Annotated in this window: 216 protein-coding genes, 1 pseudogene and 3 other annotated features (2 of these 220 running past the window's edge); of the genes and pseudogenes, 196 read left to right on the forward strand and 21 right to left on the reverse strand. The window is 38.0% G+C overall.

All coding sequences use genetic code 11. The features are described from left to right. A protein-coding gene (locus AC1MGI_RS11655; RefSeq protein WP_480345414.1) for a metallophosphoesterase crosses the window boundary here: on the reverse strand, positions 1-396 show its beginning. 471 nt of this gene lie to the left of the window's left edge; 396 of the gene's 867 nt are visible here — the first part of the coding sequence; the start codon lies at positions 394-396; the stop codon falls past the left edge of the window. 349 nt (positions 397-745) lie between these two features. Between AC1MGI_RS11655 and AC1MGI_RS11660 the strand changes: the two genes are divergently transcribed. Then, positions 746-2602: an SLC13 family permease gene (locus AC1MGI_RS11660; protein ID WP_480345415.1), complete on the forward strand. Its 1857-nt coding sequence runs from the start codon at positions 746-748 to the stop codon at positions 2600-2602. Between the two features lie 312 nt (positions 2603-2914). Here AC1MGI_RS11660 and AC1MGI_RS11665 read toward each other — a convergent pair whose 3' ends face one another. Continuing rightward, entirely contained in the window at positions 2915-3154 is a 240-nt protein-coding gene (locus AC1MGI_RS11665) for a glutaredoxin domain-containing protein (protein WP_480345416.1), read from the reverse strand. A 349-nt stretch (positions 3155-3503) separates the two neighbouring features. On the opposite strand from AC1MGI_RS11665, the gene AC1MGI_RS11670 reads away from it, so the two are divergent. The 6 genes from AC1MGI_RS11670 to AC1MGI_RS11695 all read left to right on the forward strand — a co-directional run bounded on the left by AC1MGI_RS11670 (position 3504) and on the right by AC1MGI_RS11695 (position 9056). After that, entirely contained in the window at positions 3504-3743 is a 240-nt protein-coding gene (locus AC1MGI_RS11670) for a DUF1797 family protein (protein ID WP_480345417.1), read from the forward strand. Between the two features lie 612 nt (positions 3744-4355). Then, positions 4356-4799: a cyclic-di-AMP-binding protein CbpB gene (gene cbpB, locus AC1MGI_RS11675; RefSeq protein WP_062181665.1), complete on the forward strand. Its 444-nt coding sequence runs from the start codon at positions 4356-4358 to the stop codon at positions 4797-4799. A gap of 361 nt (positions 4800-5160) precedes the next feature. Further along, on the forward strand, positions 5161-6042 hold the full coding sequence (locus AC1MGI_RS11680) for a LysR family transcriptional regulator (RefSeq protein WP_480345418.1): 882 nt from the start codon (positions 5161-5163) through the stop codon (positions 6040-6042). Between the two features lie 81 nt (positions 6043-6123). Next, complete coding sequence (dapD, locus tag AC1MGI_RS11685) at positions 6124-6834, forward strand: 2,3,4,5-tetrahydropyridine-2,6-dicarboxylate N-acetyltransferase (RefSeq protein ID WP_480345419.1); 711 nt, start codon at positions 6124-6126, stop codon at positions 6832-6834. 173 nt (positions 6835-7007) lie between these two features. Continuing rightward, on the forward strand, positions 7008-8153 hold the full coding sequence (locus AC1MGI_RS11690) for an N-acetyldiaminopimelate deacetylase (protein WP_480345420.1): 1146 nt from the start codon (positions 7008-7010) through the stop codon (positions 8151-8153). A gap of 243 nt (positions 8154-8396) precedes the next feature. Further along, a complete protein-coding gene (locus AC1MGI_RS11695) occupies positions 8397-9056 on the forward strand; it encodes a potassium channel family protein (RefSeq protein ID WP_062181653.1) in 660 nt (219 codons plus the stop codon). A gap of 222 nt (positions 9057-9278) precedes the next feature. Here the strand turns inward: AC1MGI_RS11695 and rnjA are convergent, their stop codons facing one another. After that, entirely contained in the window at positions 9279-10946 is a 1668-nt protein-coding gene (rnjA, locus tag AC1MGI_RS11700) for a ribonuclease J1 (protein WP_062181650.1), read from the reverse strand. 3 nt (positions 10947-10949) lie between these two features. Then, a complete protein-coding gene (locus AC1MGI_RS11705) occupies positions 10950-11165 on the reverse strand; it encodes a DNA-dependent RNA polymerase subunit epsilon (RefSeq protein WP_480345421.1) in 216 nt (71 codons plus the stop codon). Positions 11166-11769: 604 nt separating this feature from the next. On the opposite strand from AC1MGI_RS11705, the gene AC1MGI_RS11710 reads away from it, so the two are divergent. Then, a complete protein-coding gene (locus AC1MGI_RS11710) occupies positions 11770-12546 on the forward strand; it encodes a Cof-type HAD-IIB family hydrolase (protein ID WP_480345422.1) in 777 nt (258 codons plus the stop codon). A gap of 108 nt (positions 12547-12654) precedes the next feature. On the opposite strand, the gene def (AC1MGI_RS11715) is transcribed toward AC1MGI_RS11710, so the two are convergent. Together def (AC1MGI_RS11715) and AC1MGI_RS11720 are read right to left on the reverse strand one after the other, a co-directional pair. Then, positions 12655-13209, reverse strand: coding sequence for a peptide deformylase (def, locus tag AC1MGI_RS11715; RefSeq protein ID WP_480345423.1), 555 nt, complete (start codon positions 13207-13209; stop codon positions 12655-12657). Positions 13210-13528: 319 nt separating this feature from the next. Next, on the reverse strand, positions 13529-13684 hold the full coding sequence (locus AC1MGI_RS11720; RefSeq protein WP_480345424.1) for a YjcZ family sporulation protein: 156 nt from the start codon (positions 13682-13684) through the stop codon (positions 13529-13531). A 257-nt stretch (positions 13685-13941) separates the two neighbouring features. On the opposite strand from AC1MGI_RS11720, the gene AC1MGI_RS11725 reads away from it, so the two are divergent. The 7 genes from AC1MGI_RS11725 (at position 13942) to AC1MGI_RS11755 (ending at position 21394) form a co-directional block, all read left to right on the forward strand. Continuing rightward, a complete protein-coding gene (locus AC1MGI_RS11725) occupies positions 13942-14604 on the forward strand; it encodes a YkyA family protein (RefSeq protein WP_480345425.1) in 663 nt (220 codons plus the stop codon). 629 nt (positions 14605-15233) lie between these two features. After that, positions 15234-16349 carry a pyruvate dehydrogenase (acetyl-transferring) E1 component subunit alpha gene (pdhA, locus tag AC1MGI_RS11730; RefSeq protein ID WP_062181630.1) on the forward strand — a complete coding sequence of 372 codons (1116 nt, stop codon included), beginning with the start codon at positions 15234-15236 and terminating at the stop codon, positions 16347-16349. Positions 16350-16352: 3 nt separating this feature from the next. Next, positions 16353-17330 (forward strand): alpha-ketoacid dehydrogenase subunit beta, encoded by a 978-nt coding sequence (locus AC1MGI_RS11735; protein ID WP_062181627.1) that lies wholly within the window; start codon positions 16353-16355, stop codon positions 17328-17330. 146 nt (positions 17331-17476) lie between these two features. Next, entirely contained in the window at positions 17477-18760 is a 1284-nt protein-coding gene (locus AC1MGI_RS11740) for a dihydrolipoamide acetyltransferase family protein (RefSeq protein ID WP_480345426.1), read from the forward strand. A gap of 4 nt (positions 18761-18764) precedes the next feature. Then, the gene (gene lpdA, locus AC1MGI_RS11745) at positions 18765-20177 is read left to right on the forward strand and encodes a dihydrolipoyl dehydrogenase (RefSeq protein WP_062181612.1); all 1413 of its coding nucleotides are present in this window, start codon (positions 18765-18767) and stop codon (positions 20175-20177) included. A gap of 407 nt (positions 20178-20584) precedes the next feature. Next, on the forward strand, positions 20585-20833 hold the full coding sequence (locus AC1MGI_RS11750) for a hypothetical protein (RefSeq protein WP_480345427.1): 249 nt from the start codon (positions 20585-20587) through the stop codon (positions 20831-20833). A 426-nt stretch (positions 20834-21259) separates the two neighbouring features. Further along, positions 21260-21394, forward strand: a complete 135-nt coding sequence (locus AC1MGI_RS11755) for a GapA-binding peptide SR1P (RefSeq protein ID WP_480345428.1) — start codon at positions 21260-21262, stop codon at positions 21392-21394. A gap of 349 nt (positions 21395-21743) precedes the next feature. Here AC1MGI_RS11755 and AC1MGI_RS11760 read toward each other — a convergent pair whose 3' ends face one another. Next, on the reverse strand, positions 21744-23201 hold the full coding sequence (locus AC1MGI_RS11760) for an aminotransferase class I/II-fold pyridoxal phosphate-dependent enzyme (protein WP_480345429.1): 1458 nt from the start codon (positions 23199-23201) through the stop codon (positions 21744-21746). Between the two features lie 228 nt (positions 23202-23429). Here AC1MGI_RS11760 and AC1MGI_RS11765 point away from each other — a divergent pair, with 228 nt between their 5' ends. From AC1MGI_RS11765 to trpA, 9 genes are all read left to right on the forward strand, one after another. After that, complete coding sequence (locus AC1MGI_RS11765; RefSeq protein WP_480345430.1) at positions 23430-24389, forward strand: NAD(P)H-dependent flavin oxidoreductase; 960 nt, start codon at positions 23430-23432, stop codon at positions 24387-24389. A gap of 206 nt (positions 24390-24595) precedes the next feature. Beyond that, positions 24596-24871, forward strand: a complete 276-nt coding sequence (locus AC1MGI_RS11770; protein WP_480345431.1) for a UPF0223 family protein — start codon at positions 24596-24598, stop codon at positions 24869-24871. A 63-nt stretch (positions 24872-24934) separates the two neighbouring features. Beyond that, positions 24935-25164, forward strand: a binding site (T-box leader). Positions 25165-25202: 38 nt separating this feature from the next. Next, positions 25203-25529: a binding site (T-box leader), on the forward strand. A gap of 53 nt (positions 25530-25582) precedes the next feature. Further along, entirely contained in the window at positions 25583-26977 is a 1395-nt protein-coding gene (trpE, locus tag AC1MGI_RS11775) for an anthranilate synthase component I (protein ID WP_480345432.1), read from the forward strand. Then, entirely contained in the window at positions 26961-27560 is a 600-nt protein-coding gene (locus AC1MGI_RS11780; RefSeq protein WP_480345433.1) for an anthranilate synthase component II, read from the forward strand. Before trpE ends, AC1MGI_RS11780 begins: the two co-directional genes overlap by 17 nt. Next, positions 27544-28569 carry an anthranilate phosphoribosyltransferase gene (gene trpD / locus AC1MGI_RS11785; RefSeq protein ID WP_480345434.1) on the forward strand — a complete coding sequence of 342 codons (1026 nt, stop codon included), beginning with the start codon at positions 27544-27546 and terminating at the stop codon, positions 28567-28569. The genes AC1MGI_RS11780 and trpD overlap by 17 nt, the downstream gene beginning before the upstream one ends. Continuing rightward, positions 28570-29364 carry an indole-3-glycerol phosphate synthase TrpC gene (gene trpC, locus AC1MGI_RS11790; protein WP_480345435.1) on the forward strand — a complete coding sequence of 265 codons (795 nt, stop codon included), beginning with the start codon at positions 28570-28572 and terminating at the stop codon, positions 29362-29364. It abuts the gene before it with no gap. Continuing rightward, the gene (locus AC1MGI_RS11795; protein ID WP_480345436.1) at positions 29354-29971 is read left to right on the forward strand and encodes a phosphoribosylanthranilate isomerase; all 618 of its coding nucleotides are present in this window, start codon (positions 29354-29356) and stop codon (positions 29969-29971) included. The genes trpC and AC1MGI_RS11795 overlap by 11 nt, the downstream gene beginning before the upstream one ends. Continuing rightward, complete coding sequence (gene trpB / locus AC1MGI_RS11800; protein WP_480345437.1) at positions 29968-31179, forward strand: tryptophan synthase subunit beta; 1212 nt, start codon at positions 29968-29970, stop codon at positions 31177-31179. Before AC1MGI_RS11795 ends, trpB begins: the two co-directional genes overlap by 4 nt. After that, the gene (trpA, locus tag AC1MGI_RS11805) at positions 31169-31954 is read left to right on the forward strand and encodes a tryptophan synthase subunit alpha (RefSeq protein WP_480345438.1); all 786 of its coding nucleotides are present in this window, start codon (positions 31169-31171) and stop codon (positions 31952-31954) included. The genes trpB and trpA overlap by 11 nt, the downstream gene beginning before the upstream one ends. Positions 31955-32274: 320 nt before the next feature. Here the strand turns inward: trpA and AC1MGI_RS11810 are convergent, their stop codons facing one another. After that, positions 32275-32907, reverse strand: a complete 633-nt coding sequence (locus tag AC1MGI_RS11810; RefSeq protein ID WP_480345439.1) for a YktB family protein — start codon at positions 32905-32907, stop codon at positions 32275-32277. A gap of 186 nt (positions 32908-33093) precedes the next feature. Between AC1MGI_RS11810 and AC1MGI_RS11815 the strand changes: the two genes are divergently transcribed. Next, the gene (locus AC1MGI_RS11815) at positions 33094-33291 is read left to right on the forward strand and encodes a hypothetical protein (protein WP_480345440.1); all 198 of its coding nucleotides are present in this window, start codon (positions 33094-33096) and stop codon (positions 33289-33291) included. A 428-nt stretch (positions 33292-33719) separates the two neighbouring features. Further along, positions 33720-34532, forward strand: coding sequence for an inositol monophosphatase family protein (locus tag AC1MGI_RS11820; RefSeq protein WP_480349774.1), 813 nt, complete (start codon positions 33720-33722; stop codon positions 34530-34532). Positions 34533-34756: 224 nt separating this feature from the next. Here the strand turns inward: AC1MGI_RS11820 and AC1MGI_RS11825 are convergent, their stop codons facing one another. After that, positions 34757-34939, reverse strand: coding sequence for a YlaF family protein (locus AC1MGI_RS11825; protein WP_480345441.1), 183 nt, complete (start codon positions 34937-34939; stop codon positions 34757-34759). Between the two features lie 127 nt (positions 34940-35066). On the opposite strand from AC1MGI_RS11825, the gene typA reads away from it, so the two are divergent. Continuing rightward, positions 35067-36908 carry a translational GTPase TypA gene (typA, locus tag AC1MGI_RS11830; protein ID WP_480345442.1) on the forward strand — a complete coding sequence of 614 codons (1842 nt, stop codon included), beginning with the start codon at positions 35067-35069 and terminating at the stop codon, positions 36906-36908. 28 nt (positions 36909-36936) lie between these two features. Next, positions 36937-37245 (forward strand): YlaH-like family protein, encoded by a 309-nt coding sequence (locus tag AC1MGI_RS11835; RefSeq protein ID WP_480345443.1) that lies wholly within the window; start codon positions 36937-36939, stop codon positions 37243-37245. A 381-nt stretch (positions 37246-37626) separates the two neighbouring features. Here AC1MGI_RS11835 and AC1MGI_RS11840 read toward each other — a convergent pair whose 3' ends face one another. Next, entirely contained in the window at positions 37627-37827 is a 201-nt protein-coding gene (locus tag AC1MGI_RS11840; protein WP_062181548.1) for a YlaI family protein, read from the reverse strand. Between the two features lie 340 nt (positions 37828-38167). After that, positions 38168-38767 (reverse strand): YhcN/YlaJ family sporulation lipoprotein, encoded by a 600-nt coding sequence (locus AC1MGI_RS11845; protein WP_480345444.1) that lies wholly within the window; start codon positions 38765-38767, stop codon positions 38168-38170. A gap of 331 nt (positions 38768-39098) precedes the next feature. Between AC1MGI_RS11845 and AC1MGI_RS11850 the strand changes: the two genes are divergently transcribed. Then, on the forward strand, positions 39099-40427 hold the full coding sequence (locus AC1MGI_RS11850; RefSeq protein ID WP_403073128.1) for a PhoH family protein: 1329 nt from the start codon (positions 39099-39101) through the stop codon (positions 40425-40427). A 404-nt stretch (positions 40428-40831) separates the two neighbouring features. Here the strand turns inward: AC1MGI_RS11850 and AC1MGI_RS11855 are convergent, their stop codons facing one another. Beyond that, positions 40832-41329, reverse strand: a complete 498-nt coding sequence (locus AC1MGI_RS11855) for a peptidyl-prolyl cis-trans isomerase (protein WP_480345445.1) — start codon at positions 41327-41329, stop codon at positions 40832-40834. A 426-nt stretch (positions 41330-41755) separates the two neighbouring features. On the opposite strand from AC1MGI_RS11855, the gene AC1MGI_RS11860 reads away from it, so the two are divergent. Further along, a complete protein-coding gene (locus AC1MGI_RS11860; protein WP_049680650.1) occupies positions 41756-42037 on the forward strand; it encodes an Fpa/YlaN family protein in 282 nt (93 codons plus the stop codon). Positions 42038-42387: 350 nt separating this feature from the next. After that, a complete protein-coding gene (gene pyc / locus AC1MGI_RS11865) occupies positions 42388-45828 on the forward strand; it encodes a pyruvate carboxylase (protein WP_480345446.1) in 3441 nt (1146 codons plus the stop codon). Positions 45829-45876: 48 nt separating this feature from the next. Here pyc and AC1MGI_RS11870 read toward each other — a convergent pair whose 3' ends face one another. Beyond that, positions 45877-46854, reverse strand: coding sequence for a COX15/CtaA family protein (locus AC1MGI_RS11870; protein WP_480345447.1), 978 nt, complete (start codon positions 46852-46854; stop codon positions 45877-45879). A gap of 662 nt (positions 46855-47516) precedes the next feature. Between AC1MGI_RS11870 and cyoE the strand changes: the two genes are divergently transcribed. The 7 genes from cyoE to AC1MGI_RS11905 all read left to right on the forward strand — a co-directional run bounded on the left by cyoE (position 47517) and on the right by AC1MGI_RS11905 (position 54708). Further along, a complete protein-coding gene (gene cyoE, locus AC1MGI_RS11875; protein WP_480345448.1) occupies positions 47517-48449 on the forward strand; it encodes a heme o synthase in 933 nt (310 codons plus the stop codon). A 348-nt stretch (positions 48450-48797) separates the two neighbouring features. Then, a complete protein-coding gene (coxB, locus tag AC1MGI_RS11880) occupies positions 48798-49877 on the forward strand; it encodes a cytochrome c oxidase subunit II (protein WP_480345449.1) in 1080 nt (359 codons plus the stop codon). 28 nt (positions 49878-49905) lie between these two features. Then, on the forward strand, positions 49906-51780 hold the full coding sequence (ctaD, locus tag AC1MGI_RS11885) for a cytochrome c oxidase subunit I (RefSeq protein ID WP_480345450.1): 1875 nt from the start codon (positions 49906-49908) through the stop codon (positions 51778-51780). Beyond that, positions 51780-52406 (forward strand): cytochrome (ubi)quinol oxidase subunit III, encoded by a 627-nt coding sequence (locus AC1MGI_RS11890; protein ID WP_062181521.1) that lies wholly within the window; start codon positions 51780-51782, stop codon positions 52404-52406. The genes ctaD and AC1MGI_RS11890 overlap by 1 nt, the downstream gene beginning before the upstream one ends. A gap of 3 nt (positions 52407-52409) precedes the next feature. Beyond that, complete coding sequence (ctaF, locus tag AC1MGI_RS11895) at positions 52410-52745, forward strand: cytochrome c oxidase subunit IVB (protein ID WP_403073142.1); 336 nt, start codon at positions 52410-52412, stop codon at positions 52743-52745. 253 nt (positions 52746-52998) lie between these two features. Continuing rightward, positions 52999-53901 (forward strand): cytochrome c oxidase assembly factor CtaG, encoded by a 903-nt coding sequence (gene ctaG, locus AC1MGI_RS11900; protein ID WP_480345451.1) that lies wholly within the window; start codon positions 52999-53001, stop codon positions 53899-53901. A 345-nt stretch (positions 53902-54246) separates the two neighbouring features. Further along, positions 54247-54708 carry a DUF420 domain-containing protein gene (locus AC1MGI_RS11905; protein ID WP_480345452.1) on the forward strand — a complete coding sequence of 154 codons (462 nt, stop codon included), beginning with the start codon at positions 54247-54249 and terminating at the stop codon, positions 54706-54708. Positions 54709-54874: 166 nt separating this feature from the next. Here the strand turns inward: AC1MGI_RS11905 and AC1MGI_RS11910 are convergent, their stop codons facing one another. After that, positions 54875-55237, reverse strand: coding sequence for a YugN family protein (locus AC1MGI_RS11910; protein WP_480345453.1), 363 nt, complete (start codon positions 55235-55237; stop codon positions 54875-54877). Between the two features lie 778 nt (positions 55238-56015). Between AC1MGI_RS11910 and AC1MGI_RS11915 the strand changes: the two genes are divergently transcribed. From AC1MGI_RS11915 to AC1MGI_RS11940, 6 genes are all read left to right on the forward strand, one after another. Continuing rightward, positions 56016-56879 carry a CAP domain-containing protein gene (locus AC1MGI_RS11915; protein WP_480345454.1) on the forward strand — a complete coding sequence of 288 codons (864 nt, stop codon included), beginning with the start codon at positions 56016-56018 and terminating at the stop codon, positions 56877-56879. A gap of 237 nt (positions 56880-57116) precedes the next feature. After that, positions 57117-57524: a spore coat protein YlbD gene (gene ylbD / locus AC1MGI_RS11920; RefSeq protein WP_480345455.1), complete on the forward strand. Its 408-nt coding sequence runs from the start codon at positions 57117-57119 to the stop codon at positions 57522-57524. Positions 57525-57543: 19 nt separating this feature from the next. Next, a complete protein-coding gene (locus tag AC1MGI_RS11925; protein WP_480345456.1) occupies positions 57544-57786 on the forward strand; it encodes a YlbE-like family protein in 243 nt (80 codons plus the stop codon). Positions 57787-57854: 68 nt separating this feature from the next. Further along, a complete protein-coding gene (locus AC1MGI_RS11930) occupies positions 57855-58238 on the forward strand; it encodes a hypothetical protein (RefSeq protein WP_062181498.1) in 384 nt (127 codons plus the stop codon). Positions 58239-58342: 104 nt separating this feature from the next. Continuing rightward, on the forward strand, positions 58343-58789 hold the full coding sequence (locus tag AC1MGI_RS11935) for a YlbF/YmcA family competence regulator (RefSeq protein WP_062181495.1): 447 nt from the start codon (positions 58343-58345) through the stop codon (positions 58787-58789). A 354-nt stretch (positions 58790-59143) separates the two neighbouring features. After that, positions 59144-59419: a YlbG family protein gene (locus AC1MGI_RS11940; protein ID WP_062181492.1), complete on the forward strand. Its 276-nt coding sequence runs from the start codon at positions 59144-59146 to the stop codon at positions 59417-59419. A 110-nt stretch (positions 59420-59529) separates the two neighbouring features. On the opposite strand, the gene AC1MGI_RS11945 is transcribed toward AC1MGI_RS11940, so the two are convergent. Then, positions 59530-59919 carry a DUF7147 family protein gene (locus tag AC1MGI_RS11945; protein WP_480345457.1) on the reverse strand — a complete coding sequence of 130 codons (390 nt, stop codon included), beginning with the start codon at positions 59917-59919 and terminating at the stop codon, positions 59530-59532. An 806-nt stretch (positions 59920-60725) separates the two neighbouring features. Between AC1MGI_RS11945 and rsmD the strand changes: the two genes are divergently transcribed. After that, positions 60726-61304, forward strand: a complete 579-nt coding sequence (rsmD, locus tag AC1MGI_RS11950; RefSeq protein ID WP_454215109.1) for a 16S rRNA (guanine(966)-N(2))-methyltransferase RsmD — start codon at positions 60726-60728, stop codon at positions 61302-61304. Then, complete coding sequence (gene coaD, locus AC1MGI_RS11955) at positions 61305-61790, forward strand: pantetheine-phosphate adenylyltransferase (protein WP_480345458.1); 486 nt, start codon at positions 61305-61307, stop codon at positions 61788-61790. Between the two features lie 130 nt (positions 61791-61920). On the opposite strand, the gene ylbJ is transcribed toward coaD, so the two are convergent. Next, on the reverse strand, positions 61921-63135 hold the full coding sequence (ylbJ, locus tag AC1MGI_RS11960; protein ID WP_480345459.1) for a sporulation integral membrane protein YlbJ: 1215 nt from the start codon (positions 63133-63135) through the stop codon (positions 61921-61923). A gap of 204 nt (positions 63136-63339) precedes the next feature. On the opposite strand from ylbJ, the gene AC1MGI_RS11965 reads away from it, so the two are divergent. Next, a complete protein-coding gene (locus AC1MGI_RS11965) occupies positions 63340-64137 on the forward strand; it encodes a patatin-like phospholipase family protein (protein ID WP_480345460.1) in 798 nt (265 codons plus the stop codon). Continuing rightward, entirely contained in the window at positions 64127-65152 is a 1026-nt protein-coding gene (locus AC1MGI_RS11970) for a SepM family pheromone-processing serine protease (protein ID WP_480345461.1), read from the forward strand. Before AC1MGI_RS11965 ends, AC1MGI_RS11970 begins: the two co-directional genes overlap by 11 nt. A gap of 119 nt (positions 65153-65271) precedes the next feature. On the opposite strand, the gene AC1MGI_RS11975 is transcribed toward AC1MGI_RS11970, so the two are convergent. Beyond that, positions 65272-66480, reverse strand: coding sequence for a nucleotidyltransferase (locus tag AC1MGI_RS11975; RefSeq protein WP_480345462.1), 1209 nt, complete (start codon positions 66478-66480; stop codon positions 65272-65274). A gap of 519 nt (positions 66481-66999) precedes the next feature. Here AC1MGI_RS11975 and AC1MGI_RS11980 point away from each other — a divergent pair. The 3 genes from AC1MGI_RS11980 to AC1MGI_RS11990 all read left to right on the forward strand — a co-directional run bounded on the left by AC1MGI_RS11980 (position 67000) and on the right by AC1MGI_RS11990 (position 69109). Continuing rightward, positions 67000-67521 carry a YceD family protein gene (locus tag AC1MGI_RS11980; protein ID WP_480345463.1) on the forward strand — a complete coding sequence of 174 codons (522 nt, stop codon included), beginning with the start codon at positions 67000-67002 and terminating at the stop codon, positions 67519-67521. A gap of 70 nt (positions 67522-67591) precedes the next feature. Continuing rightward, positions 67592-67765, forward strand: coding sequence for a 50S ribosomal protein L32 (gene rpmF / locus AC1MGI_RS11985; RefSeq protein WP_028392959.1), 174 nt, complete (start codon positions 67592-67594; stop codon positions 67763-67765). A 726-nt stretch (positions 67766-68491) separates the two neighbouring features. Next, positions 68492-69109 carry an RsfA family transcriptional regulator gene (locus tag AC1MGI_RS11990; RefSeq protein ID WP_480345464.1) on the forward strand — a complete coding sequence of 206 codons (618 nt, stop codon included), beginning with the start codon at positions 68492-68494 and terminating at the stop codon, positions 69107-69109. Positions 69110-69255: 146 nt separating this feature from the next. Here AC1MGI_RS11990 and AC1MGI_RS11995 read toward each other — a convergent pair whose 3' ends face one another. Beyond that, positions 69256-69723, reverse strand: a complete 468-nt coding sequence (locus AC1MGI_RS11995) for an N-acetyltransferase (protein WP_480345465.1) — start codon at positions 69721-69723, stop codon at positions 69256-69258. Between the two features lie 551 nt (positions 69724-70274). Here AC1MGI_RS11995 and AC1MGI_RS12000 point away from each other — a divergent pair. From AC1MGI_RS12000 to pyrE, 42 genes are all read left to right on the forward strand, one after another. Then, positions 70275-71159, forward strand: a complete 885-nt coding sequence (locus AC1MGI_RS12000; protein WP_480345466.1) for a 2-dehydropantoate 2-reductase — start codon at positions 70275-70277, stop codon at positions 71157-71159. Position 71160: 1 nt separating this feature from the next. Continuing rightward, positions 71161-71547 carry a DUF3397 domain-containing protein gene (locus tag AC1MGI_RS12005; RefSeq protein ID WP_480345467.1) on the forward strand — a complete coding sequence of 129 codons (387 nt, stop codon included), beginning with the start codon at positions 71161-71163 and terminating at the stop codon, positions 71545-71547. A 389-nt stretch (positions 71548-71936) separates the two neighbouring features. Further along, entirely contained in the window at positions 71937-73565 is a 1629-nt protein-coding gene (gene bshC / locus AC1MGI_RS12010) for a bacillithiol biosynthesis cysteine-adding enzyme BshC (RefSeq protein WP_480345468.1), read from the forward strand. Between the two features lie 578 nt (positions 73566-74143). Then, positions 74144-74575: a division/cell wall cluster transcriptional repressor MraZ gene (gene mraZ, locus AC1MGI_RS12015; RefSeq protein ID WP_480345469.1), complete on the forward strand. Its 432-nt coding sequence runs from the start codon at positions 74144-74146 to the stop codon at positions 74573-74575. A 42-nt stretch (positions 74576-74617) separates the two neighbouring features. Continuing rightward, positions 74618-75550: a 16S rRNA (cytosine(1402)-N(4))-methyltransferase RsmH gene (rsmH, locus tag AC1MGI_RS12020; protein ID WP_480345470.1), complete on the forward strand. Its 933-nt coding sequence runs from the start codon at positions 74618-74620 to the stop codon at positions 75548-75550. Positions 75551-75562: 12 nt separating this feature from the next. After that, a complete protein-coding gene (gene ftsL / locus AC1MGI_RS12025) occupies positions 75563-75916 on the forward strand; it encodes a cell division protein FtsL (protein ID WP_062181437.1) in 354 nt (117 codons plus the stop codon). A 5-nt stretch (positions 75917-75921) separates the two neighbouring features. Continuing rightward, on the forward strand, positions 75922-78090 hold the full coding sequence (locus tag AC1MGI_RS12030; RefSeq protein ID WP_480345471.1) for a penicillin-binding protein: 2169 nt from the start codon (positions 75922-75924) through the stop codon (positions 78088-78090). A gap of 335 nt (positions 78091-78425) precedes the next feature. After that, positions 78426-80351 (forward strand): stage V sporulation protein D, encoded by a 1926-nt coding sequence (locus AC1MGI_RS12035; protein WP_480345472.1) that lies wholly within the window; start codon positions 78426-78428, stop codon positions 80349-80351. Positions 80352-80524: 173 nt separating this feature from the next. Further along, positions 80525-81991 carry a UDP-N-acetylmuramoyl-L-alanyl-D-glutamate--2,6-diaminopimelate ligase gene (locus AC1MGI_RS12040; RefSeq protein ID WP_480345473.1) on the forward strand — a complete coding sequence of 489 codons (1467 nt, stop codon included), beginning with the start codon at positions 80525-80527 and terminating at the stop codon, positions 81989-81991. A gap of 359 nt (positions 81992-82350) precedes the next feature. Further along, complete coding sequence (gene mraY / locus AC1MGI_RS12045) at positions 82351-83328, forward strand: phospho-N-acetylmuramoyl-pentapeptide-transferase (RefSeq protein ID WP_480345474.1); 978 nt, start codon at positions 82351-82353, stop codon at positions 83326-83328. After that, the gene (gene murD, locus AC1MGI_RS12050) at positions 83329-84681 is read left to right on the forward strand and encodes a UDP-N-acetylmuramoyl-L-alanine--D-glutamate ligase (protein WP_480345475.1); all 1353 of its coding nucleotides are present in this window, start codon (positions 83329-83331) and stop codon (positions 84679-84681) included. It begins immediately after the preceding gene. Between the two features lie 336 nt (positions 84682-85017). Beyond that, complete coding sequence (gene spoVE / locus AC1MGI_RS12055; protein ID WP_480345476.1) at positions 85018-86127, forward strand: stage V sporulation protein E; 1110 nt, start codon at positions 85018-85020, stop codon at positions 86125-86127. A 730-nt stretch (positions 86128-86857) separates the two neighbouring features. Next, positions 86858-87766, forward strand: a complete 909-nt coding sequence (murB, locus tag AC1MGI_RS12060) for a UDP-N-acetylmuramate dehydrogenase (protein ID WP_480349775.1) — start codon at positions 86858-86860, stop codon at positions 87764-87766. Between the two features lie 149 nt (positions 87767-87915). Continuing rightward, a complete protein-coding gene (locus tag AC1MGI_RS12065; RefSeq protein WP_480345477.1) occupies positions 87916-88716 on the forward strand; it encodes a cell division protein FtsQ/DivIB in 801 nt (266 codons plus the stop codon). Further along, positions 88703-89401, forward strand: a complete 699-nt coding sequence (locus tag AC1MGI_RS12070; RefSeq protein WP_480345478.1) for a DUF881 domain-containing protein — start codon at positions 88703-88705, stop codon at positions 89399-89401. The genes AC1MGI_RS12065 and AC1MGI_RS12070 overlap by 14 nt, the downstream gene beginning before the upstream one ends. Further along, positions 89367-90152, forward strand: coding sequence for a DUF881 domain-containing protein (locus AC1MGI_RS12075; protein ID WP_480345479.1), 786 nt, complete (start codon positions 89367-89369; stop codon positions 90150-90152). The genes AC1MGI_RS12070 and AC1MGI_RS12075 overlap by 35 nt, the downstream gene beginning before the upstream one ends. Before the next feature lie 15 nt (positions 90153-90167). Then, entirely contained in the window at positions 90168-90530 is a 363-nt protein-coding gene (locus AC1MGI_RS12080; RefSeq protein ID WP_062181404.1) for a small basic family protein, read from the forward strand. Between the two features lie 344 nt (positions 90531-90874). Beyond that, positions 90875-92167 (forward strand): cell division protein FtsA, encoded by a 1293-nt coding sequence (gene ftsA, locus AC1MGI_RS12085; protein ID WP_480345480.1) that lies wholly within the window; start codon positions 90875-90877, stop codon positions 92165-92167. A 41-nt stretch (positions 92168-92208) separates the two neighbouring features. Then, positions 92209-93369 (forward strand): cell division protein FtsZ, encoded by a 1161-nt coding sequence (gene ftsZ, locus AC1MGI_RS12090; protein WP_480345481.1) that lies wholly within the window; start codon positions 92209-92211, stop codon positions 93367-93369. 833 nt (positions 93370-94202) lie between these two features. Beyond that, complete coding sequence (gene spoIIGA, locus AC1MGI_RS12095; protein ID WP_480345482.1) at positions 94203-95129, forward strand: sigma-E processing peptidase SpoIIGA; 927 nt, start codon at positions 94203-94205, stop codon at positions 95127-95129. A gap of 54 nt (positions 95130-95183) precedes the next feature. Further along, a complete protein-coding gene (gene sigE, locus AC1MGI_RS12100; RefSeq protein ID WP_028392934.1) occupies positions 95184-95903 on the forward strand; it encodes an RNA polymerase sporulation sigma factor SigE in 720 nt (239 codons plus the stop codon). A gap of 143 nt (positions 95904-96046) precedes the next feature. Continuing rightward, entirely contained in the window at positions 96047-96826 is a 780-nt protein-coding gene (sigG, locus tag AC1MGI_RS12105; protein ID WP_062181394.1) for an RNA polymerase sporulation sigma factor SigG, read from the forward strand. Between the two features lie 402 nt (positions 96827-97228). After that, on the forward strand, positions 97229-97489 hold the full coding sequence (locus AC1MGI_RS12110; RefSeq protein ID WP_049680699.1) for a YlmC/YmxH family sporulation protein: 261 nt from the start codon (positions 97229-97231) through the stop codon (positions 97487-97489). 74 nt (positions 97490-97563) lie between these two features. Next, positions 97564-98385 carry a peptidoglycan editing factor PgeF gene (gene pgeF, locus AC1MGI_RS12115; protein ID WP_480345483.1) on the forward strand — a complete coding sequence of 274 codons (822 nt, stop codon included), beginning with the start codon at positions 97564-97566 and terminating at the stop codon, positions 98383-98385. 8 nt (positions 98386-98393) lie between these two features. Further along, on the forward strand, positions 98394-99071 hold the full coding sequence (locus tag AC1MGI_RS12120) for a YggS family pyridoxal phosphate-dependent enzyme (protein ID WP_480345484.1): 678 nt from the start codon (positions 98394-98396) through the stop codon (positions 99069-99071). A 15-nt stretch (positions 99072-99086) separates the two neighbouring features. Next, a complete protein-coding gene (locus AC1MGI_RS12125) occupies positions 99087-99542 on the forward strand; it encodes a cell division protein SepF (RefSeq protein ID WP_403073212.1) in 456 nt (151 codons plus the stop codon). Between the two features lie 6 nt (positions 99543-99548). Further along, on the forward strand, positions 99549-99809 hold the full coding sequence (locus tag AC1MGI_RS12130; RefSeq protein ID WP_403073214.1) for a YggT family protein: 261 nt from the start codon (positions 99549-99551) through the stop codon (positions 99807-99809). A 169-nt stretch (positions 99810-99978) separates the two neighbouring features. After that, positions 99979-100752, forward strand: coding sequence for a YlmH family RNA-binding protein (locus AC1MGI_RS12135; RefSeq protein ID WP_480345485.1), 774 nt, complete (start codon positions 99979-99981; stop codon positions 100750-100752). A gap of 73 nt (positions 100753-100825) precedes the next feature. Further along, entirely contained in the window at positions 100826-101326 is a 501-nt protein-coding gene (locus tag AC1MGI_RS12140) for a DivIVA domain-containing protein (protein ID WP_480345486.1), read from the forward strand. A 61-nt stretch (positions 101327-101387) separates the two neighbouring features. Continuing rightward, positions 101388-101627: a binding site (T-box leader), on the forward strand. 275 nt (positions 101628-101902) lie between these two features. Continuing rightward, complete coding sequence (ileS, locus tag AC1MGI_RS12145) at positions 101903-104668, forward strand: isoleucine--tRNA ligase (RefSeq protein ID WP_480345487.1); 2766 nt, start codon at positions 101903-101905, stop codon at positions 104666-104668. Positions 104669-104850: 182 nt separating this feature from the next. Beyond that, positions 104851-105324: a signal peptidase II gene (gene lspA, locus AC1MGI_RS12150; RefSeq protein WP_062181372.1), complete on the forward strand. Its 474-nt coding sequence runs from the start codon at positions 104851-104853 to the stop codon at positions 105322-105324. Next, entirely contained in the window at positions 105317-106231 is a 915-nt protein-coding gene (locus AC1MGI_RS12155; RefSeq protein ID WP_480345488.1) for an RluA family pseudouridine synthase, read from the forward strand. The genes lspA and AC1MGI_RS12155 overlap by 8 nt, the downstream gene beginning before the upstream one ends. Positions 106232-106424: 193 nt before the next feature. Further along, complete coding sequence (gene pyrR / locus AC1MGI_RS12160; protein ID WP_480345489.1) at positions 106425-106967, forward strand: bifunctional pyr operon transcriptional regulator/uracil phosphoribosyltransferase PyrR; 543 nt, start codon at positions 106425-106427, stop codon at positions 106965-106967. 182 nt (positions 106968-107149) lie between these two features. Further along, positions 107150-108427 carry a solute carrier family 23 protein gene (locus AC1MGI_RS12165; protein WP_480349777.1) on the forward strand — a complete coding sequence of 426 codons (1278 nt, stop codon included), beginning with the start codon at positions 107150-107152 and terminating at the stop codon, positions 108425-108427. Positions 108428-108613: 186 nt separating this feature from the next. Next, a complete protein-coding gene (locus tag AC1MGI_RS12170) occupies positions 108614-109549 on the forward strand; it encodes an aspartate carbamoyltransferase catalytic subunit (RefSeq protein WP_480345490.1) in 936 nt (311 codons plus the stop codon). Continuing rightward, positions 109512-110798 (forward strand): dihydroorotase, encoded by a 1287-nt coding sequence (locus AC1MGI_RS12175; protein ID WP_480345491.1) that lies wholly within the window; start codon positions 109512-109514, stop codon positions 110796-110798. The genes AC1MGI_RS12170 and AC1MGI_RS12175 overlap by 38 nt, the downstream gene beginning before the upstream one ends. Further along, positions 110795-111901: a carbamoyl phosphate synthase small subunit gene (locus AC1MGI_RS12180; RefSeq protein WP_062181355.1), complete on the forward strand. Its 1107-nt coding sequence runs from the start codon at positions 110795-110797 to the stop codon at positions 111899-111901. Before AC1MGI_RS12175 ends, AC1MGI_RS12180 begins: the two co-directional genes overlap by 4 nt. After that, positions 111880-115086 (forward strand): carbamoyl-phosphate synthase large subunit, encoded by a 3207-nt coding sequence (gene carB / locus AC1MGI_RS12185; protein WP_480345492.1) that lies wholly within the window; start codon positions 111880-111882, stop codon positions 115084-115086. The genes AC1MGI_RS12180 and carB overlap by 22 nt, the downstream gene beginning before the upstream one ends. Next, positions 115083-115865, forward strand: a complete 783-nt coding sequence (locus AC1MGI_RS12190; RefSeq protein ID WP_062181350.1) for a dihydroorotate dehydrogenase electron transfer subunit — start codon at positions 115083-115085, stop codon at positions 115863-115865. Before carB ends, AC1MGI_RS12190 begins: the two co-directional genes overlap by 4 nt. Beyond that, on the forward strand, positions 115862-116803 hold the full coding sequence (locus AC1MGI_RS12195; RefSeq protein WP_062181337.1) for a dihydroorotate dehydrogenase: 942 nt from the start codon (positions 115862-115864) through the stop codon (positions 116801-116803). The genes AC1MGI_RS12190 and AC1MGI_RS12195 overlap by 4 nt, the downstream gene beginning before the upstream one ends. Further along, positions 116775-117497, forward strand: a complete 723-nt coding sequence (gene pyrF / locus AC1MGI_RS12200) for an orotidine-5'-phosphate decarboxylase (RefSeq protein ID WP_480345493.1) — start codon at positions 116775-116777, stop codon at positions 117495-117497. Before AC1MGI_RS12195 ends, pyrF begins: the two co-directional genes overlap by 29 nt. Further along, positions 117487-118122 (forward strand): orotate phosphoribosyltransferase, encoded by a 636-nt coding sequence (gene pyrE, locus AC1MGI_RS12205; protein WP_480345494.1) that lies wholly within the window; start codon positions 117487-117489, stop codon positions 118120-118122. The genes pyrF and pyrE overlap by 11 nt, the downstream gene beginning before the upstream one ends. 196 nt (positions 118123-118318) lie before the next feature. Here pyrE and AC1MGI_RS12210 read toward each other — a convergent pair whose 3' ends face one another. Continuing rightward, entirely contained in the window at positions 118319-120034 is a 1716-nt protein-coding gene (locus tag AC1MGI_RS12210; protein ID WP_480345495.1) for an Rqc2 family fibronectin-binding protein, read from the reverse strand. Positions 120035-120372: 338 nt separating this feature from the next. On the opposite strand from AC1MGI_RS12210, the gene AC1MGI_RS12215 reads away from it, so the two are divergent. The 17 genes from AC1MGI_RS12215 (at position 120373) to spoVM (ending at position 138828) form a co-directional block, all read left to right on the forward strand. Continuing rightward, positions 120373-123051 carry a calcium-translocating P-type ATPase, SERCA-type gene (locus AC1MGI_RS12215; protein WP_480345496.1) on the forward strand — a complete coding sequence of 893 codons (2679 nt, stop codon included), beginning with the start codon at positions 120373-120375 and terminating at the stop codon, positions 123049-123051. A gap of 493 nt (positions 123052-123544) precedes the next feature. After that, positions 123545-124420, forward strand: coding sequence for a YicC/YloC family endoribonuclease (locus AC1MGI_RS12220; RefSeq protein ID WP_480345497.1), 876 nt, complete (start codon positions 123545-123547; stop codon positions 124418-124420). Positions 124421-124473: 53 nt separating this feature from the next. Next, a complete protein-coding gene (gene remA / locus AC1MGI_RS12225) occupies positions 124474-124737 on the forward strand; it encodes an extracellular matrix/biofilm regulator RemA (RefSeq protein WP_049680722.1) in 264 nt (87 codons plus the stop codon). A 9-nt stretch (positions 124738-124746) separates the two neighbouring features. After that, positions 124747-125361, forward strand: coding sequence for a guanylate kinase (gene gmk, locus AC1MGI_RS12230; protein ID WP_480345498.1), 615 nt, complete (start codon positions 124747-124749; stop codon positions 125359-125361). A 3-nt stretch (positions 125362-125364) separates the two neighbouring features. Continuing rightward, positions 125365-125571, forward strand: a complete 207-nt coding sequence (rpoZ, locus tag AC1MGI_RS12235; RefSeq protein ID WP_480345499.1) for a DNA-directed RNA polymerase subunit omega — start codon at positions 125365-125367, stop codon at positions 125569-125571. A 434-nt stretch (positions 125572-126005) separates the two neighbouring features. Further along, positions 126006-127214 (forward strand): bifunctional phosphopantothenoylcysteine decarboxylase/phosphopantothenate--cysteine ligase CoaBC, encoded by a 1209-nt coding sequence (gene coaBC / locus AC1MGI_RS12240; protein ID WP_480345500.1) that lies wholly within the window; start codon positions 126006-126008, stop codon positions 127212-127214. A 6-nt stretch (positions 127215-127220) separates the two neighbouring features. After that, a complete protein-coding gene (gene priA, locus AC1MGI_RS12245; protein ID WP_480345501.1) occupies positions 127221-129632 on the forward strand; it encodes a primosomal protein N' in 2412 nt (803 codons plus the stop codon). Between the two features lie 38 nt (positions 129633-129670). Beyond that, on the forward strand, positions 129671-130156 hold the full coding sequence (gene def, locus AC1MGI_RS12250) for a peptide deformylase (RefSeq protein WP_480345502.1): 486 nt from the start codon (positions 129671-129673) through the stop codon (positions 130154-130156). Continuing rightward, positions 130153-131100, forward strand: a complete 948-nt coding sequence (fmt, locus tag AC1MGI_RS12255; RefSeq protein ID WP_480345503.1) for a methionyl-tRNA formyltransferase — start codon at positions 130153-130155, stop codon at positions 131098-131100. The genes def (AC1MGI_RS12250) and fmt overlap by 4 nt, the downstream gene beginning before the upstream one ends. A gap of 1 nt (position 131101) precedes the next feature. Beyond that, complete coding sequence (gene rsmB / locus AC1MGI_RS12260) at positions 131102-132451, forward strand: 16S rRNA (cytosine(967)-C(5))-methyltransferase RsmB (protein ID WP_480345504.1); 1350 nt, start codon at positions 131102-131104, stop codon at positions 132449-132451. Further along, a complete protein-coding gene (gene rlmN / locus AC1MGI_RS12265; RefSeq protein WP_480345505.1) occupies positions 132451-133545 on the forward strand; it encodes a dual-specificity RNA methyltransferase RlmN in 1095 nt (364 codons plus the stop codon). Before rsmB ends, rlmN begins: the two co-directional genes overlap by 1 nt. A gap of 9 nt (positions 133546-133554) precedes the next feature. Continuing rightward, complete coding sequence (locus tag AC1MGI_RS12270) at positions 133555-134307, forward strand: Stp1/IreP family PP2C-type Ser/Thr phosphatase (RefSeq protein ID WP_480345506.1); 753 nt, start codon at positions 133555-133557, stop codon at positions 134305-134307. Positions 134308-134312: 5 nt separating this feature from the next. Then, positions 134313-136310: a Stk1 family PASTA domain-containing Ser/Thr kinase gene (pknB, locus tag AC1MGI_RS12275; RefSeq protein ID WP_480345507.1), complete on the forward strand. Its 1998-nt coding sequence runs from the start codon at positions 134313-134315 to the stop codon at positions 136308-136310. Positions 136311-136333: 23 nt separating this feature from the next. Further along, positions 136334-137215, forward strand: a complete 882-nt coding sequence (rsgA, locus tag AC1MGI_RS12280) for a ribosome small subunit-dependent GTPase A (protein ID WP_480345508.1) — start codon at positions 136334-136336, stop codon at positions 137213-137215. Positions 137216-137218: 3 nt separating this feature from the next. Further along, on the forward strand, positions 137219-137863 hold the full coding sequence (gene rpe / locus AC1MGI_RS12285; protein WP_480345509.1) for a ribulose-phosphate 3-epimerase: 645 nt from the start codon (positions 137219-137221) through the stop codon (positions 137861-137863). Between the two features lie 109 nt (positions 137864-137972). Beyond that, a complete protein-coding gene (locus AC1MGI_RS12290) occupies positions 137973-138626 on the forward strand; it encodes a thiamine diphosphokinase (RefSeq protein ID WP_480345510.1) in 654 nt (217 codons plus the stop codon). A gap of 121 nt (positions 138627-138747) precedes the next feature. Next, positions 138748-138828, forward strand: a complete 81-nt coding sequence (gene spoVM, locus AC1MGI_RS12295) for a stage V sporulation protein SpoVM (protein ID WP_062181279.1) — start codon at positions 138748-138750, stop codon at positions 138826-138828. Between the two features lie 383 nt (positions 138829-139211). On the opposite strand, the gene rpmB is transcribed toward spoVM, so the two are convergent. After that, positions 139212-139400 (reverse strand): 50S ribosomal protein L28, encoded by a 189-nt coding sequence (gene rpmB / locus AC1MGI_RS12300; protein WP_028392895.1) that lies wholly within the window; start codon positions 139398-139400, stop codon positions 139212-139214. Positions 139401-139646: 246 nt separating this feature from the next. Between rpmB and AC1MGI_RS12305 the strand changes: the two genes are divergently transcribed. The 10 genes from AC1MGI_RS12305 to acpP all read left to right on the forward strand — a co-directional run bounded on the left by AC1MGI_RS12305 (position 139647) and on the right by acpP (position 149912). Then, positions 139647-140009 carry an Asp23/Gls24 family envelope stress response protein gene (locus AC1MGI_RS12305; RefSeq protein ID WP_062181275.1) on the forward strand — a complete coding sequence of 121 codons (363 nt, stop codon included), beginning with the start codon at positions 139647-139649 and terminating at the stop codon, positions 140007-140009. A gap of 17 nt (positions 140010-140026) precedes the next feature. Continuing rightward, positions 140027-141703 (forward strand): DAK2 domain-containing protein, encoded by a 1677-nt coding sequence (locus tag AC1MGI_RS12310; protein WP_480345511.1) that lies wholly within the window; start codon positions 140027-140029, stop codon positions 141701-141703. 293 nt (positions 141704-141996) lie between these two features. Further along, positions 141997-142659, forward strand: coding sequence for an L-serine ammonia-lyase, iron-sulfur-dependent subunit beta (gene sdaAB / locus AC1MGI_RS12315; RefSeq protein WP_480345512.1), 663 nt, complete (start codon positions 141997-141999; stop codon positions 142657-142659). A 346-nt stretch (positions 142660-143005) separates the two neighbouring features. After that, entirely contained in the window at positions 143006-143890 is an 885-nt protein-coding gene (sdaAA, locus tag AC1MGI_RS12320; RefSeq protein ID WP_480345513.1) for an L-serine ammonia-lyase, iron-sulfur-dependent, subunit alpha, read from the forward strand. After that, positions 143887-145935, forward strand: coding sequence for an ATP-dependent DNA helicase RecG (gene recG, locus AC1MGI_RS12325; protein ID WP_480345514.1), 2049 nt, complete (start codon positions 143887-143889; stop codon positions 145933-145935). The genes sdaAA and recG overlap by 4 nt, the downstream gene beginning before the upstream one ends. Before the next feature lie 363 nt (positions 145936-146298). Next, positions 146299-146883 carry a transcription factor FapR gene (gene fapR / locus AC1MGI_RS12330; protein WP_480345515.1) on the forward strand — a complete coding sequence of 195 codons (585 nt, stop codon included), beginning with the start codon at positions 146299-146301 and terminating at the stop codon, positions 146881-146883. Next, positions 146880-147857, forward strand: a complete 978-nt coding sequence (gene plsX / locus AC1MGI_RS12335; protein ID WP_480345516.1) for a phosphate acyltransferase PlsX — start codon at positions 146880-146882, stop codon at positions 147855-147857. Before fapR ends, plsX begins: the two co-directional genes overlap by 4 nt. Before the next feature lie 27 nt (positions 147858-147884). Continuing rightward, positions 147885-148826, forward strand: coding sequence for an ACP S-malonyltransferase (gene fabD, locus AC1MGI_RS12340; RefSeq protein WP_480345517.1), 942 nt, complete (start codon positions 147885-147887; stop codon positions 148824-148826). Position 148827: 1 nt separating this feature from the next. Then, on the forward strand, positions 148828-149571 hold the full coding sequence (gene fabG / locus AC1MGI_RS12345; RefSeq protein ID WP_480345518.1) for a 3-oxoacyl-[acyl-carrier-protein] reductase: 744 nt from the start codon (positions 148828-148830) through the stop codon (positions 149569-149571). Between the two features lie 107 nt (positions 149572-149678). Then, on the forward strand, positions 149679-149912 hold the full coding sequence (gene acpP, locus AC1MGI_RS12350; protein WP_028392885.1) for an acyl carrier protein: 234 nt from the start codon (positions 149679-149681) through the stop codon (positions 149910-149912). Between the two features lie 298 nt (positions 149913-150210). On the opposite strand, the gene AC1MGI_RS12355 is transcribed toward acpP, so the two are convergent. Continuing rightward, complete coding sequence (locus AC1MGI_RS12355) at positions 150211-150432, reverse strand: hypothetical protein (protein WP_480345519.1); 222 nt, start codon at positions 150430-150432, stop codon at positions 150211-150213. Positions 150433-150534: 102 nt separating this feature from the next. On the opposite strand from AC1MGI_RS12355, the gene rnc reads away from it, so the two are divergent. The 76 genes and pseudogenes from rnc to infB all read left to right on the forward strand — a co-directional run. Next, on the forward strand, positions 150535-151269 hold the full coding sequence (gene rnc, locus AC1MGI_RS12360; protein WP_480345520.1) for a ribonuclease III: 735 nt from the start codon (positions 150535-150537) through the stop codon (positions 151267-151269). Positions 151270-151317: 48 nt separating this feature from the next. Then, positions 151318-154884 (forward strand): chromosome segregation protein SMC, encoded by a 3567-nt coding sequence (smc, locus tag AC1MGI_RS12365; RefSeq protein ID WP_480345521.1) that lies wholly within the window; start codon positions 151318-151320, stop codon positions 154882-154884. A 29-nt stretch (positions 154885-154913) separates the two neighbouring features. After that, entirely contained in the window at positions 154914-155900 is a 987-nt protein-coding gene (ftsY, locus tag AC1MGI_RS12370) for a signal recognition particle-docking protein FtsY (protein ID WP_480345522.1), read from the forward strand. 271 nt (positions 155901-156171) lie between these two features. Then, positions 156172-156504, forward strand: coding sequence for a putative DNA-binding protein (locus AC1MGI_RS12375; protein WP_062181238.1), 333 nt, complete (start codon positions 156172-156174; stop codon positions 156502-156504). Positions 156505-156516: 12 nt separating this feature from the next. Continuing rightward, entirely contained in the window at positions 156517-157857 is a 1341-nt protein-coding gene (gene ffh / locus AC1MGI_RS12380; RefSeq protein ID WP_480345523.1) for a signal recognition particle protein, read from the forward strand. A 109-nt stretch (positions 157858-157966) separates the two neighbouring features. Further along, positions 157967-158239 carry a 30S ribosomal protein S16 gene (gene rpsP, locus AC1MGI_RS12385; protein ID WP_049680754.1) on the forward strand — a complete coding sequence of 91 codons (273 nt, stop codon included), beginning with the start codon at positions 157967-157969 and terminating at the stop codon, positions 158237-158239. A gap of 9 nt (positions 158240-158248) precedes the next feature. Beyond that, positions 158249-158479 carry a KH domain-containing protein gene (locus tag AC1MGI_RS12390; RefSeq protein WP_403073292.1) on the forward strand — a complete coding sequence of 77 codons (231 nt, stop codon included), beginning with the start codon at positions 158249-158251 and terminating at the stop codon, positions 158477-158479. Between the two features lie 237 nt (positions 158480-158716). Next, on the forward strand, positions 158717-159103 hold the full coding sequence (locus tag AC1MGI_RS12395) for a YlqD family protein (protein WP_062181230.1): 387 nt from the start codon (positions 158717-158719) through the stop codon (positions 159101-159103). A gap of 10 nt (positions 159104-159113) precedes the next feature. Beyond that, positions 159114-159629, forward strand: coding sequence for a ribosome maturation factor RimM (rimM, locus tag AC1MGI_RS12400; protein ID WP_062181227.1), 516 nt, complete (start codon positions 159114-159116; stop codon positions 159627-159629). Next, positions 159629-160363, forward strand: a complete 735-nt coding sequence (gene trmD, locus AC1MGI_RS12405) for a tRNA (guanosine(37)-N1)-methyltransferase TrmD (RefSeq protein ID WP_062183317.1) — start codon at positions 159629-159631, stop codon at positions 160361-160363. The genes rimM and trmD overlap by 1 nt, the downstream gene beginning before the upstream one ends. A gap of 129 nt (positions 160364-160492) precedes the next feature. Next, entirely contained in the window at positions 160493-160840 is a 348-nt protein-coding gene (rplS, locus tag AC1MGI_RS12410) for a 50S ribosomal protein L19 (RefSeq protein WP_049680758.1), read from the forward strand. A gap of 405 nt (positions 160841-161245) precedes the next feature. After that, complete coding sequence (lepB, locus tag AC1MGI_RS12415; RefSeq protein WP_062181223.1) at positions 161246-161800, forward strand: signal peptidase I; 555 nt, start codon at positions 161246-161248, stop codon at positions 161798-161800. An 18-nt stretch (positions 161801-161818) separates the two neighbouring features. Continuing rightward, a complete protein-coding gene (gene ylqF, locus AC1MGI_RS12420; RefSeq protein ID WP_480345524.1) occupies positions 161819-162688 on the forward strand; it encodes a ribosome biogenesis GTPase YlqF in 870 nt (289 codons plus the stop codon). A 293-nt stretch (positions 162689-162981) separates the two neighbouring features. Continuing rightward, a complete protein-coding gene (locus AC1MGI_RS12425) occupies positions 162982-163752 on the forward strand; it encodes a ribonuclease HII (RefSeq protein WP_480345525.1) in 771 nt (256 codons plus the stop codon). A 226-nt stretch (positions 163753-163978) separates the two neighbouring features. Further along, the gene (locus AC1MGI_RS12430; RefSeq protein WP_480345526.1) at positions 163979-165823 is read left to right on the forward strand and encodes a hypothetical protein; all 1845 of its coding nucleotides are present in this window, start codon (positions 163979-163981) and stop codon (positions 165821-165823) included. Further along, positions 165820-166119 carry an EscU/YscU/HrcU family type III secretion system export apparatus switch protein gene (locus AC1MGI_RS12435; protein ID WP_480345527.1) on the forward strand — a complete coding sequence of 100 codons (300 nt, stop codon included), beginning with the start codon at positions 165820-165822 and terminating at the stop codon, positions 166117-166119. The genes AC1MGI_RS12430 and AC1MGI_RS12435 overlap by 4 nt, the downstream gene beginning before the upstream one ends. A gap of 176 nt (positions 166120-166295) precedes the next feature. Beyond that, complete coding sequence (murQ, locus tag AC1MGI_RS12440) at positions 166296-167213, forward strand: N-acetylmuramic acid 6-phosphate etherase (protein WP_480345528.1); 918 nt, start codon at positions 166296-166298, stop codon at positions 167211-167213. A 132-nt stretch (positions 167214-167345) separates the two neighbouring features. Next, positions 167346-168710: a PTS transporter subunit EIIC gene (locus AC1MGI_RS12445; RefSeq protein ID WP_480345529.1), complete on the forward strand. Its 1365-nt coding sequence runs from the start codon at positions 167346-167348 to the stop codon at positions 168708-168710. Between the two features lie 91 nt (positions 168711-168801). Then, positions 168802-169878 carry a DUF871 domain-containing protein gene (locus AC1MGI_RS12450; protein ID WP_480345530.1) on the forward strand — a complete coding sequence of 359 codons (1077 nt, stop codon included), beginning with the start codon at positions 168802-168804 and terminating at the stop codon, positions 169876-169878. Positions 169879-170191: 313 nt separating this feature from the next. Beyond that, the gene (sucC, locus tag AC1MGI_RS12455) at positions 170192-171352 is read left to right on the forward strand and encodes an ADP-forming succinate--CoA ligase subunit beta (protein WP_480345531.1); all 1161 of its coding nucleotides are present in this window, start codon (positions 170192-170194) and stop codon (positions 171350-171352) included. Positions 171353-171371: 19 nt separating this feature from the next. Next, entirely contained in the window at positions 171372-172274 is a 903-nt protein-coding gene (sucD, locus tag AC1MGI_RS12460) for a succinate--CoA ligase subunit alpha (RefSeq protein ID WP_480345532.1), read from the forward strand. 238 nt (positions 172275-172512) lie between these two features. Further along, positions 172513-173325 carry a DNA-processing protein DprA gene (dprA, locus tag AC1MGI_RS12465; RefSeq protein ID WP_480345533.1) on the forward strand — a complete coding sequence of 271 codons (813 nt, stop codon included), beginning with the start codon at positions 172513-172515 and terminating at the stop codon, positions 173323-173325. A gap of 508 nt (positions 173326-173833) precedes the next feature. Then, positions 173834-175909: a type I DNA topoisomerase gene (gene topA / locus AC1MGI_RS12470; RefSeq protein ID WP_480345534.1), complete on the forward strand. Its 2076-nt coding sequence runs from the start codon at positions 173834-173836 to the stop codon at positions 175907-175909. A 479-nt stretch (positions 175910-176388) separates the two neighbouring features. Next, a complete protein-coding gene (gene trmFO / locus AC1MGI_RS12475; RefSeq protein ID WP_480345535.1) occupies positions 176389-177696 on the forward strand; it encodes an FADH(2)-oxidizing methylenetetrahydrofolate--tRNA-(uracil(54)-C(5))-methyltransferase TrmFO in 1308 nt (435 codons plus the stop codon). A gap of 61 nt (positions 177697-177757) precedes the next feature. Continuing rightward, positions 177758-178660, forward strand: coding sequence for a tyrosine recombinase XerC (xerC, locus tag AC1MGI_RS12480; RefSeq protein ID WP_480345536.1), 903 nt, complete (start codon positions 177758-177760; stop codon positions 178658-178660). Positions 178661-178683: 23 nt separating this feature from the next. Next, a complete protein-coding gene (hslV, locus tag AC1MGI_RS12485) occupies positions 178684-179226 on the forward strand; it encodes an ATP-dependent protease subunit HslV (RefSeq protein ID WP_062181185.1) in 543 nt (180 codons plus the stop codon). A gap of 19 nt (positions 179227-179245) precedes the next feature. Further along, positions 179246-180658 (forward strand): HslU--HslV peptidase ATPase subunit, encoded by a 1413-nt coding sequence (gene hslU, locus AC1MGI_RS12490; RefSeq protein WP_480345537.1) that lies wholly within the window; start codon positions 179246-179248, stop codon positions 180656-180658. Between the two features lie 129 nt (positions 180659-180787). Continuing rightward, positions 180788-181567, forward strand: coding sequence for a GTP-sensing pleiotropic transcriptional regulator CodY (gene codY / locus AC1MGI_RS12495; protein WP_480345538.1), 780 nt, complete (start codon positions 180788-180790; stop codon positions 181565-181567). A gap of 1044 nt (positions 181568-182611) precedes the next feature. Further along, complete coding sequence (flgB, locus tag AC1MGI_RS12500) at positions 182612-183007, forward strand: flagellar basal body rod protein FlgB (protein WP_480345539.1); 396 nt, start codon at positions 182612-182614, stop codon at positions 183005-183007. Further along, positions 183007-183459, forward strand: coding sequence for a flagellar basal body rod protein FlgC (gene flgC / locus AC1MGI_RS12505; RefSeq protein WP_480349779.1), 453 nt, complete (start codon positions 183007-183009; stop codon positions 183457-183459). The genes flgB and flgC overlap by 1 nt, the downstream gene beginning before the upstream one ends. Positions 183460-183476: 17 nt before the next feature. Then, positions 183477-183788 (forward strand): flagellar hook-basal body complex protein FliE, encoded by a 312-nt coding sequence (fliE, locus tag AC1MGI_RS12510; protein ID WP_480345540.1) that lies wholly within the window; start codon positions 183477-183479, stop codon positions 183786-183788. 88 nt (positions 183789-183876) lie between these two features. Next, a complete protein-coding gene (gene fliF, locus AC1MGI_RS12515) occupies positions 183877-185469 on the forward strand; it encodes a flagellar basal-body MS-ring/collar protein FliF (RefSeq protein ID WP_480345541.1) in 1593 nt (530 codons plus the stop codon). A gap of 5 nt (positions 185470-185474) precedes the next feature. Then, positions 185475-186497 carry a flagellar motor switch protein FliG gene (gene fliG / locus AC1MGI_RS12520; RefSeq protein WP_480345542.1) on the forward strand — a complete coding sequence of 341 codons (1023 nt, stop codon included), beginning with the start codon at positions 185475-185477 and terminating at the stop codon, positions 186495-186497. Then, positions 186490-187251 (forward strand): flagellar assembly protein FliH, encoded by a 762-nt coding sequence (fliH, locus tag AC1MGI_RS12525; RefSeq protein ID WP_480345543.1) that lies wholly within the window; start codon positions 186490-186492, stop codon positions 187249-187251. The genes fliG and fliH overlap by 8 nt, the downstream gene beginning before the upstream one ends. Next, complete coding sequence (gene fliI, locus AC1MGI_RS12530) at positions 187251-188570, forward strand: flagellar protein export ATPase FliI (RefSeq protein WP_480345544.1); 1320 nt, start codon at positions 187251-187253, stop codon at positions 188568-188570. The genes fliH and fliI overlap by 1 nt, the downstream gene beginning before the upstream one ends. A 3-nt stretch (positions 188571-188573) precedes the next feature. Further along, positions 188574-189014, forward strand: coding sequence for a flagellar export protein FliJ (fliJ, locus tag AC1MGI_RS12535; protein ID WP_480345545.1), 441 nt, complete (start codon positions 188574-188576; stop codon positions 189012-189014). 11 nt (positions 189015-189025) lie between these two features. Further along, on the forward strand, positions 189026-189634 hold the full coding sequence (locus AC1MGI_RS12540) for a MotE family protein (RefSeq protein ID WP_480345546.1): 609 nt from the start codon (positions 189026-189028) through the stop codon (positions 189632-189634). Between the two features lie 38 nt (positions 189635-189672). After that, positions 189673-191016 (forward strand): flagellar hook-length control protein FliK, encoded by a 1344-nt coding sequence (locus AC1MGI_RS12545; RefSeq protein WP_480345547.1) that lies wholly within the window; start codon positions 189673-189675, stop codon positions 191014-191016. A 9-nt stretch (positions 191017-191025) separates the two neighbouring features. Next, positions 191026-191673 carry a flagellar hook assembly protein FlgD gene (flgD, locus tag AC1MGI_RS12550; protein WP_480345548.1) on the forward strand — a complete coding sequence of 216 codons (648 nt, stop codon included), beginning with the start codon at positions 191026-191028 and terminating at the stop codon, positions 191671-191673. Positions 191674-191684: 11 nt separating this feature from the next. Continuing rightward, positions 191685-192071, forward strand: coding sequence for a TIGR02530 family flagellar biosynthesis protein (locus tag AC1MGI_RS12555; RefSeq protein WP_480345549.1), 387 nt, complete (start codon positions 191685-191687; stop codon positions 192069-192071). A gap of 74 nt (positions 192072-192145) precedes the next feature. Then, complete coding sequence (locus AC1MGI_RS12560; protein WP_480345550.1) at positions 192146-193417, forward strand: flagellar hook protein FlgE; 1272 nt, start codon at positions 192146-192148, stop codon at positions 193415-193417. A 149-nt stretch (positions 193418-193566) separates the two neighbouring features. After that, positions 193567-193665, forward strand: a pseudogene (gene swrD, locus AC1MGI_RS12565) (swarming motility protein SwrD); the annotation flags it as partial. Between the two features lie 106 nt (positions 193666-193771). Next, a complete protein-coding gene (gene fliL, locus AC1MGI_RS12570; RefSeq protein WP_480345551.1) occupies positions 193772-194203 on the forward strand; it encodes a flagellar basal body-associated protein FliL in 432 nt (143 codons plus the stop codon). 55 nt (positions 194204-194258) lie between these two features. Next, a complete protein-coding gene (fliM, locus tag AC1MGI_RS12575; protein ID WP_480345552.1) occupies positions 194259-195245 on the forward strand; it encodes a flagellar motor switch protein FliM in 987 nt (328 codons plus the stop codon). 1 nt (position 195246) lies between these two features. Next, positions 195247-196446, forward strand: coding sequence for a flagellar motor switch phosphatase FliY (fliY, locus tag AC1MGI_RS12580; RefSeq protein WP_480345553.1), 1200 nt, complete (start codon positions 195247-195249; stop codon positions 196444-196446). Between the two features lie 18 nt (positions 196447-196464). Continuing rightward, the gene (locus AC1MGI_RS12585) at positions 196465-196827 is read left to right on the forward strand and encodes a response regulator (protein WP_049680789.1); all 363 of its coding nucleotides are present in this window, start codon (positions 196465-196467) and stop codon (positions 196825-196827) included. Between the two features lie 19 nt (positions 196828-196846). After that, positions 196847-197518 carry a flagellar biosynthetic protein FliO gene (locus AC1MGI_RS12590; protein WP_480345554.1) on the forward strand — a complete coding sequence of 224 codons (672 nt, stop codon included), beginning with the start codon at positions 196847-196849 and terminating at the stop codon, positions 197516-197518. Further along, on the forward strand, positions 197511-198176 hold the full coding sequence (fliP, locus tag AC1MGI_RS12595) for a flagellar type III secretion system pore protein FliP (protein WP_403073343.1): 666 nt from the start codon (positions 197511-197513) through the stop codon (positions 198174-198176). The genes AC1MGI_RS12590 and fliP overlap by 8 nt, the downstream gene beginning before the upstream one ends. A gap of 12 nt (positions 198177-198188) precedes the next feature. After that, positions 198189-198458 carry a flagellar biosynthesis protein FliQ gene (gene fliQ, locus AC1MGI_RS12600; RefSeq protein ID WP_403073345.1) on the forward strand — a complete coding sequence of 90 codons (270 nt, stop codon included), beginning with the start codon at positions 198189-198191 and terminating at the stop codon, positions 198456-198458. Positions 198459-198461: 3 nt separating this feature from the next. After that, positions 198462-199238 (forward strand): flagellar biosynthetic protein FliR, encoded by a 777-nt coding sequence (gene fliR, locus AC1MGI_RS12605; RefSeq protein WP_480349780.1) that lies wholly within the window; start codon positions 198462-198464, stop codon positions 199236-199238. Between the two features lies 1 nt (position 199239). Next, positions 199240-200322 (forward strand): flagellar biosynthesis protein FlhB, encoded by a 1083-nt coding sequence (gene flhB, locus AC1MGI_RS12610; RefSeq protein ID WP_480345555.1) that lies wholly within the window; start codon positions 199240-199242, stop codon positions 200320-200322. 92 nt (positions 200323-200414) lie between these two features. Next, positions 200415-202451, forward strand: coding sequence for a flagellar biosynthesis protein FlhA (gene flhA / locus AC1MGI_RS12615; RefSeq protein WP_480345556.1), 2037 nt, complete (start codon positions 200415-200417; stop codon positions 202449-202451). Further along, complete coding sequence (gene flhF, locus AC1MGI_RS12620) at positions 202448-203620, forward strand: flagellar biosynthesis GTPase FlhF (protein WP_480345557.1); 1173 nt, start codon at positions 202448-202450, stop codon at positions 203618-203620. The genes flhA and flhF overlap by 4 nt, the downstream gene beginning before the upstream one ends. Beyond that, positions 203613-204479 carry a MinD/ParA family protein gene (locus AC1MGI_RS12625; RefSeq protein WP_480345558.1) on the forward strand — a complete coding sequence of 289 codons (867 nt, stop codon included), beginning with the start codon at positions 203613-203615 and terminating at the stop codon, positions 204477-204479. The genes flhF and AC1MGI_RS12625 overlap by 8 nt, the downstream gene beginning before the upstream one ends. 9 nt (positions 204480-204488) lie before the next feature. Further along, positions 204489-205586, forward strand: coding sequence for a protein-glutamate methylesterase/protein-glutamine glutaminase (locus AC1MGI_RS12630; protein ID WP_480345559.1), 1098 nt, complete (start codon positions 204489-204491; stop codon positions 205584-205586). Positions 205587-205604: 18 nt separating this feature from the next. Continuing rightward, positions 205605-207659 carry a chemotaxis protein CheW gene (locus tag AC1MGI_RS12635; protein ID WP_480345560.1) on the forward strand — a complete coding sequence of 685 codons (2055 nt, stop codon included), beginning with the start codon at positions 205605-205607 and terminating at the stop codon, positions 207657-207659. 200 nt (positions 207660-207859) lie between these two features. After that, on the forward strand, positions 207860-208333 hold the full coding sequence (locus AC1MGI_RS12640) for a chemotaxis protein CheW (RefSeq protein WP_480345561.1): 474 nt from the start codon (positions 207860-207862) through the stop codon (positions 208331-208333). Positions 208334-208337: 4 nt separating this feature from the next. Further along, positions 208338-208976: a chemotaxis protein CheC gene (locus AC1MGI_RS12645; protein WP_480345562.1), complete on the forward strand. Its 639-nt coding sequence runs from the start codon at positions 208338-208340 to the stop codon at positions 208974-208976. Then, the gene (locus AC1MGI_RS12650; protein WP_480345563.1) at positions 208969-209466 is read left to right on the forward strand and encodes a chemotaxis protein CheD; all 498 of its coding nucleotides are present in this window, start codon (positions 208969-208971) and stop codon (positions 209464-209466) included. The genes AC1MGI_RS12645 and AC1MGI_RS12650 overlap by 8 nt, the downstream gene beginning before the upstream one ends. A gap of 151 nt (positions 209467-209617) precedes the next feature. Next, positions 209618-210385, forward strand: a complete 768-nt coding sequence (locus AC1MGI_RS12655; RefSeq protein WP_480345564.1) for a FliA/WhiG family RNA polymerase sigma factor — start codon at positions 209618-209620, stop codon at positions 210383-210385. 32 nt (positions 210386-210417) lie between these two features. Further along, entirely contained in the window at positions 210418-211026 is a 609-nt protein-coding gene (locus AC1MGI_RS12660; protein WP_480345565.1) for a hypothetical protein, read from the forward strand. A gap of 635 nt (positions 211027-211661) precedes the next feature. Next, a complete protein-coding gene (rpsB, locus tag AC1MGI_RS12665; protein ID WP_480345566.1) occupies positions 211662-212375 on the forward strand; it encodes a 30S ribosomal protein S2 in 714 nt (237 codons plus the stop codon). Positions 212376-212703: 328 nt separating this feature from the next. Beyond that, entirely contained in the window at positions 212704-213585 is an 882-nt protein-coding gene (tsf, locus tag AC1MGI_RS12670) for a translation elongation factor Ts (protein ID WP_480345567.1), read from the forward strand. A 173-nt stretch (positions 213586-213758) separates the two neighbouring features. Continuing rightward, entirely contained in the window at positions 213759-214481 is a 723-nt protein-coding gene (gene pyrH, locus AC1MGI_RS12675; protein ID WP_480345568.1) for a UMP kinase, read from the forward strand. Position 214482: 1 nt separating this feature from the next. Continuing rightward, positions 214483-215040, forward strand: a complete 558-nt coding sequence (frr, locus tag AC1MGI_RS12680) for a ribosome recycling factor (RefSeq protein ID WP_062181094.1) — start codon at positions 214483-214485, stop codon at positions 215038-215040. A gap of 645 nt (positions 215041-215685) precedes the next feature. Next, positions 215686-216459, forward strand: a complete 774-nt coding sequence (locus AC1MGI_RS12685; RefSeq protein WP_480345569.1) for an isoprenyl transferase — start codon at positions 215686-215688, stop codon at positions 216457-216459. A gap of 25 nt (positions 216460-216484) precedes the next feature. Further along, positions 216485-217276 carry a phosphatidate cytidylyltransferase gene (locus AC1MGI_RS12690; protein WP_062181088.1) on the forward strand — a complete coding sequence of 264 codons (792 nt, stop codon included), beginning with the start codon at positions 216485-216487 and terminating at the stop codon, positions 217274-217276. Between the two features lie 31 nt (positions 217277-217307). Next, positions 217308-218459, forward strand: coding sequence for a 1-deoxy-D-xylulose-5-phosphate reductoisomerase (locus AC1MGI_RS12695; RefSeq protein ID WP_480345570.1), 1152 nt, complete (start codon positions 217308-217310; stop codon positions 218457-218459). 22 nt (positions 218460-218481) lie between these two features. Next, the gene (gene rseP, locus AC1MGI_RS12700; protein WP_480349781.1) at positions 218482-219741 is read left to right on the forward strand and encodes an RIP metalloprotease RseP; all 1260 of its coding nucleotides are present in this window, start codon (positions 218482-218484) and stop codon (positions 219739-219741) included. Between the two features lie 256 nt (positions 219742-219997). Further along, positions 219998-221701 carry a proline--tRNA ligase gene (locus AC1MGI_RS12705; RefSeq protein ID WP_480349782.1) on the forward strand — a complete coding sequence of 568 codons (1704 nt, stop codon included), beginning with the start codon at positions 219998-220000 and terminating at the stop codon, positions 221699-221701. Between the two features lie 268 nt (positions 221702-221969). Then, complete coding sequence (locus AC1MGI_RS12710; protein ID WP_480349783.1) at positions 221970-226280, forward strand: PolC-type DNA polymerase III; 4311 nt, start codon at positions 221970-221972, stop codon at positions 226278-226280. Between the two features lie 252 nt (positions 226281-226532). Further along, positions 226533-227006: a ribosome maturation factor RimP gene (gene rimP, locus AC1MGI_RS12715; RefSeq protein ID WP_403073375.1), complete on the forward strand. Its 474-nt coding sequence runs from the start codon at positions 226533-226535 to the stop codon at positions 227004-227006. A gap of 23 nt (positions 227007-227029) precedes the next feature. Continuing rightward, positions 227030-228154 (forward strand): transcription termination factor NusA, encoded by a 1125-nt coding sequence (gene nusA, locus AC1MGI_RS12720; protein WP_480345571.1) that lies wholly within the window; start codon positions 227030-227032, stop codon positions 228152-228154. 17 nt (positions 228155-228171) lie between these two features. Next, positions 228172-228447: an RNase P modulator RnpM gene (gene rnpM / locus AC1MGI_RS12725; protein WP_480345572.1), complete on the forward strand. Its 276-nt coding sequence runs from the start codon at positions 228172-228174 to the stop codon at positions 228445-228447. Further along, positions 228444-228743: a YlxQ family RNA-binding protein gene (locus AC1MGI_RS12730; RefSeq protein ID WP_062181072.1), complete on the forward strand. Its 300-nt coding sequence runs from the start codon at positions 228444-228446 to the stop codon at positions 228741-228743. Before rnpM ends, AC1MGI_RS12730 begins: the two co-directional genes overlap by 4 nt. 19 nt (positions 228744-228762) lie before the next feature. Continuing rightward, positions 228763-230686: the 5' portion of a translation initiation factor IF-2 gene (gene infB / locus AC1MGI_RS12735; protein WP_480345573.1), read on the forward strand. 251 nt of this gene lie beyond the right edge of the window; 1924 of the gene's 2175 nt are visible here — the first part of the coding sequence; it begins with the start codon at positions 228763-228765; the stop codon falls past the right edge of the window.

Below are 230686 nucleotides of genomic sequence, written 5' to 3' on the forward strand. Positions count from 1 at the left end.
ATGATTACCGTATATGCTGAATTTTCCTAAGGGAGCTTGAATGTTTTGTAGCAGTGGAATAATTTCGGATTGATGCGGATATTTATTTGGTTCATCCATTAAATCACCAGTGAAAAGGACAACATCTGGAGAGTATGTCTGTATTTTTGATAATACGGCCTGCAAATCTTTTAACTGAAATTGAAATCCTAAATGAGTATCACTAAATTGAACAATTTTCATTCCGTTAAAACCTTTTGGAATGAGTGAATGCCGAATCATGATTTCATTGAATTCAATCCATTTAGGTTCGATATCATGAGCATAATACCTACCGCCTATTCCTGCTCCAGTCAGAGTTAATATGGTACCTACTGTTTTTTTTAGAAAAGATCTTCTTGTCAAGTTATTATTCATTTATATCAACCTATCTACTTAAATGTCACTTCCTTATACTACCAAACAATAGGTATAAAAAGAAGTATATATTATCTTTTAAAATAAAAGTTTTTTGTGGGCTTTGTTATCTAACACAAGCTGGCTCACTAATGCCAAATAACCTTCACAAAGGAAGTTAAAGACAGAACTTTACGAGTGAAAATTGGAACTCACTGGGAGAGGGACGGACCTGCTCTTAGCTGTATTTCCTTTTACAAGGCGCTCACACTTTAAAATTATGACTTGCAAGCGTAAAGTTGCATTTGTAAATCTTTTCATTTAGAGATTAAGTCTTTTGGTTAAGGATCATTTTTTGGGGGTAACACGCATGACACAACCAATGTTGGTAACATTTATCATACTTGTCTGTACAATTGCACTTATCATACAAGGAAAATTACGTGCAGATCTAGTAGCGCTCTTAGCACTTATGGCGCTTGGACTGACTGGAATTCTAAATTTGGAAGAGACTCTTTCTGGATTTTCAAATCCGGTTGTCATTATGATTGGTTCTTTATACGTCGTTGGAGCAGGAATTTCACTTTCTGGTCTTGCAGATAAAATTGTAAGTCAATTAAACCAACGCAAAAAAGGCAGTGAAGCTAAGATGATTATTTATGTAATGGCTACTGCAGGAATACTAGGGTCCTTGTTAAGTGGTACGGCAATTGTTGCCTTGATGCTCCCGATCGTTACAAGCATGGCCTTAAAGAATAAAAAAAGCCCATCCAGGCTTCTGCTTCCACTGGCTTATGCCAGTGGGCTAGGTGGCATGTTAACGATGATTGGTACAACGCCTAATCTAGTAGTTAGTGAGATATTGCGGACTAATGAATACGCAAATTTAACTTTCTTTGATTTTACGCCTATCGGAATTGTTGCCCTTCTTTCAGGTTTAATCTTTATGCTCACTATAGGGAAAAGGCTCCTTCCAAATCGATTTATTTCCCTGAATAATAGTGGTAAGGGTTTAGCAACGAGTGAATTGGCTGGAATGTATAAAGTTTACGACCGCTTACATTATCTCTATATTCCATCGGACTCCGACATTGTTGGTGAACGTTTATCTGAGCTAAGGCTACCAGTTGATTATGAAATTACTGTCATTGAAATTAAAAGAAAAGCAAGAGATAAACAGCTTTCAATCTTAACGAAGCCTCAGGTTTTTTCAGCGAAAGCAGAAGAAGTGCTTCATCCAGAAGATATTATTTTAGTCTTTGGTGAAGATGATGCTGTCATGAGGTTTGCAGATGAATTCGAATTGGAAATAAGACCTTTTCAACAAGAAGAGATCAAAAAACATTTTCTTAGCAGTAAATTCGGGTTAACAGAAGTGCTGATCATGCCTCATTCTGATTATGAGAATCAATCCTTGCAAAATATCCACTTTCGTGAAAAATATCAATGCAGTGTATTAGCGATTAATCGAAAAGGGGAATATATCCAATCCGAATTAGGTACGGAACAATTAAAACCTGGAGATGCGCTTCTTATTCATGGAGAATGGGAAAACATTGAAAGGGTGTCTACTGATTTGCAAGATGTGCTAGTCGTAGGGAGTGTAGCGCTTGAGTCAGAGCCAGTAGTTTTTAAAAATAAAGCCATTATTGCTGCTGGAATTACCTTGCTTATGGTGATTATGCTATCTATTGATTTGATTTCTCCAACATTGTCGATGTCTATGGCCGCTTTGCTAATGATCGTAACAGGCTGCCTTCGATCAATCGAGGAGGCCTATCAAAGAATGAATTGGGAATCCGTTCTTTTCATTGGTGCCATCATACCTCTCGCACTTGCACTTGAAAAGACGGGTGGAATACTATTGATTAGTTCAATGGTAGAATATGTAATCAGTTGGGCAGGACCTTATGGATTATTAGGAGTTTTATATTTACTGACAATGCTGATGAGCTTTTTTATACCAAATGGAGCTGTAGCAATTATCGTTGCTCCTATTGCTTATACACTTGCTGAAAACCTGCACTATAGTCCGCTTCCTGTGTTAATCTGTGTAGCAGTTGCAGCAAGCATGGCATTCTCATCACCATCTGTATCACCATCAAATGCACTTGTGATGACTGCTGGGGAATATACGCAAAAGGATTTTGCTGTGATTGGTATCTTATTACAACTATTCATTGGCGTAATCATGATTTTTGCCATACCTTTCTTTTTTCCATTTTAAAATCATTGGAAATCAGTCATTATAAAGTGGGGAAATCAAGAACCGATGTTCTAAAAGAAAAGGGTCAGATCCCTGCAACTTTTACATACAGTTTAAATGAAATGCAAGTAACATTATCAACTGTGTAGGAAGTGCTGGGTCAGGCCCTTTTTTGAACATCTTCAACTTTTTATCCCGTATTAACAGACTATAATACCTCACTCCATTTTTCTGAGATTAACGAACTTTTTTAAGATTGGATATCCACCGGTAAATGTGCACGAACAATGAAATAAAGGAAGGGAAAACCCCGCAAATAACATGCAGGGTTCATTAGTCGTTGATGGAAAGAGCTTCCTTCATTTTTTCAATTTCAAATCCAATGATCACTTCTCCGTTAATGATGACTGTTGGAGTGGAGTAGGACCCGTATTTTTTAGTTAATTCTTTCATTGCTACGGCATCTGCTTTGATGTCTTTTTCTTGAAACGAAATATCATATTCGTTAAAAAACATTTTAACGATTTTACATGGCGGGCAGTCTGGTTGTGTAAAAAGTGTAACTTTATTCATCTTATCCTCCAATCTATATTTGGTAAAAGCTTTTTGAAAAAGAAAGAGTTTCAAATCGTTTTAGAGTAATTAGTCTAATTACTTAGATTAAAGCTATTATAAAAAAAATATTCAAAATTGGATAGCGAAACGCCTTTTGAGAAAAAATAACTGTGTTTTCGACACTTTTTTTAAAGTTTTTATATACAAAATTAATCTGTTATTCTATGCTTTTATTAGGAACAGAAAAGGATGAAGAATGACGTGTCTGATGAAAAATTCTGAAATTAATTCGTTCTGGTTTTTGGATAGTTTTTTATGTTATAGTGAAACCTACCGAAAAGGTTTTATACTAGAAAGGAGTGGGAGTATGTCTCAATTACAAGGCATTCTTACTAGATTGAAAAATCTTCAGGAGCAAGCACAGGAAACTGAATCTGCTCAGCGTTTTTTTGAAATAGATGGTGTTTTAAAATGTCAGGTTACATATTTCAGTAAAACGGAGATGTTTGAGTTAGAAGTTTTTAATGAAAAAGGCAAATCCTCTAAATATCAATTTGACAACATTGATATGATTACAATTGAAATTTTTGATCTTTTGCAATCATAATCTGATCGCAAAGCATAATAAAAGTCGATGGCATATGCTGTCGGCTTTTTTTGTAAGACAAAAAGTGAAGATTTCAAAATCAAATGAGTAAATGCACTTTGGCGATATCTTAGTTTGAACGTATGAAATCTGGTGAAAATCTGCATTCTATATAAAGGAAACACCCTCTACGTTACTTTGATTCTAGGGGTATTACTACTCGTTAAAACGGGATAAATGGAGGGAAGAGGTTTGGAGAAGCCAACTGTAATATGTCCGCAATGTAAAAGTAAAAATGATATAAGTAAAGTATTGACTGCCCAGTCTAATCAAAACATTATTTTCGAGTGTCCCGAGTGTGGGCATATGCTGAGAAATATCGAAACAAACAAAGGTTGACATAAGATCTCTCATTTATCCCACGCTTAGGCAGTAAGAACCCCCACCTAAAGCTTATGAGGAACAAAGAAGATAGGTGGGGACAACTTTTGCTCGAGAGGTCCGATTTGGTTCAACTAACCACCACTGATGGAAGTTTCACTTTATAGGTCAATTCAAGAAGAAAGTTTCCTTTACCTATGATACACTAGAAGTGTAGACGAAATTATGACTTATTAGGTAAGGGGTTTTGACATGATCGATACTCATGATGGGAACATAATGGAGCTAAATGTGAAAGACTTGATGATTCCTTCTGAACGTGTTGCTCACGTTCAGATTGCCAATAATCTAGAGCACACGCTTCTTGTTTTGACAAAGAGCGGGTATACAGCCATCCCTGTATTAGATCCTACGTATAAGCTACATGGTCTGATAAGTACACCAGTCATCCTCGATTCTATCTTAGGGATGCAACGGATTGAATTTGAAAAGCTAGAGAATAAAAAAGTTTCTGAAATAATGAATCGAAATATTCCCCGGCTTCATATTGAAGATAAAATGGATAAAGGGCTTGAGCTTTTAATTGACCAACCTTTTGTATGTGTTCAAAATGATGAGGGGACTTTTGAAGGAATTCTGACAAGAAGAGCTATTTTGAAAGAATTATATAAAGGACCAGCATCTCCGTCTAAATAAAAATAAGCCCCCTTTAGGGCTTATTTTTATCCCGTTTTAACAGAAGAGATAACGAGGATGTCTCAAAAGAGTCTGGCCCAGCACGCACCACATCGTTTATCGTGTTACTTATGCTTTGTGTGGAATTTTTACTGTATATGGAGAATAATAAATGATACGATGGTTTCAGATTTATCCCGCATTAACGGGCAGTAAGACCCCCATCCCAAGGCTTAGAGGAATCGAAGAAGTATAGGTGGGGGACAACTGCCCGTAAAAGCCCGATTGGTTCAACTAACAATCAGTGGGGGATGAAAAAACCCCCACTGATGGAAGTTTCACTTTATTTGGTATAAGAAAAACGAATCAAGGTGTTGAAAATATGTCATTTTCTGAGTTCCATTTATTATCTGTTTTAGCGCAAGAAATGAACATGCGTAAAGCGGCTGAACGATTATTCGTCTCACAGCCTGCCTTGTCCCAGCGATTGCAAACGATTGAAAAGGATTGGAATGCTAAATTATTTCTTCGTTCACAAAAAGGACTTACTTTAACCTCAGCAGGGGAAGCAGTCATCCGATTAGCAAATGAAATTTTAGAAAAAGAAGAAAAAGTCAGGGAAAGTATTCAAGCTATGGATCATGAAGTATATGGAACATTGAAAATTGCCTGTGCTTCAATTGTTGGACAAAACTGGCTACCTCAAGTCTTGAAAAAATTTGTGCAAAAATACCCCTATGCCAAAATCTCACTTATTACTGGCTGGAGCAGTGAAATACTAAAATCATTATATGATGGTCAAGTACATATTGGGATTATACGTGGAGCACCTGATTGGAAGGGCTATAAACAGCATTTATTCACAGATATGTTGTACTTAGTTGATACGGAAATGAATGAGCTTGAACAAGTTCTTGAAACAGATCGACCATTCATCCAGTTTAAAAGTGATTCAAATTATTATCAGGAAATTCAAAATTGGTGGCATCGTCATTTTCAGACGACACCTAAGAATACGATTATTGTTGACCAAATTGAAACATGTAAGCAAATGGTTTTCAATGGAATCGGTTATGCTATTCTTCCAGCAATTACACTCCATGATAAAGATCAAAATGTATATAAAATCCCCCTCTTGGACGGACAAAATCATTCGATTCAGCGAGATACATGGCTGTGCGGATATGAATCTGCATTTCAATTAAAGCAAGTAAAAGCATTTGAAGAGATTGTTGCTGATCATATTCTCAATCAGGAATTATGATGAATCTGTAATTTCTTGTTTTTTAACGTTACTTTTGATAAATTTAAGACCAGTGATTCATACATATTAGGGGGATTTTTCATGAAAATGATGGATGCACATGAAATTATTTCATTTATCCAAAACAGCACGAAATCAACACCAGTTAAGGTTTATATAAAAGGTGATTTGGACGGAATCGATTTTGGTCCTTCAGCTAAAACATTTATTAGCGGAGATGTAGGGACAGTCTTTGGAGAATGGTCTGAAATAAATGAAGCCATCAATAAATATGAGGGGAAAATTACCGACTATGTAATTGAAAATGACCGTAGAAATTCTGCGATTCCGTTAGTCGATATGAAAAACATTAAAGCGCGTATTGAACCAGGTGCCATCATTCGCGATCAGGTTCAAATCGGTGATCATGCAGTAATCATGATGGGGGCTGCTATCAATATCGGTGCTGTTATTGGAGAAGGTACGATGATTGATATGAATGCAGTGCTTGGTGGACGTGCCACCATCGGGAAAAATTGTCATGTAGGTGCCGGAGCAGTAATAGCTGGTGTAGTCGAACCGCCATCGGCAAAACCAGTTATTTTGGAAGACGATGTACTGATTGGTGCAAATGCAGTGGTTCTTGAAGGCGTTACAATTGGACAAGGTTCTGTAGTAGCAGCTGGAGCTGTAGTGACACAAGATATACCTCCTTATTCTGTAGCAGCGGGTATTCCTGCAAAAGTGATTAAAGCCATCGATGAAAAGACAAAATCGAAAACAGAAATCATGCAAGAACTTCGCCAATTATGAGATTCATACTAGTATGTTTTTGTGACGTATAAGCAGTCAGCGTACGTTTAAGGAAGTGGCTTCTTACACTCACTTGTCATTATAAGCAGTCTCTCTAAAATGAAACAATATCGAAAGGAAAGCGTGGATGGTTCATGGATCCACGCTTTTCTTGTATAAGGTGGGAATCATCAATGACTGAAGTAGAGCCAATACTGTATCCTTTTGTAAAAATTCGTAGAGACCTTCATAAAATACCTGAAATCGGTTTTAAAGAAGTTAAGACACAAAAATATTTATTAGATTATTTATCTACATTGCCGCAGAACAGATATGAATTGGAAACATGGGAAACCGGAATTTTTGTAAAAGTAATTGGCCTTGCTCCTCAAAAAATAATTGGCTATCGAGCAGATATGGATGGGTTACCGATTAAAGAGGAGACAGATTTACCATTTTCTTCAGAACATGATCAACATATGCATGCTTGCGGTCATGATTTTCATATGAGCATTGCGCTTGGAGTATTAAGTTATTTTGTTTTTAACCCAATTGATGATCATATTTTGTTTATTTTTCAACCTGCTGAGGAAGGTCCTGGTGGTGCAGAACCGATGTTGAGTTCAGAAACTATGAATAAGTGGAAGCCAGATATTATTATGGCTCTGCATATCGCTCCTGAATATCCTGTTGGGACAATTGCGCTAAAAGAAGGCCTATTATTTGCTAATACGTCAGAACTGTTTATTGAGTTAAAAGGGAAAGGTGGACATGCTGCTTATCCCCATGAAACTAATGATATGGTTGTTGCAGCATGTTCACTTGTTGGTCAATTGCAATCGATTGTTTCTCGAAACGTGAATCCACTTGATTCAGCAGTAGTTACGATTGGGAAAATCAGTGGGGGCAGTGTGCAAAATATAATTGCAGAAAAAGCAAGGCTAGAAGGCACGATTCGTACCTTGAATGAAGAATCTATGATAAAAGTAAAAACACGGATTGAACAGCTTCTCTGTGGGATTAAGGCTGGGTATGCATGTGAGGGATGGATTGATTATGGATCCATGTACCATCAAGTGTTTAATGAAGAACAGCTCACAACGGAATTTATGGAATTTGCAAAAAAAGTACCTGGAATACAGGTACATCATTGTAATGAAGCGATGACAGGAGAAGATTTCGGATATATGTTGAAGGAAATTCCAGGATTTATGTTCTGGTTAGGTGTCAACTCAACATATGGACTGCATCATGCTAAATTAAATCCAGATGAACAGGCGATAGAAAAAGCAATTACGCTACTTACTCACTATATAACTTTTAAAGGATCGAATGAATAATTAACAGGCATGAGTGTTATTCTCATTTTAAGGGGATGTTTAAAAAGTCCGGTAAAAAAGCTTGCGAATTGTGACATTGTTCATTAATGACCTACTGTTAAAATCGCGCGCGTCATGACGAGCAACACAGAAGTCAGCACAACCTGTGCAAGTCCAGTCATCTTCTCGAATTGAAAAAAGCTTTCATGCTTATCATATGGTAGAATAGCAGTGCATCAAGTTAGCTTGTTGGAGGTAGAATTCGTGAAAAAAGAATTTGCAGTAATCGGGCTTGGCCGATTTGGAGGTAGTATTGTTAGAGCTCTAATTGAGGAGGGCATGGAAGTGCTTGCCATTGATATGGATGAGGATCGCGTTAATGAATATGCAATGATTGCTTCACATGCGGTTATTGGGGATACAACAGAAGAAAATGTCCTTAAAAGCCTTGGAATCCGAAATTTCGATCATGTGATTGTCGCGATTGGTGACAATATTCAATCGAGTATCCTGACGACTTTGATGTTAAAGGAATTAGGCGTCGAAAATATTACAGTGAAGGCCCAAAATGATTATCATGAGAAAGTTTTGATAAAAATTGGTGCAGATCATGTTGTTCATCCTGAGAGAGACATGGGGAAGCGTATTGCACATAGCATCGTATCGAATAATGTTCTTGATTATTTAGAGTTGTCTGATGAACATTCCATCGTGGAAATTGTGGCAAGTTCTAAAATGGAAGGTAAAACCATTATTGATCTTGATATTAGGGCGCGTTTTGGCATTAATATTGTTGCTGTAAAAAGAGGGGGAGAAATCATAGTCTCACCTCAAGGAAATGACCCAATTCACAAAGGGGATATCTTGATTGTCATCGGGGCTGACTCAGATATTAACCGTTTTGAAAAAAAGACTGTAGATTAAGAACAAAAGTGAAAAGCACCTTGATCAACCTAGAGGATAGCGTAAGACGAGCAAGTTGTATGGAAGTGGTCTTCCCACCAGATCGATTCGTTTGTAGCTGCTTGCGCTAACTGCGGACAGACAAATTAAATGATCCATATAAAAATAATTGTATAGTATGTTCAGTAATAAAAGAGGATGTCCCCTAAAATAGGGGACATCCTCTTTTATATATTAATTTTGTTATACTTCCATGATAATTGGTAAAATCATTGGACGGCGTTTTGTTTTTTCGTACAAGAATGGAGAAAGTGTGTCTGTAATTTCGTTTTTAATTTCAGACCATTGAGTCGTCTTGCGTTCCATTACTTTATTTAGATGCTTTGTAATGAGCGCTTGGGCATCGTTAATTAAATCACCTGATTCTCTCATGTATACAAATCCTCTTGAAATGATATCTGGACCAGCGGCAATCTTGAAGTCTTTCATGTTGATGCTGACAACAACAACAACAAGTCCTTCCTCAGAAAGGATACGACGGTCACGTAGTACAATATTCCCGATATCACCAATACCGCTACCATCAATGTAAACGGATCCTGAAGGGATCTTCCCAGCCACTTGTGCTGTATTTTCACTTAAGGCGAGCACTTCACCATTATCCATGATGAAACAATTTTCTTCTGGAACACCGCAGTCGATGGCATGTTGGCTGTGCAATTTTTGCATCCGATATTCACCGTGAATCGGCATGAAGTACTTTGGCTTAATTAAACGAAGCATCAGCTTTTGTTCTTGTTGCCCGCCATGACCTGACGTATGAATGTTACTAAGCGGTCCGCTAATCACGTCCGCACCAGCACGGTATAATTGATTAATCGTTCTAGAAACACTGATTGTATTTCCTGGAATCGGTGAAGATGAGAATACAACTGTATCTCCTGGGATGATTTGAATTTGACGATGCGTGCCATTAGCAATTCTTGATAGAGCAGCCATTGGCTCACCTTGGCTACCTGTACAAAGGATTGTTACACGGTTTGCAGGAAGTCGATTGATTTGCTGAGCATCGATAAAAGTATCTTTTGGTGCAACAATATACCCTAAATCTTGTCCGATTGTGATTGCTGCTTCCATACTTCTACCAAAAACTGCGACCTTCCGTCCGTTTTTAACAGCTGCTTCAACGACTTGTTGCAGTCTGTGAATGTTAGAAGCAAACGTAGCGAAAATAATTCGACCTTCCACTTTACGGAAAATATCATCAATGCTCTCGCCTACACGGCGTTCTGACATTGTAAAAGTCTGAACCTCACTATTTGTACTATCAGATAATAGGCATAGAACGCCTTCTTTTCCGATTTCGGCCATCTTCGTTAAATTAGCAGGTTCTCCTACTGGTGTGAAGTCGAATTTAAAGTCTCCGGTATGGACAATTTGCCCTGGAGGAGTTTTAACAACAATCCCATAAGAATCCGGGATACTGTGAGTTGTTCTGAAAAACGAAACAGATGTTTTGCGGAACTTAATCACGTCATCCTCTTGAATTTCATGTAATTTCGTTTGACGTAGAAGACCATGTTCTTCTAATTTATTGCGTAATAACCCTAATGCTAGTTTTCCACCATAAACAGGAATGTTAATAGCTTTTAGTAAATAGGGAATTCCGCCTATATGGTCTTCATGTCCATGGGTAATGAAGAGTCCCTTAATCTTATCTACATTTTTTACTAAATACGTATAATCTGGAATTACGTAGTCGATGCCTAGAAGCTCGTCCTCTGGAAATTTAATTCCTGCATCGATGATAATAATTTCATCCTGGAATTGTACTGCATACGTATTCTTACCGATTTCACCTAGGCCGCCAAGTGCATAAACGGCTGTTTGGTCATTTTTTACAAATTTCATAAATTATCCTAACTCCAATACATTAAAATCTTCATTATTTTTCTTTTCATATTCATAATATGCCCCAGTAACTGCCTCAACATATTCAATATTATAAGGAAAATCCTTTATTTTATCGCGAACATCTCGTGTTGACTCTCCCTCAACATAAATAGATTGAGTATGCTCTCTTACAGGTACATTATTTAGATTCTCTTGGTAGTAAACTTTAAAAACCATTACTTTCTCTCCTCTTCTTTTTAAATTGCTTGTTTCATTATATATAAAAAAAACAATTTTTTCATGTTTTAGTACATCATGTGAACATTATAACGATTAAATATATGTGCGAAGACCTCTTCTATCCATTCATTTCCGTTCATTGGGTCTATAATGCACTTTACACAAGCAAGAAGCCCTTCGCAAGTATTTGAAGGGCTATATCAAATAATTTTATGCGATTGATTTCCTTTTTAAAAGATCATTCCATTGTTTACGTAGCTTTTTACGAAGCCTTTTTAACATGGTGATCACTCCCTTGTCTTTTATTGTATAGAATAATTTAATAAAGTAAATACATATTTCCCAGATAATAGGAATTATTTTAAAAAAACCACTGATACCCAACTTTGACCGATAGAGGAAGTAGTTATAGTATATACATCGTATGAAAATTCCTTGATGCCAAATAATGGATGATGGCATTTTCTTTCATGGAAGATTCTTGACATATACTAGAACGCAGTTTTTAATAAGTATGAAGAGTGTTATAGAATCGTTTTTAAGAAAAAATAAATAAGTGATAAAGACATTATTAAAATAGAATGGACGTGTTGAAGTAGATATGCAGAAAATTGTATTTTTTGATATAGATGGAACATTGCTTGATCATGAGAAGACATTACCTGCATCGACAAAGGCTGCTATTAAGCAACTACAAGAGAATGGCGTTTATGTTGCGATTGCAACTGGAAGAGCCCCATTTATGTTTGAATCATTGAGAGAAGAATTGGACATCGAGTCATTTGTTAGCTTTAATGGTCAATATGTTGTGTTTGAAAACGAAGTGATATACAAAAATCCCCTTTCATTCAATGAACTGGAGCGTTTACATGAAATAGCCGGAGAGAATGAAGAGACACCTCTTGTGTTTATGAATGAGAAAACGATGAAAGCAAATGTTAGCCATAGCGATCGAATTGAAGAGGCGATTGGTACATTGAAATTTCCGCATCCGGAACGTCAAGATGATTTCTATCATGGGAAAGAAATATATCAAAGCCTAGTCTTTTGTACAAGGGAAGAAGAAGAGGCACTAATTACTGGAAAATTCGATAAATTCAAATTTATTCGCTGGCATGATCTATCGATTGATGTGTTGCCATTTGGTGGTTCAAAAGCAGAAGGAATTAAACAGTTTGTTAAGAAAGCTGGCTTTGCCATGGAAAATGTTTATGCATTCGGTGATGGACTGAATGATATTGAAATGCTTGAGACGGTTGGACATGGCGTAGCAATGGGGAATGCTTTGGACGAGGTTAAGAAACATGCGGATTATATAACAAAAGATGTAAGTGAAGAAGGCATCCTTTTTGGCCTTCGCCAAGTAGGGCTAATATAAAGTGAAACTTCAATTAGTGGGGGCATACTGCCTGTTAATGTGGGATAAAAAAAGAGGTTGTCCGATCATTTATCTATTGGACAACCTCTTTTTTTTAACTTCACTTCATCATCGCTCAAGCGGTGTTGCGTCAGCTGAAATATCGAACGGGTCGATTTCGTTAATTCGATCAAAAAACATAATACCATTCAGATGGTCAATTTCATGCTGAAAGACGATAGCGGGCAAACCTGTTAGTTTAACTGATATTTCTTCGCCGTTTAAGTTCACACCTTTAACGGTTATTTTTGCGTATCTGGGTACAAATCCGGGGAAAGGACGATCAACAGATAAGCAACCTTCACCATTGGTTAAATAGGTTTGAGCTTTTGTGTGTCTGATGATTTTTGGATTAAATAATGCATAACTATACTGTTTTCCTTCAGAATCCTTGACATGAACAGCAATCATCCGTTTTGATACATTAATTTGGGGGGCGGCAAGTCCAACGCCTGGCCGAAGTCCGAATTCATTTGCCTTGTCAGGGTCTTGACTGTTTATAACATAGTCCAGCATGCTTGATAAAATTTCTTGTTCTTCCTCAGAAGCCGGTAAGCTTACCTCAGCAGCTTTTTTACGAAGTGTTGGATGTCCTTCTCTAATGATGTCTTTCATTGTAAGCATAGTTTTCGCCCTTCTTTCTTAAATATATCCAGAGATAAAATGTTTCTAAGATTTACAAGCTATAATCCCCACTGAATTGAGGATTCGCTGTATATGTATAGATAAAGATAGTTTATCAAAGTTTAGCTAAATAGTTAATGGTGTCAATGCGTTAAAAACAGTATCGTTAAGTTTTTGCGCTTTCCGTTTTGGGTAACGCAAAACGGAAGCAATGAGGGGAAGCTACTACGTATAGAGCTTCCCATGAAAGGGTACTTAAATAAGCTAAATTTTATTCGATTCCTTTTTTAAACGAAATAAGATAAAGATTCGATGTGGGTTAGCACAAACAAGCACCGACGATAATCAATAGAATGAAGAGAACGACAATTAAGGCAAATCCATTTCCAAAGCCGCATTCGCCTCCACCATACCCATAACTAGGATAAGTCTCAACTGGATAACAGCAATCATTTCCGTAGCCACCATAATACATAAAGGATCCCTCCGTTTTGTTAATTCCATCATTCCTAAAGGAGCGATGTACTTACAACCTATGCGAAGAAGAGAAATTGGTCTGGGCTTTTGCCTATTCATAAAGAGTTAAGACAAGTCATATATTCAAGAGATACGGGGCATATTTGTATTTGCTTTCTGATGCTAAGGGGTGGGATAAACGAGTAGATGTTAGTTGTCAAAAACTGACGATTTCCAGTATAGTAGTCTATATAGAGAATAGGGGGAGTTTTAGCAATGATTAAATTTTTTAAATGGACTGTGTTATGTTTAGTGTTAGGCGGAATCCTTTCGGGATGTACAGCTAAAGACTCTCCAGAAGAACAAATATATCAAATACTCGAAGCGGCTGTGAAGAAAGAAAAAACCTTTGAAGAACAGCAGCAGCCTATTACTGAACTAGAGAATAAAGAAAAAGAGTATTACAACACGATTCTTAAACTTGGTTTGAGGGAGTTTGACCAAATTGTTAAACTTTCGAATGAAGCGATCAATAATATTGAAAAAAGAAAAGAGTTTATTGAAAAAGAACGTGAAAGCATGCTTGCTTCTCGCGAAAAATTTAAACAAATCGATGATAAAATTAAAAGTATAGAGGATCAGGGCCTAAAAAAAGAAGCAGAAAAATTAAAGGTGACTATGATTGAACGGTATGAGGCGCATGAAAAACTTTATACTACTTATAAGAAAAGCTTAGATTTGGATAAAGCTTTATATACTCTTTTCCAAAAAGAAAACTTAAAAATGGATGAACTAGAAGCACAAATTGAGATGATTAATCAAACCTACCAAACAGTGATTGAAGCAAATGATGCTTTTAATAATAAAACGAATCAATATAATGAGGAAAAACAGAAATTCTATAAAGATGCAGAGATTGAAGTTTCAGATACGAAATAAGCTAAGTAAAACAATAGACAGTATAACTGTATTCTCTAAGGAAGCCGACTCAGATTTTGAGCGGTTTTTTATTATTTTTATCCTGATCTAAAAGGTTTAAACACCCCTCGCATTTTTGAAAGTGAAATTAAGGAAAATAGCTGGAGGATGAATAACCACGCTGATGGAAAATGCACTTTATGGATATAATAAATTTATGAAATTGTGTAATGATAGTATAGGGGAGTCGGAAAAAATGTAAAGAAATGGGGAAGAAAGCGGTTTTTAAAGGTAGCGCATACATCTGTCGTAAAACAGATATTCTTTTATAGTACAGATATATTAATGATAGTATAACAGTTTTGAAGTTGATAAAATTTTCTAATAAGAATTATCGTTTGAAAGCTCATTAATATTGGTCGTTGTAATTGACTATGCTTATGTGGTGAGGTACACTTAATTATGGATAAAGCATTGTATCATTTTATAATTAGTTTTTACTGATACAGAATATCGTGAAAATGAAAACCCAGTGAATGTTTGCATTCACTCTATATGGGAAAAATACATTGGTATTTCATTTAGACTTTTAGAAATGAAGAATGCTTTACAAAATATAACCTTTTTATTGAAAGGATGAGGTGGCACAGATGGCTTCTAAAGTAAACCAAGCTAATTTTGATGTCAAGAAACAGTTCGAAACAGTTGAAGAACAGTTTCAAACATTACAAATTTTAAATGAAGAAGGCGAAATCGTAAACGAAGCAGCAATGCCTGAGTTAACAGATGAGCAATTACAAGAACTGATGAGAAGAATGGTTTATACACGTATTCTTGATCAACGTTCTATCTCTTTAAACCGTCAAGGAAGATTAGGTTTCTATGCACCAACAGCTGGACAAGAAGCTTCTCAACTTGCATCGCAATTTGCACTTGAAAAAGAAGACTTCATTCTGCCGGGATATCGTGATGTTCCACAATTAATTTGGCACGGCTTGCCGCTTTCACAAGCGTTCTTATTCTCACGTGGCCACTTTAAAGGAAATCAAATCCCTGAAGGAGTAAATGTTATTTCTCCACAAATCATTATCGGAGCTCAATACGTTCAAGCAGCGGGTGTTGCTCTTGGAATGAAGAAACGTGGTACTAAAGCGGTAGCAATTACTTATACAGGTGACGGTGGAACTTCACAAGGTGACTTCTATGAAGGAATTAACTTCGCTGGTGCATTTAAAGCTCCTGCCATCTTTATTATTCAAAACAACCGATTTGCGATTTCTACGCCTGTAGATAAACAATCAGCATCTAAGACATTGGCGCAAAAAGCAGTTGCTGCTGGTATTCCTGGCGTTGTTGTCGACGGAATGGATCCACTTGCTGTATACAAAGCTGTGAAAGACGCCCGCGAGCGCGCAATTAACGGAGAAGGCCCAACACTTATCGAAACATTAACATACCGTTATGGTCCACATACAATGGCTGGTGATGATCCAACTCGCTACCGTACTTCAGATCTTGATAATGAGTGGGAATTGAAAGATCCACTAGTTCGTTTCCGTAAATTCCTTGAAGCTAAAGGTTTATGGAATGAAGAGAAAGAGAATGAAACAATTGAAAAGGCAAAAGAAGATATTAAAGAAGCAATTAAAGTTGCAGATGCAGAGCCTAAACAAACGGTTACTGATTTAATATCAAATATGTTTGAAGAAATGCCTTCCAACTTGAAAGAACAATACGAAATTTACAAAGAAAAGGAGTCGAAGTAAGCCATGGCTCAAATGACGATGATTCAAGCTATTACAGATGCGTTACGAACTGAATTAAAAAACGATGAAAATGTTCTTGTTTTCGGTGAAGACGTTGGTAAAAACGGCGGTGTATTCCGTGCTACGGAAAACCTGCAAAAAGAATTTGGCGAAGATCGTGTATTTGATACTCCACTTGCAGAGTCGGGTATTGGCGGTATTGCTATCGGTCTTGGACTACAAGGATTCCGCCCGGTTCCTGAAATCCAATTCTTCGGTTTCTTATTTGAAGTAATGGATTCTGTTGCTGGACAAATGTCACGTATGCGTTACCGTTCAGGCGGCCGTTACAATTCACCAATCACAATTCGTTCTCCTTTCGGTGGCGGTGTGCACACACCAGAAATGCATGCGGACAGCCTTGAAGGTTTAATGGCGCAAACACCTGGATTGAAAGTAGTAATTCCTTCTTCTCCATATGATGCAAAAGGTTTGCTGATTTCTTCTATCCGTGATAACGATCCAGTCATCTTCCTTGAGCATATGAAATTATATCGCTCTTTCCGTGAAGATGTGCCTGAAGAAGAATATACAATTCCTCTAGGCGTCGCTTCTGTGAAACGTGAAGGAAAAGATCTTTCTATTATTACTTACGGCGCTATGGTTCAAGAATCAATCAAAGCTGCAGAAGAATTAGAAAAAGAAGGACATTCAGTAGAAGTCATCGATCTACGTACGATTTCACCACTTGATATTGACACAATCATTGCATCTGTTGAAAAAACAGGTCGTGCAATTGTTGTTCAAGAAGCTCAAAAACAAGCTGGAATCGCGGCGAACGTTGTGGCAGAAATTAATGACCGTGCAATTCTTAGTCTAGATGCACCAGTATTACGTGTAACAGCAGCAGATACTGTTTTCGCATTTTCACAAGCTGAGCCAGTTTGGCTTCCTAACTACAAGGATGTTATGGAAACTGCGAAAAAAGTGTTAAACTTCTAATGATCTAAAAGTCCACTAAAATCCGGTCCCTACATATTTTATAGATGCCGGATTTTAGGCTTTATGCAAAATTGCTCGAATTATGAAAGCTAAATTACTTTTTTCCAGACAATATGTATGATTAAATTATAGGAGGTTGAGACTAAATGGCATTCCAATTTAGACTCCCTGATATCGGTGAAGGTATACACGAGGGTGAAATAGTAAAATGGTTTGTAAAGCCAGGGGATAAAGTACAGGAAGATGACGTGCTTTGCGAAGTGCAAAACGATAAAGCTGTTGTTGAAATCCCATCACCAGTAGAAGGTACAGTTGAAAAAGTACATGTAGAAGAAGGAACTGTAGCAATAGTAGGGGATATCTTAATCTCTTTTGACGCTCCAGGGTATGAAGATCTTCAATTCAAAGGTGACCATGGTGAAGAATCTGGTACTAAAGAAGCTGAAGAAGTGAAAACAGAAGAAGCTCCTAAACAAGAAGTGCAAGCTGAAGTAGATTCTAACCGTCGTATTATTGCGATGCCATCTGTTCGTAAATACGCTCGTGAAAAAGGAATAGATATCCTTCAAGTTGTAGGTAGTGGAGATAATGGACGCGTCCTTAAAGTTGACATTGACTCATTCTTAACTGGCGATTCTACGGCACCAGCTGCTACACAACCTGATACAGTTCAGATGGCAGAAAAAGAAACGACTAAAGCAGCAGCTATCGCTATTCCTGCAGGTCAATATCCAGAAACTCGTGAGAAAATGAGCGGAATCAGAAAAGCGATTGCTAAAGCAATGGTGAATTCTAAGCACACAGCTCCTCACGTTACATTAATGGATGAAATCGAAGTGACAAAACTTGTCGCTCACCGTAAGAAATTCAAAGAGGTTGCAGCACAAAAAGGAATCAAACTTACATTCCTTCCTTATGTTGTAAAAGCATTAACGAGTGCATTGCGTGAATTCCCTGCGCTTAACACATCACTTGATGACGCTACAAGTGAAATCGTTCATAAGCATTATTACAATATCGGTATTGCTGCTGACACTGAGAAAGGTCTTCTTGTTCCTGTTGTTAAAGATGCGGATCGCAAATCTACATTTGCTATTTCAAATGAAATCAACGAACTTGGAGCAAAAGCTCGTGACGGTAAATTAGCTCCTGACGAAATGAAAGGTGCTTCTTGTACGATTAGTAATATCGGTTCTGCAGGTGGACAATGGTTCACTCCAGTAATCAACCATCCGGAAGTTGCAATCCTAGGAATTGGGCGTATTGCAGAGAAACCTGTAGTGCGTGATGGTGAAATAGTTGCTGCTCCAGTATTATCATTATCATTAAGCTTTGACCACCGAATGATTGATGGTGCAACAGCTCAAAATGCATTAAATCACATTAAAAAATTGCTTAACGACCCAGAACTATTGTTAATGGAGGCGTAATAACATGGTAGTAGGAGATTTTCCAATTGAAACAGATACTTTAGTCATCGGTGCCGGTCCTGGTGGATATGTTGCCGCTATTCGTGCCGCACAACTTGGACAAAAAGTAACAGTCGTTGAAAAAGGAACGGTCGGTGGAGTTTGCTTAAATGTAGGCTGTATCCCATCAAAAGCGCTTATTGCAGCAGGACATCGTTTTCATGATGCTAAGCATTCAGAAGATATGGGGATTACTGCTGAAAACGTAAAACTGGACTTTTCAAAAGTACAAGCTTTTAAATCATCCGTTGTAAATAAATTAACTGGCGGAGTTAGTGGTCTTTTAAAAGGAAACAAAATTGAAGTTGTAAGCGGAGAAGCGTATTTTGTTGACGAAAACAATGTTCGTGTTATGACTGAAACGTCTGCACAAACATATACATTCAAAAACGCAATCATTGCTACTGGTTCAACTCCAATTGAATTGCCTACTTTTAAATACTCTAAACGTGTTATCAATTCTACCGGTGCTCTTGCGCTTGAAGAAGTTCCAGCTTCTCTAGTTGTAATTGGCGGGGGAGTTATTGGAATCGAACTTGGTGGCGCTTATGCAAATATGGGTACGAAATTAACGATCCTTGAAGGAACAGAAGATATTCTTTCAGGTGGTTATGAAAAACAAATGACTGCATTGGTTAAGAAAAACTTGAAGAAAAAAGGCGCTGAAATTGTTACAAAAGCTCTTGCAAAAGGCGTTGAAGAAACAGAAAATGGTGTAGTCGTAACTTATGAAGTAAACGGTCAAGAATCAAAAGTCGAAGCTGATTATGTATTAGTAACGGTTGGCCGTCGTCCGAATACGGATGAAATTGGTCTTGAACAAGTAGGTATTAAGCTTACTGAAAGAGGATTAATTGAAATTGATAAACAATGCCGCACAAATATTAAAAACATTTATGCGATTGGTGATATTGTATCTGGTCCTCAATTAGCACATAAAGCTTCTTATGAAGGTAAAATTGCTGCTGAAGTAATTGCTGGAGAAGCTTCAGAAATCGACTATTTGGGAATCCCTGCAGTTGTATTCTCTGAGCCAGAACTTGCTACAGTGGGTCACACTGAGCAATCAGCAAAAGAAGAGGGGCTTGATGCTAAGGCTTCTAAATTCCCATTCGCTGCAAACGGCCGTGCTCTTTCACTGAATAATACTGATGGTTTTATGAAACTAATTACTCGCAAAGAAGATGGTTTAGTGATCGGTGCTCAAATTGCTGGTCCAAGTGCATCTGATATGGTTGCTGAGCTTGGACTTGCTATCGAAGCTGGCATGACGGCTGAAGATATCGCAATGACCATTCATGCTCACCCATCTTTAGGTGAAATTACAATGGAAGCTGCAGAAGTTGCTTTAGGAATGCCTATCCACATTGTAAAATAATAGAACTACCAAAAAGTACATCCGATTTATTTCGGGTGTACTTTTTTTGTACAATGCATGACCTAAGCCTACTACCTTATGTTAGTAAAGGTGTTTTTTGGGGATCTACCCTTTTAAATCCTAAATTGTTATGGGGATTTAAAAAATATATCTAGCAGGATAGGGAATCTTAGGGGTAATACTAATCATATTATTTCATAACTTACATATAATGGGTCACTCGATTAGGTGTACAGCCTTTGTGGTATAAAGAAAAATACAAAAAAGCGTTAGAATTGTTTGAATGAGGATAAAGGTAGAAATGGTTCTTTCCTTAAAAAAGTTTGAAATTTGTGACTCTATAAAACGGTATTTTGTTTTCTGGTATATAGAATGCGGACCATTTCATTTGACAGGAGTTGGATTGTTTGAAAAATTATGTTGTATTTCTTTTCCAATTAATTGTATGGAGCGGGTATACTGTTGTCGAATGGCTTTCAATTCATGACAAACCTGTGTTTAAAGTGATTATGTTCTTCATTTTTTCATACTTAGCTATATATATTGGTAAGGCCATACTAAAATCGAATAAACGAACATTGATCGTTACCAGTGTCAGTTTACTTTGTTATGCAATTATTCAAGTTCTACTCCAAACGATTTTACCGATTACGTAGAGGTACTATAGAGGGACATGATACAATAATTATCCTTATTTTTATAAAAGAAATTCAGAAAAATGGCTACGAAATAATCAAGCCAAACGAAATTAAAACTCCTTGACCTTAAAGAAAAGTTAATGTCATCGAGTTTTTTAGTTGATTCTTTAATAAATAACAAGGAGACTAAATAATTTAGTTGCATACTCTCGTTTAGTAGTTTGATACTTCATGTAATAAATAATTGTCGTAAATCAATTATCTGATGCATAAATAATTAAAAGTAATAGTTCGTAATGTTCTCTTTCCATTTTGTATGTCACGTTTACAATAAAAAATAAATGTGACATACAATTAATGCTTGAATTATTAATTGTGTTATATTATTATGGTATTAACAAGTTGTAAAAGCGTTTTCATTTTAATCTGAAGGGAGTTTTAGAAATGGGTACAATAGTTTGTCAAACATGTAATGGAACGATTGATCATTTCGAAGATGAAAAAGTGAGTGTACTTTATGCGCTTTGCAACCATTGCGACCGTAAAGAAGAAGAAGTAGAAATTCAATATGGATCCTGATAAAAAATAAGAGACTAACCAGAAATGGTTAGTCTCATTTTTCTAATAATTGATTATTCGAATACACTAAGGGCATGTTGGTCACACAGACGAAGAATTCTTTGTCTGTGTTCATTGAACCTTAGATTGTAAGATCGCTTTATCTACGGTAAGTTTGCGATTTAGTGACACTAGAACGAGATAACCATCAGCGGGGAAAGGCACCTATTTATGGAAGTTTCACTTTATCCCGGTTTAACAGGCTGTAATATTCATTTACTGTGAGGAATCAAGTGAGTGTAAACAGCCTGTAAATCCCCGATTGGTTCAACTAACCATCAGCTGGGGAAGGCACCCACTGATGGAAGTTTCACTTTATCACTCTCAAGTATTGAAGGTTAGGATCTTCGGGGCCTTGAACGGGCAGTCCAACTTCCATATTCGCTTTAATGTAATCAATGTTTTCCTGAGTAATTACTTCGCCTGGAATGAAGATCGGGATTCCTGGTGGGTATACCATGATAAACTCAGAAATGATTCGGCCGACAGATTCATCAATCGCGACGACTTCTGTTTCAGAGTAAAAAGCTTCTCTGGGTGATAGAGAGAGAACAGGAATTGTCGGGAGCAGGACTTCTACATGATTATTCCCACTTGTTGCAAGATGCTTAAATTCTTTTGACAGGCCTTGTAATGCTTGCAATAGAATACCCGCTTCATGTTTGGTGTCACCATTCGTGATAATACATAGAATGTTGTACAAATCAGAAAGTTCGACTTCAATATTGTACTTTTCGCGTAACCATTTCTCGACCTCATAGCCAGAAATACCGAGATCTTTAACTGAAATAATCAGTTTGGTTGGGTCGTAATCAAAGGTAGCTGGCGAACCGATAATTTCTTTTCCAACACAATGAAGGAATGGAATCTCATTTATGTCAGCCCGCAATTGATCAGCTAGCTTAATAGAGCGGTCAATCAATTCGTACCCTTCTGTTGCTAGACGCTTTCTTGCAGTATCAAGCGAAGCAAGAAGAATATAAGAGGTTGATGTTGTTGTTAACATACTTATGATTGATTGAACACGATTAGCTGAAACAAGGCCTTCTTTTACGTTTAATATTGAGCTTTGTGTCATAGAGCCGCCCAGCTTATGGACGCTTGTTGCAGCCATATCAGCGCCTGCTTGCATAGCTGATAAAGGTAGTTCATCATGGAAATGTATATGAACCCCATGAGCCTCATCAACAAGTACCGGTATTTGATAAGAATGTGCCAATTCTACAATTTTCTTTAAATCAGCAGATACTCCGAAATACGTCGGGTTAATCACGAGAAGACCTTTTGCATCTGAATTTTCTCTCAATGCCTTTTCGACTGAATCTATTGTAATTCCATGGGAAATCCCAAGGTTCTTATCTATTTCAGGAGTTATGAAGATTGGGATCGCACCAGAAAAAACAATAGCCGACATAATCGACTTATGCACATTTCTAGGGACGAGTATTTTATCACCCGGGCCACAAACTGTCATAACCATAGTCATGATGGCTCCGCTTGTTCCTTGTACAGAAAAAAACGTGTGATCAGCACCGAACGCCTCAGCGGCTAGTTCTTGAGCTTGCTTAATTATCCCCTTTGGACTATGAAGGTCATCTAAAGGAGCGATATTAATTAAATCAATCGATAATGCATTATCACCAATGAATTCACGGAATTCAGGATCCATTCCCTGTCCTTTTTTATGACCAGGTATGTGAAATTGAATGGGATTTTTCTTGGCATGGTTCACTAAAGCTGTGAATAAGGGAGTTTCGTTCTGTGACAATTGTTTATTACCCCACTTCTTTATAAGTATAATCTAAGAAAACATATGAATTATATCATGCGTAATATTATTTGAAAAGAATAATTATGTAATGAATATTCAATGAGAAAACACAATCGATTAAGGGAAAGAACAGTATAGATAATAGTATTAGTAAACACTGGTCTAATAATTAATAATTTATTAAACTTGATAAGAGAGTAGTTGTATTTGAAAGGGGGAACATAGATGAAATGGAAAACAAGAGTCACTGATCTATTAGGGATTAAATATCCAATTGTCCAGGGGGGGCTTGCCTACTTAGCTTATGCTGAACTTGCGGCGGCTGTATCGAATGCAGGGGGTCTTGGCCAGGTCACCGCCATGTCTTTAAGTACACCAGATCAGCTACGTGATGAAATACGTAAAACCAAAGCAATGACAGACAAACCATTTGGCGTGAATTTTGCGATTGGGCAGCATGGAAGACCGTATGAAAATATGCTCGAAGTAGCTCTAAAAGAAGGAATTGAAGTTGTATCGGTAACTGGGGGAAATCCTACACCGTTTTTTGAACTTTTGAAGGGGGAAAATGTAAAAAAACTAGTGCTTGTTGCAGCTAGAAGACAGGCGGAAAAAGCAGAAGAGATTGGAGCGGACGCGGTTATGGTTGTCGGTCAGGAAGGTGGTGGACATCTTGGACGGGATGACATAGGTACAATGGTGTTAATTCCTCAAGTCGTAGATGCTGTTTCGATACCAGTCATTGCATCAGGAGGCATTGCGGATGGTAGAGGTTTAATGGCTGCACTCGCACTTGGTGCAGAAGGAATTGAGATGGGTACGAGATTCATTGCTACAAAAGAATGCGTACATGCGAGTGATGTCTATAAAAAATCATTGGTTCTGGGAAATGAATATGATACAGTCGTAATTAAGCGATCAATCGGAGCGCCTGCCCGAGCTATATCTAATAACTGGACAGAAAAAATTCTGAAAATTGAACAGGGAAATACGGGGTATGAATCAATAAAAGAGTACATAAGCGGCACGGCTAATAAGCGTTATATATATGATGGTGTACAAGATGAAGGGTTCGGATGGGCTGGACAAGCTCTTGGGTTGATTCGTGATATTCCTGCTACCGCTGACTTATTCGAAAGGATGATTGCCGAAGCGGAAGAAATAAGTAGGAAATGGACAAAATAAGTAATAATGCCGTTCCAAGCAAGTATATACAATGAAAATGCATAAAGGAGCGTGTTCAAAAAGGAGGAAGAAGTTCGAGGAGTGCATCTCGAGAGACCCGTGCGTATGTAGTAATACGTGAGGACCGGAGAGACCGAGCTTTGATGCAATACGCAAGCTTTTTTACCAGACTTTTTGAACATCCTCTAAATGAAAGGTGATCTTAAATGGAATATCAATACCCACTAGATTTTACTTGGAGTACAGAAGAAATTGTCGATGTGATTAAATTTTTTGAAAGTGTTGAGAAAGCTTATGAAAGCCGCGTCAGTAAAGAAGATTTTATGAAAACGTACAGACGCTTTAAAGAAATTGTTCCTGGAAAAGCTGATGAGAAGAACTATACGGATGAATTCCAGGAAAGTAGCGGGTATTCTGCTTACTTAGTTATAAAAAGTGCAAAAGAAACAGATGACGGTGGCTGGATTACAGTAAGAAAATAAATTTTCTGAAAAATCATTGACAAAGTTCGTCGTTCAATTTAAGATAATAAATAATAAAACGAATATAAAGCGTTGAAGAAGAAAAGTACCTTAATGTTTGTTCTAAAGAGAGCCGGTGGTTGGTGTAAATCGGTGAACAACTTTAAGCGAATGGGCTTCTGAGCTCCAAACCGAAATGCAAAGTAGGCTTTGGCGGAACGTCTCATCGTTATTTGAGATAGGTATCTTAATTGATGCTGTAAAGTGAGCTTTCGAGCTAATAAAGGTGGTACCACGGGTTCCTCGTCCTTTTGGATGGGGGCCCTTTTTGTGTTTTTTAAAACTATAAATGAACAATTCGATGATCAAGAGGAGTAGCCTTTTTAGATGCGTAACAGAGAGCCGGGGCAGGTGGAAACCGGTACGATATGAAAAGGGGAATGGACTTGTGAGAGGTTCCTTGAACGATTAGTAGAGGAACACGGCTTCCACCGTTATCAGGATTAGTATTAGGATATAAATCCTGTACTTGAAAAGCGGAGGATGTCTCCACAAAAGTGTTAGACCACGTGCCCTATATACAGTGATGTAATTACTGTATATAAGACATGGGATCAGAAACCCTTTTTAAGACATCCTCAAGCTGAGGTGGCACCGCGGTAAATGAATCGTCCTCTGCATACACATTTTTTGTGTATGCAGGGGACTTTTTTATGTTTAAGGAGGGATAACATGACAAGTGAAAGAAGAAAATTACAATTTAATAAAATGATTGTTGAAGGTGACATTCATACACCGATATCAATTTTTCAGAAACTCCCTGGTAGGAAGAAATTTCTATTAGAAAGTTCACCTTCCCATCATGACAAAGGGAGGTACTCTTATATTGGCTTCCACCCATACTTGGAATTAGTTTCAAAAGATAAGGTAACCGAAAGAATTAGCCCTAATCAAAAAAATAAGTTAGAAATTGGTTTGCTAATGGATGAACTGAAAAAAGAGCTGGACGTTGAATTTGAAACGAACGATTTTGACATCCCATTCTTTGGTGGAGCAGTTGGCTACTTGGGCTACGATATGATCCGGCAGTATGAGGAGATAGGTTATGTGCCAGAAGACTCCTTAAATATGCCAGATGCCCATTTTCTACTTTTTGAAGATGTTATCGTTTTTGATCATTTAACAGAAAAGATTCATTTGGTTACATGTAGCTCTGAGTTTGAAACAAGGTTGTCTGACATGAAAAAGCTGATTGAGTCGGTAAGCGACAACGAACCTGAGAGTGAACGAGTACATTTAGATTTTCAATCAAATATGAGTCAGAAAATGTTCGAAAACCTTGTTCATCAGGCCAAGGAAGCAATAATCGAAGGGGAAGTATTTCAAGTCGTCTTATCTCAGAGATTTCAGTCACCATTTCACGCTGATCCATTTCAGGCATATCGCAGACTTAGATTGTCCAATCCATCACCATATATGTTTTATATCGACTTTGACGGATATACCGTTCTTGGTTCTTCACCGGAAAGTTTAATCAGTGTGAAGGACCGACAAGTCACGGTAAATCCAATAGCTGGTACTAGACCGCGGGGGAATACTCCAGAAGAAGATCAACAGTATGAACAAAGTCTGCTTGAGGATGAGAAGGAACTTGCAGAGCATAAGATGCTTGTCGACCTTGGTCGTAATGATCTTGGTAGAGTGTGTGAAATCGGTTCGATTACATTAACCGCTCAAATGAAAATAGAACGATATAAGCATGTCATGCACATTGCTTCAAAAATAAAAGGGCTATTACGTTCGGACCTTACAAGTCTTGATGCTTTAATCGCTTGTATGCCAGCAGGAACGGTTTCTGGGGCACCGAAAATTAGAGCTATGCAGTTAATCAACGAATTAGAAAATGTAAAAAGAGGGGTTTACGCAGGATCAGTCGGCTATCTTGGTTTTGGTGGTAGCTTAGATATGGCACTGGCGATTCGAACGATGGTCATTAAAGATGATATTGCCTATGTTCAAGCTGGGGCAGGGATTGTCTATGACTCTGTAGCTACCACGGAATATGAGGAGACAAAGAATAAGGCAAAAGCTTTATTGGAGGTGCAAAGAGATGATATTACTCATTGATAATTATGATTCATTTACTTATAACTTATATCAATATCTCGGTGAATTTTACCCCGAAATTATAGTGAAAAGAAATGATCAAATCACAATTGAAGAAATTGAAGCTATGAACCCTACAGCAATTATTCTGTCACCAGGACCTGGTCGCCCTGAAGAAGCAGGAATATGTATTCCAGTCATCACTCATTTTTACAAAAGAGTTCCGATCTTAGGTATTTGTCTTGGACATCAAGCAATTGCATGTGCATTTAAAGGGACGGTGGATCGGGCTACACAAATCATGCACGGGAAAACGTCAGTAGTTCTGCATAATGGGAAAGGCTTATTCGAAACCCAAGAAAGCTATTTAGAAGTCATGCGTTATCATTCATTGGTTGTGAAAGATCATAGCCTTCCGAACGAGTTTGAAATTCTTGCAAGAGCTGCTGATGATGGGGAAATCATGGCGATTCAACATAAACAATATCCTTTATATGGATTGCAATTTCATCCAGAGTCGATTGGAACAGTTACGGGGAAATCAATCCTCTTGCAATTTATCAAAAATGTGAAAGATGGTGCTCAATATGAAAAAATATCTTGAAAAACTATCGCAACATGAATCATTATCGCAAGAAGAAATGTTAGGTGCTGCACAATTACTCTTTTCTGATGAAATTACAGATAGCGAAATGGCTGCGTTTCTAATCGCTCTTAAATCAAAAGGTGAAACAGCTGAAGAAATTGCAAGTCTAACCACTGTTCTAAGACAAAAAGCGATCCCTTTGAAAGTGCAATTTGATCATGTGATGGATAATTGCGGAACAGGTGGCGATGGTTCACAAAGTTTCAACATCAGTACAGCATCGGCATTCGTATTAGCAGGTGCAGGTATCAAAGTCGCCAAACATGGAAACCGCAGTGTATCAAGTAAAACGGGAAGTGCTGATGTTCTTGAAGAGTTAGGTGTGGACCTTCAATTAAATACGCAAGGAATTGAAGAAAGATTGAACGAAATCGGCATTGCTTTTCTATTTGCTTCTACTGTTCATCCCAAACTTGCGAGAATTATGAAAATAAGAAAGGAACTGAAAATATCGACTGTGTTTAACTTTACAGGTCCACTAACTAACCCAATTCAGCTGGACTCTCAATTGGTTGGGATTAATCGGCGCGAAATGCTCGACCTGTTTGCGTCAGTATTAGATAAGTTAGGGAGAAGAAGAGCCTTAGTAATAAATGGTGCAGGGTATATGGATGAAGCTAGTCTACAAGGAAGTAATTCGATGATTTTATTAGAAAACGGCAAGAAAACGCACTTTACATTAAGCCCTGAGGATGTTGGTTTACCTTATTATACAAATGAAATGATCCGTGGTGGAGAGGCAAAAGAAAATGCTGATATTATGCTTCGAATATTACATGGAGAAAAGGGGGCGTATCGAGATACGGTACTTTTAAATGCTGGTCTAGGAATATATGCAAACGGGAAAACAGACAATGTTCGTGAAGGAATTGCCATGGCAAAAGAAAGCCTTGATAGTGGGCGGGCAATTAAGAAGCTTGAAGCACTTATACATTTTGACACCTATAAAAAAGCGGGGGTAATGTAAATGACAAATATATTGACGACAATTCTTGCTACTAAACATGAGGAAATTATTCAATTGAAAAAATTGAAAGTTTTGAATTCGGAAGTTATATATACGAAGAGGTCGCTTTTACAGAGCTTGAAAGAATCACAAAAAGTTTCAATCATTGCAGAGATAAAACGAGCTTCACCATCCCGTGGAGATATTGATCGAGATGTGGATCCTGTTAAACAAGCGATTGCTTATGAAAAAAATGGCGCCGCTGCGATATCTGTCTTAACAGACAAGGAATTCTTCAAAGGATCATTTGAGGATCTTAAGAAGGTGAGTGAGGCTGTGAAAATCCCTGTTCTTTGTAAAGACTTTATTATTGATGAAATACAGATTGACCAAGCTAAACGAGCGGGAGCACACATCATCCTCCTTATCGCAGCTGCTATGCCGGTACAACGATTGGCAGAACTATACCAATATGCTAAATCAGAAGACTTGGAAGTGTTAGTTGAGGTGCATAACGATGAGGAGCTTCAAGCTGTGCTTCCGATTGATCCAGAATTAATTGGCATTAATAATCGGAATTTAAAAACTTTTGAAGTGAATCTTGAAGTAACAGAGCGACTCGGTTCTCAATTAGCAGAGTTGAACAAACTATTTATCTCGGAAAGCGGAGTGAAAACACGTCTCGATGTTGAGCGAGTTAGAGATGCTGGAGCGAAAGGAATATTAGTTGGGGAAACATTGATGCAAGCGGAAAATCTAAATCATAGCTTTAAAGAATTTGACGTCTTGCTTAAAGGTGAAAATTATGTACGTTAAAATCTGCGGTATATCAACTTTAGAAGCAGCACAAACAGCTATTGATTCAGGAGCCGATTATCTAGGATTCATTTTTGCCGAAAGTAAACGGAAAGTGACGCCAATAAAGGCACGAGAAATTATTAGAAATTTAAAGGGGAATGTAAAAAAGGTAGGGGTTTTTGTTAATGAATCGGTTGAGGAAATATCAAGAATTGCTGAATATGCAGGGCTAGATATTATTCAACTTCACGGTACAGAAAGTCAGGAATTTGCAAGTAAGCTTTCATTACCCGTCATTAAAGCTATTACAATACATTCTATAGAAGATTTATTAAAGGTTCATGAATGGAAAACAGAGTATATTCTACTTGATTTACCGAAAAGTCAAACAGCTCCTATAAAAAAGACTCTGAATTGGGAGGAAATGAAGGGGAAATTACCATATAGCAATCATATTTTTCTTGCGGGGGGATTATCTCCTGATAATGTAGAAACAGCTGTTCGAGTCATTCAACCTTATGCTGTTGATGTATCAAGTGGTGTCGAAACAGGCGGTGTAAAGGATCTTACAAAAATCAATAAATTTATTAGTAAAGCGCATCTAAAAGAGGAGGAATTAGCATGATAAGCACGTATAGTGGACCGGACAAAACTGGACATTTCGGTGAATATGGCGGTCGATTTGTTCCAGAAACATTAATGACAGCAGTATTAGAACTCGAAAACGTATATGAGGAAGCAAAACAGGATCCCGAGTTTCAGGAAAGTCTTCAGTATTACTTAAAAGAATATATTGGGAGAGAAAATCCATTATATTTTGCAGGAAATTTAACGAAGCTTGCTGGCGGGGCAAAGATCTACCTAAAGCGTGAAGATTTAAATCATACAGGTGCCCATAAAATTAATAATACGATTGGTCAGGCATTGCTTGCGATTAAAATGGGGAAACGAAAAATTGTTGCAGAAACAGGGGCGGGTCAGCATGGGGTAGCCACTGCAACAGTTTGTGCCTTGCTGAATCTAGAATGCGTCGTCTTTATGGGAAGTGAAGACGTGCAGAGACAAAAATTGAATGTGTTCCGAATGGAGCTTCTTGGAGCGAAGGTTGTGTCTGTTGATCAAGGAAGTGGTACTTTGAAGGATGCTGTCAATGAAGCCCTAAGATATTGGGTATCTAATGTTACAGATACGCATTATATTATGGGATCTGTATTAGGACCGCATCCGTTTCCGCAAATTGTTCGTGATTTTCAAAGCGTAATCGGCTATGAAACAAAACGACAATATAAGGAAAAAGAAGGGAAGTTGCCTGATACGATTGTTGCTTGTATTGGAGGAGGAAGTAACTCAATGGGCATGTTTTACCCGTTTCTTACAGATCCTTCTGTGAAATTAATCGGTGTTGAGGCTGCGGGAAGCGGGCTTGATACAGAAAAACATGCAGCTAGTCTGACAAAGGGGACGAAAGGGGTTCTTCACGGCTCATTGATGTATCTGCTTCAAGACGCAGACGGTCAAATCCAAGAAGCCCATTCCATATCGGCAGGTCTAGACTATCCTGGTGTAGGCCCAGAACATTGTTTTTTAAAAGACGAAAATCGAGTGACGTATACGTCAGTCACCGACGATGAAGCACTGGATGCATTTGTTCTTTTATCTAGGGAGGAAGGGATTATTCCTGCTTTAGAAAGCTCACATGCCATAGCTTATGCGATGAAGATTGCAAAAGAAATGAAGGAGGATGAAGGGCTTGTAATTTGCTTATCAGGTAGAGGGGATAAGGATGTTGAACAAGTTCGTTCATTACTAGGAGGACGCGAAGATGGGGAATAAATCATTACAAGATACATTAGCTGAACTACATGTAAGGCAAGAAAAAGCCTTCATTCCTTATATTATGGCTGGAGATGGTGGATTAGATAAGCTTAAGGAGGACCTGCTTCGCTTGCAAAATGCCGGAGCAACGGCGGTCGAATTAGGTGTTCCCTTTTCTGACCCAGTTGCGGACGGTCCAACTATCCAACTTGCAGGGAAGCGGGCGTTGGCAGAAGGAGTGACCTTAAAAAAAATCATTTCCAAGCTTATCGAAATCAAAGATGAAGTGGACATTCCTATTATCTTTATGGCTTACTTAAATTCTCTGCTTGCATATGGAATCGGTAATTTCAGTAATGATTGTGTCAAAGCTGGTGTGTCAGGGTGTATTGTCCCAGATCTACCGATAGAAGAGGAAGAGATTCTTGCACAAGATTTGAAAAATGCGAATATCTCGCTGATCAGATTGGTTGCTTTAACAAGCTCCCAGGAAAGAATTGAAAAAATTGTTAAAAACGCAGAAGGCTTTATTTATGCAGTCACTGTAACAGGAATAACAGGTGTTCGTGAAAGCTTTGAAGAAGAAGTTGGTCATTATTTAAACCGCATTCGTGAGGCAAGTTCAATACCAGTTCTTGCAGGCTTTGGAATTTCAACTCCTGAGCATGTGGAAAGAGCTTCGTTATATAGTGATGGTGTGATTGTCGGCAGTAAAATCATTCAAAGTCTACAATCAGAAAATTATCAAGAGATTGATGAATTAATTTTAGCCAGTAAAAAAGTAATCTATTGAATAAAAGCTAGGATATTATCTCATAAGGGGCTGACCTCGCACTCTAAATCAGTATGTAGTGTTTCATACACTTATCTTAAACTGTATTTAGTCGTTGCGTGGTCGCCCCTTTCTAATTCCTACACACAAAACGCCACCATTTACTATGAAGGATCGATCATTAAGCACGCTACACTCGCCTAATCATAATATGGTGGCGGTGCAGAGCCGGATGTTGAAGTGCTTTCTTAAAAAGTAGGTTAGCTATATTAGTAAGTCGTGAAGTCTAAGTCCCCATGTCTTTCATACAAAAGCTCAACTCTCATTTGGAAATGGGAGTTTTAAAGGGAAGTTTGAGTTAATCTATACAAGGGTATTAAATGAGTGAAAGCATCATGGATAGCCTTGAAAAATTCGTCATCTGAGAGATTAATAGCATCTTCACGCGGAATTTTAATACCACAAAGAATCTCCGCCTTTTTTACTTCTTGTAACCTTTTGAACATAGCGGTTAATTCTTCTAAAGATAGGGCTTTATGAAGAATGACTTCTGGTTTCGTATGATCGAGCGACCACACAAAGTTGTCAGGAATACTTTCCTTGATACTTTTTACAGACTTTTCAAGAGTTTGACCGAACTGGACCTTTATGGGAGCTTCATAAATCACTGCAAACCAAACAAACATATGACTTCCCCATAAACCAATTTGGAAATGAGGCATCATTTTATATCCTCTTTTGCTACCGGCGAAAGCGACCCAAGTATCATTAGGTGGATTGATGGTTCGTCTTGCATGTTTAGCCACATGAGGGAATAGTTCTTGACCAGTCATTGTGGAAAGTTCACTTGCGAAGTGGTCACCAAGTGCATCTAGTTTAGGGCGAATCCGATCTTTTAGTGCTTCCATTCGATAATTGAGACCTTCAATTTTAAATACATTAAAATCTGCAGCTGAAAAACTGGTTACGTTCATTTTCCCCCTCCTTCGTTCCTTTAAGTGATATTGTAGCATAGGTGAAAACATAATATAAATAATGGGATTACAAAAAAAACTTGGCTATAGGTTAGAGCACAATTTAGTTGCGATTTCCACAGAGGCATCATAGTATGTAATAAAAAACAGAAAATTTAGTCAATTACTGAAAGGAGCTAATTATTTATGAAACAAGTCATGAATCAAGCGATGAAAGCTAAAGAAGTTGAAAAACACCGAAAAGCAGTGCTACGTATGGAAATGGATTATGAATTGGCTACTCTTTTTGAAGCGATTGAGGAAGACAATGATCAAAAGAAAAAGCAGTGTAAACATAAATTAGAACGCATTCGGAATGAGCTTTTAAAACTAAAGGCTTTGTAAAATATAGCAATTGTGATTATGAAAGAAACGATGGGTTATTGGATTCAACAAAGTTGTTGCAGGAAAGCAAAATATGGCTAAGCGGACGCTTTTAATTTGGTAAAGGTGTCCGCAAGCATTTCTAATTTTGGAGGATACTAAAGAGATTTCGCGGATGCATTCAAATTAGTATAGCTCTTCACATGACGCCGTTTAATTAGTTTTGCCACATTTACTACATACGTCTTTCCTTCCGAATTAAAGGCTTTTTAGGTCTATTTGTTTTGTATATCATTTTGATTAAGGGGATCCTTAATGTGAAGTAAGAACACGGTTCAATTAAATGCATACAACATGATAAAACTTGATGCAGGACAATATTTCCATTATTCTTAAAGTACGAATTACCGTTTGTAGATTTTTAACATCTATGTCTGGAGGATAAAATGATGGAGAATTATACAGAAATTGGTGCATGTGCAAAGGATTGGATCATGACCGCGGGAAAAAGACTTAAATCATCATTTGAAGAGAATCTCAATATTGAAACAAAGGCGAATGCCAATGACTTAGTTACCAACATGGATAAAGAAATAGAGCAATTTTTTCTTGATAATATTACTGAAACGTTCCCCACTCATCGAATTTTTGGGGAAGAAGGAATGGGCAAGCGGATCACGGACTTGAAGGGCGTTGTTTGGATTATTGACCCAATTGATGGGACGATGAATTTTATTCATCAACAACGGAATTTTGCTATTTCAATTGGAATTTATGAAGATGGTATCGGGAAAATAGGACTTATTTATGATGTCGTACATAATGAACTGTATCATGCCTTCAAGGGAAAAGGTGCTTATCTGAATGATATAAAATTACCTGAGTTGACAAAAGTGCCGATTTCGGAAATGATCTTGTCATTAAATGCTACATGGCTTATGGAAAACAAACGGATTGATCATCAGGTTCTTACCCCTCTAGTTAAGGATGTTAGGGGAACAAGATCATATGGCTCGGCAGCTATTGAAATGGCATATGTTGCATCAGGAAGATTAGATGCCTATATGACAATGAGACTTGCACCATGGGATTTTGCTGCCGGTTCCATTCTAATTGAGGAAGTAGGCGGTGAGATAACAACAATGTCGGGAAATTCGCTCGATTATATCAATGGTTCTTCGTTGTTTGTTTCAAAGCCTGGTCTTCATCAGGCGATTTTAGAATCATATTTTCACAACAGTTGGCCAGCTGTAAATTATTAAAAAAATCTTTAAATACATCGCAATGAGAACAAAAAATCGCCAATTATTAGGCGATTTTTTTATGGGTAGTTTAGTTATACTATTCATATCTAGCTTCAGAACTTATTTTACGATGTATGTGAAAAGTAAACTATCCCTTGTCATTTTGCAATGTAATATGATAATCTCAATTCTGGCACTAAATCTTTTTTATGTTAATTGTGACTCCTTTGCAAGAGACATACCTACAACTTTCCTTGTTCACGCAGTTTTTTCTTTTGGGTAAACCCATACCCCATAATAACTGTTAAAGCAATGACGCAAATAGCGGCGATTGTAATGCTTTTTTCGGCAATTGCAATTCCGATACCACTTATGCAGATGACTGCCAATAATGCCAATACAAGGAAGTTCCATTTGATATCCATGATTTTCACCTCATTTTATTTTGTAAAGTACAGAATTTCTTGCTTTGATTATACTATGTTTGTGATATAATATGTAAGTTAATGATATAGATACGCTTAAACTAAATTTCCTCTAGGAGTGAATTGCTTGAAATTACGTAATAATATTCGAAATATAGCCATTATAGCCCACGTTGACCACGGAAAAACGACAATGGTGGATCAATTGCTGAAGCAATCAGGTACTTTTCGTGAGAATGAGCACGTAGAAGAACGTGCGATGGATTCCAACGCTATTGAAAAAGAACGTGGAATTACCATTCTTGCGAAAAACACGGCTGTTCAATATAAAGAAACACGTATTAATATTCTGGATACACCTGGTCACGCTGACTTTGGTGGAGAAGTAGAACGAATCATGAAAATGGTAGATGGTGTTCTGCTAATTGTTGATGCTTATGAAGGTTGTATGCCACAAACACGCTTTGTTTTGAAAAAAGCATTAGAGCAAAAAATTACACCAATCGTTGTGGTAAACAAAATTGATAAAGAATCAGCACGTCCAGGAGAAGTAGTGGATGAAGTACTTGACTTATTTATTGAGCTAGGTGCTGAGGATGATCAATTAGACTTCCCAGTTATTTATGCTTCAGGTATTTCTGGAACGGCAAGTATTGACCCAGACCCAGCTAAACAAGAAGAGGACATGACTCCTTTATTTGAAGCAATCGTTGCGAATATTCCAGCTCCGGTTGATAACAGTGATGAACCACTTCAATTCCAAGTGGCATTACTTGATTATAACGACTATGTTGGTCGTATTGGTGTCGGACGTGTTTTCCGCGGGAAAATGCATGTTGGTCAACAAGTAGCTTTAATGAAACTGGATGGTTCTGTAAAGCAATTCCGTGTTACAAAAATCTTTGGTTTCATTGGCTTGAAAAAAGTTGAAATCGAAGAAGCTGTTGCGGGTGACTTGATTGCCGTTTCAGGAATGGAAGATATTAACGTCGGTGAAACCGTTTGTCCAACTGAACATCAAGATGCTCTTCCTATTCTGCGAATTGATGAGCCAACTCTTCAAATGACGTTCTTAGTAAACAACAGTCCATTTGCGGGTCGTGAAGGGAAATATGTTACAGCACGTAAAATTGAAGAACGTTTAAGAACTCAATTGCAAACAGATGTGAGCTTAAGAGTTGATAATACAGATTCTCCTGATGTTTGGACAGTTTCTGGACGCGGAGAACTACACCTTTCTATTTTAATTGAAAACATGCGTCGTGAAGGCTTTGAACTTCAAGTGTCGAAACCAGAAGTTATCGTACGTATGATTGATGGAGTTCGTTGTGAGCCTATCGAGCGTGTTCAAATTGACGTACCTGAAGAGAATACTGGTTCGATTATGGAATCAATGGGAGCTCGTAAAGGTGAATTGTTGGATATGATTAATAATGGCGGTCAAGTTCGTCTTATTTTCAACATTCCAGCACGTGGCTTAATTGGTTATTCAACAGAATTCTTAACTTTGACTCGTGGTTATGGAATTATGAACCATACATTCGACAGCTATCAGCCAATGGCATCTGGGCAAGTTGGTGGAAGACGTCAAGGTGTTCTTGTTTCGATGGAGACAGGAAAAACTACGCAATACGGTACGATGCAAGTTGAAGATCGAGGTGTGATCTTTGTTGAACCAGGTACTGAAATTTATGAAGGTATGATCGTTGGAGAGCATAACCGTGAAAGTGATTTGACTGTTAACATCGTTAAAGCAAAACAAATGACTAACATGCGTTCTGCAAACAAAGACCAAACGTCATCAATGAAAAAGCCAAGAATTATGTCGCTTGAAGAAGCTCTTGAATATTTGAATGACGATGAATACTGTGAAGTAACTCCAGAATCCATCCGACTTCGTAAAAAAATTCTTGAGAAAAACGAACGTGAAAAATCAGCGAAAAAGAAAAAATTTGCTGAAGTTGAATAATAAATAATAACCTCTAGGAGGGATTGAAATGGATATACAGGAGCGGCTGTCATTTTTTGCAGCACTTTACCGAGTGGATGAAAATCCCGAATTTGGTATGTGGTACCTGTATTTAACGATTTTTGCACTTTGTGTTATCGTCTATCAGCTAGGGTTTGCTAAAAAGCTACCACTGCTAAAGAATGTAGTCATTTATGCAATAATGGCTCTTGGTTGTACCGTTATGTCCTTCCTAGCAGTTTTTCTTCCGATGGGTGAATCACTCGCCATTGCAGCTGTTGTCCTTGGGATTTATAAATATCGCTTGCATAATTCAAGAACAGAAAAGCGGGTTTAGAACGCTTGCTTGGTGTTTGCAATGATGATTGATATCCACAATAGAAAAGAGGCTAATCCACTTGGATTAGCCTCTTTTCTATTGTGGAAGATTCACGCTTAAACGTGCATTTAGCATCCGTGCGCCATGTTGTCGCTACTTATAAGACCCATATCGTTTAATGGTAATGCTTTTCTTTTGGGGCGGTATGAGTTCTCTTAGTGCAAAATGATTTGATTGTGCTAGGGGGCTATTAGAACGTGATTAAGATTGAACGGTCTTTACTACTCGTGATTTTTAAACTGACGAGGAGTTCAAATTAAAAATTATGAAGTGACATTGAATCTAGTCAATTTTTATGATGTTAAAGAAAGAGTTTAGCTAATTGACTTATGGGAGTATTTACCATTCATCATCCTTCTTAACCGTTCGATAAAGTCTGAAATTACCTGTATCAATACGAGCCTTTGTTTTTTCTTCTATTCTTTGCTGGCATTCTTGGCACATATATGTATGTATAGGGCGATTTCGGAGCTTTTTTGCTTCTGGAGAATCCGTAGGAATGGGTTCGACTTTATCACAAATTACACATTTTACGTTCATAGTAAGAACCTCTTTCGAAATAAAAATTATCTGTACTAAAGGCTATGTTAAAAAATTGTTAATAAAACGATTTTTGGTTAATATGAGCTGGAGATTAACAGCGTTAGATAACATAGCTTTAACAAAAAACTTTGATAATTTAGTATACCACGTTTTTTAGACAATGAAGAAATGTAAAGCAAAAAAGAAGAGGAATAGTCCCTCTCCTAATGAGAAAATATTTCTTCATAGAACTTTTACCCTCTCTTAACATACAGTAAATAATTATCTATGTTGTTTATGGTATATATGAAGAGAGGGTACTTATTTCGAAAGAAAACTCACCGTACGATGATTTCCTTTATTTATATCCATTCGATTGCTTTTCCTGTTTGTCATCCAAGTTCTTTTTTTCATGATCATTTAAACTATCTTTTTGTTCTTCAATCGCTTTTGCGGGAGTGGGGTCTTGAATATCCCCTGGAACTTCAGGGATAATTCTTGATGTAATGTCCGAAAGTTCATTTAAGATTCCGCGAACTGGTTTTCCATGTTGGATATCTTTAGCCACTTCTTTAATCCGAGCATTTAAGTCCGGATCAGCAACAACTACGGCCTTAGCTCCAAACGGGTCATGCTTTAATGTTTCTCCAACTGAATATTTGATCGTCCCAACCTGTGAGCGTTCAATATCAGAATCAATATCTATCCCAACGATGGCATAGTCACCAAAAACGACTGCAGTTGCATCATTTACATGAGGAACCTTTGAAGCTAAATCAATAAGTCTTTTGGCAGTGTCAGAATCTGTTACCTGATCTGTTTGTTGAATCGTTGAATGATTTACATTTGTTGCGTGTTGTCTCTTCGTATTAACATTCTCTTGACCTTGTTGATGTGAAGAACAGCCGCTCAGTAAAAGAAAACTAGCAAAGAAATAAGGTATAATGCGATTTATCAATTATAGGACCTCCTTTATGTTCATATTTTTCATGTGCTTTTCTATATTATCAAAGGTCACTATCCACAAGTACATAGAGTGGGAATGCATATACTGATGGAAGTTTCCTTTATAGTCTGTAATTGTTCTTCTATCTTTATGCAGATTGACATATATTTTATCAACAGTCGTCTCGTCCACTATAAAAGGGGCATTCACCTTAGTTTCGATCAATCGAGCAAATAAAAAATGTGAAAGGATACGCCGGTGGAACTTTATCATGTATGAAGAAGTCACCACCTTGAATAACAACACAAATATTCCGACAAAAGATTAGGCGGGAGGCGTCCTTTTGAACAAAATTTATGTGTTAGATACGAATGTTTTACTGCAGGATCCATACGCTATTTTTTCATTTGAAGACAATGAAGTTATCATTCCTGCAGTTGTATTGGAAGAATTGGATTCAAAGAAAAGATATATGGATGAAATCGGCAGGAATGCGAGACAAGTCTCAAAGCTTATAGACGGTTTTCGTGAAAAAGGAAAATTGCATCATGGAATTATGTTGCATAATGGTGGGGAATTAAGAATTGAGCTAAACCATCGTTCTTTTCATGAGCTCCAAGAGATTTTCATCGAAAAGACAAATGATAATCGAATTCTTGCAGTAGCTAAAAACCTTTCACTTGAAGAACAAACGAAAAAAAATGGTAAGTCAGTCATCTTAGTTAGTAAAGATACCCTTGTTCGTGTGAAGGCTGATGCAATTGGGTTATTATCCCAAGATTTTCTAAGTGACCGAGTTGTTGAGCTGGATCATATTTATAGTGGCTTTCAAGAAATTTTAGTTTCGCGAGAGCTACTTAATCAATTTTATGGAAAAGGAAGTTTGCTTGTTTCAAGTATTACAAAAGAAACACTCCATCCTAATCAATTTATATTGATGAAAGATATTCTAGGTACCTCCGCTTCTGCTGTTGCTCTTGTTGATTTTACTGGAAAGACCGCAAGAAAATTGATCTTTGATGAAGATCATATATGGGGTATTAAAGCTAGAAATGTTCAACAGATTATGGCGATGGAGATTCTACTTAGATCAGATATTCCTCTCGTTACTCTAATTGGAAAAGCAGGTACAGGTAAGACGCTAATGGCTCTTGCGGCAGGCTTAATGCAAACTGAAGATCTTGGCCGATATAAAAAGCTACTTGTTGCAAGGCCTATCGTGCCGGTAGGAAAGGATATAGGGTATTTACCAGGGGAAAAGGAAGAAAAGCTAAGACCATGGATGCAACCGATTTTTGATAATTTAGAGTATTTATTTAACACAAAGAAGCCTGGAGAATTGGATGCAATTTTGGCAGGTATGAGTTCAATTGAGGTCGAGGCACTCACATATATTCGAGGTCGAAGTATCCCTGATCAATTTATCATAATAGATGAAGCTCAGAACCTTACGAAACATGAAGTGAAAACGATTTTAACAAGGGTTGGCGAAAGAAGTAAAATCGTATTGATGGGGGACCCCGAACAGATAGACCATCCATATCTTGACGAATATAATAATGGGCTAACCTATGTAGTGGAGAAATTTAAAGAACAACAGATTGCGGGTCATGTTAAATTAATAAAAGGAGAAAGATCTGGTTTGGCCCAGCTTGCCGCCACTCTACTTTAAGTGCGTGTTCAATAAGAAGGATAGTTCGAGAAGCGATAGTCTCTAACAATTCGCCAGCTTTTTTACCGAACTTTTCGAACAACCTCTTTAAGAGAGGTTCTTTTCGTAAAGTTTGTTGGTTTTAACAAGTAACAAATTCGAGCAGGTGCTGATTGTAGTTGATATACGAGACTCCTGCTTAGAGAAGCGTGTTGAGGGAGACCCCGCAAGTGCAAAGCACTGAGGAGGCTCCTTTAGACCGCCCGTACAAAGGAGTGCCTGCAACGGAAATCACCCCAGGATATTCGCGTAAATATCATTTAAAAGCAATAAAGTATACGAGAACAGCCTAAAGAAAAAAACGTTGCTCCCTAACGAAGAGTCGGTAAAACACTCAGACACTTTGTCATGGATCTAACTTTATATTATCGAATAATAAATGCCTGTACATCTTTAATTGGTTGATTAATATTGGATCCATCTCCAAAATAAATGTACATTGGGCCATTTTCTTTTATAGGCTTACCATCAATAGAAAAGCCTAGAACAAATGCTTCGGCAGCTTCTTTAGTAAACACTTGTTCAGTATCCGCTGTTTTGACAACAACTTCAAAGGCATCAGAATGGGGTTCAGCATTATCCAGAAAAGGCTTGAAAGGAATGACGAATGTACCTTCTAATAGACGTTGTTTCTCAAACTTTCTTTCTGTCTTTAATGTTGGGGGCATTGTTGCTCCCTCGCGGATTTCTTTTTCCCAATGCTTGGATGCTGCAATCGTATATTCCTCTAATTCATTTTCCGCTTTCTTCTCAGCCTGAAAATAGGTTTCAATTTCAACTTTACGGTCGTCAAAGATCCAAACCCCAGGATCTAATGTTATTGGAAATTTCACTTTCCCTTGAATAAATACGATGGGTTCCATCTATAAACATCCCTCTCTGTATGTATGGTCAAAAAGACTCTAACAATAATTATACAAGAATAAGTATAAAGAAACTTGTTAAAAAAGTCACAGAAAACCTTTTCATTTGTCCAGGTGGTTTCAAAGTCGTTCTCCCAAATGGTTCGGTTCTTGTTCACTTCTAAGCTTTCTGAAGCATACAGGGTTATGATATGAAGGCGCTACCAAAGGACATGTTCCATGCTGACGAAGCCAAAAATTCAGGAGCAATCAGTTTGTCCTTATACAATAAGACGTTAACATTTTTCTAAGAGTTAAATGGGCTTACTATTAATTATTGTAGAGAAGAGCTGGGTGATGGTTTATCTAATTATCCTTGCTTTTTTAGACAACTAAGGGTAAAATTTATAGATAAGATTGTACGCTTCATTGGCGGGGGGATTTCGTATGGCATCTGAAATGCTTGTCAATCATCAAGAAAAAGCTTATGCTTTATTAAAAGCAGATGCTGACAAGATTCTTAAATTGATAAAAGTACAAATGGATAATTTAACTATGCCTCAATGTCCTCTATATGAAGAGGTTCTAGATACTCAAATGTACGGCCTATCTCGTGAAATAGATTTCGCTGTTCGTTTAGGTTTAGTCGATGAGACGGAAGGAAAGTCACTCTTAGAATCGCTTGAGAGGGAACTATCTGCTTTACATGAGGCTTCTTTACGAAAATAATATAGTAAGAAATTAACTCAAACGAATCATCATAGTTGTTTGAGTTTTTTTATATAATTTAATTGTATTATACTAAATTCCTATTATTGTTATATACTTTTTTATTATAATTGTATTATACTATGCAATAATAAATTCTATAATCAAAACTATTTTGAATTTTAAAAAACGATTGACTAAAACGGTTTTTTGGACCAAAATTATGAGTGAAAATGTCGTAATGTTCAAACTATGCCTCATAATAAAAATTGTTTAAATGTGCAATAACTATGTGTGAATAAGATCTTGATTTGAATCTTGCTCTTTTTACAATATACAAATGAAAAATACATAAAAGTAGGTGTGAGTTAATGGTAAAACGTATAAAAAAAGTTTTGGCAGCAAATCGGGGAGAAATCGCAATCAGGATTTTTCGAGCTTGTACAGAATTAAATATTAGAACTGTAGCTGTATACTCAAAAGAAGATCAAAATTCTTACCATCGTTTTAAAGCGGACGAAGCATATTTAGTTGGGGAAGGAAAAAAACCAATCGATGCTTATTTAGATATTGAAGGCATCATTGAAATTGCCAAGAAAAAAAATGTTGATGCGATTCATCCTGGATATGGATTTTTGGCAGAAAATCTTGATTTTGCTCGTCGTTGTGAGGAAGAAGGAATTATTTTTATTGGTCCTGAGACAAAACATTTAGATATGTTCGGTGATAAAGTAAAAGCAAGAACTCAAGCTGAACTAGCGAATATTCCTGTTATTCCAGGAAGTGATGGTCCTGCAACTTCTGTGAAAGATGTAGAGGCATTTGGTCAAACGCATGGTTTTCCAATTATTATTAAAGCATCGCTTGGTGGCGGTGGACGAGGCATGCGTATTGTTAACAAACTAGAAGAAGTTCAGGAGGCGTATACAAGAGCAAAATCTGAAGCGAAAGCGGCTTTCGGTAATGATGAAGTATACGTTGAACGTTTTATTCAAAATCCAAAACATATTGAAGTACAGATCCTCGGAGACAAACATGGGGAAATTGTTCATTTATATGAGCGTGACTGTTCCGTTCAAAGACGTCACCAAAAGGTAGTGGAAGTAGCCCCATCCGTTTCTTTAACAGAAGATTTAAGAATGAGAATTTGTGAAGCTGCTGTACGATTAATGGAAAATGTTAACTATGTGAATGCAGGGACGGTTGAATTCCTCGTTGCAAATCATGAATTTTACTTTATAGAAGTAAACCCACGTATACAAGTTGAGCATACTCTTACTGAAATGATTACTGGAATAGATATTGTTCAGTCACAGATATTAATTGCTGAAGGTCATAAATTATACGAAAAGGAAATTGGTATCCCTCATCAAGATGAAATTACAACGAATGGTTTTGCTATCCAGTCAAGGGTAACAACTGAAGATCCATTAAATGATTTTATGCCGGATACTGGGAAATTGGCAGTTTATCGTTCTGGCGGTGGCTTTGGAGTACGTTTGGATGCAGGGAACGCATTCCAAGGTGCAGTTATCACACCTTATTATGATTCCTTATTAGTTAAAGTTTCGACTCATGCACTTACCTTTGAAAAAGCTGCAGCGAAAATGGTGCGTAATTTAAAAGAATTCAGGATTCGTGGAATTAAGACAAACATTCCATTTCTTGAAAATGTAGTAAAACATGAGAAATTTATAACTGGCGAATATGACACTTCGTTTATTGATACAACACCTGAACTGTTTTCCTTCCCTGTGCGTAAAGACCGTGGTACGAAGATGCTTTCCTATATTGGGAATGTAACAGTAAACGGCTTTCCTGGAGTGGAAAAGAAGAAGAAACCAGTGTTTGAAAAACCAATCATTCCAATAATCTCAGCAGATGTTCCGACACAGCAAGGAACAAAGCAGATACTTGACGCAAATGGTGCTGATGGTCTCGTGAAATGGATTAAAGAACAAAATGATGTCCTGATCACAGATACGACGTTTCGTGATGCCCACCAATCTCTTTTAGCAACAAGGATCAGAACAACAGATTTATTGCAAATTGCTGAACCAACGGCAAAACTGGTGCCGAATCTGTTCTCCCTTGAAATGTGGGGAGGAGCTACGTTTGATGTAGCTTATCGTTTCTTGAAAGAAGATCCATGGGACAGGCTTCTTGGGTTAAGAAAGAAAGCACCAAATGTCCTTTTCCAAATGCTTTTACGCGCATCTAATGCTGTTGGCTATAAGAACTATCCGGATAATGTAATTGAGGAATTCGTTCAAAAATCTTCACAAGCAGGGATCGACGTATACCGAATTTTTGATAGTTTAAACTGGGTTAAAGGAATGGAAGTTGCTATTGACGCTGTTCGACAATCCGGGAAAATAGCAGAAGCAGCTATTTGTTATACCGGAGATATAAACGACCCAACACGAGTGAAATATTCAATTGACTATTATAAAAATTTAGCTAAGGAATTGGAGAACCAGGGAGCACATATTCTTGGAATCAAGGATATGGCAGGTCTCTTAAAACCAGAGGCTGCTTATCGATTGATTTCGGAACTTAAAGATACTGTAGATATACCGATTCATTTACACACTCACGACACAAGTGGAAATGGTACGTATATGTATGCAAGGGCGATAGAAGCAGGTGTTGATATTGTTGATACAGCACTTGGTTCAATGGCTGGGCTCACTTCTCAACCAAGTGCTCAAACGCTTTATTACGCCCTTGAAGGAACGGAACGTCAACCGAAGCTTGAAATTAATTCTCTTGAGAAATTATCCACCTATTGGGAAGGGGTAAGGGAATATTACCATGATTTCGAAAGTGGCATGGTTTCACCACATACAGAAATTTATCAACACGAAATGCCTGGCGGACAATACAGCAATCTTCAGCAACAAGCAAAGGCAGTAGGGTTAGGCGATCGGTGGAATGAAGTGAAAGAAATGTATCGCCGTGTAAATATAATGTTTGGGGATATTGTTAAAGTTACGCCTTCTTCCAAAGTTGTTGGTGATATGGCTCTATTCATGGTCCAAAACGATCTATCTGAAGAAGATGTCATGACAAAAGGAAAGACAATGGACTTTCCAGATTCAGTGGTTGAACTTTTTGAAGGGTATTTAGGTCAGCCAGAAGGCGGATTCCCTAAAGAATTACAAGAAGTGATTCTAAAAGGTAAAGCTCCAATTACCGTAAGACCTGGTGAATTATTAGAGCCAGTTAATTTTACTGCATTACGAGATGACTTATTTAAAGAACTTGGTAGACCGGTTACAAGTTTTGATGTATTAGCCTATGCGCTTTATCCTAAAGTATTTTTGGATTATGTAAAAACATGCGAACAATTTGGTGATTTATCGCACCTAGATACGCCAACATTCCTTTATGGTATGGGGCTTGGTGAAGAAATAGAAGTGGAAATCGAAGTAGGTAAGACTTTAATTGTTAGACTTGTTTCGATCTCCGAGCCGCAAGCTGATGGTACGAGAGTGATTTATTTTGAATTAAACGGTCAATCCCGTGAAGTAATCATAAAAGATGAGGGCATAAAGTCATCTGTTCAAGCCAAGCTTAAAGCAGACTCGAAAAATGAATCACATATTGGAGCTACAATGCCAGGAACAGTACTAAAAGTAGTTGTTGAAAAAGGAGATCAAGTTAAGCAAGGGGATCACCTTATTATAAATGAAGCAATGAAAATGGAAACAACTGTACAAGCTCCATTCTCTGGAGTTATTACAGATATTCATGTTAAAAATGGCGATGCAATTAGTACAGGAGATTTATTAATAGAAATAACTAAATAACGAAAAAGAGAAGGCTGACCTAGGTCAGCCTTCTCTTTTTCGTTTGTATTAATGAATTGTTACTGAAGAACTTGATATGTCTTCATCTTTATTTTCCAAATGCGTTGTTTGTATTAATGCCAATTCATTCTTTTTACTTCTAGAGGTTAAAAGTAGTAAATAGCTGAGAACGCCAAAGAAACAAGCGATAAATAAGGCATGAGAGAGTGCGATTATCAGATTCAGTCTAGAATAGATAATGAGTGCCCCTGCGACTACTTGAAGAAAAACAAGGATTAACGCATAAAGCCAACCCCAATAGAGCACTTTCTGCTGTCGATACCGCCTAAATGCTAGAACCGTTATATAAAGGACCCAAATGAAAATGAGCCCAGCAGCTGCCCTATGACCCATTTGTACCCATTCATACATGTTAGAAGGTAGTACAAACTCATTATTGACACAAAGCGGCCAGTCTTTACATACAAGACTAGATTCTGTATGCCTTACTAATGCGCCAGTATAGACTACAAAAAAACAATAAGAGATTAAACCGAAGATATGAAATTTCATTCGTTTATCAACGATCAATTTATCTGCTTCAAACTTCTTGTCAACTTCAAAGATCAGTAATGTTAGCAAGAAAACAGCAGCAAAAGAAATTAATGAAATTCCAAAATGTGCAGCGAGTACAAAATCGGATTGCCCCCATTTAACAGCTGCTGCTCCGATTAATCCTTGAAGAAGAAGAAAGCAAAAAGAGAGAGCAGAAAGAAATTTAGTTTCCCGGATATCACCAATCTTTCTCCAGCTCCAAACAGAAAGAATGAGAACCATGAGACCTACAACACCGGATACTATTCTGTGTGCGAATTCAATTAATAGTTCTGGTGTAATTACTTTTGGAATGAGCTGGCCTTCACATAATGGCCAAGAACGCCCACAACCCATACCAGAATCCGTTTTAGTTACGAGGGCCCCTCCTAATAAAATAAGCAACATCCCTAACGTTGTTAAAACAGCAAACCATTTTAAACGCTTTTGCATGTACTCCACCTTCTTTAAGTGCTTTTGAATAATTACAATTTCGACTATGTATGTATCTTAGCATATTTATATCAAATATGATGTCAATATTTCGACAATTATTGTAATTATATGTGTAATCAGTTATTTGTGGCCTTTTTGAACACGCACTTTTAGTTATATAAAAACACTTACTTGATAATAACCACTTAATAAGAGTCATACATCGTTATACCTTTAGAACTATTCTAACTTAACCAGTGGAGATGAATTATAGTCTAATTATTTAGATTTTTCGTAAAGAAGGTTGAAAGTTTTCAAAGAGTCTGGTAGAAATAAGGAGTATGTATAAAAAATGATTTCTAATTGTTTATTCCTTAGGCAAGGTGGAAGTTACGACCTTTCCTGATAGAGTCACAATTCCGTCATAAAGAAAAGGAAAAACATACACAAAAGAATTGAAAAGTGTGTTTTAATATCAGAAAAAGGTATTTATCTTCATTTTACTTTTATAGTATTTTGGGTGCCAGTCTCTATATTAGGAAAGTTGTCGAAGCTTTGGGTAACATTGCTTTTAATAATTTGACGCTTCCATAGTTACAAATAATGAAAAGTATGGAATAATAGTAAGGAACCTAAATATATGAACGTATTTGTCGAAATACTCTAAGGAGGAATGCATAATGTCTGATTCGAGAGTATTGACAGAAGCTGATATGAAAACTAACTCTATATCTATTTCTGACAATGAAACAACACCATGGAAGGATTTCCTTGCTTTAATAAAAATAGGAATCGTAAATTCTAATTTGATAACAACCTTTACTGGTATATGGCTTGCACTGCATTTTACCGGCATGCCATTTTTAACGAATTTGGATAAAGTGTTCTTTGCTTTGGCTGGCTCAGCTTTAATAATGGCTGGCTCATGCAGTTTTAATAATTATTATGATCGGGATATTGATCATTTGATGGAAAGAACGAAAAATCGTCCTACTGTTACCGGCAAGGCAAGTGCTTCTAAAGTTCTGATTCTTAGCTTTGTATTGATTGGTCTTGGAATCGCTATGCTAGCAATGACTAATATGACAACTGCAATCTTGGGTGGTATTGGCGTTTTTGCTTATGTTGTTCTGTATACAATGATTACCAAAAGAAGGTATGTATCCAATACAATAGTTGGCAGTATTTCCGGGGCAATGCCCCCATTAATTGGGTGGGCAGCAGTTGATCCTGGATTAGGAATCATACCTTGGATGTTATTTTTAGTTATGTTTTTATGGCAGCCGCCGCATTTTTATGCACTCGCAATGAAAAGAGTGGAAGAATATCGCGCTGCTGGTATCCCGATGCTTCCAGTTGTTAAAGGATTTAAAGCTACCAAAAGATCTATGGTCCTTTGGGTAGCATGGTTGATTCCTGTTCCATTTTTCATGACAGCTCTTGGAACAACATATGTAGTATTAGCAACAATCTTAAGTGTTGGATGGTTTATCCTTGGAATTTATGGATATAAAATGAAAGACGATTTAAAATGGGCCAAGCTAATGTTTGTCTATTCATTAAATTACATGACTATTTTGTTTGTAGCGATGGTCATACTTACACTTATTTAAGTAGTTAACTAAAAAAATTCTAAGAATGTCTCAAAAGGGCAGTATCCTTATGAGGCATTCCTAATACATAGACAATTGTTTAAGAGCAAATAGAATTGTTATCATAACGCATCACTTTTATCCCAATTAACGGGCAGTAAGACCCACCCCTCAAGGCTTCGAGGAATCAAAGAAGCGTAAGAGAGGAGAACTGCCCCATAAAAGCCTGAATGAAGATTCACTTTATTTTTTTTTATTCCTTCAAAAGGGAATTCTTTCTTTAATTAGAAATTTAAGATAGAAAGAAATTCAAAACTTGCACATTGAATAATTGTGAGAAATTTTTTACGAAAGAGGGGTTTCTTAAGCATGAAGAAAAGGCTTAGAAAGTGGCGTCTGATTTCATTATTCGCGATAATGACGCTAATTCTAGCAGGCTGTGGAGAAGCAAATCTATCCGCGCTAAAACCAGCTGGAGAAGTAGCGCAAAAACAGTTTGACTTGATGGTATTAAGTACGTTAATCATGGTAGTGGTTATCATCGTGGTTGTCATTCTTTTTGTTATCGCTATCGTTCGTTTCCGTCGTAAAGATGGTGACGAAAGTATTCCGAAACAAGTTGAGGGAAGCCACAAACTTGAAGTGATTTGGACGACTATCCCAATTTTGCTTTTAATTATTATGGCGATTCCAGTCGTAACTTACACATTCGAGTTGGCTGATACTTCTGCTATGGAAGTGAAGGATAAGGATGGTAAAACAAAGGATGCTGTAGTTATTAACGTCCGAGCAAACCTATACTGGTGGGAATTTGAATATCCCGATTATGGGATTTTCACAAGCCAGGATTTAGTTGTACCTACAGATGAAAAGGTTTACTTTAATCTTAAAGCTTCAGATGTTAAGCATTCATTCTGGGTACCGGCAGCAGGCGGTAAAATGGATACGAACGTAGATGGCGTTAACCAAATGTATCTTGTATTCGATAGTAAGAAGTCTGATGAAGCGCAAAATTTATTTTACGGAAAATGTGCAGAGCTTTGCGGACCTTCCCATGCCTTAATGGATTTTAAAGTCGTAACGAAATCTAAAGATGATTTTAACTCTTGGGTAAAGAGTATGCAGACTGTTGCCAAAGAACCAAAAGTTGCTGAAGGCGAATTAGCACAACAAGGACAAGAAATCTTCAATCAAAGTTGTATTGGATGTCATGCTGTTTCAACAAGTGGCAATGGCGCTGGGATGGGACCTAACCTTTCAAACTTTGGAGAGCGTGAACGTATTGCTGGTTTTCTGCCTCATGATAAAGAAAATTTGAAAAATTGGATTAAAGCTCCAGATGATTACAAACCAGGTAACACAATGGCTGGTAAGTATGGTGAGTTGACAGATGAGCAGCTTGATGCACTTGCTGAATATTTACTTAATCTTAAAGTTGAAGATAAGTAAACATATTGATTGAAATGGAGGTTAAATCGTGAGTACGTACGCTAAGAAACAAGGATTTGGCGCAACTTTATGGGATTTTATGACAACGGTCGACCATAAAAAAATCGCCATTCTTTATTTAATATCCGGCGGACTATTCTTTATTCTCGGTGGCTTGGAAGCGATGTTCATTAGAATCCAGCTTGCAGTACCTGATAATAACTTTATGAGTGCCGGAGTTTTTAATGAAATGATAACGATGCATGGTACTACCATGATTTTCTTGGCAGCGATGCCTATATTATTGGGAATAATGAATGCTGTCATGCCGCTTCAAATTGGAGCGCGTGATGTTGCATTTCCATTTCTAAACTCTTTAGGTTTTTGGATGTTTTTCTTCGGTGGTGTTATGCTGAACCTTTCATGGTTCCTGGGCGGCGCACCTGATGCGGGCTGGACATCATATGCATCATTATCCATCCATTCTCAAGGACATGGAGTAGACTTCTATGTATTAGGCCTTCAAATATCAGGATTTGGTACGCTTATTGCAGGAATTAACTTTCTTGTTACGATCATTAATATGCGAACTCCAGGTATGACTTATATGAGAATGCCTATGTTTACATGGACAACTTTTGTTGTTTCTGCACTAATACTTTTTGCTTTTCCTCCATTAACGGTTGGATTAACTTTAATGCTTTTTGATAGAATGTTTGGAGCGAATTTCTTTGATGCTGCTGCAGGCGGTAATACAATTATCTGGGAGCATTTATTCTGGATTTTCGGGCATCCCGAGGTGTATATCTTAATTTTACCTGCATTTGGTATTTTTTCTGAAATTTTAGCAACATTTTCAAGGAAAAGACTATTCGGATATTCATCTATGGTATTTGCAACTGTTTTAATTGGTTTCTTAGGATTCATGGTTTGGGCTCACCATATGTTTACGGTTGGCTTGGGTCCGATAGCGAATGCGATTTTTGCAGTAGCTACGATGGCGATTGCTGTACCAACAGGAATCAAGATCTTTAACTGGATTTTTACCATGTGGGGCGGAAGTGTCAGATTCACGGTTCCAATGCTATATGCTGTATCATTTATCCCGTCGTTTACGATGGGGGGAGTAACTGGGATTATGCTTGCTGCTGCACCTGCAGATTATCAATATCATGACAGTTACTTCGTTGTAGCTCACTTCCACTATGTAATTGTTGGTGGAGTTGTCCTTGGTATTCTAGCTGGTATTACGTACTATTGGCCAAAAATATTTGGAACAATGTTAAATGAAACATTAGGAAAGTTTACTTTCTGGTTATTCTTAATTGGATTCCATTTAACTTTCTTCATTCAACACTTCCTAGGTTTATGGGGGATGCCGCGCCGTGTATTTACGTATCTTCCAGGGCAAGGTTGGGACATATCTAACTTAGTAAGTACAATAGGAGCAATGTTTATGGCAGTGGGAGTAATAATTTTGTTAATCAATATTATTATTACTTCTGTGAAAAACGTAAGAGTTGGCAACGATCCATGGGAAGACGGACGTACATTGGAGTGGGCGATTCCTTCACCACCGCCGTTTTACAACTTTAAGCAGTTGCCACTTGCTCGCGGCTTAGATGCTTATTGGATTGAAAAAATGGAAGGTAAAAAGGAAATGACACCTGCAGAACCGCTCGGTGACATTCACATGCCAAATGGATCTATCATTCCTATATGTATTACTTTCGGTTTGTTCGTTGCATCATTTGGGGCATTGTACAACATGGATGCAGATAAGCCTTGGACAACACCAGTTATTATTATTGGTTTATTGATTACATTCGGTTCAATGCTGATTCGTTCGATAAAAGACGATCACGGGTTCCACATTCATAAAGAAGACTTGATGGACGATAAAGATAAGGAGGTAAAGGCATAATGCACGTAGAAGAAAAATTTACAGATGCTACATGGCCTGCGGCTCCTGAAACAGCAACGCTAGAAGGAAAAAATAAATATTTAGGATTTTGGTTGTTCCTTGGTGGAGAGACTGTTCTTTTTGCTTCGCTTTTTGCAACCTATCTTGCGTTAAAAGATAAGGTGCCAGATTCAGGAATGCTACTTGCTAAGGATTTATATGAAATCCCGCTAACATTTGCAATGACAATGATCTTATTAACAAGTTCATTAACAAGTGTTTATGCAATGTATCACATGAAAAATAACAGTTTCCAGAAAATGCAGACTTGGCTTCTTATTACGGTTGTGCTTGGCTTTAGTTTCCTAGCATTAGAAGTTTATGAATTTAATCATTATGTTCATTTAGGTCATACATTTACTAGTAGCGCATATGGTTCAGCCTTCTATACGCTTGTAGGATTTCATGGCGCGCATGTCACGTTTGGCCTAATGTGGTTTTTATCACTTATGTTGCGAAATGCAAAACGTGGTTTAAGCTTATATAATGCACCTAAATTCTTTGTTGCAAGTTTATACTGGCACTTTATTGACGTAGTTTGGGTATTCATCTTTACGGTCGTTTATTTAATGGGAATGGTGGGATAACTGATGACAAATCAACAATCTAATTCAGCGAACCCGAATTTAAATTTAGAATATCGACGCAAACAAAATGCAGAAGAAATGAAGCATCAAGTCATTACTTTTTCAATGATGATTTTCTTTACGCTTATCGCCTTTGCAATGGTGGCAATGGAATCAATCTCACGTTGGTTTACAATTCCAGTCATTCTTCTTCTTGCTGCAATTCAGGTTATTTTTCAGCTTTATTATTTTATGCATATGAAGCATAAGGGACATGAAACGATTGCGTTATTTATTTATTCTGGATTGACAGTAGGGTTAATCACTGTCCTTGTCTTTCTTACAATCGTTTGGCTTTAATTTTTGAGAAAGAGCTGGCGCTTCAAACTGCCTGGTTCAAAAATATTAACTAATCAATCTGGATTATAGTGTTACAGTTGAGTCGGTGCTTTAGGGCCGGCTCTTTCTTATCCTATCTATTATTGGATAACAATGTTTTGGTTCATACGAAGACCAGATTGTTAAAAGTAACCAATTTTAAGGGGAATACTAGTCTCTGTTATAGAAAAAGAGGTATAATAGGGGTAATAAGTGTAAAATAGAGGTGTTAAATATGTCTATCGATATTTTTGGTTTTCGTGCATTATGGAGTCCATATTTCTTAGTTTCTTTGATTCTGGTCATTGTCAGTTATGTTTTACTCGTATCTAAATTTCGCCATAAGTTTATTAATAATGAACCAATAGGAATAAAGCAGCAAGCACTTTTCATTACAGCGATTGTGTTATTGTACGTTATTAAGGGATCTCCTTTGGATTTACTGGGACATATTATGTTCAGTGCACATATGACTCAAATGGCTTTTTTGTATTTAGTTGTACCGCCTTTGCTAATAATGGGAATCCCTGAATGGCTTTGGCGTTATATTCTTCACGTACCATTAATTAAAGGGATATTTAATGTCTTTACGAAACCACTTTTTGCATTAATTACTTTTAACGCTTTATTTTCTTTTTACCATATTCCTTTAGTTTTCGATTTTGTGAAAACTGATATGTTGTTACATGCAGGGTATACAATACTGCTGTTTATTTCAGCCATATTTATGTGGTTTCCACTAGTCAATCAATTGCCTGAACGAGCTAGTCTTTCGGGTGTTAAGAAAACTGCCTATGTATTTGGAAGTGGAATCTTAATGACGCCTGCTTGTGCACTAATTATTTTTGCAACTGATCCGTTGTTTTCAACTTATTCAGATGCGTCTGCTTGGTTAGTGGCAATGGAATTATGTGTTCCAGCTTCTGCACTGTCTGGCTTAACTTTAAGTGGCCCTGAAATGTTTAATGGACTTCCAATCATGGATGATCAACAGCTCGGTGGCGTTCTTATGAAGATTATTCAAGAAATTGTACTTGGCGTTACACTAGGTTATATTTTCTTCGCATGGTACCGTAAGGAAAACGGATCAAATGATGAAATAGACCCTATACCGCCCCATTTACAACCAGTTAAATAGAACTTTGCATGAAAATCTTAACAATAAAAATAAATTAGAAGATTTTATCGAGGATTTCTCATAAGGGTCTGACCTCGCACTCTAAATCAGTCTGTAGTGTTTCTTACACTAATCTTGTACTGTATTTAGTTGTTGCGGGGTCTGCCCCTTTGCTTTTTTGTATCGTAAATACGCTTGTGATTGACGCTGGAAATCATAACTTTAAGAAAAAATAAAGCAAGTTGCATTTATTTAATCTTTAAAAGTGAGCATTCTGTTAAGAATATACGAACTTGTTGAATTTTTGAATGATGTCTTATAAAATGAATACGATGAATATAAATAGAGAGGGCGTTAAAGCGGATTATGTCTTTACCAATTCTTCCAACGATTAGTACGTTTTTTATTGTATTGAGTTCAATAACTGTGGCAATTGGTTGGTATTTAATTAAGAAACGTAATTTTAAGGCTCACGAGAATGCAATGTTGGCTGCGGGTGTGTTTGCAATCATTTTCTTTACCATTTACGCTTCAAGGACAGTTTTTCTTGGGAATACGTCCTTTGGTGGCCCAGATGATATTAAAATCTATTATACCGTTTTTCTGGTCATTCATATTACCCTAGCAACTTTAGGAGCAATACTTGGTATCACGATGTTTACTTTAGCATTTAAAAAGAAATTTGCTACTCACCGTAAGATTGGGCCATTTACAAGTATTATTTGGTTCTTAACTGGAATAACGGGGCTTGCAGTGTATTTTCTATTATATGTTCTTTACCCAGGTGGAGACACTACATCGCTTATTAAAGCTATTCTTGGCACTTAAATTGAAAAGATTGAATACATTCTAGAAAAAAGGGGATGTCCCAAAAACTAAGGTTCAGGCTCCACTATTACAATATACAGTTTAGGTTAAGTGTTTGTAACACTATAAACTGTGTATAAAGTGTGGCCAAGACCCATTTGGGGCATCCTCTTCTTTTTGATATTTCTTATAATCCGTTGAATTCATCCAGTTCTTTTTTAATCTCTGCTAATATGCTCTCACATTGTTTAACTAGGGTGGATGGGAACTGTTCATCTTCCCCATATTCTAGACCATGAGGATAGTAATGTTTGCCTAATAGTGGAACTAGTAACTTAATAACTGCTTTATGAGCCCCTACATCACCTTCAACCGCATACCCTTGTACACGAAGATAAAAAACACCATCCTTCACTTCGAATTTACGATCGTAACTGACACGTTCGTAATCCCATTGCTCAGCTCTAACTAAACCATAGTCAGTCATTAGACTATCGAGGCGATTTAAATCTCCAGTCATGTTTTCAAATCCATATTGTTCGAATCTCACCAAAAAACCCCCTATTCATACAATTAAATATGTAGTAAATAAAATAAATCAATGGTACATGTTATAATCCTTAAAGGTTTGTATAGACCAAATTCCCTCATATTTTATAATAGTATGAATTTATACAAGTTGCAATCGCTATCTTTCCGTTTATTGGTATCATTCACAGAAACTCCATAAATATTAACGGATTGTTAACAATTATTCTAAATATATCAGCGGTCCATTTTCTATAATAAGTGTAATAATCATGATATAATTAGGATTAGACATGAAGGGGTAAATTAGTATCATATGATTTGTTCTCGAAATTTAGGAATTAATAAACGAGTACTAATTATTTTGAATTGTTATATGGGTTATAAAATCCATTTAGGGTATGGAGGATCATGCGGGAATGCCTGCAGATGCGGCTTTTTAAACTAGACTTTGTCAAACGACCATCAGAAAAGGAACATAAAATACGGAATTTCTTAAGCTTAGAAGGCGTTCTAATAGGAATTGAGGAACTTGGTGGTTCTTTCATAGTTCAGGACGCTTTTACTTTTTTAAAAAGAAAAGGAGAGGGGAGTGTCTTCTGAAGACGTTCGCTAGAATTATTTTTTTCGTTATTGTATTTTTTATTTTAGGAATTTATTTTAATTTTGATTGGAATGTCAAGGAGGATGCAGTTCTTGATGGATCAAAGGAGGCCAATTCAGGGGGGGAGACGAATCTTGAGAGAAGTAAAGCCCCTACACTTGAAAATGGATTAATCAAGCCTAAAAGCGGATTGGCGTTGACGATAGGGAAGGGTCAAGATGAAGTCTTAAAATCTTTTGGTGAGCCAGATAGAGTAGATTTATCAGCATATGGGTATGACTGGTGGATTTATAATAAAAAGCAAGATACTTATTTTCAGCTGGCAATGGAGAAAGGAAAAGTAGTATCTGCATATGGAATAGGTGATTTAACAGATGTTTCACCGTTTTATATTGGACAACCGATCGACGAAATATATTCAAGTTTGTTTTTTGAGACATCTGTTGATATAGATACGGATTTAGGTTCCTATCGTTTTGAGTTATCAGAAGAAGATATGAATATAAGACCGTTAATTAAGATAGGTGATATTTACATCCAGCTCTATCTAGATAAATTTACAGGGACCGTGTCCAGTGTTCGATATTTAAATGCTGAAACATTGATTAAGCAAAGACCATATGAGGTAACATACAGTGGTGAATTAGTGGGCGAACCTGAATTTTCCGAGGAAGACTGGTTAAAGGTAGAGAATGGAAGTAAACAGCAAATATTCGATTTCACTAATATTATACGAGGTCGTTTTGATTTGGATCCGTTAAGCTGGGATGAACCCACTTCAGAAGCAGCTTTTCTTCATAGTTCTGATATGTATCATGCTGAGTATTTTTCGCATACGTCACCAACTGAAGGGGAGCTTGCAGAGCGATTGAAGACAGGTGAGGTCACGTATACAATCGCAGGTGAGAATATAGCAGCCAAATATGTAGATGCTATTGAAGCAATGGAAGGATGGTTGAATAGTAAAGGTCACCGAGATACCATGCTAAATAAAGAATTTACTCATTTAGGAGTCGGAGTTTATCAAAAGTATTACACGCAAAATTTTATCGGAAAATAACGGTTAGGCGAGAAATAAAGTTATTTGAATAACTTTATTTCTCGCTTTTTTTTAGATACTCTAAGATTTTATCCCGCATTAACGAGCAGTAAAACCTTCACTGATTGAAGTTTCACTTTATTGTATGGTGTTCTTCATATTATAAGAACTCTAGATTGTTTTGTTTAAGTAGGCACATATTTTTTTGTTCAGCATAATTTGAAAATAGGCTAATGCTTTATTGTGAGGTGAGGAAGAATGGTTAAGAGAAAACGCCCATCCGTTGATAAATTTAAGGAATTCGTACGAACACATCCTGGATTGGCCGATCAAGTTAAGGCGGGAAAATATTCTTGGCAGCAGCTGTTTGAAGAGTGGTATTTATTAGGTGACTCCCATGAGAAATGGATCACATATATGGAACAGAAAAAAGATCAACCAGTGGAAGAAACAAAAGAAACGGATACAGGCGATATAGTTAGTACACTTGTAAATACATTTAAAAACATGGATATTGCACAAATTCAACAATATATTTCAAATGCCAACCAAGCTTTGGGAGCCATCCAAGGCATTCTCACTTCCTTTCAAGGAGATCAGTCTGTAAAAGTAGAGCCAAAAAAAATAGAAACACGTAAAAATCCATTTGAGTTTAAAAAAGACTGATAAAAAGGGGGAGAGTTTGATGCGTCAAGACGTTTATGAGGTAATTAAAGAAAATGAAGATTTATTGAAATTGTTAAGGATGCAGCCATATTGGTATCGTAAATTAATGAGAAATCCCCAATTGCTTGAAAAATTAGATACAGATGCAGTTTTTTTCTTTAAAAAATCGATTCCAGACCGAGTGTCGAAGTTTTCTGATGGAGTTCAATTTGCTTCGATGATGATGAATATGTTTCAAGCGATGAAAACACCTTCAACATAAGTTATATGTAGAAAAGGGGATAAATCTCTCTCCGTTGCAGAAGCTACAAGCAAAGGGAGGGCTATTTCATGCGATATTTTGTAGTTATTTTACTCATTGGGAGTTTGTTGACTGCTTGTAGTAATAAGATTCCAGAGCCAGAAAATGTAGCAAAGGCTGCAACGAAGAACGAAATCAGCGATCCTTTCAATGTAAATTATTTCGTTAAGGGAAATTCGGTATTCGTGGAATGCTATATAAAGGATTATTCTTTTTCAAATCATAATCAAAAGCACCAGACGACTGTTTATGTTTATATGGACGATAAGAAAGTAAAAGCAGTAAATACAGCTGCCTTTATTATAAAAGATATACCAGTTGGACCTCATCAGATGAGGCTTGTCATTCATAATACCGGAAAGAAGGTTGATCTTATTAAACAATTTAAGGTACATATAAGTTCAACAATCTGAGTGAAATGAAATTGAACAATGGAATTATATTGAAAAAATTAAGAAAAGAAGGTCGCTTCTAGATCGTATACATGATAAAATAGTAGTGGAGGTGAGCGAATCTAATGCTTGCTACTATGGAAAGAGTCAGTATTTTACAAAAAGCAGAAGCCTTGGCTGAAATGGTTATTGAATCGAAAATTGGTCAAGAGTATTTTGAGCTTTTATATAATTTGCGCCATGATCAAGGGGCTCAAGATAAGATAAGGAAGTTTACATCTTTAAAGGACCTGTTTGAAGAAGTGCAACGCTTTGGAAAGTACCATCCTGACTATAAGCGTGTAAACTTAGAAATTCGTCAGGTCAAGCGGGAGATGGACATCCATCCTTCTATTGCTGCCTTCAAAAGAGCAGAAACGGAATTACAGGCTGTATTGGATGAAATCAGTCATAGGATAGGACATGCTGTGTCTCCTTTTATAAAAGTACCTGCAGGAAGCCCGTTTTTCGAATCAGGGTCAAGCTGCGGTGGCAGTTGTGGTACGGGTGGTAGCTGTGGATGCTCGGCATAAAGTGAAACTTCCATCAGTGGAGGTATTACAGCCTGTTAAACCGGGATAAAAGAAAAAGGTCTGGATGTCCAGACCTTTTTTATTAAATATAAAACTAAATGAAATTAGTTGTGGCAATTATATCGAATCGTACTTCGTCAAGCTCCAAGGCGTTATAGAAAGATAGTTGAAAAAAAAGGAACCGCTATGCTAAACTTAACTAAACTTATTTTGAATTTTTCGTAATTTAGAGAAATATATCGGGGATGAATGGTTGATTCGTTGTTAAAACATTAAATTAATCATTATTCAATTATTCTTTAATAAAACTACTATTGATGGAATTCTGTCAATAAAAAAGGAGCAATTATAAAGATGTTTGGAACAAGACAAGCTCTTATTGTATATTTACATACATTGAAACAAGCTAAAATGCTTCGGAAGTTTGGCAATATTCACTTTGTCTCTAAAAAGATGAAATACGTGGTCATATACACAAATATGGACGAAATTGAGACACTGTCTCAAAAATTGAATAGCTATTCATTTGTAAAAAAAGTTGAAGTGTCCTATAAGCCGTTTTTGAAAATGGAATTTGAGAACTCTAGGCCTGACAAAGCGAAAGAATATGATTATAAAATGGGAATCTAAAAAAGAGCCAGCTCATAATAAAATGAGCGGCTCTTTTTTAATTGAATGAAGTATTTGTTTTTCAAATAAGTCTGGTGTATTCGCTGTCCTTATTGAATAATCAGTATTTATCATTGTAAAGCTGGTAAGTATCTGTTCATACGAAGAATCCCGATAAGATGCTGATAGTATAGCCCGATTTCAGCGAATTGTTGGGAGTTTTTTACCTGTAATTCGATGATTGATTTATTTAATTCAGTAGCAAGATTAAAAAAAAGTTCGTACCGTTTATTCGCTTTATGATTTGGATTTGGAATGCCTTCCCTGCACACATATAATGGTTGGAAATCGCCAGGTTGTGTAGGCTTTAAAACGATTACAAGGGAGGTGATGGGTGTATCGTTCAATTCGGTATGTAGTGCAAGTAGATGGACAACTCTATGCTTGTTTGATTTTCCGATTTCTAGTAATTCATATAGATCTGAATAACCACTTCCAAGCTCGATAAATCGTTGTATCAATTCAATCGCTCCTTCGTCTTTTCATCATCTTTACTTTATCATTTTAAAAAGTGTATGTAAAAGTAACAAAAAACAAATGTGAGCAAAAGGGCGGGCGCAAGAACTAGGATGATTTCTTTCAATATAACTTCTAAGTACATATACTCTTTCTTGAAAACAGGCTTGAGGATTTTACTAAAATCACATTCCTTTTAAAATAGGAAGGGTTCATAATAGATTAGATGCAAAAAATGACAAATATGAAATATATGTACTGCTTTTAGAAAGTGATAGTTCTTTTGCTCTATCCCGCTCTTAACGGGAAGTAAGACCCCAACTGATGGAAGTTTCACTTTATAAATCTGATGTTAGTCTTCGTTTGGATGAACAAAACCTAAAAAAACCTGCAGAGTATGCTCTGCAGGGTCCTTCTATTTCCTTCATAAAAGGAAGAAGGCAAAGGGAGAGGAGAAACCGGAGGAAGGTCTTATGGGGAAATGTAAGACTTCTCCGCGGTTGGCAACAACACCTACGAAAGTGATGTTGTTACTCTTATTATCACCAAATATTTCTTTCTTATTCAAACGATTAGAATTTTTTTCACTTAACTTGTTACATCGTTCTAACTGTTAATAATACGCATAGATAAAAGTATTACTTTATCCCGCAATAATGGGCAGTAAGGTCCCACGCGGATGGAAGTTTCACTTTATTTGGGTATATGAGCGAAATACACTTGGAGCTCTTTATGTAAAGTGTTGGCTTACATTTTTGAATATGATAGGATAAATGAGAAATGAAATTAGTTGAAAAATGTGGTGGAAGATATGAGGGTTGTTTCTGGAACATGTAAGGGAAGACCGTTAAAAGCTGTATCAGGGACAGGGACGCGTCCCACAACAGATAAAGTAAAAGAATCTATTTTTAATATGATCGGACCGTATTTTGATGGCGGACAGGTACTTGATTTGTTTGCTGGAAGCGGTGGGCTTGCGATTGAAGCGTTAAGTAGGGGTATGGATAAGGCCATTTTGGTAGATCGCGATTACCAAGCATTTCAAACAGTGAAAACAAACCTTGAAGCATGTGGATTTACAGATCGCTCAGAAGTATATAAAAATGATGCTGAGCGTGCCCTGAAGGCTATTATAAAACGTAGTCTATCCTTTTCGCTGATAGTGCTTGATCCTCCTTATAAGCAGCAAAAGTTAGTGAAATTGCTTGAAATGATTCATGATGCAAAGATTCTTGAAGAATCAGGTATTATTGTCTGTGAGCATGGCGATGATGTTGTACTTCCTGAAAACGTGAATGATTTAGTTAAATGGAAACATGAAAACTACGGAATCATTTCTGTTTCAATATTTAGATGGAGAAATATCCGTGGTGAGCAGGAGGAATTGTAAATGGGGAAAATCTCTATTTGTCCAGGTAGCTTCGATCCAATGACACTAGGACATCTTGATATTATCCAAAGAGCTGCAAGAGTGTTTGAAGAGGTAAATGTAGTGGTTTTAAATAATAGCTCGAAAAAATCGCTGTTTACAGTCGATGAGCGTCTCGGATTAATTCGTGAAGTTACGAAGCATATTCCAAATGTTAAAGTTGATTACTTTCAGGGTTTAACAGTAGATTATGCCAAAAGCGTTCATGCAAGTGCAATCATTAGGGGGTTAAGAGCTGTATCTGATTTTGAATATGAAATGCAGATTACCTCCATGAACCGTGTCTTAGATGAGCAAATTGAAACTTTCTTCATTATGACGAATAATCAATATTCTTTTTTAAGTTCTAGTATTGTGAAAGAAGTGGCCAAATACGGTGGAGATATTACAGAATTAGTCCCAGAAGTGGTTGCACAAGCACTGTGTGAAAAATTTGCTGATCAATAAAAGTTTGGATGAACAAAAAGCGTCGAACCTCTTTGTGCAAGAGATAGAATGCTTTTGTTCATCTATTTTTTATCTGGGGAATTCCATAATATAGTTAGTTTTTTTAGGTATAAGATGACGCTGATCATATTCAATGTACAAAGTTTCTCTTAATTCCGATGATGAGATAGAGTGTCAAAAATGCAAGTGTAATTAAGGGACCATAATCCATCATTTTTTCATAAAAATGAATGCCAATACCATTGTCATTCATCATAAAAACGGGATTGGAGTTCGAAGGCTGTCCATTTAAGCCGATTTTTTCGTAGATGGGTTTCCAAAGAATAAAGGTAAAAGCAGCAGCCAAGAAGCCATGAACAATTCGAGCGAAGAAAAACGGTGAAAAACGAATATCAGTGTCAGCTAGGATACTCGCTACTTGAGCTTGGATGCTAAACCCGCTAAAGCCAAGAATAAAACTTGTAATAATTGCCTTCTGCATGAGAGTCGCCTCTTCGACACCACTTGTCATTTGAGAACCAATGGTTATCTCGGAAAGACCAGAAATGAATGCCATACTCAATTCTTCTGGAAGATGAAGTGTATGTAATATGGCGATAACTCCTTGTGCAAAGAAGGTAGTAATATTCATGTGAAATAGTAATTTATTTATTACAGAGAATAAGATAATAAATCCACCAATCATTAATAAAGTGTGGATGGAAGAAAGCACAGCGTCGCCGAGTAATTTACCAAGTGGTCGTTTTTCGTTCATACGGGTCCGATGCATTTGCTGGAGTGCAGTCTTAATGGAAAATGTTTTTTTATGATAAGAGTTCGACTTCTCTTCATCTTTTCCGTAAAATCTCATCATAAGCCCAACGCAAATATTACCTAAATAATGAGAAATCGCGAGCATAATGCCAAGACTAGAATTATGAAAAAAACCGACTGATACTGCCCCAAACATAAACAACGGACTTGAATAATTAGTAAACGACACAAGCCGCTCCGCTTCAATTCTCGAGAGCTGCTTTTCTTGACGCATTCTTGCCGTATATTTGGCACCAGACGGAAATCCGGATGCCATACCCATTGCCAAAACGAATCCCCCAACCCCTGGAACTTTAAATAGAGGCCGCATTACTGGTTCGAGAATAACACCGATAAATTTAACCACCCCAAACCCAATTAGTAATTCCGAGATAATGAAAAATGGCAGCAAGGATGGAAAAACGATTTCCCACCACATATTCAATCCTCTAATAGACGCTTCAAAAGCATCTTCAGGAAAGGATATTAAACCTATAGCCATAGTAATTGCTGAGGCAGCTAATACGATTGTTTTGATTTTTGTTTTAAACAAAATCCGAGCCTCCTTAAAAGGGAATATGCTATGCACTTATTTAGAGAAATGATAAAATAGGTATAATATGTAAATTCATTCATTGCGATAGAGTAATCTTGTCCACCTAGATACACAATATGCACATAAGCCCGCAATTAAGACCATAACTTTGATAAGAAGTCTGAAATAACTAGATTGTTCAAAGAAAGGGGGAAGTTAACTTTGAGAGAACCGAAAATCGGGCTGGCCCTTGGTTCAGGTGGAGCCCGAGGATTTGCTCATTTGGGAGTTATAAAGGTTTTAAAAGAGGCGGGCATTTCGATTGATATGATTGCAGGTAGCAGTATGGGGGCGTTAGTTGGATCTTTTTACGCGGCAGGATCGGATGTAGAACGGTTATATCGGTTATCTAAAGTGTTTAAAAGAAAGTATTATTTGGATTTTACTGTTCCTAAGATGGGGTTTGTCGCGGGGAAGAAGGTGAAAGAGCTCATTCGAGTATTTACATATAACAAAAGGATTGAGGAATTGGATATTCCGCTGGCTATTGTTGCCACTGATATCAAAAAGGGAGAAAAGGTTGTTTTTCAAAGTGGCCCTATAGCAGATGCTGTTAGAGCCAGTATTTCTATTCCAGGAATCTTTGTCCCTGAAAAAATTGGTGATCGGTTATTAGTGGATGGCGGTGTCATTGATCGAGTGCCGGTATCGGTCGTGAGAAGCATGGGAGCAGATCTTGTGATTGCTGTTGATGTTTCAAATGTGAAAAAGGAAATAGAGATTACCTCCATTTATGATGTGATTATGCAAAGTCTCGATATTTTACAAATGGAGCTAACTGAAAGTAGAAAACTTTCATCTGATGTGATGATCCGGCCACATGTGGAAAATTATAATTCAAAATCTTTTACAAATATAAACGAAATAATTACTATTGGAGAAGAAGAAGCTAGATTAAATATCGATAAAATTAAACAATGTATTCATACTTGGAAGGAGTCCCACAATAATGAGTCGTAAAATTTATATTCGCTCTTTCCTTATAGCGTTAGTCCTGATTGTCGGTTCAACCTTTTATTATTTGCCTTACTATGTAACAAAACCGGGCATGGCGCAGGAACTTGAACCGATTGTTACTGTAGAGGGTGGAGGTAAGGCTGAAGGTAGCTTTATGCTAACTACAATAAGAATGGGAAAAGCAAATATATACTCTTATGCTATCGCAAAGTTCAGTGATTATCAGGAGTTATTTGCTGAAAAGGATATTCGTATAGAGAATGAAAGCGATGAAGAATATAACCTTAGGCAGCTGCATATGATGGACGGATCAAAGAATCATGCGATTCAAGTTGCATATAAAAAAGCAGGAAAATCGATAACTTTTGATTATCATGGGGTTTATGTGCTTGGTGTAATGGAAGGGATGCCTGCTGCAGAAGCATTAAAGCCTGGTGATCAGATTATTAAAGTAGATCACTTGAAGTTCCGATCTTCCCAAGAGTTCATTGAATACGTTGCTGAAAAAAAAGAAGGCGACGAGGTTAAGATTGTTTATATTCGCAATAATAAAGAGCAAACGGCTAAGATGAGGCTGAAGGCATTTAAGGAACAACCGGAAAAAATCGGAATCGGGATTTCGCTTGAAGATGATAAGAGTCCTGTCACAAATCCAGCTATTAAAATTGATAGTGAGCAAATAGGTGGACCTTCGGCAGGACTGATGTTTTCACTTGAAATTTATAATCAGCTGACAAAAGGTGACCTTACAAAAGGGTACCGAATTGCAGGAACTGGTACAATGTCTGAAGATGGAACAGTGGGTCCAATTGGCGGGATTCAGCAAAAGATTGTAGCTGCAGATAAAAGTGGAGCGGAGATTTTCTTTGCACCAAACGAACGAGGCAGTCAAAATTCGAATTACGGTGAAGCCTTAGTAGCTGCAAAGGATATTAAAACAAAGATGAAGATTGTACCTGTAGATACATTTGATGATGCGCGAACTTATTTAGAAAACCTACCTAATAAAAAAAAATGATGACTCATTGGGCTGCCTCTTTCAGAAATGAATGTGGGGAAGACCAATAGCCATCTTTTTTTAGTCTATGCTAATGGGTGTGCGATCCTGTAATTTCATACGATATATGAGTAAGTCTATTAACTGACAATAACAGGTGATTCATATTCACGCTTCATTAATAAGTGTTGGTAAGGTTGGCTTAGGCCAAGAGCGTATACCTGAGAAGCACGTATATCAAGTTGGATGGATGGGTCATTAAATGCGGACAGCTTGGATATAAGCGGAATGGGAAGGTCTTTCTTAATTTTACGTAAATATTCCCGTCCGCTTGCATTCATCCCGAGTAACCTTAAATAGGATGGTGCTTTTTGGAATGCTTGCATATCATCTTTTTTCGTTCTGGTTAATAGGTGAACACACATTCTTTGAATCCTTGTCCATGTATAGCGTTTTGTTTTTAGTAGCGTCATAAATTCATGAAAGGATGAAGCGATTGCTGCCATTTCTTTCATTCTAAACTCGATTCCTTCTTCAATTTCATAGATATCGGCAAGATCTGCCACTGATGCTGAAAGAATTTGATATTTTAGCAATGGCCAGAATTTTTCCCAATCGTGAAAAGAATGGTAGACTGTTAAATATTGCTGTAATACCTCTTTTGTCGATTTAGGTATGTATGTAATGATGTCCTTCAAGTTTGTTTGATCGGCTATCGCTTTACGTATACTTGTTGCACTAGTAATTGGGCTTTTAGAAAGCTCAGTTTCATGATAGCCCGCTGCAATTCGGTGAATGGTCAATGGTTTGATTTTAAATTGTTTTGATAAGGCTGCTTTAACGTATTCTAGACCGAGGATATTATTGGGTTGTGTTAAATCGAGTACTTCTTCATGTCCTACTAGCTCATTAAACGCTAACGATGCTGCCTTAGGGTAACTGCATCCGGCCTTTAGGTGGTGACGAACCTTTTCATCAAAATCATCTTTATTTTCCATTAAAAATTGATAGGTAAGCATAAAAGGTTCTAGACGACCATCTTCACTCCCAAAACAAAATGCATCACAATCAAGTGCTTCAAGAATACTAATAGCACCTTCTGCAAAAATTCCCGCCTGTTGTGTAGCAAATGGATAGGGCAATTCAAAAACAAGATCTACTCCTCCGGCAAGAGCCATTTTTGCACGGGCCCATTTATTTACTAAGGCAGGTTCACCGCGTTGGAGGAATGAACCGCTCATGATAGCGATGGTTACGTCGGCATTTGCCGCTTGTTTGCTCTCGACTGCATGATATACGTGTCCATTATGAAATGGATTATATTCAACTACGATACCTACTGCTTTCACTTAACTACCTCCTTAAGAATAGCGTATATAGTTCTACTCTTACTTTATCATGAAAATGTAAGGGCTCCAAATTACGAAAAATCACAGTTTAGCAAAGTAATGTTTGCATTGCTGTGAAAAATGGATATTATAGTAGGAGTGAGATTCGCGAAACCTGTGAAAACTAGAATGATGAGCGAAGTTTAATACATTTGGTTGCTTAGCTGTAGACGCCATCGTATCGAGTCGCTAGCTGAACAATCTGTTGGGGAGAAACCCACTGTGCAGCTTGCTCGTCTTGTGCTTGTCGCCGAAAAACGGGCGCCTTCAGCATTTCTGGGTGTCTAGTTACAGGCCCTATCGGCTCGAGTCATAAGTCAAACAATCTGATGGGGAGAAACCCACTCCCCATACAGCTTGCTCGTCTTATGCTTATCGCCGAAAAACGGGTGCCTTCCGCATTTCTGGGTGTAAAGAAAAAATATTGACAAACGGTAGATAGACAGCTATAATTACCTTTGTTGCCTTGAGGTGATTGATTTGAAATGGACGATTGGCCAACTTCAAAAATTTCGGGATAAAGAATTACGGATAGATGAATTTGTGGATATTTCCGATATTAAGGAAAGAGATTCACAAATTCGCGGTGTATCGCCAATAAAGGTAACTGGAAGAGTTGATATTCACTCATCAGACATTACCTTTCATCTGCATTTATCTGGAACATTAATTCTTCCTTGTTCTCGAACACTGGTAGATGTGAAATATCCGATTGATATTGATACAACAGAAACCTTTATACTTAAAGCGGAACTTGCTGAATATGCAATGGATGAAGCGACTGCTGTTATTGGTGATGTTGTGGATCTTATACCAGTAATTAAAGAAAATTTATTGCTTGAAATTCCGATGCAGGTTTTTTGTGAGGATGTCAATGTTGAAGGCGCTGCTCCTCAATCTGGGAAAAACTGGTCTGTTTTGAATGAGGAAGAACAGAAACAGAAAGTAGACCCTAGATTAGCAAAGCTTGCAAACTATTTTGACAACAATAAAAAATCGTAATGGGGAAACGAGAAGAATGGAATAATTCATTCTTCATTGCTTCTTGACTTTTTATAAGGAGGTGGGAATAATGGCTGTACCTGCTAGAAGAACGTCTAAAACTGTAAAAAGAAAACGTCGTACACACTTCAAATTAGTAGTACCTGGTATGACAGAATGCCCAAGCTGCGGTGAAATGAAACTTTCACACCGTATCTGTAAAGAATGTGGAACTTACAACGGAAAAGAAGTTGTAAGCAAATAATTTCTTAAAATAAAAAAAGCACAAAGATTATTATAATCTTTGTGCTTTTTTTATTTTAATGAAAGCAGTTTGAACCGTTTAACTATTCACAAGAATGAGGAACTAACGTTATTACAAGCAGGAATTAATGGCCATCATAAAGAATACTATCTTATTCAATGAAAGTGAGATTTGTGTACATGAAAACTGTGTTTTATTGGAAGCGTACAGTGAACTTGGATTTTTAAAGCTTATCATTAACCAACCTAAAAACAGAAATGCTATTCACTATGAAGTTATGGATAAAGTGAAACTTCAATCACCCCAACTTTCGATACTTCTAAGCCTTGAGGTGGGGTCTTACTGACCGTTCATGCGGGGTAAATTAGATGATGCATGCTCTAAATATCTGCTTCAAAGAATGATTCTGTGGAATTGTATGCCAAACATTAGAAGACAACAGGACATCATAGAGCAGTAGCGAAATTTATAGAAAAATCAGGTATGATATTTTTTCCCTTCTTCTATCTTATCTAGCAAGTGCATATGAATGTAGTACAGTGAGGTTGACTTGTAACCAATAGGGGTAGATCCCTTGCGAGTCGCACCCCATCATCATTGAGTAAAGAATTTGTACAGAAATAAGCCATGTGCAAACTGGTCTTTTAAGAAACAGACTTCTTACCCAAAAAGTATGAGAGTACACAGTTATGCATAGAGGATAAAAAATAAGTTGGGGGGATTTCAATGTCAATAGCAAGGCAGGATGCATGGACTCAAGATGAAGATGTTCTACTGGCTGAGGTGGTTTTACGTCACATTCGCGAAGGAAGTACCCAGCTCAATTCCTTTGAAGAGGTGGGAAAGAATTTATCACGAACTGCTGCTGCTTGCGGTTTTCGCTGGAACTCACATGTAAGAAAACAGTATAAATCCGGTATTGAACTGGCAAAAATTCAAAGAAAAGAAAACAAAAAGCTTCCGTTAATAGAAAAAGAAGAAGTTGTCTCTACTGTGACAGAAACCTCTGTTGACATTCCACAATTACAACTAACTAACTCAACATTTACTATGCAAGATGTTGTCCAGTATCTTACGCATGTAGCGGAACAAACGTTAAATGATAGCCGTGACAGACAATTGATTACACAAGAGTATGATAAACTTCTGCGAGAAAACGAGAAATTGAAAAATGATAACAAAAAGCTGTTTGAAAAACTGAGCTCAGTTGAAGATGACTATAATGCGTTGCTTCAGATTATGGAACGAGCAAGAAAATTAATTGTGTTAGAAGAAGATAAAAAAGAAAAAAAGGTGAAATTCCAGATGGATAAGAACGGGAACCTAGAAAGGGTAGAAAAGTAGCTGAAGAAAAGAGGGAGCGTTTACTCTTTAGGAGAAAACTTTTGTGAAGATTGACTCTATATTAAAATCGTTGGAGAAATTTAATTCTTACCATAATAAATAGCACAAGCGGTACTAGATACCTGTTTGTGCTATTTATTATGTTTTTATTGGATTATAGTAGTTTCAGGTGTCCATAATAATGGATTTTCCCCAAAATCTCGATCCATGTCATATGAAACTGAATGAAAGTCCATTTTATCCCAGAATTTCTCTGATTTAACCCTAGGATTTGTTTTAATCGGTTTTCCGAAGCTTTTCGCGAATTCAACGAGTGACGATCCGTAATGTTTTTGTCTATAATACGGCAATACTTCAAGCTTCCATAATTCTAAAAAATCTTGTTTCGGTTCGAAATATTGATCGAATTTTGCTTTTCTTTCATAAAGGCTCATCCTAGCAACAAGCTTGTCACCAAAGTAGATTCCGTAAAAAGGAGACTCACTATCGTTTTCGATAATATTTGTTTCTAAATCATCCATCATCGATAGCTCTTGAATACCATACTCTTTGAATTTTTTAAATTCTTCCAGCGTTTTATAATTTACCAATAATCGTTCCACTTTATAGTCCATAAAAAGCTCCCCTTTTTTACCGCGGTTTGTGTGAGTATTAGGAATCTGTTAATAGCAAGTTTAGCCGTGCTATCAGTAGAATTCTGAAAAAGAAACCGTTTTACACGTATTATATAATATTTAGTGAAACAATTCCCTAGAAAGATACCTAATTAACATAATATAAAAAATCATTGGAATTATGTACACTTTTTAGGTGTGAGAAGGAGATCGCGATAGATAGTCGTATAGTAAGTAAAAAATTGACCGTTACATCATCTTCGAAAATAGTTTCTAGATCAAGAAGATTTCATTCCAAGTGGTGGTTAAGTTTGGTAACATAAATGAATAATGAAATAATCGCGTGTTAAAACGCTGCGAACTAGTATGAAGGAAGACGATTTATTAAAAATAGGGAAACCAGCCCTAAAAAAGTTGGTGTGGCGGAGCGTAGTAGCAAATTAGACTTTTTATACAAAATCTAGTTTACTTTTCAATTTAAGCGGTAATGCTGTTTAAATTAATGATGCACTGCCCTATTTCCCATCATAAAAAATGGAAGGTAGGGAGTTATGAACATAGGGATAATCGGCGGCGGATCAATCGGCCTACTTTTTGCTGCTTATTTAAGTGATACATATGAGACTACATTATATACAAGAACGAAAGAACAGGCTGATGAACTTATGGAGCTAGGGGTAACACTTAAAAGAGATGGGTTCACTATGATTAATAGGATAAAGGCGGTACCAATTTCCAGGGGCATTACTGATCATAACTTATTGTTCATAGCTGTTAAACAATATCATTTTGAAGATGTTTTCCCTATTATTCAGGACATAGTCATTCCACTTGTTTTTTTACAAAATGGATACTCACATATAAAAATGATGAAAGAGGCAGCTTCAAAAGAAATTTATGTCGGGGTAGTGGAACATGGGGCACTAAAGCAAGGCAGTACAACGGTTGAACACACTGGAATAGGGGTGACACGAATTGCAGTCTATTCGGGTCATCTGGATAACTTTCCATTGTTTCACGGAGATGCAGGAACGTTTCCTTTTATAGCTGAAAAAGATTATCAAGAAATGCTCCAAAAAAAATTATTAGTAAATGCAATAATTAATCCTTTGACTGCCATATTAAAGGTTGAAAATGGTGAATTGATTGATAACCCCCATTTATATACCTTGTTTAAAAAGTATTTTGAAGAGCTCTCGAATATATTTGAACTTGAAAATAGTGAACATGTTTTATGCCATATTGAACAAGTTTGTCTGGCAACTTCGAAAAATCGTTCTTCCATGTTAAAAGATATCGAATCAGGAAGGAGAACGGAAATTGACGCCATTACAGGTCAAATAATGGAGACGGCAATAGAGAGGGGAAAACCGTATGAAATGACCGCATTTATATATTCCTTAGTTAAGGGGATGGAAAGTAGGGAGAGTGAGTAACATGATATCAATTTTCTCAAGTGTAGCCGCGACTTTCATAACAATGCCTATCCTTGCATATATCATTTTTTTCATTGCTATGAAGCAAGTAACCGGAAATCATCGGCGGTCTGTTCATGTCGCGATGGATATCAGCACCCTCTTGTTTATGCTTTCTGTGCACTATCTCATAGTCGCTATCTGGGATCGCCACATTATTTGGATTCTGCTCTTGGCGATGATTGCAATTGCATTCATGGTAGTAGTTGTTCACTATCGGGTAAGGGGTGAAATCGTATTTCAAAAAGTATTAAGAGGTTTTTGGAGGCTTAATTTTGCCTTTTTCTTTTGTGTTTATTTTGTCCTGTTACTTTATGGAATAACCACTAGAGTTCTGTTAACCTTTTAAATGACAATATAGAGGAACGCTAAAGTTCTTATAGTGCGTGTTCAAAAAGGAGGATAAAGTGAAACTTCAATCAGTGGGGGGTTCTTCATCCCCCACCTACGCTTCTTCGATTCCTCTAAGCCTTGAGGTGGGGGGGTACTGCCCGTTAATGCGGGATAAAAAGAGCCGGAGAAGTTCGAGGAGCGCATCTCGAGAGGATCGGAACGTATGAGGTAATACGTAAGGACCGGAGAGACCGAGCTTTGATGCAATTCGCAAGCTTTTCTACCGGACTTTTTGAACATCCTCTTATAAGTAGATTAGAGGTCGTGGGCAACTTTTTTTGTATTCTGTAGATGTGATGATATACTCAATTTAGAATTGTAGAAGCAGAGAAAGGGAGTACATAAATGGAGTTGAAAGATCTCGCTTTACCATCACTAAATGCATTTGCTTCAGACTATCTTACTGATCAATTAGAAGTAGATGATTTTTTTCATTACAGTTTATCTGATAATGGAAAGTATCATAAACGATATCAAGAAGTAATGTCACGAAATTTCTTTCGTGACGAATTGGCTGATTCTATAGAGAAATATATGGCGCGGTATTCTTTGTCGATTCCTGTTAAAGAAAATATAGAGGCATTCCGAAAAGAAGATTCTGTCGTAGTTATTGGAGGACAGCAGGCAGGTCTGCTGTCAGGCCCCCTTTATACGATACATAAAGTGATTTCCATTATTAAATTAGCGGAAGAACAAGAAAAGGCGTTGGGTAAAAAGGTGATTCCGGTTTTTTGGATTGCTGGTGAGGATCATGATTTAGCCGAAGTGAATCATGTTTATACGTTGAAGAATGGAATTCAGGAGAAAAACACGTACCCATTCTATCATCCTTTTAAATCGATGATTTCGGATCTTGAGCTGAACACAGAAACAGCGCAAGCTTGGGTAAGTGAAATTTTCGAAACATATGGGGAAACAGACTTCACCAATAAATTACTAGCCGATACAAATGAAGTCATTAAGCGTTCTACTACCTTTGTTGATTTTTTTGCCTGTTTAATTGATAACTGGTTTCATGACTTTGGTCTTTTGATGATAGATGCTGCTGACCCTGGATTAAGAAAGCTGGAATCAGAGTTTTTTGCAATGTTCATTGATAAAGCGGAAGAAATTACTAAGGCTGTACATGCGCAGCAGTCTTTTATGCAGCAAAAAGGATATAAGCGAATGATTGACATTCAAGAAAAAGCGGCTAACTTGTTTTACTATGATTCGAAGAAAAAGGATCGGATGTTATTAGAAGTGGTGAATGGCGTTTTTTCTGGAAAAAATAAGGAAGTGTCATTTACTCAGCAAGAGCTTCGTGAATGTGCTAGAGTAACACCTGAACGATTAAGTAATAATGTAGTAACGCGGCCAATTATGCAAGAAATGCTATTTCCGGTGCTTGCATTTATATCTGGTCCTGGGGAAATTGCCTATTGGGCAGAATTGAAGCAAGCTTTTGAACTATTCTCTATGAAAATGCCCCCAATCATTCCGCGGCTAAATATAACGATAATCGAGCGAGGGATTGCCACAGATCTCAAAGAGGTAGGGATGAATCTTGAAACTGTGCTAACGACTGGAACTAAATCAGCACAGAGTGAATTCCTTAACACCGTCAAGGATCATTCAATCGAGGTATTATTCCATGAAATGAAAGCGAAGCTAAGTGAGAATCATGAATTGTTTACTGAAAGAGCTATAAGCCTTGATAAAGGGTTAGACCCATTGTTACAGAAAAACCGAAGATTTATCGAGCAACAGCTTGATTTTATTTATGGGAAAATGAATGAAAGTTCACGTAAGAAGCATGAAGTGGTCTTGAATAAATATCAGCGGATTGAACATTCGTTATTTCCACTCGATGCTCCTCAAGAAAGATTGTGGAATATTTTCTATTATTTAAATAAATATGGTACAGATTTTATAAACGAACTGGTTCAGCAGCCATATACATTTAACAACAAGCATAAAGTTATTTATCTATAAGAGGTTGTTCGATAGTCCGGAAAAAATGATAGTCGAATTTTATTATTTCTAGTGCAACTAAAGGACCTCACGTATTAACTGTACATACTTGCAAGACGAAAGAGATTATCATTCCTCGAGTTTGCCGGATTTTTTGAACATCCTCTTTAACGAATCATGATAAAGAAGACAGGCGATTTTTTTGGCGCCCGTCTTCTATTTTTTTTGCTTGAAGGACATGAGGCGGGGCTTCGCGACTTAATAATATAGCCAATCTGCTTAACAGATATACGTACATTATTAAGAAAGTATTTCAAATCCGACTCCGCACCGCAGCCATTGTGATTAGGTGAATGTAGTGTGTTATAGGATGGATCCTTCGTGGTAAATGGTGATGTTATACGTCATATTCGTTTTGTTAGGATTATCGTCAAATTAGTCAGATCATTTGAAGGGAAAATACGCTGTAAAGAAAAATAACTTTATAAAAAAACTGGATATTTAAGGAGGGATAACTTACTAAGTACAGAATTTATATAATAAGTGGTGAAAAGTGGGGGAATGTGGTACATTGTTAAAAGAAAGTGGGGGTAGTGGGCATGTTCATGGGGGAATATCATCATAGCATTGATCCAAAAGGGCGTATTATCATTCCGTCTAAGTTCAGAGAACATCTTGGGGCATCATTTGTTTTGACTCGCGGTCTTGATCAATGCTTGTTTGGCTACCCGATGGATGAATGGCGTCAATTGGAGGATAAGCTGAAGGGCTTGCCATTGACAAAGAAAGATGCCCGGGCTTTTACTCGATTCTTCTTTTCTGGTGCGACTGAATGTGAACTGGATAAACAAGGAAGAATTAATATTCCCACACCACTTACTTCATATGGAAAATTAGAAAAAGAATGTGTTATTCTCGGAGTTTCCAATCGAATTGAGATTTGGAGCAAGACCATTTGGGAAAACTATTTTTCAACATCAGAAGATTCTTTCGCTGAAATAGCCGAGAATATGATAGGCTTCGATATTTAAACGAAGAATCTACATCACTAATCGATTGGAAGGATGTATTACATGTTTGAACACACTACCGTACTACTCAAAGAGACTGTGGATGGATTACAGATTAAGCCAGATGGCATATATGTCGATTGTACACTTGGAGGAGCAGGCCATAGCGCCTATTTAGTATCTCAGCTTTCGGATAAAGGCAAACTCTATGCTTTTGACCAAGATGAAACAGCCATCAAGAATGCTCATGAAAAATTGAAAGAATATGGCGATAGAGTGATATTAATTCAAAATAATTTCAAACATATTGCAGAAGAACTTTTACTAAGAGATGTTCATGAAGTGGACGGAATTTTATATGATTTGGGTGTTTCATCTCCGCAACTTGATACCCCTGAACGTGGATTTAGCTACCACCATGATGCACCACTAGATATGAGAATGGATCAAAGTGCAAGATTATCCGCTTATGACGTAGTAAATACTTGGACATTCCAGGAGTTAACGAAAATTTTCTTTCGATATGGTGAAGAGAAGTTCTCTAAGCAAATTGCTCGGAAAATAGAGGCAGCTCGTGAAATTAAGCCGATTGAAACAACCGGTGAACTTGTTGAATTAATTAAAGAAGGAATACCAGCTCCTGCAAGACGTAAAGGCGGTCATCCGGCCAAACGTGTATTTCAGGCGATACGAATTGCTGTAAATGATGAGCTGGGTGTTTTCGAAGACTCTCTTGAACAAGCGATAGCATTACTTAAGCCAGAAGGTAGAATTTCTGTGATTACGTTTCATTCATTAGAGGACCGTATTTGTAAATCTGTTTTTAAACAGAACAGTGATTTACCGGAAATGCCGCACGGTCTACCTGTCATTCCTGAAGAATTTCAACCCATTCTAAAATTAATCACAAGAAAACCTATTCTACCATCGCAAGAAGAATTGGAAGAAAATAATCGCTCACGTTCAGCCAAGCTGAGGATCGCTGAAAAAAGATAAGGGGGAATCAAAATGAGCTCAGTTGCGAAAAAAATTCAAGAACAACAGATTCAAGAGCAACAAAGATCTGTACAAACTGTTATTGTCCGTAAAATGAAAATTTCCTTTGGTGAAATGATATTAATCTGTGCTCTTGCTCTTGCTATTGCTTTTCTAGGGACCAAAGTTATTTCCAATCAGGCAGCGATTTATAAAACGAATAAATCAATTCAAATGACAAATCATTCTATTGATGAGCAGACTCGGTTGAATGTAGATTTAAAAGAACAAGTCAGTGAATTAAGCACATATGAAAGGATTTGGAAAAAAGCAGCCGACCTTGGTTTAAAGCTTAATGAAAATAATGTAAAGGTTGTGCAGGAATAATGCAAATGAAGCAAAAAAATATGAAGCTTGGAGCAGCGTTTTTATTCGTAGTATTCGGGCTGCTCTTTTTTGCGTTACTTGCCCGTTTTTTCTATATTGAGGCTACAGGACAAGCTGGTGGAGAAGTTCTAGCAGCAAAAATGGAAAAAAAATACGAAAAACAACGGGTGCTTGAAGCGAAAAGAGGCAGCATTCTAGATACAAATGGAGAAGTTATTGCGGAAGATACGGCTTCATATACTCTATTTGCCGTATTGGACGAAAAGATGAAACCCAATTATGTGGTTGATCCGAAACGAACTGCCAAAGAATTAGCTAAAGTAATTGATATGGATGAAGCGGATATATACGCTCTACTTTCAAGAGATAAGAAACAAGTGGAATTCGGAAATGCCGGCAAAGATATTTCCTACGAGGTTAAATCAAAAATTGAGAAATTGAAGCTCCCTGGAATTGCATTTAGTCGAGAAAATAAACGCTTTTATCCAAATGGAGTGTTTGCATCCCATTTAATTGGCTATATTGAAAAAGATGAAAAGTCAAATGAAATGATTGGTAAGATGGGGATTGAAAAATTCTTAAATAAAGAATTAAAGAAAACAGATGGAAAGCTAACATTTGATGGTGATAGATGGGGCTTCTCATTGCCTAATAGCAAAGAAAATGTAATAGCGCCAGTGAATGGTACAAATGTTTCTTTAACGATTGACAAAAAGATCCAGACCTTTTTAGAGGATTCGATGTCTAAAGTACAGGAAAAGTATGATCCAGAACAAATCATTGCAATCGTGTCCAACCCAAAAACAGGTGAAATTTTAGCGATGGGTCAAAGGCCGACCTTTCATCCGAAAACGAGAGAAGGGTTGACAGATACGTGGAGAAACCTAGCGATCGAGGAGCCTTATGAACCTGGTTCAACGATGAAGATATTTACCTTAGCGGCAGCGGTTGAGGAAGGCGTATTTAACCCTAATGACACCTTTGTTTCGGGAAGTTATAACATAAAAGGAACGAAACCTATTAATGACCATAGCGGAATGCCTAGCGGGGAAAAGATGTCATTTCTTGAAGGGATTCAACGTTCCTCTAACGTTGGAGTTGTTACGATAGCGATGGACCGTCTTGGAGAAGATAAATTTCGTGATTATCTTACAAAGTTTGGTTTAGATCGTCTTACTGGAATAGATTTACCTTTTGAAAAAACTGGTACGATTCAGTACAAATATAAACGTGATAAAGCAATGACTTCTGTTGGACAAGCGTCTTCGATGACTGCTATTCAGCAAATTCAAGCAGCGTCTGCTATAGCTAATGATGGAAAGATGATGGTACCTTATGTGATTAAAAAGCTGAGCGATCCAAATACGAACGAAACCATAAAAAAAACCAATCCAACTATGGCAGGACAGCCGATATCGGCTGAAACTGCGAAAAAGGTTCGTGAGTATTTAGGTACTGTCCTTACTGCAGAACACGGGACAGGAAAAAAATACAAAATTGATGGCTATGAAGTAGCTGGAAAAACGGGGACTGCTCAATTTAGCACAGGTGATGGTATATCGAGAGGTGGCGGAAACTATATTTTTTCTTTTTTAGGAATGGCGCCACTTGATGATCCGGAACTGGTTGTGTATGTCGCGATAAAAAAACCAAAACTGAAAGCCGGTGAAGTTGGGTCGGACCCAGTAGCCGAGATCTTTAACCCAGTTATGAAAAGTAGCCTGCAATATTTAAATATTGAACCAGCTAATATTCCAAATCAAACCTCAGAGAAAATTAGCGATTATACGGATCGACCTGTGAAGTCTGCAGTGGAAAATCTTAAAGAATCTGGATACGAAGTCGTTACGATTGGAAAAGGTACTGCGGTTATCAATCAGGCGCCAAAAGCTGGAACTATTTTACTAGAAGGTGAAAAGATCATCCTCCGAACAGAAGGAGATATGCTTGCTCCAGATTTAACCGGTTGGTCTTTAAGAGACGTCATGAAGCTGGCGAATATTGCGAAATTGAAATTAAATGCTGCAGGAAACGGGTATGTCGAGAGTCAGAACTTTAAAGTAGGCGCCGTTATGAAAGAGGCAGATTATTTCCTCGTAAACTTGAAAAAGCCTGGAGATATTGTTCAAGAAGAAATGAAATCTAAAGATAAAGAAGACGAAGTGGTTGATTAAAGGGTGAGGATGAGGATTTCCTCATCCTTTCTTTTTTTGTATGAAGGACATGGGGCGGGTCTGCGCAACTTACTAATATAGCCAAACCATCTATCAGGGATACTGATTTTATTTAGAAAGGAACCAAAATTCTGGATCCGTACCGCCACCATTGTGATTATGTGAGTGTAGCGTACTTAATGGTATATCCTTCATAATAACTGGTAATGTTTTAACACCATTCGGTTTTTGTATTAAAACTAGTATTCTTAAATCCAACACCTTCATTTTGTTCTAGTTATTTCTTGAACAACATATAACTTGTACAAGCAGGATGAAAATGGAGGTGCCTTTTTGTGCGTGTTTCAAATGTAACGGTAAGAAAACGGTTGGCAATCTTCTTGCTTATTGGGCTAACGGTCTTTACGATCATTGTTATTCGATTAGGAATTGTTCAATTTTATCTTGGAGAGAAATTAACGGGACTTGCTGAAGATTCTTGGAGCAGAAATATTACTTTTGAACCAATGCGAGGGCAAATTCTTGATCGGAATGGTGTCCCATTGGCAACGAATATCTCGGCTCCGACGGTATATGTCATTCCAAGGCAGGTTGTCAATCCTGCTGAGACAGCAGAACAACTTGCTTCCGTGTTGGACATGGACAAAGAAAAAGCATATAAACTAATTACAAAACATACTTCGAGCGAAAGAATTCCCGAAGGAAGAAAAATCTCTCATGAAAAGGCAAAAAAAGTGAAAGCTCTAGGTCTAAAAGGGGTATACATTGCCGAGGATTCGAAGCGATATTATCCATTTGGTGAATACTTATCCCATGTGCTCGGATTCACCGGAGCTGATAATCAAGGATTAATGGGAATTGAGCTTTCCTATGATAAAGAATTAAGCGGTGAAAAAGGGTATGTGAAATTATACACCGATGCAAAAGGGAAAAAATTAGAAAATATGGCGGATGACTTTAGTGCACCCGTAAATGGTGATGATCTGAAATTGACAATAGACAACAGGATTCAAACGATTATTGAAAGGGAGCTAGATCTTGCTGAAGCGACTTATAATCCAGATGGTATCATTGCCATTGCAATGAACCCAAACAACGGGGAAATTCTAGCAATGTCAAGCAGACCAACATTTGATCCTGCCAACTTTCAAAATGTGAAAAGTGAAGTTTATAACCGAAATCTTCCTGTGTGGAGTTCTTATGAGCCGGGTTCAACTTTCAAGATTATTACTCTTGCCGCAGCATTGGAGGAAGGGAAGGTTGACCTTGAGAAGGATACGTTCTATGATCCAGGATACATCGAAGTGGCGGGAACAAAGCTTCATTGTTGGAAAAGAGGGGGACACGGATCGCAAACGTACATGGAAGTCGTTCAAAATTCATGTAACCCCGGTTTTGTGGAGCTAGGAATGCGGCTTGGAAAAGACAAACTTTTTCAATATATTAGTGATTTCGGTTTTGGGCAAAAGACAGGGATTGACCTTCAAGGTGAAGGGACAGGAATCCTGTTCGACATCGATAAGGTAGGTCCTCTTGAACAGGCTACTACCGCGTTTGGACAAGGTGTATCGGTCACTCCAATTCAACAGGTAGCGGCTGTAGCCGCAGCGGTAAATGGCGGTACATTATATACCCCTTACATCGCTAAAGAAATGGTTGATTCACAAACAGGTGAGACAATCATGCGGAAATCGCCCCAAGCGAAAAGGAAGGTTATTTCTGAAGAAACTTCGGCAAAAATCCGAGGGGCACTGGAGGCTGTTGTAGCAAAAGGAAGTGGTACTGGGGCATATGTAGATTCATATCGTGTTGGTGGAAAGACCGGTACTGCGCAAAAAGCGGAGAATGGACGTTATTTAGAGAATAACTATATCGTTTCATTCATCGGCTTTGCACCAGCGGATCATCCTGAAATTGTCGTTTATGTAGCGGTCGATAACCCGAAAGGAACTGTTCAATTTGGTGGGGTAGTAGCTGCACCTATCGTAGGAAATATTATGGAGGATGCACTGCGGACAATGGGTGTGAAACCGCGTGATACACAAATTGAAAAGAAAACGAAGTGGGACGATCCTGTCATGGTTGAATTACCGGATGTAGTAGGATTAACTGCAAAGGAATTGCAAACACAACTTATCGGCAAAGTGAATCTAGATGTAAGCGGGGATGGGACTATGGTAGTAAAACAATCTCCAGAAGCAGGTGTAAAAGTAAAAGAAGGGTCAACAATTAGAATTTATCTTGGCGAAAGTTCAGAATAAGTATAGAATAATAAAGAAACAAATCAAGCGGCTGGGTTAATTTCAGCCGCGGTTTTTTTACGCAGTGAAAGGATTGTTCATGTCTGTTTTACATAAGGACTAATCCTAACCTCGACAGATTGATTGCAATACATTATAATTATGCCTTTAAATAGGCAGAGAGGAATGGAAAAATGAGACTTCAAGCGATACTTTCAACCTTACATTCTTTGACTTTGTTTGAAGGGGAAAATCCTGAAATAACCTCCATTGAACATGATACAAGACGAGTAAAAGAGGGCAGTTTATTTGTTTGTGTGAAAGGTTATACAGTGGATGGCCATGACTTTGCAGAAAAAGCAGTCGAATTAGGTGCAGCCGCTATTTTAGCTGAGAAACCAATGAATGTAGGAGTTCCAGTGTATGTCGTTCGTGATACCAAACGAGCTATGGCAGTCGTTGCCGATGCCTTTTACAATCATCCTACCCAAAAGCTTAAACTAATTGGTATAACAGGAACAAATGGCAAGACAACAACGAGTCATTTACTTGAAAAAATCTTTCAGGATGAGCATGTGGCAACAGGTTTAATCGGAACGATGTACACGAAAATTGGCGACAAAAAAGCTGACACAAAAAATACGACACCAGACAGCATTACGTTACAACAAATTTTTCATCAGATGACGCAAGTTCAAGTGGATACAGCCATTATGGAAGTATCTTCTCATGCACTGGAACTTGGAAGGGTTCATGGCTGTGATTATGATATTGCCGTATTTACGAATCTTACCCAAGATCATCTTGATTTTCATGGAACGATGGAACGATATAAGTTTGCAAAATCCTTGTTTTTCTCACAGCTTGGCAATGCTTACCTAGATAATCGACCAAAATACGCGGTGTTGAATGCAGATGATGAGGCGACAGAAGATTTCATCAAGGCAACGGCTGCACATATTCTTACATATGGAATTGATCAAGAAGCAGATATTATGGCTAAGAATATTTCAATTCATTCTAGTGGAACTCAATTTACATTGGTAACAGCTGGAAGAGAGCAATCCGTGAACCTAAAGCTAATTGGTAAATTCAGCGTCTATAATGTTCTTGCTGCCATAGGGGCTTCTTTATGTGCTGGAGTAAAACTTGATTCAATTATACGGTCACTTGAATCTGTTCAAGGAGTGGCTGGCCGCTTTGAGCTTGTCCAGGGAGGTCAGGATTTTGCGGTAATTGTCGATTATGCCCATACGCCAGACAGTCTTGAAAATGTCTTGAAAACAGTGCGTGAATTTGCACATAAGAAAATATTTGTTGTCGTGGGTTGTGGTGGGGATCGTGATAAAACAAAACGGCCAATCATGGCGAAAATTGCATCAGAGTGGGCGACAGACCCTATTTTCACTTCCGATAATCCTAGAAGTGAGAATCCAACACAAATTTTGCGAGATATGGAAAAGGGAGTTCATGAGAAGAATTATCAGGTCATCCAAGACCGTAAAGAAGCGATAGATTATGCAATCTCTGTTGCAACAAGTGGAGATGTTATATTAATCGCTGGAAAAGGACATGAAACTTATCAAATTATCGGTGATCAAGTGCTTGACTTCGATGATAGATTGGTTGCGAAAGAAGCGATTTTACGAAATAGGAAGTAATTAGGGCTAGTTTGCGTATACTTAAAAAAGAGTGGTATTTCTTTCCTTCAACCTATATAACTATATGTTAATTCAACCAGTTTTGATGTCTAGCGAAAACTTCTACTCATAAGCCAAGCAATCTCAAGGATTAGAGGAATCGAAGAGGCATAGGTGGGGGGAAGACCCCACTGATTGAGTTTTACTCTATTATACGTACTATAAAAAACAGAAAGAGATGGAATTTTGAAAAATGATTATTATGAAAAGTAATATAAGTATTCTGAATAAAGCATCTGAAACATATTATGAAATGGATGAAATAACGGCAGTGGAATTTATAAATTGTAATACTGCATTAGGAATGAGGGAATAGATTCATGTTAGAACAAGTAATTTTTTATACAATATTGACAGGGTTTTTAATTACAGTTCTTCTATCACCAATTTTTATCCCTTTCTTACGTAGGCTCAAATTTGGACAAAGCATTCGGGAAGAAGGACCTAAATCTCATCAGAAAAAATCTGGGACACCGACAATGGGCGGCTTGGTCATTTTACTTGCTGTTGCGATTACAACATTGACAATGGTATTTAAATTTTCTGAACCATCTATAGAAATATATTTATTGTTGTTAGTTATGATTGGTTTTGGCCTTTTAGGTTTCCTTGACGATTTTATAAAAGTGGTAATGAAACGTAATCTGGGCTTGACATCACGTCAAAAGCTAATTGGACAAATTATCATATCCGTCATTTTTTATCTAATCTATCGCAAGACAGATGCTTTCGTACCTGAAATTGCTATTCCAGGAACCGATTTGGCGTTAAATGTAGGTTGGTTTTATATCATCATTGTGATTTTCTGGTTGGTTGGTTTTTCAAATGCTGTTAATTTAACAGATGGCTTGGACGGACTTGTTTCAGGAACGTCTGCGATTGCTTTTGGTGCATTCGCTGTGTTAGCCTGGTACCAATCACAATACGATGTCGCGATTTTTTCTGTATCCGTAGTAGGGGCCGTCCTTGGATTCCTTGTATTCAATGCGCATCCTGCAAAAGTGTTTATGGGAGATACCGGATCTTTGGCATTAGGTGGCGCTGTTGCTGCCATCGCACTGTTAACAAATCTAGAGCTACTATTGGTTATTGTTGGCGGGGTATTTGTCATTGAAACACTATCTGTTATTTTACAGGTTGCCTCCTTTAAAACGACAGGAAAACGGATTTTTAAAATGAGTCCTTTGCATCACCATTATGAATTGGTTGGCTGGTCCGAGTGGAGAGTTGTCGTTACATTTTGGTCGGTCGGCTTATTATTTGCTATTTTAGGAATCTATTTAGAGGTGTGGTTATAAGTGAAAGAGACTACAAGTTATTTAAGAAAAAAAATATTAGTGTTGGGATTAGCGAAAAGTGGAGTAACCGCAGCATCCCTTTTACATAAATTAGGTGCCTTTGTTACAGTCAATGATATGAAGCCATTATCAGAGAATCCAGAAGCACAAGGCTTACTGGAACAAGGGATCAAAGTTGTTTGTGGAAGTCATCCGATTGAATTACTTGATGAGGGCTTTGAACTCATTGTGAAAAATCCAGGGATCCCTTATCGAAATCCGCTTGTTAAGGGCGCAATTGAAAGAGGCATTCCAGTCATCACGGAAGTTGAATTGGCCTATCATGTAAGTGAAGCGCCATTTGTTGCGATAACGGGAACGAATGGAAAAACAACAACTACGACGCTTATCTTTGAAATGCTCAAAGAGGGTGGAAAGTTGCCGTTGATCGCTGGGAATATCGGTACGGTTGCTTCAGGTGTGGCAGAAAATGCAACAGCTGATGAAACGATTGTGATTGAATTATCATCATTCCAATTGATGGGGATTGATAGATTTAAGCCAGAAATCGCAGTTGTAACCAATATTTATGATGCTCACCTTGATTACCATGATTCAAAACAGGAGTACATTGAAGCGAAAACGGCGGTTATGAAAAATCAAATCGGCAGTGATTATTTTATCTATAATGCGAATCAAGAAGAAACGATGAATATGGCAAAGAATTCTTTGGCAGAGCTTGTTCCATTTTCAATAACTAACAAGCATGAAAATGGAGTGTATATTGAAGGTAATGCCGTATATTTCCGCGGTGAGCGTATTGTTAATGTTTCAGATATTCGTCTACCTGGAAAGCATAATTTAGAAAATATACTCGCGGCCGTAGCAACTGCAAAACTTAAAAATGTCAAGAACGAAGCAATCCAGCATGTTCTTCAAACCTTCCAAGGAGTTACACATAGAACTCAATATGTAGCAACGATTGAGGGAAGAATGTTTTATAATGACTCTAAAGCAACGAATATTTTAGCGGCTCAAATGGCACTATCATCATTTGATGTTCCGGTTATCTTGCTTGCTGGAGGACTTGATCGAGGTAATGAATTTGATGAACTAAAACCATATTTAAAGCATGTAAAAGCTGTTATTACATTTGGTGAAACGGCAGAGAAAATTGAACGGGTTGCACGTGATGTAGGAATATCTATTGTAAAACATGTCGATAATGTAGAGAAAGCCGTACCCGCAGCGTATGAAGTTTCAAAAGAAGGGGATTGTATCCTACTTTCACCTGCATGTGCAAGCTGGGATCAGTATAAAAGTTTCGAAATAAGAGGAGACATGTTTATGGAGGCAGTGCATAAACTGAAATAAGAGCTTCTTATTCAGAACACTGAGCTTGCATAATGGAGAATGATTTCTGCTTCTCTTGTTTGAATGACATCTTTTAAAAAAAGTGATAGAGTAAAACTCCTATTATTTGGAGTATAGTTTATACTCAACGGATGGTTAATCTCATTCTAGCATCGCGAATCTTGATTAACGCTACGAACCCGATTGATTGAACTAAACCTCCACTTAAGCTTCGGTACGATTACAGTCCGATAATAAGGGGGGAAACGTACTTGTCACTTTTTTTGACTTATTATGCTTAAATTAGCGTGATAAGAATAGAAGGCTCGTACAGGCTCTAATACGTACTAGAGGTGTATGACAGTGCCGTTGAAAAAATCAAATCCGGATTTTATTTTAATTATTGTTACTTTAAGTTTGCTGGCGATTGGGTTAATCATGGTGTATAGTGCTAGTGCGATATGGGCTGCTTACAAGTTTGAGGGAGACTCGTTCTACTTTGCAAAACGACAGCTTCTATTTGCTGGAGTTGGGGTCGTCTGCATGTTCTTCATCATGAATGTTGATTATTGGACATGGAGAACATGGGCAAAGCTCATTGTTATCGTTTGTTTTGTTTTACTGCTCGCTGTTTTAGTCCCTGGTATAGGTGTAGAGCGAAATGGTTCACGAAGCTGGATTGGTGTTGGTGCATTTTCGATTCAGCCATCAGAGTTTATGAAATTAGCCATGATTGCATTTTTAGCGAAATTTTTATCAGAACGGCAAAAGTTCATTACCTCCTTCAAGAAGGGATTAATGCCTTCGTTGGGGCTTGTGTTTTTAGCGTTTGGCCTAATCATGTTACAGCCTGATCTTGGGACAGGTACAGTCATGGTAGGAACTTGTGTTGTTATGATCTTTATTTCAGGGGCAAGGGTGATACATTTTGCTTGGCTCGGTTTACTTGGAGTAGCAGGCTTTGTGGCTCTCATTGCTTCGGCACCTTATCGAATAAAGCGAATTACCTCTTTTCTAGATCCTTGGGCAGACCCGCAAAATAGTGGCTTTCAAATGATTCAGTCCTTTTATGCAATCGGTCCTGGCGGATTGTTTGGACTTGGACTTGGACAAAGCCGACAAAAGTTTTTCTACTTGCCTGAACCGCAAACGGATTTTATTTTTGCCATAATTTCAGAAGAACTTGGGTTTATAGGTGGGACATTGGTGATTTTATTATTTGCGTTGCTTTTGTGGAGAGGGGTCCGGATTGCGTTAGGAGCTCCAGATCTATATGGGAGTCTTGTTGCAGTCGGAATCATTGCAATGGTAGCAATTCAGGTGATGATTAATATCGGAGTCGTGACAGGGCTAATGCCTGTAACTGGAATAACACTTCCGTTACTAAGTTATGGCGGATCATCTTTAACCTTGATGCTAATAGCAATAGGAGTGTTATTAAACATAAGTAGATATTCAAGGTATTAAAAATCAAAGCATTGCCTCCTATTGATGATTTGAATGGACGGTAACACTGTCATATCTAACTATATGTCAAGGTGAATAGGAATTGCCCGAAGAATGAGGAATCTCTTTCTATGGGCAATTCCTATTTTGAATCATAAGGACGTAGTATGTGTTCTGTACTAGATAGGAATAAGAACTATCGAGAAATAGTTATGCATCACCAATCATGTATCTGCAACACCATAAGGTCAAAAATTTCCTATCCTCTGAAAAAATAGTGCTAATTTCTTTTTCGAGCGTACATAAGTCTGTTTAATCTGTATACTAAGTACAAACTTTTATACATTCAAAATTGTGTTATGGGTCTTTAGGATTATTTTTGAAAAGCGTTTGCATATTCCTTATTTAATTCAAATATTACCAAGTTGTTTCTGGATTAAAAACCAGTGTTTATTGTGGTAATGAAAGGGTGTTTAGACTATAGTATAAGAGGGTAAAAGCTGACAGTGCTTTGTTTTCTATATCTTAGAAAAAAATTACTAGGAAATTTAGTGAAAAAAGATCATTGATATTCACCGTTTCTATACATATAATATGCGATGTCTCATCAGAATTTATTCCGTATTAACGGGTAGTAAAACCCTCACTGATTGAAGTTTCACTTTATAGAGAGGCGATCGGATTATTCAAATCGAACCGTTCAAACTTTTATAGCATACAATGGAAGAACTTGAAATGAAGGAGGATTATGATGAAAGAAGTAATAGAGAAATTAAATCAGATGGAAGTAGGTAAGGTGCGTGAAAACGAGCCACTTGCAAACCATACAACAATGAAAGTCGGCGGTCCGGCAGAGATTTTCATTGAGCCATCGTCCCTTGAAAATTTAGAAAAAGCGATGGAGATCATAAAGGAACATAACATCGAGTGGCGAGCAATAGGCCGTGGATCAAATCTGCTCGTCTCAGATCAAGGTATAAAAGGTGCTGTTATTAAATTAGGTAAGGGATTAGACTCATTAGAAATAGAAGGTACTGATATCACAGCAGGGGCAGGTTTCTCACTTGTAAGTCTTTCTGTACAATTTAGCAGAAAAGGACTTTCGGGTTTAGAATTCGCGAGTGGAATACCCGGTTCAGTTGGTGGCGCTGTGTATATGAATGCTGGTGCCCATGGTTCAGATATTTCTAAAGTATTAAAAAAAGCATATATTCTGTTTGCTGATGGAACACTACAATGGTTATCAGCAGCAGAAATGGAATTCTCTTATCGAACCTCGATCCTTCAAAAAAAACGACCGGGCATTGTTTTATCGGCTGTTTTTCAATTAAAATCAGGCAACCGGGAGGAAATTGTTGCTGCAATGCAGAACAATAAAAATTATAGAAAAGAAACTCAGCCATATGATTTGCCTTGTGCAGGAAGCATCTTCCGTAATCCGCTGCCACATTATGCTGGCCAGCTTGTTCAGGAAGCTGGATTAAAAGGGCATGCAATTGGTGGAGCAAAGATTTCTGAAATGCATGGGAATTTTATTGTCAATGCGGGTGAAGGTAGTGCAAAGGATGTGTTAGCTTTAATCCAGCATGTAAAAGATACTGTATACGGAAAATTTGGGGTTAAACTTGAAACAGAAGTCGAAATTATTGGTCGGAAATAACTTATGTAGTATACGAATCATGCTTAATCGTGTGCTATAAAAATATCCTGAAATAATCTCATTCGTATTATTATGAGATCTTATTCCTGCCAATTGGCAGCAGGCGGATTACAGCATAGTCCATTTGTTTTCAGGAAGAGGTGAGGGAGATGGAAAAAGGAAAAATTGTTTCCATTGAAGATCGTATCCCAAAATTAAAGAAGCTTAGAAAAAGAAAAGCGAATAGAAGGTTGATTCTATTGCTATCATTCTTTTTTATTCTAATTGCTAGTGTTTTGTATTTTCTTTCTCCACTTAGCCATATTAAAGAAATTAAGGTAAGGGGGAATCAATATTTATCATCAGATCAAATTATTACGTTAAGTGGCTTAACAATTGATACTAACATTTGGAAAGTTAACAAAAGTGAAATGATAAAAAAAATGAAAGAAAGTCAAGAGGAAATTGAGTCTGTTACCGTTTCAACACAATTTCCAAATTCAGTGTTGCTCACGATAACCGAATTTGAAAGAATCGCTTATCTTTCAAAAAATAGTCAATTTTATCCAATCATGGAAAACGGCAAGATCCTGACCAAGCTTGAACGCGAAGAAATTCCAGTTTTCGCGCCTGTGCTGATTGATTTTACTGAAGGTGATGCATTAAACCTATTATTGGATGAATTGAAAGAATTGCCTGAAGAAATTCGAAACTCAATTTCTGAAATTCGTAAGGAACCTACCAAAACGGACGTCTATCATATAACGTTGTTTATGAATGATGGGTTTGAAGTGAGTGCGACTAGCAGAACTTTATCCAAGAAAATGATACATTACCCTTCGATTGTTGCTCAATTAGATCCAAATATAAAAGGGGTCATTAATCTTGAGGTGGGCTCTTTCTTTAAAGCTTATGATACCCCTAATCTAACGGAAGAGATTGATGGGGAGAAACAAGATGAAAATGATTAAAGGTAGAAAAGTCATCCTTTCCATTGTGAGTCTTGTCCTTGGGTTTATGGTTGCTTTTTCCTATAATCTAACAAAGCAAAAACAGAGGGAAGCAAACCTAGTAAATCAAACGTGGGATCGAGAATATGAGCTTAGAGAACAGCTAATCGAACAAGAGAAAGTGAACAGGAAACTCAGTCAGGAATTACGGAAAAAGCAGGCACAAGTAACAGATATTGAAAAAGACCTTTCAAAAGAAAAGGAATCCTCGTTTAAACTTGCAAAAGAAGCTAAGAAATATCGGATGTTTCTGGGGAAGATTAAAGTGAAAGGACCAGGACTTACCGTGACGCTTGCAGACGGTATGACTGGAAAAGTAGATGATAATATAAATGATTACCTAGTTCATGAACAGCATGTTTTTAAGGTCATTAATGAATTGTACATATCAGGTGCAGCTGCGGTGGCTGTTAACGGACAGAGGCTGAATCATAATTCGTATATTGTTTGCAATGGTCCTGTAATTACTGTGGACGGACAGCAGTATCCTGCACCTTTTGTGATCACGGCAATTGGGGATACTAACGTGTTGGAGGCTTCACTTAACTTAGCTGGAGGAGTCAAAGATCAATTAGTGAATGAAAATATCATATTCACGATATTGAAGCAAAATGAAGTGGAAATGGAACCGGTATTTAGTAGCTAAGAAAATTCACCGTACCAAAGAAAGCTTGGTGACACTTTTGAAAAAAAGGAATAAAATTGCCTTTACTTTAGTTGCGGTGATCATTGGATTTATGGTAGCCATTCAATATAAAACGATTAAAGAACCATCCGTCAAGCAGGTAAGGGATACGCGTGATTCCTACGAGCTTAGAAGCGGTATATTAAAGGAGCAGAAAGTCCAAACTGAATTGGTTCAGGAAATCAGTAATTTAGAAGAAAAGCTTGCTCAATACGATACAACAAGAAGTCAGAGTAAGGAGCAAATTCTAAGTGAGACGTTGGAAGAGCTCAAAAGCGAAGCAGGAATGACTGAAGTGAGTGGAAAAGGAATTATTTTAATCATTAAACCAATTGAGGAAAATATTCTATTAGGTGAGAACATTCCGAGTGTTTCTCCTGAGCTTTTAAAACGGCTGCTAAATGAGTTATACCTATACGACGCAAAAGAGATTTCGATAAATGGGCAGAGGATTATTACTACATCTGTTATTCGAGATATTAATGGACAAACAAAGATTGATGGCAAGAGTGTATCAAGGGATTCAATTGAAGTAAGGGTACTTGCAACAGACGCCAAGAAACTTAAAGAAAGGATTCAGGTTTCTCCGACAATCGATAATTTTTATGTGGATAATTATGAGGTTACTATTTCTAATCCATTGGACAAAGTAACGCTACCTTCTTATCAAAACTCATTAAATATTCAATATATGGAACCCATTGATGAATAGGAGGACAAATAACCTATGTGGCTTCCTATTTTTGGCCTTTTAGTAGGCATCACTTTAGGCCTTTTAACAGATATCAAGATTTCCGCTGAATATGCGAATTATTTGTCGATCGCGATTCTTGCAGCATTAGATACTTTAGTTGGCGGAATTAGGGCGCATTTACAAAATATCTATGATGAAAAAGTTTTTGTATCTGGATTTTTCTTTAATATCATCTTGGCTGCAAGTTTAGCTTTTCTAGGCGTACATCTTGGTGTAGACTTATATTTAGCTGCTGTTTTTGCATTTGGTGTAAGATTGTTTCAAAATATAGCAGTTATACGGCGCGTAATGTTAACAAAATGGTCCCTTTTTAAAGAAAAAACAGAAAAAAATTAGTGTTTTTTAAAAGGAAATATGTTATGCATGACGAATATTGTTAAGAAGTGTATCGTTTATGAAACAGATGACATGACATGTGAAATTCTGATTTGTTTAGTACATGTACGATTCTGCTTTGAAAAATAGACAGACTATCCAAAGAGAAAACGATTCTTTGGTAGCTATATCACTACAAGTGCGTGTTCAAAAAGGAGGATAAAAAGAGCCGAGAAGTTCGCAAGCTTTTTTACCGGAGTTTTTGAACAACCTCTACAATATGGTTATGAAGGATAGAAAGAACATTTGTATTACCTATTGTTGTTTTTTAGAAAAATGTTAAAACTTGAAGGAGGTGCCATGGAATGAACAGCAATGAAATTTACGTAAGTCTCGACATCGGTACATCCAGTATTAAAGTAATCATTGGTGAAATGGTTAACGATACATTAAACATAATCGGTGTAGGAAATGTAAAATCAGAAGGATTAAAAAAAGGGTCAATCGTAGATATAGATGAAACCGTTCAATCTATTCAGCGGGCCGTTGAACAGGCAGAACGAATGATTGGGATGGAAATCAATAAGGTAATAGTCGGTATAAGCGGTAATCATGTAATGTTACAACCTTGCCATGGCGTTGTCGCAGTCTCAAGTGATAATAAGGAGATAACCAGTGCGGATGTTGTAAGGGTTAGAGAGGCAGCCGAATTGATTACGATTCCTTCTGACAGGGAGATTGTCGATATTATCCCAGTTCATTATAAAGTGGACGAGCTTGATGAGATTAGCGATCCAAGAGGCATGATTGGTGTTCGATTGGAAATGAGAGGGATATTAATTACAGGTATGCGCACGATTTTACATAATTCATTAAGATGTGTAGAAAGAGCAGGCTTGGAGATTACAGATATTGCGCTTCAACCACTTGCTGCGGGCTCTCTTGTGTTATCAAAAGATGAAAAAGAACTTGGTGTTGCGCTTCTCGATATTGGCGGTGGTTCAACAACACTTGCTGTTTTCGAACAAGGGTATTTGAAACATACATCTGTGATACCAATTGGCGGAGAGACGATTACTAAAGACCTATCTATCGTATTACGTACAACAACAGATGATGCAGAGAAAATCAAAGTTAAACATGGGCATGCTTTTTATGATGATGCGTCAGAAGAAGATGTGTTCAATATACCTATTATCGGTAGCGACCAGCACCAACCTTGCAATCAGCTGATGTTATCTGACATAATCGAAGCAAGGATGACAGAAATATTTGAACTTGTTCAAAACGAATTAAATAGAATTGGCGAGAGTGATCTTGCAGGAGGATTTGTATTGACTGGCGGCGTTGTAAAGATGCCAGGAGTTTTAGAACTTGCTCAATATATTTTCCAAAACCGAGTGAGGACAGCTGAACCGAATTATATTGGTGTTCGGGAACCTCAATATACAACAGCTGTTGGATTAATTAAACATGCTTGTAAAAAGGCAAGAACACAAAAAAATAATCAAGCGCCTGTAGCTACAGGTTCTGCTTACGAAAATCGAGAACAGAGTCAAAAAGTGCAACAGCCTCAACCGAAAGAACGAGTGGAGAAACCTCGGACCGAAAAAGGTGAATCTAAATTCAAAAAGATCCTTGGTTACTTTTTTGAATAGACAGGAAATTATCGGAATATCGTCAAATTAGGAGGATTATCATGTTAGAGTTTGATTCTAATCTAGAAACATTAGCTACTATAAAAGTCATCGGTGTAGGCGGGGGCGGTAACAATGCCGTAAACCGTATGATTGAGCACGGGGTCCAGGGGGTAGAGTTTATTTCTGTTAACACAGATGCGCAAGCTCTAAATCTATCAAAAGCAGAAATTAAAATGCAAATCGGAGGTAAACTTACTCGTGGATTAGGTGCAGGTGCAAATCCAGAAGTAGGTAAAAAAGCGGCTGAAGAAAGCAAAGAACAAATTGAAGAAGCGTTAAAAGGCGCGGATATGGTATTTGTAACGGCAGGAATGGGTGGTGGTACGGGTACTGGTGCAGCGCCTGTTATCGCTCAAATTGCAAAGGACTTAGGAGCGTTGACTGTAGGTGTTGTTACACGTCCCTTCACATTTGAAGGACGCAAACGTTCAACACAGGCTCAGGGTGGAATAGGCGCAATGAAGGAATCAGTCGATACGCTAATTGTTATTCCAAATGATCGATTACTTGAAATCGTTGATAAAAGTACGCCAATGCTTGAAGCATTCCGTGAAGCTGATAATGTCCTTAGGCAAGGTGTTCAAGGTATCTCTGATTTGATCGCGGTTCCTGGTTTAATTAACTTGGACTTTGCAGATGTTAAGACGATTATGTCTAATAAAGGTTCTGCGCTCATGGGAATTGGTATTTCTTCTGGTGAAAACCGTGCGACTGAAGCAGCAAAAAAAGCCATCTCAAGTCCACTTCTTGAAACATCTATCGACGGTGCTCAAGGGGTCTTAATGAACATTACTGGCGGAACGAACTTAAGTTTATTTGAAGTTCAAGAGGCAGCGGACATTGTTGCAAGTGCTTCTGATCAAGAGGTAAATATGATTTTCGGTTCTGTTATTAACGAAAACTTTAAAGACGAAATTGTCGTAACAGTGATTGCTACAGGCTTTAATGAAGCGGAAGAAATTAAACCTGTATCGTCAAGACCTTCTTTTGGACAAGTACGACCTTCATCACCAACTTCAACTACTGGAGTTAAACGTGAAGTAAAAAGGGAAGAACATGTCGAGCAACAACAGCAACAACAGCCTGTTCGTAATTCTAATCAAGCAGAAGAAGCATTGGATATCCCAACCTTTCTACGTAACCGTAATAAACGACGCTAATTTGTTGAGTTATAAAATTTAACAGATTAAAAGAGCGTGTTCAAAAAGAAGGATAAAAGAGCCGAGAATTTCAAGAAGAGACAGAGCTTTGATGCAATTCGTAAGCTTTTTTACCGAACTTTTTGAACATCCTCTATAATAAGACTCTTTTCTACAGAATAAAGAGAGGATGCCCATTAAGGATCTATCCTCGCACTCTATACACATAAACTGTATATAGATGATGTGAGGTCTAACCTTTTTGATATGGGTCATCCTCTTTTTTTTGCGTACTTATCCATTCCTTTTTGAAAATTGGGAGTTTCACTTTATCGAATACCCTGATTCAATGACAACTAAGGTAAGAATGTTACGTTGTTTAGTCATTATTTGTGTCACTCCCCTTTTTTTGTAGATAACGTTTTACTTTGTAGCATGTATGCTCTAAGTAGCGCTCCTTGTCCCGTATCCTCCACTAACAAAGATCATAAGCGAACGATCTTCACTTGATTTTTTCTACAAAAAAGCAGAAAAACTCCTAAAATATCCAGTCATAATGTGACACACTTTCTGATGCAAGGTACGATATACTTTTTGCTAACAGAAGGTGTGCAAGCTATTCTGTAAAATGATAAAAATTATTATGATTTTTTCGGTCTTGTTTTAACAAGACGCGTTCCCTTTTCTCGCGAGAAAGAAGATATTCATTAACAAATTCTGGTGATTGCGTAAGTAGCCGAACTCCTTCATGGTCCAGCTCAACCTGATGGATGGGGTAGAAGAGTACCCTTTACACGCTTACACAGGACGTGCTGACTTCTGAGTTTGCGCAATTCTAAAAGGGTGGTGTATATTTGACGCTCTATTTGGATGTTATCTGGTTATTGAATTGGTTGTTTGATTGTCTTTTGCTTTACTGGACTGCGATTTTGTTAAAGCGGAGAGTTCCTTTCTGGAGAGTTCTTGCGGGGGGATTCCTTGGTTCTCTCATTATTGTCTTATCTTTTACTTCATATCATTTGTTTGCTGATAGAGTGTTAGTAAAACTATTATTCTCCATTTTTATGATTTTAACAGTGTTTGGTTTTGGCAGGTTTAAAGTTTTCGTGAAAAATTTGGCTACGTTGTATTTCGTTACTTTCTTGTCTGGAGGTATTTTGCTCGGTCTCCATTATTTATTTGAATACAACGTTTTATCTGGACAGCACACTATGTATAAAGGGATTAATCAATTCGGTGACCCAGTCAGTTGGATATTTGTTATGATTGGATTCCCACTGGCATGGCAATTCTCAAGGAGGACTTTAGAATCGATAGAAATGACGAAGATTAACCATCAACAATTAGTTAAAGTTACGGTGAAAATTGATAATTTCATTTGTTCAGTTGAAGGTTTTATTGATAGTGGAAATCAGCTGTATGATCCAATTTCGCAATCTCCAGTCATGATTTTATCACTAAAAGGCCGAGAAAATATGATTCCAAAAGATATGGTAGAACTTTTTGAAAATCCAGATATTCTACTTAATGACGTGGGAGGCACTCAGTATACGTGGGCGGATCGATTACGAATTATTCCAAGTAAAGTTGTTGGCAATGATCACCAGTTGTTGACTGCGATTAAATCCGACTGGATTGAAATTATTCAAAATAAAGATATTTTTCGCGTGAAAACTGGACTAGTCTCTTTTACCTTCCAAACATTATCGGCAGATGGAAAATTTGACTGCATTGTCCATCCGAAAATGGTAACCGGTATTCCAGTCCAAGCTGTTTCATGAGAAGGGATATATAAAACATACTCACATTTGTAGAAAATAGAAGGGAGAATTCAATTGAAAAAAACTATTCTACGTCTCACCTATTACTGGTATAAATTATTGTTTAAGCTCGGGTTGAAAACAGATGAAATTTTCTACATTGGAGGGAGTGAGGCCTTGCCACCTCCGCTCTCCAAAGAAGAAGAGGAAGTGTTAATTAATAAATTACCAAAAGGTGACGAAACAGCACGTGCCATGCTAATTGAGAGAAACTTACGACTTGTTGTTTATATTGCGAGAAAATTTGAGAATACAGGCATTAATATCGAGGATTTAATCAGCATTGGTACAATAGGCTTAATCAAAGCTGTTAATACTTTTAATCCAGAGAAAAAAATTAAATTAGCTACATATGCATCCAGGTGTATCGAGAATGAAATCCTCATGTATCTGCGGAGAAATAACAAGATTCGTTCTGAGGTGAGCTTTGATGAGCCGCTTAATATCGATTGGGATGGCAATGAATTACTGCTTTCCGATGTACTTGGAACAGAGGAAGATATAATTACGAAAGATTTAGAAGCTAATGTAGACCGGAAATTGTTAACAAAGGCACTTACGCAGCTTTCTGATCGAGAGAAACAAATTATGGAACTACGATTTGGATTAGCAGGACAAGAAGAAAAAACACAAAAGGATGTAGCGGATATGTTAGGGATTTCTCAATCTTATATTTCTAGACTAGAAAAAAGAATTATTAAAAGACTTAGAAAAGAATTTAATAAAATGGTATGAAAAAAATTTTTCTAAATGCAAATAGCGATTGGCAATGGGTTGATCTTTAATCAGTGTTTTTAACGATCCCTCACTGTGCATATTTTTCAGACTCCGGGAGATACTTAATTTTGAAAGGCAGCTCCTGTGAGGAGGGAAAAATTTTGTCTCGTAACAAGGTTGAGATTTGCGGTGTTGATACATCAAAACTACCGGTATTAAAAAATGAAGAAATGCGGATACTCTTTAAAGAAATGCAAGGTGGCGATACATCAGCGAGAGAAAAACTGGTAAATGGCAATCTTCGGCTCGTGTTGAGCGTAATTCAGCGCTTCAATAACCGAGGTGAATTTGTGGATGATCTATTTCAGGTAGGCTGCATTGGTTTAATGAAATCGATTGATAATTTCGATTTGGGTCAGAACGTTAAATTTTCGACATATGCGGTCCCGATGATTATCGGAGAGATTAGAAGATATTTACGTGATAATAATCCAATCAGGGTTTCCCGTTCGTTAAGAGATATCGCCTATAAAGCTTTGCAGGTAAAAGAAAAGTTGATGAGCCGAACATTGCGCGAACCAACTGCTGCAGAAATTGCCAAAGAATTAGATGTATCCCACGAAGAAATCGTCTTTGCACTCGACGCAATTCAGGATCCAGTTTCATTGTTCGAGCCAATTTATAATGATGGTGGAGATCCGATTTACGTATTAGACCAATTAAGTGATGAAAAAAATAAAGACAGTCAATGGATTGATGAAATTGCGTTGAATGAAGGAATGCGTCGTCTGAATGAACGAGAGAAAATGATTCTCCGAAAACGATTTTTCCAAGGGAAAACGCAAATGGAAGTGGCCGAGGAAATTGGTATCTCACAAGCACAAGTATCCAGACTTGAGAAAGCAGCAATTCGGCAAATGAATAAGAATATCCAACAATAAAAAATATTGTTTGGACAGTAACCGACTCCATTTCTTGGCATATGTCAAGAATATGGAGTTTTTTTATGTATTAGTGTGTGTATTAAAAATTGAACTAAGAAAGTTTTAAAATCAAGTACATGTGGTTTCTTTTTAAACATATACATAGTATTAAGAAATAACATGGCGTAAAACTCTACGATTTAGTTTGACGGAAGGCTTGATAAAACTGAGAAGCTATTCAAATAAAGTGGCGGAGCAGAGACGCAATTTTATCCTGCATTAACGGGCAGTAAGATCTCCAGCTTAAGGCTTGGAGGAATCGGAAATGTGAAGGTGGGGGATGAAGAAAATCCTCACCGATTGAAGTTTTACTTTATAAAAGGATATTTAATTTTGAATAAAGAAGAGGAGCTGATCAAAATGGTCAGAATATCTGAATTTCAAATAAAAGATATTGTCAATATAGGAGATGGAAAAAGATTAGGAAATATGGTGGACCTCATTATTAATCCTCAAGCAGGTTCCATTGAAGCGATCATTGTATCGAATGGAAGCAGAATGCTTGGTATTTTTGGAAAAGACGAAGAGATTATCATTCCATGGAAGAAAATAAAAAAAGTCGGTGAAGATGTTATTCTAGTTGAACATTCATTTGCATTTAAAGAAAACCTTGATGATTAGCAAGTAATTCTGCTTTTCATAGTGAAAATAAAGGGTAATGTGATACACTAAATAAAAAACAAGAGGTAGGGATTATGACAGAACCATTTCTATTGCATGAAGAAGAGTTTTTTTATCTCGAAAGCTGGATGAATAAGTTTCCAGGGCTAGTCGCAGGTTTCACTACAAAAAATGGTGGAGTTAGCAAGGCGCCCTATGCTTCGTTGAATATTGGCTTTCATGTGGGGGATAACAAGGAGGATGTTGTCACAAATCGCAGTCTGCTAGCTGAAAAGCTATCATTCCCTTTAACAGATTGGGTTTGCGCCGAACAGACGCATGAGACAAAGATTGTGAAAGTTTTGCCGTCTGACTGTGGAAAGGGTGCGAAGGATTATCTTTCCAGTCTCAAAGCATCGGACGGACTTTTTACAACAGAGAAACAAATTCTCCTCACCCTTGTGTTTGCGGACTGTGTTCCTCTTTATTTCATCGCATCAAAGCATAGCATGGTGGGAGTAGCTCATGCGGGTTGGAAGGGAACAGTCGCAGGGATTGCAACTTCCATGATCGAGTCATGGAATCAAGCGGGTATCCTGTCATCAGATATTCATGTAACGATTGGTCCATCCATTTGTGGCGATTGTTATGTTGTTGATGATAAAGTTGTCAAGTTTGTGCAAAAATTGCTGGAAGATTATGACGAAAAGCCATATAATTTAATTAGTGAAGGACAATATAACCTAAATCTGAAACAGGTCAATGCTGAAATTCTAGTAAAGGCCGGGGTTCCTCGAGAACAAATAGACATTTCTACACTATGTACCAGCTGTGAAAACGAAAAGTTTTTCTCTCATCGGCGTGATCAAGGAAAGTCAGGACGTCTCATGAGTTTCATTGGCTGGAAGGAGGAATAAAAGGAACATTGAGAGTAGTAGATAATAAAACGATTATTGATGAAAAAATAAAAGCTGCATGTCAGAAAAGTGGCAGAAACAGTGATGAAATTACGATAGTAGCCGTGACAAAATACGTTTCAGTGGAGCGTGCCAATGAAGCAATAGAAGCTGGGCTTATGTCTCTCGGTGAAAATCGAGATGAAGGGCTTTTAAATAAATATGCTGTATTAGGGGACAAGCCAACCTGGCATTATATTGGCAGCCTGCAAACTAGGAAGGTCAAAAATATCATTGATAAAGTGGAATATATACATTCTCTTGATCGGATGTCATTGGCTGAAGAAATTGAAAAACGGGCAACTAAGCCTATAAAATGTCTAGTGCAGGTAAATGTTTCTGGTGAAGAGTCTAAGCATGGAATGACTCCTTTAGAGACGTTATCGTTTATTCGTAATTTAGAATCTTTTACAAATATTCAAATAGCTGGGTTAATGACAATGGCTCCTCTTACGGAAGATGAAAATGAACTTCGGGCTTGCTTTAAAAAATTGAAGGAGCTACAAAAAGAAGTTCAAGCTGCCAACATGACACATGCACCATGTATGGAGTTATCAATGGGAATGTCGAATGATTTTACTATCGCCATTGAAGAAGGTGCAACGATGATTCGCATAGGAACTGCATTAGTCGGTGGGGAATCCTAAGGAGGTACACGTTTCATGTCATTCGTATCAAAATTTAAATCATATTTCGCATTAGATGATGAATATGAATACAGAGAAGAATTGGTCGAGGAAGAGGTGAAGGAAGCGAAACCAATGAAATCATCGAAAAGCGCGCATTCCTCCCAAAATGAAAATAAGAATGTAGTAAGTTTGCAAAGTGTTCAAAAATCTTCTAAAGTAGTATTATTAGAACCACGTGCATATGCAGAAGCCCAAGAAGTAGCAGATCATTTAAAAAATCGTCGTGCAGTTGTCGTAAACTTGCAACGAATCCAGCATGATCAAGCTAAACGTATTGTCGATTTCCTAAGCGGGACAGTTTATGCGATCAGTGGTGACATACAAAAAATTGGTACAGATATATTCTTATGTACTCCGGATAATGTGGATGTTTCCGGAAATATTACCGGGTTTGCTTTGGACGAGGAGTACGAAGAAGCGAGGTGGTAAAGCGAAATGACAATGTTAGTTGGGATTTTATTAACGGTAATTAGATTTTATTCATATGCACTAGTTGCCTATATTTTAATGTCATGGTTTCCTAATGCAAGAGAAACAGCGATTGGGCAGTTTTTAGCTAGAATCAGTGAGCCATATTTAGAACCGTTTAGAAGATTTGTTCCGTCTTTTGGAATGATTGACTTTTCACCAATTGTTGCAATACTTGCTCTGCAGTTTGCAGGATATGGGATCCGGCAGATTTTCTCATGGCTCTAAAGATTTTTTATAGTGTGAGTTCAAAAAAGCCAAGAAATTCTGCGAGCGATAGTCTCAAACCTTGCGGGTATCCAGTAATACGTAAGAACTAAAGAGACGAAGTGACAAAGAAATTCGCAAGCTTGTTTACTGGACCTTTTGAACAACCTTTTAAAGGGAGTATTATTTCATGAATATTTACCAGCATTTCAGGCCGGAAGAAAAAGAGTTTATTGATCGTGCACTTGGATGGATAGAGGCAGTAAAGCAGAATTATTCTCCCAGATTAACTGATTTTCTTAATCCGCGTGAACAACAAATCTTACTTGCTTTGGTTGGAAATGATGCTGCCGCTTTGCTGCAATTTTTTGGAGGCAGTGAAGTGGTAGAGCGCAAACGTGCCCTCATTTATCCCGATTATTATGTTCCAGAGGAAGCAGACTATCAAATGACTTTATACGAAATATCGTATCCAAAGAAATTTATTTCGCTTACGCATAGGCATGTTCTAGGAACACTTATGTCGCTTGGTCTGAAGCGTGAAAAATTTGGTGACATTTTAGTAGATGGACAGAATATTCAATTTATCGCGGCTGCGGAAATTGAGGATTATCTTACTGCAAACTTAGAAAAGATGGGCAAAGCTTCTGTTTCTATAAAAAAGCTTTCTTTAACAGAAATTATTGTAGAGCAAGGGAACTGGGAGGAGCAGAGTCATACCGTATCATCGCTTCGACTTGATGCCCTACTTGCAGCCTTTACTAATTTATCGAGACAAAAAGCCCAAACCTTACTAGCTGCTGGCAAGGTAAAGGTCAATTTCAAAAGTACTGAGCAGGGTTCAATGGAATGCCGTGAAGGTGACACTTTATCTGTGAGAGGATTTGGTAGAGCCAAGGTCTTGTCGATAGATGGTAAAACGAAAAAAGATAAATGGCGAGTTAGTATCGGCAGGAAAAAATAACGAAGAAATTAGTAGGAAACACGTGAATGTTGTCATAAATATAAGACTTATAGAGAATACGTGGAGGTGCATCATGCCATTAACCCCGATTGATATACATAATAAGGAGTTCAGTAAAGGCTTCCGTGGATATGATGAAGATGAAGTAAATGAATTTCTTGATCAGATTATTAAGGATTATGAGCTGATTCTCCGGGAAAAAAAAGAACTTGAACAGAGACTGAATGAAGTAGACGATCGTCTTGGCCATTTTAATAATATTGAGGGAACACTGAATAAATCAATCATCATTGCTCAAGAGGCTGCCGAAGAAGTAAAACGTAACGCCCAAAAAGAAGCAAAGTTGATAATTAAAGAAGCTGAGAAGAACGCAGATCGGATAGTTAATGATTCGCTCAGCAAAGCAAGAAAACTTGCTCTGGAAATTGAAGATTTGAAAAAACAATCCAAAGTATTTAGGATCAGGTTCAAGATGCTAGTTGAAGCGCAGTTAGATTTACTAGGTTCAGATGACTGGGACCACCTAATGGAATATGAAGTCGATGCAACAGAATTTGCAGACAAAGATTCATAATCCCTGCTTGACTTTTTGCACTTATTTCGCATATAATTTCTTACAATCAACTTAATATTGATATGAAACGATGATAGGGATAGTAAATGCATTCATACACTTATTTAAGCGAACTGGAGATGGTGGAAGTCCGGTATAAGTGAACGTATTGAATATCACCCTGGAGTTCCGAGTCGAACCCGTTAATGGCAGTAAACAAGGCGTTACATTCACGTTACGAATGCTTGAGAGGATAAAGATTGTCTAATACTTTATCTAGCCAGGGTGGTACCGCGGGAATATAAGTCTTCTCGTCCCTATTTTAGGGATGAGAGGACTTTTTTTGTTGCTTAAAAACGTTACAGAATTTTTTATGTTGATAGAAGAATGGGTCTATCTGCATTCAGCAAAGCATAATTCCGTATAGCCTCCAGTTTAGGGAGTCAAAATACAGACTACGTATTTGGAGAACCATATGCTTAACAGAATTATACAGGATGTGCTGGCTATAATGTTCGCCAGAGGATGTGGCGGACGATAGGAGAAGTTCCATAAAAGGCGCGATTTAAGCTTTTCTAATAGGATGGAGGAAGAATAATGGAATACAAAGATACTTTATTGATGCCAAAAACAGAATTTCCGATGAGAGGAAATTTACCGAAAAGAGAACCTGAAATGCAATCAGCATGGGAAGAAATGAATATTTATCAAAAGGTTCAGGAAAAAACGAAAGGCCGTCCGCTTTTCATCCTTCATGACGGACCACCTTATGCAAATGGAGATATCCATATGGGGCATGCTTTAAACAAGGTTTTGAAGGACTTCATTGTTCGTTTTAAATCAATGAATGGTTTTCACGCACCATACGTACCTGGTTGGGATACACACGGTCTTCCGATTGAAACGGCTTTAACAAAAAAAGGTGTAAAGCGGAAAGAAATGAGTGTCGCAGAATTTCGTAAGCTTTGTGAAGAATATGCATATCAACAAATTGATGGTCAACGTGAGCAATTTAAACGTTTAGGTGTTCGTGGCGATTGGGAAAACCCATATATTACTCTAAAGCCTGAATACGAAGCACAGCAAATTAAAGTGTTCGGTGATATGGCGAAGAAAGGGTATATTTATAAAGGGAAAAAACCAGTTTATTGGTCTCCTTCAAGTGAATCTGCACTTGCTGAAGCTGAGATCGAATACCAAGATAAACGCTCAGCATCGATTTATGTTGCGTTTGATGTTGTAGACGGTAAAGATGTCCTTGAAAAAGGCACGAAAATCGTGATCTGGACAACGACTCCTTGGACCATTCCAGCAAACCTAGGTATTTCCGTTCACCCTGATTTGACATATGTCGTCGTAGAAGTGGATGGAACACACTATGTAGTTGCCCAAGCACTACTTGAAGCAGTTACTACGACAATCGCTTGGGAAAATCCAACTGTTGTTAAAACGGTAAAAGGGAATGAACTAGAACACGTTTTAGCGAAACACCCTCTATATGACCGTCAATCACTTGTCATGCTCGGTGAACATGTAACAACAGATGCTGGTACTGGTTGTGTGCACACTGCGCCTGGACACGGGGAAGATGACTTTATCGTTGGTCAAAAATACGGTCTTGATGTTTTGTGCCCAGTTGATGAAAAAGGGGTTATGACTGAAGAAGCAGGAGAGTTTGCGGGTCTTTTCTATGATGAGGCAAATAAACCGATTACCGAAAAGTTACAGGAAATTGGCGCATTATTAAAATTGAGCTTCATTACCCACTCATATCCACATGACTGGCGGACGAAGAAACCGACAATCTTCCGTGCAACCGCTCAATGGTTTGCATCCATTAAAGATTTCCGAAGCGATCTATTGACAGCAATTGAAGAAACAAAATGGGTTCCAGCTTGGGGAGAAACTCGTCTGTATAATATGGTCCGTGACCGTGGAGACTGGTGTATTTCTCGTCAACGTGCTTGGGGAGTTCCGATTCCTGTCTTTTATGCAGAAGATGGCCAGGAAATCATCACAGACGAGACGATTAATCATGTATCTGATTTATTCCGTGAACATGGATCAAATGTTTGGTTTGAACGTGAAGCGAAGGACTTGCTTCCGGAAGGATTTTCACATGTTGGTAGTCCAAATGGTCTGTTTACAAAAGAAACAGATATTATGGATGTTTGGTTCGATTCAGGATCATCACATCAAGCTGTTTTGGAAGAGCGTGAAGACTTGCAACGCCCTGCTGATTTGTATTTAGAAGGGTCAGACCAATATCGCGGTTGGTTTAACTCATCGCTTTCAACAGCAGTAGCAGTAACAGGGAAAGCGCCGTATAAAGGCGTACTAAGTCATGGTTTTGCTCTTGATGGCGAAGGTCGTAAAATGAGTAAGTCAATTGGCAACGTCGTAATACCAGCAAAAGTAATGAATCAACTGGGAGCAGATATTCTTCGTTTATGGGTTGCTTCTGTAGACTATCAATCAGATGTACGTGTATCTGACCCCATTCTTAAACAAGTGGCAGATGTATATCGTAAAATTCGAAATACATTCCGTTTCCTTTTAGGGAATTTGGAAGGATTTAATCCAGAAACCGATAAAGTTGCATTTGAAAATCTGCATGAAGTCGATCAGTTTATGATGATTAAATTGAATAAATTGATCAAACAAACAAAATTGGCCTATGAAAACTATGAATTTGCATCCATCTATCACCTTGTCAATAATTTCTGTACGCTTGATTTAAGTGCTTTCTACTTGGATTATGCAAAGGATATTTTATATTGTGAGGCACCGGATAGCCATGATCGCAGAGCCATTCAAACTTTCTTATACGAAGCACTAGTAAGTTTGACTAAGCTTGTTTCACCAATCCTTTCTCATACAGCAGATGAAGTTTGGGCATTCATTCCTGGTGTTTCCGAGGAGAGCGCTCAGCTAACATTGATGCCTGAAGAATATTCAGTGACCAACACGAACACCATCGAAGAAAAGTGGAATGCTTTCTTAGATCTACGTGATGATGTACTCAAAGCGTTAGAAGAAGCAAGAAATCAAAAAGTGATTGGGAAATCTTTGAATGCCAAAGTAACGGTTTATGTAGATGAAAAAGAAAAGACTTTGTTGAATAGCATCGAAGAAAATCTTGAACAACTATTCATTGTTTCTAAGTTTGAAGTAGGTGGAACAGTGGAAGAGGCTCCTGATCAAGGAATTAAATTAGAAAAAGCCGTAATCGTAGTTGAAAAAGCTGAAGGTGAAACATGTGAACGCTGCTGGAATGTTTCAGAAAAAGTAGGGACAGTCGAAGCACACCCAACTCTTTGCCCTCGCTGTGCTACAGTTATGACGGAACATTATACAAACTAAATTAGTCATCCAATAAGGATGTGTCATCAGGTCTGTTTCCCACATCATGATATTTAGAGAACATCATGATGTGGGGGCAGACCTTTTAAAATTCGGATTAAAAAACAATCTTCATTATGCAATGAATCAAGATTATGCTACAATTCATAAGAAAAGATTGCGATTAGTTTGGGGGATTGAATGTGTTCTATTATATAATTGCCCTGTTGGTTATTGCAGCTGATCAGTTAACGAAGTGGTTGGTTGTAAAAAAGATGGAATATGGGGAAAGCATAGAAATTATTGAAAATTATCTATATATCACTTCACATCGAAATCGTGGTGCTGCCTGGGGAATTCTTCAAGGTCAAATGTGGTTCTTTTACGTGATTACGATAGTCGTCATAATCGGCATCATCTACTACATTCAGAAATTAAGCAAAGAAAGCAAACTTCTCGGAGTAGCGCTTGGCTTAATGCTAGGTGGAGCGATTGGTAATTTCATTGATCGAGTGATCAGAAAAGAAGTAGTGGATTTCGTTCATACGTACATTTTTAATTATAGCTTCCCAGTATTTAATGTTGCCGACTCAGCACTTTGTATTGGTGTTGCCTTACTCGTAATTTATATGTTTTTATCAGAAAGACAAGAAAAAAAGGAGCGAAAGAATGACTAATTTTACATACAACATTGAATCAACAGAAAGTAAAGCGCGAATTGACAAGGCGTTAGCAACCTTGAACGCAGAATGGTCTCGTAATCAAGTTCAGCAGTGGATTAAAGAGGGCCATGTTCTTGTGAATGGTGTTGCTGTGAAAACGAATTACAAATGCCAAGAAGGCGATGAGGTCATCGTTACAATCCCTGAACTTGAAGAATTGGATGTTGTCGCAGAAGAAATGAATTTAGAGATTTTCTATGAAGACAGTGATGTTCTTGTCGTGAATAAACCTCGCGGGATGGTCGTTCACCCGGCACCAGGCCATACTTCTGGCACACTAGTTAACGGTTTAATGGCACACTGTACAGATTTATCAGGAATTAATGGAGTCATGCGTCCGGGAATCGTTCACCGTATTGATAAAGATACATCAGGTTTATTAATGGTTGCTAAAAATGATATGGCCCATGAAGGTCTTGTACAACAGTTGGTTGATAAATCCGTAACTAGAAAATATCAAGCAATTGTACACGGTGTGATTCCCCATGATTTTGGAACGATTGATGCACCAATTGGTCGTGACAAGAAGGATCGCCAAAGTATGACTGTGACTGATGATAATTCAAAAAACGCTGTCACTCATTTCAGGGTAATCGAACGATTCAAGAATTTCACTCATGTTGAATGCCAATTAGAGACAGGGAGAACCCACCAAATTCGTGTTCACATGAAATACATCGGGTATCCGCTCGCTGGAGATCCGAAATACGGTCCAAGGAAAACATTGGATATAAATGGACAAGCTCTACACGCGGGAGTGTTGGGATTTGTACATCCAAGATCGAAAGAGTATATAGAATTCGAAGCACCGCTTCCAAAAGAGTTTGAAGAAGTGTTGGATTACTTAACTAAAAGTAATTGACAGCTTTGAGAAATAGAGATAAAATAAAAATAAGTTAAATATGAACCTTTAAATCGGTCCAGTGAGACCGAGAAGGAAAACGGATTAATTGGCCGACCTTATGTTGCCAATTCTAAAAAATCCCTATGCCTTCTTGGTATGGGGATTTTTTAATGATAATAAACCCATCATATAGTGAGAAGGGGAGACATACATGACTGAGAAAGCCATAGTGTTAGATGAACAAGCGATTCGTCGTGCACTGACTAGGATTGCGCATGAGATCATCGAGAAAAATAAAGGCATTGAAAATTGCGTTTTAATTGGGATTCGAACACGAGGAATTTACCTTGCAAATCGATTGGCAGAAAGAATCAGTGAAATCGAAGGCAAGGAAATACAAGTGGGAGAGCTTGATATCACACTTTACCGCGATGATTTATCAAAAACGACAGCGGATGGAAATCCGATTGTAAACGGATCAGATATTCCAGTTGAAATTGAGCAAAAAACCGTTATTCTCGTGGATGACGTTTTGTATACAGGCAGAACAGTACGAGCAGGAATGGATGCACTAGTTGATATGGGAAGACCCTCACAAATCCAGCTTGCAGTCTTAATAGACAGAGGTCATCGAGAATTGCCGATACGTGCGGATTTTGTGGGTAAGAACGTACCAACATCCCAAACGGAGAAAATATCTGTCGCCTTAACTGAAGTTGATCATGAAGATCAAGTAAGTATATTAGAAAAATAAATAAAGCCCTTTTTAATAGGTGGTCCTGAGAGGCTGACAAAGGGGAGTATGCTAAAGACGTGATCATGCCTTTATACAGGCATAATCAACTCTTAAGCAAACCTCTTTGTGCACACGGCAAAGAGGTTTTTTTATGTGAATGGGAGGAAATTTTCGTGGAACAAGTAAAGAAAAAAGACACCATGTATGATGTAGAAGATGTACCTAAATTAGGACATTGGATTACATTAAGTTTACAGCATTTATTCGCCATGTTCGGCGCGACAGTACTTGTCCCCTTCTTAGTAGGACTAAGTCCAGCGGTAGCACTCGTATCAAGTGGACTAGGAACATTAGCATACCTACTTATTACAAAAGGAAAGATTCCGGCCTATCTAGGCTCATCGTTCGCCTTTATTTCACCAATTATTGCCGCTAAAGCTTCGAGTGGTCCCGGCAGTGCCATGATCGGCTGTTTCGTTGCAGGTTTGGTATACGGGCTTGTTGCATTAATTATTTATAAAGCAGGTTTAAATTGGTTAATGAATATCCTGCCGCCAGTTGTCGTCGGTCCAGTTATTATGGTTATTGGCTTGAGCTTAGCTCCCACGGCTGTCAATATGGCGATGTATATAAATCCAAATACAGATCATCAAATTTATAGTATTACGAATATCACAATTGCCCTGATTACTTTAATCGTAACGATTGTTGGGAACATTTATTTTAAAGGCTTCTTCGGATTGATCCCGATTTTAATCGGTATTACCGTCGGATACATTTGCTCCATTATTGCTGGCATCGTTAATTTTGAACCAATTCGAGAAGCAAATTGGTTTGAAATACCAGAATTCATGGTGCCATTTGCAACATACACACCTACATTTTCTTGGGGTGTCATCGCCATTATGGTTCCAGTCGCGATTGTGACTCTTTCCGAACATATTGGCCATCAAATGGTATTAAGTAAAGTAGTGGGACGAAACTTCCTTGAAAAGCCTGGCTTACATCGTTCGATTGCAGGGGATGGTGCAGGGATTTTGATTGGCTCAATCATTGGTGGGCCACCCCTTACCTCATACGGTGAAAATATCGGTGTGCTAACAATGACAAGAGCATACAGTGTATACATTATCGGTGGTGCAGCGGTAACAGCCATTATTTTCGGATTTGTTGGTAAAATTTCTGCAGTAATTAGCTCGATTCCTTCAGCAGTTATGGGCGGCATCTCCATTCTCTTGTTCGGAATCATTGCATCAAGCGGATTGAGAATGCTGGTCGATAATAAAATCGATTTTGATAAAAAACGAAATTTAATGATCGCCTCTGTCATACTAGTATTAGGGATTGGCGGTGCATTCCTGAAATTATCGGCTGAAATTTCCTTATCTGGAATGGCATTATCTGCAATCGTCGGCATTTTACTAAATCTTATCTTACCTGGAAGAGAAAAAGTATCAGGAGATATGTTTGAAAATTAATCCTTTTAATAAAAAATACCATATAGATTTTATCACCTTTTAAAAGAAGTCCAGAGAGGCTGCCAAGGGTGTGATAGGAAAGAGAGGTGAATGTACTTCACCTTCTATCTCTGCCTACCCTCACCCTGTCCTTTTATGGCAGGGTATTTTTTTAAGCTTAATCGTTAATGGGGAGGGAGCATTATCATGAAAAATTTATTGACAATGAGTGAATTGACTACGATGGAAATTGAGCAATTGCTTATAGAAGCAGAGCAGTTTGCTAATGGAGAAACGTGGAGACCGTCGCAACAGATAATGATTGCTAATTTATTCTTTGAAGCTAGTACAAGAACAAAGAGCAGTTTTGAAGTGGCTGAAAGAAAGCTTGGCTTAGAAGTAATTCCTTTTGATGTGGGAACTTCTAGTGTTCTAAAAGGAGAAACGCTTTACGATACGGCAAAAACATTAGAGTCAATTGGTGTAGGGGCTCTTGTAATTAGACATGAGACGGATCAATACTTTAATGAACTTATCGGTAAATTGAAAATCCCGGTGATCAATGCAGGTGATGGTTGCGGTCACCATCCTACTCAATCCCTTCTCGATTTAATGACGATTAAGCAGGAGTTTCATAGCTTTAAAGGGTTGAAAATTGCCATTATTGGTGACATATTACATAGCAGGGTTGCAAGATCGAATGCAGATGCCCTCACTAGATTAGGTGCGACGGTCGTTTTTTCCGGACCACCTGAATGGTTTAATCAAAATATGAATCAGGGAAGTTATGAACCTATTGATGAAGCGGTTGCCACTGCTGATGTTGTTATGCTTTTGCGTATCCAGCATGAACGTCATCATCAAAACAGTGAGAAAATGATCGATGATTATTTACAAAGATACGGCCTTACAAAAAAACGTGAGAAAACGATGAAAAAGCGGGCTATTATCATGCATCCAGCACCAATTAACCGCGGGGTAGAAATAGATAGTGAATTAGTTGAATGTGAGCGATCACGTATCTTTAAGCAAATGGAAAATGGTGTATATGTAAGAATGGCCGTATTAAAAACAGCGCTAGCAGAAAAAAAAGGGGGAAATATTCATGAAGAAACTAATCAAAAATGGAGTATTGCTCGATAAGAACCACCAATTATTTCATGCAGATATAGAAATAGCAGGTAATGTCATCACGAAAATTGGGCCAAATTTATCAGGGGAAAATTGTGACATTATCGATGCTTCAGGATTGCTTGTTGCTCCAGGTCTTATCGATCTTCATGTACATTTACGTGAACCAGGCGGTGAACATAAAGAAACGATCGCTTCTGGAACGCTTGCTGCTGCAAAGGGCGGTTATACTACACTAGCTACGATGCCCAATACACGACCTGTTCCTGATACGAAAGAACATCTTGAGAGTATTCTTTCAATAATTGACGAAACAGCACATGTTCGCGTATTGCCATATGCCTCAATTACGATAAGGGAAGCAGGAAAAGAACTCACGGATTTCACTACATTGAAAGAAACAGGCGCATTTGCTTTTACCGATGATGGTGTGGGGATTCAGAGTGCAGGGATGATGCTCGAAGCGATGAAGCGAGCGGCAAAGCTTGGAATGCCCATCGTTGCTCATTGTGAAGAAGAAACATTAATCAATAAAGGGTGTGTCCATGAAGGGAGTTTTTCTGAAGCTCATGGTCTCAGGGGGATCCCATCTGTATGTGAATCCGTACATATCGCTCGTGACATCCTACTTGCAGAAGCTGCGGGTTGTCATTACCATGTGTGCCATATAAGTACAAAGGAATCGGTAAGAGTAGTCAGAGATGCTAAACGGGCAGGAATTCATGTTACGGCCGAGGTGTCTCCACATCATCTTCTTCTATGTGATGACGATATACCAGAATTGGATACGAATTATAAAATGAACCCACCGTTAAGAGGGAAAGAAGATCGGGCTGCTTTGATTGAAGGATTATTAGACGGTACCATTGATTTTATCGCGACTGACCATGCCCCACATCATGAAAAGGAAAAAGCAGAAGGCATGGAATTAGCTCCATTCGGAATTGTTGGATTAGAGACTGCGTTCCCGCTTTTATACACAAATTTTGTAAAAACAGACATTCTTACTATCGGACAGTTACTTGATTATATGACAAAAAAACCTGCCGAAGCATTCTCCCTTCCATATGGTGAGATCAAAGAAGGAGCTTGTGCAGATATTGTTTTACTAGATTTAGAAGTAGAACAAATCATTGATCGAAATGATTTTGTTTCTAAAGGGAAAAATACACCATTTCATGGGCAAACATGTACAGGATGGCCGGTTATGACAATTGCAGCAGGTAAAGTAGCATGGGAAAAAGGAAGTGTTACACAATGAAAAGACAACTAATCTTAGAAGATGGTACGGTTTTTATTGGAAAAGCATTTGGTAGCTCAACGGAAAAAATTGGTGAAGTTGTATTTAATACAGGAATGACGGGGTATCAAGAAATTTTATCAGACCCTTCATACTGCGGACAAATTGTAACATTAACATATCCACTGATCGGAAATTACGGAATAAATCGTGATGATTTTGAATCGATTCATCCAGCGATTGCTGGAATGGTCGTTAAAGAAGTGGCGGAACTCCCATCAAATTGGCGCAGTGAATTGTCTTTGGATGAATTTTTAAAACAAAAGGGAATCCCAGGGATAAGCGGCATTGATACGAGAAAGCTCACAAGAATCATTCGTAACCATGGAACATTAAAAGGGATCATTTGCGGCCTGAACCATAAACCGGAAAGTATTATCGAACAAATGAAAGCAACCGTTTTGCCTGTTACCCAAGTTAAGCAAGTTTCGACGAAAACAGCATATCGCAATCCAGGCAGAGGATATCGGGTCGTACTTGTTGATTATGGAATGAAACAAGGTATTTTAAGAGATTTGAATGATCGTGGATTCGATGTAATTGTTGTGCCACATAATTCGACGGCTAAAGAAGTGTTAAATCTCCATCCTGATGGCATCATGCTATCGAACGGACCTGGAGATCCAGAAGATGTAACGTGTGCGATTGAAATGATCAAAGAACTACAAGGTAAAGTTCCGATTTTTGGAATTTGTTTAGGTCATCAGTTGTTTGCTTTAGCAAATGGATGCAAAACTGAAAAAATGAAATTCGGCCACCGCGGTTCGAATCATCCTGTGAAAGACTTACGAACTGGAAAAGTTGCCTTAACATCTCAGAATCATGGCTATACCGTAAATGTAGACTCGATTCAAGGAACAGACCTTGAAGTGACTCATATTGCATTGAATGACGAAACAATTGAAGGGTTAAAACATAAAACATACCCAGCATTTACTGTGCAATACCATCCAGAAGCATCACCAGGTCCAGAAGACGCAAATTACCTATTTGATGAATTTTACAAAATGATTGAAGCCCATGCGGCGGGAGGGGAAGTATTATGCCAAAACGTACAAATATAAAAAGCATCCTTGTGATTGGTTCTGGTCCTATCGTCATTGGTCAAGCAGCAGAATTCGATTATGCAGGAACTCAAGCTTGTATGGCTTTAAAAGAAGAAGGATACCGCGTCATTTTGATTAATTCAAATCCAGCAACGATTATGACAGACAGTGAAATGGCTGACAAAGTTTATATAGAGCCGATTACACTTGAATTCGTAAGTAAAATTATCCGTAAAGAACGTCCTGATGCTTTATTGCCAACATTGGGAGGCCAGACAGGACTAAATATGGCAGTAGAACTTGCGAATGCTGGAATTCTCGAAGAATGTGGCGTCGAAATACTTGGAACAAAGCTATCTGCGATTCAACAAGCGGAGGATCGAAATTTATTCCGTAACTTAATGAATGAACTTGGCGAACCTGTACCGGACAGTGAAATTATTCATAACCTAGAAGAAGCAAAACAATTCGTAGAACAAGTAGGCTACCCAGTCATTGTCCGCCCAGCCTTTACATTAGGTGGAACAGGCGGTGGGATTTGTTCAGATGAAGACGAATTACTTGAAATTGTAACTGGAGGACTAAAAAGCAGTCCGGTTACTCAATGCTTGTTAGAAAAAAGCATTGCTGGCTTCAAAGAAATTGAATATGAAGTAATGCGTGATGCGAATGACAATGCAATCGTTGTCTGTAATATGGAGAATTTCGATCCGGTAGGTGTCCATACAGGCGATTCGATCGTAGCTGCGCCAAGCCAAACATTAAGTGATCGTGAATATCAAATGCTTAGAAACACATCATTGAAAATCATTAGAGCGCTGAAGATCGAAGGAGGCTGCAATGTCCAGCTTGCACTTGACCCAGACAGCTATCAATATTATGTTATTGAAGTGAATCCGCGTGTAAGTCGTTCTTCTGCACTTGCATCAAAAGCAACAGGATATCCGATCGCTAAACTAGCTGCAAAGATTGCTGTTGGGTTAACGCTAGATGAAATGATGAACCCAGTAACAGGCAAAACATATGCAAGCTTTGAACCAGCTCTGGATTATGTCGTAACGAAAATTCCTCGCTGGCCATTCGATAAATTCGAATCAGCTAATCGGAATCTCGGAACACAAATGAAAGCAACGGGCGAAGTAATGGCAATCGGGCGTACATTTGAAGAGTCAATCTTAAAAGCGGTCCGTTCACTAGAAGCAGGCTTCCATCATTTAGAGCTACAAGAAGATACGGATGATGCTGTAATTGAAAAGAGAATCCGAAAAGCTGGTGATGAACGTTTGTTTTATATCGGTGAAGCCTTACGCAGAGGTGTGACGATCCAAACGATTCATGATTGGAGCGAAATCGATTTATTCTTTTTACAAAAATTAAAAAACATCGTTGATTTTGAAAAAGAATTAAAGCAGAATCCATTTGATGAAGAAGTATTATTGACGGGTAAGCAAATGGGCTTTTCTGATAAAAAAATTGCATCTCTTTGGCAAGAACAAGAAATAACAGTATACAAGTGGCGAAAAGAAAAAGGGATTATGCCGGTATACAAAATGGTTGATACATGTGCAGCAGAATTCGAGTCAGAGACACCATACTTTTACGGTACGTTTGAGGATGAGAATGAGTCAGTAGTGACAGATAAGAAAAGTGTTGTTGTCCTTGGATCAGGCCCAATCCGCATCGGTCAAGGCGTAGAGTTTGATTATGCGACCGTCCATTCAGTTTGGGCGATAAAAGAAGCAGGGTATGAAGCCATTATCATCAATAATAATCCAGAAACTGTATCAACTGATTTCAGTATTTCTGACAAATTGTATTTTGAACCGTTAACCATTGAAGATGTTATGCATGTGATTGACCTTGAAAAGCCAATTGGGGTTATCGTTCAATTTGGTGGGCAAACGGCGATCAATCTTGCTGCTCAATTAGCGGAACATGGAGTGACGATCCTTGGAACATCACTTGAAGATTTAGATCGGGCAGAGAATAGAGAGAAGTTCGAACATGCATTATCAGAAATGGCGATCCCGCAGCCAGAAGGAAAAACAGCCTTTTCGGTTGAAGAAGCAGTCAAAATCGCAACAGAAATCGGCTATCCTACATTAGTCAGACCATCTTATGTGCTTGGTGGTAGAGCGATGGAAATTGTCGATAAAGAAGAAGAACTTCTACACTATATGAAACATGCAGTGAAAATTAATCCGGAACATCCTGTCCTGGTTGACCGTTATTTAACAGGAAAAGAGATTGAGGTAGATGCCATTTCAGATGGGAATACAGTTGTTATTCCGGGAATAATGGAACATATCGAGCGTGCTGGCGTCCATTCAGGCGACTCTATTGCCGTCTATCCTCCACAAAATATTACCACTTTGCAAATGGAGAAAATCGTAGAATATACGGAGAAATTAGCAAAAGGACTCAATATCATCGGCTTACTTAACATTCAATATGTCATCAGTAAAGATGAGGTATATGTAATTGAAGTAAACCCTCGATCTAGTCGTACAGTTCCGTTTTTAAGTAAAATCACGAATATTCCAATGGCTAATCTTGCCACGAAGGTCATTCTTGGTAAGACACTAGAGGAACTAGGGTTTAGCAATGGACTTGTGCCCGAGAAGAAAGGCGTCTATGTAAAAGTACCTGTGTTCTCTTTTGCGAAATTAAAAAGAGTTGATATTACTTTAGGACCTGAAATGAAATCTACAGGTGAAGTAATGGGTAAGGACGTCACATTGGAAAAAGCTTTGTATAAAGGGCTTGTTGCATCTGGTATGGAAGTTAGGGAACATGGGTCAGTCTTGTTGACAGTGGCTGACAAAGATAAACAAGAAGTGTTACAGCTTGCAAGGCGCTTTCATGCAATTGGTTACAATCTGATTGCAACAAGCGGTACCGCAGCCATGCTGAAAAATGAAAATATCCCAGTATCAATCGTTGATAAAATTGGCTCTGAGCATAAAAATGTTCTAGATGTAATTAGAATGGGTGAAGCACAGCTTGTTGTGAATACATTAACGAAAGGGAAACAGCCTGAGCGTGACGGTTTCCGGATTCGCCGCGAATCCGTTGAAAATAATATCCCTTGTCTAACATCACTTGATACGGCTGAAGCGATTCTTAGGGTAATTGAGTCGATGAATTTCACAGCGGAGCCAATGGAACATGCATCTCAGAGTCGGGAGGTCATCTATACATGATAAAAAATGAGGCAATGAAAATCGTCAGCCAACAAGAAATTGCAGAATCGATTTATGAGCTGACTTTATCCGGAAGCCTTGTTTCTGAAATGAATCAACCAGGGCAATTTGTACACATTAAGACAGGAAATGGGTATGAACCACTTTTAAGAAGACCGATTAGCATCTCGGCAATCGACAAAGAAAATAATACATTTACAATGGTATATCGTGCAGAGGGAAAAGGAACCTCTCTGTTATCGCAAAAAAAGAATGACGCTGCAATTGATGTTCTTGGGCCGCTTGGAAATGGATTTTCGCCAGAGGCCGCGATGTCAGGAGAAACAGCGTTGCTAGTCGGAGGAGGGATTGGTGTTCCTCCTTTATACGAACTATCAAAACGGTTAACGAAATTAGGTGTAAATGTTATCCATGTCCTAGGTTTTCAAAATGCTGCGACGGTTTTTTATGAAGAGAAATTCCAAGCGCTGGGTGAAACCTATATTACAACAGTCGATGGTAGCCGTGGAACGAAGGGTTTTGTAACGGATGTTATTGATAAATTAAGTGATAGCTATACAACAATCTTTGCCTGTGGGCCAACCCCAATGCTTCGTGCATTGGAGTCTGCCTACAAAGAAACGAAAGAGGTATTTCTTTCACTTGAAGAACGGATGGGCTGTGGAATCGGTGCTTGCTTTGCTTGTGTGTGTCATACAGCCGATGATCCGACAGGTTTTCATTATAAAAAAGTATGTAGTGACGGTCCGGTCTTTCGTGCGGGAGAGGTGGTTCTATGAATATGCTTGATATCCAATTACCAGGGTTAGACTTAAAAAACCCAATCATGCCTGCGTCTGGCTGTTTTGGCTTTGGTAAGGAATTTGGGAATTTATATGATTTGAATGTGCTTGGTGCGATTATGGTGAAGGCCACAACCCCCGAACCACGTTTTGGTAATCCGACACCAAGAGTTGCTGAAACGTCTTCTGGGATGTTAAATGCGATTGGACTGCAAAACCCAGGTTTAAAGCACGTTATGGCAGATGAATTACCATGGCTTAACCAGTTTGATGTGCCGATTATTGCTAATATAGCAGGATCTCAAGTAGAAGATTATGTAACGGTTGCTAGGGAAATCAGCAAGGTAAGTAACGTGAAGGCGCTCGAATTAAATATTTCCTGCCCCAATGTCAAGGAAGGAGGGATTACGTTTGGAACGGATCCTCTCGTTGCGAAAAACGTAACGGAAGCGGTTAGAGCAGTCTCAGAAGTTCCAGTATACGTGAAGTTATCTCCAAATGTTACAAACATCGTGGAAATGGCTCAAGCTGTCGAGGCTGGTGGCGCCGATGGTTTGACAATGATTAACACATTAATGGGCATGCGTCTTGATATGAAAACAGGTATTCCAATCCTCGCCAATAAAACAGGTGGATTATCAGGTCCAGCGATTAAACCAGTCGCTATACGAATGATTTATGAAGTGAGTCAAGCAGTAACGATTCCGATCATTGGTATGGGAGGCATAATGACGGCAGAAGATGTTATCGAATTTTTCTATGCAGGAGCAAGCGCTGTCGCTGTCGGAACTGCTAATTTTACCGATCCATTTGTTTGTCCAAAAATTATTGAAGAGTTACCCGTTCTTCTAAAAAAATTAGGATATAATCATATATCAGAATGTACGGGAAGGAGTTGGAATAAACATGAGCAATTTGCCAATCATCGCGCTTGATTTTCCAGGAATTAAGGAAACGAAAGATTTTTTATCAAAATTCCAAACAGAAAAATTATTTGTAAAAGTCGGGATGGAATTATATTATCAATCGGGCCCTGCGATTGTAGAGTACTTAAAAGAAAATAATCATCAAGTATTCCTTGATCTAAAGCTTCATGATATTCCTAATACAGTGAAAAGTGCTATGAAAGTACTTGCCAGCCTTGAAGTAGACATTACAAATGTACATGCTTCAGGTGGTCAAAGAATGATGGAGGCTGCATTGGAAGGTTTAAATTCCGGGACAGTATCTGGAAAAAATAGACCAACTTGTATCGCGGTTACGCAGCTAACGAGCACAAGCACTAGTCAGATGAATAAGGAACAATTAATTGAAGGAGAATTGGAACGATCAGTGCTCCATTATGCTCACCTTGCTAAACAATCAGGATTAGATGGAGTGGTCTGTTCACCACTTGAAGTAAGTAGTATCCATTCTGAATTAGGTTCGAACTTCCTAACCGTGACGCCAGGTATTCGTTTGGCTGATGGGAATGCACATGACCAGATTAGAATCGCAACTCCACAAAAAGCCAGAGAGCTCGGTTCAGACTTCATAGTCGTCGGCAGGGCGATTACCGGAGCAAATGATCCACTATCCGCTTATCAAACAATCAAGAAAGCCTGGGAGGGTATACAACATGTTAAATGAACAAATTGCCGAACAATTATTAAAAATTAAAGCCGTATTCTTACAACCGAATGACCCATTCACATGGTCCTCTGGTATTAAATCCCCTATTTATTGTGATAACAGATTAACCCTCTCTTATCCTGACGTTCGCAGACAAATCGCGACTGGCTTGCAAACATTAATTGAAGAACATTTTCCTGATACCGAAATTATTGCTGGGACAGCGACAGGAGCGATTGCCCATGCTGCTTGGGTAAGTGAAAATATGAATCTGCCGATGTGCTATGTACGTTCTAAACCAAAAGGCCATGGTAAAGGCAATCAAGTAGAAGGAAAAGTAGGGCCGGGTGATAAAGTTATTGTCATTGAAGATCTTATTTCAACGGGAGGAAGTGTGATTGATTCCGTACAAGCTCTTCGTGAAGCTGGTTGCGATGTATTAGGGGTTGTATCGATCTTTACATATGGATTAGAGGAAGGAAGAAAACAACTTGAAACAGCTAATATACGATCTTATTCACTAAGTGATTATGCTAGCTTAATCCAAGTTGCGAGCCGTGAAGGGTATATTTTAGAAGAAGATATTGAGAAATTGAACAATTGGAGAGTAAACCCTACGGATACAGCGTGGATGACCGTATAACTGATTTAAAATACCCCCGCATACAACAAGTGTGCGGGGTGAAATTTATCCCGCTTTAACGGGCAGTAAAACCCCCACCTCAAGGCTTAGAGGAACCTTGAGGTGGGGGATAACTGCCCATAAAAGCCCGGTTGGTTCAACTAACAATCAGTGGGGGATGAAGAAAACCCCCACTGATTGAAGTTTCACTTTATATTCATTTCTCTTCCTTCATATTAATGACTTGATCTGGGCTAGGCGTCACATAAACCGTTTGTTGATTATCGTATATCACAAATCCAGGTTTTGAACCATTCGGTTTTTTTACATGGCGTACTTTTGTGAAATCGACCGGTACTGAACTGGACGTTTGCGCTTTACTGAAGTAAGCCGCCAATCCTGCAGCTTCTTTGATCGTTTCACTGCTTGGATCTTCGCTACGGATGATGACATGGGAGCCAGGAATATCCTTAGTATGAAGCCAGATTTCATCACGACGTGCAAATTTATTTGTTAAGTACTCATTTTGTTTATTATTTTTACCTACAAAGATTTGTGTGCCATCGCTCGAATAATATTGTTCAAGCACAGGTTTTGCATTTGCAGGCTTTTTCATGCCTTTTTTTTGTTTCTTTTTTATATAACCTTCTTCTTGTAGCTCTTCACGTATTTCCTCAATATCTTTTGGTGACGCGGATTGTAGCTGCTGATGTAAACGATCGAAATAGGCAACCTCAGCTTCCGCTTTCTCAATTTGTTCTTGAACAAATACAACAGCGTTTTTCGCTTTCTGATATTTCGAGAAATACTTCTGCGCATTTTCTGCTGGTGTCTTTTGCGGATTCAGATTAATGGTAACAGTTCGGCCATCTTCTTCGTAATAATTGATGACTTCAATTTCTTTCATGCCACGTTTCATTTGATAGAGATTTGCGGTTAACAGCTCACCGAACAGTTGATATTCTTCTCCACGCTCGCTTTCTTGCAATGTTCTTTCAAGCTTACCAATTTTCTTTTTGTTTTTTTCCAATTCATTCGAAATAAATCGTTCTAGATCATTGCCTTGCTGTTTCACACGATCTCTTTTGGCCTTGCCAAAATAATAGCGATCTAGCATCTCGCTTAAGGTTGCAAAAGAACGTCCTTCGCCTTGAATATGTTGTAGTTCTATCATATAGAATGATTCTTTTTCATCAGAATTCACAATACTAGGTGAATATTCACGGTTCGCAAGTTTCTTGATTAACGATAAAAAAGCGGTGGGAAGTGTAGCCCGGTTTACTAGTCCGGCTGTGTGAATCACTTCTTTCGCAAATAGTGGGGAGACACCAGCGAAACTGGCCACTATTTGTTTATCCACCTTACCTGCATTAAAATCAATTGCTTTTAACACATCATCTTCAGTTGCGGTGAAGGGATTCATTTTTTCCTGAGCTGGTGGTGCAATATAGGTTTGTCCAGGCAAGATAGCCCGGTGACTATTTACCGCATATGAAACATGCTTAATGCTATCTAGAATCGTGTTCTTTTCCTTATCAACCAAGATAATATTACTATGACGTCCCATGATTTCCACAATTAATAGTTTTTGTGACAGGTCCCCGAGCTCGTTTCTCCCTTTTATTTCAATCATTAGCATCCGATCGAGGCCTTCTTGGTAAATGTTTTCAATTGTATAACCTTCTAAATGTTTACGCAGTAACATGCAAAACATCGGTGGCTCTTTTGGATTTTCGTAGGTTTCTTCTGTAATTTGAAATCGTGCATAACTTGGGTGTGCTGATAATAAGAGTTTATGATTTTTCCCGCCAGCACGAATGATTAGGATGAGTTCATTTTTATAAGGTTGATGAATTTTACTGATTCTTCCACCGTTCAATTGCGAAAATATTTCTTCTGTCATTGCTTTTGTAAATAATCCGTCAAAAGACATATGTATATACTTCCTTTATTTTAATTTTTTTTACCTATCTTAAAAGGGTCAGACCTCGCACTAATCCGCAATATACATGGCTCTTACACTAGATGTAATCTATGTACAATAATTGCGGGGTCAGAGCCTTTCGTTATGGGCAGCTTCCTACTTTTCGTAATTATAGCATGTTTTAGGACGAGTCTGAATAAACATGGATTAAGACAAGTTTAAGGAGAAATTATTCAAAGCTTAAAAGATAGCTGAAGTTGGTTACAGCAGGAAGCTGGAAAGTAAAATTAATCTACATTGTCTGGGCAGGGTTGGATTCATTCTATGTGGAGGATGTGTGATATGTAATGAAGTTCAGGGAAATGGATACGCAACAAATAGAGACGGCCTTAGAAACAAGCGTCCGGCTTGGATTGGAAGAGGCAGAGGTGAATAAAAGGCAGCAATTGAAGGGCTATAATGAACTTCAAGAAGGAGAAAAGCAGTCAGCTCTCCTGTTATTCTTTGCACAGTTTAAGGATTTTATGGTTATCGTTCTACTTGCTGCGACCTTAATCTCAGGAATACTTGGAGAATACATCGATGCTATCGCAATCATTGCCATCATTTTAGTGAATGGTTTTTTAGGATTTTTTCAGGAGCGCAAAGCAGAGAAATCTCTTGAAGCATTAAAACAGATGGCCGCGCCACAAGTACAAGTGCTGAGAAATAGTGAATGGAAAAGGGTACCATCCCGAGAAGTTGTCGTTGGCGACATTTTGAAGTTTATGAGTGGTGATAGGATAGGAGCCGACTTAAGAATCATAGAATCAGCATCTTTAGAAATTGAAGAATCCGCGCTTACTGGAGAATCAGTTCCTGTAGCAAAGCTGAGTGAAGCAATTCAATATGAAGTTGAAAGTATCGGTGACGAGGCTAACCATGCATTTATGGGAACGATGGTGACTCGAGGAAGTGGAACAGGGGTAGTCATTGCAACGGGAATGGAAACGGCAATGGGTAAAATAGCCGACTTACTCCAATCCGCAGAAACGCAGATCACACCATTGCAGCGCAGACTGGAGCAGTTAGGTAAAATCCTTATTTTCACCGCACTTTTATTAACTTTTGTGGTTGTGGTGACAGGAATATTACAGGGGAATGATCTTTATACGATGTTCTTGTCGGGGGTTTCCCTTGCGGTAGCTGCGATACCAGAAGGTTTGCCCGCTATTGTTACGGTTGCATTGTCGCTTGGCGTGCAGCGAATGATTCGAAAGAATGCGATTGTCAGAAAACTACCTGCCGTTGAAACTTTAGGGTGTGCTTCAGTCATTTGCTCCGACAAAACAGGAACGATGACGCAAAATAAAATGACGGTTACTCATCTTTGGAGTGGTGGTAAAACGTGGAATGTATCAGGAACTGGGTATCAGCCTGATGGCGATTTCTATGATGGAGAGAAGAAAGTAGTTCCAAAATCAGACAAATCACTGCACCAGGTGCTTACATTTGGGCTCCTTTGTAATCATGCCAATTTGGTAGTAAAAGATAGTAAATATGTAGTAGATGGAGATCCAACAGAAGGTGCCTTGCTTGTAAGTGCTATGAAAGCAGGATTAACCCGTGAATCGATCATGAATAATTTTACGATTGTGAAGGAATTTCCATTTGACTCAACAAGAAAGATGATGAGCGTCGTTGTTAAAGACGAGAATGGCAAGCAATTTGTTGTAGTAAAAGGAGCTCCTGATGTACTGATCTCTCGTTGTGATTCGATTCTATGGTCACAGAAATCACAATTCCTTTCGAAAGAAAATATCAAACATGTACAAGAAGCGATTAATGGTCTGGCAAGTCAAGCATTGCGGACCATTGCGATTGGCTTTAAACCATTATCACCAGGGACCATTCTGCTGGATGAAGCAGAAGCTGAAAGAAATTTAGTCTTTATCGGTTTACAAGGTATGATAGATCCTCCAAGACCTGAAGTTGGTCTTGCAGTTAAAGAAAGTAGAGAAGCAGGGATAAAAACGGTAATGATTACAGGTGACCATGCACAAACGGCAAAAGCCATTGCTAGTCAATTGGGAATTTTACGAGGGAAAGAAAAGGTGATTGAAGGAAAGCAGTTGGCAGAAATGTCAACGGGCGATCTAGAAGATGTTGTTGAAGATGTGGCTGTGTTCGCTCGTGTATCACCTGAAGATAAGTTGAAGATTGTCAAAGCATTTCAGAATAAAGGACATATTGTGGCAATGACTGGTGATGGTGTAAACGATGCACCAGCCATCAAAACCGCAGATATTGGGATTGCCATGGGGATTACCGGAACTGATGTAGCAAAAGAAGCCTCATCTTTGATTCTGCTTGACGATAATTTTGCTTCCATTAAAGCTGCAATTGCTGAAGGGCGAAATATTTATGAAAACATCCGAAAATTCATTAGGTACTTGCTTGCTTCCAACGTTGGCGAAATAATGGTTATGTTTTTTGCGATGCTAATGGCATTGCCGCTACCCCTTGTCCCAATCCAAATTCTTTGGGTAAACCTTGTAACAGATGGGTTGCCGGCTATGGCTTTAGGGCTGGACAAAGCAGAGGGAGATTTAATGAAACGCAAGCCACGTCATCCGAGTGAAGGCGTTTTTGCAAGGGGCTTAGGGTGGAAAATTATTTCACGCGGGATTCTAATCGGGCTAGCGACATTAATTGCTTTCATTGTGGTGTATAAAAACAATCCAGACAACCTCGTTTATGCACAAACGATTGCTTTTGCAACATTAGTTTTGGCGCAGTTAATTCATGTATTTGATTGCCGTAGTGAAAAATCTATTTTTTCGAGAAATCCCTTTGGTAATAAATATTTGATTGGTGCAGTAATCTCATCTCTACTGCTATTGCTCGTTGTAATCTATTATCCACCGTTTCAACCGATTTTTCATACAGTGCCGATTGCTATGCGTGATTGGCTACTAGTAATAGGTATGGCATCAATTCCAACTTTTTTGCTTGCTGGAACGTTTTTAGTAAGAAAAACAAAGTAAAGGAATCTTCCATCAGAGGACAGCTTCCTCTGGATAGTTAAGGCCTACACGATGTGAGTCACATAGACATATAGACATGAGGCCATATTTTTTAGTCTGTGATCATTAATTTCGGGGTTTTCTAAGCTGTTATTCTTCACAAACTACTCTTTGATCTGCTCATAAAAATTGAAGTGAATGGTATTACAGCCTGTTAAATGGGGATAAACTATGATATAATTTTTAAGGTAGTAGAGATTGTCTCTATTACCTTTTTATTTGGGTAGATTATATGGCGACGTACCAAATTACATATACAGGTATAAGTGTGTGTTCAAAAAGGAGGATAAAAAGAGCCGAGAAGTTCGCAAGCTTTTTTACCGGACTTTTTTAACAACCTCTATTAAGTATGACTAATCTTATTTTGACGTATATATTGAACTGTTCAACATCGGCCAATGGCGGTTCCTTCGATTGTTTTCATCTATCATTTTGTTAAGTAGGAAGTGATGCTATGGTAGTTAGTATGACCGGTTATGGAAGAGGTAAAGCTGAACAAGATAAAATCAAGGTCACGGTAGAAATGAAGACCGTTAACCATCGTTTTTGTGAATTCGTGATTCGCCTACCTCGTCAGCTTCTAGTCCTTGAAGACAAATTAAAGAAAAAAGCGAATGAATACATAAGAAGAGGTCGTGCAGAAATATTCATCACCGTTGAGGGTGAAGGACTTGTTTCTAAAAAGCTTAAGTTAGATTGGGAGCTGTCCGATCAATTTTTTTCATTGATGGACAAAGTGAAAGAAAAATATCAACTGGAAACATCTGTAACCCTTCATGATGTACTTCAACTGGAAGAGCTATTGTCTGTCGAAGAGGAATCTACTGAAAATAAGGATATGGAGCAAGTCCTCTTTGAAGCTTTTATGGAAGCACTTGAAAAGCTTAAGGAAATGAGGCTTCGGGAAGGGGTAGAGCTGTATAATGATTTGCAGGGGCAACTCGAAAAATTTCAAGTTGTCGTTGCTGTATTAAAGCAGTATGCACCTTCTGTTGGTGATCAGTATCGAGAACGTTTTGCCCAAAAGCTGACTGATTTTACAAATGGGCTTGTGGAAGAAAGCAGACTCTTGACTGAAGTCGCCATTTTTGCTGATAAAGCTGATATTACTGAAGAATTAACTAGGCTTGAAAGTCATAAACTTCAATTTTTAGATACACTTGAGCACACAGAACCTATCGGACGAAAACTTGACTTTCTAGTGCAGGAAATGAATCGTGAAGTAAATACGATAGGTTCGAAGGCAAATGATTCAATAATAACAAAGAATGTAGTTGAAATGAAAAGTTTACTTGAAAAAATGAAAGAACAAGTTCAAAATATCGAGTAGTCTGTTTATGTTCTTTTGATTGAGGCGACACTAGATATGGATGGGGGACGAAAATGTCTATTAAGCTCATAAATATTGGTTTTGGAAATATTGTTTCGGCCAATCGTATTGTATCAATCGTGAGTCCAGAATCGGCTCCGATCAAACGAATCATCCAAGATGCACGTGATCGCAGTTCATTAATAGATGCAACTTACGGTAGAAGAACGAGGGCGGTAATCATTACAGACAGCGATCATGTCATTTTATCCGCCGTCCAGCCTGAAACGGTTGCAGCCCGTCTTCATGACCGGGATGAAAGTGTAGAAGAGGGGTAATGGAGTACTATGAGAGAAAAGGGTTTATTAATTGTTTTATCTGGTCCATCCGGAGTTGGAAAGGGAACAGTAAGGAAAGAAATATTTTCACAACCTAATACGGCATTCGAATATTCGATATCCATGACCACTCGTCTTCCGCGGGAAGGGGAAGTGGATGGGCTTGATTACTTTTTTAAGAATCGTGAAGAATTTGAAATTCTGATTGAACAAGGCAAACTACTGGAATACGCAGAGTTTGTTGGTAATTATTATGGAACGCCAGTTGATTATGTTCGTGAAACACTGGATTCTGGCAAAGATGTATTTTTGGAAATTGAAGTGCAAGGCGCTCGTCAAGTAAGAGAAAAGTTCCCTGAAGGGTTATTTATTTTCCTTGCCCCGCCAAGTCTTTCAGAGTTGGAGAACAGAATCGTTAACCGTGGAACAGAATCAGAAGAACTAATTCGTCAACGAATGCTTGCTGCAAAAGCAGAAATTGAATTAATGGATTTATACGATTATGTTGTTGAAAATGACCATGTTGTTCATGCCTGTCAGCGCATTAATGCAATTGTGGTTGCTGAGCATTGTAGACGAGAACGCGTATCTACCCGTTATAAAAAAATGCTGGAGGTTAAATAAATTATGTTATATCCATCTATCGATTCATTATTGCTGAAAATTGATTCTAAATACTCACTTGTATCTGTTGCAGCTAAACGTGCAAGACAAATGCAAATTAAAAATGACTGCAAAATCGAAAATCCTGTGTCTTATAAATCAGTAGGTCGTGCTCTAGAAGAAATTAATTCAGGTAACCTAACGTATGATAACCAATATGAAGAAAAGTAAGTATTAATTGTACGAAAGCAAGAACAGCTTTTGGCTGGACAGTAACTATTGACAGACAAGGGTCAGACTTTCTAAAGAACAATAGCAGACGAAGCTATTGATTGGGAAGTCCGGCCCTTTCTTGCATTTTTATTCAATTTAAATAGTCGGTCATTAGTCAAATAATGTATAACGCAGAAGAAAACTTCTTTTGTATCATTTTGACTTATGTATGATTTTTAGTCACTATAGTGAACACATAAGGTATGACCCGCTATGGTGTTCAGCCTAAAATCAAGGTTCCCGCATTAACGGGCAGTAAAACCCCCACCTCAAGGCTTAGAGGAATCAAGGAACGTAGGTGGGGGATAACTGCTCGTAAAAGCCTGATTGAAGTTTCACTTTATGTTATCCTTCATAATAAGAAAAAAGAACATGCGTTTGGGGGAAAGTGTATGCTTACTAATAAAAAGATTCTTCTTTGTGTAACTGGTGGGATTGCAGTTTTCAAGGCTGCTGCATTAACGAGTAAACTAACTCAGGCTGGTGCACAAGTGAAGGTGATGATGAGCGAATCAGCGGGGAAATTTGTGACTCCGCTAACGTTCCAGGCCTTATCAAGGCATGATGTATATATAGATACATTTGATGAAAAAAATTCAGCAGTGATTGCCCATATTGATTTGGCTGATTGGGCGGATGTGATCTTAATTGCACCAGCGACAGCTAATATAATTGGAAAGATGGCAAATGGAATTGCTGATGATATGATTTCAACGACATTGCTCGCAACTGTTGCTCCTGTTTGGGTTGCTCCGGCGATGAATGTTCACATGTATGCTCATCCAGCTGTTCAGCAAAACATGGCAACTTTGAAAAGCTTTGGTTATTCATTTATTGAGCCTTCTGAGGGGTACTTAGCCTGTGGCTATACAGGGAGAGGGCGTTTAGAGGAACCTGAAACGATTGTGGAACAGCTTTCTGCCTTTTTTTCAAACAAAACGAAAGAATTATCTTTGAGCGGGAAAAAGATCGTCATAACAGCAGGGCCAACAAGGGAACATATTGACCCTGTACGTTATCTTTCTAATCGATCTACTGGCAAAATGGGTTATGCTCTTGCTGAACAAGCCCTTGCTTTAGGTGCGGAGGTTGTATTGATCACAGGACCTGTTTCATTATTGCCCCCGACCAAAGCGGAAACTGTGCAGGTTGAGACTGCATCGGAAATGTATGACCAAGTGATGAAAGTGTATGAAGGGGCGGACGTGGTCATAAAATCAGCCGCCGTTAGTGACTATACACCTAAATTCGCTCATTCGAAAAAAATGAAGAAACAACCAGGGGAAAGTGCTCTTGAACTAGAACGAACGAAAGATATTTTGCTAGAGCTTGGTAAGAAAAAAACGACGCAAATACTGGTCGGTTTTGCAGCAGAAACAGACAACCTAAAAGAGTATGCGGTAGGAAAACTTCACAAAAAGAACGCTGATATGATCGTTGCTAATAATGTAACAACCGAGGGAGCGGGGTTTGGCCATGATACAAACATTGTCACTCTATTTAAGAAAGACGGTACAAATCTTGAACTTCCTTTGATGAGTAAAACTGAAACCGCTAAAGCAGTCTTGCTGGAAGTTGTGGAGATGTTGAAAAAGGAATGATGATACATGAACATTGCGACAGTCATTGTTGACGTCCCTGCGAAACAAACCGACCGTGAATTCGATTATACGATTCCAGATAAATGGCTTCATATTATCCAGCCAGGTATGCGAGTCATTATTCCGTTTGGTCCAAGAATGGTTCAAGGGTTTGTGACTGGTTTGAAAGAAAAAAGCGAATGGAAAAAACTTCGGTCTATTAAAGAACCGATGGATATCGATCCTGTTTTAAATGATGAGCTCTTAGCATTAGGAGATTGGTTAACAGAAGAGACACTATGCTATAAGATTTCTGCTCTTCAGGCGATGCTTCCGTCAGCTATGAAAGCAAAATACGAGAAAATTATTAAAGTAAATGAACAAAAAAGAAATCAGGTTCATCCGGATATTTTACAAATGATGGGGAATAAAGATGCTCTTTCCTGGAAGGAGGTCATTGACGATGATAAAGCCTCCCTTTTCCAAAAAGAGGTCCAAAAAGGTCATCTAGAAGTTCTATATTATGTGAAAAACCGAAATAATAAAAAAACGATGCGAATGATAGTACCTGCACTAAACATGGAAGATTTAATTAAGGCCAAGCAATCACTTCCTACAAGCGCAAAGAAGCAGCATGATATTTTGGCTTATTTCGTTGAAACGCCAAAAAAGGTCTTGCTTAAAGAATTATTAGATATCACACATGCATCTAATGGTACAGTGAAGTCACTCATCGATAAAGGGGTTTTATTGGAAACAGATGAGGAAGTATATCGTGATCCGTATGAAAATCGAACATTTGAAAAGAAACCGTTCTTTGAGCTAACCGATGAACAAGGAATCGCGATTGCCCCGATTAAAGAATCGATTAAGAATGATTGTCATGACGTTTTTTTACTGTATGGTGTTACAGGTAGTGGTAAGACAGAAATTTATTTGCAAGCGATTGATGATGTGATAAAAAAAGGCGGCGAGGCAATCATGCTCGTTCCAGAAATTTCATTAACTCCACAAACAGTCAAACGATTTAAAGAGCGGTTTGGCGAACAAGTGGCTGTGATGCACAGCGGTTTATCTATTGGAGAGAAATACGATGAATGGCGAAAGATTCACCGCAAAGAAGTAAAAGTCGTGGTCGGTGCTCGTTCTGCCGTATTCGCTCCATTTGAAAATCTGGGAATTATTATTATCGATGAAGAGCATGAATCCAGTTATAAACAAGAAGAAACCGTTCGATATCATGCAAGAGATGTGGCGATACAACGAGCAAAATCACATAACTGTTCTGTCATTCTTGGCAGCGCGACTCCGACACTTGAATCATTTGCAAGAGCGCAGAAAAACGTGTACAGGCTCCTTACCTTAAGCAAGCGAATGAATGACCAGGCACTTCCCGCAGTAGAAATTGTTGATATGCGAGAAGAATTACGTAACGGCAACAGATCGATGTTTTCTGAATTATTGTTTACGAAGCTTCAAGATCGCTTAGAAAAAAAACAACAAACCGTTTTAATGCTAAATAAAAGAGGACACTCTTCTTTCGTGATGTGTAGAAGTTGTGGGTATGTATCAAATTGTCCAAACTGTGAAATTTCACTTACATATCATCGATCGAATCATTCGTTAAAATGCCATTATTGCGGGCATGAGGAAGCGATGTTAGCTGAATGTCCAGAATGTGGAAGTGAACATATTCGTTTCTTTGGTACAGGTACCCAGAAAGTTGAAGAGGAATTGACGAAAATATTGCCGGAAGCTAGAGTGATTCGAATGGATGTAGATACAACTACTAGGAAAGGGTCGCATGAGCGTCTGCTTCAAGCATTTGGGGAAGGGAAGGCAGATATCCTTCTTGGTACACAAATGATTGCAAAAGGACTAGATTTTCCGAATATCACCCTAGTCGGTGTTTTGTCAGCAGATACGATGCTACATCTGCCGGATTTTCGTTCCTCAGAAAAGACCTTTCAATTGTTAACCCAAGTGTCAGGGCGAGCAGGCCGCCATGAATTGACAGGAGAAGTTGTCATTCAAACGTATTCACCGGAGCATTACAGTATTGAGTTATCAGGACAGCAGGATTATAACACCTTTTATCAAAGAGAGATGATGATAAGAAGGAGCAATCACTATCCGCCTTATTATTATATTGCCCTCGTTACGGTTTCTCACGAAGACTTAATGACCGCTGTTTCAGTTACTGAAAAAATTTCAGGTTTCATGAGAAATGGATTAAGCCCAGGTGCAATGATTCTCGGACCATCAGCATCACCAATTAGTCGGATTAACAATAGATATCGCTACCAATGTCTGATAAAATACAAACGGGAACCAAACCTTCATCAATGCTTTAAAACAATTAACGACCATTATCAGCAGGAACTCGCACAACAACATTTACAAATATCGATTGATTTAAATCCTCAAATGATGATGTAAAAATCAACCGTGTTTTTCTATAGGAGGAATTACAAGTTTTGGCTATTTTACCGATTGTTTTGTATCCAAATGAAATTTTAGAAAAAGAATGTGAAAAAGTAACAGATTTTGATAAAAAGTTGGCTAAGCTGTTAACAAACATGTATGATACTATGATCGAAGCGGATGGGGTAGGACTAGCGGCTCCGCAAATTGGTTTAAAGAAACAAATTGCCGTTGTTGATATCGATGATCATCATGGAACAATTGAAATGATTAATCCGGTTGTTTTAGAGACCGACGGAAAACAGGTCGGTCCTGAAGGGTGTTTAAGTTTTCCAGATTTATACGGAGAAGTTGAACGTCCATATAAAGTGAAGATCAGAGCCCAAAATCGTAAAGGTGGTTTTTACGAATTAGAAGCTGAAGACTTTCTTGCTCGTGCAATCCTACATGAAATCGACCATTTACATGGTGTGCTTTTTACAACTAAAGTTAGTCGATATCTAACAGAAGAGGAATTGGAAAAGGAGGAAGCACAATGACGAAAAAAATTGTTTTTATGGGAACACCAGACTTTTCCGTTCCTGTGCTACAACGCGTAATTAAAGAAGGCTATAATGTAATTGCTGTCGTTACACAGCCAGACCGGCCAGTGGGACGAAAAAGAGTACTGACTCCTCCACCTGTAAAGATCGAAGCAGTGAAACAAGGAATCCCTGTCTATCAACCTGAAAAAATCCGCAATGAAGCGGAATTAGCAGAAATCCTTGCCTTAAAACCGGATTTAATTATCACAGCTGCCTTTGGTCAAATTCTTCCGAATAAGTTGTTAGAAGCTCCAGAATATGGCTGTATCAATGTACATGCTTCGCTTTTACCAGAACTGCGAGGTGGAGCACCTATCCATTATTCCATTTTACAAGGAAAAGAAAAAACCGGAATTACCATTATGTACATGGCAGAGAAACTAGATGCCGGAGATATTTTGACACAAGCAGAAGTTAAGATCGAAGAAGAAGATAATGTTGGTACACTACACGAAAAATTAAGCCAAATTGGATCTGATTTGCTTGCTGAAACGATGCCTAAGCTTTTCAGCAAGCAAATCACGCCTGTTAAGCAAAATGATGCCAAAGCAACATTTGCTCCTAATATTAAACGAGAACAGGAAAAGATTGACTGGGACAAAAGCGGTGAAGACATATATAATCATGTTCGCGGATTAAATCCTTGGCCAGTCGCTTATACACTATTAAAGGGTGAAACACTTAAAGTATGGACTACAAAAAAAATACAGCTCTCGTCCCCTGTACAGCCAGGTGTTGTGATAGATGTTCTTGAAGAAGGATTTGTTGTTGGTACCGGAAACACGACGGCTGTTTTAATTCTTGAGCTTCAGCCTGCCGGCAAGAAAAAAATGTTGGCGAAAGATTATTTACGCGGAGCGGGCTCTTTTATTAAAGTGGGCTTAAAGATTGGAGAATGAAATGAAACAAACGAAAAAGGGTGTAAGGGATATTGCGCTTGATGTCCTCGAATCCGTTGAAAAGAATCAAGCATATAGCAACCTGCTACTAAATTCAATGATTAACAAACATCAATTATCATCGGCTGACAGCGGTTTGCTCACAGAAATCACATACGGAACGATTCAAAGGAAAATGACGCTCGATTACTATTTGCAGCCTTTTATCAAAAATGAAAAAAAGACGCTTTCCTGGGTAATCAATTTGCTACGATTATCGGTTTATCAAATGGTTTATCTTGATAAGGTACCCGATCATGCGATTATTTATGAAGCGGTTGAAATTGCAAAAAAACGGGGACATAAAGGCATTACATCTATGGTGAATGGGGTTCTACGAAATGTACAAAGAAAAGGTCTCAGGTCACTAGAAGATATTAAAGATAACGACGAGCGACTTGCCATTGAGACGAGTCATCCGACCTGGCTTGTAAAGAGATGGATTGAACAATTCGGCTTTGAAAAAACAGCTGATATGTGTGAAACAAATTTAACTGCCCCTGTACAATCAGCAAGGGTGAATGTTAAGAAAATCTCTAGAAGTGAATTGGTTAGTACGCTGACCGAAGAAGGCTATGATGTAGAAAAAAGCCCGATTCTTGATGAAGCAATTTATTGCTTAAAAGGGAATCTTGCACATTCAGAAAGCTATAAAATGGGCTTTCTCTCTATTCAAGATGAAAGTTCTATGCTCGTTGCTCATGCATTGGATGCCACTGGAAATGATATCGTTCTCGATTGTTGTGCAGCTCCAGGGGGGAAATCGACACATATTGCAGAAGGGTTGACTACCGGGCAAGTAGTGGCGATTGATCTTCATGAGCACAAAGTCAAACTAATTAAAGATCAAGCCCAGCGGTTAGGATTAAGAAATATTAAAACCAAAGTATCTGATAGTAGAAAAGTTCAAGAATTATTTAATAAAGAAGGTTTTGACAAAGTTCTAGTAGATGCTCCTTGTTCCGGTTTAGGTGTAATGCGCCGAAAACCGGATGTGAAGTATACGAAAACAAAAGATGATATAATAAAACTTTCTAGTATCCAAAATCAACTTTTAGAAGCAGCTGCACCGCTTGTGAAGAAGGGCGGCAACCTCATTTATAGTACATGTACAGTCGATCAAGAAGAGAATGATACTGTAGCTAATCATTTTTTGGAAAAACATCCGGACTTTGAGCGAGATTTGACGTTAAAAGACAGAATGCCAGAAAGCGTGCAGCCGCTTGTCAACGATTATAAATTGCAAGTATTTCCACAGGATTTCGGCAGTGATGGATTTTTCATTGCTAGTTTTAGAAAGAAGGTGCTGTAATGGCAGAAACGGTAACAACAAGAAGAAAAACAGTAACGAAACCAGAAAAGCCATCTATTTATTCATTGGAGCTTAACGAATTAAAACAATGGTTAACAGAAAATGGGGAAAAAGCTTTCCGTGCGGAGCAACTTTTTGAATGGTTGTATAAAAAGCGCGTAACAAGTTTTGAAGATATGTCTAATTTATCAAAAGAACTACGCGGAAAACTCGATGCTAGCTTTACGATTACAACGTTGAAGACGCTTGTTCAACAAACTTCCATTGACGGAAATACGATGAAGTTCTTATTTGAATTGCATGACGGTTACTCGATTGAAACCGTGCTTATGCGCCATGAATATGGGAATTCTGTTTGTGTAACAACTCAAGTTGGTTGCCGTATCGGCTGTACGTTTTGTGCCTCTACACTTGGTGGCTTAAAAAGAAATTTAGAAGCAGGAGAAATTGTTGCTCAAGTCGTAAAAGTACAACAAGCCCTTGATGAAGTGGATCAACGAGTAAGTTCAGTCGTTATTATGGGAATCGGCGAACCATTTGATAACTATGATGAAATGATGAGCTTTTTGAAAAATATCAATCATGAAAGAGGATTGAACATCGGGGCTCGCCATATTACAGTTTCAACAAGTGGGATTATTCCAAAAATCTATAAATTTGCTGATGAAGAATTGCAAATTAATTTTGCTCTTTCCTTGCATGCGCCGAATTCTGAGCTAAGAAGTAAACTAATGCCAATCAACCGTGCTTATAAATTACCGGAGCTTATTGAAGCGATCAAATACTATACCGAAAAAACGGGCAGAAGGGTTAGTTTTGAATATGGCTTATTCGGCGGTGAAAACGACCAAGTTGAGCATGCAGAAGAATTGGCAACTTTAATTAAAGGAATAAAGTGCCATGTAAACTTGATTCCAGTAAACTATGTGCCAGAACGCAACTATGTTAGAACACCTCGTGAGCAGATTTTTGAATTCGAAAAAACGTTAAAGAAACGAGGCGTCAATGTCACGATTCGTAGAGAACAGGGTCATGATATCGATGCAGCTTGCGGCCAGCTTCGTGCTAAGGAGCGCAAAGAAGAGACGAGGTGACAGAAGTCTATGAATGACATCTTTTTAACAAATCAGGGGAAAGTCCGCCAGCATAATGAAGATAATGGCGGAATCTTTCTTAATCCCCATGGAGTTCGCCTTGCCATTGTAGCCGATGGCATGGGCGGACACCGTGCTGGTGATGTAGCAAGTCAAATGACCGTTGAATTTTTACAAAAACGTTGGGAAGAGGAATCAGGTCCGATGTTTTCGCCAAATGAAGCGGAATCATGGCTCCAGCAGGAAATAAAGGAAATTAATCGCCTTTTGTTCATATATTCTGAGGAAAATCCAGAATGTCAGGGAATGGGTACTACAATTGTAGCTACCATTTGCACGAATAAATTCTCAACGATTGCTAATATTGGCGACAGCCGCTGTTATTTGTACAATGAATCAGGTTTTAAACAAGTGACTGAAGACCATTCTTTAGTAAATGAGCTCGTACGAAGCGGTCAAATTTCAAAGGAAGATGCTGAGAATCATCCTCGTAAAAATGTCTTACTTCGTGCTCTAGGAACTGAAATCAATGTTGAGATGGACATTTTCACGATTATATGTGAAGAAGCCGATGTACTTTTACTGTGCTCTGATGGCTTATCGAATAAAATTAGTGAACAAGAAATGATCACCATCATTACGAATCAAGATAATTTAGATAAAAAAGCCAATTCTTTCATTACAATGGCGAATGAATATGGCGGAGAAGATAATATCACCCTTGCCCTACTTCGATTTTTTGATAATAGTGAGAGTAGGTGAGCCTTATGTTAATTGGTAAAAGAATTAACGGCCGTTATAAGTTATTGGAAATGGTCGGCGGTGGTGGAATGGCCAATGTATATTTGGCTCAGGATATGATTCTTGAACGCGAAGTAGCGCTTAAGATTCTCCGCATGGATTTCAATAATGATGAAGAATTTATCAAGCGTTTCAATCGTGAGGCCCAATCTGCAACAAGTCTTACTCACCCGAACATCGTCAGCATTTATGACGTTGGAGAAGAGGGTGATATTTATTATATCGTTATGGAATATGTGAAAGGTCTAACCCTTAAACAATACATACAAAAGTTTTATCCGGTCCCAATTGAAAAAGCACTGGACATTCTTAAACAAATTACGTCTGCTATCTCTCAAGCGCATCATAACGGAATCATTCATCGAGATATTAAGCCACAAAATATCCTGATTGATGATCATGGGAATGTGAAGATTACTGATTTCGGTATTGCCCTTGCATTAAGCGCGACCAATATTACACAAACGAATGCTGTACTTGGCTCTGTTCATTATCTGTCACCAGAACAGGCAAGAGGAGGCATGGCAAATAATAAATCAGATATTTATTCGCTTGGCATTGTCATGTTTGAACTATTGACAGGAAGACTGCCGTTTTCGGGGGAATCGGCTGTTTCAATTGCTCTGAAACATCTTCAATCAGAAACACCTTCTCCAAAACGTTGGAATCCTTCTATCCCACAAAGTGTCGAAAATATTATTCTTAAGGCGACTGCCAAGGACTCTTATTATCGCTATGAAACTGTAGATGAAATGGAAGATGATATAAGGTCTGCACTGAATCCCGAACGTACGAATGAAACTCCGTTTGTGATCCCTGAGGATATGGACGCGACAAAGGCAATTCCAATTATTTCAAGTGACAATATGACTGGGATAGATGAAACGCTTATTCGTGGACCGGAGAAAAATACGGTGGTTTATCCAGAAGAAGAACTAGGTGAACCACAAAAAGGCAACAAAAAAACTAAAAAGGTTAAGCAAAATAAAAAGAAACGAAAAAAATGGCCGCTTCTCTTATTTTTTACTTTCTTTTTATTGCTGGCTGTAACAGCTGGAGCGATATATGCTTATCCAATTATTATGGGACCGAAAGATGTCACAATCCAAGATGTAAGTGGAGAAAAAGCAGATGATGCGATTGCGATTCTTGAAGAACAAGGCCTTGTTGTAACGAATCCTATACTGTTAGACGACGAAGTAGTACCTGAAGGAAATGTTATTCGTATCGATCCACAAGAAGGACAGATTGTAAAAGAAGGAAAAGAAATTAAAATGTTTGTAAGTAGCGGCAAAAAGAAGATTGTAATTCCCGATTATACTAACAGGATCTACGATGATATTCAATCGCTAATAGCTGGCCGTTTTAAGGATATAATCATCACCCAAGTTTTTGATGAAAGTGAACCAGGTACGATTGTCTCACAAAGTCCAGCATCCGAATTGGAGCTAATACCGTCTGATACTGTGCTTGAATTGACGGTAAGTAAAGGACCTGATTATTTATCTTTAAAAAATCTTAAAGAATTCAATCAAACGGGGCTGGATGACTACGAGAATGATGCGGAAATTACGATTCATGTAGTAAGAGAAGAATATAGTGATACAATTGGTGAAGGTCTTGTCATTTCTCAAGAACCCGCCCCTTTTACGAAAATCAAAAAAGGAAGCCAAGTCAATGTTGTACTATCGAAAGGGAAGGAAGAAATTCCTCCCAAGCAAGTGAATGTAAACATTACAATACCGTATGAACCGGAAGAAGAAGGAAAACCGCAGGAAATTCAGATTTTCATTGAAGATATGAATCATAGTATGACAGAAACGTATGAACCACCATTCTTTATAACTTCTGAGGCGTATCGAACATTAGAATTCACAGTTCAGCATAATAAAAAAGCCGGATATAAAGTCGTTCGAGACGGTCAAGTGATTTTGGATGAAAAAGTGGAATATCCGAAAGAGTAATCAAACATCTAAGGAGTGAGTCTATGCCAGAAGGAAAGATCATTAAAGCACTGAGCGGTTTTTACTATGTGTTGGATGGGGAGGAAGTCATTCAGTGCCGTGGTCGAGGGGTTTTTCGGAAAAATAAAATCACTCCGTTAGTTGGTGATTCAGTCGTGTATCAAGCTGAGAATCCTACTGATGGATATGTCTTAGAAATTAAAGATCGCAAGAATGAACTAGTCAGACCTCCAATTGCCAATATAGATCAGGCGATTCTTGTTTTTTCTGCAGTGGAGCCAGATTTTAGTACAACCTTGCTAGACCGTTTTCTAGTCGCTATCGAGGATAATGAAATTGAGCCAATCATTATTATTAGCAAAATTGATCTTGTAGTGGAAGCTAAAAAAGCAAGCTTGGATCAATACATGAGAGATTATCAAGAGATTGGCTACACCGTTATTAAAACTTCGAGTATTACAAGCGATGGGATTGAAGCGCTACTGCCGCATTTATCAGGAAAAACAAGCGTCTTTGCTGGTCAATCCGGTGTAGGAAAGTCTTCCTTGCTAAATACAATCAATCCAGAATTATCGTTAGAGACAAATGATATATCCAGCCATTTAGGACGAGGGAAGCATACTACACGTCATGTAGAGCTTATTCATGTAGGTTCAGGTCTCGTTGCCGATACACCTGGTTTTAGTTCACTAGAATTTATGGACATTGAAGTAGACCGTTTAGCTTATTGTTTTCCAGAAATCTATCAAGCAGGTGAAAGATGTAAGTTCCGAGGTTGTTTGCATGACAAAGAACCTAAATGTGCAGTAAAAGAAGGGGTAGCTCAAGGTGAAATCCCTAGCTACCGCCATAAACATTATCTTCAAATATTAGAGGAAATAAAAGATAGAAAGCCGAGGTATTAACAAATGGTTAAAATTGCACCATCGATTCTTTCTGCAAATTTTGCAAAGCTAGGTGAAGAGATTAAGGATGTTGAAAGAGGGGGAGCGGATTATATTCACGTTGACGTGATGGATGGCCATTTCGTTCCGAACATTACCATAGGTCCGCTAATTGTTGACGCAATCCGTCCAGTTACTGATTTACCATTAGACGTTCATTTAATGATTGAGGCTCCTGATCAATATGTGGAAGCATTTGCAAAAGCAGGAGCGGATTATATTACTGTTCATGTTGAGGCCTGTCCGCATCTTCACCGAACAATCCAATTAATCAAATCTTTTGGTGTGAAAGCGGGTGTCGTGCTTAATCCAGCTACACCCGTTTCATCGATAAAGCACATTATTGAAGACGTCGATCTTGTTCTTCTGATGACGGTGAATCCCGGTTTTGGCGGACAGAAATTCATTCACACAGTCCTACCTAAGATTAGCGAAGTGAGGGAGATGGCCAATGCTTTGAATCCGGAACTTGAAATCGAAATCGACGGTGGAGTAAATGAAGAAACGGCGAAATTATGTGTTGAGCATGGTGCAACCGTTTTAGTAGCAGGATCAGCTATTTATAATGAAAGTGACCGAGCTTTAGCAATAAAAAAACTTCGCGGGTAATAATGAAAAACCGACTCCTTTAGCGGATGGATCGGAGAGGGGAATCCTTTTCGAATCTAGTTTGAATAAGGGGCGGTTTTTTTTATATTCTAAAATGGAGGTACAGCTAATGATAATTAGTATTGTAGCGGGTGGACCGGTAGCTTTACTCCCGGATTTGAACGTATATCGAGAGAAAACAAGCGTATGGGTGGGGGTAGATCGAGGTGTCTACACGCTCATGAAACACGATATTGTCCCAGATGTAGCGTTCGGAGATTTTGATTCTGTTACAGAAGCAGAGCTTGCAGACATCAAGAAAACATTGAATCATCTGGAAATATATCCATCTGAGAAAGATGAAACTGATTTAGAGATTGCCTTCAACTGGGCGCTTTCAAAACACCCAGAAGAAATCTATGTATTTGGTGCAACGGGGGGAAGAATGGATCATTTTATCGGAAATCTTCAACTCCTGCTAAAAAAACCACTTCTCGAGCAAAAAAATAATCTGAACATTTTTATCGTAGATAAGCAGAATCTAATATCGTTCAAAACACCTGGTACATATTCTTTGGAAGCTATGAATGATAAAAAGTATGTATCTTTTCTACCTATTTCAACTGAAGTAAAAGGAATTACATTGGCAGGTTTTAAATATCCGTTGACCAATCATGTTCTGCCCCTTGGTTCAACCCAATGCATAAGCAATGAACTTATTTCGCAATGTGGGAATTTTTCATTCACTGATGGCATATTAATGGTGATAAGAAGCAGTGATTAATCATCACGCTTGGCAGGATAAACGGACTTATTTTATTTTACCGATATCCGCTAATGAAATGATAACAGGCAATTAGTGATGTTTCTGAATGTAAGAGCAGATGTATACGAGGAGGGGCATTATGAAATTTTATACAATTAAGCTACCAAAAGTCATAGGCGGCTTGGTAAGAGCGATGCTTGGAGCGTTCAAGAAAGGCTGAAGATATATAATTGATAACAAACACCCGGATTTTGGGTGTTTTTTTTGAGGAAAAACTAAAGTTCTTTATAATACGTGTTCAAAAAGAAGGATAAAAAGAGCCAAGAAGTTCTGCGAGCGCATCTCGAGAACCTTTCGCGTATGCAGTGACGTTTGGGACCGGACTTGCACAGAAGATTATTTATGTGCTTTGATGCAATTTTTTACCAGTTTTTTAAACATCCTCTTAGAGCGATGGCTAGTTGATCTTATTGAATGGTACAATTATGCTTGAGGAGAAAGCATCGTTATGGTATCCAATGGCAGGTTGGGACTTCTATGCATTGGCTTATGGTTGTTGCCGATAAATTAAAAAGGCACCCTTATGCAAGGATGCCGTTTACATTATACGCGTTCTACTTTACCAGATTTAAGAGCTCTTGCAGAAACGTATACACGTTTAGGTTTACCGTCAACTAAAATACGTACTTTTTGAAGGTTAGCCCCCCATGTACGTTTGTTAGCATTCATTGCGTGTGAGCGTTTATTACCAGATCGAGTTTTTCTACCAGTGATTACACATTGACGTGCCATATTAAATTCCCTCCTAACTACTAATGCTTAGGTTTTCATAGTATCTTAAGTCTTATGAAATACCTTAATAATTTATCACACCTATCTGGAGAATGCAATACTTCTGTTCATTACTTTCAAGAAAAATACCTTGACATGCATGGCAGATAATTGATTTATACTAACACGGCATGACAATTCCTTTTAATACACTTGCCAATATAGTAAAATGTTTATAGCTAATGAGATTTTGGGAGGGGAACGTATATGTCTATTGAATTAAAAACTAAATTTGGGCAAATTGATATTTCTAACGATGTAATTGCTACAGTTGCAGGTGGCGCTGCGGTGGATTGTTACGGTATTGTAGGAATGGCTTCTAAGAAACAAATTAAAGATGGCATAACGGAAATCTTGCGTCGTGAGAACTTCACTAAAGGTGTGATTGTACGCCAAGAAAATGATGAAGTCCACATTGATATGTTTATTATTGTAAGCTATGGAACAAAGATTTCCGAAGTTGCGCACAATGTACAGTCAAAGGTAAAATACACCCTGGACAAAACGGTCGGATTAGCTGCAGATTCAGTTAATATTTTTGTACAGGGAGTTCGCGTAACGAACCCTTAAATCGAGGAGGAAGTTTTGTGTCAATAACAATCTTAGATGGAAAACGTTTTGCGGAAATGATCATTCAAGGTGCCAATAATCTGGCAGCGAATGCTAAAATAGTTGATGCATTAAACGTTTTTCCTGTTCCTGATGGTGATACAGGGACAAATATGAATTTATCGATGACTTCTGGTGCGAAGGAAGTACAAAATCATGTACAAGTTCATATAGGGAAAGTTGGGGCGGCGCTTTCAAAAGGGTTGCTGATGGGAGCACGTGGTAATTCAGGTGTTATCCTTTCCCAACTATTCAGAGGATTTTCAAAATCGATTGAAATGAACTCCGAAATAAATAGTCAAGAATTTGCACGAGCATTTGAAGCTGGTGTTGAAACAGCATATAAAGCAGTGATGAAACCTGTAGAAGGAACCATCCTCACCGTTGCGAAGGATGCTGCAAAACAAGCGATGATGTCTGCTATGAAACATGAAGACTTGATCGTGGTGATGGAGGAAATTGTGAAAGAAGCAAAAGCTTCTTTGAATCGTACACCAGACTTGTTACCAGTATTAAAAGAAGTCGGGGTAGTAGACAGTGGTGGACAAGGTTTAGTGCTTGTATATGAAGGTTTTTTAGCTGAATTAAAGGGTGAAGATCTTCCTGGTACACTTGACCATCTTCCGTCTATGGATAAACTAGTTAGTGCTGAACATCATATGAATGTCCAAAGCCACATCAATACCGAGGATATCGTGTATGGTTACTGTACAGAGTTCATGGTGAGACTTGAAGATGCCAAGATTTTAAAAAAACCATTTGCCGAGGAGACATTCCGGAATGATTTAAGTCGATTAGGTGATTCCTTACTAGTGATTTCGGATGATGAAGTGGTAAAGGTACATATTCATTCGGAGACTCCTGGAGACTGTCTGAATTATGGACAGCAATACGGTAGTTTAATTAAACTAAAAATCGAGAATATGCGCGAGCAGCACACAGCTATTGTGGGTGAAACAAATGCTACTTTAACTGTAGGGTCAAAACCGAAAGTAAAAGAAAAATACGGCATTGTTTCAATATCAATGGGTTCAGGTATTAGCGAATTGTTTAAAAGTATTGGTGCGACCGTAGTTATTGAGGGCGGCCAAACGATGAATCCGAGCACTCAAGATATCGTTAAGGCTGTTAGAGATGCGAATGCAGAAAAAGTTATCATCCTGCCGAATAATAAGAACATTATTATGGCTGCACAACAAGCTTGTGACCTTCTTGGAGACCATGTAGTTGTTATCCCTTCTAAAACGGTTCCTCAAGGGATGTCAGCGCTCTTAGCGTTCAATCCAACCAACGACATTAACGAGAACGCTGTAGCTATGGGAGAAGCTTTGTCTCATGTCAAAACCGGCCAGATTACGTATGCGATCCGTGATACGAATATTGATGGATTGGAAATTGAAACAGGGGACTTCATGGGCTTATCAGAGGGTAAGATTCAAACGAAGAGCAAAGAAAAGCTTCAAACGGCTAAAGATCTTTTGACAAGCATGATCGATGAAGATGCTGAAATTCTAACGATCCTGTTTGGGGAAGATGTAACGCAAGACGAAGTAGACCAATTGGTAGAATTTTGTGACGAGACCTTTACTAATGTCGAAATTGAAGTTCATAGCGGAAATCAGCCGCTCTATTCTTTTATCTTCTCAATTGAATAATCATCTTTCAATCGTCCATTAAGAAAAGAAATAACTAGGATTACTCCCAATCTTTTCTCTTGCTGATCTAAGTTGTAAATGTCAAAATAGAACTGCGTGCCTTCTCGGTATTGCGGTTCTTTTTTATCATTAGAAACATTGACATACTTATGTGCTCCGAAGTTCTTTAGAGTGAATGATTCGTAATATTCTTACACTTGAAGTTTCACTTTATTGGAACTTGTTCTTGATTTATTAAGAAAATATTAAAAGGTATGGTTGATAAAGAATCTGAAAACTAAGGAGAGTAATCGATGAAGTATAAAAGCGTATTTGACATTATCGGTCCTGTGATGATAGGTCCTTCAAGTTCACATACCGCTGGTGCGGCAAGGATTGGACGAGTTGCCAGAAATCTCTTTGGACGCGAACCAGAGTGGGCTGATATTTATTTGTATGGATCATTTGCAAAAACATATAAAGGGCATGGAACAGATGTTGCGCTTGTTGGCGGTTTACTAGATTTTGATACATTTGATGAACGAATTAAACAATCATTAGATTTAGCCGCTTTAAAAAAAATGAAAATTTCTTTTCATGAAGAAGAAGCGGTGCCAGACCATCCAAACACAGCGAAATTAGTGATTGGCGACACGCAAGGTGAATTGGAATTGGTTGGTATTTCTATTGGTGGCGGAAAGATTGAAATTACTGAACTAAATGGATTCAAGTTGCGATTGTCTGGTCACCATCCTGCTATTCTAGTTGTGCATGATGACCGTTTTGGAGCGATTGCTAACGTGGCTAATATTCTATCTAAGCACGAAATAAATATAGGTCATATGGAAGTGTCGCGTAAGGAAAAAGGAAAAATGGCTTTAATGGTCATTGAAGTAGACCAGAATATCGATGACGTTGTTTTAGCGGAAATTGAAGGACTTCCTTATATTACGCAAGTTGCGAGAGTAGTTGATTAACGATTACTAGAACATACAAAATAAGAAATATGAAAATATTAGTGCGTGTTCAAATAGGAGGATAAAAGAGCCGAAAAGTTCGAAGAGCGATCGTCTCTAGACCTGCGCGGTTTTAACAGAAGGTCATTCATGAGCTTTGATGCAATTCGCAAGCTTTTTTACCGGACTTTTTGAATAGCCTCTATAAGTTTTTTTAAAGCAGTTAAGATGTCTAGTGCAAGGCGCTATCTGTTTAAGGTTACAAGTCAATCTGTTAAGAAGGTCAAGAAAACGACATTCATGTCGGCTCTCTTGTGCTTGTCACGGATAAGCGAGAGACTTTTAGTTTGTCTAAGGAGGATATTAAATGTTTCGAAATGTAGCGGAATTAGTAGAAATGGCAGAGTCCAAACAAAAGAAAATTTCTACAATCATGATTGAACAGGAAATTGAAATAACTGGAAAAACGCGTGAACAAATCTTGAAACAAATGGAAAATAATCTTGATGTCATGGAAAAAGCGGTGGAAAGGGGACTAGCAGGAGTTAAATCTGTCTCAGGGTTAACGGGTGGCGATGCTGTTCTTATGCAAGAATATATAAAAAAAGGAAATTTTCTTTCAGGTGAAGTGTTGCTTGATGCAGTAAGTAAAGCGGTTGCGACGAATGAAGTGAATGCTGCGATGGGAACGATATGTGCAACGCCGACTGCTGGTTCCGCAGGGGTTGTTCCAGGAACACTTTTTGCAGTACAAAAAAAGTTAAATCCTACCCACGAACAAAAAATTGAGTTTCTTTTCACTTCAGGCGCTTTTGGGTTTGTAGTAGCTAACAATGCATCCATTTCGGGCGCTGCTGGCGGTTGTCAGGCTGAAGTAGGGTCAGCAGCAGGAATGGCAGCAGCGGCAATTGTGGAAATGGCAGGAGGCACGCCACAGCAATGTGCACAAGCAATGGCTATAACACTGAAAAATATGCTGGGACTTGTTTGCGATCCAGTGGCGGGGCTCGTGGAAGTACCTTGTGTAAAACGGAATGCAATGGGAGCAGCAAACGCTATGGTAGCGGCTGATATGGCTCTAGCTGGTATAACAAGTCGTATTCCTTGTGATGAAGTAATTAGTGCAATGTTCAAAATTGGTCAATCGATGCCTTCTGCACTAAGAGAAACGGGTGAAGGAGGATTGGCGGATACACCAACTGGTCGAGCTTTAGCAGCTAAAATCTTTGGTATGCCGCTTACGCAAGAGTGAATCTGTCATTATTAGATCCTGTGACCGCCATTAAGGGAATTGGAAATGAAACAGCAGTGGCCCTAGAAGAGCTGGCTGTTACAACTGTTTTGGACCTATTTGAATATTTACCATTCAGATACGAGGATTATCGATTAAAAGATTTAGAAACGACGGAGCATGATGAACGGGTTACAGTTGAAGGGAAACTTCACAGCCAGCCATCGCTTACTTATTACGGCAAGAAAAAGTCGAGGCTGATGCTAAAATTATTAACCGGCAGATACTTAATCACGGTTATTTTTTTTAATCAGCCTTATTTAAAAAGCAAAATGAACATAAATGATGTAATTACTGTGACCGGTAAATGGGATCGTCATCGCCAAATGATAACCGGAAATGAATGCCATTTTGGTTCTCATAAGGTGGAGAATGAGTTTGAACCCGTTTATTCGGTGCGCGGAAGTATATCTGTCAAAGGACTACGAAGATATATTACAAATGCTTTTGCACAATATGGAGCGTTGCTTGAAGAAAACTTGCCGGATTCATTACTAACTCGTTATAAGCTGATGCCTCGGCCAAATGCACTTCATTCAATGCATTTCCCTGAGAATGCACAGACTGTCAAGCAAGCTAGAAGACGATTTGTATACGAGGAATTTTTATTATTTCAGCTGAAAATGCAGGCCATACGTAAAATCCAAAGAGAGCAATCACGCGGAATTCAGCAAATATTTGATGGGGAAAAGGTAAAACTGTTCATCGAATCTTTACCTTTTCCGTTAACAGATGCTCAAAAACGTGTCGTAAATGAAATTTCAGTTGATATGGCATCCCCTTTTCGAATGAATCGTCTGCTTCAAGGAGATGTAGGATCAGGGAAAACCGTTGTGGCTGCAATTGCCCTTTTTTCTTCTGTCACAGCAGGATATCAAGGTGCACTAATGGTGCCTACAGAAATATTGGCAGAGCAACACGCCCATTCCTTAAAGGCTATGCTTGAACCAGTAGGAATTTCGACCGACCTTCTTACGAGTTCGGTCAAAGGGAAAAGGCGCCGTGAGCTTCTTTTAGCTTTGGAAAAGGGAGAAATAGATATTTTAATTGGTACCCATGCGCTCATTCAAGAAGAAGTGAATTTTTGTAACTTAGGTTTAGTGATTACGGACGAGCAGCATCGTTTCGGTGTGCGACAGCGGAGAATTCTCCGAGAAAAAGGGGAAAGTCCTGATGTACTCTTTATGACTGCGACACCGATTCCACGAACATTGGCGATTACGGTTTTTGGAGAAATGGACGTTTCTACTATCGACGAAATGCCAGCAGGTAGAAAAGTAATTGAAACGTATTGGGCAAAACATGATATGCTTGACCGAATACTCCATTTTATTGAAAAAGAATTACGTCAGGGACGTCAAGCATATGTCATTTGTCCACTTATCGAAGAGTCTGAAAAACTCGATTTGCAAAACGTGTTGGACGTTCATGGGATGCTCACCCACTATTATGCGGGGCGTTTTCATGTAGGGTTAATGCATGGTCGTTTACCTGCTGATGAGAAAGAAAGTATTATGAAGCAATTCAGTGATAATGAGGCTCAGATACTTGTCTCTACAACCGTGGTTGAAGTGGGTGTGAATGTGCCGAATGCGACGGTCATGGTCATATATGATGCAGAGCGGTTTGGTCTTGCCCAATTACATCAACTGAGAGGCCGTGTTGGTAGGGGGAGTGATCAGTCGTATTGTATCCTTCTTGCAGATCCTAAATCAGAAAATGGTAAAGAGCGGATGAAGATTATGACAGAAACGAATGATGGCTTCGTTCTATCTGAAAAGGATTTGGAGCTGCGTGGTCCTGGTGATTTTTTTGGAAAAAAACAAAGTGGATTACCTGATTTTAAAGTAGCTGATATGGTTCATGATTACCGTACACTTGAGGTAGCGAGAGATGATGCCGCTCGATTAATTGCTTCAGAAAGTTTTTGGAATGACCCCCAATACAACCTACTTAGAAAGAGCCTTGAAGAAACGGGCGTATTGAATGGTGAGAAGCTTGATTGATAGATTTTTTAAGTACGTGTTTAACAAGTATTGATGCTTTTCATAGCACCTGTTACGAACGGGGGACAGTTATGTTAACATAACTTGTTTTTTGTAGCCTAGGACTGGTGACAGTTTAGTTTGAAAAATATGAGAGATATATGTTTTAAACGAGTTTTGATGTCTAATTCAAGCATCCTAACCTCTAGCCCGTAAGCCAAGCAATCTGATGGGGGAGAAGGCCGTTCCTCATGCAGCTTTGCTTGGCTTAGGTAGATTTTGGGTTGGTCAATCTGCTTGCGCTTTTGTTCTTGCAATCTGCTTTTTTTATCTATATACTACTATTAGTACCTAGTCATAATACTATGGATGGTGACCTTCAAAATGCGAAGAAATAAGAAGGAACGCCAGCAGTTGTTAATCGAAACGATAAAGGAAAACCCTTTTGTTACAGATGAGGAGCTGGCTAATAAATTTTCGGTTAGTGTACAAACTATACGTTTAGACCGACTTGAATTATCAATACCTGAGCTTCGTGAGCGCATTAAAAATGTAGCGGAGCAAACATTAACTGATGAAGTACGGGCTTTACCGTTGGAAGAAGTCATCGGTGAAGTAATTGATATACATTTAGATCAACAAGCTATTTCAATTTTAGATATAAAAAAAGAACATGTTTTCCAACGAAACGGGATAGCAAGGGGACATCATTTATTTGCACAGGCAAACTCTTTAGCGGTTGCTGTCATTAATGACGAGTTGGCTTTAACAGCAAAAGCTTCTATCTTGTTTACCCGTTCAGTAAAGGAAAACGAAAGAGTTATTGCCAAGGCGAAGGTGCTGAAGACTGATCATTTAGCAGATCGTTCTCTCGTTGAAGTAAGTAGTTTTGTAGGGAATGAACTGGTTTTTAAGGGAGAGTTCGAGATGTTCCGATCATGTCAGCTAGAAAAGGATGAAAAACGATGAAGATAGCGATGGATGTAATGGGTGGAGACCATGGTCCGAAAGAAACAGTACTCGGAGCGATGAAGGCTGTTCAAGCATTTCATGATGTAGAGATTATTCTTGTCGGAGATGAAACTCAAATCAACGCTCACTTAACCAATAAAGAGCGGATCACAATCATACATACAGAAGAAAAAATTCTAAGTACGGATGAGCCTGTTCGTGCAGTACGAAGAAAAAAGGCGGCATCGATGGTATTAGCGGCCCAGCAAGTAGCAGATGGAATAGCGGATGCATGCATCTCTGCGGGTAACACAGGTGCTTTAATGGCTACAGGGCTTTTCGTTGTTGGTCGTATTCCGGGTATCGAGCGTCCGGCACTTTCGCCGACATTACCAACAATCGATGGTAGAGGATTTGTCTTGCTTGATGTCGGTGCGAATGCAGATGCGAAGCCTGAACATCTTGTCCAATATGCCATTATGGGTTCGATCTATGCTGAGAAGGCTAGGGGAATTTCAAGCCCTCGTGTTGGCTTACTTAATATTGGTACCGAGGAGAAAAAAGGGAATGAATTAACAAAACAAGCTTTTACACTCTTAAAAGAAGCTAATATTAACTTTGTTGGGAATGTTGAAGCTAGAGACTTGCTTGAAGGTCCTGTAGATGTGGTTGTTACTGATGGGTTTACTGGCAACATTGTGCTCAAATCCATTGAAGGGACAGCCATGAGTGTATTTACAATGTTAAAAAGTGCATTAATGAGCAATATGAAAAGTAAGTTGGCAGCAGCTGTATTAAAGCCAGAGCTAAGGGGAATTAAAAACCAAATGGATTACTCTGAATACGGTGGAGCAGCCTTATTTGGATTGAAGGCCCCTGTCATTAAGGCACATGGATCATCAGATGCTAATGCCATCTATAATGCAGTACGCCAGACAAGAATCATGGTTTCTAACGAAATGGTGACAACGATTAAGACTGCAATCGAATGAAAATAATACATGTAGGGAGAGAAAGCTATGGGGAAAATTGCTTTTGTTTTTCCAGGTCAAGGATCACAAATCGTTGGAATGGGGAAAGATATGTATGAACAAAATGAAAAAGTACAACAAAATTTTCATCTTGCTGATACAACACTTAACTATTCATTATCAGATCTTATTTTCAATGGCCCACAAGAAAAGCTTACATTAACTTATCATGCACAACCCGCTATTTTGACGGTGAGTTATGCATTATTTGAAGCATTGAAGGGTGAAGGGATATCTCCTGATTACACAGCAGGACATAGTTTAGGAGAATATTCTGCTTTAGTTGCTAGTCAGGCAATCGACTTTAAAGATGCCGTACATACAGTGAGTAAGCGTGGAGAATTTATGGAAGAAGCGGTTCCGAACGGTCAAGGAGCAATGGCCGCAATTTTAGGGATGGACCGTGAAATATTAGCGGACATTACAGAATCTGTTACAAAAAACGGGGAACCAGTTCAATTAGCGAATATTAATTGTCCTGGTCAAATCGTTATTTCAGGAAGCGCAACAGGGGTAGAACTTGCGGGGAAAGAAGCGAAAGAACAAGGTGCTAAGCGTGCTATCTCACTTGATGTTAGTGGTCCTTTCCATTCTGTTCTTATGGAGCCGGCTGCATCTAAACTTCAATCTGTTTTGGACGAAATTGACGTTCGTGATTGTAAAGTTCCTGTTATCTCTAATGTAACTGCACAACCAGTAACCGCTGCAAAGGATATTAAAGAAAAATTAATTGAACAGCTGTACTCCCCTGTCTTATGGGAAGATAGTGTGAAAACATTGCTTTCTTTAGGGGTAGATACGTTTATTGAAGTCGGTCCTGGGAAAGTCTTGAGCGGACTGATTAAGAAAATCGATCGTTCTGTTAAGATTTATTCCGTCTATGATACAGAGAGTTTGAATAAGACAGTAGAAGCATTGAGGGGGGAATAAAATGTTATTAGAAGGAAAATACGCACTTGTAACAGGTGCTTCACGTGGCATTGGTAAGGAGATAGCGCTTGAACTGGCCCGACAAGGTGCGCATGTTGCAGTAAACTATGCTGGAAGTGAAGCGAAAGCAAATGAAGTGGTGGAAGAGATTCAATTATTAGGTCGAGAAGCTTTTGCTATTCAATGTGATGTGTCTAATTCTGATTCTGTGACAGCGATGATCAAAAGTGTTACTGAAAAATTTCCACGCATTGATATTATGGTGAATAATGCTGGAATTACTAGAGATAATTTGTTGATGAGAATGAAAGAAAATGAATGGGATGATGTCATCAACACAAACTTGAAGGGCGTATTCCTTTGCACGAAGGCGGTTACTCGTCCGATGATGAAACAGCGCAGTGGTAGAATTATTAATATTGCCTCTATCGTTGGTGTTAGTGGAAACGCTGGACAGGCGAATTATGTTGCTGCTAAAGCGGGCGTGATTGGATTAACGAAAACGGTAGCGAAAGAGCTTGCTTCAAGAGGAATTACAGTGAACGCTGTAGCGCCTGGGTTCATCACTTCGGATATGACTGAAACGCTTACAGATGAAATACAAAGTGCTATGCTTTCACAAATTCCGTTATCCCGCTTCGGTGATCCAAAAGATGTTGCTGGAGTTGTAACTTTTCTAGCATCAGAAGCTAGTGCTTATATGACTGGACAAACACTACATGTTGATGGTGGTATGGTCATGTAAAGACCGCTTTTCATTTTAAAGATAATAAAAGGCTATCGAATTTTTTGATAAAAATTCTTGCGCTTTTGAAAAAAAACACTATAATGGCTTGAGGGGAGGTGAATGCAGTGGCAGACGTATTAGAACGCGTAACGAAAATCGTAGTAGACCGATTAAATGTTGAAGAAGCTGAAGTTAAATTAGAAGCTTCATTCAAAGAAGATCTTGGTGCGGATTCCCTTGATGTAGTAGAACTAGTTATGGAACTTGAAGACGAGTTCGGCATGGAAATTTCAGATGATGATGCAGAAAAACTTACAACAGTAGGAGATGCTGTGAATTACATAAAGAGCACGATGTAATGAATTAATCTCGGAGCGGACTACTTTAGGTAGTCAGTCAAGGACCAGATTCCATAAAACCATTCATTTTGAAGCTTCATGATGAATGTGGAATCTGGTCTTTTTCTATATGTTCAAAAGAAAACTAAATACAGATACGAATATGGGCCTTTACTCCAAATTGAAATAGTTAACTGCGAGATGTTACTATGTGGCATACTAAAAGTGTGTGTTTAAAGAATAAAAAAGTTCATCGAGCGTATGCAATGAAAATGTAAGGGGCAAAAAGTAAGAGTGGCGTAAAAATTCGTCTGCTATTTTACTGGGCTACTTGAGTAATCCCTAGTACGAAAAAACACCCTCTAATTTTGGTTGAGATATGCCCAATTGAATGGGCGTATGGGTTTTTCTTATGATATAATACAAAATAAGCTTGGCTGTCTTTGTCAAGCTTCTTTGCACTACTGAATTCATTTGGTGTCCAACCGCGGGCGAATTGGTTCGTGGTCATAAGCCCATTCATTTCGATTGGGAGTAACACTTCCGGTCCTCTTGTATGACTTGTGCGAAAATCGATATGTGGGCTCCCTTTAGTTTTTAGTTTAGCTAGGATTATTGAGTTGTTAGTGGAGGGTTTTTTAAGATGAGAAACAATGGAAATAAGCGAAAGTCAGTAATGAAAGATTCGATGTTTAAACAATTTCAAGAAAGCACAGGTTTTCTTTTTACTAATGAAAAATTGTTAAAGCAAGCTTTTACCCATTCATCTTATGTGAATGAGCATCGCCGGAAGCCTTATGAAGATAATGAAAGGCTTGAATTTTTAGGAGACGCAGTACTTGAATTAACAGTATCCAAATACTTATTCAATAAATATCCGATGATGAGTGAAGGGGAACTTACGAAGTTAAGAGCAGCAATCGTTTGTGAGCCTTCTCTTGTTTCGTTTGCGAATGATATATCATTCGGTAAATTGATTTTGCTTGGAAAAGGGGAAGAAATGACAGGTGGAAGACAGCGTCCTGCTTTACTTGCCGATGTATTCGAAGCATTTATCGGTGCCTTGTATTTAGATCAAGGACTTGAAAGAGTCGTTCAGTTTTTGGAAAAAGTAGTGTTTCCTAAAATTAATGAGGGTGCTTTTTCTCATGTGATGGATTATAAGAGCCAATTGCAGGAACTCGTGCAGCGAGATGGAGTTGGAATACTTGAGTATCAAATTATGCATGAAAAAGGACCAGCGCATAACCGGGAGTTTGTTTCAAAAGTGTCCTTGAACAATGGAGAGCTAGGGATTGGGAGCGGTAAGTCAAAAAAAGAAGCAGAACAACGTGCCGCCCAGATAGCATTAACAACTCTTAGAGAAGCAAAGAAATAGATAGAATGAATGATTCAACGAGTAGAGTTGAAAAGAGGGGGAGAAAGTATGTTCCTCAAACGATTGGACGTTGTGGGATTTAAATCCTTTGCAGAAAGGGTTTCCGTAGATTTTGTACCGGGAGTAACAGCGATTGTCGGTCCAAATGGAAGCGGAAAAAGTAATATTATTGATGCTGTTCGTTGGGTATTGGGTGAACAGTCTGCAAAATCACTAAGAGGCGCGAAAATGGAGGATGTCATTTTTTCTGGGAGTGACTCAAGAAAGGCGCTTAATTTCGCTGAAGTAACGTTAACATTAGATAACGAAAACAATACGCTTCCAATCGACTTTCATGAAGTCAGTGTTACTAGAAGAGTGTATCGTTCAGGTGACAGTGACTTTTTGATTAATAATCAATCTTGTCGACTCAAGGATATCATTGACTTATTTATGGATTCAGGCCTCGGCAAGGAAGCTTTCTCTATCATCAGTCAAGGGAAAGTCGAAGAGATACTGAGCAGTAAAGCGGAAGAAAGAAGAGTCATCATTGAAGAAGCTGCTGGTGTATTAAAGTATAAATCCAGAAAGAAAAAGGCAGAACATAAGCTATTTGAAACACAGGAAAATTTAACCCGGGTACAGGATATTCTTTCTGAATTGGAAGGGCAGGTCGAACCATTAAAGATTCAATCTTCCCTAGCAAAAGAATTTTTAGAAAAAAAAGAAGATCTTAAACAAATTGAAGTCGCTTTAACTGTTCATGAAATTAAAACACTTCATGAAAAATGGAATAGGCTATCTCAAGAGTTAAAGCGGCACACTGATCAGGAAATGGAATTATCAATATCACTTCAGAAAAAAGAAGCAGATGTAGAAAACATTCGTGATCATATTTATGCATTGGATGAGTCTGTTAATGAACTTCAGGCGGTATTGCTTCACGCAAGTGAGGAGCTTGAAAAACTTGAAGGTCGTAAAGAAGTTTTAAAAGAACGTAAAAAAAATGCCTCACAAAACAAGCATCAACTTGAGAAATCCATTGTAGATGGTGAGAAAAGCATTCTTTCTCTAAAAGATGAAAAGGATCGTGAAGGTAAAGTATTAGCGATTTTAGAGAGTGATGTAAAAGGGCTTCAGAAAGATCTTAATGAAAAACAAAAAAGTATCGGGCTGTTTAGCGAAAATCTTGAGGAAACAATTGAAACCTTGAAGAGTGACTACATTGAATGGCTGAATAAGCAAGCTGCTGCAAGAAATGAAACACAGCACCTGCAACAACAGCTTAATCAGCAGAAAACGAGAAATGCCCGTCTTGATCAGGAAAACGGTAAATATCTCAGTGAACGTGCAGAGGTTGAAAAGAAGAAAGTAATCAGTCTCGATGGTTTTAATGAAGTGACACAGCAAATTGAACAGTATGTTTTTTCTTTTCGGGAAGAACAGAAAAAGCTTGAGTCTATTAAAGCAACCTATCAAAAACAGGAAAAGCTTCTATATCAGGCCTATCAATTCCTTCAGCAATCCAAGTCCCGTAAAGATATGCTTGAAGAAATGCAGGACGATTATGCTGGATTTTTCCAAGGTGTCAAAGAAGTGTTAAAAGCAAAGAATGATACGCTACATGGCGTGGAAGGGGCAATTGCTGAGTTAATTAAAGTGCCTAAAGAATATCAGCAAGCCATAGAAACGGCACTTGGAGCTTCCATGCAGCATATCGTAACGGATACAGAAAATCATGCAAGACAAGCGATCAGCTATCTGAAACGAAATGGATACGGTAGAGCGACCTTTCTGCCTTTAACTGTTATAAAATCGCGTGAGCTCTCACCTTCACAGCTTCAGTTATTGAGCAATCACCCTTCATTTATTGGGACAGCTGAAAGTCTTGTTCAATTCAATAATAGGTATTCGAATATTGTTGCTAACTTGCTCGGCACCGTCATCATTACAAGTGAACTTAAAGGTGCAAATGAGCTAGCGAAGCTTACTTCTTATAAATATCGCTTCGTCACACTGGAAGGTGATATTGTCAATCCAGGTGGATCGATGACTGGAGGAGCTGTGAAGCAAAAGCAATCATCCCTTTTATCAAGAAAGAATGAGCTTAATGAATTGAATGGGAAGCTTTTGGCAATGGAAGAAAAGACAGCTTTGCTTGAACAGCAAGTTAAACAGCAAAAGCGAGATATTTCAGTCGAAGAAGAAAAAATCGAAGAAATTCGTAAAGTTGGGGAAACACTCCGTTTAAAGGAACAGTTATGCAAAAGTGAAATCCGTGAAATTGAATTGCAGGAACGAAATATTAATGAACGATTGCATTTATATGACCTGGACAAGCAAGCTATCTTAGATGAATCTCGTCAGAAATCAGCTCGACTTCAGGAAGTAAATGAACTGTTAAATCGATGTGCGATTGAAATTAATAAACTGGATGAAGAAATTTCCTCATTAAGTAAGCAAAAACAGTCTCAGCAAACGTCAAAAGAAACGCTGATTGAAGAAACAAATGAGGTGAAAGTGAAGCTTGCTTCAAAGCGTGAGCAGCTCCAAAATCAATCCGAAAAATATACACGAATTAACAATAGCCTTATGGAAGAAATCCGTAAGGTAGCGGATTATCAAGAAGATCTGTCTCTATTATCGAATGAGATGACAGATAGTTCAAGCGGTGAGGAAATAATAGAAACAGCTGCTCAAAATAAGCTTATTGATAAAAATGAAGCAATAAAACTCATTGCACAGAAACGTAAAGAAAGAGTTGATTTACAATCACAATTAGAAGATTATGAATGTGAGAGTAAGGAACAGAAGCGAGTTCATAAAGGAATTGCAGAGGCAGTAAAGGATGAAGAAGTTCGGCTTAACAGATTGGACTTTGAACTTGAGAATCGACTTAATCATTTACGTGAAGAATATTTTCTTTCCTTTGAGGGAGCGATGGAGCAGTATCCATTAACGATTGAGGCAGATGAAGCGAGAAAAAAGGTTAAATTAATTAAGCTTGCGGTGGAAGAGATTGGGACGGTTAATCTTGGGGCAATCGAGGAATATGATAGGGTAGCAGAGCGATATCATTTTCTCTTAGAACAGAAAGATGACCTTCATACAGCTAAAGACACCCTTTTCCAAGTAATTGATGAAATGGATGATGAAATGAAACGGCGGTTTGCCGAAACCTTTTATGCGATTCAAAGTCAATTCGAAACAGTATTTAAAGCGCTGTTTGGCGGAGGTAGGGCTGAGCTTAAGTTGACGGATTCCAATGACCTTCTACAAACAGGTGTAGAGATTATTGCGCAGCCACCTGGGAAAAAACTGCAAAATCTTGCATTACTTTCTGGCGGTGAAAGAGCACTGACTGCAATTGCCCTTTTGTTTTCAATATTAAAAGTTCGTCCAGTTCCTTTTTGTATTCTTGATGAAGTCGAAGCTGCCCTTGATGAAGCAAATGTTCTTCGGTTCAGCCAATTCTTGAAAAAGTTTAGTGAAGAGACACAATTTATTGTAATCACTCATCGAAAAGGGACGATGGAAAGTTCAGATGTTCTATATGGAATGACGATGCAGGAATTAGGTGTTTCCAAGATAGTATCCGTTCGAATGGAAGAAACGAAAGAATTAGTGAAGTCTTAGTATTTTATATAAATGGAGGAAGTGATTAGATGAGTTTTTTAAAAAAGCTTAAAGAGAAATTCACAACACAAACCGATTCAGTTTCCGAAAAATTTAAAGAAGGCTTAACGAAAACGAGAGATTCATTTGCTGGAAAAGTAAATGATCTTGTTGCTCGTTATAGAAAAGTGGATGAAGAGTTTTTTGAAGAACTAGAAGAAATTCTCATTGGTGCAGATGTTGGTTTTGAAACGGTTATGGAACTGATTGACGAACTCAAAATGGAAGTGAAGCGTCGCAATATTTCAGATACTAAGGAAGTACAGGCTGTCATTTCTGAGAAGTTGGTTGAAATCTATAACAGTGATGATGAAGGCTCATCTACATTAAATCTGCAAAAGGATGCACTTACTGTTATTTTATTTGTTGGTGTGAATGGTGTCGGGAAAACGACAACAATTGGCAAACTTGCTCACAAATTTAAGTCCGAAGGTAAATCTGTTCTGCTTGCTGCTGGTGATACATTCCGTGCTGGAGCGATTGAACAGTTGGAAGTATGGGGTGAACGCGTAGGTGTTGAAGTCATTAAGCAAGGGGAAGGATCTGATCCTGCAGCTGTGATGTATGACGCTGTTCAATCTGCTAAGGCGAGGAAAGCTGATATACTAATATGTGATACAGCAGGTCGACTTCAAAACAAAGTAAACCTGATGAAAGAATTAGAAAAAGTAAAGCGTGTGATTGAAAGAGAAATACCTGGAGCCCCACATGAAGTGCTGCTTGCTTTAGATGCTACGACGGGACAAAATGCGTTAATTCAAGCGAAAACATTCAAGGAAGCTACGAATGTTTCTGGAATTGTATTAACGAAGCTTGATGGGACTGCAAAAGGCGGTATCGTCCTAGCCATTCGCAATGAATTGAAAATTCCCGTTAAATTCGTCGGTCTTGGTGAAAAAATGGATGACTTACAGGAATTCGACGCTGAAAAATATGTGTACGGACTTTTTGCTGATGTAATCGAACAAGAAGCCTAGAACGTAACTTAGATAATCTGGTAAATAAGCTAATTTCCTTTGAGGCAACGTCCTAAACATTAAGAATAGAAGTTGATATCATCCCTGAAAGTAACCTCTATTTTTTGGAAAATCGGTAAATCCGAAACGGAAGAATATATGTAGCGTTTGCACCAAGTAAAAAAATTCAGAAACTTTATTCTGTAAAGGTTTCAGCTTGACATCGGAATAATAAGCAGGTAAACTATAAACTTGTAAAGGGTTTTCACTTAACAGGCAGGGGGTTACACTTATGCTCGAGAAGACAATGCGGATTAATTATCTGTATGATTTCTACCAAACATTGTTAACTGAAAAACAACAGAGCTATATGTCCCTCTATTATCTGGATGACTACTCTCTAGGCGAGATTGCAAACGAATATGAGGTAAGCAGGCAGGCAGTCTATGACAATATAAAACGAACTGAAGCAATGCTAGAGGAATATGAAGCGAAATTATTGCTATTCCAAAAATTTCAAGAGCGTAATGAATGGATTTCCAAGGTGAAAAAGATGGTGGATGAAGGTTCACTATCGCATGAAACCCTTATAATAGCGATTTCCGAGCTTGAGAAATTAGATTAGGAGGCGGTATGTATGGCATTTGAAGGATTAGCCGACCGACTGCAAGGCACCATGCAAAAGATTCGCGGCAAAGGAAAGGTTAACGAGGCGGACGTAAAGGAAATGATGCGCGAGGTTAGATTAGCGCTTCTTGAAGCCGATGTTAACTTTAAGGTTGTCAAAGATTTTGTCAAACGTGTGAGTGAGAGAGCGGTAGGCCAGGAAGTTCTCAAAAGCTTAACCCCTGGTCAGCAGGTCATAAAAGTCGTTAAAGAAGAATTAACTGAGCTGATGGGCGGCGAACAAAGTAAGATTGCCGTGTCTACCCGTCCGCCAACTGTTATTATGATGGTCGGTTTACAAGGTGCGGGGAAAACGACAACAACTGGAAAGCTTGCCAATCTTTTGAGAAAGAAATACAACCGAATGCCTATGCTCGTTGCAGCTGATATTTACCGTCCAGCAGCAATCAAACAATTAGAAACACTAGGTAAACAAATTAATATGCCTGTTTTCTCCCTCGGTGATCAAGTCAGCCCTGTTGAAATAGCAAAACAGGCGATCGAAAAGGCGAAAGAAGATCATCATGATTATGTGCTGATTGATACAGCTGGACGACTTCATATCGATGAAAACTTAATGGATGAATTGAAGGACATTAAAGATTTGACGAAGCCGGATGAGATTTTTCTAGTTGTTGATGCGATGACTGGTCAGGATGCTGTCAATGTTGCCCAAAGCTTCAATGAACAGCTCGGTTTGACTGGTGTTGTATTAACGAAGTTAGATGGGGATACACGAGGTGGAGCAGCTTTATCTATTCGTTCGGTTACAAACATTCCGATTAAATTTGTCGGAATGGGTGAAAAAATGGATGCACTAGAGGCGTTCCATCCAGAAAGAATGGCTTCAAGGATTCTCGGTATGGGAGATGTACTAACTTTAATCGAGAAAGCACAGATGAACGTCGATGAGGATAAAGCTAAAGAACTTGAGAAAAAAATGAGAACAGCATCTTTTACGTTCGATGATTTCCTCGAGCAACTTGGCCAAGTGAGAAATATGGGTCCGCTTGACGATTTACTGAAAATGCTCCCTGGGGCAAACAAGATCAAAGGGATGGATAATCTTTCTATTGATGAAAAGCAAATTGGTCATGTCGAAGCGATTATTCGCTCGATGACACTTCAAGAAAAAGAACATCCTGAAGTCATCAATTCAGGTCGAAAAAAACGAATTGCTAAGGGAAGTGGACGATCGATTCAAGAAGTAAATCGCTTACTTAAGCAGTTTGAGGACATGAAGAAGATGATGAAACAATTTACAAACATGCCTAAAGGCAAGAAAAAGGGATTTAAACTCCCGTTCATGTAAAGTTTTTAACAGATTACACACGTCTGTTAAGAAAAAAACCTTTACAAACATGCTAGACATTTGATAATATATTATCTTGTGTGAAACTATTCGGAGGTGCTTATTTAAAATGGCAGTAAAAATTCGCTTAAAACGTATGGGAGCTAAAAAGACTCCTTTCTATCGTATCGTAGTTGCAGATGCTCGTTCACCACGTGATGGACGTTATATTGAAGTTGTTGGGACATACAATCCAGTAACTCAACCTGCACAAATTCAAATCAACGAAGAGCTTGCTCTTAAATGGTTACAAGACGGTGCAAAACCATCTGATACAGTACGTAACTTATTCTCAAACCAAGGCATTATGGAGAAATTCCACAATGCAAAACTAGGTAAGTAATTTTCCTAGATGAAAGACTTAATTGAAACAATTGTTTCAGCTCTTGTCGATCACCCGAGAGATGTTCAAGTAATGTCTCGGGAAGAAGATGACCGAATCCTTTACACCCTCTCTGTTCATAAGGAGGATATGGGGAAAGTCATCGGAAAACAAGGGCGTGTAGCTAAGGCGATTCGGACTGTGGTATATGCAGCAGGATCCTCACAGCATAAGAAAATCTATTTGGAGATTTCCGAATAAGGGAGGGTTAATACCCCTCCTTTTTTTGTAATAAAAAAATAGTACCACTCTAGAAATATACTCGCCGTAAATCCAAATCAATGAAATCATCGTTACATATTGGGTATAATAAAGCATGCATATTAAAAGTTGTTTAATCTTACATATAGAACAAAAACGCAAATGCTAAATAACTTATACATATCACATTGTAAGGATTTAGCATGAAAGAAATACAAACATGTAGGAGGCGCTGGAATGAAAATTATCAAATCAGTCATGGTTAATCAAGTATTAACAGAGACCAGCAAGAATCAACTCCTTGAAAAGTACAAATCAAAACGTCTTCAACTTCAAAAAGAATCGGAACAATTGCGCTTTGAATTGAAGAAATTAGAGAAGACGAGAAATTTTCAACCAGCGAGTCTTCGTACCCACTTCGAAAAAGAAGTCAATCAACGACAAGATAAAATTAAACTAATAGAATTTCAAATCGAACAATTGGAAATATTACCAATTGGCAGCGAATTAAAAGAACGTGAAATCCAAGGTATTGTAAGTGTAGAAATAGGCGACAACTGGGACGAAATCATACACACAAAAACGATTGTGATAAAGGATGGAGTTGTCTCTGAAATCCGTTAGAGGTGATAGTATGGAAAATTGGTTTAATGTAGGGAAAATTGTAAATACACATGGAATCAAAGGAGAAGTCCGAGTCATATCTAAAACGGACTTTGCAGAAGAGCGTTACAAGCCCAAAAACGTTTTACATCTATTCAAAGGAAATGATAAACCGATGGCTCTCACAATTGAGAGCCATCGTAAACATAAGAATTTTGATTTGTTGACCTTTGAAGGATATTACAATGTAAACATGGCTGAGTCTTTAAGAGATGGGATATTAAAAGTGCCAGAAACACAGCTTGGTCAGCTAGACGAAAATGAATTTTATTTTCATGAAATTATTGGGTGTATGATTTTCACAGATGCTGGTGAAGAAATTGGCCAAATTCATGAAATTTTAACACCTGGTGCTAATGATGTTTGGGTTGTGAAAGGTAAAAAAGGGAAAGACGTCTTAATCCCTTATATCAAACAAATTGTAAAAGAAGTGGATATAGCTAACAAAAAGATCATCATTACTCCTATGGAAGGGCTGCTTGATTGATGAAAATTGATGTCCTCTCCTTATTTCCAGAAATGTTCGAAGGTGTTTTCGGTTCTTCGATATTGAAAAAAGCTAGCGAGAAAGATGCTGTAACCTTTCAAGTGACAAACTTTCGTGAGTATGCCGACAATAAGCATTCGACTGTTGATGATTATCCATATGGCGGTGGAGCTGGCATGGTTTTGAAGCCGCAACCGATTTTTGATGCAGTGGATGCTTTAAGCGCTCAATCTGAGACAAAACCAAAAGTCATTCTTCTTTGCCCACAAGGGGAACGCTATGATCAAAGGAAGGCAGAAGAATTGGCGAAAGAAGATCATCTCATTTTCATTTGCGGTCATTACGAAGGGTACGACGAACGAATTAGAGAACATGTCGTAACAGATGAAATTTCAATTGGCGACTATGTACTAACCGGCGGTGAACTGGGGGCAATGGTCGTTATTGACAGTGTTGTTCGGCTATTGCCAGGTGTGCTTGGAAATGAAGACTCACAAGTCCATGATTCTTTTTCCACAGGCTTGCTAGAGCATCCGCATTATACAAGACCTTCAGATTTTAGAGGTATGAAAGTACCGGACGAGCTTATTTCTGGAAATCACAAGAAAATTGATGAGTGGCGAACAAAGGAAACACTGCGAAGAACGTGGAATCGCCGTCCTGATTTGTTAGAAAATTACTCATTAAATGATAGTGAGAAAAAATTACTAGCAGAGATTCAAAAGGAAAAATGACGACACTTGTAATTCTTCTATTATTATGATATGATATTTTTCGTGACTTGAGCAATAATGTTCAGTCTTATAACGATGTTCCGCTGCAACGCTAATGTTGGCAAGAGCATCCGGGAGGAGTAGATAAATATGCAACAACTTATTCAAGAAATTACTAAAGAACAACTTCGTACTGATCTTCCAGCGTTCCGTCCTGGTGACACTGTACGTGTACACGTAAAAATAGTTGAGGGAACTCGCGAACGTATCCAGTTATTTGAAGGTGTTGTAATTAAACGCCGCGGTGGTGGAATCAGCGAAACTTTCACAGTACGTAAAATTTCGTACGGTGTTGGTGTTGAGCGTGCATTTCCTTTACACTCACCAAAAGTAGCTAAATTAGAAGTAGTTCGTTTCGGTAAAGTCCGTCGTGCTAAACTTTACTACCTACGTGAGCTTCGTGGTAAAAAAGCACGTATTAAAGAAATGCGTCGCTAATCAGCATAATCTCATTGATTTTGTCTGTTAACAGGATTGAACTTAACAGAAACAGTATATAAGTGCGTGTTCAAAAAGGAGGATAAAAAGAGCCGAGAAATTCGACAGCTATTTTTACCGGACTTTTTGAACATCCTCTATAAGGTAAGACATCCGTCGGTGGGGATTAGGTCCACCGACGGTCAGTTGAACCGATTGGGCTTTTACGGATAGTTGATTCTCACCATGCTTCTTTGGGCTTGGATAGGGGAAACGACCGTTAATGCGGGTGAAATTAGGAGCTTGTTTATCAGGCTCCTTTTTTGTACCCGAAGTGAGAAAGACCTCGTATAAGATACCTAGTAGTTTTCCTTATCCCCTATATTCTAGTGAAATGAGAAGTGCTTCACTGCAAGGAGGATTATTGTGGCAAAGAAAAAGAATGAGATTTGGGAATGGACAAAAGCGATTTTGATTGCTGTTCTTCTTGTGGTAGTCATTCGTTATTTCCTATTTGCACCGATCGTTGTAGATGGATATTCTATGGCTCCTACTTTGGATACACAAGAGCGAATGATTGTCGATAAATTCAATTACAAAATAAGCGATCCAGATCGCTTTGATATTATCGTTTTTCATGCTCCAGAAGGTAAAGATTATATAAAGCGGATAATCGGTCTTCCAGGAGATAAAGTTGAATATAACGATGATACCTTATATGTGAATGGAAAAGCTTATCCTGAGCCGTATTTAGATGAATATAAGAAGCAGCTGACAGATGGCGGTCCGTTAACAGAATCATTTACCTTAATGGATATTACCAATAGTGACACAGTACCTAAGGGGCATCTCTTTGTAATGGGTGATAATAGACGCGCAAGTAAAGATAGCCGGTATATTGGGTATGTATCATTTGATAAGGTGGTAGGCAAAACAAAATTAGTATATTGGCCAATTAATAGATTTAGATTGGTTGAATAGTTAGGAAGGTGGATTCCATTGACGATACAGTGGTTCCCAGGCCATATGGCCAAAGCGAGAAGAGAAGTAACGGAAAAACTAAAATTAGTTGATATTATTTACGAATTAGTGGATGCAAGAATCCCACTAGCATCGCGAAATCCGATGATAGATGAAATTATTCAGCATAAGCCAAGAGTTATTTTATTAAATAAAGCTGATATGGCAGACCCAGCCAGAACGAAGGAATGGCTCGCATATTATCAGTCACAAGGAAGAAAGGCCATTGCGATTAATTCACAAGAAGGACAAGGTCTTGGGCAAATTACCGCGGCATCAAAAGAGCTGCTGAAAGATAAATTTGACCGTATGAAAGCAAAAGGAATCAAACCAAGAGCGATTCGTGCCATGATCGTCGGTATTCCAAATGCTGGTAAGTCAACGCTTATTAATCGATTAGCGAAGAAAAACATTGCTAAAACGGGTAATACACCAGGTGTCACAAAAGCACAGCAGTGGATTAAGGTTGGTAAAGAGCTTGAGTTATTGGATACACCAGGTATATTATGGCCAAAATTTGAGGATCAAGAAGTCGGCATGAAGCTCGCGTTGACAGGTGCCATTAAAGATACTTTATTAAATCTACATGAAATATCTCTATACGGTATCCGCTTTTTAGAAAAAGAATATCCTGCACGTTTAAAGGAACGTTATAATCTTGAAGTGATTCCAACAGAAACAGTGGAGCTATTTGATGTGATTGGGAAATTCCGAGGATGCTTAGCAGCTGGGGGAATGGTCGATTACGATAAAACAGCCGAGCTAGTTGTTCGCGAAATCCGTTCTCAAAAAATGGGCCCATTAACCTTTGAAAAGCCAAGTGATATGATTGAACAAACTGAAGAATGAATAAGGAGCAGGAGTGCATGTAAACAGTCAAACTGTTTGACGAAAATTCCTGCTTTTTTTGTATGGAGGACATGGGGACGGGTCTTCGCGACTTACTAATATAGCCAACTTAGCAGATATACTGATTTTATCAAGAAATATCCAAAATTTCGGCTCTGCATCGCCACCATTGCGATTAGGTGGTGTAGTGTGCTTATATGTGGTAAAGGGTGGTGTTTTAACGCCATACAAGTTTTGTATTACAGATTATGAAAAGTATAAAGATGCCGATAAATAACACAAAGGTGAAAAAAATGACAAAGAATATGAAAATAAAGGACATAGCCGAAAGACTATCTACAATTAAAGAACCCAGTGATCCTTTTCTTGATCAATGTAAAATGGATGATCGAAAAGGTGTGAGTGATCTTTTACTAAAATGGAAAAATCATTATCAAAAAGAGCTCCATTTACAAAAGGCATTTAAACAAATGTGTACAAATGAAACTGAACTTAGAAAACAAGGTTTCTCAATTGTTGCTGGAATTGATGAAGTAGGTAGAGGGCCACTCGCAGGACCTGTTGTCGCTTGTGCTGTGATCCTACCGGAAGACTTTTATTGTCTAGGTCTTACTGATTCAAAGCAGTTATCCGAAACAAAGCGAAATTATTTTTTTGATATCATTCGCGATCAAGCGGTGGCAATTGGTACAGGTATTATAGATAACGAAGAAATTGATAAAATAAATATTTATGAAGCAACAAAGAAAGCAATGCTAATGGCAGTAAGGAATCTAAGTATAGTGCCAGACTATTTACTAATTGATGCAATGAAACTTGAAATTCTTGTTCCACAGCTGTCGATAATAAAAGGCGATAGTAAAAGTATCTCAATTGCGGCAGCATCAATCATAGCAAAAGTGACGCGAGATCGAATGATGAAAGAGTATGCAGTTCAGTACCCACACTATGCATTTGAGAAGAATATGGGATATGGAACGAAAGCGCATTTAGAAGGATTAGAACAATTTGGGATCACTCCATGGCATAGGAGGAGTTTTTCACCTGTAAAAGAAATGTTTTAGAGAGGATGTTCAAAGAGTTCGGTAAAATAGCTTGAGAATTATGTCATCGCGCATGTCCTGTGCGCAACATAGAAGTCGGCACAACCTGTGCAAGTCCAGTCACAAATGTTACTGCATACGCGCAAGGTTCCAGAGATGCGTACCTTGAACTTCTCGGCTCTTTTTTATCCTCTTTTATGAACACGTACTTAGAGAAATAAAACGAATGGTTTTAGGATGTGGCATAATGCAACCGACTCAATTACTAACGCACACAAGACTGGTGGATGGGCTTCAAGGGAAAATGAAATTCCATAGTGGCCAAATTTTGCTTGGGAAAATGACAAAGCTGTTTCCGAATAATATGGCATCGGTACAAATTGGTTCACAAATGGTTATGGCGGCTTTGGATGTACCTTTGAAGGCTGGAGAAAGATATTGGCTTCAAGTGCAACCAGATGACGGACAAGTCCGTTTAAAGCTACTTGAAGCTATTGCTTCAAGTGAGATGGGAAGTAGTAAGGCTGCAGAACAAGTACTAACACATCTATCTCTTGGCAAGAGCAAAGAAGCAACATTCATTGCAGACTATTTTTTGAAAAATCAATTGCCGATTACAAAAGAGATTATGGAGGAGTCACTTCGTTTTTTTAAGGATTCTAGTATAACGGGTCAAGGACTTACCATCATTAAAACGATGCTTGTTCAAGAGCTTCCGTTTGTAAAAGATGTATTTATGGCCCTACAATCTGTGGAAAACGGAAAACCATTTCATATCATTCTGTCAACTCTTCTTCAGAACCTATTAAAAAGTGAAAAAAACACTCCTACTTCGGCGCAAACAAAAGCACTACTAGAAACTCTTGTACTTCCGAAACAAGAATTAATGGAAAAAATAGGTATGCAAAAAATCCTTTCGCTATGGTTGAAAGCTGAAACTCCTGTTCATGTCCGTGAGGGAGCCTATACACTCCTGCAAAGTGCTGGGTTAATTCCTCATCATGTATCTGAATCAGAGTTACTGTCTGCTTTTCTAGACAAAATCATTCCTTCGGGAAGAAGCAATGCAACAGCTGTCGTAAGGGAGAGTTTATCGTATCTTTCCAGTCAAGGACTCATTCAGCCTACTGAAACAAACGATATATTAAGTGAATTAAATCGTTTATTACGTAATGCTGGAGAAAGACAAAACCTACATATCACGTCACTTGCAAAAACGCTCTTGTCGGCTGTTCATACAAATTTTGAAGCGAAGGCTTTTATTAGTGCTGACCAAGGACAAAATCCAGTGATAAAGCTACTAAACAATAATCCAGATACAGTTCAAGCGGCAAGCGGTAAGATCGGTGAACTTTTACTAAAAGTTGCTACATCTGACCAAATCGTAAATGATACAATGGAACCCCAAGCTGTTGCATTAAAATCTGTTTTACAAAACGATTTTAAAGTAGTCGATTTTTCGAATGCTGGATCGTTATCTTCTTCATTCAAAAAGATCATGTCTCAAATGGGATTTGGATTTGAATCCGTCTTAGCTACAGAAAAGCAAGTATCCGATAATCAATTGGAAACGCTAAAACCATTATTAATGAAATTGATGCAGGAGGATCTGTCAATGACCGTTAAAAATTCGGCGGAGCAGGCTATTCAACGAATTACAGCCCAGCAAATTCTGGCTCAGGAAAATGGTCCGCTTCAACAGCTGTTCATGCAAATTCCATTAACAATGGGGACACATCAAACTGATTTAACGATGCAGTGGACGGGAAGAAGAAAAAAAGATGGTACGATAGACCCGGCATATTGCCGAATTCTCTTTTATTTAGAACTTGAATCTCTTAAAGAAACAATCATTGATATGGGCGTTCAAAATCGTGTTGTTAACGTGTCGATTATCCATGAACATCCTGATCGGCTTGAAATGCTTGTGACGCCATTTATTGAAGTGTTAAAGAAAAATTTAGAGGAAATGGACTATAAGTTATCAAGTATTGTTTTTGAAAATGAGGCTGAAAAGACACAGCTAAAGAAAAAGTCACAAGTTGCCATTAATATGAACGATACTTATAGTGGATTGGATTTACGAATATGAGTGATAAACGAAAAGCAGCGATTGCTCTGCAATACGATGCAAAAAAAGATTCAGTCCCGAAAGTACTTGCAAAAGGCAAAGGAAAAGTTGCAGAAAACATTCTTGAAGCGGCCAAAGAACATAATATCCCGATTCAGGAAGATCCATCATTAGCAGAGCTACTTGGTAAACTGGACATAAATAAAAAAATACCAGAAGAATTATACAAAGCGGTTGCAGAAGTATTTGCTTTTGTATATAAAGCGGATAAAGAAGCGAATAAACAAAAAAATGATAATTTAGGATATAAAAAGTAAGGGTCTGACCTCACACTTCATACACAATAATCTGTGTATTGTAGTTGTGGAGTCTGACTCTTTTATTTTAGTGAATATGTAAAAAATGATTGGAATACATTTTCATATAAAACTATATTCCAATCATTTTTTACAAGTACCTGCTTATTGCACGAATGTAGAGGAGGAGAAATTGGATGAATTTAAACAATATTTTAACTGAAAAAAGAAACCCTAATACGATGAATATTGATGAACTTTCCAGTATTGATGTCATAAAAATGATTAATCAGGAAGATAAAAAAGTTCCTGCAGCAGTTGAGTCTATTCTTCCTGAAATCGCCGATATGGTTGATAAAATTGTGAATTCTTTTCAAAATGGCGGAAGGCTAATTTATGTTGGAGCTGGAACGAGTGGAAGATTGGGTGTTCTTGATGCTTCAGAATGTCCCCCAACGTATGGAACCGATCCAAGTCTCGTAGTTGGCCTTATTGCTGGTGGTTCGAAAGCGCTCCAATTGGCGGTAGAGGGAGCTGAAGATGACCAAGAACAAGCTATAGAAGATATTAAAAACTTACATGTTTCAGAGAAGGATTGTGTGATTGGAATTGCTGCCAGCGGTCGAACACCTTACACAATTTCAGCGATGAAACAAGCGAGAGAACTAGGGGCAACTGTGGGTGCTGTTATTTGCAGTCCCGACTCGGAAATGGAAAGTGCAGCTGACATATCAATGTTTGTAGAAACAGGACCTGAAGTAATTACTGGTTCGACCCGAATGAAGGCAGGGACAGCTCAGAAGTTAGTGTTAAATATGCTTACAACAGCCAGCATGATTAAAATAGGTAAAGTGTATCACAATTTAATGGTTGATGTGCAACCAACCAATGAAAAACTTCGTGTACGGGCAAAGGCTATTGTCGTAGAAGCAACAGGTGCAACTATAACAGACGCAGAGGATGCTTTACAGAAATATGGTTCTGTTAAAACTGCTATTCTATCAATTGTAACAGGGGTAGAGGGAAACGATGTACAAGAAACATTGAATAAACATCATGGGAAATTAAAAGCAGCAATCGAGGAATTAATGAAAGAAAATACTAACAGAAATTAAAATTGGCTAGAACATGTTTTTCGTATCAGCATCATAGAATGAACCAACTCCTGAAAATCTGGAAATGGAGTTGGTTCGATTAAAATTATTTCATGGAAATTAGTCATCTAATAGAGAAGGTGAGGGAAAGAAATGAGAAAGGAAGAACGCTTAGCAAAAGAGATAAGTGAAAAAGTCGGAGGAGCTTCGAATATTAGTCAAGTTGCTCATTGTATGACTAGACTACGCTTGCAGTTGAAAGATGCTGGCAAAGCAAACATTGTCGAAATTAAAGCGGTAGAAGGGGTAATGGGAGTTATTGAGGATGAAACCTTACAGATCGTCATCGGACCAGGGTTGGTAAATAAAGTGGCTTTAGAAATGAGTGCGCTTACAGGTCTTGCTGTAGGTGAAGTGGATGAAGAAAAATTTGATGATTTAGCAACGATAAAGCATAATGAAATCCGCTCGAAAAACAATACACCTTTTAAAAATTTGCTAAGAAAAATCGGTAATATTTTTATCCCGCTAATCCCTGCTTTAGTTGCTTCAGGTATTATAAATGGAGCAGCCAACTTTGCCAAGAACGCAGGTGTTGATCCTACAGCAACTTGGATGCAGTTATTATTATTTATGGGTGGCGGTATTTTTGCCTACTTAGGTGTACTTGTCGGTTGGAATACGGCAAAAGAATTTGGTGGCACACCGGCACTCGGGGCCATTGCTGGAATCTTCATCTTCAACCCTGCCCTTGCCACCGTAGAGTTGTTTGGAGAAGCGCTTCAACCGGGACGTGGCGGATTATTTGCTGTCATCTTTGCAGCCTGGCTGATGGCCGCTACCGAAAAACGAGTTCGTACATTCATCCCAAATGCCGTTGATATTATTTTAACACCTTTAATTACGGTCTTATTTGTTGGTTTTTTAACGTTATTGCTAATCCAGCCAATTGGCGGCTATTTTACAGCAGGAATTACAAATGGAATTAATGCGATTATTGAATATGGTGGAGTATTCGCCGGTTTTATACTAGCAGGTACATTCTTACCACTTGTAATGGTCGGTCTTCACCACGGCTTAACCCCAATCCATATGGAATTAATCTCGAGTACTGGTGTTACAATTCTGCTTCCGATTTTAGCGATGGCTGGAGCTGGTCAAGTTGGTGCAGCTATTGCTATTTTTGTTAAAACGAAAAATAAGAAATTGAAAAATATTATCAAAGGTGGATTGCCTGTTGGATTTTTAGGAATTGGTGAACCCTTACTTTACGGGGTTACATTACCACTTGGGCGGCCGTTTTTAACTGCTTGTCTTGGCGGTGCAACGGGCGGCGCTTTCCAGGCATTTGCACAAACGGCTTCAACGGGGATTGGAGTATCAGGTCTATCACTTATTCCACTAATCGATGGGAAATATGTGATGTATTTTCTCGGGCTTTTAGTTGCGTATGCTTTTGGCTTTATTTTCACCTACCTTTTCGGTTTTAAAGAAGGAATGGCTGATAATATTAAGTGATGGGAAGAGGTGTTCCGAAAGGGTCTGACCTTTCGTTATGGGACACCCTCTTCTTTTTTGAATTTAAATGATTTGTGTAGGAGGAATGTTGATGTTAGGATGTTCAGTTTATCTTGGACACATAAGTGATGAAGAACAGGATGCGTATCTAAAAGAAATGTCACAGGCGGGATTTCAGTTTATTTTCTCCTCACTTCATATACCTGAAGATGATTCGACTCACTTTAAGAAATTACTAAAAACTTTAGGTAGACAGGCGCTATCATACAATATGGATTTGATGGCCGACATTTCTCCTATTGCTTTTCAGCTTTTAGGATTTACACCGGAAACCATTGGAGAAATAAAGGAGTGGGGAGTAAGTGGATTAAGGGTTGATTATGGCATGGAGCCCTCTACCATTGCTAAACTTTCACACACTATGAAGATTGCATTGAATGCGAGTACAATTAATCTTGATTTTTTTCAAGATCTTTTAAAAGAAAATATCAACCTGAATCAAACGGAGGCATGGCATAATTATTATCCCCGAATCGAAACAGGTCTTGATAAGAGGGACTTTATTAAACAAAACACGATGCTTAAGAAATTAGGATTTAAGGTAATGGCATTTGCTCCAGGAGATGAGTTGCTCAGAGGGCCACTTTACGATGGATTGCCTACACTCGAGAAACACCGTAATGTATCGCCCTTTCAATCTTATCTTGAGTTAATTCATGCATGTGGTGTAGATAAGGTGGCGATTGGAGACATTTCGCTTAAAAAAGATACCATTTTCCAATTTAAAAAAGTAATGGATGGTACAATTCCGCTAAGAAGTATCCTACATTCACAGCATCCGCCAACAAAATCCATCATCGCTCTAGACCATTGTAATCGTATGGATGCTGCGCGGGATGTCATCCGATCAGAAACATCAAGAATTTATACCGCGAACCAGAATTATATCATTCAACCTGAGAATACAACTGAAAGAGTAGTAGGTAGCATAACGATCGATAATGAACGGTATGGTCGTTATCAAGGGGAAATGCAAATTGTGAAAAGGAATTTGCCGATTAATGGAAAAGTAAATGTAGTAGGCCAAGTTATTGAGGAAGATCTAAGTCTATTAAAGTATATAAAATCAGGTCAAGGTTTTACCATTATAGACCATTTATTGGATTAGCTAATTCTCGGAATAAAAGGAATTGTAGAAAAGTTTTAGTAGGTTTAAGTAGACAAGTAAAATTCCATTATATACAATGAAAACGTAAGCTATTTCATCCCATATGAAAACGTTATATTTAATATAATTAGCTTCTCTGTAAACCGAAGAGAAGTTAGGACCATTTCGATGAGACGGATTAAAATGATTGTTTGTTTAATTCCGGCTTTTTAACATGTTTATCATGTACATAATTCGACTTTGGTGTAAAATGGGATATGTGTTTTGCGTTTTATCATTTTAATAGTTTTATAGTTGACAAGGAGGATGGGAAATGAATATCCATGAGTATCAAGGTAAAGAGATCCTCAAACAATACGGGGTATCTGTTCCAAGTGGCCGTGTAGCATACACTGTTGAGGAAGCCGTTGAGGCCGCCAAAGAACTAGGAACAGAAGTTGTTGTTGTGAAAGCTCAAATTCACGCAGGCGGCCGCGGTAAAGCGGGCGGTGTTAAGGTTGCGAAAAATCTTGATGAAGCGCGTACATATGCAGAAGAAATTCTTGGAAAAACGCTTATCACTCACCAAACTGGTCCTGAAGGGCAAGAAGTGAAGCGTCTGTTGATTGAAGAAGGCTGCGACATTAAGAAAGAGTACTATGTGGGTCTTGTTTTGGACCGTGATACATCGCGTGTCGTTCTAATGGCTTCAGAAGAAGGCGGAACGGAAATCGAAGAAGTGGCAGAAAAGACACCTGAAAAAATCTTCAAGGAAGTAATTGATCCAGTTGTTGGTTTATCAGCATTCCAAGCTAGGAGAATTGCTTTTAACATTAATATCCCTAAGGAATTAATCAATAAAACTGTAAAGTTCATGTTGGGTCTATATACTGCATTTGTTGAAAAAGATTGTTCAATTGCAGAAATCAATCCACTTGTAATAACAGGTGACGGAAATGTAATGGCATTGGACGCTAAAATGAACTTTGATGATAACGCTTTATTCCGTCAGAAAGATATTTTAGAATACCGTGATCTTGGCGAAGAAGATCCAAAAGAGATTGAAGCATCGAAATATGACTTAAGCTATATTTCATTAACTGGAAATATCGGTTGTATGGTAAACGGTGCAGGTCTTGCGATGTCTACGATGGATATCATCAAACATTACAGTGGCGACCCAGCGAACTTCCTTGATGTTGGCGGCGGTGCGACTGCAGAAAAAGTTACAGAAGCATTCAAAATTATTTTATCTGACAAAAATGTAAAAGGTATTTTTGTAAACATTTTTGGCGGAATTATGAAGTGTGATGTAATTGCTGAAGGTGTGGTTGAAGCAGCTAAACAATTAGGGCTTGATGTTCCAGTTGTTGTTCGTCTTGAAGGGACAAACGTTGAACTGGGTAAACAAATTTTGAAAGATTCCGGTTTGAATTTAACACCTGCTGAATCGATGGCAGACGGTGCACAAAAAATCGTATCACTTGTAGGATAATAGGCAGGGGGGACCAAAAATGGGCGTATTTATTAATAAAGATACTAAGGTCATTGTTCAAGGTATTACTGGTTCAACGGCTTTATTTCACACAAAACAAATGTTGGAATATGGAACAAAGATTGTTGGTGGAGTGACTCCAGGAAAAGGTGGAACTGAAGTTGAGGGTGTGCCAGTTTATAACACAGTGCTTGAAGCTGTTAATGCAACTGGTGCCACTGCATCCGTGATTTATGTACCAGCTCCATTTGCTGCAGATGCGATTCTAGAAGCAACAGATGCAGAATTAGATCTTGCCATTTGTATTACAGAACATATCCCAGTTATGGATATGGTGAAAGTGAAGCGTTATATGGAAGGTAAGAAAACTCGCTTAATTGGACCCAACTGTCCAGGAGTTATTACGGCAGATGAATGTAAAATTGGCATTATGCCAGGATACATCCATACAAAAGGTCATGTTGGTGTCGTTTCTCGCTCTGGTACGTTAACGTATGAAGCCGTTCATCAATTGACACAAGCTGGGATTGGACAAACTAGTGCAGTTGGAATTGGTGGAGATCCAGTAAATGGAACAAACTTCATCGATGTGCTTAAAGAATTCAATGAAGATCCTGAAACATATGCAGTCATCATGATTGGTGAAATTGGTGGAACTGCTGAAGAAGAAGCTGCGAAATGGGTAGCAGCTAATATGACGAAACCGGTTGTTGGTTTCATCGGTGGGCGCACAGCTCCTCCAGGAAAAAGAATGGGACATGCTGGTGCAATCATCTCTGGTGGAAAAGGAACAGCAGATGAAAAAATCCGCGTTATGAATGAATGTGGAATTAAAGTCGCTGAAACCCCATCTGTAATGGGTGAAACACTAATTACTGTCCTAAAAGAAAAAGGTATCTACGAACAATGTAAGACAAATTAATTTTTCATACATGAGGCTGTCTCAAAACCATGGTTTAGATCCCGCAACTACGAAAAATACAGTGCGTATATAAGACGTAATACTGTGTGTTGTTCCGAGGTCTTCCTTTTTTGAGACAGCCTATAATTTTGTCAACGATTGTTCCCCACGTTAAAAACCGCTATAGGAGTGATCTACATTGAACATTACCGATAAAATCATTCATTTACACCATTGTCGCGGTGTAGGATGGCAAACCATGAAAAAGATTCTTTTAGCAGACCCCTCTCTAACGACACTTTATACTCATTCCTTTACCCAATGGCAAAAAATCCTTCCAATCCCTGTTACTAAACTACAAACCTTTTATCATGACCTTCATCATTTAAATATTCAAGAACTGATTCAACAATATAAAAATAATGATATTGAAATTGTAACGATCGTAGATGATGATTATCCAAATCTCTTAAAACAAATCTATGATCCGCCTTGGGTTCTTTATTTAAGAGGTGATAGGAGCTTGTTAACCTTTGAGCATAGTTTAGGGGTGGTCGGGTCGAGACAGCCGTCTGAGTACGGCGTGGAAGCCCTAAAAAGGGTATTGCCACCTCTTATTAAGAAGGATTATGTCATTATCAGTGGCGTAGCGACCGGAATTGATGCTGCTGCACATCGAATAGCGATCGCTTGCAAAGGGAAGACAATCGGTATTCTCGGAGGTGGCCATTATCATATGTATCCTGTTAGCAATATTCCCTTGGCCACAAATATAATCAAATACGGATTACTCATTTCAGAAACTCCACCAACAAGACGCCCCGAACCATGGATGTTTCCGGTAAGAAACCGAATTATTAGTGGGTTATCCAAAGGGGTATTTGTTGTTGAAGCAAAGGCGAAAAGTGGTTCTCTGATAACAGCGAATCTTGCATTGGAGCAAGGGCGTGAGGTTTTTGCGATACCAGGAAACATTACGAGCGAATTATCAGACGGGTCGAATTTCTTGATTCAAGAAGGCGCTAAGATGGTACTTACAGCAGCAGACATTGACGTAGAGATCGTATATTAAGTAAATTACACCTATTTTCTTCTATTGAATACAAGTTTCCTAGGTGCTAAGTCTTAGCGTGAAAATAAATGATTTGAATGGAGGAGGGCAATCCTTTCGAGGTGTCCTCTTCTTTATTTTATCCCGTATTAACAGGCGGTAAGACGCCCGCTAAATGAAGTGTCACTTTATAAAACCTATTTCTTATTGATATAAATCTGATTATAATGAAAAATGGGCATAATCAGATTGTTGTGTTAGATATACAAATAGTGAAATATGTACCAAGAATTTTCGTGAATTACATAAATTTATTCCTTTCTTGAAAAAAATAAAAATCTATAGAAAAAGGTTGATAATTTAGTAATACTAGTATAAATTTTGCATCAGAGTCCTGTTTCAATCGCTTTTTTTGAAATCAATTTCTTATATGCGAAATAAAATAAAAAATGAAAGAAGATTGACAAATGATTTTTCTAGGATTAATAATAGTGAAGATTTATATTACCTCTTGAGGAGGATTTATTGAATGTCAGAATACTTGGTAATAGTGGAATCGCCAGCAAAAGCGAAAACAATAGAACGTTATTTAGGAAAGAAATATAAAGTAAGAGCTTCTATGGGACATGTTCGTGATTTGCCTAAGAGTCAAATGGGTGTAGATGTCGAACATGAGTATAACCCGAAATATATCACAATTCGTGGAAAAGGTCCTGTACTAAAGGAACTGAAAACAGCTGCAAAAAAAGCGAAGAAAATCTATCTCGCAGCTGACCCTGACAGGGAAGGGGAAGCGATTGCATGGCATTTAGCTCACAGTCTAGGTGTAGATATTGCATCAGATTGTCGAGTGGTATTTAATGAAATTACAAAAGAAGCAATTAAAGAGTCGTTTAAAACCCCTCGTCCAATCAATATGGATTTAGTGGATGCTCAGCAAGCACGAAGAATCCTTGATCGTTTAGTCGGATATAACATTAGTCCTTTATTATGGAAGAAAGTCAAGAAAGGTCTAAGTGCTGGACGTGTTCAGTCTGTTGCGGTACGGATGATCATTGACCGGGAAAAAGAAATTAAGCGCTTTGAGCCAGAAGAATATTGGACGATTAAATCCGATTTTCTTAAAGGGAATGACCAATTCGAAGGATCGTTTTTCAGTAAAGCGGGAAAACGTGTTGAACTTAAGTCAGAAGATGATGTTAAACAGATATTGGATGCCATCACCGGAAGTGAATTCAAAATCAATAAGGTGACAAAAAAGGAAAGAAAACGTAACCCTGCAGCCCCATTTACAACATCTTCGCTGCAACAAGAAGCTGCAAGAAAGTTGAATTTCCGTGCAAGAAAAACAATGATGCTAGCTCAGCAGCTGTATGAGGGGATCGAACTAGGAAAAGAAGGAACGATTGGATTAATCACTTATATGAGAACAGATTCCACTCGTATTTCAGACAGTGCTAAAGAAGAAGTTCGTAGTTTTATCGGAAATGCATATGGTCAGGAATATATTCTAAAGGAAGAACGAAAAGATAAAAAGCAAACGAATTCCCAAGATGCTCACGAAGCAGTCAGGCCAACTAGTTCGCTTAGAGATCCTAGTTCCGTTAAAGGATATTTATCGAGAGACCAATTTCGCTTATATAAATTAATTTGGGAGCGCTTAGTATCTAGTCAGATGGCATCAGCGGTTATGGATACGATGACAGTTGATTTAATTAATGCTGATATTATTTTTAGGGCAAATGGTTCTAAAATAAAGTTTCCTGGATTCATGAAGGTATACGTAGAAGGTACTGATGATTCAGTGGAAGAAAAAGAAAATATGCTTCCTGAAGTGAAGGAAGGCGATACGTTTTTTTCAAAAGATATCGAACCGAAGCAGCATTTCACTCAGCCACCGCCAAGATATACGGAGGCAAGACTTGTAAAAATGCTTGAAGAATTAGGAATAGGACGCCCTTCCACATATGCACCAACTTTAGATACCATTCAAAAAAGAGGGTATGTATCGCTCGATAATAAACGTTTTATACCGACAGAGCTAGGAGAAATTGTTCTAGAATTAATTATGGAGTTCTTTCCGGATGTACTTGACTTGGCATTCACCGCTAAAATGGAACGCGAGTTCGATAATGTTGAGGCAGGTAATATAGAATGGGTCCAAGTAATTGATGAATTTTATAAGGAATTCGAAGTCCATCTAATAAAAGCAGAAGCAGAAATGGAAAAAGTAGAAATCAAGGATGAACCGGCAGGGGAAGATTGCGCGGAATGCGGAAATCCAATGGTTTTCAAAATGGGCCGCTATGGGAAATTTATGGCCTGTAGTAATTTTCCGGATTGCCGCAATACAAAACCGATAGTGAAAGAAATCGGTGTGAAATGTCCGAAGTGTCATGATGGTAATATTATTGAAAGAAAAAGTAAAAAACGCCGCCTATTCTATGGGTGTGATCGTTATCCGGAGTGTGACTTTATTTCTTGGGACAAACCACTACCAAGACCGTGTCCGAAATGTGAAGCAACATTAGTAGAGAAAAAATTGAAAAAAGGTGTACAAGTACAGTGTGTAAACTGTGACTATAAAGAAACACCACAGAATTAGTTTTTAAGGTGAGTGTATAGCTCACCTTTTTAACTTTATTTAAAAGAAACTTTTATATTGGCGTAGAGTGACTATTTTATTCTGTATTAACGGGCAGTAAAGCATGTACCTAAAGGTTTAGAGTTTAGATGGCGGATGAAGAAAACCCGACTGAATGAAGTGTCACTTTATAGAATTACACATCATCTAGTTTTTTTATATAATTGGTAATTGATTTCGATTAACTCTCATTACGTCTCCTTTTACTGACAAAAATGTAAGAGAGAGAGGTATTTATTAGTAAATAGTTGGTGATAATGCTTGAAACTTTCATCTTTCCTGTATGTAAGGTAAAATGCAGTGGACAAGGAGTTTCTGTAGGTTATATAATTTACTATTGCTGATAGTAACAGAAACGATTTCTCGTTGTGAGTGTTTGGGAAAGATAAGCATGATTTACATATACTTGATATTCATATTTATATGCGGAGGTACGTAAAATGAAAGAAACAGTTGTCAATGTAATCGGGGCCGGACTAGCTGGTAGTGAAGCGGTCTGGCAACTTGCTAATCGTGGAGTTAAAGTGAATCTATACGAAATGCGGCCTGTTAAGCAAACACCTGCCCACCATACAGATAAATTTGCTGAACTTGTTTGTAGCAACTCTTTGCGTGCCAATGCTTTGACAAACGCTGTTGGAGTTTTGAAAGAAGAAATGCGGCAGTTGAATTCCGTCATCATGCTAGCTGCAGATGCATGTGCTGTTCCAGCAGGAGGAGCTTTGGCGGTTGACCGCCATGAATTTGCCGGCAAAGTGACAGAGTTGGTGAAAAATCATCCCAATGTTACGGTAGTGAATGAAGAAATGGTAGAAATACCTGAAGGTCCGACTATCATTGCAACAGGGCCCTTAACAAGCCAAGCGCTTTCAGCAAAGCTGCAGGAAATTATGGATGAAGAATATTTGTACTTTTATGATGCAGCTGCGCCGATCATTGAAAGAGACAGCATCAATATGGATAAGGTATATCTGAAATCTCGCTATGATAAGGGCGAGGCAGCATATTTGAATTGTCCAATGACTGAAGAAGAATTCAACCGTTTTTATGATGCGCTTATTGCTGCAGAGACCGTTCCACTTAAGGAGTTTGAGAAGGAAATCTTCTTCGAAGGTTGTATGCCGATCGAAGTAATGGCGTCTAGAGGGAAAAAAACGATGTTATTTGGGCCGCTGAAACCTGTTGGTCTTGAAGATCCAAAAACAGGAAAAAGGCCATATGCCGTTATCCAATTACGTCAAGATGACGCAGCCGGAACTCTTTACAATCTTGTCGGTTTTCAGACACATTTAAAATGGGGGCCTCAAAAGGAAGTCCTTCAATTAATTCCAGGTCTTGAGAATGCGGAAATTGTACGTTATGGGGTTATGCATCGAAATACGTTCATTAATTCACCTAAAGTATTAAAACCGACTTATCAATTTAAGAATCGTGAAGATTTATTTTTTGCTGGTCAAATGACAGGTGTTGAAGGGTACGTAGAATCAGCAGCCTCAGGACTAGTTGCTGGTATTAATGCCGCGAAAATGGCATTAGGGCAGGAACCAGTTACATTCCCAGCTGAAACGGCAATCGGTAGCATGGCGCGATATATAACAGCTACCAATGCAAAAACATTCCAACCAATGAATGCAAACTTTGGTATTTTTCCAGAGCTTGATGAGAAAATCAGAGGGAAGAAAGAACGAAATGAGAAGCATGCATCTAGAGCATTGGAAACAATTCAGAAATTTATGAAGAATTTGTAAATTTGTTTGCCTCCGATATTTAAATGTGATACTATTTAATAGCCTTTGCGAGGTGTACTGAATGTTATACGCAAATCAAGCTTTACCTTCTTTTATAGAATATTTGCAAATCGAAAAAAATTGTTCACACTATACCATTGAAAGTTATCAACGGGATATCGAAGAATTTGTTTTGTTCATGACTGAACAAGGTATGCAGTCGATTGATTCTGTTGAATATTTTGATGCGCGCTTATTTTTGACGAAGTTATACGAAAGAAATCTTTCCAAACGAACAATTGCAAGGAAAACATCCTGCTTACGGAGTTTTTATAAATTTTTAATGCGTGAGGGGCTTGTGAAAGAGAATCCGTTCTCCCTTGTATCGCTTCCTAAAAAAGATCAAAAGTTGCCGCGTTTCTTATACGAAGAAGAGTTGAATCAATTGTTTTCATCACTGGAACTTGATTCACCAATGGGATTAAGAGATGCTGCTTTATTGGAATTGTTATATGCAACTGGGATACGTGTCAGTGAAGGCTGTGATATTAAGCTTCAAGATCTTGATTTTTCTCTAGGTACCGTTTTAGTACATGGTAAAGGAAAAAAAGACCGCTATATGCCATTGGGCCAATATGCCAAAGATGCTCTAGCTTCTTACATACAAGATGGAAGAGCAAAAGTGATGACCACACATACGAAGTCCCATCCCTTTTTGTTAATAAATTTTCGTGGAGATCCACTAACACCAAGAGGGGTGCGTTATATACTAACAGCAATTATAAAAAAAGTTGCGAAAGATATAGAATTGCATCCTCATATGCTGAGGCATTCATTTGCCACACATCTTTTGAATAATGGTGCGGATTTAAGGACTGTTCAAGAATTATTGGGCCATTCTAAAATTTCATCAACACAAATTTATACACATGTAACAAAAGAACAATTAAGAAAAGTTTACAATGCATCACATCCGAGAGCTTAACAGCTTTTAAAAGGAGAATCGTTATGGGAGAATTTCATGCAACTACAATATTTGCTATTTCGCATAAAGGTGAATGTGCTATGTCCGGAGATGGTCAGGTTACGTTAGGAAATTCAGTAGTGATGAAGCATACGGCGAGAAAGGTACGTCGGCTTTTTAACGGAAAAGTATTAGCTGGGTTTGCTGGTTCTGTTGCGGATGCTTTTACATTATTTGAAATGTTCGAAGCAAAACTCGAAGAATATAATGGGAATTTACAAAGGGCATCTGTAGAGCTGGCAAAGCAATGGCGAAGTGACAATATTTTGCGCAAATTAGAAGCAATGCTAATTGTTATGGATCAAAATGACTTGCTACTTGTTTCTGGAACTGGTGAAGTGATTGAACCTGATGACGGAATTCTTGCTATTGGATCTGGAGGGAACTATGCTTTAGCTGCTGGTCGTGCGCTAAAGCAATTCTCGGGTGAAAACTTAACCGCAAAAGAAATCGCTCAATCATCTTTAAAAATAGCTGCAGAAATCTGCGTGTTTACTAATACAAATATTATTGTAGAAGAATTGTAAGTGAGAGGAGCTGTGTGATATGGCAAACAAATCGAATTTAACACCGAGGCAAATCGTTGAAAAGCTTGATCAATACATTGTTGGACAGCGTGATGCGAAACGTGCTGTAGCTGTTGCTCTTCGTAATCGTTATCGCCGCAGTTTATTGAACGATCAATTACGTGATGAAGTCGTTCCTAAAAACATCTTAATGATCGGTCCTACAGGAGTAGGGAAAACTGAAATTGCTCGAAGAATGGCTAAGCTAGTAGGTGCTCCTTTTATAAAAATAGAGGCAACTAAGTTTACTGAAGTTGGATACGTCGGTAGAGATGTCGAGTCTATGGTTCGTGATTTGGTTGAAACATCTGTACGGCTTGTTAAAGAAGAAAAGAAAGAAAGCGTAAAGGAACGGGCAGAAGAAAATGCAAATAACCGCCTGATTGAGTTACTTGTTCCTTCAAGTAAAAAACAATCGAATTTTAAAAATCCGCTAGAGGTATTTTTTGGTGGTGGAACGAATGATTCCTTTGAAGAAGAGTCCAAAAAATCAGCCGAAGACTTAAGCCTGCAGGAAAAGCGGAAAATTGTGAAAGAAAAGCTTGCACTTGGTGAACTAGAAAATGAACTCATCACAGTTGAAGTCGAAGAACAGCAAGCGTCGATGTTTGATATGCTCCAAGGTTCGGGAATGGAACAGATGGGTATGAATATGCAAGATGCACTTGGTAGCTTAATGCCTAAAAAGCAAAAGAAGCGAAAGTTAAAGGTAAGTGAAGCAAGAATTGTATTAGCGAATGAAGAAGCGGGTAAATTGATTGATATGGATGAAGTAACGCAAGAAGCGGTGTACAGAGCTGAACAAACAGGTATTATTTTTATTGATGAAATTGATAAAATTGCCAGTAAGAAATCTGGAAACTCTTCTGCGGATGTTTCTAGAGAAGGTGTTCAGCGTGATATTCTACCAATTGTAGAAGGTTCTACGGTTGTAACAAAATATGGTTCTGTAAAAACCGATCATGTATTATTTATCTCTGCTGGAGCTTTTCATATTGCGAAACCGTCAGATTTAATTCCCGAGCTTCAAGGACGCTTTCCAATTCGTGTAGAATTGACTAAGTTGTCAGTTGATGATTTTGTGCGAATCCTTCATGAGCCAGATAATGCATTAATTAAGCAATATATGGCATTATTGGCAACAGAAGGTATAGAAATTGAATTTTCTGACGAAGCTATTCGTAGGATTGCGGAAGTTGCTTTTGAAGTAAACCAAAATACAGACAATATAGGGGCTCGTCGCCTGCATACAATCATGGAAAGACTTCTAGAGGATCTTTCATTCGAAGCTCCGGAAATTACATTAGAAAAAATAAAGATTACTCCGCAATATGTAGATGAGAAGCTAGGATCAATTGTGCAAAATAAAGATTTAAGTCAATTTATTCTTTAATCTAGGAAGTATGAACCAAAGAAGAATCACCAAATAAGAGTGTGTACTCGTTAGTTCTCCTAGATTAAACGGATATTTGGACACAACAACTTAATCATTGAAGCAAGGTAATTTAGGAGGAAAACTGTAATGAATTTATTAGAAAAAACAAGAAAAATTAACGCTATGCTGCAAAATGCGGCTGGTCAACCTGTGAATTTTAAAGAAATGGCTGAAAGCTTAAGTGAAGTTATCGAATCGAATGTGTACGTTGTAAGTAGAAGAGGTAAGCTTTTAGGATTTGCTATTAACCAGCAAATTGAAAACGAGCGAATAAATCAAATGTTAAAAGACAGACAATTCCCTGAAGAATACACAAAAAACTTATTCAATTTACATGAAACATCTTCTAATTTAAGTATAGAGAGCGAATATACAGCATTTCCGGTTGAGAACAAAGAACTGTTTGCGAGCGGATTGACAACAATTGTACCTATTATTGGTGGTGGAGAGCGTCTAGGAACCTTGATGCTTGCTCGTCTTCAAGAACAATTCCATGATGACGATTTAATTTTAGCTGAATATGGAGCTACAGTAATTGCTATGGAGATTCTACGTGAGAAAGCAGAAGAAATTGAAGAAGAAGCGCGTAGTAAAGCGATCGTACAAATGGCGATTAGCTCTTTATCATATAGTGAGTTGGAAGCAATTGAACATATTTTCGAGGAACTAAAAGGCAGTGAAGGTCTTCTAGTTGCATCTAAAATTGCAGACCGTGTAGGTATCACTAGATCAGTTATTGTTAATGCATTAAGAAAGTTAGAAAGTGCTGGAGTCATTGAATCACGTTCATTGGGAATGAAAGGTACGTATATTAAAGTCTTGAACGATAAGTTTTTATTGGAACTTGAAAAATTAAAAAATAATTAATTGATTGATTAGAGGATGTCTAAAAGGTTGAACTAGGACCTGTCAAGTAGACTCCTAAAAAGAGTTCTATAATACGGCATGAGCTAGGTAGTGTACCTGACTCATGCCGTATTTATTTAGTATTCGCTTTTTGTTAGTATCAATCAAGTGTTCAAAAATGAAGTTTTGGGTTTCTTATATTCTCCTGCACTTATCACTTCCATGTATCAAACCATGCTTGTCATTAATAATCAGCCCCTCCATTTATATACTTATTCAATCAAAATTTACAAACTCTTATTGGTTATATTACATTTCACCCCTTTTTCTGTATGAATAAATCCATTAAAATATAGAACAATTGCTTTCATTTTTAGATTATATAAGCACGTTTCCTGCATATCATTTTGTTTACCTTCTATAAAAAACTAGAACTTCAAAAAGTAGGCTGAAAATACGTCTACATAATAGTTGCTATCTCGTATTTTGAAGCCTCCCCCTTTCGTTTTTGTGAAATTGAGAATGCACATGTTAGAAAAATGTTGTTAATGTCGATTAACTGTAATAGAGGTAATCTCTCCTTAATTCCCTTTTTTCGATAATAATAAAAATTTCGAGATAGAGTTTTCTGAAAATAATGTATAACAGAGAAATATTCCATAAAATGGTATATTAATTGTAATAAATTACTCGAATTCATGTCAATGGTAATATTTTATAGCTATAATTCAAATATATTTCACTGAAAATAGTTCTAAAGTATCGGTTAAAAATGCAAAATTTTCTTTATAGTTAATAGGGCAATTAACAAATGTGGAATTATTTATGTCGAATTTTTGTTAATCAGTGAAATAAAAAGCATATAATGTAATAAATATTCCACTAAATAGAAAAAGTATTACAAAATTAGACAGAAAACGACTAAAATAGTTCTTTTGGCATGGTTAATTATGTCGAATCTTAATGGACAGCATTCGTTAACTTCTTTAAAATAGTTATTATACAATTGTGTTTTTTGTTACAGATATTATATTTTTTTAACATTAAATACGAAGGAGGGTTACGATGAACATTTTTTCTTCTACTTTTACTACCCTTGAGCAAGCATTGAATTATTCGAGCACAAAGCAGAAAATTATTTCTGGAAATATAGCGAATGCAGATACACCGAATTATAAAGCGAAAGATGTAAAATTATCTAAATCCTTCGGTTTGGATTTAGAATCTTCCATTCAAGCTTATCGAACAGATCAAAGGCATTTTACATATAAACCTCTTTCTTCTGATCTAAGTAAAGTATTTGTTCAAAATAATGTACAGTACAATAATAATGGCAATAGTGTGGATGTCGACAATCAAATGAGTAATCTAGCATCCAATCAAATCTATTACAATGCTTTAATTGAAAGAACGAGCGGGAAATTTTCTTCGTTGCTAAATGTCATTAAGGGAGGAAGATGATTAGAATGTTTCAAAGTTTAAATACGACTGCATCAGCTTTAACAAGTCAAAGGTTAAGAATGGATGTCATCTCTTCTAATATGGCAAACGCTGAAACAACTCGATCAGAGTATGTCAATGGTCAATGGCAGGCATACAAAAGAAAATCAGTTGTGTTACAGGAAAATGGAAATCATTTTTCAAGTTATTTACATAATGCAATGGATAAAAGTACAGGATCTGGTAATGGCGTACATGTTTCAAGAATTATTAAAGATGAGACACCTTTTAAACTTGTCTATAACCCTAATCATCCGGATGCGAATGTAGGTGGTTACGTGGAAATGCCGAATGTTGACCCGTTAAGAGAAATGGTTGACCTAATGAGTGCGACACGCTCATACGAAGCAAATGTAACAGTATTTAATGCTTCAAAAGGGATGTTAATGAAAGCTTTGGAAATTGGAAAATAGATTGGAGATAGTATGTTATGACTGGAATGGATATTTCTATTAATCAAGGATCTTTGCCGGCAATCACCCCGCAAAAACAAACACCACTCTCTACACCATTTAAAGCCCAGCAAAGTTTTGCAGCTGCATTAAAGGAGTCTTTGAATAAAGTAAATGAAGCACAAACTGTCTCTGATAAGTTAACAGTCAAAATGGCAAAAGGGGAAAATGTTGACCTTCATGAAGTAATGATTGCATCACAAAAGGCAAGTGTAACTCTTCAATTAACTTTAGAAATGCGAAATAAAGCAGTGGAAGCTTATCAAGAAATGATGAGAATGAACATCTGACAAGTATCTTTAACTCCACAATAATTCATAGAGCGGTTGACGAAAGGAGACCTAGCTTAAACTTAAAAAGAGTGACCGGAGGATTAAGATGAATGAAGTGATCACCAATTTTAAAAGCAAAATAACGGCATTTTGGGGAAGTAAAAGCAAAAAGCAAAAAATCATGATGATCAGCATGGCCACTGCAATAATCTTAATAGCCATAGTATCCTCCATCCTTCTTACACGGACCACTATGGTTCCACTATATAGTAATTTGTCACCCTCTGAGACTGGAAGCATTAAAGAAAACTTGGATAGCAGAGGAGTTACCAATGAGATTAAGGATAATGGGACGACGATTATGGTCCCAGAGCAAAATGTTGATACTTTAAAGGTTGAATTGGCAGCAGAAGGAATTCCGGATTCTGGGAGCATTGATTATTCGTTTTTCGCACAAAATGCGGGTCTTGGCATGACCGACAATGAATTTAATGTGTTAAAACTGGATTCGATGCAAACTGAGTTGGCAAATTTGATAAAGAATATCGATGGAATAAATAATGCGAACGTAATGATTAATCTTCCGGAAAAAGGTATTTTCGTTAGTGATGCATCAGAAGAAGCGTCAGCGTCTATTGTACTCGATACAAAACCTGGCCATAAATTTGATGAAGGTCAAATTAAATCACTATACCATTTAGTAAGTAAAAGTATCCCCAATTTACCTACTGAAAATATCGTCATTATGAACCAGAATTTTGAGTACTTTGATTTAAAAAATGAAAATAGTTCGGGAAACACCTTTGTTGCTCAAAATGAAATTAAGAAGGAAATCGAACGTGATATTCAAAGACAAGTGCAAAACATGCTTGGGACCATTATGGGTCAAGATAAAGTAGTGGTTTCGGTAACCGCCGATATCGATTTTACCCAAGAAAACCGTGAAGAAAATCTTGTAACGCCTGTAGATGAAGAAAATCTAGAAGGGATTGCAATTTCTGCACAACGGGTAAATGAAACATATACAGGTGATAATACGGTAGCAGGAGGCGTACCTCAAGCAGAGGATTCTTCTGATTCATTGGGTTCGTATCAAGCAGGTGCAAATGGGAACGGCGATTATGACAAAATGGATGAAACGATAAATTATGAAGTTAATAGAATTAAGAAACAAATCGTGGAAAGTCCATATAAGGTAAGAGATCTAGGTATTCAAGTGATGGTCGAACCGCCAAACCCTAAAGATGTAAACTCTCTTTCACAACAAAGTCAAGAGGACATCACGAAAATATTGAGTACGGTTATCAGAACGACTATTGATAAAGACAATGTTGGAACGGCACTTACAGATGCAGACCTTGCCAATAAAATTGCTCTTTCAGTACAACCATTTAACGGAAAAGTTGCATTTGACAGTCCAAAACAAGCTGGGATCCCAATCTGGGTGTATATTGTAGGGGGCGTTCTACTACTAGCTGTCATTATTTTATTAATTCTATATCTTCGTTCAAGAAAACGTGACGATATTGATTTAGACGAATTAGAAGAATTGCAAGAGAGTGAGATGCTTGAAGTTGCTGATTTATCTGAAGAACAGGAAACAGAATCTACATTAAAACGCAAGCAACTTGAGAAATTGGCTAAAGAGCGTCCGGACGAATTTGCCAAACTATTACGAAGCTGGATTGCAGAAGACTAGGAGGAATGAAGGTGTCAGAACGAAAGAAAAAAGGACTTACTGGAAAGCAAAAAGCAGCCATCCTTCTTATTTCTCTTGGACCAGATGTGTCTGCTTCTGTTTATAAGCATTTGTCCGAGGAAGAAATAGAAAGACTTACACTTGAAATTTCTAGTGTTAGAAAAGTAGATTCACATGACAAGGAAGAGATCTTAGAAGAGTTTCATAATATAGCCCTAGCACAGGATTATATTACTCAGGGAGGCATTGGATATGCCAAACAGGTACTGGAAAAAGCGCTAGGTCCTGATCAGGCTGCTACTATTATTAATAGACTGACTTCTTCATTGCAAGTTCGGCCATTCGATTTTGCAAGAAAAGCAGATCCTGCCCAAATTCTAAATTTCATCCAAAATGAACATCCGCAAACGATTGCGTTAATCCTTTCATATCTGGATCCAGCTCAAGCTGGACAAATCCTTTCAGAGCTGCCACAGGAAGTACAGGCAGATATAGCGAGAAGAATTGCAATCATGGATAGTACTTCTCCTGAGATCATTAATGAAGTGGAACAAATTCTTGAAAGAAAACTATCAGCAACCGTTACACAGGATTATTCACTAACGGGTGGAATTGAGGCAGTTGTTGATGTGCTTAATGGTGTAGACCGACAAACGGAAAGAACGATATTGGATGCACTTGAAATTCAAGACCCTGAGCTTGCTGAAGAAATTAAGAAGCGGATGTTCGTCTTCGAGGATATCGTTACACTTGATGGACTTGCGATTCAACGTGTTATTCGCGAATCTGATAATGAAGATCTTAAATTATCACTTAAGGTTGCAAGTGTTGAAGTGAAGGAAATCGTCTTTCGAAATATGTCGAAACGAATGGTTGAAACATTCCAAGAAGAAATGGAATACATGGGACCCGTACGCTTGCGTGATGTAGAAGAAGCACAATCAAGAATTGTTGGGGTCATCCGCCGTTTAGAGGAGTCTGGTGAAATCATCATAGCTCGCGGCGGAGGAGATGATATTATTGTCTAGAATTATTAAATCCCAGTTTGCCAAGACAGCTGAAGTAAAAAATAAACAAATCAAGATTCGTAATTTCGATTTGTCTGATTCACCTGAGGAGCAAGTAAATGTTCAAGAATATTTGATTACAGAGCAAATAGAGGATGCAAAGCGTGAGGCAAAAGCGCTTATTAAAGAAGCTGAAAGTAAAGCCAATCAAATCTTTCAAGAAATTGAGCAAGCCAAAGAGTATTGGGAAAATCATGAAAAAGCAGAGCATATGAAGCAAGCCTATGATACTGGCTTTGCAGAAGGTGTACAAACTGGCAGAAGTAGTGGGTATGAAGAGTGGATAGACAAAATCAATCAGGCGAAAGAGATTGCCGACTCTTCAAAGGAAGAATATATAAAATATATGAATTCTTCAGAAGCGATGATTTTAGAATTGGCTATTGCTGTTGCTGAAAAAATTATTGATCAGAAACTAAAAGAATCGAGCGAAGCTTTTTTATCTATCGTAAAAAGGACGATTAAAGAAGCGAGAAACTATCGAGAAATTCAACTTCATATAAATCCTGTACATTATGAGGAAATAATAGAACAAAAAGAAGACTTACAAGCCATGTTCACAAAAGAAACGGCCCTAATTATTTATCCTGACCCTGAACTATCAGAAGACAGCTGTCTGATTGAGTCTGCTAACGGAAGAATTGACGCTAGTGTTGATAGCCAGCTAAGAGAAATTAAGGATAAACTAGTCGATCTGTTAGAAGGGGGTCAATAATGAAAGCAAGTGATCTATTAGCCCATATTCCAGAATTGAATACGTTTAAGCACTATGGCAGGGTAAAGCGTGTGGTAGGTTTAATGATAGAATCGCAAGGACCTGAAAGTTCTATAGGGGACGTTTGCTATATCTACACGGAAACAAAAAACAGAAAAAAAAAGATTCGTGCTGAAGTTGTCGGCTTCAGAGACGAGATCGTCATTCTAATGCCTTACACAGCAGTGACTGAAATTTCTCCAGGTAGTATAGTGGAAGGCACTTCTAACTCTCTTGAAATAAAAGTAGGGGCTGGCTTATTAGGCAAAGTCATCGATCCTCTTGGATTTCCTTTGGATGGTTCACTGCTCCCAAAAGGACTTTCTTCTGTACCGGTTGACCAAGATCCTCCTAATCCTATGGAAAGACCTCCAATTGACGAACCGATTGATGTTGGAGTCAGAATGATTGATAGTTTACTAACAGTCGGCAAAGGACAACGGGTCGGTATTTTTGCTGGGAGCGGTGTTGGGAAAAGTACTTTGCTCGGGATGGTAGCCAGAAATACAACAGCAGATTTAAATGTGATTGGACTAGTCGGCGAACGTGGTCGGGAGGTGCGGGAGTTTATTGAGAAAGACCTTGGTCCTGAAGGCTTGGCACGTTCGATCGTAGTTGTAGCAACATCTGACCAGCCTGCTTTAATGAGGATAAAAGGAGCGTTAACAGCGACAGCCATTGCGGAATATTTCAGAGACAAAGGTCTTAACGTTATGCTCATGATGGATTCAGTAACTAGGGTTGCGATGGCGCAACGAGAAATCGGCTTAGCTGTTGGGGAGCCGCCAACTACAAAAGGATATACGCCTTCTGTTTTTTCCATACTCCCTCGCCTACTAGAACGTACAGGAACGAATCAACTAGGAACGATTACTGCTTTCTATACCGTACTGGTAGACGGAGACGATATGAATGAACCGATAGCTGATACCGTCCGTGGGATATTGGATGGTCATTTCATTCTTGATCGCAAGCTGGCCAATAAAGGACAATACCCAGCGATTAATGTGTTAAAAAGCATCAGCAGGGTGATGAATAATATCGTTGAAAATAATCAAAAACTTGCTGCTGAAAAATTACGAACAGCTTTAGCTACTTACATAGAGTCAGAAGATTTAATTAATATCGGAGCTTATAAAAGGGGATCATCGAAGGAGATCGATGATGCAATTAAAATGCAGCCTCAAATCATATCCTATATGAAGCAAGGCACACATGAAAAAATGTCGCGAGAAGCAAGTGTCTTTAATTTGAAACAGTTGATGGGAATAGGTGAATAAAAGATGATCTTTCAATATAAATTCGACAAAATCCTAACCATTAAAGAGATCGAGAAAAATGAAGTCTTAGCAAAATATAATGAAACGATAAAAAGATTTGAAGAAGTTGCTGAAAAGCTCTATAAGCTGCTAAAGAAAAAAGAAGATCTGCTGCAATTTCAACAAGAAAAGCTTACGCAAGGTCTCACTGTTCAAGAGATTCGTCATAATCAACAATTCATGGATAATCTTGAAAAAATCATTGTGCACAATCAGAAAGAAGTGATTCAAGCCAGACATGCAATGAATATGCAACAAAGCAAGCTGATGGAAAAAAATATAGAAGTAAAGAAATATGAAAAAATCAAAGAAAAAGATTTCCAAGAATTTCTAGAAGATATAAAAGAGGCGGAAAACAAAAATATGGATGAAATTTCTATTCGTCAGTTTCTTAGTAAAGGTTAGTAGGTGATCGCATGAAAAAGATAGACGAAACAGAGCATGTAGAGTCGAACAAATTTCAAGTCATATTATTTAGTGTCCTCATATTTCTTTTGTTTACGCTATTAGTTCTAGTCATCTACTTAAGCTTTACAGGAACGAACGTATTTAAAAAATCAAAAGAATTTAGTGAAAAGATTCCATTTGTTTCTCAACTCTTAGACAGAAACGATGAAAAAGATCCAAATTCCTCGACTGAAGATTTCCAGGAAAAAGTTGTTGACTTAGAAGCTGAGATTAAAGATCGTCAATCGGAGATAAAAAAGCTAGAAGGTTTAATAGATTCTAGAGATAAACAGCTTGAACGAACCGAACTTGAAAAGCAACAATTAGAAATGGAAATCGAGGAACTACGTTCGACTCAAGAAATAAATAATCGTGCGTTTCAAGATATCGTCAAAACATACGAAACGATTTCTCCCAAAAAATCTGCACCTATCATTTCTAAAATGGGTGATGAAGAGGCTATAAAGATTCTTAGTAGTATTAAAACGGACAAGCTTGCAGCAATACTAGAGCAATTGACGCCAGATGATGCGGCAAGATTTACAAAGCTTTTAGCTTCTAAAGACAGCACGAATTAAACGCGCTAATCTATTTTAATTTGAAGGGAGGTGAAAAAATGAACGCAGGAATGGTAATGGCTTCTATGCCAGCTTCGGTAAGCAAGACTCAAAATCAAACGGCTGTAAAAACGTCGGATAACGAGCATACATTTGGCAGTATTTTTGGAAATATAATCTTATCACCAGAAGCAGAGGTTGCTGAACCGATTGATGCTGGCATACTTACTGAAGAGCAACTGTCCATTTTAAATGAGCTCATCAATGAACTAAAAGCAGGCGAGCGTGATGGGGGAGAAGAATTCAATCCAGATGTGGATGAAACTATACCATTAGTGGTTGCGGATCTAGGGAATTTGCAGCAAGTAACAGATAATGCTATTTCAGGTGTGGAAATAGAAGATAACCCGATCGTTTACCAGTCATTAAATTCTGTAGTACTTGAAGAACGTGATCTAATCACAATGATGAATCTGCTTAATGAGAAGATTGAAGCGAATGAAGAAATGGATATAACAGACATATTGCCAATCTTAACTACTTTAGCAAATATGGATGAGTCTCAATGGAGTCGGGTAGATATAAACAAAATTGGCGAAATTCTTACATTTACCAAATTACAAGAAGCCATGATTTCGGCCAACCAGATAGCAGATAATGAAGCAGTAATCAGTAAGATTTTGAAACAGCAGCTGGACATGATTTTGACAAAACTAGAATCCATGGTAGAAAGTAAGCAACAACAGCCATCTGCATCTTCTACGTTTAATAAAGTGTTGGCTGATGGAGCATCACTTGCTTTAATCAAGAATACATATATCCGAAATTTTGCGAGTGTAAACCAAGAAAGTGAAAAAAACTTGGTTCAAACACCATCATTAAAAGCACCTGAGATCACGCAAACTGGTCAATCCTTTATGCCACAAATGTCTAAATTAGAACAATTTGTATTAACTGTTGAAAAAGGCGGGCAACCAGTTACCCAAGAACAATTTGTAAAAGCATTTGAAACGATATTGAATAAATCAAGTTTTACAAATGCAAATGGTACGCAAAAGCTATTGATCCAATTAAATCCTGAGCATCTTGGGTCAATAAGAATTGAACTTATTCAAAAGGATAATGTGATGGTCGCAAGAATTATGGCATCAACGGCACAGGCGAAAGAGATGTTAGAGGGTCAATTACAAGGCTTGAAACAGTCATTTGTCGGCCAAGGTATTCAGGTAGAAAAAATAGAAATATCACAACAACTTAGTACATTCTCTCAAGAACGATTCTATCAAAGAGATTCAGACACGTCTGAGCAGCAAAACCAACAACAAGATCAGCAAGCTGATGAAGAAACTGCCACAGAGTTTATTAATCAATTTGAAGAAGCCTTATTAAATGTTGAAGTGTAGGTGAGAAAAATGACAACAATTGATACATCATTACTATTGTCGAACAATCCAAAAAATAAAGTAACCAGCAAGGGCGATACACTTGGCAAAGATGATTTCTTAAAGCTATTGATGGCTCAGCTACAAAACCAAGACCCAACAAGTCCTATGGATAATACAGAATTTGTCTCACAAATGGCGACATTTACTTCTTTGGAACAAATGACAAACATTGCGACTGGAATTAATAGCTTAATCGATATTCAAAAACAAAATAGCCTTTTAGCATACAACAATTTTGTTGGCAAAGAAGTGACTTGGCATAAAATTAATACGGACGATACGGGTGAGTCTGGAGAAATAAATGTTGAAGAAGGAACAGGTGTTGTTTCCTCGTTAGAATTTAAAAATAACGAAGTCACTTTTGTTTTAGAAGATGGAACAAAATTGGAGCCAGGCAATATCTCTAAATTGAATGCAACGTCATCGAATAATAGTTTATTATCTTCTAGTGAATTAATCGGCAAGCTCGTTACTTATTTAAGTTCAGAGAGTGAAGAAGTCTCAGCTATTGTTAAATCGGTATTACAAAAGGACGGAAAAACAGTATATGAGCTAGCGGATGAACAGTCAACTAAATTGACTGCAGACCAGCTTATAAAAATCTCTACACCTTAAGGAGTAGAAATATGAAACCGAATGGATTCAGACCGATATCCAATCTGCACACGCAACTTATTACAGCAAAACAACCACAAAACAAAAATGAAAAAACAGGTTTTGCCGCTCAATTTCATACAGCTGTTCAGACTAAATCAAGTAATCTTTCAATTAGTAAACACGCGCAAATGAGACTAGATCAAAGAAATATTCACATCGACGAAACGACTTGGATCAAGATTGAAGCAAAAGTTCAAGAAGCAAAAAAAATCGGGATTACCGATTCATTAGTAGTTCTGGAAAATGCTGCACTTGTGGTAAGTACGAAAAACAACACCGTCATAACGGCCATGGACCGGGCCGAATCAGCTTCTCATATTTTTACGAATATCAATGGAACGATTCTTTTAGATTAAATGGGCTGGACCTGTAAAGGAAGCCTTGGCTGTGGAATGACAGAAACAGCCGATTATGAAAGGAGAGCGAAAACATGCTTCGTTCAATGTACTCAGGAATTAGCGGGTTAAAAAACTTCCAAACAAAATTAGATGTAATAGGTAACAATATTGCTAATGTAAATACTTACGGTTTCAAGAAAAGTAGGGTGACATTTGCAGATACGATGAATCAAACGATATCTGGTGCCAGTGCATCTACCGCCAACCTCGGCGGTAAAAACTCGAAACAGGTTGGTCTCGGCTCAACGGTGTCAACAATCGATACCATTCATGATCAGGCAAGCTTGCAAAATACAGGACGTTCACTTGACCTTGGAATTTCAGGTGATGGCTATTTCGTAGTAGCAAACGGTAATGCTTTGTCATATACACGTGCTGGAAACTTTTATCTAGACAATAATGGTACGTTGGTAAATGGTGATGGGTATAAAGTGCAGGCTTATAATACGAATGGAGTGCTTGGGGATGTTACAGTTAACGTGAATGCTGTGATGCCAGCGACTGTAACCAAAAAAATCAATTTCTCGGGTAATTTATCTAGTGACACAATTAATGGAAAATCATTTACCCAGCAAATGAAAGTTATAGATGATAAAGGTGTCGCACATACGATTGATGTTCATTATGTAAAAACTACTACAGCAAATAAATGGGACGTATATGTAGGTGGAGAGAGTCCATTTAATTCCGATGGTACACTAAAGAATGGTACAGCTATCTCACCAATTCCTACTACAGGTCCTGATGGTGCTAGAGTTGCGGATACAACCATTGAATTTACTGCAACAGGAGTAACTCCAAAAAATCATAGTATGGCCATTAGTCTACCTGATCCAGAAATTGCGGAAAGCTCATGGAAAACAATAAATGGGGTAAATTTAGATTTTACTGAATTAACCCAAATCAATGACCCAACAACCGCCCAAGGCATACCAGATGGTAGCACTGAAGGCTCCCTAGAAAGCTTCACAATCGGCCAAACGGGTGAAATCAGTGGAGTTTATTCAAATGGTCAAGTTAGAACATTAGGTACAGTAGCAATCGCCAAATTCAGCAACACATCCGGTCTTACTAAAACGGGTGGTAACCTATTCCAAGAATCGATCAGTTCTGGAACAGCGAATATTGGGTTAGCTGGTGACGGACGAGGAACGCTTGCGGCAGGATCACTTGAAATGTCTAACGTCGATCTTTCAGAAGAATTCACGGATATGATCGTAGCACAGCGTGGTCTTCAAGCCAATACTAGAATCATCACAACATCAGATGAAATCCTTCAAGAACTAGTGAATTTAAAACGATAAGTTAAGGGAGGGAGGAGGGTGATTCAATAGAAAGGGTTAGACCACGCATCTACGATTTACAGTAGGAAAACAGTTAAACAACTCTGTGAATTGTATGTGGAGAGTGAGGTCAGACCCTTTAGAGTCATCCTCTATAAATTATTATTAAAGTGACAAGGTTAAATGGTACTAGCTACACAATCAATGCTTTATTCATAGAAACCATAGAATCACATCCAGATACCACGATTACTCTGACGAATGGGAAGAAACTTGTTGTGAAGGAAAAAGAAGCAGAGATCATTCATTCAGTTATTCAATTTTACCGTTTGGCCAATGTAATCGGAATTCGTAGAGAGGAGGATGGTTCCGAATATGAAAAATAAGCTTTTGACCATCATATTAATTATTCTCGTTGCGATTACGTTGGTAGGCGTTGCCTCAGTAGCAGCTATTGCTTATTTTAAAAATGATCAGGCTAATGTAGAAAAAGAGCCTAATATTGATGAAATTATTAAGACTTCGGTTAATGTTCCGGAGATTACTACGAATCTTGCTAATGGCGATTTTATTAGGATGACGCTGACGATTCAAACAGATAATAAAAAAGCAAAAGAAGAGCTTGAAAAAAGAGACTTTCAAGTCAAAAACCTTTTAATTACCGAGCTTTCTGAATTAAAATCAGACATGTTGCGAAGTAAAGTTGGCAAAGAGCAGTTCCAAGAAAGTATGAAAGCGAAGCTGAATGAAATTATGCAAGAAGGAAAGATTGTACAGGTTTATATAACCTCCTCGATCCTTCAATAAGTAAACTTCCGAGGAATTGTACGAATTTGAAGGAGGAATTTTGGAGGTGAAATAATTGTCAGGTGAAATACTGTCACAAAATGAAATTGACGCTCTTCTCTCGGCACTTTCAACAGGGGAAATGGATGCGGATGAATTAAAAAAAGAAGAATCTGAGAAAAAAGTAAAGGTATATGATTTCAAACGTGCTTTACGTTTTTCAAAGGATCAAATTAGGAGTTTAACAAGAGTTCATGAAAACTTTGCTCGCCTACTAACGACCTATTTTTCCGCTCAACTAAGAACGTATGTGCAAATTTCTGTTGCTTCTGCCGATCAAATTCCTTATGAAGAATTTATTCGCTCGATTTCGAAGATGACCATACTAAATGTTTTTGAAGTTCCTCCATTAGATGGAAGAATTATTATGGAAGTCAATCCTCATATTGCTTATGCAATGATGGATCGGGTACTGGGGGGGAGAGGCGTAAGTGTCAATAAAGTGGAAAATTTGACTGAAATCGAAACAAGAATAATGTCGAATCTATTTGAAAATGGTTTTGAGAATTTTCAAGAGGCGTGGGCAGGTATATCGGAGATTGAACCTGTTTTAACAGATTTCGAAGTGAATCCGCAGTTCTTGCAAATGGTTTCTCCGAATGAGACAGTTGTCGTTATATCACTTAATACCCAAATCGGGGAAACGTCAGGAATGATTAATATTTGTATTCCTCATGTTACATTGGAACCAATTATCCCGAAGCTTTCCGTTCATTATTGGATGCAGAATAAGAAGAAAGAACGTTTACCAGAAGAGGTTAAAGTACTAGAGGAAAGAATAAAACATGGAGAGCTGCCGATAATAGCTGAATTAGGAGAGACCGACATATCAATTCAAGATTTTCTAAATCTCGATATCGGGGATGTTATTCAACTGAATAAGACGATTGAAGAGCCATTGAGTATTAAGATTGGTGAAGTGCCGAAATATGTAGCTCAGCCAGGAAAAGTAGGAAAAAAATTAGCCATTCAAATTCTTGAATACATAAAGGAGGAGGACTGAGATGGTAGGTGATGGAATGCTTTCACAAGACGAAATCGATGCTTTATTAAAAGGCACAGATGATCAATTTGATCAGAAAAGTGAACCTCAAATTGATGAATATTTATCGTCTATGGAGCAGGATGCTTTAGGGGAAATTGGGAACATCTCGTTCGGTAGCTCGGCAACTGCACTGTCTACTTTGTTAAATCAAAAAGTTGATATTACGACACCGGCAGTTACAATTATTGAAAAAAGTAAACTTGCAGAGGAATTCCCTCATCCATATGTAGCCATTCAAGTCAATTATACAGAAGGTTTTTCTGGAGGAAACCTTCTTGTTATTCAACAAAGAGATGCCTCGATTATAGCGGATCTCATGCTCGGTGGAACAGGCATTAACCCGCCTGAAATGTTGGGTGAGATCCAATTAAGTGCAGTTCAAGAAGCAATGAATCAGATGATGGGTTCTGCAGCAACTTCTATGTCTACTGTGTTTAGTAAAAGAGTGGATATTTCACCGCCAAGTCTAGAATTAATTAATTTTATTGAAGGACAAGGCAAAGACACAATCCCTGACGACGATCTCATTGTGAAAATTTCTTTTCGACTTTTAGTTGGTAATTTAATAGATTCTAATATTATGCAGCTATTGCCTTTGAACTTTGCTAAAGAATTAGTTGCAGAATTATTAAACCCAGCTCAGTCAATTCCTGATTCAAATGCTTATCAGGAGGAAGTTACGCAAACGAATCATGCAAAAGAACCAGTTGAACAAGAGTATTATTCTGAACATACAAATGATCAAACTCAGCAACCAGGAAGTGTACCGACGTCAAGCTATCATGTTCCACAACAATCGGGTCCACAGCATTTAGGATCAGGATCTCATGCACAACCAGTAAATGTACAACCTGCTAGTTTTACTAGCTTTCAAACCTATCAAATGCAAGAATCAGAAGCTAAAAATTTAGATATGCTATTGGATATTCCACTTCAGGTAACGGTTGAGCTTGGTAGAACAAAACGCTCAATTAAAGAAATTTTGGAACTATCATCAGGATCGATTGTCGAGCTTGATAAACTAGCAGGGGAACCAGTGGATATTTTGGTGAATAACCGGTTAATAGCTCAAGGTGAAGTAGTTGTAATTGATGAAAACTTTGGAGTTCGAGTGACTGATATTGTCAGTCAATCGGACCGACTAAAAAAACTCAGATAAATTGGAGGAAATTGAATTATGGCTCACAGAATTTTGATTGTTGATGATGCAGCATTTATGAGAATGATGATTAAAGACATATTGTCGAAAAATGGTTTTGAGATCGTTGGAGAAGCAGCGGATGGGGCGCAAGCAGTTGAGAAATACCGCGAGTTACAGCCTGATCTTGTCACAATGGATATTACAATGCCTGAAATGGATGGAATTACAGCCTTAAAAGAAATTAAAGCGATTAACCCTGCAGCAAAAGTAATTATGTGTTCTGCTATGGGACAACAAGCAATGGTCATTGATGCCATTCAGGCTGGTGCACGGGATTTCATTGTAAAACCATTCCAAGCAGATCGTGTACTTGAAGCAATTAATAAAACATTAAGCTAAAAAATAAGAGGGTGTCATTTTGTTTTCTGTTAAAAAATGGATTACTATCCTAATAATAATTGTTTTCGGGATGATAAGTTTTCAGGGGCAAATTTTTGCAGAAGATCTGACTAATCAAACCGTAAAAGATGCTTATAGTAGCCTTGAGAAACCAAATGATACAAAAGAAGCAGAGAAAGCTGTCAAACAAAAGGACGATGCAAAAGTTGAAAGCTCCCCAAGTAAGGAGCTTTCAATTTTAGACTTTGTTCGAGTAGCTACTGCTATTATTTTTGTTGTAATTTTACTCTACGGATTACTTTGGTTTATGAATAAAAGAAATAAAGCCTTTCAGAAAGCTAATTTTGTTGAAAACCTCGGCGGTACTAGTCTAGGATCTAATCGCTCTGTGCAGATTGTAAAAGTGGGTAGGCGAATCCTTGTTGTAGGTGTTGGCGAAAATATATCTCTGTTAAAAGAGATTGAAAATCAACAGGAATATGAAGAAGTCATTAACAATCATAATGAGAAAATGGATAATATGATGGTTCCAAGAGATATAGTAGCCAAAATGAAAGAAAAATGGGGGCAAAAAGAAAACAAAAGTCATAATTTTTCATCTCAATTAAGCACGCAGCTTAAAGAGATAGCTAAAACAAGAAAAAAAGTATTGAGTGAGCTGGATAAAAAGGAGAGAGACTTGAATGAATGAATTTATGCAGCTATTCAATAGCGGTGATCCAGCAAGTGTCTCAACTTCAATAAGACTCATTCTTTTGCTCACTGTCTTATCTCTTGCTCCGAGTATCCTAATTTTAATGACTTGTTTTGCAAGAATTGTGATCGTTTTAAGCTTCGTCCGAACAGCTCTAGCTACTCAACAAATGCCTCCAAACCAAGTTCTTATTGGACTTGCTTTATTCATGACATTTTTCATAATGGCTCCTACATTCCAGGAAGTGAATGAGGTTGCATTAACTCCTTTGTTTGCGGAAGAAATTAATTTAGAAGAAGCGTATGACCTTGCGGCTAGTCCATTTAAAGAGTTTATGAGTGCACATACACGACAAAAGGATCTCGCATTATTCTTAGATTATGCAGGGGTAGATAAACCTGAAACGATACAAGATATTCCACTAACAGCGCTTGTTCCGGCCTATGCGATTAGTGAAATGAAGACGGCCTTTCAAATTGGCTTCATGATTTTTATTCCTTTTTTAGTTATTGATATGATTGTTGCGAGTATTCTTATGTCCATGGGAATGATGATGCTGCCGCCGGTCATGATTTCACTCCCCTTCAAGATCCTCTTATTTGTCTTGGTAGATGGATGGTATTTAGTCGTGAAATCATTATTACAAAGTTTCTAAGTAGGTGAGGTAATGAACGAAGATTTTGTTGTAAAAGTAGCTGAACAAGGAATTTATACGGTATTAATTGTTTGTGGACCTTTGCTTTTGATTGCGCTTGGAATTGGTCTGGCTGTAAGTATTTTTCAAGCGACAACGCAAATTCAAGAACAAACACTAGCTTTTGTACCCAAAATCGTTGCTGTATTGTTGGGGCTTGTGTTTTTAGCGCCATGGATGTTAAGTCATTTATTATCATATACAAGTGAAATATTCAATAATTTAAGTAGATTTGTAGGTTAAATGATGCAAGAATTATTGCCGCATTTCCCAGCTTTTTTATTAGTTTTAGTACGCGTTACAGCTTTTTTTGTAACCATGCCTATTTTTTCACACCGTACGTTGCCGACCACATTCCGAATAGGGATCAGTTTTTTTCTAGCTTGGATTATGTACTATACCATCGATTCACCCATTCTAGTGATTGATGGTACATATATGCTTCTAATTCTGAAAGAAGTAATCATTGGATTAGCGATTGGACTTGTCGCTTATATGATTATGGCAGCAATTCAAATTGCTGGAGGGTTTATCGATTTTCAGATGGGTTTTGCTATTGCGAATGTAATCGATCCTCAAACTGGGGCACAAAGTCCGTTAACAGGGCAATATTTATACACGATATCGTTATTATTTTTATTGGTAACGAATGGCCACCATCTTCTTTTGGATGGCATTTATTATAGCTATCAATTTATCCCGATTGATCAGGTAATCATTCCATTTGGTAATGAAAACTTGATAGAATTTATTATCAAGGCATTTAGCCAGATGTTTCTTATTGCTTTACAAATGTCGATTCCTGTTGTCGGAAGTTTGTTTTTGGTTGATATCGGCCTCGGTATCGTTGCAAGAACAGTGCCACAGTTAAATATCTTCGTTGTTGGAATTCCTTTGAAAATGCTTGTTAGTTTTCTTGTACTAATGATTGTAATGGGCATGATGATGGTCGTTGTTCAACATTTGTTTGAATATTTACTTGTCATTATGAGAGGTTTGATGCAGTTGATAGGAGGGGCCTAGTATGAATGGACTGCGTCTGGACTTACAGTTTTTTGCTGGAGAGAAAACAGAAAGGGCCACTCCTAAAAAAAAGCAGGATTCACGGAAAAAAGGACAAGTTGCGAAAAGTCAGGATGTTAATACGGCGATAAACTTGCTTGCGGTATTTCTACTTTTACTTTTCATTGGTCCTTTTATGTTGGGGGAAATATCCAACTTGCTTATTGAATTCTTCCAAAATTCGATGCTTGTGCAAGTTACTGAAGAAAATGCTCCATTATTATTGATAGAAGTTTTAAAAGAAATGGGACTCATCTTAGCTCCTATACTGGCAGCCGCTTTAATCGCAGGTGTAGCAGCAAATTATATGCAAATAGGATTTATGTTTTCTACAGAAACGATTCAGCTAAAACTTGAAAAATTAGATCCAATTAAAGGATTTAAACGTATATTTTCAATTCGGGCAATTGTCGAATTACTAAAATCAATATTAAAAATATCAGTCGTAGGCTTAGTCACATTTTTTGTTATTTGGCAGAGAATGGATGAAATTATGGTGTTGTCAAAAAAGTCAATAGGGAATGCCATGACAACTTTAGCTGGTATTACGGTGAAGGTTGGTATTTATGCGAGTATTGCCTTATTGGTTTTATCGCTATTAGACTATCTTTATCAGAAATATGACTATGAAAAAAACATCCGGATGTCTAAACAAGATATTAAGGATGAATATAAAAATATAGAAGGCGACCCGCTTATTAAATCTAAAATTAAACAAAAACAGCGTGAAATGGCGATGCAACGCATGATGCAAGAAGTACCTAAGGCAGATGTAGTGATTACAAACCCAACACACTATGCAATCGCCTTAAAATACGATAATCAAAAATCTGATGCACCTTATGTGATTGCGATGGGAGTAGACTTTGTCGCACAAAAGATTAAATATATTGCAAAAGAAAATGAGGTAGTGCTGGTTGAAAATCGACCGTTGGCAAGGGCTCTTTATGATCAAGCAGAGATTGGACAAGCGATTCCTGAAGAGTTCTTTAAAGCGGTCGCGGAAATACTTGCTTTTGTTTATAAGACAAAGGGGAAAATTTAAGTCATGTAATGGATTTAGGTGTCAAGTGATTCTGCCATCTGGCAGCGTTCATCTTAAAAGGCGCTTACGCTTTTCCGATAGGAGAGAATAATATGTCTGCAAGAGATTTACCGGTATTAGTAGGAGTCATAATGATTGTGGCCATGCTGATTATACCGTTGCCAACCTGGTTATTAAGTGTCTTAATATTAGTGAATATAGCACTTGCTTTGATGGTTTTGCTTATGGCAATGAACATGAAGGAAGCACTGGAATTTTCAATATTCCCGTCATTATTATTGATTTTGACACTGTTTAGATTAGGGTTGAATGTATCAACAACAAGGGCTATTTTGTCACATGGGGAAGCAGGTGGTGTCGTTGAAACATTTGGAACGTTTGTAGTCGGAGGCAATGTCTTAGTAGGTCTTGTTGTTTTCATGATTCTAGTTATTATTAATTTTCTAGTTATTACTAAAGGTTCAGAGCGTGTATCTGAGGTGGCAGCGAGATTTACATTAGATGCAATGCCAGGTAAACAAATGAGTATTGACGCCGACTTGAACGCTGGCATGATTTCTGAAATAGAAGCTAGGGAGAGACGTGAAAAAGTAGGTAGGGAAGCGGATTTTTACGGCTCGATGGATGGTGCAAGCAAATTTGTAAAAGGTGATGCGATTGCTGGAATCATAATGGTAATTATCAACCTTGTCTTTGGAATTTTGATTGGAGTTGTACAACTAGGTTTAGCATTTGGAGAAGCAGCCACTCATTTTTCCATGCTTACAGTTGGTGACGGCTTGGTCAGTCAAATTCCGGCACTTATGATATCAACAGCTACTGGTATAGTGGTGACAAGAGCAGCATCTACTGGAAATTTAAGTTCGGATATCATGTCGCAACTATTTGCTTATCCTAGCCTGTTATATGTTACAGCTGGTACGATGTTTTTACTCGGTTTATTTACACCAATACCTGACTTATTAACAATTCCATTAGCTGCATTATTCGCATTCGGTGGATATAAAATATCACAAACTCCTAAAAAAGATGATGTGGAGTTCCAAGAATCAGAAGAAGAAATGCAAGCAGATGAAATGAAGAGCCCTGAAAGTGTTGTCAGTTTACTAAGTGTTGATCCAATTGAATTTGAATTTGGATATGGCTTAATTCCGCTTGCAGATACGAATCAAGGCGGTGATCTTCTTGATCGTGTGGTCATGATTAGAAGGCAGCTAGCGATAGAAATGGGGCTCGTTATTCCGGTCGTTCGAATTAGGGATAATATACAATTGAATCCAAATGAATATCGATTAAAGATAAAAGGAAATGAAATGGCTAGGGGCGAGCTTTTACTCGATCATTATTTAGCTATGAGCCCCGGAATTGAAGATGATTCGATTGAAGGCATTGATACAGTAGAGCCTTCATTCGGATTGCCTGCTAAATGGATTTCAGAGGATATGAAGGAACATGCAGAAATAATGGGCTATACAGTCGTTGATCCACCAAGTGTTGTTTCAACGCACATTACCGAAGTGATTAAAACGAATGCACATGAGCTTCTTGGCAGACAGGAAACAAAACAGTTAATTGATCATTTGCACGATACTGCTCCTATCCTGGTGGATGAAGTGACACCAAGCCCATTAACCATAGGTGATGTGCAAAAAGTACTAGCTAAGTTGCTTCGTGAAAAGGTGTCGATTCGCAACCTGCCGATTATTTTTGAAACATTAGCTGATTATGGAAGGATTACTTCTGATACTGATTTGCTGACTGAGTATGTAAGACAAAATCTTGCAAGGCAAATAACGAGTACGTTTACGATTCCCGGTGAGAGTTTAAAAGTTATTACGCTTTCGGGAAGAATTGAAAAGCTTATTGCAGATGGTGTGCAGCAAACAGAACATGGAAATTTCTTATCGCTTGATCCAAATGATTCACAAGCCATTTTAGAATCAACTGCTTCGAAATTAGAAGAATTGACATTAATGGAACAAACACCAATTGTTCTTTGTTCACCTGCAGTCAGAATGTATGTAAGACAATTAACGGAAAGGTATTTCCCAAAAGTGCCAATCCTTTCTTATAATGAGCTGGAATCTAATGTAGAGGTACAAAGCGTTGGGGTGGTGAATGTGGATTGAATGTAAAAAGATATCAAGCCGAGTCTATGACAGAGGCGATAAAGATGGTTCGTGATGAATTAGGAAATGATGCTGTTATTTTGAGCTCCAAGCCCATTTTCACCGGTGGTTTTTTAGGGATGTTTAAGAAAAGAAGCATTGAAGTCTTTGCTGCAGTTGATCCGCAAGTCAAACCTGAACAAGCAGTCACGAAGCAAAAGCTAAAAAAGGTTCCATTAAATGCTATGAAAACAGTCCCTAAAGATAAGAAACCGATTGAGGCATTAACGAAGCAAAAGTTAGAACCTATGCAAACATCTACCGAAGTAATGAAAGAATTGGAAGATTTGAAAACGATGATTAAAGAATTGAAGCAGCGTCCGGACAAGACATATCCGGAACCAATCCATTCCGTTTACCAATTATTTGTTGAACAGGAAATTGATCAAACGATTCAAAGAGATGTTATGGATCAACTACTAGCAAATTGGTCTCAGAGTCATGGGGGGAGTTCTGAAGAAGAATTCTCGAATCAAGTTAAAGCAGAGCTATCAAATCAGTTTTCAACCGTTAAAGATTGGGGATTTCATGCAGAAAAAAAATATCTGAATATTGTCGGTCCAACAGGAGTAGGAAAGACGACAACTCTCGCGAAAGCAGCCGCATTGTGTATGTTAAAGCAAAATAAAAGAGTTGCATTTATTACGACAGATACATACAGAATTGCAGCAATCGACCAATTGAAAACCTATGCTAAGATTCTGAATGTACCAATTGAAGTAGCATACAATCTGGAAGACTTTCAAAAAGCAATCGAACGTTTTTCCCATTATGATATAGTCTTCATTGATACGGCAGGACGAAACTTTCGCAATGCAGATTATGTTCGAGACCTTCAGAATATTATTGATTTCTCGGTTGATATGGAAACGTATCTTGTCCTATCGTTAACATCAAAACAAAAGGATATGGAAGACATATATCGACAGTTTTCAATGATACCCATTAAACAAGTTATTTTTACGAAAGCAGATGAAACATCCACTTATGGTGCGATGGTGAATTTCACTATCAAAAATGAAATGGGTGTAGCTTATGTAACAAATGGTCAGAATGTACCAGATGATATTGAAATGGCTAATCCGCAATTATTGGTGCAAATGGTTCTTGGAGAAAAAAACTATGCGTGATCAAGCTGAAAACTTACGAAAATTTATTGAAAAACATGAACATTCGCAAGCTTCCAAAACGATTGCAGTGATAAGCGGAAAAGGCGGTGTGGGAAAGTCGAACTTTTCGTTAAACTTCGCCATAAATTTAGCGAAACGTGGTAAACGAGTGCTGCTTTTCGATATGGATATAGGAATGGGGAATATTGATATATTATTTGGACATCACTCCCCGAATAGTATTATGGATTTCTTTCATGGCAATCTAACAATTAAAGAAACGATTTCATCAGGACCGGACAATATTTCAATTATTGCAGGTGGAACTGGATTAACGAAATTATTTTCTTTAGATGACGAGCTATTTAATCGGTTTATCGAACAGTTTAATGAGTTACTTCATGAGTATGACTTGATTCTCTTTGATATGGGTGCAGGGATTAATGAAGATACGGCTAAATTGCTATTGTGTGTTGACGAGTTAATCGTGATAACGACTCCAGAGCCCACTTCCATAACAGATGCTTATTCAGTCATGAAATACATTAATTCAGTAAGTTCTGATATACCCTTTCATGTAATATGTAACCGGATAGCGGAAGAACAGCAAGGCAAAGAAACGATGAATCGATTACAAAGTGTCATGAGAAAGTTTCTACAAAAGGAAATCATTCCACTTGGATATCTTCCAGATGATCGAACGGTTATACAAGCTGTATCTAAGCAAATTCCTTTTATTCTTTTTGATCCAAGTGCCAATATATCTATGGCGTTGTTAGATATTACCTCTCGATACTTAAATCATTCTTTCTCAGAAAAAATAATGTTTAGGCAAAGTCATTTTCTTGGAAATTTAAAAAGGTTTTTTCTTGGAGGGTAGGCTGTTAACATGAGCAAAATTAAAGTATTAATCGTCGACGATTCTGCGTTTATGAGAAAACTTATTAGTGAATTTTTAGCAGAAGATAGCAGGATTGAAGTAATCGGAACAGCAAGAAATGGCCGGGATGCTATTAATAAAATCGAGAAAGAAAAACCAGATGTTATCACATTAGATGTTGAGATGCCAATTATGGACGGGCTTTGCGCATTGCAAATCATCATGAAACAGACGCCAACAGCTGTGATTATGCTCTCTAGCACGACAAAAGAAGGTGCTGAAAATACGTTAAATGCAATGGAGATGGGTGCTATTGATTTTATTGCAAAGCCATCAGGTGCTATCTCACTGGATTTATATAAAATTAAAACAGATTTAATTAATAAAATTGTCGCTGCAAGTAAAGCAAATGTATCGAAGTTACAAAAAAATACCTTAAATATTGAAAATATCCAAGGAAATGCTGATAATTATAGTAAAATAGAACTAGTTCGCGATCGTAATTTGAGTCCGCAAATAAGCGAAAAGGCGCCAATTGAGAAAAAAATTATTGTAATTGGGACTTCAACTGGTGGACCTAGAGCATTGCAAACCGTTTTAACACAACTGCCCCCAAATATTGAGGCGCCGATTTTAGTTGTACAGCATATGCCTCCTAGTTTTACAAAATCACTCGCAAATCGTCTTAACACGTTATCGGAAATTACCGTCAAGGAGGCAGAGGATGGAGAGATTTTAAAAAAAGGAACCGCCTATATTGCACAAGGAGGCTACCATTTAAAAATAAAAAAAGTTGGAACTAGTTTGGCAATCCATGTGGATCAATCTCCTTTGAGAAATGGGCATCGCCCTTCGGTTGACGTATTATTTGAATCGGTGAGCCAGATCAATGATTTTGAGAAGGTAGCGGTTGTTATGACAGGAATGGGTATGGATGGTGCCAATGGTCTAATCGCGCTCAGTAAATCAGGTAAACTATCCGCAATTGCTGAATCAGAGAAAACATCGATTGTTTTCGGGATGCCTAAAGCGGCAATTGCAACGAATGTAATTAATAAAATAGCTGATGTGGAAGACATTGCAAAAGCGATTGTGAATTATTGCTAATAAGAAAGGCGGATTACTATGGATCTTAATCAATATTTAGAGGTATTTATCGAGGAAAGTAAGGAACATCTTCAAACTTGTAGTGAACAGTTGCTAGAGCTCGAAAAACATCCTCAAGATTTAGGAATTGTGAACGAAATCTTTCGATCTGCGCATACGTTAAAAGGAATGTCAGCAACGATGGGATATGAAGATTTAGCCAATTTAACGCACAAAATGGAAAATATCTTAGATGATATTCGTAACGGAAAAATTCAGCTATCTTCTGAAATATTCGATGTGATTTTTTTAGCTGTTGACGATTTAGAAGCAATGGTCATGAACATTGCGGAAGGCGGAAATGGAAAAAGGGATGTAAGTGAAGTTGTGGCTAAGTTAGAGATGATTGAGAATGGGGAATCCCTACTTTCAATCGGTACAGCTGAAGTAGCTGCTGCGGTTGAACTGCCGATACGTGAGTCTATTGAAAAAAGCGTCTATGATGAATTTGAGCTGACTGTTATACAGCAATCAAAGGAACAAGGTTTTGAAAGTTATGAAATAAAAGTGAGTTTGCGTGAGGATTGTCTTTTAAAAGGCGCTCGCGTGTTTATGGTATTCGAAGTATTAGAGAAACTCGGAGAAGTCATAAAATCGAATCCATCTGTTGATAAACTTGAAGAGGAACAATTTGATCATTCCTTTTGTGTAACCGTCGTGTCGAAAGAGTCTGTGGAAGCTCTTCAAAAGAAAATTATGAAAGTTTCCGAGGTCGACGAAGTCATTGTCAGTCAATTAGAGTTGTCTGAACTGAGATTGGCTTTGAACGAAGTAGATGATCATAAATTGATTATGAATAAAGAGAATCAAAAAAGCAATAATGAACCTGTTGTACCACTAGCCTCCACCAAAGATGAAAAAACGAATCACCCTGCTAGCAAACAGCATAATAAAACAATCAGGGTTAATATAGATCGTCTCGATGTGCTCATGAATCTTTTTGAAGAGCTAGTAATTGATCGGGGAAGATTAGAACAAATCTCGAAGGAATTAGAAAGTACGGAGTTAGACGAAACGGTTGAGAGAATGTCAAGAGTAACGGGAGATCTTCAAAATATAATCTTAAATATGAGGATGGTCCCGGTCGAAACGGTCTTTAATCGCTTCCCGAAAATGGTTCGTACATTAACACGAGATCTTCATAAAAAAGTATCTTTAGAAATTTATGGTGCAGAAACCGAATTAGATCGAACCGTCATTGATGAAATTGGTGATCCAATTGTCCATTTACTCCGCAATGCACTTGATCATGGAATTGAGATGCCAGAGGTGCGAAAAGCGAATGGCAAACCTGAAGAAGGTACCGTCATGTTAAAAGCTTATCATAGTGGAAACCATGTTTTCATCGAACTGAAGGATGATGGTGCAGGGATTAACCGGGGAAAAGTATTGAAAAAAGCCATTGCAAACCAAGTAATTACGGAACAACTTGCTGCAACTCTTACTGATAAACAAGTATATGAATTGATATTCGCTTCTGGTTTCTCTACAGCAGACCAAATATCAGACGTATCCGGACGAGGGGTAGGTTTGGATGTGGTAAAAAGTACGATTGAAGCTCTTGGCGGTGTGGTTTCCATTGATTCTAATGAAGGGAAAGGATCAGATTTTCTCATTCAATTACCACTTACATTGTCGATTATTTCTGTTATGCTCGTTGAAATTCAACAGGAGAAATATGCAATTCCGCTTTCATCAATTATTGAAACCGCAATTATTAATAAAACGGATATCATGAATGGTCACAATCAACAAGTAATTGATTTTAGAGGCAAGGTATTACCATTAATCTTCCTAAAAGAAATATTTGAGGTTCCTGAAACGATCGAAGAAGATGAATATTATTCAGTCATCATTGTTAGAAAAGGTGATAAAATGGCTGGATTAGTTGTCGATTCATTTATTGGACAACAAGAAATTGTTTTAAAATCTCTCGGTAACTATTTGTCCTCTGCTTTTGCGATATCTGGAGCTACTATTTTAGGTGATGGTCAAGTCGCTTTAATTATTGATTGTAACGCTTTAATTAAGTGAAAAAGAAGGCCAGTAATCAAGTGTTTTTTCCAGAAATGACTTGTTCTTATGAGTATGTCCAGAATCATCATACATATTTTCATGAAGTTTTGACGATGAATTAAAATAATAGATTCACGCAAATGTGATTAAATGAAAACTTTTGAACGGTCTTGATATGCTTTTTTACTTGAGTACATATAATTTTAGGAGGTTCTAATATGGAGGAAATTGTCATTTCAGAGATGGTAAAAGTGATCGTTTTTCAAATTAAAGATAAAGAATATGTGATACCTGTCTCCAAAGTTCGTGGAATTGAAAAAATGATGCATATTACCCGTGTTCCAAGATCATTACCATTTGTAAAAGGAGTAATCAATCTTCGGGGTGTGATTACACCTATCATTGATTTACGGGCTCGTTTTGAAATAGAAAAGGTTGAGTATGATGATCGAACAAGAATCATTATTGTGACATTGGACAATATGGAAGCGGGTTTGATTGTTGATTCTGCAAACGATGTGCTGGATATTCCAGAGACAAGTATAGAACCTCAGCCCGACGTTATTGGAAATGTAGCAACGGAATATATTAGCGGTGTTGCGAAGATTGAAAAAAGACTATTAACCTTGCTTCATCTTGATCAAATCCTTAATCAAGATGAAGTAAAAGATTCAGTTGTTAAAGAAGCATAAGACGATGTCCTATATTGATAAAATTACCACCGTTCATTTGGATATCTTAAAAGAAATTGGGAATATCGGGGCAGGTCATGCTGCTACCTCTCTATCCACGATTCTTGGTAGGAAAGTAAATATGAATGTTCCGCGTGTGAGAATTCTATCATTTAATGAAATGATTGAACTTGCTGGTGGACCAGAAACTGTTGTTGCGAGCGTCTTTCTAAGAATTGAAGGGGATGTACAGGGCAATATGTTCTTTCTATTACCTTTAGAGCAGGCCGCTCGCTTTAGTGAACAAATGACGGGAACAGAAGCGTTCTCATTTGATCATCTTCCCTATTCTGAATTAGCACTTTCTGCCTTATCAGAGTTAGGAAATATTCTTTCAGGCTCTTATTTATCCTCTCTATCTGATTTTACGAAATTAAGCTTTTATCCATCTGTTCCTGCTTTATGTATTGATATGGTCGGTGCTACAATCAGCGCTGGATTGATTGAATTCTCTCAGGTAAGTGACTTTGTTATTGTGGTTGAGACCGAGATTGGCGAAGATGTAGAAAGTTCAACTTTCATTAACGGACATTTCTTTTTTCTATTAGATCCTGATGCCTATGAAGTTGTTTTTACTTCATTGGGAGTACCTTTACATGGTTGAAGTATCCAATATTGTCAAAGTAGGCATTGCTGATATGAATATTGTTCAATCTCCGGCTCTTATACGTACTTCAGGTCTTGGGTCATGTGTAGGTGTAGTTGTTTATGATCAATCAAAAGAAATCGCGGGTATGGCACATGTCATGCTTCCGGATTCTACTTTATCAAAAATGGGTCAAATCAATCAGGCAAAATATGCAGATACAGCAATAAAAGAATTAGTGGAGAGAATTGTTCGAGATGGAGCATCAATAAGAAAACTTAAGGCAAAGATTGCTGGTGGATCGCAAATGTTTCAGTTTTCTTCAGGTACAGATTTAATGAGGATCGGACCAAGAAATGTAGAAGCCGTAAAAAAAGAATTAATGGCGTTACGTATACCAATCGTGGCTGAAGACGTGGGCGGAAATAGCGGTAGAACAATCGAATTTAATCCAAAAACAAGTTTGCTCAATATTAGAACGGTAAATAAGGGAACTAAAGAGGTATAGAAGTAATACGTTTACACTTTAAGTGCTTATTCAAAATTGAAGCGTAGCGGATGTATTAGCGACAGTAGAAAACGGGACGAACCTACAGTGGGGGGATGAACAGAAACCCCACTGATGGAAGTTTCACTTTATAGCGTTAGGAGGAGGTCTCGTGTCTCAACTGACAACCGAGGAAGAGCGGTTATATTGGAAATATTGGATTGAAAACAAAGATCCAAAAGCAGGTGATATGCTAGTGAAAAGGTACATACCGCTTGTATCCTTTCATGTCCAAAGAATTTCAGTTAATTTGCCTAAGAGCGTAAGCAGGGGTGATGTAAGAAGCCTTGGGATGATGGGGTTGTTTGATGCACTAGAACGCTTCGAACCTAACCGGGATTTAAAATTTGACACCTATGCTTCATTCCGAATTCGCGGTGCTATCTTAGATGGTCTACGCAAAGAAGATTGGCTTCCTCGGAGTGTAAGAGAAAAGACCAAAAAAATTGAAGTAGCAGTTGAAAAATTAGAACAGAAACATATGAGGAAAATTGGCGCGAAAGAAATTGCTGAAGAGTTAAATGTTTCTGAAGAAGAAGTATATACAGCGATGAATGAGAATTTTTTTGCAAATGTATTATCAATGGATGAAAACCCGCAAGATCAGGAAGATAAAGAAGGTCCGAGTCATCATATTAAAGATGACATGATTCTAATGCCAGAAGAGCAATTGATGAAAAAAGAATTATACAAAGAACTAGCCAAAGTAATTGAAACTTTAAATGAAAAAGAACAGCTTGTATTACAGCTTTTTTATAAAGAAGAGTTAACGCTAACGGAAATTGGTAAAATAATGAGTTTATCAACATCAAGAATTTCGCAGATTCACTCAAAGGCGATTTACAAACTCAGGACATTATTACAGGATGCTATCCTGTAATAATGTCCTGTTTCCAACAAAAGAGGGATACTATGTCAGTTTTTATAATGTTTATTATGTTTGTATTGAACATCTTTACGATTATGGCAATCATTGTTTTATATACGCGGCAAAATCGCTTGGCGAATTTTGAGAAGGCCCAAGAAAGCAGAGCCCGTGAAATGGAAGAATCAATGGCTGCCTTTGTGTTGGAGTTAAAAGAAGAAAATGACCGTTTGATTCGTGCGCTTGCTATGAAAGCTGCTGCTTCAAATGAACTAAACACTAGTGAAAAGATTCACTCACAAAAAAACGGGAGTAGCTCTCAAAAGCAGTCAGCTAGCCCAGCAAGAGAACTAGTACATGGCAAAGAAGAGGATGCAACATCGTTAAAATTGCCAGACTTACCAATCACCCATGAAGATAAACTTGAGATTTCTACAAATCGATTAGAAGAACATGGAGATGGGGCTAATCAGAGTATATCTTTTCAAGAGACATTAAAACAAGAGCTTCAAAATCATGAACACAAGGTTAAGCCGACCCTCTCAGAGCAAGTGAACGATATGCTTCAGAAGGGCTTGACCACAGAAGAAGTAGCCAAAAAATTAAACAAAGGTAAAACAGAAATCGAACTTTTATCTCGGTTTAACAGGCTGTAATACCCCGGCCTCAATTTGTGTGAGAGAATCAAGCCATAAATTGATGGGGGATAAACAGCTTAATCTAGCTGCGGCTCCTAGTCCGTCTTGTCATACTCTGTGCCAAACTACGCCACGCTGTATTCTTGCCGGACTATCACAGAATGTGATGACGTCTACGTTGCTCACAGGGCGTGAGCGATCTTAGGAGACGCTCCTTAGACCAGCCGCCTCGCTTTTTGAAGTAAATCCCCGATTGGTGAGATACAGTGAAACTTACCGAGAGTTGTGCAGAGGTTTAGTTGAGGCCCGCAGGATGTTGTGGGTCACACAGACGTTGCCGCAGGACGCGGCGTACTTAGTCTGTGATTCATTGAACCTTAGTTCTACTGTCGCTTTATCGAAGATTTAGCGACAGTAGAACTAGACTAACCATTAGTGGGGATGAAGAAAACCCCACTGATGGAAGTTTCACTTTATTAAGATTTAATAGACAATCGTGAAAACTACTTGCTTGTATTTTGTGATTATGCTATAGTTTGTAATGGTGTTATTACACACGTTTCGTAATCTAGTCAGATGGTGCTGTTTCGACAGTGTCTGCATGGAAATGATCGAAGCGGAGGATAAACAAAACCATTTAGGAGGAACTAATAATGTCAGTAATTTCAATGAAACAATTGCTTGAAGCTGGTGTACACTTTGGACACCAAACACGTCGCTGGAACCCGAAAATGAAGAAGTATATCTTCACTGAGCGTAACGGTATCTACATCATCGATCTTCAAAAAACAGTGAAAAAAGTTGATGAAGCATACAATTTTGTTAAAGAATTAGCTGCTAATGGCGGAACAATTCTATTTGTTGGTACAAAAAAACAAGCTCAAGAGTCTGTTAAAGAAGAAGCAATCCGCTCTGGTATGTACTATGTTAACCAACGCTGGTTGGGTGGAACTTTAACTAACTTTGGAACAATTCAAAAACGTATTGCTCGTCTTAAAGAAATCGAAAAGATGGAAGAAAACGGGACATTCGAAGTACTTCCTAAAAAAGAAGTTATCCAACTTAAAAAAGAATGGGATCGCTTAGAAAAATTCCTAGGCGGTATTAAAGATATGAAAACTATCCCGGATGCGATTTTCATTATTGATCCACGCAAAGAGCGTATCGCAGTTGCGGAAGCTCATAAATTGAACATCCCTCTAGTTGGTATTGTTGATACAAACTGTGATCCAGATGAGATCGATGTTGTCATCCCAGCTAACGACGATGCAATCCGTGCAGTTAAATTATTAACTGGTAAAATGGCAGATGCTATTCTTGAAGCTAAACAAGGCGAAGAAACTGCTGCAGAGCCAGCTAACGCTTAATCTGTATTAATAATTTAGCCTGGCGCTAAAACGCGCCAATTTAGTATAAAGGACAAATTATTTGATGTGCTAAACTCACTTAATTAAAAAGGTGGCGGAGATAAGTCAAGTTTCGTAAGCTTACTCCTAAACTAATATGACATTAACAATGGTTGGACATAAATGTATTTTACGGAGTTCCGTCCCCTTGTCCTTCATACAAAAAAGGTGATAAGAGGATAATGCCTTTTATCACCTTTTTTTGGGATTACATATTGCGCTTTGCATTTGAACCCGAAACTAAGTTTTTAGATTTGTATATTGTATTCAATAAGAGGAGGATTTTATAATGGCAATTAGTGCACAATTAGTAAAAGAATTGCGTGAAAAAACTGGTGCAGGGATGATGGACTGTAAAAAAGCCCTTGTTCAAACTGATGGAGATATGGAAAAAGCAATTGATTTCCTTCGTGAAAAAGGAATTGCAAAAGCAGCAAACAAAGGTGATCGTATTGCTGCTGAAGGGTTAACTTCAATTATTGTAGACGGAAATGAAGCGGTAATTCTTGAAGTAAACTCAGAAACTGATTTCGTAGCAAAAAATGAAGGATTCCAAGCGCTAGTAAAAGAACTAGGAGAGCACTTACTTGCTCACAAACCAGCAACTGTAGAAGAAGCTCTTGAGCAAACAATCAACGGTGTAAAAGTTGCTGATCACATCAATGCAGCGGTTGCTAAAATCGGTGAAAAGTTAACATTACGTCGTTTTGAAGTCGTTACAAAAACAGACAACGATGCATTCGGTGCATACCTTCATATGGGCGGTAGAATCAGTGTGCTTTCTCTTCTTGAAGGAACAACTGATGCAGAAGCAGCTAAAGACGTATCTATGCACATTGCTGCTCTAAAACCGAAATACGTATCTCGTGACCAAGTGGACGCAAGTGAACTTGATCGTGAGAGAGAAGTATTGACTCAACAAGCTTTAAATGAAGGAAAACCAGAAAAAATTGTTGCAAAAATGGTTGAGGGACGCATCAATAAATTCTACGAAGAAATTTGTGTTGTAGACCAAACTTTCGTTAAAAATCCTGACCAAAAGGTTGGACAATTTGTTGAATCAAAAGGCGGAAGCATTAAATCTTTCGTTCGTTTTGAAGTAGGCGAAGGAATTGAAAAACGTCAAGAAAACTTTGCTGAAGAAGTAATGAGCCAAGTTAAAAAAGACTAATTTACACTTGAATTGGTTAAATAGGGAACACAAATGTGTTCCCTATTTTTGAACCATAATGGAACACAAGAGCCGAGGCTTGAATGTGGTTCGACTCATTAAGTTATCCATTAAAAAGTTCAGTAAAATGTGAAAGTTAAAATGAAATTAGATTACATAGTTGGAGGTTCTAGATGAGCAACCCGAAATATAAACGAGTCGTATTAAAGCTAAGCGGTGAAGCACTAGCCGGTGCTGAAGGTTTTGGAATCAATCCAGCCGTTATTAAATCAATTGCTGAACAAGTAAAAGAAGTAGCTGAGCTAGATGTTGAAGTGGCAGTCGTTGTCGGTGGAGGAAACATTTGGCGAGGTAAAATCGGAAGTGAAATGGGAATGGACCGTGCAAATGCCGATTACATGGGCATGCTTGCAACTGTCATGAATTCATTAGCACTTCAAGACAGCTTAGAACAGCTTGGGATTGAAACACGCGTTCAAACTTCAATTGAAATGAGACAAATTGCAGAACCTTATATTAGACGCCGTGCAATCAGACATCTTGAGAAAAAACGAGTCGTTATATTTGCGGCTGGAACCGGAAATCCTTACTTTTCTACAGATACGACAGCAGCGCTTCGAGCAGCCGAAATTGAAGCGGAAGTCATTCTTATGGCAAAGAACAATGTTGACGGAGTTTACAATGCAGATCCTGCAAAAGACAAAAACGCAGTTAAATATGATCAGCTAACCTATTTAGATGTGTTGAATGAAGGCTTAGAAGTCATGGATTCGACAGCTTCTTCACTTTGTATGGATAACAATATTCCATTAATGGTCTTTTCTATTATGGAAAAAGGAAATATTAAACGAGTTGTGATGGGCGAATTGCTCGGAACGATTGTTAGGGGGAAATAAAATGCCAAAACAAGTTATTGACAATTCAAAAACGAAAATGGAAAAGGCAATTTCAGCTTATACGCGAGAATTGGCTAGTATCCGTGCTGGCCGTGCTAATGCTTCGTTGCTAGATAGAATATCTGTTGAATATTACGGTGCACCGACTCCGGTTAATCAAGTAGCAGGAATTTCTGTTCCAGAAGCAAGACTTTTGGTTATACAGCCTTATGACAAAACAATCCTAGGCGATATCGAAAAAGCGATTCTAAAGTCTGATCTTGGTTTGAATCCTTCCAATGATGGGTCAATCATTCGTATTGCTATCCCTGCATTAACAGAAGAGCGTCGAAAAGAGCTTGTCAAAATGGTTCGCAAGGAAGCAGAAGAAGCTAAAATTGCAATACGTAACATTCGTCGTGATGGAAATGATGATTTGAAAAAGCTTGAGAAGAACGGTGAAATGACTGAGGATGATTTACGTGGTTATTCAGACGATATTCAAAAGCTTACAGATAACAATATTAACAAAATTGACGATATCACGAAGGACAAGGAAAAAGAAATTTTAGAAGTGTAAACCGTTCTATGAGGGTAATGCGAACTGGGCTATGCTACTAAACAATAGATCACATAACTTGAATAAATAGCTAGTTTTACATGGGAATATGTAATATAGTGCCGCTTGCGCTACCTTATTAGATTTGGCTATCTTTACAAAGACTTTTTCGAATAAAATTATGGCATATTAAAGCCATATATGTACTTCTGATTAAAGTAATCAACAACCGCCGGACATTCTGTACCATTCAACATAACCTGAATGATAATGTAATGAAGCTCACTGGAGTCTTCTTTAACATTTTACTTAAGGCATACTGAATGGATTGCAAGAATGATTTCGGCTTTTTTTTTTGAAAAAATCTACACATTCTGATTGAACGAGGGATAATCGGTTCATATTGAAAACAGATAGATGAAAATGTGCTTATATATTGTGTATATTGCGATAGAGACTTTTGGGTCATTAATAGTTAATTAAAGGTTTTGATCCTGGTTTGTAGTTTCTCTTGATCGTTTTCTTCTAATCGGACAATCTTTTTCATATTAATAATAGGAGAAGCGGTCTTTTTTTGATATTATAATATAGATTCTGTCATTTTCATTTTCGATATAGTATATAGGAATGTGTAGAGAACAGCACTACCTGATGGGGGACAAAAGTATGTATTCAATATGGAAGCGTTTTGGAAAGAAAGATGCTTCTTCCGATTTAGCTCAAAAAATTCAACAAGTAAAAAAATCTTCAGTTCCAAAGCACATCGCCATCATTATGGATGGGAATGGTCGTTGGGCTAAGAAACGTGCCTTGCCGAGAATAGCTGGCCATCATGAGGGAATGAAGGTTGTACGGAAGATCACTAAACTTACAAGCCAGTTAAATGTGAGCATTTTGACGGTGTATGCTTTTTCCACAGAAAATTGGAAGCGCCCGAAAAGTGAAGTAGATTATATTATGAAATTGCCAGAAGAGTTTTTGGGAACATTTTTGCCCGAACTTATCGCTGAGAACGTGAAGGTCGAGATGATGGGTGAAATTGATTTATTGCCAGAACATACAAAACGCGCAGTAAAGCAAGCTGTAGAAGAAACAAAGGATAATACAGGTCTTATCTTGAATTTCGCATTGAATTATGGCAGTCGTGCGGAGATACTTATGGCTGTTAATAAAACAATAAAAGATGTTAAAAATGGTATAATAGATGAAACTGTAAACGAAGTGCAATTTTCTAACTATTTAATGACCCATGCACTGCCTGATCCTGACCTTTTGATTAGGACGAGCGGAGAAATTCGTTTAAGTAATTTTATGCTTTGGCAGGCTGCATATTCAGAACTATGGTTTACTGATGTTCTCTGGCCTGATTTTAAGGAAGAGCATTTGTTGGAGGCAGTAGAAGAATATCAGAAGCGCACAAGAAGATTCGGTGGTGTCTAGTTAAGAAGGCGAGGAAATGTGATTCATGAAGCAAAGAATTATTACGGGTATTATTGCAGCTGCTGTATTTTTACCCATCGTTATTTTAGGTAAGCTTCCATTTCTAGTACTGATTTATTTGCTCGGTACAATTGGTTTATATGAATTGATTCGAATGAAAAAACTGCCGTTGAATTCGTTTGCTTCAGTGATCTCGTTTGTGATGCTCTGGTTAATACTTATCCCAGAATCAGCAAACGGAATTTTGGCAGGTTCCGGCTATGATAAAACGCAAATTATTATTGGGGGAGTATTAGTACTACTCATTTCCACTGTTTTATCGAAAAATCGTTTCATGTTTGATGATGCTGGTTTTTTAGTAATCTCCGTTATCTATATTGGAATGGGCTTTTATTACTTATTTGAAACAAGAGACACAAATGGTTTAACGTATGTATTTTTTGCCTTATTTACGATTTGGGCAACAGATTCAGGCGCCTATTTTATTGGAAAATCGATGGGGAAACGGAAATTATGGCCTGAAATCAGTCCGAATAAAACAATTGGCGGATTTATCGGTGGAATTATTTCTGCATTGGTTATCGCGGTTCTATTTTCTATGTTCTCTACGATTGACAGAACATTAATTGAGCTGTTATTTATGAGTATTCTTATAGCGATTTTTGGTCAGTTAGGGGATCTTGTACAATCAGCTTATAAGCGCCATTATGGTGTCAAGGATTCAGGTAAGCTTTTACCTGGGCACGGTGGAATATTAGATCGATTGGATAGTTTGATTTTCATTTTACCGATTTTGCATTTTTTACAAATTCTTTAATGTTTGAATTGGTTTTAGGAGATGAATGACAATGAAATATGTTAGTCTTTTGGGTGCTTCTGGTTCGATTGGTCAACAAACAGCAGATGTTGTTAGACAACATCCAGATCAATTTAAAATTGTCGCTTTTTCTGTTGGGAAAAATGTGGAACTAGCTAGAAAATATATTAGTGAGTTTCAACCAAGTCTAGTTTGTGTTCAAACAAAGGAAGATTCTCAAACTTTACAATCGGAATTCTTGGGAACAGGTATTTATTTTACATATGGTGATGAAGGGTTAATTGAAACTGCTGTTTTTGAAAAAGCGGATATTCTAGTAAATGCGGTAATTGGTAGCGTTGGTTTGTTTCCAACGCTTCAAGCAATCAAAGCAAAGAAGGATATCGCTTTAGCGAATAAGGAAACATTAGTGACAGCGGGACATTTAGTCATCGAAGAAGCAAGGAAAGCTGGCGTTAAACTACTGCCTGTTGATAGTGAACATTCAGCTATTTTTCAGGCTTTACAAGGTGAAAAAGAAAAAAATATGGAACGCTTGATTATTACGGCTTCAGGCGGTAGTTTCAGAGATCTCTCTCGTGCGGAATTGGTTGGGGTAACCGTAGATCAGGCACTTAACCATCCAAATTGGTCAATGGGTGCCAAAATTACGATTGACTCCGCTTCGATGATGAATAAAGGGCTTGAAGTAATTGAAGCACATTGGTTGTTTAATCTCCCATACGAAAAGATTGATGTTTTGCTTCATAAGGAAAGTATTATCCATTCAATGGTAGAGTTTCATGATTCTAGTGTGATCGCACAACTAGGTACACCAGATATGAGAGTGCCCATTCAGTATGCTCTTACCTATCCTGATCGCCTTCCACTGTCAACAAGCCATCGATTAAACCTGGCTGAGATAGGGAAGCTACACTTTGCGGAGATGGATTTTAATCGTTTTCCATGTTTGCAATTTGCATATGAAGCAGGTAAAATAGGCGGAACAATGCCAACCGTCCTAAATGCAGCAAACGAGGTTGCAGTTGCGGAATTTTTAAAAGGAAAAATCTCTTTCTTAGAAATCGAAACATACATTGAACAAGCGTTAAATCGTCATACGCCAATTGATAATCCAGATCTTACGACGATTCAAGAAGTGGATGTAAGTACACGTAGATTTATTCAAACATTACTGAAATAGAGGTGAAATGCACGTGCAAACATTGCAAACTGTAATTTCCTTTATCGTTATTTTTGGATCCCTTGTTTTTTTTCACGAACTGGGACATTTAGTATTCGCGAAACGTGCAGGGATACTATGTAGGGAATTTGCAATTGGTTTCGGACCGAAAGTATTCACCTATAAAAAAAAGGAAACTGTTTATACGATTAGACTGCTTCCACTTGGCGGTTATGTTCGTATGGCAGGTGAAGATGCTGAAAATCCAGAACTAAAGCCTGGATATCGTATCGGGTTAGTTACAGATGAAAGTAGCCTAGTTAAGCAAATCGTTTTAAATAATAAAGATAAATATCCTGATATTCGTATTATCGAAGTGGAATCAGCGGATCTTGAACATAAACTTCTTATTCAAGGGTATGAGGATGGCGATGAGGGAGAATTAAAGACCTTTCGTATTCATGAAGAAGCCGTTGTTGTAGAAGATGGCGTGGAGAATCAAATTGCTCCTTATGATCGACAATTTGTATCCAAATCACTTGGACATAGAACGATGACGATTTTTGCCGGTCCGATGATGAACTTTGTGCTGGCATTTGTTATCTTTGTCATGATTGGATTATTTCAAGGGATTGCAGTCAATGAGTCAAGACTTGGTGAGTTAACGGATGATGGCTCTGCGATTGCTTCTGGATTAAAGGCTGGAGATGAAATTCAATCGATCAATGGAGATGAAGTCACTACATGGGAAGATGTTCAAGGAAATATTCAAAAACATCCCGGTAAAGAAATTGAATTTGTAATCTTACGTGATGGTCAGACATTATCCATTCCGGTCGTACCTAAAGAAGTAGAACGAGAAGGTGAGAAGATCGGTGTGATCGGTGTTTATGCCCCAGTAGAAAAATCACCGCTAAAGGCATTTTCGTACGGTTTAACTGAAACTTATCACTGGACGAAACAAATCTTTGTCATTCTAGGACAATTAATTACAGGTGGATTTACACTTGATAGCTTATCTGGTCCTGTGGGGATTTATAAATCCACTGAAGAGGTTGCTAAGTCAGGAATATTCATGTTAATGAAATGGGCAGGGTTACTAAGTATTAATCTTGGGATCATGAACTTACTACCATTACCAGCACTTGATGGCGGCAGACTCTTATTCTTCCTTGTCGAATTTCTACGAGGAAAGCCAATTGACCGCCAAAAAGAAGGCATTGTCCACTTTATAGGATTTGCACTCTTGATGTTATTGATGATTATGGTTACATGGAATGATATCCAACGATTTTTCTTATGATTAATACCTAAAATTTCTAATTGCTTATATGAAATACAAAACAGTCAAAAGACAATAGTGCATTTTGGAACTGTGCTGTTGTCTTTTTGTCACGTTCAACAAATTATCTCCTATATAATTTGTAAACCTAAGGTTTCATTTCTATATCTTTAAGCGTAGAATTGCTGAATTTTCTCCTGTATAATTTGATAGAAGGAATTAAAAAGCACGACCGTGATTAAAAATAAAGGTTCCTATTTATAAAAGAGGTGCAATGATGAAACAAAGTATGACGTTCATTCCAACATTAAGAGAAGTACCTGCAGATGCAGAAGTTAGAAGTCACCAGCTTTTACTACGGGCAGGCTATATGCGACAAAATTCTAGTGGTGTATATAGCTTTCTACCATTAGGGAAAAAGGTGTTACAAAAGGTAGAGCAGATAGTACGTGAAGAAATGGATAATGCAGGTGCAGTAGAACTATTAATGCCTGCGCTCCAGCAAGCAGAATTTTGGCAGGAGTCAGGTCGCTGGTATACATATGGACCGGAACTTATGAGATTAAAAGATCGTCATGATCGTGAATTTGCCCTAGGTGCAACACATGAAGAAGTGATCACGAGCCTAGTTCGCGATGAAATTAAATCTTATAAGCGTTTGCCATTAACTGTTTATCAAATTCAGACGAAATTCAGGGATGAAAAAAGGCCACGTTTCGGATTACTACGCGGTCGTGAATTCATAATGAAAGACGCATATTCCTTCCATTCTAATCAGGAAAGTTTAGATGAGGTTTATCAAAGATTGTTCACAGCCTATTCAAATGTATTCAGTCGATGTGGATTAGATTTCCGTGCTGTTATTGCTGATTCCGGGGCGATGGGTGGAAAAGACACACATGAATTTATGGTTCTATCTGAAGTAGGGGAGGATACAATTGCCTACTCAGACAGCTCGGATTATGCAGCCAATATTGAAATGGCACCTGTTGTATTAGAAGATGTGAAAAACACCGAACAAGCAAAAGATTTAGAAAAAGTTGAAACAATCGGCAAAAAAACAATTGAAGAAGTGGCTAGTTTCCTACAAACAGATGCGAAAGCTTGTATCAAATCACTTCTTTTCAAAGTGGACGAAAAGTTTGTATTAGTATTAGTTCGCGGCGATCATGAAGTGAATGATATTAAATTAAAAAACATCTTCGGTGCAGCAAATGTGGATCTGGCTTCTGCTACAGATACGGAAGAAATATTAGGTTGTGCTATAGGTTCACTTGGTCCGATTAAATCTTCTGCAAATGTTGAAGTGATTGCAGATCAAGCCGTTGAAAGGTTAGTCAATGCAGTTTGTGGTGCCAATGAAGAGGATTACCATTATGTGAATGTAAATCCTGGCCGCGATTTCTCAGTATCTCAATACGCGGATATTCGCTTTATTCAAGAAGGGGATAAATCTCCAGATGGAAATGGATTAATTAAGTTTGCAGAAGGAATCGAAGTGGGGCATGTGTTCAAGCTTGGAACGAGGTATAGCGAAGCGATGAATGCTGTTTACTTGGATGAAAACGGCCGTAATCAACCAATGATTATGGGGTGCTATGGAATTGGCGTTTCCCGGACACTTGCTGCAGTTGCCGAGCAGTTTAATGATGAAAAAGGTCTGCTATGGCCAACCAATTTAGCTCCTTATCATGTCCACTTGATTCCTGTTAATATGAAGGATGAAGCTCAAGCTGCTCTTGCTGAGGAATTATATAGCTCCTTGAAAAAACAAGGCTATGATGTACTTATGGATGATCGTCAAGAGCGTCCAGGTGTCAAATTCGCTGATTCGGATTTAATTGGACTTCCAGTTCGAATCACAGTTGGGAAGAAAGCATCTGAAGGGATTATCGAAGTGAAAATTAGAAAATCAGGCGAAATGCTGGAAATCGGTACAGACGCCTTATTGGAAACTTTGTCTGAAATCCTAGGAAAATAATAAAAATAGAGCAATAGAAAGGCATCGGTCATTATGAAGATGCCTTTTTCTATGTGAGCATAACTCTTACCAATTCGAAATAATTAATAGAAAATAGGAAAACTTCACAAAGTGTTAATGGGGAATTCTGGTTCTGCAAGATAAGAAGAATATTCTTGTTGTGGTATAATTACCACTGTTACATTTTGAACATGAAGGCGTCCTGCCGTTTCTATATTTAGTTTAAAAAATGTAAAAGAAAGAAGGAGGATGACAATTGGATCAACAAATGAACAACGGTCGAGAGAGATTTCAACTCTTGCTCAGTCAGCTTAAGTTAACGGATGATGCATTTGTACAGTATTTTTATGGTGCTGAGATTGAAAAACTTTTGATTGAAAGAGAATCAAAGAGCTGGCATTTTGTCTTCAAACTTGAAGAACTAATTCCTTTTCGTGTTCATGCAAAATTCTCTACACAGCTTGCGAGTACATTTGCTCACATTGCTAAGATATCATTTAGCTTCAATGTGCTTCAGCCAAAGGTTACAGAAGAATTGGTCAAGGAATACTGGAAAAATTGCTTAAGTGAACTTCAAGGGATTTCACCAGCACTGCTCTCGCTTTTAAATGAGCAAGATCCAAAGATTGTCGGTCATCGGATTATTGTTTCTGCTCGAAATGAAGCAGAGGCTGGTCAGTTAAAGAAAAAGTATTCAAGTTTGATTTCTAACAACTATCAAGTATTAGGCTTTCCTCCAATGTCGCTCGAAGCAGAAGTAGCCGAAATTAAATCAAATAATGATTATCAGCAGTTCTTAAAAGAGAAACAAAAAGAAGACGAAGAAAAAGGTTTGGCAGCATTACTCGAAATGCAGAAGAAGGAAAGTGAAAAATCAGCGGATGGCTCTCAATATGAAGGACCTGTTAAAATCGGTTATACGATTAAGGAGGATGCTGATTTCAGACGTCTTGAACAAATCATGGAAGAAGAAAGAAGAATTGCGATTGAAGGATATGTGTTTGATGCTGAAGTCAAAGAACTTCGCAGTGGCAGAACATTACTGACCTTTAAAGTAACGGATTATACAAGCTCAATTATTGTGAAAGTATTTTCAAGAGACAAAGAAGATGCAGCTATTTTGGCTAGGGTGAAAAAAGGGATGTGGGTCCGAGCCCAAGGAAGTATCCAAACTGATACATTCATTCGTGATTTAGTCATGATGGCAAATGATATTAACGAAATTACGAAGCAAGGCCGTATCGACTATGCGCCAGAAGGTGAAAAACGGGTCGAGCTTCACCTTCATACACCGATGAGCCAAATGGATGCAGTCTCACCAGTTTCAGCGCTCGTTTCCCAAGCGAAGAAATGGGGACATACAGCGATTGCGATAACGGATCATGGTGGTGTTCAATCATTCCCAGAAGCATTTAGTGCTGGTAAGAAAAATGATATTAAAATCCTTTATGGAGTAGAAGCGAATTTAGTGGATGATGGGGTCCCAATTGCTTATAATGATGCACACCGTCTGCTCGAAGAAGATACGTATGTTGTTTTTGATGTAGAAACGACTGGTTTATCAGCTGTTTACGATACGATTATTGAGCTTGCAGCAGTGAAAATTCAAAACGGGGAAATTATCGATCGTTTTGAATCGTTTGCAAACCCGCATCACCCTTTATCAGCGACAACTATCGATTTGACTGGTATTACAGATGATCTTGTGGAAAATGCTCCAGATGTGCCGGAAGTTCTTGAAAAGTTTCGGATTTGGGCCGATGATGCAATCTTAGTTGCCCATAATGCAAGCTTTGATATGGGGTTTTTAAATGTTGGCTATAAAAAGATGGGGCATCCCAAAGCTGCAAATCCTGTTATCGATACATTAGAATTAGGTCGCTTTCTGTATCCAGAATTCAAAAATCATCGTTTGAATACATTGGCTAAAAAGTTCGATATTGAATTGACCCAGCATCACAGGGCTATTTATGATGCTGAAGCAACGGGATATTTACTCTTAAAAATGCTCAAAGATGCTTTAGAAAAAGAAATCCTGTATCACGACCAATTCAATGAGCATATGGGTGCAGGAAATGCTTATCAGCGCTCAAGACCTTATCATTGTACGCTCATCGCCCAGACTCAAGCGGGATTGAAGAATTTATTTAAGCTTGTGTCCCTTTCTCATATCGATTATTTTTATCGAGTACCTCGGATTCCGCGATCAAAGCTGAAAAAGTATCGTGAAGGAATTTTGATTGGCTCTGGATGTAATAAAGGTGAAGTGTTCGAGGGAATGATGCAGAAAGGATTCGACGAAGTCACCGAGATTGCCGAATTTTACGATTATCTCGAGATTCATCCGAAAGATGTTTATCAACATATGATTGAAATGGAATATATTCGCGATGAAAAATCATTAGAGGGTATTCTTTCTAATATTGTGAAACTCGGGGAAAAGCTAAATAAGCCAGTTGTGGCCACAGGGAATGTTCATTATCTTGAGCCGAATGATAAAATTTACCGCAAAATATTAGTAAATTCACAAGGTGGTGCCAATCCGCTTAACCGTCACAAATTACCGGATGTCCATTTCCGGACCACAGATGAAATGTTAAAGAACTTTGAATTTCTCGGTAAAGATCAAGCTCGGAAAGTTGTCGTTGAAAACACGAATAAGATTGCAGACATGATTGATGATATAAAACCGATTAAAGACGATCTGTATACGCCGAAAATTGAAGGTGCAGATGATGAAATGAGAGACATGAGCTATAGTATGGCACGAAGCATCTATGGAGATAATCTCCCTGAAATCGTAGAAGCACGTCTTGAAAAAGAATTAAAAAGTATAATCGGTCATGGTTTCGCTGTTATTTACTTAATTTCTCATAAGCTCGTAAAAAAATCTCTTGATGACGGCTATCTCGTTGGTTCACGGGGATCCGTCGGTTCATCGTTAGTCGCAACAATGACGGAAATCACAGAGGTTAATCCGTTACCACCACATTATGTTTGTCCAAATTGTAAAAAATCTGAGTTTTTCAATGATGGTTCAGTGAGCTCTGGATTTGACTTACCAGACAAAGACTGTCCAGACTGCGGTACAAGCTATAAAAAAGACGGACAAGATATCCCGTTTGAAACGTTTCTAGGATTTAATGGAGATAAGGTACCTGATATCGATTTGAATTTTTCCGGTCAATACCAACCAAATGCTCATAACTATACAAAGGTATTATTTGGAGAAGATTATGTTTTCCGTGCTGGGACCATTGGTACAGTTGCTGAGAAGACTGCTTATGGGTATGTAAAAGGGTATTCATCTGACAATAATCTTCATATGCGCGGTGCAGAAACCGATCGTCTTGTTGCTGGCTGTACAGGCGTAAAAAGGACGAGTGGTCAGCATCCAGGGGGGATTATCGTAGTACCAAATTATATGGATATTTACGATTTTACACCGATCCAATTCCCAGCAGACGACCGCAATTCAGAGTGGAAAACGACACACTTCGATTTCCACTCTATACATGATAATATTCTAAAACTTGATATATTAGGTCATGATGATCCGACAGTCATAAGAATGCTGCAAGATTTGAGTGGAATTGATCCGAAAACGGTTCCCACCGATGATCCAGAAGTTATGAAGATTTTCAGCGGTACAGAGACCCTCGGAGTCACAGAAGATCAAATTATGTGTAAAACTGGAACGCTTGGCATTCCGGAATTCGGGACCCGGTTTGTCCGTCAAATGCTTGAAGATACGAAACCGACGACATTCTCGGAACTTGTTCAGATTTCAGGACTTTCACATGGAACCGATGTATGGCTTGGAAATGCTCAAGAACTGATTCATAACCGGATTTGTACGCTGAGTGAAGTTATTGGCTGCCGGGATGATATAATGGTGTATTTAATTTACCAAGGTCTAGAACCTTCCCTTGCATTTAAAATTATGGAATCTGTTCGTAAAGGGAAAGGACTGACTGAAGAATTTGAAGCAAGTATGAGGGAAAATGAAGTTCCTGAATGGTATATTGATTCTTGTAAAAAAATAAAATATATGTTCCCGAAGGCTCACGCAGCAGCGTATGTATTAATGGCGGTGCGAATCGCTTATTTCAAAGTGCATTTACCATTATTGTATTATGCAGCATATTTCACGGTAAGAGCCGAAGATTTTGAAATTGAAGCGATGACAAGGGGATCACAAGCTATTCGTTCAAAAGTAGAAGAGATAAATGCGAAAGGGCTTGATGCGTCAACTAAGGAAAAAAATACGCTGACAGTGCTGGAACTAGCACTTGAAATGTGTGAACGGGGCTACTCATTCAGTAAAGTTGATTTGTATAAATCAAGCGCAGATGAGTTCCTCATTGAAGGGAATTCACTAATTCCTCCATTCAATTCAATTCCTGGACTTGGAACGAATGCAGCGATCAATATAGTGCGTGCTCGCGAAACTGGAGAATTCCTTTCCAAAGAGGATCTTCAACAGCGTGGAAAAGTATCGAAAACCATCCTGGAGTATTTGGACAAGCAAGGCTGCTTAGAATCAATGCCTGATCAAAACCAACTTTCTCTGTTTTGAAAACTGCTTTTGACAAAATACGAAGAGATAAAAGCGGGCATTATATTCGCCAAACCTTATGAAATAAGGAAATTGAACGAACAAAGCTTGCACTTTATTTGCATAAATCACTTGACTATGGTATATTTTTATTGGAAATACTAAGCAGAACCAATGGAAAGAGTGGGGAAACCCACTCTTTCGTGTTGTAATTGACTAAATTTTTGAATCCATTACAAAGATATGTATACGGACCATGTATGGAGGAAACGAATGAGTAAAAAAGTAACGGAAACCGTAGAAGAACTTGTGATTCCAATTTTAGATGAATTGGCACTTGAATTGGTAGAAGTCGAGTATGTCAAAGAAGGAAAAAGTTGGTTTCTTCGTGTTTATATTGACAAAGAAACTGGTGTGGACATTGAGGACTGTGGAACAGTAAGTGAAAAATTAGGCGAAAAACTGGACGAAACAGATCCAATTCCGCAAAACTACTTCCTTGAAGTTTCGTCTCCTGGAGCGGAAAGGCCTTTGAAAAAAGAGCAGGATTTTCAAAAAGCACTTGGGAAAAATGTTTACATAAAAACATATGAACCAATCTTGGATGAAAAAGAGTTTGAAGGAACCTTGAAAAGCTTTGACGGAAATGAAGTAACGATAGAAATGAAAATTAAAACTAGAAAGAAAACGGTAGTAATCCCTTTTGAGAAGGTTGCTAAAGCAAGGTTAGCCGTTACATTTTCTTAAAAAATATTTAAGGGGGAACAACCATGAGCAGTGAGTTATTGGATGCTCTCAATGTTTTAGAAAAAGATAAAGGAATTTCAAAGGAAGTTCTGATTGATGCCATTGAGGCAGCGTTGATTTCGGCATACCGCCGTAATTTTAATCAGGCGCAGAATGTTCGTATCGATTTAAATTTTGAAAAAGGTACAATGAGAGTTTTTGCAAGAAAGGACGTTGTGGATCAGGTGTTTGATGCACGGCTTGAAATCTCTTTGGAAGAAGCAAAACAAATCAATCCTAGCTATCAGCTTGAAGATGTTGTAGAGCTGGAAGTTACACCGAAGGATTTTGGAAGGATTGCGGCACAGACTGCTAAGCAAGTTGTCACACAACGAGTACGTGAGGCGGAACGTGGTATCATATATTCAGAATTCATTGACCGTGAAGAAGACATTATGACCGGTATTGTTCAACGTCATGATTCCCGGTTTATTTATGTTAGTTTAGGGAAAATTGAGGCATTGCTACCTATTAGTGAACAAATGCCAAATGAACAATATAAACCACATGACCGAATTAAAGTGTTTATCACGAAAGTCGAAAAAACTTCAAAAGGTCCGCAAATATTCGTATCACGCACACACCCTGGCCTATTAAAGCGATTATTTGAAATTGAAGTTCCAGAGATTTTTGATGGAACAGTCGAAATCAAATCGGTTGCACGTGAAGCTGGCGATCGCTCCAAAATTTCCGTTCATTCTGATAATGAAGAAGTCGATCCGGTAGGTTCATGTGTGGGTCAAAAAGGACAACGAGTTCAAGCGATTGTTAACGAGCTTAAAGGCGAAAAAATCGATATCGTTAAATGGTCAGAAGATCCGGTCGTATTTGTCGCTAATGCATTAAGCCCATCGAAGGTACTTGAAGTGATCGTTGAAGCAGCAGAAAAAGCAACAACAGTCATTGTTCCTGATTACCAGCTCTCACTTGCTATCGGGAAGCGAGGACAAAATGCACGCTTAGCAGCAAAACTGACTGGCTGGAAGATTGATATTAAAAGTGAAACAGAAGCTCGTGAAGCAGGGATTTATCCAGTTGAAGAACAAGAGTTTTTGTTAAGTAGAGACAGCTACATTGATGAAGATGAATTTGTCGAAGATGGCGAATAAGGTAGAGGTGATCGATTATGAAAAAAATACCAATGCGCAAATGTGTTGCAACTGGTGAAATGAAGCCGAAGAAAGAGTTGATTCGAATCGTTCGATCAAAAGAGGGCGAAGTAAGCATTGATCCTACAGGGAAAAAAGCTGGGCGTGGTGCTTATTTAACATTAGATCAAGAAACGATTATGCTTGCCAAGAAGAAAAATATCCTGGCCAATCAACTAAGTGCGGCAATCGATCCTTCCATCTATGAACAGCTACTTGAATTAGCGGATAAGGAGAATACTACTACAAGATGATACAACAATGGATGTCTCTATTAGGTTTAGCAAATCGAGCGCGTAAACTAATTTCAGGAGAAGAATTAGTTGTAAAAGAAGTGAGAAGCGGTAAAGCCAAGCTAGTTATTTTGGCCGCAGATGCTTCATCCAATACAGAAAAAAAAATCACTGATAAATGCTTGTATTATCAGGTTCCTTTAAAAAAAGTCGAAAATCGGTTTTTGCTCGGTCAAGCGATAGGGAAAGATGCACGTGTTACTGTCGCTGTCTTAGATGAAGGTTTTGCAAGAAAACTCCAAACGTTGCTCGATTAAATTTTACGGGGGTGAACGTATGACTAAAATACGTGTACATGAATATGCAAAACAAAAGAACGTTTCAAGCAAGGATGTAATTAATAAACTCAAAGAAATGAATATAGAGGTATCAAACCATATGACAACATTAGACGATTCTACGATCGATAAATTAAATCATTCAATACAACCAAAAACACAACAGCCTACCACAGCTTCTTCCACTGTGGAGAAATATGAAGAAGAAGCAAACGAGAAAAGCAATACAGTTAATAAGGAAAAGCTGAAGAAAAAACCGCCTGTTAAACCGGTTGCAGGTAAAACATCCCCTCAAGGTGGACAAAGAAACAACTCCAATAGAGGGAAAGGGAATAATTTTAATAACCGTAATAGAAACAATAAAGGCAGAACCCAAACTCAAACACAAGCTCCGGTTCAAAAAAGAAAAGAACGTGAGCTACCTGCTAAAATTACGTTTGTTGAATCATTAACCGTTCAAGAACTTGCTAAGAAATTGCACCGTGAGCCATCGGAAATTATCAAAAAATTATTTATGCTTGGTGTAATGGCTACCATTAACCAAACATTAGACAAAGATGCAATTGAATTGATTGCTGGTGAATATGGTGTTGAAGTAGAAGAAGAAATCTTAGTCGATTTAACAGATCTTGAATCTCTCGTTACTGAAGATGCTCCAGAAAAGATGATTGAACGTCCATCAGTTGTTACGATCATGGGTCACGTTGACCATGGTAAAACGACATTACTAGACTCAATCCGTAACACAAAAGTAACAGAGGTAGAAGCTGGTGGTATTACCCAACATATCGGAGCATACCAAGTTGAAGTAAGCGGGAAGAAGATTACGTTCTTGGATACTCCTGGACATGCTGCGTTTACAACGATGCGTGCGCGTGGTGCACAGATTACCGATATTACCATTCTAGTTGTGGCAGCAGATGATGGCGTAATGCCACAAACGGTAGAGGCAATCAACCATGCTAAAGCAGCAGAGGTTCCAATTATTGTTGCTGTTAATAAAATGGATAAAGAATCTGCCAATCCTGATCGCGTCATGCAGGAATTAACAGAACATGGACTTGTTTCCGAGGCATGGGGTGGAGAAACGATATTCGTTCCGATTTCTGCAAAACAAGGTGAAGGAATCGATACTTTGCTTGAAATGATCTTGCTTGTTGGTGAAGTGGAAGAATACAAAGCAAATCCAGAACGTAGAGCCGTTGGTACAGTAATCGAGTCTCGTCTTGATAAAGGCCGTGGAACAGTTGCTACATTGCTTGTTCAAAACGGTACTCTTAAAATTGGAGACCCAATCGTAGTTGGTAACTCATTCGGGCGTGTACGTGCGATGGTTAACGATCTTGGTCGCCGGGTGAAAGAAGCTGGGCCATCGACACCAGTTGAAATTACAGGCTTGAATGAGGTTCCAGATGCAGGGGATCGTTTTATCGTTTTTGAAGATGAAAAAACAGCCCGTCAAGTCGGGGAAACTCGTGCACAAAGACAACTGGCTTCATCACGTAATGAAAAATCAGTTGTTACACTTGATAACTTGTTTGAGCAAATGAAACAAGGAGAAATAAAAGAATTGAATATCGTTTTGAAAGCAGATGTTCAAGGTTCAGCAGAAGCTGTTGCAGCATCACTTCAAAAAATTGAAGTAGAAGGAGCCAAAGTGAAAATCATTCACTCTGGTGTAGGTGCAATTTCAGAATCCGATATTATCCTTGCTTCTGCTTCAAATGCAATTGTCATTGGGTTTAATGTTCGCCCTGATGTGAACGCTAAGCGAGCTGCAGAAACAGAGAATGTTGAGATTCGTCTTCACCGTATCATTTACAAAGCGATTGAAGAAATTGAAGCAGCGATGAAAGGGATGCTTGATCCTGAATTTGAAGAAAAAGTCATCGGTCAAGCAGAAGTACGTACAACATTCAAAG

The sequence above is a fragment of the Peribacillus sp. BM1 genome, assembly GCF_056679975.1.

Excerpts from the sequence above, each read along its gene's own strand:
- AC1MGI_RS11660 (WP_480345415.1), top strand. The coding sequence starts at position 746 with ATGACACAACCAATGTTGGTAACATTTATCATACTTGTCTGTACAATT.
- AC1MGI_RS11665 (WP_480345416.1), bottom strand. The coding sequence starts at position 3,154 with ATGAATAAAGTTACACTTTTTACACAACCAGACTGCCCGCCATGTAAA.
- AC1MGI_RS11670 (WP_480345417.1), top strand. The coding sequence starts at position 3,504 with ATGTCTCAATTACAAGGCATTCTTACTAGATTGAAAAATCTTCAGGAG.
- cbpB (WP_062181665.1), top strand. The coding sequence starts at position 4,356 with ATGATCGATACTCATGATGGGAACATAATGGAGCTAAATGTGAAAGAC.
- AC1MGI_RS11680 (WP_480345418.1), top strand. The coding sequence starts at position 5,161 with ATGTCATTTTCTGAGTTCCATTTATTATCTGTTTTAGCGCAAGAAATG.
- dapD (WP_480345419.1), top strand. The coding sequence starts at position 6,124 with ATGAAAATGATGGATGCACATGAAATTATTTCATTTATCCAAAACAGC.
- AC1MGI_RS11690 (WP_480345420.1), top strand. The coding sequence starts at position 7,008 with ATGACTGAAGTAGAGCCAATACTGTATCCTTTTGTAAAAATTCGTAGA.
- rnjA (WP_062181650.1), bottom strand. The coding sequence starts at position 10,946 with ATGAAATTTGTAAAAAATGACCAAACAGCCGTTTATGCACTTGGCGGC.
- AC1MGI_RS11705 (WP_480345421.1), bottom strand. The coding sequence starts at position 11,165 with ATGGTTTTTAAAGTTTACTACCAAGAGAATCTAAATAATGTACCTGTA.
- AC1MGI_RS11710 (WP_480345422.1), top strand. The coding sequence starts at position 11,770 with ATGCAGAAAATTGTATTTTTTGATATAGATGGAACATTGCTTGATCAT.
- def (WP_480345423.1), bottom strand. The coding sequence starts at position 13,209 with ATGCTTACAATGAAAGACATCATTAGAGAAGGACATCCAACACTTCGT.
- AC1MGI_RS11720 (WP_480345424.1), bottom strand. The coding sequence starts at position 13,684 with ATGTATTATGGTGGCTACGGAAATGATTGCTGTTATCCAGTTGAGACT.
- AC1MGI_RS11725 (WP_480345425.1), top strand. The coding sequence starts at position 13,942 with ATGATTAAATTTTTTAAATGGACTGTGTTATGTTTAGTGTTAGGCGGA.
- pdhA (WP_062181630.1), top strand. The coding sequence starts at position 15,234 with ATGGCTTCTAAAGTAAACCAAGCTAATTTTGATGTCAAGAAACAGTTC.
- AC1MGI_RS11735 (WP_062181627.1), top strand. The coding sequence starts at position 16,353 with ATGGCTCAAATGACGATGATTCAAGCTATTACAGATGCGTTACGAACT.
- AC1MGI_RS11740 (WP_480345426.1), top strand. The coding sequence starts at position 17,477 with ATGGCATTCCAATTTAGACTCCCTGATATCGGTGAAGGTATACACGAG.
- lpdA (WP_062181612.1), top strand. The coding sequence starts at position 18,765 with ATGGTAGTAGGAGATTTTCCAATTGAAACAGATACTTTAGTCATCGGT.
- AC1MGI_RS11755 (WP_480345428.1), top strand. The coding sequence starts at position 21,260 with ATGGGTACAATAGTTTGTCAAACATGTAATGGAACGATTGATCATTTC.
- AC1MGI_RS11765 (WP_480345430.1), top strand. The coding sequence starts at position 23,430 with ATGAAATGGAAAACAAGAGTCACTGATCTATTAGGGATTAAATATCCA.
- AC1MGI_RS11770 (WP_480345431.1), top strand. The coding sequence starts at position 24,596 with ATGGAATATCAATACCCACTAGATTTTACTTGGAGTACAGAAGAAATT.
- trpE (WP_480345432.1), top strand. The coding sequence starts at position 25,583 with ATGACAAGTGAAAGAAGAAAATTACAATTTAATAAAATGATTGTTGAA.
- AC1MGI_RS11780 (WP_480345433.1), top strand. The coding sequence starts at position 26,961 with ATGATATTACTCATTGATAATTATGATTCATTTACTTATAACTTATAT.
- trpD (WP_480345434.1), top strand. The coding sequence starts at position 27,544 with ATGAAAAAATATCTTGAAAAACTATCGCAACATGAATCATTATCGCAA.
- trpC (WP_480345435.1), top strand. The coding sequence starts at position 28,570 with ATGACAAATATATTGACGACAATTCTTGCTACTAAACATGAGGAAATT.
- AC1MGI_RS11795 (WP_480345436.1), top strand. The coding sequence starts at position 29,354 with ATGTACGTTAAAATCTGCGGTATATCAACTTTAGAAGCAGCACAAACA.
- trpB (WP_480345437.1), top strand. The coding sequence starts at position 29,968 with ATGATAAGCACGTATAGTGGACCGGACAAAACTGGACATTTCGGTGAA.
- trpA (WP_480345438.1), top strand. The coding sequence starts at position 31,169 with ATGGGGAATAAATCATTACAAGATACATTAGCTGAACTACATGTAAGG.
- AC1MGI_RS11810 (WP_480345439.1), bottom strand. The coding sequence starts at position 32,907 with ATGAACGTAACCAGTTTTTCAGCTGCAGATTTTAATGTATTTAAAATT.
- AC1MGI_RS11815 (WP_480345440.1), top strand. The coding sequence starts at position 33,094 with ATGAAACAAGTCATGAATCAAGCGATGAAAGCTAAAGAAGTTGAAAAA.
- AC1MGI_RS11820 (WP_480349774.1), top strand. The coding sequence starts at position 33,720 with ATGGAGAATTATACAGAAATTGGTGCATGTGCAAAGGATTGGATCATG.
- AC1MGI_RS11825 (WP_480345441.1), bottom strand. The coding sequence starts at position 34,939 with ATGGATATCAAATGGAACTTCCTTGTATTGGCATTATTGGCAGTCATC.
- AC1MGI_RS11835 (WP_480345443.1), top strand. The coding sequence starts at position 36,937 with ATGGATATACAGGAGCGGCTGTCATTTTTTGCAGCACTTTACCGAGTG.
- AC1MGI_RS11840 (WP_062181548.1), bottom strand. The coding sequence starts at position 37,827 with ATGAACGTAAAATGTGTAATTTGTGATAAAGTCGAACCCATTCCTACG.
- AC1MGI_RS11855 (WP_480345445.1), bottom strand. The coding sequence starts at position 41,329 with ATGGAACCCATCGTATTTATTCAAGGGAAAGTGAAATTTCCAATAACA.
- AC1MGI_RS11860 (WP_049680650.1), top strand. The coding sequence starts at position 41,756 with ATGGCATCTGAAATGCTTGTCAATCATCAAGAAAAAGCTTATGCTTTA.
- pyc (WP_480345446.1), top strand. The coding sequence starts at position 42,388 with ATGGTAAAACGTATAAAAAAAGTTTTGGCAGCAAATCGGGGAGAAATC.
- AC1MGI_RS11870 (WP_480345447.1), bottom strand. The coding sequence starts at position 46,854 with ATGCAAAAGCGTTTAAAATGGTTTGCTGTTTTAACAACGTTAGGGATG.
- cyoE (WP_480345448.1), top strand. The coding sequence starts at position 47,517 with ATGTCTGATTCGAGAGTATTGACAGAAGCTGATATGAAAACTAACTCT.
- coxB (WP_480345449.1), top strand. The coding sequence starts at position 48,798 with ATGAAGAAAAGGCTTAGAAAGTGGCGTCTGATTTCATTATTCGCGATA.
- AC1MGI_RS11890 (WP_062181521.1), top strand. The coding sequence starts at position 51,780 with ATGCACGTAGAAGAAAAATTTACAGATGCTACATGGCCTGCGGCTCCT.
- ctaF (WP_403073142.1), top strand. The coding sequence starts at position 52,410 with ATGACAAATCAACAATCTAATTCAGCGAACCCGAATTTAAATTTAGAA.
- ctaG (WP_480345451.1), top strand. The coding sequence starts at position 52,999 with ATGTCTATCGATATTTTTGGTTTTCGTGCATTATGGAGTCCATATTTC.
- AC1MGI_RS11905 (WP_480345452.1), top strand. The coding sequence starts at position 54,247 with ATGTCTTTACCAATTCTTCCAACGATTAGTACGTTTTTTATTGTATTG.
- ylbD (WP_480345455.1), top strand. The coding sequence starts at position 57,117 with ATGGTTAAGAGAAAACGCCCATCCGTTGATAAATTTAAGGAATTCGTA.
- AC1MGI_RS11925 (WP_480345456.1), top strand. The coding sequence starts at position 57,544 with ATGCGTCAAGACGTTTATGAGGTAATTAAAGAAAATGAAGATTTATTG.
- AC1MGI_RS11930 (WP_062181498.1), top strand. The coding sequence starts at position 57,855 with ATGCGATATTTTGTAGTTATTTTACTCATTGGGAGTTTGTTGACTGCT.
- AC1MGI_RS11935 (WP_062181495.1), top strand. The coding sequence starts at position 58,343 with ATGCTTGCTACTATGGAAAGAGTCAGTATTTTACAAAAAGCAGAAGCC.
- AC1MGI_RS11940 (WP_062181492.1), top strand. The coding sequence starts at position 59,144 with ATGTTTGGAACAAGACAAGCTCTTATTGTATATTTACATACATTGAAA.
- rsmD (WP_454215109.1), top strand. The coding sequence starts at position 60,726 with ATGAGGGTTGTTTCTGGAACATGTAAGGGAAGACCGTTAAAAGCTGTA.
- coaD (WP_480345458.1), top strand. The coding sequence starts at position 61,305 with ATGGGGAAAATCTCTATTTGTCCAGGTAGCTTCGATCCAATGACACTA.
- AC1MGI_RS11970 (WP_480345461.1), top strand. The coding sequence starts at position 64,127 with ATGAGTCGTAAAATTTATATTCGCTCTTTCCTTATAGCGTTAGTCCTG.
- rpmF (WP_028392959.1), top strand. The coding sequence starts at position 67,592 with ATGGCTGTACCTGCTAGAAGAACGTCTAAAACTGTAAAAAGAAAACGT.
- AC1MGI_RS11990 (WP_480345464.1), top strand. The coding sequence starts at position 68,492 with ATGTCAATAGCAAGGCAGGATGCATGGACTCAAGATGAAGATGTTCTA.
- AC1MGI_RS11995 (WP_480345465.1), bottom strand. The coding sequence starts at position 69,723 with ATGGACTATAAAGTGGAACGATTATTGGTAAATTATAAAACGCTGGAA.
- AC1MGI_RS12000 (WP_480345466.1), top strand. The coding sequence starts at position 70,275 with ATGAACATAGGGATAATCGGCGGCGGATCAATCGGCCTACTTTTTGCT.
- AC1MGI_RS12005 (WP_480345467.1), top strand. The coding sequence starts at position 71,161 with ATGATATCAATTTTCTCAAGTGTAGCCGCGACTTTCATAACAATGCCT.
- bshC (WP_480345468.1), top strand. The coding sequence starts at position 71,937 with ATGGAGTTGAAAGATCTCGCTTTACCATCACTAAATGCATTTGCTTCA.
- mraZ (WP_480345469.1), top strand. The coding sequence starts at position 74,144 with ATGTTCATGGGGGAATATCATCATAGCATTGATCCAAAAGGGCGTATT.
- rsmH (WP_480345470.1), top strand. The coding sequence starts at position 74,618 with ATGTTTGAACACACTACCGTACTACTCAAAGAGACTGTGGATGGATTA.
- ftsL (WP_062181437.1), top strand. The coding sequence starts at position 75,563 with ATGAGCTCAGTTGCGAAAAAAATTCAAGAACAACAGATTCAAGAGCAA.
- AC1MGI_RS12030 (WP_480345471.1), top strand. The coding sequence starts at position 75,922 with ATGAAGCAAAAAAATATGAAGCTTGGAGCAGCGTTTTTATTCGTAGTA.
- AC1MGI_RS12040 (WP_480345473.1), top strand. The coding sequence starts at position 80,525 with ATGAGACTTCAAGCGATACTTTCAACCTTACATTCTTTGACTTTGTTT.
- mraY (WP_480345474.1), top strand. The coding sequence starts at position 82,351 with ATGTTAGAACAAGTAATTTTTTATACAATATTGACAGGGTTTTTAATT.
- spoVE (WP_480345476.1), top strand. The coding sequence starts at position 85,018 with ATGACAGTGCCGTTGAAAAAATCAAATCCGGATTTTATTTTAATTATT.
- murB (WP_480349775.1), top strand. The coding sequence starts at position 86,858 with ATGAAAGAAGTAATAGAGAAATTAAATCAGATGGAAGTAGGTAAGGTG.
- AC1MGI_RS12065 (WP_480345477.1), top strand. The coding sequence starts at position 87,916 with ATGGAAAAAGGAAAAATTGTTTCCATTGAAGATCGTATCCCAAAATTA.
- AC1MGI_RS12070 (WP_480345478.1), top strand. The coding sequence starts at position 88,703 with ATGAAAATGATTAAAGGTAGAAAAGTCATCCTTTCCATTGTGAGTCTT.
- AC1MGI_RS12075 (WP_480345479.1), top strand. The coding sequence starts at position 89,367 with ATGAAGTGGAAATGGAACCGGTATTTAGTAGCTAAGAAAATTCACCGT.
- AC1MGI_RS12080 (WP_062181404.1), top strand. The coding sequence starts at position 90,168 with ATGTGGCTTCCTATTTTTGGCCTTTTAGTAGGCATCACTTTAGGCCTT.
- ftsA (WP_480345480.1), top strand. The coding sequence starts at position 90,875 with ATGAACAGCAATGAAATTTACGTAAGTCTCGACATCGGTACATCCAGT.
- ftsZ (WP_480345481.1), top strand. The coding sequence starts at position 92,209 with ATGTTAGAGTTTGATTCTAATCTAGAAACATTAGCTACTATAAAAGTC.
- AC1MGI_RS12110 (WP_049680699.1), top strand. The coding sequence starts at position 97,229 with ATGGTCAGAATATCTGAATTTCAAATAAAAGATATTGTCAATATAGGA.
- pgeF (WP_480345483.1), top strand. The coding sequence starts at position 97,564 with ATGACAGAACCATTTCTATTGCATGAAGAAGAGTTTTTTTATCTCGAA.
- AC1MGI_RS12125 (WP_403073212.1), top strand. The coding sequence starts at position 99,087 with ATGTCATTCGTATCAAAATTTAAATCATATTTCGCATTAGATGATGAA.
- AC1MGI_RS12130 (WP_403073214.1), top strand. The coding sequence starts at position 99,549 with ATGACAATGTTAGTTGGGATTTTATTAACGGTAATTAGATTTTATTCA.
- AC1MGI_RS12135 (WP_480345485.1), top strand. The coding sequence starts at position 99,979 with ATGAATATTTACCAGCATTTCAGGCCGGAAGAAAAAGAGTTTATTGAT.
- AC1MGI_RS12140 (WP_480345486.1), top strand. The coding sequence starts at position 100,826 with ATGCCATTAACCCCGATTGATATACATAATAAGGAGTTCAGTAAAGGC.
- ileS (WP_480345487.1), top strand. The coding sequence starts at position 101,903 with ATGGAATACAAAGATACTTTATTGATGCCAAAAACAGAATTTCCGATG.
- AC1MGI_RS12155 (WP_480345488.1), top strand. The coding sequence starts at position 105,317 with ATGACTAATTTTACATACAACATTGAATCAACAGAAAGTAAAGCGCGA.
- pyrR (WP_480345489.1), top strand. The coding sequence starts at position 106,425 with ATGACTGAGAAAGCCATAGTGTTAGATGAACAAGCGATTCGTCGTGCA.
- AC1MGI_RS12165 (WP_480349777.1), top strand. The coding sequence starts at position 107,150 with ATGTATGATGTAGAAGATGTACCTAAATTAGGACATTGGATTACATTA.
- AC1MGI_RS12170 (WP_480345490.1), top strand. The coding sequence starts at position 108,614 with ATGAAAAATTTATTGACAATGAGTGAATTGACTACGATGGAAATTGAG.
- AC1MGI_RS12175 (WP_480345491.1), top strand. The coding sequence starts at position 109,512 with ATGAAGAAACTAATCAAAAATGGAGTATTGCTCGATAAGAACCACCAA.
- AC1MGI_RS12180 (WP_062181355.1), top strand. The coding sequence starts at position 110,795 with ATGAAAAGACAACTAATCTTAGAAGATGGTACGGTTTTTATTGGAAAA.
- carB (WP_480345492.1), top strand. The coding sequence starts at position 111,880 with ATGCCAAAACGTACAAATATAAAAAGCATCCTTGTGATTGGTTCTGGT.
- AC1MGI_RS12190 (WP_062181350.1), top strand. The coding sequence starts at position 115,083 with ATGATAAAAAATGAGGCAATGAAAATCGTCAGCCAACAAGAAATTGCA.
- AC1MGI_RS12195 (WP_062181337.1), top strand. The coding sequence starts at position 115,862 with ATGAATATGCTTGATATCCAATTACCAGGGTTAGACTTAAAAAACCCA.
- pyrF (WP_480345493.1), top strand. The coding sequence starts at position 116,775 with ATGAGCAATTTGCCAATCATCGCGCTTGATTTTCCAGGAATTAAGGAA.
- pyrE (WP_480345494.1), top strand. The coding sequence starts at position 117,487 with ATGTTAAATGAACAAATTGCCGAACAATTATTAAAAATTAAAGCCGTA.
- AC1MGI_RS12210 (WP_480345495.1), bottom strand. The coding sequence starts at position 120,034 with ATGTCTTTTGACGGATTATTTACAAAAGCAATGACAGAAGAAATATTT.
- AC1MGI_RS12215 (WP_480345496.1), top strand. The coding sequence starts at position 120,373 with ATGAAGTTCAGGGAAATGGATACGCAACAAATAGAGACGGCCTTAGAA.
- AC1MGI_RS12220 (WP_480345497.1), top strand. The coding sequence starts at position 123,545 with ATGGTAGTTAGTATGACCGGTTATGGAAGAGGTAAAGCTGAACAAGAT.
- remA (WP_049680722.1), top strand. The coding sequence starts at position 124,474 with ATGTCTATTAAGCTCATAAATATTGGTTTTGGAAATATTGTTTCGGCC.
- gmk (WP_480345498.1), top strand. The coding sequence starts at position 124,747 with ATGAGAGAAAAGGGTTTATTAATTGTTTTATCTGGTCCATCCGGAGTT.
- rpoZ (WP_480345499.1), top strand. The coding sequence starts at position 125,365 with ATGTTATATCCATCTATCGATTCATTATTGCTGAAAATTGATTCTAAA.
- coaBC (WP_480345500.1), top strand. The coding sequence starts at position 126,006 with ATGCTTACTAATAAAAAGATTCTTCTTTGTGTAACTGGTGGGATTGCA.
- priA (WP_480345501.1), top strand. The coding sequence starts at position 127,221 with ATGAACATTGCGACAGTCATTGTTGACGTCCCTGCGAAACAAACCGAC.
- fmt (WP_480345503.1), top strand. The coding sequence starts at position 130,153 with ATGACGAAAAAAATTGTTTTTATGGGAACACCAGACTTTTCCGTTCCT.
- rsmB (WP_480345504.1), top strand. The coding sequence starts at position 131,102 with ATGAAACAAACGAAAAAGGGTGTAAGGGATATTGCGCTTGATGTCCTC.
- rlmN (WP_480345505.1), top strand. The coding sequence starts at position 132,451 with ATGGCAGAAACGGTAACAACAAGAAGAAAAACAGTAACGAAACCAGAA.
- AC1MGI_RS12270 (WP_480345506.1), top strand. The coding sequence starts at position 133,555 with ATGAATGACATCTTTTTAACAAATCAGGGGAAAGTCCGCCAGCATAAT.
- pknB (WP_480345507.1), top strand. The coding sequence starts at position 134,313 with ATGTTAATTGGTAAAAGAATTAACGGCCGTTATAAGTTATTGGAAATG.
- rsgA (WP_480345508.1), top strand. The coding sequence starts at position 136,334 with ATGCCAGAAGGAAAGATCATTAAAGCACTGAGCGGTTTTTACTATGTG.
- rpe (WP_480345509.1), top strand. The coding sequence starts at position 137,219 with ATGGTTAAAATTGCACCATCGATTCTTTCTGCAAATTTTGCAAAGCTA.
- AC1MGI_RS12290 (WP_480345510.1), top strand. The coding sequence starts at position 137,973 with ATGATAATTAGTATTGTAGCGGGTGGACCGGTAGCTTTACTCCCGGAT.
- spoVM (WP_062181279.1), top strand. The coding sequence starts at position 138,748 with ATGAAATTTTATACAATTAAGCTACCAAAAGTCATAGGCGGCTTGGTA.
- rpmB (WP_028392895.1), bottom strand. The coding sequence starts at position 139,400 with ATGGCACGTCAATGTGTAATCACTGGTAGAAAAACTCGATCTGGTAAT.
- AC1MGI_RS12305 (WP_062181275.1), top strand. The coding sequence starts at position 139,647 with ATGTCTATTGAATTAAAAACTAAATTTGGGCAAATTGATATTTCTAAC.
- sdaAB (WP_480345512.1), top strand. The coding sequence starts at position 141,997 with ATGAAGTATAAAAGCGTATTTGACATTATCGGTCCTGTGATGATAGGT.
- sdaAA (WP_480345513.1), top strand. The coding sequence starts at position 143,006 with ATGTTTCGAAATGTAGCGGAATTAGTAGAAATGGCAGAGTCCAAACAA.
- fapR (WP_480345515.1), top strand. The coding sequence starts at position 146,299 with ATGCGAAGAAATAAGAAGGAACGCCAGCAGTTGTTAATCGAAACGATA.
- plsX (WP_480345516.1), top strand. The coding sequence starts at position 146,880 with ATGAAGATAGCGATGGATGTAATGGGTGGAGACCATGGTCCGAAAGAA.
- fabD (WP_480345517.1), top strand. The coding sequence starts at position 147,885 with ATGGGGAAAATTGCTTTTGTTTTTCCAGGTCAAGGATCACAAATCGTT.
- fabG (WP_480345518.1), top strand. The coding sequence starts at position 148,828 with ATGTTATTAGAAGGAAAATACGCACTTGTAACAGGTGCTTCACGTGGC.
- rnc (WP_480345520.1), top strand. The coding sequence starts at position 150,535 with ATGAGAAACAATGGAAATAAGCGAAAGTCAGTAATGAAAGATTCGATG.
- smc (WP_480345521.1), top strand. The coding sequence starts at position 151,318 with ATGTTCCTCAAACGATTGGACGTTGTGGGATTTAAATCCTTTGCAGAA.
- ftsY (WP_480345522.1), top strand. The coding sequence starts at position 154,914 with ATGAGTTTTTTAAAAAAGCTTAAAGAGAAATTCACAACACAAACCGAT.
- AC1MGI_RS12375 (WP_062181238.1), top strand. The coding sequence starts at position 156,172 with ATGCTCGAGAAGACAATGCGGATTAATTATCTGTATGATTTCTACCAA.
- ffh (WP_480345523.1), top strand. The coding sequence starts at position 156,517 with ATGGCATTTGAAGGATTAGCCGACCGACTGCAAGGCACCATGCAAAAG.
- rpsP (WP_049680754.1), top strand. The coding sequence starts at position 157,967 with ATGGCAGTAAAAATTCGCTTAAAACGTATGGGAGCTAAAAAGACTCCT.
- AC1MGI_RS12390 (WP_403073292.1), top strand. The coding sequence starts at position 158,249 with ATGAAAGACTTAATTGAAACAATTGTTTCAGCTCTTGTCGATCACCCG.
- AC1MGI_RS12395 (WP_062181230.1), top strand. The coding sequence starts at position 158,717 with ATGAAAATTATCAAATCAGTCATGGTTAATCAAGTATTAACAGAGACC.
- rimM (WP_062181227.1), top strand. The coding sequence starts at position 159,114 with ATGGAAAATTGGTTTAATGTAGGGAAAATTGTAAATACACATGGAATC.
- trmD (WP_062183317.1), top strand. The coding sequence starts at position 159,629 with ATGAAAATTGATGTCCTCTCCTTATTTCCAGAAATGTTCGAAGGTGTT.
- rplS (WP_049680758.1), top strand. The coding sequence starts at position 160,493 with ATGCAACAACTTATTCAAGAAATTACTAAAGAACAACTTCGTACTGAT.
- AC1MGI_RS12425 (WP_480345525.1), top strand. The coding sequence starts at position 162,982 with ATGACAAAGAATATGAAAATAAAGGACATAGCCGAAAGACTATCTACA.
- AC1MGI_RS12430 (WP_480345526.1), top strand. The coding sequence starts at position 163,979 with ATGCAACCGACTCAATTACTAACGCACACAAGACTGGTGGATGGGCTT.
- AC1MGI_RS12435 (WP_480345527.1), top strand. The coding sequence starts at position 165,820 with ATGAGTGATAAACGAAAAGCAGCGATTGCTCTGCAATACGATGCAAAA.
- murQ (WP_480345528.1), top strand. The coding sequence starts at position 166,296 with ATGAATTTAAACAATATTTTAACTGAAAAAAGAAACCCTAATACGATG.
- AC1MGI_RS12445 (WP_480345529.1), top strand. The coding sequence starts at position 167,346 with ATGAGAAAGGAAGAACGCTTAGCAAAAGAGATAAGTGAAAAAGTCGGA.
- AC1MGI_RS12450 (WP_480345530.1), top strand. The coding sequence starts at position 168,802 with ATGTTAGGATGTTCAGTTTATCTTGGACACATAAGTGATGAAGAACAG.
- sucC (WP_480345531.1), top strand. The coding sequence starts at position 170,192 with ATGAATATCCATGAGTATCAAGGTAAAGAGATCCTCAAACAATACGGG.
- sucD (WP_480345532.1), top strand. The coding sequence starts at position 171,372 with ATGGGCGTATTTATTAATAAAGATACTAAGGTCATTGTTCAAGGTATT.
- dprA (WP_480345533.1), top strand. The coding sequence starts at position 172,513 with ATGAAAAAGATTCTTTTAGCAGACCCCTCTCTAACGACACTTTATACT.
- topA (WP_480345534.1), top strand. The coding sequence starts at position 173,834 with ATGTCAGAATACTTGGTAATAGTGGAATCGCCAGCAAAAGCGAAAACA.
- trmFO (WP_480345535.1), top strand. The coding sequence starts at position 176,389 with ATGAAAGAAACAGTTGTCAATGTAATCGGGGCCGGACTAGCTGGTAGT.
- xerC (WP_480345536.1), top strand. The coding sequence starts at position 177,758 with ATGTTATACGCAAATCAAGCTTTACCTTCTTTTATAGAATATTTGCAA.
- hslV (WP_062181185.1), top strand. The coding sequence starts at position 178,684 with ATGGGAGAATTTCATGCAACTACAATATTTGCTATTTCGCATAAAGGT.
- hslU (WP_480345537.1), top strand. The coding sequence starts at position 179,246 with ATGGCAAACAAATCGAATTTAACACCGAGGCAAATCGTTGAAAAGCTT.
- codY (WP_480345538.1), top strand. The coding sequence starts at position 180,788 with ATGAATTTATTAGAAAAAACAAGAAAAATTAACGCTATGCTGCAAAAT.
- flgB (WP_480345539.1), top strand. The coding sequence starts at position 182,612 with ATGAACATTTTTTCTTCTACTTTTACTACCCTTGAGCAAGCATTGAAT.
- fliE (WP_480345540.1), top strand. The coding sequence starts at position 183,477 with ATGACTGGAATGGATATTTCTATTAATCAAGGATCTTTGCCGGCAATC.
- fliF (WP_480345541.1), top strand. The coding sequence starts at position 183,877 with ATGAATGAAGTGATCACCAATTTTAAAAGCAAAATAACGGCATTTTGG.
- fliG (WP_480345542.1), top strand. The coding sequence starts at position 185,475 with ATGAAGGTGTCAGAACGAAAGAAAAAAGGACTTACTGGAAAGCAAAAA.
- fliI (WP_480345544.1), top strand. The coding sequence starts at position 187,251 with ATGAAAGCAAGTGATCTATTAGCCCATATTCCAGAATTGAATACGTTT.
- fliJ (WP_480345545.1), top strand. The coding sequence starts at position 188,574 with ATGATCTTTCAATATAAATTCGACAAAATCCTAACCATTAAAGAGATC.
- AC1MGI_RS12540 (WP_480345546.1), top strand. The coding sequence starts at position 189,026 with ATGAAAAAGATAGACGAAACAGAGCATGTAGAGTCGAACAAATTTCAA.
- AC1MGI_RS12545 (WP_480345547.1), top strand. The coding sequence starts at position 189,673 with ATGAACGCAGGAATGGTAATGGCTTCTATGCCAGCTTCGGTAAGCAAG.
- flgD (WP_480345548.1), top strand. The coding sequence starts at position 191,026 with ATGACAACAATTGATACATCATTACTATTGTCGAACAATCCAAAAAAT.
- AC1MGI_RS12555 (WP_480345549.1), top strand. The coding sequence starts at position 191,685 with ATGAAACCGAATGGATTCAGACCGATATCCAATCTGCACACGCAACTT.
- AC1MGI_RS12560 (WP_480345550.1), top strand. The coding sequence starts at position 192,146 with ATGCTTCGTTCAATGTACTCAGGAATTAGCGGGTTAAAAAACTTCCAA.
- fliL (WP_480345551.1), top strand. The coding sequence starts at position 193,772 with ATGAAAAATAAGCTTTTGACCATCATATTAATTATTCTCGTTGCGATT.
- fliY (WP_480345553.1), top strand. The coding sequence starts at position 195,247 with ATGGTAGGTGATGGAATGCTTTCACAAGACGAAATCGATGCTTTATTA.
- AC1MGI_RS12585 (WP_049680789.1), top strand. The coding sequence starts at position 196,465 with ATGGCTCACAGAATTTTGATTGTTGATGATGCAGCATTTATGAGAATG.
- fliP (WP_403073343.1), top strand. The coding sequence starts at position 197,511 with ATGAATGAATTTATGCAGCTATTCAATAGCGGTGATCCAGCAAGTGTC.
- fliQ (WP_403073345.1), top strand. The coding sequence starts at position 198,189 with ATGAACGAAGATTTTGTTGTAAAAGTAGCTGAACAAGGAATTTATACG.
- fliR (WP_480349780.1), top strand. The coding sequence starts at position 198,462 with ATGCAAGAATTATTGCCGCATTTCCCAGCTTTTTTATTAGTTTTAGTA.
- flhB (WP_480345555.1), top strand. The coding sequence starts at position 199,240 with ATGAATGGACTGCGTCTGGACTTACAGTTTTTTGCTGGAGAGAAAACA.
- flhA (WP_480345556.1), top strand. The coding sequence starts at position 200,415 with ATGTCTGCAAGAGATTTACCGGTATTAGTAGGAGTCATAATGATTGTG.
- AC1MGI_RS12625 (WP_480345558.1), top strand. The coding sequence starts at position 203,613 with ATGCGTGATCAAGCTGAAAACTTACGAAAATTTATTGAAAAACATGAA.
- AC1MGI_RS12630 (WP_480345559.1), top strand. The coding sequence starts at position 204,489 with ATGAGCAAAATTAAAGTATTAATCGTCGACGATTCTGCGTTTATGAGA.
- AC1MGI_RS12635 (WP_480345560.1), top strand. The coding sequence starts at position 205,605 with ATGGATCTTAATCAATATTTAGAGGTATTTATCGAGGAAAGTAAGGAA.
- AC1MGI_RS12640 (WP_480345561.1), top strand. The coding sequence starts at position 207,860 with ATGGAGGAAATTGTCATTTCAGAGATGGTAAAAGTGATCGTTTTTCAA.
- AC1MGI_RS12645 (WP_480345562.1), top strand. The coding sequence starts at position 208,338 with ATGTCCTATATTGATAAAATTACCACCGTTCATTTGGATATCTTAAAA.
- AC1MGI_RS12650 (WP_480345563.1), top strand. The coding sequence starts at position 208,969 with ATGGTTGAAGTATCCAATATTGTCAAAGTAGGCATTGCTGATATGAAT.
- AC1MGI_RS12660 (WP_480345565.1), top strand. The coding sequence starts at position 210,418 with ATGTCAGTTTTTATAATGTTTATTATGTTTGTATTGAACATCTTTACG.
- rpsB (WP_480345566.1), top strand. The coding sequence starts at position 211,662 with ATGTCAGTAATTTCAATGAAACAATTGCTTGAAGCTGGTGTACACTTT.
- tsf (WP_480345567.1), top strand. The coding sequence starts at position 212,704 with ATGGCAATTAGTGCACAATTAGTAAAAGAATTGCGTGAAAAAACTGGT.
- pyrH (WP_480345568.1), top strand. The coding sequence starts at position 213,759 with ATGAGCAACCCGAAATATAAACGAGTCGTATTAAAGCTAAGCGGTGAA.
- frr (WP_062181094.1), top strand. The coding sequence starts at position 214,483 with ATGCCAAAACAAGTTATTGACAATTCAAAAACGAAAATGGAAAAGGCA.
- AC1MGI_RS12685 (WP_480345569.1), top strand. The coding sequence starts at position 215,686 with ATGTATTCAATATGGAAGCGTTTTGGAAAGAAAGATGCTTCTTCCGAT.
- AC1MGI_RS12690 (WP_062181088.1), top strand. The coding sequence starts at position 216,485 with ATGAAGCAAAGAATTATTACGGGTATTATTGCAGCTGCTGTATTTTTA.
- AC1MGI_RS12695 (WP_480345570.1), top strand. The coding sequence starts at position 217,308 with ATGAAATATGTTAGTCTTTTGGGTGCTTCTGGTTCGATTGGTCAACAA.
- AC1MGI_RS12705 (WP_480349782.1), top strand. The coding sequence starts at position 219,998 with ATGAAACAAAGTATGACGTTCATTCCAACATTAAGAGAAGTACCTGCA.
- AC1MGI_RS12710 (WP_480349783.1), top strand. The coding sequence starts at position 221,970 with ATGAACAACGGTCGAGAGAGATTTCAACTCTTGCTCAGTCAGCTTAAG.
- rimP (WP_403073375.1), top strand. The coding sequence starts at position 226,533 with ATGAGTAAAAAAGTAACGGAAACCGTAGAAGAACTTGTGATTCCAATT.
- nusA (WP_480345571.1), top strand. The coding sequence starts at position 227,030 with ATGAGCAGTGAGTTATTGGATGCTCTCAATGTTTTAGAAAAAGATAAA.
- rnpM (WP_480345572.1), top strand. The coding sequence starts at position 228,172 with ATGAAAAAAATACCAATGCGCAAATGTGTTGCAACTGGTGAAATGAAG.
- AC1MGI_RS12730 (WP_062181072.1), top strand. The coding sequence starts at position 228,444 with ATGATACAACAATGGATGTCTCTATTAGGTTTAGCAAATCGAGCGCGT.